Origin of the sequence: Streptomyces parvulus, from assembly GCF_014648855.1 — a bacterium.
Classification (GTDB): domain Bacteria; phylum Actinomycetota; class Actinomycetes; order Streptomycetales; family Streptomycetaceae; genus Streptomyces; species Streptomyces parvulus.
The window spans coordinates 229,871-451,855 of the sequence record NZ_BMRX01000006.1 but is presented as its reverse complement, the minus strand read 5'-3'; the positions used below and the strand labels follow the sequence as shown (position 1 = coordinate 451,855).

Genomic DNA, 221,985 nt, shown 5'->3' with positions numbered 1-221,985 from the left:
CCACGATGATCGCCGCGGCGCGGGACGCGCTGGCCGGCCAGCCCGAGGGCATCCGGGAGCGGATGCGCATCGTCGAGGGCGACGGCCGGGACACGGGGGTGCACTTCCTGCCGGGCAGCTTCGACGTGGTGCTCTGCCACGGCGTGCTGATGTACGTCGAGGAGCCCGACCCGCTGCTCGCGGGGCTGGCCCGGATGCTGGCGCCGGGCGGCCTGCTGTCGCTGCTCGTGCGCAACGGCGACGCGCTCGCCATGCGCCCCGGCCTGCACGGCGACTGGGCCGGCGCGCTGGCCTCCTTCGACACCACGGCCTACCGCAACCGCCTGGGCCTGGACGTGCGCGCGGACCGGCTGGCGACGCTGACGGCGCGGCTCGCGAGCATCGGCGCCCCGCTGCACGCCTGGTACGGCGTGCGGGTCTTCACGGACACGGCGACCGACGAGACCGCGCTCCCCGCCGATCTCGAACCCCTGCTGGCCGCCGAGGAGCGGGCCGGCCGGACGGACCCCTACCGCGGGATCGCGGCGCTGCTGCACCTGTGCGGGGTGCGCGGCCAGTAGGACCGGCGGCGCCCGTTCGGGTGTGCACCGGGAGCCGCGGGAGGGGTGCGCGGCGAGACTCGGGGCATGGACGCTTCCCGTACCCGCGGGCCACGCAGGCTCGTCTCCGTCGCCGCGCCCGTCTGCGCCCTGCTGCTGGTGGCGGGCTGCTCCGGAACCGACCGGGCCGCCGGCGGGGCACGGGAGGGCGACACCGCGCAGGCCGCGGCGCCGCGCGCGGCCAACGACCTCCAGGCCGACTACGAGCGGGTGATCAAGGACGTACTGCCGTCGGTCGTGCAGATCCAGGCGGGCGACTCGCTGGGGTCGGGGATCGTCTACGACGGCAAGGGGCACGTGGTCACGAACGCGCACGTCGTCGGGGACGGCAAGTCCTTCCGGGTGACGACCGCCAGCAGCGAGGGCGCCGAGGCCGCGAAGCTCGTCTCCTCGTACCCGGAGCAGGACCTCGCGGTCATCAAGCTGGACCGGGTGCCCGACGGATTGAAGGCGGCCCGCTTCGGCGACTCCTCGAAGGTCGCGGTCGGCCAGATCGTGCTGGCGATGGGATCGCCGCTCGGGCTGTCCTCCAGCGTCACGCAGGGCATCGTGTCGGCGACCGGGCGCACGGTCACCGAGGGGCGCGGCGGGGGCGGGACCGGGGCGACCATCGCCAACATGGTGCAGACGTCGGCCGCCATCAACCCCGGCAACAGCGGTGGGGCCCTGGTCAACCTGGACGGGCAGGTCGTCGGCATCCCGACGCTGGCGGCGACCGACCCGGGCCTCGGGGACAGCGCGGCGCCCGGTATCGGCTTCGCGATCCCGGCGTCGATGGTGCGGACGGTCGCCGACCAGATCGTCGCGGACGGGCGGGTCACCGACTCGGGGCGGGCGGCGCTCGGCATCACGGCCCGCACGGTCGTCGACGACGGCTACCGTCCCGCCGGGGTGGCCGTCGTCGAGGTGAGCGACGGCGGGGCCGCGGACGACGCGGGACTGCGCCCCGGCGACGTGATCGTCAAGGTCGGGAACACCGGCATCGCCGACATCACCTCCCTGGCCGAGGCGCTGGCGTCGATGTCGCCGGGCGACCGGACGAAGGTCGCCTACACCCGGGACGGCGACGAGCGCACCGCCGAGGTGACGCTGGGCGAGCAGTGACGGGGACGCGGCCGTCCCCGCCCGCTCCCCGCGGCTACGCCTCGGAGGCCTCGGCCTCCTCGGCGCTCCCGGCCTCCTCGGCGTGCAGGCTCATCGGGCCGTAGATCTCGGTGGCGTCCTCGAAGAGCCGCACCTGGTCCGCGCCGCCCTCCTTCAGCTGCTGCCAGTACTCCCCGATCCAGGACTCGGCGTCCCCTTGCGTGGTGAACTCCTCGGGCTGCACCGCGGGCTGGACCTCCGCCCCGTCGGCCGTCTCGAACCGCCACGTCCATGCCGCCATGTACGCCTCCAAGATGTGAGCACATGCAGAACGGAAGCCGGATCTTGGTCCGGCCTCCGACCGCAGCCTATGCGCTGAGCGGGGTGCACCGTACAAGGCGCCGTGACCCCAGGGGGGCCTCGGGCGCGCACGTCGCCGGGCGACCGGCGAAAATCGGGTGCGTGGACGTGACTCTGCTCGGCACCGGTGCCCCCGCGGGACTCCCCCGCCCCGACTGTCCCTGCGCGGCCTGTGCCGCGGCGCAGGGCGCGCAGGCACGCGCGGCGACCGCGCTGCTGGTCGACGGCGCGCTGCTGCTGGACCTGACGCCGGGCGCCGCGTTCGCCGCCGCCCGCGCCGGGCGGTCCCTGGCCGGGGTGCGGCAGGTGCTGCTCTCGCACCCGCACGACGGGCCCGCGGTGGAGGTGCCGGCCGGGCTGCCGCAGCCGGGGCGGGTGCCGGACGGGCGGGAGCTGGCGCTGCTGACCGGGCACCGGGTGCGGGCGGTGGCGCTGGACGCGCCGGGTACCGGGTACGCCGTGACGGGACCGGACGGACGGCGGCTGCTGTACGTGCCGCCGGGGGGCGCGCCGGCCGGCCTGGAGGAGCCCGCGGAGCCGTACGACCTGATCCTCGCGGACGTCGTGGGGCGGCCGGACGGGCTGGCGAGGCTGCGGGCGGTCGGCGCGGCGGGGCCGACCACCGACGTCGTCGCCGTGCACCTGGACCACGACGTGCCGCCGGGCCCCGAGCTGGCGCGGCGGCTCGCGGCGGCCGGCGCGCGGGCGGTGCCCGACGGCACGACGCTGACGGTGGGCGCCTACGAGGACGTGCCCGACGTACCGCGCCGGACCCTGGTGCTGGGCGGCGCCCGGTCGGGCAAGTCGGTGGAGGCCGAGCGGCGGCTGGAGGCCTTCCCGGACGTGCTGTACGTGGCGACCGGCGGCACCCGGGGCGGCGACACCGAGTGGGCGGCCCGGGTCTCGGCCCACCGGGAGCGGCGCCCGGGCTCGTGGCGCACCACGGAGACCTGCGACCTGGTCCCGCTGCTGAAGGACGACGGGCCGCCCTTGCTCGTCGACTGCCTGTCGCTCTGGCTGACCGACGCGATGGACGCGGTCGGCGCCTGGGACGACGCGGAGTGGGCCGGCGGGGGTGAACGGGCCCTCGGGGACCGGGTGCGGGAGCTGGCGGAGGCCGTGCGCGACACCCGGCGCACGGTCGTCGCGGTGTCGAACGAGGTGGGCTCCGGCATCGTCCCGGCCACCGCGTCCGGCCGCCGCTACCGGGACGAACTGGGGCGGCTGAACGCGGCGTTCGCGAACGAGTGCGAGCAGGTGCTGCTGCTGGTGGCGGGCCAGGCGCTGGTGCTACGCGGCTGAGGCGTCCTTGCGCGCGACGACCCGGTGCCCCCGGGCGCCGCCGAGCACCGTGCAGCCCTCGGCCGCCAACTCGGCCGCCAGGCCCACCGGATGCGCCGGCAGCAGGCGGCGCGGGTCGGCCGTGTCGACGAGCAGGTGCCCGCCGGGTCGCAGCGCCCGTACCGCGGCCCGCAGTTCGGCCCGCGGGTCGGGAACGCCCTCCAGGTGCTGGAAGAGGCTGACGACGTCGTAGCGGGCGCGCAGCCTGGGCGCGATGTGCGGGTCCGTCAGCCGCCCCACGAAGGCCTCCTCCACCCGTTCCACCGCACGGGCCCGCAGCACGCGGTGGGTGGCGTCCAGGCCGTCGAAGGAGGTGTACGGGAAGTACGCGCGGGCGGTGTGCGGGAAGTCGGCGTCGCCGGTGCCGACGTCCAGCCAGCTCTCGGGTTCGGGGCAGTGGCGGAGCATCGCCCGGGCGGCGAGCGCGTGTCTGAGCCGGACTCCGGCGCGGACCGCGGGGTGCCCGGGTTCCACCGGCAAGGGCGGGTTCCGGAACCCGTGCCGGCAGTCGGCGCAGCGTTCGAGGACGGCCCGCCCCGGCTCGCCCTGCCGCGGCTCGTCACGGCGCACCCGCGCCCGCAGCCGCCGGGAGCCGCACCAGGGGCAGTCCTCGCGGTACGGCCCGTAGCGGGGGACGGGAGGCACCGAGGGGGCGGGCGGTGCGGACATGGGCGGCTCCCGGGTCGACGAGGAACGACAATCCAGGCAAAACGTTACGTAGGTGAGCGCGTTCCGGCGTGCAACGACGCCGCCCGGGCGCGCTGCCCACGGGCCCTCCTTGGTGTTCGACCGGGGCCGGTACTGTTCGGCGAATGAGCTCGCTGAATCTCGACGACTTCACCGACCTGATCGAGCGCCCCGACGGCGGCGTACGCCGCGACGCGGAGGCGCGCCGGGAGCGTCAGATCGTCCCGCCCGGAGCGCTGGGCCGCCTGGACGAACTGGGCGAGTGGCTGGCCGCGGCCCAGTCCGCCGTACCGGTGCGGCCCGTCGAACGCCCCCGGGCCGTGCTCTTCGCCGGTGATCACAAGATCGCGGAACTGGGAGTCTCGGCGCGGCCCGCCGGCGGTGCGGGCGAGTTGGTGCGCGAGGTCCTGGAGGGCGGCCGGCCGGTGTCGGTGCTGGCCCGCCGGCTCGGCGTCCCGGTCCGCGTCGTCGACATGTCCCTGGACTGCGACCCCGAGTCCTTGCCGGCCGAGGTTGCCGGCCACCGGGTACGGCGCGGCGGCGGGCGCATCGACGTCGAGGACGCGCTGACCGCGGAGGAGGCGGAGGCCGCCTTCCGGGCCGGGATGGCGGTGGCCGACGAGGAGGCCGACGCGGGCACCGACCTCGTGGTGCTCGGTGACGTGAGCGTGGGCGGTACGACGGCCGCGGGCGTCCTGGTCGCGGCGCTGTGCGGGACCGACGCGTCGGTCGTCACCGGGCGCGGCGGGCTGCCCATCGACGACCTGGCCTGGATGCGCAAGTGCGCGGCGATCCGCGACGCGCTGCGGCGCGCGCGTCCGGTCCTCGGCGACCAGCTGCGGCTGCTCGCGACGGTGGGCGGCGCGGACCTGACCGCGATGACGGGCTTCCTGCTCCAGTGCGCGGTGCGCAAGACGCCGGTGATCCTGGACGGCGTGGTCTCGGCGGCGTGCGCGCTGGTCGGGCAGCGGGTGGCCTTCCGCGCCCCCGACTGGTGGCTGGCGTCCCACGACAGCGGCGAGCCGGGCCAGGCGAAGGCGCTGGACCGGATGGCCCTGGAGCCGCTGCTGTCCCAGGGCGTGACGGTGGGCGAGGGCGCGGGCGGCCTCCTGGCCCTCCCCCTGGTCCAGGCCGCGGCATCCCTGGCAGCGGAGCTGCCGGAGTCCCCCGCCCCGAAGGAACCGGCCCCGGCGGAGTGACCCGCCGCGGGTGCGGGGCCCGGCGTTCACGTGTCACCCGGGGTGGGTGCGGGCCGGGGGTGGGTGACGCAGCCCGGCGTAGCGGGGTGCCGCCCGCGCCCACCCGTGCCGCCCCAGCGGCACGACTGCCCGCAGCTGGGTGGGAGAGCCGCGTACGGCGAGAAGGGGGTGTGCCGGGGGGTGTCCGCCCGCAGCGGTTGGCGCGTCAACGCCCCTGGGATCTTGAGCCACCGATTCCGCGCCGTTCCGAGGACGGACACCCCCCGGCGCACCCCCGACCCGAAACACCACGCACCGCGCTACACGCACCCCCACCGAACCAGCCACAGGCCGCCGCAGGCATCGCCCCCCGAAGACGCCGTCAGGCATCCCGTGCCGGAGGATCCGGCCGCCCCCCGATCCAGTCCTGAACCACCCGCCGCGGCCCCGACCACCGCCGATCATGGCGATAGGCCCGCAGCCGCGCCCGCGCCCGCGCCCGCGGCCGCCCGGCGTAGAAGCGCCGGGCCCAGGGCGACCCGGGCCGCGCCAGCCGCACCGCCCCCACCAAGCCGATGACCGGCACGATCACGCCGAAGACCGCCAGCCGCGCCTTGCCCTTGGCCAGGGCGAGCAGGGAGAACAGGAAGTTCCCCGCGACGGTCGTGATGACGCTCGCCCGGTCCTGCAGCTCGTCCTGGTCCACCCCGTTCACCCCGAACGGTGTGAACCCGGCCAGCACCAGCCCCACCAGCGCCGCCGTGAGCACCACGACCTCCACGCTCTGGCGCCCCGCCTCGCTCCAGTACACGTCGTCGAGATGCAGGATCAGCGCGAACTCGTCCAGCACCAGCCCCACCCCGATGCCGAAGACCACCGCCGCCAGTGCGGACCCGAACCCGTGCCGCCCCCCGGCGACCGCCCCGAACCCCCCGACGACGGTGAGCAGTACGCCGGGCACCACGTGGTGGATGTGCACCCCGCCCGCCTGGACGTTCCCGAAGGGCCCCTTGCCCGCCCGGATCAGCCGCGTGATGACCCGGGTGATCACGAACGTCAGCACGAAGGACCCCAGGGCGAGGAGCAGCGGCAGCTTGCCGGGTTCCAGGATGTTCCGCTGCCACCAATCTCCCATATGCGCACTTTATCCCCGCATCTCATCCGCGCCCTGCCGACCACCCCGCCCGCCCCGCCGGCCCAGACCGCCGCCGGGTAGTCTGCGCCGGTGTCCCGCACCCCCTCCCCCGACGGCCTCCGCTTCGCCTTCGGCACCCTCACCGTGTTCCCGGTCCGGGTGACCCGCTGGGACAGGGAGGCCGCACGCGGCGGCATGCTGTGCGCGCCGCTCGCCGGTCTGGCCGTCGGCGCGGCCGCCGCCGGCACCGGGCTCCTGCTGCTGTTCCTGGGCGCCGGCAGCCTGCTCGCCGCCGTCGCCACGACCGCCGTACCGGCGGTGCTCACCCGGGGACTCCACCTGGACGGCCTGGCCGACACCGCGGACGGGCTGGGCAGCGGCAAGCCCGCCGAGGACGCCCTGCGGATCATGAAACAGTCGGACATCGGGCCGTTCGGCGTGCTGGCCCTGCTGTTCACGCTCCTCGCCCAGGTGGCCGCGCTGGCCCAGGCCTACGACGGCTCGTGGGCGCGGGGCGCGCTCGCCGCCGTGGTCTCGGCGACCGCCGCCCGGCTGGCGCTCACGCTGGCCGCCCGCTCCGGCGTGCCCGCCGCCCGCCCGGAGGGGCTGGGCGCGGCGGTCGCCGGCGTGGTCCCGTCCGGCGCGGCACTGGCCGTGGCCGCCGCGGTGACGCTGGCGGCCGCGGCGGCGGGCGCGCCGCTCGGCCCGTACGGGATCGCGCGCACGGCGGTCGCGGTACTGGCCGCGGTCGCCGCCGCCGAACTGCTCCTGCGGCACTGCGTCCGCCGCTTCGGCGGGGTCACGGGTGACGTCTTCGGCGGCGTCGCGGAGACGGCGGCCACCACGGCCCTGGTGGTGTCGGTCCTGGGCTGAACCCCGGCCTCAGCAAGCCTCCCGCTCCACCCCCAACTCGTACTTCTTCAGCATCGAACTGAGCCGCATCTCCCGGGACTCGGCGCAGAACCGCTCCGTCGGCAGCTCGTACTCGACGTGGAAGACCGCCTTGCCGGCCTCGATGAACGGCAGGTTGTCCGCGCACTCGCCGTACTGCGCGCACTGCTCGTTGACCGCGAAGTCGAAGTCGTCGACGAGTTCGGGGATCTGGTCCAGGTCGTTCTTGAGTCCGACGGCCATCCCGCGCTCGTGGGCGAGATCCGCGATCAGCCGGTTGTAGCGGAGCTGGTCGTCCGCGGTGAGGGGGAAGCCGGTCTCGTTCCGGTAGCCGTCCATGTTGTCCGGCTCGACGGCGTCGAAGCCCTTCTCCCGGCACATGTCGAGCCGTTCGGCCATCAGCGGCTCCAGGACGTCGGTCGCCCGGACGTCGAGCCAGCGTTCGCCCTCCCAGCCGTTGCCCTTGCCGAGCACGGACTCGGGGAACCTGCCCGCGTCGGGCCGGAAGTCCTCCCAGGCGCCGGTGGAGAGGTAGCAGATGACCTTGCGGCCGTCGTCGTGCAGACCGGCGACCGTGGCCTTCGGGTGGTCGAAGCCGTCGATGTCGTAGACGGGCACGTCCACGGACGTGTCGAGCTTCCCGCTGAGCTGCCACTGCCAGGCGGTGCCGGGCCGCGGCCGCCAGTGGTCCCCGCGATCCGCGCCGTCCGCGCCCTCCCCGCCCCCGACCGGGGACGAGGTGCACCCCGCGAGCAGCAGCAGGAGAAGGGCTGTCGACAGGACCGGGCGTCTCACGGGGTGCTCCAAGCTGAGGGACGGCGTGTCCGGGAATGATCTCCCATCGCGGGCACCCGGCGGAAAACCGCGGCCCCGTGGGAGGGGACGCGCGCGGGCGCGAGCGTAGGCTCGTCCCGGGTGTTCGCCCGCCCGGGCGAGGACCGCGTCGCAGGAGGGATCTAGGGTCGGATGTCGGGCCCGGTCGACCCACCCGCATTCGGCCACACCAGACTTCATACGGAAGCGAGAATTCACCACCGTGACTGCTCTCACTCTCAGCACCGCAGCGGCGCCCGGCCTCCGGGCCGACGCGATCGTGATCGGTGTCGCCAAGGACACGTCGGCCAGGTCCCAGGGTCTGGTCGTCGCACCCGGCGCCGAGGCCGTGGACAAGGCGTACGACGGCCGGCTCGCCGGCGTCCTGGAGACCCTCGGTGCCTCCGGCGCCGAGGGCGAGGTGACGAAGCTGCCCGCTCCGTCCGGCTTCAAGGCACCCCTCGTGGTGGCGGTGGGCCTCGGCGCCCAGCCCGAGAAGGACGCCGCCTTCGACGCCGAGGCGCTGCGCAGGGCGGCCGGCGTCGCCGCCCGCACCCTGGCCGGCGCGAAGAAGGCGGCCTTCGCGCTCCCGCTCTCCGAGGCGGCCGACGCCGGTGCGGTGGGCGAGGGCGTGCTGCTCGGCGCGTACTCCTTCAACGCCTACAAGGAGCAGGGCGGCGCCAAGGCGAAGAACGGCAAGGCGCCGCTGGCCGAGGCCACGCTGCTCGGCGGCAAGCCCCGCGACAAGGCGTACAAGGCGGCCGTCGAGCGCGCCGCGGCCGTCGCCGAGGAGCTGAACCGCGCCCGCGACCTGGTCAACACCCCGCCGAACGACCTGAACCCGGAGGCCTTCGCGGCGGTCGCGCAGGCCGCGGCCAAGGAGCACGGCATCAAGGTGCAGGTGCTCGACGAGAAGGCGCTGACCAAGGGCGGCTACGGCGGCATCCTCGGCGTCGGCGCCGGTTCGGCGGCGGGTCCGCGGCTGGTGAAGCTGTCGTACACGTCGTCCAAGGCGACGAAGTCCCTCGCCTTCGTCGGCAAGGGCATCACCTACGACTCGGGCGGCATCTCGCTGAAGCCGGCCGGGCACAACGAGACGATGAAGTGCGACATGGCCGGTGCCGCCGCCGTGTTCGCCGCGGTCGTCGCCGCCGCGCGGCTGGGCCTGGAGGTCAACGTGACCGGCTGGCTGGCGCTGGCCGAGAACATGCCGTCCGGCTCCGCCACGCGCCCGGGTGACGTGCTGCGGATGTACAGCGGCAAGACGGTGGAGGTGCTCAACACCGACGCCGAGGGCCGGCTCGTGCTCGCGGACGCGCTGTGGGCGGCCTCGCAGGAGAAGCCGGACGCGATCATCGACGTGGCGACGCTGACCGGCGCGATGATGCTGGCGCTGGGCAGCCGGACGTACGGCGTGATGGCGAACGACGACGCGTTCCGCGCCGCGGTGCACGAGGCGGCCGAGGAGGTCGGCGAGCCGGCGTGGCCGATGCCGCTGCCGGAGCACCTGCGCAAGGGGATGGACTCGGCGACCGCGGACATCGCGAACATGGGTGAGCGGATGGGCGGCGGTCTGGTGGCCGGCCTCTTCCTGCGCGAGTTCGTGGGCGAGGGCATCGCCTGGGCGCACCTGGACATCGCGGGCCCGGCCTTCAACGAGGGCGGCGCGTTCGGGTACACGCCGAAGGGCGGCACGGGCACGGCGGTGCGGACGCTGGTGCGGGTCGCCGAGCTGGCGGCCGCGGGTGATCTGGGCTAGGGGCGCCTGAGAGATCGGGGGTGCGGGGATCTCGCGGCCGCAGGGCCGTCGTGGCTGGTCGCGCGGTTCCCCGCACCCCCGGCGGCGTGGCGGTGCCGTCGGAAGCGAGTGCGGCGGTCCTTCTCCTCACCGGAACGTGGGGCGTCTCACACCCCGGCCCCACGTCTCGTTCGCCTCTCACAAGTGCGAAGATGGAGCCCGGCAGGACAGGGCCCACCCATAGGGCCGAGAACAAAGAGCGGCCGGACACCAGCCGCCGACCGGTCACTGGAGACCGGCGTGGCGCACATGCATGGAGGACGTGACGTGGCGAACGACGCCAGCACCGTTTTCGACCTAGTGATCCTCGGCGGTGGCAGCGGTGGTTACGCCGCGGCCCTGCGCGGGGCTCAGCTGGGCCTGGACGTCGCCCTGATCGAGAAGGGCAAGGTCGGCGGTACCTGCCTGCACAACGGCTGCATCCCCACGAAGGCCCTGCTGCACGCGGGCGAGATCGCCGACCAGGCCCGCGAGAGCGAGCAGTTCGGTGTGAAGGCCACCTTCGAGGGCATCGACATGGCGGCCGTCCACAAGTACAAGGACGACGTGATCTCGGGCCTCTACAAGGGTCTCCAGGGTCTCATCGCCTCGCGCAAGGTGACCTACATCGAGGGCGAGGGCCGGCTGTCCTCGCCGACCTCCGTGGACGTGAACGGCCAGCGGGTCCAGGGCCGCCACGTGCTCCTGGCGACCGGCTCCGTGCCGAAGTCGCTGCCCGGCCTGAACATCGACGGCGACCGGATCATCTCCTCCGACCACGCCCTCAAGCTGGACCGCGTGCCGAAGTCGGCGATCGTCCTGGGCGGCGGCGTCATCGGCGTCGAGTTCGCGTCCGCGTGGAAGTCCTTCGGCGCCGACGTCACGATCATCGAGGGCCTCAAGCACCTCGTCCCGGTCGAGGACGAGAACAGCTCCAAGCTGCTGGAGCGCGCCTTCCGCAAGCGCGGCATCAAGTTCAACCTGGGCACCTTCTTCGAGAAGGCCGAGTACACCCAGGACGGCGTCAAGGTCACCCTCGCCGACGGCAAGGAGTTCGAGGCCGAGGTCCTGCTCGTCGCCATCGGCCGCGGCCCGGTCTCCCAGGGCCTGGGCTACGAGGAGGCCGGGGTCGCCATGGACCGCGGCTTCGTCCTCGTCGACGAGTACATGCGGACCAACGTCCCGACCGTCTCCGCCGTCGGTGACCTCGCCCCCACCCTCCAGCTCGCGCACGTCGGCTTCGCCGAGGGCATCCTGGTGGCGGAGCGGCTCGCCGGCCTGAAGACCGTCCCGGTCGACTACGACGGCGTGCCGCGGGTGACGTACTGCCACCCCGAGGTCGCCTCCGTGGGCATCACCGAGGCCAAGGCCAAGGAGATCTACGGCGCGGACAAGGTCGTCGCCCTGAAGTACAACCTGGCCGGCAACGGCAAGAGCAAGATCCTCAAGACCGCGGGCGAGATCAAGCTCGTGCAGGTCAAGGACGGTGCCGTGGTCGGCGTCCACATGGTCGGCGACCGCATGGGCGAGCAGGTCGGCGAAGCCCAGCTGATCTACAACTGGGAGGCGCTGCCCGCCGAGGTGGCCCAGCTCATCCACGCCCACCCGACGCAGAACGAGGCGATGGGCGAGGCGCACCTGGCGCTGGCCGGCAAGCCGCTGCACTCCCACGACTGACCTCCCCGGTCACTGGGCGCGACGACACAGACTTCCGCAATTTCGTAAGGAGCAACCGAAACCATGGCGGTTTCCGTAACCCTTCCGGCGCTCGGCGAGAGCGTCACCGAGGGCACCGTCACCCGTTGGCTGAAGGCCGAGGGTGAGCGCGTCGAGGCCGACGAGCCGTTGCTCGAGGTCTCGACCGACAAGGTCGACACCGAGATCCCGGCCCCCGCGTCGGGCGTGCTGTCCTCCATCAAGGTCGCCGAGGACGAGACCGTCGAGGTCGGCGCCGAGCTGGCGCTGATCGACGACGGCACCGGCGCCCCGGCCGCCGAGCAGGCCCCGCAGGCCGAGCAGGCCGCCGAGCCCGCTCCCGAGCCCGCCGCTGCCGCCCCGTCCACCGAGCAGTCCGCCCCGGCGCCCGCGCCGAGCGCCGAGCAGTCCGGCGGCGGTTCCGCCGAGGGCACGGACGTCGTCCTGCCCGCGCTCGGCGAGTCCGTCACCGAGGGCACCGTCACCCGCTGGCTGAAGTCGGTCGGTGACAGCGTCGAGGCCGACGAGCCGCTGCTCGAGGTGTCCACCGACAAGGTCGACACCGAGATCCCCGCCCCCGCGTCCGGCACCCTGCTGGAGATCGTGGTCGGCGAGGACGAGACCGCCGAGGTCGGCGCCAAGCTCGCCGTCATCGGTGAGGCCGGCTCCGCCCCGGCCGCCGCCCCCGCCCAGGAGGCGCCGGCCCAGGAAGCCCCGGCCCAGGAGGCCCCGGCCGAGCCCGAGCCCACCCCGGCTCCGGCTCCCGCGCAGGCCGCCCCGGCTCCGGCCGCCCCGGCCCCGCAGGCGCCCCCGGCCCCCGCCCCGCAGCCCGCCGCCCCGGCGCCCAAGGCCGCCCCGGCCGCGGCCCAGCCGGCGGACGACGGCGCCTACGTCACCCCGCTGGTGCGCAAGCTCGCCTCCGAGAACGGCGTGGACCTGTCCACCGTCAAGGGCACCGGCGTCGGCGGCCGCATCCGCAAGCAGGACGTCATCGCCGCCGCCGAGGCCGCCAAGGCCGCCGCTCCGGCGCCGGCCGCCGCGACCGGTGGCACGGCCACCGCCGCGAAGAAGGCCCCCACCCTGGAGGCCTCCCCGCTGCGCGGCCAGACCGTCAAGATGCCCCGCATCCGCAAGGTCATCGGCGACAACATGGTCAAGGCGCTGCACGAGCAGGCCCAGCTGTCGTCGGTCGTCGAGGTCGACGTCACCCGCCTGATGAAGCTGCGCGGCCGGGCCAAGGACGCGTTCGCGGCCCGCGAGGGCGTCAAGCTCTCGCCGATGCCGTTCTTCGTGCGGGCCGCCGCCCAGGCGCTGAAGGCGCACGCGCCGATCAACGCCAAGATCAACGAGGCCGAGGGGACCATCACCTACTTCGACACCGAGAACATCGGTATCGCGGTGGACTCCGAGAAGGGCCTGATGACCCCGGTCATCAAGAACGCCGGCGACCTCAACCTGGCCGGCATCGCCAAGGCGACCGCCGACCTGGCGGGCAAGGTGCGGGCCAGCAAGATCAGCCCGGACGAGCTGGCCGGCGCGACCTTCACCATCTCCAACACCGGCTCGCGCGGCGCGCTGTTCGACACGATCATCGTGCCGCCGGGCCAGGTCGCCATCCTCGGCATCGGTGCCACGGTCAAGCGTCCGGCCGTCATCGAGACGGAGGACGGCCCGGTCATCGGCGTCCGCGACATGACGTACCTGACCCTGTCCTACGACCACCGCCTGGTGGACGGCGCCGACGCCGCCCGCTACCTGACGGCGGTCAAGGCGATCCTGGAAGCCGGCGAGTTCGAGGTCGAGCTCGGCCTGTAGTCCCTCGCCAGTGGGCCTGTACGGTGCCCCCGCCCGGAATCCTCCGGGCGGGGGCATCGCCGTGTTCCGGGCGGGGAACGCTGTGTAAGTCTCGTCTCACCTGCGCCGAAGCGCCCCCGTGCGCCCTGCCCGCGCGCCGGGACGGCCGTATTGTTGCTCAACGTCAGCCGCCCCAGGGGGCCGAAGGGGCCCCTCCCGAAGGAGCTCCCATGACCGCGCCCGTCGTCCACTCGCTGCGCGAACAGATCCGCGAGCACATCCTGGAAGGGATCATCAGCGGACGCTGGCAGCCGGGCGAGCGGATCGTGGAGCGCCGGATCGCCACCGAGCTGGAGGTCAGCCAGACGCCGGTGCGGGAGGCGCTGCGGGAGCTGGAGTCGCTGCGGCTGATCGAGTCGGCGCCGAACAAGGGCGTCCGGGTGCGCAATCTGACCGCCGCCGACCTGGAGGAGAGCTACCCGGTCCGGGCCGGCCTGGAGGCGATCGCGGCCGAGCTGGCGGCCGAGCGGCTGGCCGTGGACTGCTCGGCCCTGGAGCCGCACGTCGCCGCGCTGTACGAGGCCGACCGGGGCGCCGACGGCACGGCGCAGGTGCGGCACACGGTGGGCTTCCACCGGGAGCTGGTCCGCGCCGCGGGCAACTCGGTGCTGCTGCACACGTGGGAGGGCCTGGGCATCGAGGTCTTCACGGCGCTGTCGATACGGTGGCTGGGGACGGTGCAGCAGTCGTACGCGGAGGAGCACGACGAGCTGGTCGCGGCCTTCCGCCGCCGGGATCCGCGGATCCCCGAAATCGTCAAGGCCCACGTCCTCGGCTGCGCGCCCCGGGCCTGACCACCCCTGGGCGCTGCGCCCCGGAAGGGGCGCGGGGAACTGCGCGATCAGCCACGACGGCACCCGCACCCGCCACACAACCGCACCCCCGAGCTCATCCGCGCCCACCCCACCTCACCTGCACAAACCCCCCGACGGGCACCGTCACTCCGTGCCATCGCCGAAGGCACCCCGTGCCGACTTTCTCGGTATCGAGAGGTTTTGCCCCTCAACCCTTTGATCGATCATCGATCAGGGAGTTACAGTCACGGACGGGCTTCCACCCGAGCCCCACCGCCCTGTCCTGCCAAAGACCTAGGGCACCCCCGAACCCTTGCCGATGAGGGAACCCCCTTCGACTGAGGAAGGCGGCGACATGACCGACCCCAAAGCCATCCAGCCGAGCGAGCTCGACCAGCTCCCGGACCGCGACCCGGAGGAGACCGCCGAGTGGCAGGCCTCCCTGGACGCCGTCACCAAGGCTGCCGGGCCGCACCGTGCCGCGTACTTGATGCGCCGCACCCTGGAGCGCGCCGAGGGCGCCGGCCTGGCGCTGCCGAAGCTGCTCGAGACGGACTACGTCAACTCCATCCCGACCGCCGACGAGCCCGCCGTGGACGGCGACGAGGACCTGGAGCAGCGGATCACCGCGTGGAACCGCTGGAACGCGGCAGCCATGGTGACCCGCGGCAGCAAGCACGGCGTCGGCGGCCACATCGCCACCTTCGCCTCCGCGGCCTGGCTGTACGAGACCGGCTTCAACCACTTCTTCAAGGGCAAGGAGGGTGACGGCTCCGGCGACCAGCTCTACGTCCAGGGCCACGCCTCCCCCGGCATCTACGCCCGTGCCTTCCTCGACGGCCGGCTGACCGAGGACCACCTCGACAACTTCCGCCGCGAGTCCGGCGGCAACGGACTGCCGTCCTACCCGCACCCCCGCCGCCTGCCCTGGCTGTGGGAGTTCCCCACCGTCTCCATGGGCCTCGGGCCGATCTCCGCGATCTACCAGGCGCGGTTCAACCGCTACCTGACCAACCGCGGCATCAAGGACCTGACCAACTCCCACGTGTGGGCGTTCCTCGGCGACGGCGAGATGGACGAGCCCGAGTCCACCACCGCGCTGACGCTCGCGTCCCGCGAGGGCCTGGACAACCTGACCTTCGTCATCAACTGCAACCTGCAGCGCCTCGACGGTCCGGTCCGCGCCAACTTCAAGATCGTGCAGGAGCTGGAGGCCCAGTTCCGCGGCGCCGGCTGGAACGTCGTGAAGTCGCTGTGGGGCACGGCGTGGGACGAGCTGTTCCAGCTCGACACCAACGGCGCCCTCGTACGCCGGCTGCGCGAGGTACCCGACGCGCAGGTGCAGACGTACCAGACGCGCGACGCCGCCTACATCCGCGAGGACTTCTTCGGCAAGGACCCGGAGCTCGCCGCGATGGCGAAGCTGCTGTCCGACGACAAGATCCTCGAGTGCTTCCACTACTCCCGCGGCGGCCACGAGGCCCGCAAGGTCTACGCCGCGTACAAGGCCGCGCTCGCCCACAAGGGCGCGCCGACCGTGATCCTGGCCCAGACGGTCAAGGGCCACACCCTCGGCACCGGCTTCGCCTCCAAGAACGCCAACCACCAGATGAAGAAGCTCTCGGTGGACGAGTTCAAGGACATGCGCGACCTGCTCGGCCTGCCGATCAAGGACAGCGACTTCACCGACGGCGTGGTCCCCTACGGCCACCCGGGCGCCGACTCCCCCGAGGTCCGCTACCTCCAGGAGCGCCGCGCGGCGCTCGGCGGTCCGGCCCCGGCCCGTCGCGTGCACCCGGTCGCGCCGCTGCCCGCGCCCGCCGAGAAGGCGTTCGCCTCCTTCGACAAGGGCTCCGGCTCGCAGAGCGTGGCCACCACCATGGCCTTCGTCCGCCTCGTCAAGGACCTGGTCCGCGACAAGGAGACCGGCAAGCGCTGGGTGCCGATCGTCCCCGACGAGGCGCGCACCTTCGGTATGGAGAGCCTCTTCCCGTCCCTGGGCATCTACTCCCCCAAGGGCCAGACGTACGAGCCGGTCGACCGCGACCAGCTGATGTACTACAAGGAGGCCGAGAACGGGCAGATCCTCAACGAGGGGATCACCGAGGCCGGTTCCATGGCCGACTTCATCGCCGCGTCGACGTCGTACGCGACGCACGGCGAGACGATGATCCCGTTCTACATCTTCTACTCGATGTTCGGCTGGCAGCGCACGGCCGACCAGATGTGGCAGCTCGGCGACCAGCTCGGCCGCGGCTTCCTGGTCGGTGCCACGGCCGGCCGCACCACGCTGACCGGCGAGGGCCTGCAGCACGCGGACGGCCACTCCCCGGCCATCGCGGCGACCAACCCGGCCGCGCTGACGTACGACCCGGCGTTCGCGTACGAGGTCGCGGCGATCGTCAAGGACGGTCTGCGCCGGATGTACGGCGAGGCGGCCCCGGGCGAGGACCCGGACGTCTTCTACTACCTGACCGTCTACAACGAGCCGATGCCGCAGCCGGCCAAGCCGTCCGCGGCCGGTGTGGACGAGGGCATCGTCAAGGGCCTGTACCGCTTCAACACGGCGGAGACGGCGGGCCTGACCCCGGCCGCGAACGCCCCGCGCATCCAGCTGCTGGGCTCCGGCACCGCGATCCACTGGGCGCTCAAGGCGCAGCGCCTGCTCTCCGAGGAGTGGGGCGTGGCCGCCGACGTGTGGTCCGCGACCTCCTGGACGGAGCTGCGCCGGGACGCGATGGACGCCGACGCGGCGCTGCTGCGCGGCGAGGAGCGGGTGCCGTACCTCCGCCGGGCGCTCCAGGGCGCCGAGGGCCCGGTCCTCGCGGTCTCCGACTACATGCGCCAGGTCCCGGACCAGATCGCGCAGTGGGTCGAGCAGGACTACTCGTCGCTCGGTGCCGACGGCTTCGGTCTCTCGGACACCCGCGACGCGGCCCGCCGGCACTTCGGTGTCGACGCCGAGTCCATCGTGGTCGCGGCTCTCGCCCAGCTCGCCCGGCGCGGCGAGGTCAAGGCGGCGGCCGTGAAGGAGGCGCGCGAGCGCTACGGCCTGTAGGGACAGGGAACACAGGAGGCCCCCGCCCCGGCGGGGGCCTCCTGCATGATGTGGGGATGCGCGCTGCCCGCCTCATCAAGATGGTGCTGCTCCTCCAGTCCCGCCCGGCCATGACGGCCGCCGAGCTGGCCAGGGAGCTGGAGGTCTCCGAGCGGACCGTGACGCGGGACGCGCAGGCGCTCTCGGAGGCCGGGGTGCCGGTGTACGCGGAGCGCGGGCGGGCCGGGGGCTACCGGCTGGTCGGCGGCTACCGGACGCGGCTGACCGGGCTGGCGCGGGGCGAGGCCGAGGCGCTGTTCCTGTCGGGGGTGCCGGGCGCGCTGCGTGAGATGGGCCTGGAGGACGCGGCGTCGGCGGCCCGGCTGAAGGTGTCGGCGGCGCTGCTGCCCTCGCTGCGGGACGCCTCCCGCACGGCGGCGCAGCGCTTCCACCTGGACGCGCCGAACTGGTTCCGGGAGCCGCGCACGCCCGAGCTGCTGCCGGCGGTGGCGGACGCGGTCTGGGACGACCGGCGGATCACCGCGCGCTACCGGCGTGCGCAGGACGAGGTGGTGCGGGAGCTGGAGCCGTACGGGCTGGTTCTGAAGGCGGGGGTCTGGTACCTGTGCGCGCGCGTCGCGCGGGAGCGGGAGTCGGCCGGCGGGCCGTACCGGGTCTACCGGATCGACAAGTTCACGGCGGTGGAGCCGGGCGAGGAGCGGTTCGCGCGGGACGACGGCTTCGACCTGCCCGCGTTCTGGGCGGAGCGGGCCGAGCAGTTCGCGCGGTCCATCCTGCGGGCGACGGTCGTGGTGCGGCTCTCGGAGCGCGGAGCGCGCGGGCTGGCGTACGCGGTGGACGCGCTGTCGGCCCGGGAGGCGCTGGAGGCGGCCGAGGGGCCGGACGCGGACGGGTGGGTGACGGTGACGCTGCCGGTGGAGTCGGAGGAGGTGGCGCACACGCAGCTGACGGGTCTGGGGCCGGAGGTGGAGGTGCTGGCGCCCCAGGGGCTGCGGGACCGCTTCGCCCGGGACGCGCGGCGGCTCGCGGAGCTGTACGCGGGCGCGGGGCCGGACGGCGGCTGAGGGTCGCCGCGCGGCGGCGCGCGCACGACTCCGTCGTACGTTCCCTCGTGCGTTCCGTCGTACGGCGATTCCCGCATAACGATCCGCCGCACTCCGCGTGCGTCGCACCCCCGCAGGGCCGATGCTGGACCCGTGATGGACGAGACGGAGTTCTGGGAGCTGATCGACGCCGCCCGCGAGGGCGCCGACGGCGATCCCGAGGACCAGGCCGACCTGCTGGTGGACCGGCTGCTCACCATGGACCCGGACCTGGTGCTCGACTTCGCCCGCCACTTCGAGGCCCGCTACAACCGCGCCTGCACCTGGGACCTGTGGGGTGCCGCGTGGGTGCTGCTGGGCGGGGCCAGCGACGACGCGTTCGACTTCTTCCGCTGCTGGCTGATCGGCCAGGGCCGGGAGGTGTACGAGGGCGCCGTGCACGAGCCCGACTCGCTCGCCGAGCTGCTCGACGACTTCGACGAGGAGCTGGACGGCGACGGGGAGGAGCTGGGCTACGCGGCCGACGAGGCCTACGAGCAGCTCACCGGCACCGTCGCCCCCGACCTCGGTATCGCGCCCGCCCCGGCGGAGCCGCTGGGAACGGCGCTCGACCTGGAGAACGACCGGGCCCTGGCCGGACGCCTGCCCCGCCTGTGGGAGCGGTTCGGGCCGGAGTGAGCCCGGCGCCGGCCACCTCGACCGGCCCGCCTGGCCCGCCCGGCGCGGTGCGGGCCGGCCGGCTCAGCCGGTGCGGCCCTGGAGGCGGGCGGCGGTCTGCCGGATCTCCGGGAGGCGCTCGGACAGGGCGGCGCCCGGGCAGCTGGTCTGGTAGCCGTCGTCGTGGCCCGCGACGGCCGGCAGCGTCGCCTTGGCGCCCGCCGCGTACCGGCTGAGCCCGTTGCTGGAGACCAGGGCGACCTTCCCGCGCGGGTCGGTGTCGGTCTCGCCGAGCTTCCAGGCGGCCACGGCGGCGATGGAGTCGGTCAGCGCGTCCGGCACGGGCACGCCCGCGGTGAAGGTGCCGAGGGCGGCGATGCCGGTGGTGCGGTGGTTGAAGCCCTGGGTGTGGGCTCCGGTGACGGGGCGGTCGGCGCCGCCGGCGCGGCCCTCGTAGACGGTGCCGCAGCGGTCGACGACGAAGTTGTAGCCGATGTCGTCCCAGTCCCGGGCGCCGGTCTGGCCCATGTACACGCCGCGCAGGATGGACGGCACGTCGGCGCAGTCGTAGCCGTTGGGCGTGTCCGTGTGGTGGACGAAGACGGCGAGGATCTTGTCGTCGTAGCGCGGGGCGGGCTGGTCGCGGGCGGCCTCGCCGAGCCACTGGGACCGGGGCACGATGGCCGGCCGGGGCGCGGTGTGCCGGTCGGCGGCGACCGGGGCGGTCTCGGTCTGGGCCGCCTGCTCCACGCCGTTCGCGCAGAGGAACAGCGCGGCGACGGCGGCCAGGCCGGGCAGCGCGCCGAGCACCACCCGCACCGCGCGCGGCACCCCGGCGGCACCGGGTATGGGGGCGCGGGTGGCATCCGGTGCGGGAACGGTTTTCCGCTCCCGGGCCCCGCGTGGTCGGAGAGGACGCATGTGACCCACTCTCCGGCGGATCCGGTCCGTCCGCGATGTGTGCTGTGCCACCCGGTGGAACCATCGTCCCGGTCCACGACGTTTTCCGGTTGATCGCACATGCTGCTTTGGTGACCTTTTCCGGTCGCTCTCGCGGCGCGGTCTGATCAGCGGGGGCGTACGGCGCGTACTGAGGGTTCCCGGGGTCCGGTGGTGGAAAGGCGGCTCGCGTGGATCTGCTCGACGTTCTGCTGGTGCTGGTGGTGCTGGTCTACGCCGCGTCCGGATACCGGCGCGGACTGGTGGCCGGCTGTGTCTCACTGGCCGGCTTCGTGGGCGGCGCGGCGCTCGGCGTATGGGCCCTGCCCCGGGTCACCGACCTCGCGACGCCGGGCTCGACGTCGGCGACGGTGCTCGCCGTGGTCACGGTGCTGCTGCCGGCGATCGTGGTGCACGAGCTGGCGGGGCGGCTGGCGGTGCGGCTGCGCCGGGAGCTGGACGCCGGGCCGCTCCGGGTGGCCGACGGGATCGGCGGGGCGGCGGCGAACGCGGTGGCGGCGCTGATCGTGGCGTGGGTGGCGGCCAGCGTGCTGGCGGCGTCCTCGTCCTCGCTGCTGACCTCGGCGATCCGGGACTCGACGCTGCTGGGCGCGGTGCAGCGGGCGATGCCGGACACCACGCCGGCGTGGTTCTCGGGGGCGACGTCCGCGCTGGCCGAGGCGGGGTTCCCACAGGTCTTCAACCCCTTCGAGAACGAGGCGACGGCGCGGGTCGCCGAGCCCTCCGGTGACAGCGTGACGCCGGCGGCGACGCGGGCGGCCCAGCGCAGCACGGTCAAGGTGGAGGGCGTCACCGGCACCCAGGGCCGGGAGGGCAGCGGTTTCGTGTTCGCGCCGGAGCGGGTGATGACCAACGCCCACGTGGTGGCCGGCATCGACGACCCGACCGTGCGGATCGGCGGGGTGGGGCCGGCGTACGAGGCGCGTGTGGTGCTCTTCGACCCGGCGAAGGACGTGGCCGTCCTGTACGTGCCGGGCCTGACCGCGCCCGTGCTGCGGTTCGACGACGGCGCGGAGCGGGGGGACGCCGCGGTGGTGGCGGGCTACCCGCAGGACGGCGACCTGGACCTGCGGGCGGCGACGGTGGCGAACCGGATCCGGGCCACCGGGCAGAACATCTACAGCGACGCGAACGTCACCCGGGAGATCTACTCGATCCGCTCCACCGTCCGCCCCGGCAACTCGGGCGGGCCGCTGCTGACCACCGAGGGCCGGGTGTACGGCGTGGTGTTCGCCCGCTCCACCTCGGACGCCGGGACCGGCTACGTGCTGACCGCGGCCGAGGTCGCCGCCGACGCGGAGCGCGCCGCGGACGCCACCGCGGCGGTGGACACGGGCGAACCGGTCACGTCGTGACGGGCGCCGGCTCCCGCTCGGTCAGGAACCGGCCCATCGTCACGTCGTCGACGTAGGCGCCGCCGAGGTAGAACTCCTCGGGCTGCACCCCCTCGACGACGAAGCCCTCGGACTCGTAGAGCCTGCGGGCGGCGGTGTTGTGGCCGAGGACGCGCAGGGTGATGCGGCGGGCGCCCAGGCGCCGGGCCTCCTCGACCGCGGCGCGGACGAGCGCGCGGCCGACGCCCGCCCCACGGGCCGTGCCTGCGACGGCGAGGCCGCGGATCTGGCGCACGTGGGCGTTGGCCGCCAGTGGCGTCGGGAAACCGAGCCTGACGTAGCCCACGACGGCGCCGTCCAGCTCGGCCACGAGGTGGTCGTCCGGGCCCGAGTGCGGGCGGAAGAAGGGGTCGTCGGGGCCCGGCGGGGGCGAGACGGCGTGCAGGAGCGACCAGGTGTCGCGGTCGAGCCGGCCGAGCGGCTCCTCGTCGTCGGACCTGGCGGGACGTATGTGCGGGGCTGGCATGACGGTCACTGTACGACGCGGACGCGGGCACCGGTCCGCCCCTTTTCGCCGGCCGACCGGCAGGATGGGCCCATGGATCTGGAACGTTCCCGCATCGTGGTGGCCGGCGCGTCCGGTCTCATCGGCAGCGCACTGGTGCGGTCCCTGACCGCGGACGGCCACGAGGTGGTGCGTCTGGTGCGGCACGCGCCCCGGAGTGCGGACGAGGTCCGCTGGGACCCGGAGAACGGCCGGGTGGACGCGGCCGGGCTCGATGGCTGCGACGCCGTGGTCAACCTGGCCGGGGCCGGGGTGGGCGACCGCCGCTGGACCGACGCGTACAAGACGCGCATCCGCAGCAGCCGGGTGCACGGCACGACGGCGCTCGCGGAGGCGGTCGCCGCGATGGAGCGGCCGCCGCGGGTCTTCGTGAACGGCAGCGCGATCGGCTACTACGGGGAGACCGGCGACCGGGCCGTGGACGAGGGCGCGCCGGCCGGCGAGGGCTTCCTGCCGGCCCTGTGCGTGGAGTGGGAGGCCGCGGCGGCGCCCGCCCGGGAGGCGGGCGTGCGGACGGTCTTCACCCGGACGGGACTGGTCGTCTCGAGCGGCGGCGGGGCATGGGGGCGGCTCTTCCCGCTGTTCAGGGCCGGGCTCGGCGGGCGGCTGGGCGACGGGTCGCAGTACTGGTCCTTCGTGGCGCTGCACGACGAGGTGGCGGCGATCCGCCACCTGCTGGAGCGGGAGGACCTGTCGGGGCCGTTCAACCTGACGGCCCCGCAGCCGCTGACGAACCGTGAGATCACCGCGGCCATGGGCCGGGTGCTGCGGCGCCCGACGCCGTTCCCGGTGCCGGCCGCGGTGCTGCGCGCCGCGCTCGGCGAGATGGCCGGCGACGTCCTGGGCAGCGCCCGCGTCCTCCCGGCGCGCCTCGAGGAGTCCGGCTTCCGGTTCGCGTTCCCGGAGATCGACGGGGCGATCCGCGCGGCGCTGTGATGTGCGGACGCGACCACTCCGCACCCTTGTGCGACCGCCGTGCGACCGTGCCCTGCCCCTGCGCGACTCATCTTGACGATTTCTGGACCTAACCTCGTCTCGAACTCGGGTATCCCTCAAGGCGGTTGGGGGCATGACGTCTCCAGCGGCCGCGCAACCTCTAGGAGGGGCACGTGCTTGAGCCCGCGTACCAGGCGGACGTCGTCGTCGTGGGGGCCGGGATCGCCGGACTCGCCGCGGCACATCGGCTGACCAGCGCAGGAGTGAGGACCACGGTCCTGGAGGCTGCCCATGCGGTGGGCGGCCGGCAGGCGACCGAGAAGGTCGACGGATTCCGGCTCGACAGGATCGGACAGCTGCTGTCCACGGCCTGTCCCGAACTGCGCCGCACCCCCGGGCTCGGCGGCCTGGCGCTGCTGCCCTTCGACCCCGGTGTCCTGCTGCACAGCGAGGGCCGGCACCACCGCGCGGGCGCCCCCGCCGCTGCACGGGGCGCAAGGGGCGCACTCCATGCGGTGCGCGCCCTCGCGAGCGCCCCTCGGTCGATCCCCGCGCCCCGGCGTACGGCCGGCGCCCACCTGCCGTACGGCAGGCCCGCGGCCACGCCCCGGGTCCGCGCCGGCGCCCCGCTCGGCACCGCCGTGGACCAGGCCCGGCTGACCGCGGCGCTGGCGCGGCTCGCGGCCACTCCCGCCGAACGGCTGCTGGCCCGCCCGGAGCTGCCCGCCGCGCCGGCCCTGGCCGCCCGCGGGCTGCCGCCCCGCACGGTGGACGGCTTCCTGCGGCCGCTGCTCGCCGCCCTGCTGTGCGACCCGGACCTCACGACCTCCAGCCGGTGCGCCGACCTCGCGCTGCGCGCCTTCGCCGCCGGGCGGCTGGCCCTGCCCGAGGGCGGCGCCGAGGCCCTGCCCGAGCATCTGGCCCGCGCCCTGCCGCCGGGCACCGTGCACACCGGCGTCCGGGTCACCGCGGTGGCCACCAACGCCGTGACCACCGCGGAGCACGGCGTCATCCGCTGCCGTGCCGTCCTGGTGGCGACCGACGCCCGCGCGGCGGCCGCGCTGCTGCCGGGGCTGCGGGTGCCGGACTTCCACCCGGTGACGGTGGTGCACCACACCACCGACGACCCGCCGGCCACCGGCGCGTCCCTGCTGCTCGACGCCGACCGCGGCGGTCCCGTCGCCCACACGGCGGTGGTCAGCCGGGTGGACCCGTCCCGGGCGCCGGCCGGACGCGCCCTGGTCTCCACCACGGTCCTCGGCCCGCCCCCGTCCGACGTGGACACCGCCGTACGCATCCACCTGGCCCGCCTCTACGGCACCTCCACCACCCGCTGGGAGACCCTCGCCGTGCACCACACCCCGGAGGCGGTCCCCGCGATGCGCCCCCCGCACGACCTGCGCCGCCCGGTACGCCTCCTGGCCGGCCTCTACGTCTGCGGCGACCACCGCGACACCAGCACCGTCCAGGGCGCCCTCCACTCGGGCCACCGCGCCTCGGCGGCCATCCTGACGGACCTGGGCACGGGGCGTCCGATGCACACGGCGGAGGCGGTGGGGGCGGCGCGGGCGGCCTAGGGCCTGTCGTTTGGATCAGGCCGGCTGACAGGGAGGGCCCTTGCCGGCCCACCCGAGCGGGGCGTGGTGCGTGCAGCTGCAAGGCGGAGGAGGGCGACAACGCGGAGCGTTGGCAACCGACGACAACGCCGCAGATGCGCGTGCCACGCCCCGCGACGCCGGCATGATCCAAACGACAGGCCCTAGGCGCGGACGGCTACCCCAGCGCCGCCACCCTGTCCCGGTACCCCCGTACCGGCGGTGCGTCGCGGTACGGCTCCAGGCGGCGTTCGAAGTCGCGGACGTATTCGGCGGCGCGTACCGAGCGCATCTCGGCCGCCTGGCCGGCCGCCTCGGCGGCCAGCTGGCAGGCCTGGTCGAGTTCGCCGAGGCCGAGGCGGGCGGTGGCGAGGACGACGCGGCAGAACAGGCGGCTGCGGGCGTAGACGGGGGCGCGGAGCTGGAGCGAGCGTTCCGCGTGCTGGGCGGCGGCGCGGAACTGCTGGAGGTCGCGGTGGCAGTGGCCGAACTCGTCGGCCAGCTGGGCCTCGTCGAAGAAGCGCGCCCAGTGCGGCACCTCGTCGCCCGGCCGCGCGGTCTCCAGCGCCCGCTCGGCCCGCACCAGCGCGGCGGTGCACGCCCGCACCTCCCCGAGCAGGCCGTGCGCCCGCGCCTCGGCGGCGTGCAGCAGCGTCTGCACGACCGGCGGCGCGGAGGTCCCGACGCCCTGCTGCGCCACCCGCGCGAGCTGCACGGCCTCGCGCCCGTGGCCCAGGTAGACGGCCTGGCGGCTCATGGTCACCAGCACGTACGAGCCGTACGCCCGGTCGCCCGCCGCCTGCGACAGCCGCAGCGCCTGCACGAAGTAGCGCTGGGCGAGGCCGTGCGCCGCGATGTCGTACGACGTCCAGCCGGCGAGCCGGGTGAGGTCCGCGGCGGCGCCGAACAGGCGGCGGCCGGTCTGCTCGCCGTAGGTGCCCCGGAGCATCGGCTCCAGCTCGTGCTCCAGGTACCGCACCAGGGCCTGCCTGGCGTGCCCGCCGCCGTACCGGTCGTCCAGGCTGCGGAACAGCTCGCCGACCGAGCGCAGCGCCGCGAGGTCGCCGCCGGTGACCTTCTGGCCGGGGCCGCGCTCGGCGGGGGCGCGCCGCCGGGCGGGGTCGAGCGGGACCGCCGGGAGCCTCGGGGGCGCCGGGCGGCCCTGGGCCGGGATGCGGACCGGCACCTCGGCGCGGGCCACCCGCTCGTCGGCGCGGCCGATCAGCCAGTCCCGGCTGGGCACGACGAGCCCGGCCGGGGTGAAGGCGATCTTCCGCAGTTCGGCGTGGCTGCCGGAGTCCTTGCGCCACAGCCCGCCCACGATGTCGACGGCCTCGTCGGGGCTGCCGGCGAACTCCAGGCCCGCGTAGACGGGGGCGCAGGCGTCCAGGCCGAGGTCCTGGGCGGTCAGGCGGCGGCCCAGGCGCCGGGTGAAGACCTCGGCGATCAGGGCCGGTGTGGTGCCGCGGGGCTGCTGGCCGCGCAGCCACCGGGTGACGGACGTCTTGTCGTATCTCAGGTCCAGGCCGTGTTCGAGTCCGAGCTGGTCGACGCGACGCGCGAGACCCGCGTTCGAGAACCCCGCTTCGGCGATGAGCGCGGCGAGCTGGCGGTTGGGGGTGCGCTGCGCGGGTCGTTCCGTCATGGTGCGGTGCGGTCTCCTGCCTTCCGGGCCGTTCGATGTGCCCGGAGCGCCTGTGAGCAGCCCTTATGGCCTCGTGAACGGCGTGAATGTAGCGGAGAGTAAGCGCCCGATCGCACACTTCCAGAACCATTCATCCGATCGTGTGAGGATTGCCCGCCCGGCTGACGCCGAGCGGGCGGTCGTACAGTGGCTTGGGCACGCTTCGTGCCTTACGACCTTGCAGGGAGGCCTCGCCGTGAGTGAGCTGCGGTTCGTCCGCATGGGGTTCGGCGCCGAACCCGTCGAGTACCAGGAGGCGTGGGACGAGCAGCGCCGGGTGCACGCCGCGCGGTTCGCCGACGAGGTCCCCGACACCGTGCTGCTGCTCGAACACCCGCCGGTCTACACCGCCGGCCGGCGCACCGCGGAGAGCGAGCGCCCGCTGGACGGGACGCCCGTGATCGACGTGGACCGCGGCGGCAAGATCACCTGGCACGGCCCGGGGCAGCTGGTCGGCTACCCGATCCAGAAGCTCCCGCGCCCGGTGGACGTGGTGGCCCACGTGCGGCGGCTGGAGGAGGCCCTGATCCGCACCTGCGCGGAGTTCGGCCTGGAGACCACCCGGGTCGAGGGCCGCAGCGGCGTCTGGGTCCTGGGCGACCCGGTCGACAGGCGCCCGGCGCTCGGCGGCCTCTCCCTGGACTTCGACCCCCGTCTGACGGACGACGAGTTCGACCCCCGCATGAACGGGCCCGAGTACGCCCCGTCCAACGCCGGGCAGCGCCGCGAGGACCGCAAGATCGCCGCGATCGGCATCCGGGTCGCCAAGGGCGTCACGATGCACGGGTTCGCGCTCAACGTGAACCCCGACAACAAGTGGTTCGACCGGATCATCCCGTGCGGCATCCGCGACGCGGGCGTCGCCTCCCTGGCGAACGAACTCGGCCGCGACGTGACCATCGAGGACGTCCTGCCGGTGGCGGAGCGCCATCTGCGGGACGTCCTGGAGAACGCGGACCTCAAGCCCCGGGAGATCGAGAAGGCACCGGCGGCGTGATGCGGTGCCGGGGGGCATAAATCCAGCCCGTCCGGCGTTTGGGGACGAGGCCGATCAGGCCGGGAGCGGGGGCCTGGGGGCGGCAGCCCCAGCACGTCAAGCACCCACGCCGGACATTCAAAACAACGGGCGTACGCTTAAAGGCGCCGAAGAATCAAACGCTAGGGAGCCGGTCGTGTCCGCAGTCGCACCCGACGGACGCAAGATGCTGCGCCTGGAGGTCCGCAACAGCCAGACCCCCATCGAGCGCAAGCCCGAGTGGATCAAGACCCGGGCGAAAATGGGCCCCGAGTACAAGAAGATGCAGAGCCTCGTGAAGGGCGAGGGGCTGCACACGGTCTGCCAGGAAGCCGGCTGCCCCAACATCTACGAGTGCTGGGAGGACCGCGAGGCGACCTTCCTCATCGGCGGCGACCAGTGCACCCGGCGCTGCGACTTCTGCCAGATCGACACCGGCAAGCCCGAGGCGCTCGACCGCGACGAGCCCCGCCGCGTCGGCGAGTCCGTGGTCACCATGGACCTGAACTACGCCACCATCACCGGCGTCGCCCGCGACGACCTGCCCGACGGCGGCGCCTGGCTGTACGCCGAGACCGTGCGCCAGATCCACCAGCAGACGGCGGAGCGCGCCGACGGCCGCACCAAGGTCGAGCTGCTCGCGCCCGACTTCAACGCGGTGCCGGAGCTGCTGCGCGAGGTCTTCGACTCCCGCCCCGAGGTCTTCGCGCACAACGTCGAGACCGTCCCGCGGATCTTCAAGCGCATCCGCCCGGGCTTCCGCTACGAGCGCTCGCTGAAGGTGCTCACCGACGCCCGCGACTACGGCCTGGTCACCAAGTCGAACCTGATCCTCGGCATGGGCGAGACCCGCGAGGAGGTCAGCGAGGCGCTGAAGCAGCTGCACGAGGCCGGCTGCGAGCTGATCACCATCACGCAGTACCTGCGCCCCTCGGTGCGCCACCACCCCGTGGAGCGCTGGGTCAAGCCCCACGAGTTCGTGGAGCTGAAGGAGGAGGCCGAGCAGATCGGCTTCTCCGGTGTGATGTCCGGCCCGCTGGTCCGGTCCTCCTACCGCGCCGGCCGGCTCTACGGCATGGCCATGGAGCAGCGTCACTCCGCCACCGTGTGAATTCACGCACAAGGCACTACTCGCCAGTAATGGCCGATATTCCGCGGCCCCGACCGTCCTCGCAGATGAGGACACCGGTCGGGGCCGCGCGCCCGTTCCGGGCCCCGGCATCGCGGCTTCATGTCCGTTTGACCGGCGGGTCACGCCCTGGTAACACCAGTCAGTGACCCTGGAATCACACCACGTACACCCGTCTCCGTACCCGGAGCCGTACCGAGGGGGGACCTCCACGATGCAGGCCGCGCCCGTTCGCCCCACCGCCGTCCGCGCCACCGCCATCCCGTCGTTCACCACCGCCCTGCGGGCCGTCGAGTCGCTGCTGCTGAGCAGCGGCCAGCGCACCGCCCGGCGCAACGCCTGGACCTCCGTGCTCGAGGACCGCCGCCGCGCCAAGGACCGGATCGAGACGGAGCGGGTGCTCGGGCAGTCCGTCGTCGGCCGCCCCTGAACCTCGCCCGGCCTCCTCTCCCCGCCCCCGCCGGGCACTGCCGTCGTCGGCGCTTTCGGGGCCACGTAGACTTCGTGCCATGGCGAGGAAGGAACCTGCAGCGGATGCTGCGAATCCAGGGCGACTGAAGCAGATCGCTCTGACCTACAAGATGACCCGCAAGGCCGACAAGAAGATCGGTCTTGTGCTCGCGGGTGTCGGCATCGTCGTCTTCGGTGTCTTCCTCGCGATCGGTTTCCTGGTCGGTCACCCCATCTATCTCGGCATCCTGGGCGTGCTGCTCGCCTTCCTCGCGACGGCGATCGTCTTCGGACGCCGGGCCGAGCGGGCGGCCTTCGGCCAGATGGAGGGACAGCCCGGCGCCGCGGCGGCCGTGCTGGACAACATCGGCCGGGGCTGGAGCACGACTCCGGCGGTGGCGATGAACCGCAACCAGGACGTCGTGCACCGCGCGGTCGGCAAGGCCGGCATCGTGCTGGTCGCCGAGGGCAACCCGAACCGGGTGAAGTCCCTGCTCGCGGCCGAGAAGCGGAAGATGAACCGCATCGTCGCCGACGTGCCCGTGCACGACCTGGTGGTGGGCGACGGCGAGGGCCAGGTCGAGCTGAAGAAGCTGCGCACGACCATGCTCAAGCTCCCCCGCGTCCTGTCCGGCCCGCAGGTCACCGTGACCAACGACCGGCTGCGGGCGCTGGGCGACCTGATGAGCAACATGCCGCTGCCGAAGGGCCCGATGCCCAAGGGCATGCGCATGCCGCGCGGCGGCAACCCGCGCCAGCGCTGACCCCGTAGGACTCCGAGACGCCGGTACGGCGATGGGGGCGACCGAAGTGATTCGGTCGCCCCCATCGCCGTACCGGCGCGGTCGTCTCCGCGCCGGCGTCGCGCCGGGTGTGGTGTCAGGTGCGGACCTCGACCGTGCGCGCCAGCCTGTCGTGCAGGCCCCGGCCGTCGCGGTCCCAGATGAGCGCCGGGAGGGCGAGGCACAGCAGGACCGAGCGGAGCAGGGCGCGCAGCGGGCTCGGGCGGCCGGTGGCCAGGTCGACGACGCGCAGCCCGAGGAGGCGCTTGCCCGGGGTGAAGCCGAGCGTGCCGACGGTCAGTACGCTGAGCACGAAGAAGATCAGCAGGGCCCAGTTGCCGGTCGCCTGGTCGTAGCCGTCCGTGATCAGGCCGTATGCGATCAGGAGGCACAGGGCCCAGTCGATCGCCAGGGCGCCGATGCGCCTGCCCGGGCGGGCGATCGAGCCCGGCCCCTCCTCGGGCAGACCGAGCTGCTCCCCCCGGTAACCGAGGTCGGCGCCGGACTCCTCGATGGCCGCGCGGGGCCCCGAGAGCCACGATCCGATTGCTTGCCTGTTGTCCACCCGACCACGGTACTGCGCCCCCTTGCGCGCGGGGGACGGCGGGGTGTGGCGGGCTCCGATCCGGCCTAGGCTGGACGCGAAGCCGGTTAACTTCTGCGAAACAAACGGGTCACGTTAGAGAAATCACCCGTCCCTAGGGTCGAGGAAGCGTGTGCCACCCGCACTGGCCGCACGAACGATCTACCACCCCGGCGGGACGGTCGGGAGTAGGAGGAGCTGGATGTTCCAGAACGCCGACGACGCCAAGAAGTACATCGCGGACGAGGACGTCAAGTTCGTCGACGTCCGGTTCTGCGACCTGCCGGGCGTCATGCAGCACTTCACGTTGCCCGCCGAGGCGTTCGACCCCGACGACGAGCAGGCCTTCGACGGATCCTCGATCCGCGGCTTCCAGGCCATCCACGAGTCGGACATGGCCCTGCGCCCGGACCTGTCCACCGCGCGCATCGACCCGTTCCGCCGGGACAAGACGCTCAACATCAACTTCTTCATCCACGACCCGATCACGGGCGAGCAGTACTCCCGCGACCCGCGCAACGTGGCGAAGAAGGCCGAGGCCTACCTGGCGTCGACCGGCATCGCCGACACCGCGTTCTTCGGCCCGGAGGCGGAGTTCTACGTCTTCGACTCCGTCCGCTTCGCCACCAGCGCGAACGAGTCCTTCTACCACATCGACTCCGAGGCCGGCGCCTGGAACACCGGCGCCCTGGAGGACAACCGCGGGTACAAGGTCCGCTACAAGGGCGGCTACTTCCCGGTCCCGCCGGTCGACCACTTCGCCGACCTGCGCGCCGAGATCTCCCTGGAGCTGGAGCGGTCCGGCCTGAAGGTCGAGCGCCAGCACCACGAGGTGGGCACCGCCGGCCAGGCCGAGATCAACTACAAGTTCAACACGCTGCTGGCCGCCGCGGACGACCTCCAGCTCTTCAAGTACATCGTGAAGAACGTGGCCTGGAAGAACGGCAAGACGGCGACCTTCATGCCGAAGCCGATCTTCGGTGACAACGGCTCGGGCATGCACGTCCACCAGTCGCTGTGGGCGGGCGGCGAGCCGCTCTTCTACGACGAGCAGGGCTACGCCGGCCTGTCCGACACCGCCCGCTACTACATCGGCGGCATCCTGCGGCACGCCCCGTCGCTGCTGGCCTTCACCAACCCGACGGTGAACTCCTACCACCGCCTGGTCCCGGGCTTCGAGGCGCCGATCAACCTGGTGTACTCGCAGCGCAACCGGTCCGCCGCGATGCGTATCCCGATCACCGGCTCGAACCCGAAGGCCAAGCGCGTCGAGTTCCGCGCCCCGGACTCCTCCGGCAACCCGTACCTGGCCTTCTCGGCCCTGCTGCTGGCGGGCCTGGACGGCATCAAGAACAAGATCGAGCCGGCCGAGCCGATCGACAAGGACCTCTACGAGCTGGCTCCGGAGGAGCACGCCAACGTGGCCCAGGTCCCGACCTCCCTCGGCGCGGTCCTCGACCGCCTGGAGGCCGACCACGAGTTCCTCCTCCAGGGCGACGTGTTCACGCCGGACCTGATCGAGACGTGGATCGACTACAAGCGCGCCAACGAGATCGCGCCGCTCCAGCTGCGTCCGCACCCGCACGAGTTCGAGCTGTACTTCGACGTGTAAAGATCAAGAGGGCTCTACGCTGCACGGACCCTGTGCGGACTCATCGACAGTCCGCACAGGGTCCGCAGTTTTGTTGATCATGGGCCCCATGGTCCGCTCGACGGTCGCCCTGGTGGACTCGTCAGCGTCCGGCCAGAGGTGACTGTACGTATCGAGCGTCGTCTTCGCTGACGAGTGCCGTAGCCGCTGCTGCACCACCTTGACGTCGCTGCCACCCGCGATCAGCAGCGAGGCAAAGAAGTGGCGCAGGTCGTGAAAGCGAAAACCGTCGGGCAGGCCGGCGACCTGCTTCCTGATCCGCCTTATGTGACGCTCGACCTTCCACGGTCCCAGCTGGGAGCCCTCGTCGTCCGGCACCACCCACCCGGCCGTGCGGCCGTCGAGTAGCCGCTTCAGCTCCCCGACGAACGCGTCCGGGATCGGGACCGCGGACATGCTCATCTCGGTCTTGAGCGGCTCCGCCGGGTACTGCACGGCCGGGTTGATGACGCGCGCGTCCAGGTCGACGTCGCCGACACGGAGCCCGCAGACCTCGGCGACGCGCAGGCCGGCGAACGCCCCGAGCAGGATCGCGGGCCGGTACTTCTCCTCGGCCTTCCCATACAGGCTCCACAGCTGCGCCTCAGTCGCAACGTAGGGCCGCTGCTTCCCCGCTCCGGGTGAAGTGCGCCGGCTGCAGGGGTTCGTCGCCAGCTTCCGCGGCTTCGCGCGCACCGCGTCCTCGAGCACCTGGGCCAGGCGGCCGTGCAGCGCGAAGCGGTAGGAGTCCGACAGTCCCTCCCGCTTCAGCTTGGCCATCCAACCCTTCACGGCCATCTCGTCGATGGCGACCAGAGGAAGCGGCCCGAACTCCTTGCGGATGCGCGCCAGGTGCACGCGGGCCTGGCGCTCCGTCGACTCCCGCTGCGCGTAGCTCGCGAGCCACAGGTCGCACCACTGGTCGACGGTCATCTTCTGGCTCTTCGGGTCGACGTAGTCCCCGGTGACCAGCGCGGCCGTGACCTCGTCGAGCCAGCGTTCCCCGTCGATCTTCCGCTCGAAGTGTCGGGCGTGCTCCTTGCCGGCGAGATCCCGATACCGGGCCCGCCACTTACCGTTCGGGCGCTTCTTGATGCTCTTGCTTGCCATCGGCGTCCTTCCGCGGAGTCGACACCCGGTGTCCGACCCACCAGTCAAAATGCTGCTATGAAGCTACTTACGGCCACCAGCCGCGCGCAGGGCGATCGGGACAACGACTTCACGTTCTGCGTCGAGGGTGAACTCGTCATGGTCACCCCGTTCGTGTGCGAGACCGACCGGCTCGACCCGGACGGGGGATGCGGCTGCGGCCGTTCCTTCGTCGGACTCAACAGCGGCAAGGCCACCACCACGGCGCTGGTGTCGGACCTCGACTTCACCCCGGAGGACGCAGCAGAAGCGATCCGCTCCGCCCTCCAGCGCTCCAAGCTCGTCAGCGACGACGAGATCCCCGGCATCATCGAGGACGTCCTCGAGCTGGCCGACGAGTTCCCCGTCGGGACGGTCCTCGAGCAGCGTCTCGGAGACGTCAACTCGAGGATCTAGGAGCGGCGGGGCCGTCCCCGCTTGTAGTAGGTGGCGATGAACTTGGCCTGCGGTTCTTCACGGCGTTCGTTGCGGGCAGGCTGCTCCGACGTCGGCCGGCCCCTCCGTGCCCACTCCTGCCCCGTGTACGGGATCGGGTCCGGCAACGGCCGCTCCGGCGGCAGCAGCACCGGCTCACCAGCCAGCCACGCATCCCGAGCATCCGAGAAATCCCGGTAACCCATGATCCATTCCGCGTAGTGCGGGAACGGGTCATCCGGCACGGCCGGCGGCCTCCACTCCCGCCAGTCGAAACGGGTCAGACACTCCGGCATCTCAGCGGCAGACGGGCGTCGGCGGCGGCTCACGACGGCCACCTCGGCGCCGGGGTGCCGAACGTCAACCGCACCCAAGCGAACGGGGGCCGCGGTGTCCCCAGAGTGTCCCGGCCGTCGACGTACCGGCGTACCTGGTGGTCCCGCATCCAGTCCCGGCGCTCCGCCAGATACGCCTGCCAGACGGCCATGGCCGCCCCGTGCGTGTCATCCGGCCGGGCCTCGAGGTGTTCTTCCGCCAGCTGCCGGTACCGGTCGGGCTGCATCTCCGAGACGTGCGGCGGCATCTCGGCCGGCGCAGAACGGCGGCGCGGGCGGCTCACGACGCATCCCCTTCCCGCGGCGGCCACATCGGACGGACCGGCGCCAGCGACCGCGCCCCGTGATGACGGGCCATCGCCGCCTTACGGCCCCGCTGCGAAGGCGTCAGCCGCTCCTCCTCATCCTCACCCGGCCTCGTCGCCCCCAGCTGCCGCAGCACCCGCGACAGCGCCAGCCGGTGACCGCGGATCTCCCGGATCAGCGGATTCGCCACCTGCTGGCCACGCGACCCGACCGACAGCATCGACGAGCCGGCCAGCAACGTGCCCATCTCGTCCAACTCGTCAGCCAGACGGCACGCTTCCTCCAGCAAAACCAGCTCGTCCGGGTCCATATCCAGCTCTGCGAGCGTGTCCGTCCAGAGCCTCAGACCCCTCTCCCCGAGCCCGTCAGGGGCCCGTGGAGGGGTGTTCTCGTCGTCAGCCACGGCTGGCCTCCCTGGTAAATCCAACGTTTCTGCGGTGCAGCGACAGGCAGCAGGTATACGGTCCCGATCCGTGAAGATCACGGGGGCGGGGGCCCGTTCCCTCCCTTTCTGTCCGAGTTTGGGTGCGGTCCGGCCGGCTGGCGGCTACGAGTCGGGCCGGCCGGACCGCGGGTCGACGCTGGCGAGTCGCTTGCAGCCGCCCCTGGAGGAATGGGCTGCTCGCTCGCCATCGGTTCGCGTAAGCGTCTTCGGAGCGCTTCGTGATGCCGTTGACGTCGACGTTCATGGATCAGCCTTGCAATGCCGTTGTGACAGCCTGCTTGGCCTGCTGGTGTGACAGTCCTGATCCCATGACGATCTGGACCGCGTCGTGCCATCGGTCCATGACCTGCTGTCGCTGCTTGACCTCTCGTGGTGCGGCAAGCGACAGCTCGAGGTGAGGTGAGCGTGCGAGGTACAGCCAGCGTGACACTGGCTGATGCCTCAGCTCCTTCACCTCTCGGATCGCGGGGCCGACGTGGTCGCGCAGCTGGTGCCCGAACACCGCGTCGTTGTCGGGTTCCTTGGCCAGCTTGGCGACGGCCCACAGGTCTGCGTCGCGTCCGAGATCCTGGTTCGCTGCTCGCGCCATGATCTGCCTGTCGGCTACGAGCTGGTCGAGTGCGATGGCTGCGGACTCGGCCATCTCCCACGGCCCGGTCACCTTGGGGTCACGCCAGTCGAGCCGTTCCCGGTCGAGGTTGGCGGGCAGCTTCTTCTCCTGCGCGGTCAGCTTCTTGGTGAGGGCGAGGAAGTCGGTCTGGAGTCCTGCGATCCAGCCGGGCACGTGCTCGCGGACGAGCTGGTTGTAGCGGCTGGAGATGGGTTCCTTGAAGTCGGCGGACACGTAGCGCAGGGCGGCGGCGATGCGGTGCTGGTGTGCCCGCTCCTCGATGAGCGCGGCCAGCTCCTCGGCGGTGGCGGGCACGTCGTCGCGGCCGGGCTTGTCGGGGACTCGGGCGTGCGCGGCGTCCATGACGACCTGCCACATGCCGGCGGTGTCGTAGATGGCCTGCGGCACGGGCAGCTTCCGCCGTTCGGCTACCTTCACGGCGGCCTGCGCGCGGGCGGTGTCGTGCCCGAAGTCGATGGGCGTGGTCATGCCGCCTCCGGTGCGTCGTTGCCGTACACGGTCATGGGACTGTCGGCGAGGCTGGCCACCTGCTGGGGGCTCATCCGGCCGAGTTCGGAGGGCACGTCCGGGGTCACGTAGGTAGTGGCGCGGAAGTCGTCCGGGTTGTGGAGGCCGCGGAGTTCTTCGAGGTTGCCGGCGTAGCCGGGGGTGGCTGCGGCGTGCGCTTCGACGAGCCCGTACCAGGCTTGGCCGAGGACGGGCAGGGCGGCCTGGTCTGCGGCCATGGAGCCGAGGGCCCGCATCATGTCCTTGTCGCCGTCGCGCTGGGCCCGCTGGTAGGCCTTGAGGGCTTCGTCGGGGTGCGTGTACTGGGCGGCGCGTTCGCGGGCGTCCCGGGCGGACAGGGCGTCGGTGCCGGACAGTTCCCGGTTGCCGAACAGCCGCTTCTCCAGGGTCTGCCGGCGCTGCTCGTACTGCCGCTGGTCGGCTTCGCGGACGGCCGCGATCTGCTCGGCGGCGGTCTGGTGGGCGCGGGCCATGGCGACCTGCTTGGCCTGCGGGGTGAGGTCTTCACGGCCGCGGATCTTCTCGATCTTCCGGTTGTACTGCTCGCGGATCTGCTCGGGGGTCATGGTCAGATTCCTTCCGGGGTGGCGCGCTTGGTCGAGACAGCGACAGACAGGTGTCCGACGGGGGCGAACGTGTCCGGGTAGGGGACCGTCGCGACGGTGTCCGGGGCGTGGCTGTGGAGGGTGGTGCCGAGCTGCCAGATGGCGGTGAGAGCGAGTTCGCGCAGCTGCTCAAGGTCGCGGCTGGCGAGGATTTCCTGGACCTCGTTGTACGAGCCGAGGTCGCCGTGCCAGCTGATGGCGCGGTCGACCACAACGAGGGTCAGCCCCGTGTTCTGCGAGATGGGGTCGGGTGCCTGGGTCATGAGCGGTTCCTTACTGGGCGTATCGAGTTCGGGTGATGCCGCAGATATTCGGGCTCTCTTGGCGGACCAAGTGCGTACCCCCTACTTCGGGGGGTCCTTCACGCCCTTTGACCTGCGGGGATGCTCGGGCTAGTGGGGGTACGCAGGGCCGCGTACCCCCTGACCTCGACCCCGGGGGGTACGCAGGGCTGCGTACCCCTTCCGAATAGCCGTTGAGCTGCGGCGATTCCCACTGTGAGAGGGGGTACGCACTTTGGGTGGGGAGAGGGAGGGTCTTTCTCCGACGTCGAGGGCTCATGTCACTCTCCGTCCTCGTCGTCCGGGGCGGCGAACACCTCGGGCTTGAAGATGTAGAGACGGACCTGACCGCCGTTCATCTTCTTCTTGGCGAGATAGGGCGGTCGGTACGAAGCGTTCTCGACCAGCACGGCCGCCTCCCGCCAGCTGGGGATGACCGACTCCAGTTCGTACCCGGCGCGGCTCAGTGCCTCCTTCAGTTTCTGCGCAAGGAGACCGACCGTGGGCTCGTTGTCGACTTCGAGTTCCCTCCCGATCCATCCGGAGAACGGGGGGTCGTTGCTGGTCCCTGGCGCCCACAGGGAACGCCGGTTGGAAGCGACGTACTCGCGGACGACGTCCAGCGCCATCTCGCCCCGGTTGTCGGTCTGGTCTCCCACGGCGAACAGCCGCTCCCAGACGGACATAGGCGGCGCCGGGAAGGGGACGATGCCCCATTCGTGGCCGGCCTCCGCAGCGAGGGCGAGAACGGCCACCAGGGGTGCGCGCCGGGCCGACATGTCGCTGTCGTACCGGTGAGCCTCCGTCAGTTCCTTGTGACGGGCGACCAGGCGGCGTTTCCCGTCTCCGGCGGTCTCCTCGAGCAGCTTCTCGACGAACCGGGGGCCGGCCGTGCCGTAGTGCTCCGCACAGCCGTCCCGGACGTCGATGGCCGCGGTGGCCGACTCCGGTCCGTCCGTGCCAAACGGCGCTTCCTTCACGGTGAGGACGCGGGCCCCGGCGCCCTGGTCAGTCGTGAAGGTGAGGACGGACTGTTCCCCGGTCGAGATCATCACGGTTCGCCACGGAAGCCCGGACGGCCAGCCACCGCCGCGGGCTTGCCCGTGGTTCTTCGGGATGGAGTACAGCAGCGCGTGCACCATTTCCGGGTCACGCACAAGCTTGGTCTCGTCGAACACGACCGGCAGCCCGTTGACCAGGTTCAGACGCTTCTCCGCGGCCAGCATCGTGGTGCGCCACGAGTACATGCCGTCCGCCTTCTCGCTGGGGTCTGCCCAGACGCTCATCCCGGCGCCGGCCGCCGTAGTCTTCCCTCGCGTCGACCGCCCGGAAATGTCGACGGTGAAGGAGTTGACGCCGACTAGTTCCAGCAGCGGTGCCGCCAGGGAGGCGTACAGCGCCATCTGTGCGGCCGGGTACGCCTCCATCGGTTTCACAGATGCCTGCCAGCCTGCGAACGTCCCTGCCGGTGCGTGCGCTGCGAGTGCTGGCTTCTGCTCGTCGAACTTGACCTCGACGCGGTGCGGGGTGTCCTGCGCAGTGACGAACGTGCCGTCCTTCTGCCAGCCCAGTTGGCGGGCCAGGTGGACGCGGGGGATCTTGCCCTGGTTGATGGACTCGAACGCGGCGAGGTATCGCTCGGCCAGCTTGGCGTCAGCCTCAATAACGGGCAGGCCGGCGTCTCCGAGGGTGGCAACGAGGATGCGGCCCCGTCGAACGATGGAGCGCTGCACGGTCCTGGTGACGACCTGCCCGCGGTCGACCCACGCCAGTTCAACGGCCTGGTCGCCAGCGGGGTCGACGTACACGGCCTTAATGACCAGGGGCGCCCACGCAACCCGGACGTTGACGATCTCCTTGCCGAACTGCTTCTCGACCCACACCCCGCTGTAGCTGATGCTGTAGCCGGCAGGCATGCGCACGCCCTCGGGGACCAGGCGGTGATCCGCCCATTCCTCCGTCGCCTGCTCGGTCGTCTCGTCGCTCACGCGGCCACCCCCCGCCCTGCGGAAGCGACGGTGCGCATGGCCTCAGCGGCACCCAACCCGACCCGGATAGCCGCTTCCACGAGCTGCCCCTCGACGTCGCTGGCCGCGACATGTCCGTCTCGCACGTGCTCCCACGCCTTGGCGGCAGCCCAGAACAGGCGGTCGTTCCGGTTGCCCTCGGAGGAGTTGAGGACGACCCGCACGAGCCCGTCGAGGGCCCGCCCGCCAGCGCCGGGCATGGGGGAGGAATGACGCTGGGGGCGGTGCTTGGGGGGCGGGGGCAACATCAGCTTGAGCAGTTGCTCGGGGATCGGCTCGGGGTCGATGAACCCCAGCTTCGGGTGCAGGACATAGGCACCCTTCCGGCCGATGCTGCCGGGCCCGACGACGTACCCGCGGGAACTGCGGACGTCGATGCCGGGGCCGACTTTGCCAACCGAGTTGGGGACGATCGTCCCGCCCGGTACGGCCAGCCACAGATGGAAGCCACCGGAGGGGGTGCACACCGTCGTCGTGCGGGGCACGTCGAACCCGTGACGGCCGGCGAGCCGGTTGAGAGTGGCGACCCCGTCGACGTTCTCCTTGCGGTCGAGGTCGAGGCCGACGAGTCGGGCGCCGCAGCGGATGCCGTAGCCGACCGCCTTCGGTGCCTGGTCGAACAGCCAGCGGACCAGGTCGGGATCGCTGGTGGCGTCGCCGACACCGTGCCCCGGGCTGCCGCACTGGTGCATGCCCTGGCAGCGGTGCCCCTTGTCGTGCGGCGACCGGATGATCGGCGTCTTGTTGATCGACAGCGGGAAGACCTCGTATCCCCACTCGGTGGCGTTGAGAGCCGCGTCGAGGGCCTTGTCGTGGTTGCTCACGCGGCGGCCCCCTTGCTGGCGAACTCCAGCCGGTAGTGCGCACCGCAGGGTGCGTCTTTCTCGCCGAGGCTGACGTGCCTGTGCCAGGTGCGGCACTCGGGGCAGCGGGCGGCGAACTCCAGCCGGCCGGACGTCTGGACGGGTACGGGCCGCGCGATGGTCGGCGCCGGGTCGGCGGGGAACAGTCCGTCGCCCTGCTGCGCGTTGTCGGAGTCCTGCGGTACGGTGACAGCGGACTTACCGCCCGCCGCGGAGTCTTTCCGAAACGCCCCGGATTCCGCCCGGGGCGTTTCTGCTTTCTGGTTCATGCTGCGGCGCCTCCGGCCTGGTCGGCGTCCCACTGGTCGAGGACGTCCGGGTCGTACAGGACGCGCCGGCCGCGCTTGACGCCGTCGGGCAGGTAGCCGATGTGCCGCCAGTAGCGGACGGTGCCCGCTGCCACGCGGTAGCGACGGGCTACCTCTTCGGTGGTCAGGTACTTGTCGATGCGTTCTGCGAGATTCATCTACGCCTCTCAAGACGTGTCGTGTCGCTTTCGATCAATCACGACAGCCACAGGTGTACCGCATCGTGTCGTGATTGCGCAAGGGTGTCATCGTGTTTGTGCAGCCACGTTGACTGGCGTTGGGAACGGGCATACCGTCGGCCCGTGATTACTGACCGGGATCTTCCGAAGCCGTGGCGCGTGGTCGCCTCCCCCATCGACCAGGAGAGTGCGAGCCAGCTCGACGCGGTCGCTGGCCTGTCGACGGGGGTCGAGGACCCCGTGTCGTGGGACCTGCTCGAGAACACCGAAACCGGCCGGCGCCTCATGCTGCGGATGGGACTCGACGACGCCGGAATTGCGATCACCGGCGTCTACGTCCCCGGTCCTGGCTCCGTCGGAATCGGGGAACTGCGATCCTTCCCGCTCGCAGCGATCGAGGCGGCCGTGCGATCCCGTCGGGCAACGGCCGGCGCCTCCGTTCAGGCCGCGGTTATGGCTGGCCCCGGCGACCCGCACGAGGGCCCCCTCGGTAACCCGGGCGGTCCCGACGATCAGAGGTTCTACGCCCGACTCGCTCTGCGGTATCTGCGCGTCGCTGCGGACTCGCCGCGGCCAGCTACCGACTTGGCGAAGGCCGAGGGCGTGACTCCTCGGACGGTCCAGCGATGGACGTCTCGTGCGCGGGAGTTGGGCCTGCTGCCTCCGGGACGCCCTGGCCGCTCGTCGTAGCGTCACAGCCGCGTCAGCCGCCGCTGTCGGGGCGCGTGACACCTGCTCCCGCCTAGGGAGGGAGACTGCGGCGGGGAGGCCGGCGGCCTGATCTGCGCGCCCTGGGGGTCTCTCCGAGGCCGCCTCCCTCGCCTCCCTGGCTGGCCATTTCCGCTGGTCATGTACAGGGAGGCGGTACAGGGAGGCGGGTAGGGAGAACTCCCTCAGATCTCGTCGTCTCCCTCGTCGTCGGCGTCCTCGGCCAGGCGCTCGAGGATGGCGTCCTGGACGCGGTCGCGGGCGACGACCATGCGGCCGTCGGACTTGTACTGCTGGGCGCCGTAGGGCTCCAGAACCTTCTTCAGATCGGCCGGCCCCCAGCTGCGGTAGTGCCCCGGGTTGTGTTCGGCGAGCCGGTGCAGCACCTCCTGTACGAGGACGCGTGACTCGTCGCCCAGGACCGCGGCGACGTCGGCCAGCGGGTCGGGTCGTTCGGCGCGCTGCGGGACGTCCGCAGGGGCTACGCCTTCCCGCAGGGCGACGGCCCGCTCGACAACCGGGGTCACCTCGTCGATGCCCGCCTCTTTCCGCACGTAGTACGAGCGGATCAGCCCGGGAGTCTTCGAGAAGCCGGCGGCCATGGCGGTGCCTACGTCCTCGCCCGCGACCAGCGTCGTCGCCGAATAACCGTTCTTATGCATGCCGGTGCCCAAGATGGCGTCGTTGCCCTGGTGGTCGTTGATGGCGAACGCGACCCTGTGGGACACGGTCTTGGAGATCCCGCGGGGCAGGCTCGCCGCGTCCGCGTCCGGGGTGATCCACAGCAGGGTGATGGCCGTCTTCCTGGCCTTTTTGGTGACCCTCAGCGCCAGTTCCTTGGCTTCCTTGCCGTGCTCCTTGCTGGTGAACAGCTCGTGTACCTCGTCGAACACGACGATCCGCGGGCGCATGGACGGGTCGCGTTCCGCCATCTCGCGCGTGACCTTGGTGTCCGTGCCGATCCGCTCCAGTTCCTGACCCCGGCGGGACACTTCGCCGACGAGGGCGCGCAGCGTGTCCATGGCCGCGACGACGTGCTCGGGGTCGTCGCCCTTGACCAGGCTCCGCAGCCGGGGCCGCATCGCGTCGTAGTCGTTGTTGTAGGCGAGGACGTGCACGTCGACCTCGACCAGCGGATCGAGCATGGCGCCGAGCAGCAGTGAGATGACCAGCGACGACTTGCCCGAGCCCATGATTCCGGCGATCAGGTAGTTGGAGGCCATCAGCCGGCCGATGACCTGCTCGCCGCGGGCGTTGAGGGCGGAGGGCACCCCCTTGAAGTAGTCGGCTGTCCCCTCGGTGAGGAGCGGCCACGGCGGTACCGGCTTGGTGAGGACGCCGGGGTCGGCCACCCACAGGTCGAGGACGCCAGCCTGGTCGCGGGGCTCGGTCGGCCACACCTCGATGGGCTTGCGCATCAGGTTGTGCGCCAAGATCCGCTTCTTGTCGGCGATCATCTCGACGGGCACGCCCTCGGGGAGCTGCAGCTGCGCATGCCAGCCGTTTCCGGAGCGGGTGGACGGCTGCACCCAGCGCGGCTTCCAGCCTTCCTTGAGGGCCGCGTTCAGCGGGGCAATGCCCAGCTTGCCCAGGGCACGCAGGATGGCGTTCTCATCAGGCACGACGTCCCGCTCGTCACCGTCCTCGGGCAGCGCCCAGACGGGGGCGGTGCGCTGGCCGCGTCCAACGGACCAGGCGCCGGCCACGGCCAGGAACGGCAGCGCGGTCAGCAGCGGCTCCCAGACGACGGAGGCGAGGAACGCCACCCATCCGACCAGGTCGACCACCGTGTTCAACGGGGTGAGGACGTCGGCGACGTCGCGGCTTGCCCAGGCGAGCAGCATGCCGAGGACGAGCAGGATGCCAGCCGACCCGACGACACCCATTGCGATCGCCTTGGGGGCGTTCACCATCATCTGCAGCATCTCGACGCGCCGCTTCTGACGGGCGGCCCGGTACGCCTGGGCGCGCTGCTCCCACTCGCGTACCAGTTCCTCGTTCCCGGACGCTTCGGCGATGCGCATCATCCGGTCGTGGCGGGCGGTCGTCCTCGAGTCCCAGGCCCGACGGGTGAGGATCCGGGTTCCGCCGATGATGTAGGCGCCGTGCCGTACCGCGGCCCGGTAGCCGGCGTTCGTGCGGACCTCGACGACGACGCGCCGCAGGTGGTCGACACGCACCCGGCGGCGCGGCGCAGGTGGGTCAGTTTGACCCACCTCGACGGCCGGGGCGGTGGCTTGTTCGGGGGCGAACTTGAGGAGGGACACTTGCGGCTTGACGTGCCCGTTCACCCTCTCGGGTGCGGTGTCCGTCATGATGGGCTCTCCAGTTTCGTGACGTATTTCGTGACGGGCTGAGAGGCCCGGGGCGGCGGCTGCTTGGCGGTAGGACGCCGCCCCGGGATCGAGCTACTTGCCCTTGCGGCTGGCGGCCTTGTTCTCGATGGCCTCGACCTGCCGGCGCAGCTTGGTGATGTTGGCGCGGGGCAGGGCCATGCGGGCGGTCAGCGCGGTGATCTGAGCCTTCTCGGCGCGGGTGAAGTCGCTGAAGCGGACGGGGTTGGCGGCCATGGGCTACTTCTCCTCGGTGTCGTCGGCGGGCGCCGGCAGGGTCATGGAGAAGGTGATCGTGTAGTCGCCGGTTCCGTCGTCCTCGTACTCGACCTCGGTGTCGTTGGTGTCGGCCACGGTGGGCTCCTCTCGGGCGGGCCGGGCTGTCCGGCCCCACCGCACCCCCACGGGCGGGCCGTGAGGGACGGAAGGGCAGGTCAGTGGTCGCCGGGACGGCCCGGGTGGACGGGGCACGGCCCGGTGACGCCGGGGAATCCGGGGGTCTCCGGGTGGACGTGCGGGGCGCCGGAGAGGCCGCAAGCCGTCTTCGGGTCCTCGTCGCAGAACTCGATACAGGTGCAGTCGTCGATCTCGTTGAGGTCCTCAACCGTGATCTCGGGCATGGTCACTTCCCCTTCTGGTAGTCGCGCCACATGGACCGGAGGACCAGGGCGAGGATGGCGACGGACACGGCGCCGATGGCGACGGCGACGGCGAACAGGGAGGCGACCAGGCCCCCGGCGATGCCGAGGAACCCGATCGTCAGCCACTTCTTGGCGTCGAACTCGGACCGGGCCGCCGGGGGAGGCGCGGCCGGCTGCTGGGTGGTCTGCTGGGCGGCGAGGACGGCGGCGACGATCTGTGCGACGTCGACACTGTTCTTCGCGGCCTCGCAGGCGGCGGCCTCTGCCTTCTCCAGGGCGTCGCTCACGGCGTGACCACCTCCCGGCGAAGGTCCGTCGCGTCGCGGCGCGACAACCCCAGCTCGTCTTGCAGCGCCTTGATGGTCACCGGGCGCTTCGTCATCATGACCGCCAGCTTGTTCATCCTGCGGGCCTTGCGTCGCAGCTCAGCCGGGCTGAGCGCGACAACCTCAGTGACCACCTCCCGGGCCGTCTCGGCGGGCACCGACGTGGTCACCGGAAGGGCTTTCGGAGGCGCCACCGAGTCCCACAGGAACGGCGCCGCGGTGAGCGTCCGCTCCGCCGGGATGACCACCGGCGCGGGGACGACCGGACCCGTAGGCCGCTCGTCCTCGACGCGCTCGACGTACACCGGGGCGGTCACGTCGATGGCGAGGCTATGGACGCGCCACAGCACCAGCGGGGCGATCGCGGCGACCGCCACGACCAGCCACACGTTCACCGGCACCAGGCCCGTGGTCACCAGGTGCGAGGCGGCGTTGACGCCGATCATCGCGGCGACCGCGGCCAGCACCTCCCGGTGCGCGCGCAGGGCCCGCACCGTGTACAGGTCCAGGGCGGCGGGCACGGCGGCGGCCACCCACTGGTTGAAGCCGACCGCGCGGGCCAGCTCGTACTCGGCCGAGGCCGTCGCGACGAGCGCGGCGGCCAGGGCACCCCACTTCAGGTAGTCGTTCTTCACTGCTGCTCCTCGGCGGCGCGCACGACGCGGTGCGCGGCCAGGCAGACGCCCTCGCGGTCGCGGCGCTCGTTCGCCTCGATCAGTGCGGCCATCAGGGCGGGTACGGAAGGGGTCGGCCGTGCCGACCGGCACACCGCGCGGATGGCGGCGTGCTCGGTCGGCCGGCGAACGGGCCAGCGGGCGCTCACGCGACGTCTCCTCGGAAGGCGATCGCCTGGGCGGCGACCTGCTCCATGCGGTTCGCGGCGGTGCGCAGGGCGCCAGCCACGTGCGCGATCTCCTCGGCCTCGAAGTCGCCCTGCACGTCGACCTCCACGGACACCCGCGGCACCAGCTCGGCGAACGGCGCCCACGCCATCCACACCCGCAGCAAAGAGACGTAGCCGTAGGAGTAGGTGTCGGACGCGGCCTTCACCGCCACGGACTTGTGGACGATGTCGTTGCGGCCGATGCCGGCGCCGGCCTGCCACGCGTGGCCGATGCACCACGCCGGGCACTCGAACTCGACGCGGCCGTGGTCCTTGGTCTGCAGGACGACCGTGCGGGCGGTCACCGCGTCCACCCCGTCCGGCGGGCCTTGCGGTTGATGCGGCGGACCACCTGCACGGACAGCTCGCCCCGGAGGTTGGGGCGGGGGTCGCCCTTCACGTTGTTGTTGCGCCTGGGCATCAGACGGCCTCCCCGCGGACCCGGCGCAGCGCCTCGTCCATGTCGGGATCCGAGTCGCCCTGATTCGCGAGCCGCACGGTGCGGGCCAGGTGGCGCAGGTGCGACGCGAAGCCGATGACCTCGTCAGCGAGCTTCTCCGCCATCTCCGGGGTGAGGTAGGCCATGGTCGCGGCGCGCGGGTCCTCGACGGTGACGTGCGCGGCCTTCAGCAGCGGGTTCGTGTCGGACGGGTCCGCCTCGACGTAGGCGAACAGCTGCTGCGGGTACGGCGCCACGCCGAACGACGGAACGATGACCGCCCCCTCGTAGGTGGCCTGCGTCCGGTGAATGACGTCCTCAACGGCCCCGACGAAGTCGGCGACGTGGTCCTCGTCGCACCAGTTGGGGCACTCGATGTAGACGATCTGCGCGGAGTCGTCCGTGCCGATCTTCGCGGGCGCCAGCCGGTAGCCGGGCTTGATGGCCGGGAACGGGTGGACGGTCGCAGCGGTGCGCTGCTGGGGAATGTGGTTCGTCGTCACAGCGTCACCGCCAGCTCTGCGGCGGGGATGCCGCGGTCGGTGAGGTACTGCGCGAAGGCGGCCCGGGAGACGCGGATGGTGCCGCGGCCCTGGCCGACGCGGTAGGAGGGCAGCCGGCCCGCCTTGATCTCGGCGTACACCGTGGCGTTGTTGATGCGTAGCGCGGCGGCGACGTCCTTGACCCGGAGCGGACCGCTCTCGGACGCCTGCATCTGGGCAGGCGGGATAAGCTCAGCGTGCATCTGAGACCTCGACTCTTGGATGCGAGGCCCTGGCGGGCTCGGTGCTGGAACACCGAGATCACCCCGTCAGGGCTTTGGCATGACTGTCTTGTCCCAATCGGCATCTGACGCGCCGACTGGGTACACGCCTAGGATGTTCTAGAAGACCAGCGAGAGTCAACAAGCATTGCAGAACATTCTAGAAGTTAGGAGATTTCATGGTTCGTGATCTCTCGGGACTGCCGCCGTACCAGCGGATCGCGGCGCAGATCATCGAGCGCATCGAGAGCGGCGAACTCCAGCCCGGAGACCGCGTCCCGTCCGTGAGCCAGATCATCGAGACCGAGGGCGTCAGCCGTGCCACAGCTGCGCGAGTTCCTGGCGTCCTCCGCGCCGAGGGCTACGCCACCGCGACGCCCGGAGTGGGCACCATCGTCACCAGGCCCAGGAAGCTCACTGCGGGCGCCGACAGGCTCGCCAAGCTGCAAGCCGGCGGCCCGACGCTCGGGAACGACGAACGTGTCGAGATCCTCGACGCAGTCAGGGAACCGGCATCCCAGGAAGTCGCCGACGCACTCGGCCTGGAGGCCGGCGCCGAAGTTGCCCGGCGGCGACGCCGGTACCTCGACGGCGCGGGCGTGGTCACCGTCTCCACAACGTGGGTTTCGGCAGCCATTGCAGAGCAGGCCCCCGAGTTCCTCGACGCCGCACCGCTCCCGAAGATGACGTTCGGACTGATCGAGGAGCGCACCGGTCGGCGCGTCAGCCGACGGCGGGACACGGTGGCGCTGCGGAAGGTCCCCGAGGACGTCTCCGACGCGCTGGAAGCCGAAGCGGGCACGACGACCATCGTCGTCATCAATCACTACTGGGACCAGAACGGCGAGCCCACCGAGTACGCGGTCGACTACCTCGGCGCCGGCCGGGAGCTGTCCTCGGAGTACGACCTGGAGGAGTAGGCGGGCCGGAACGCAGAAAGGGGCCCCTCGCCCGGTGGAGTCAGGCGAGGGGCCCCTTCACGTGCAACGCAACTGACAGTGACACGCGCGGTCCGCAATCAGTCCGCAGAACATTCCAACGTTCTTAGCGTTACCCAACGTGTCCCAACGGTCAAACACACAGGTCAACGCACTGCCGTGGCATCTCCACAGGCGGCCAAGGTGCCGTCAGAGTTCGAGCTGTACTTCGACGTGTGATCGACGCCTGAGCCGTCCGGCGCCCCCGTCCCCCGCCTTCGCGTGGGGGGCGGGGGCGTCCTCGTTCCCGGCTTCGTTCCTGGCTGAAAACCTTCACACCGCGCTCCCGGCGCGGAATCATGGTGAGTGAAACGATTGTTCGACCGAGGGGGACGGGGAGCGTGCCGGAGATGGCGGAGCGGGACGACGAGGAGCGGGAGTTCGATCTCCGATGGGCGGACGGCGCCGAGCACAAGGAGCCGTCGGCGCGCGCCCGGATGCTCGCCGCGCGCTGGAAGGAGAACCCTCCCGGACCGGTCCCCTTCCGTGCGGACCCCGACCACGTGGGCTCCCGGCGGCGCTCGTCGTGGGTGTCCACGGCCGTGGTGCTCGGCTGCGTGGCCGCGGTCATCGTCCTGCTGGGATACGTCAACTTCCGGGCGCCCTAGACCGCCGTCCGCCCCGTCCCCGCCGTCGGCCCCGGCGTCGTGCGAGCGGCCGTTGTCAGTGGGCTCGGGCAGGATGGCCGTACCGAGGGCGGTGGGCGGACGGGCGGAGGGCCGGTATGGGTGACGACGGGCGGCGGCACATCGGGACGGCCGAGCGGCGCGACCGGCTGGCGCTGCGGCAGCGGCTGGCGGGGGCGGCGCGCGCCGGGAGCCCGGAGGAGGTCGCCGGCGCGCTGGTCGCGCTGCACGGTACGGACCCCGCCACCGTGCACCTGGCCGTGGGCGCGCGGCTGGCGGACGCGGCGAAGACCGTGAGCGGCACGGAGCGGGCGCTGTACGAGGACGGCACGCTGGTGCGGATGCACGGCATGCGGCACACCGTGTTCGTCTTCCCGGCTCAGCTGACCGCGGTCGTGCACGCCTCGACCGGCATCGGCGTCGCCGCCCGGGAGCGGGCCTCGCTGCTGAAGGACATGGCGGCGGCCGGGGCGCCGGACGCGGTCTGGCTGGCGGAGGTCGAGGAGTCGGCCCTCACGGCGCTGGCCCGGCGCGGCCAGGCCACGGCGGCCGAGCTGGCCCGGGACGAGCCGCGCCTGAAGGAGCGGTTCGTCTACGCGGCCGGGAAGAGCTACGAGGGTGTGCACACCGTCTCGACCCGGCTGCTGAGGGTGCTGGGCGTGGAGGGCAAGGTCGTCCGGGGCCGGCCGCTCGGGTCGTGGACGTCCAGCCAGTTCCGCTGGGTGCCGGCGCCCGAGCATCCCGAGCTGGACCCGGCCGGGGCCCGGGCGGAGCTGCTGCGCCGGTGGCTGACGGCGTGCGGCCCGGCGACCGAGGGGGACCTCAAGTGGTGGACGGGGTGGCCGGTGACCCAGGTGCGCCGCGCGCTGGCGGCGATCGGCGCGCGGGAGGTGTCGCTGGACACGGGCACGGGGTACGTCGCCGCCGGCGACACCGGCCCGGTGGCCGCGCCGGAACCGTGGGCGGCGCTGCTGCCCGCCCTCGACCCGACGGCGATGGGCTGGCAGCAGCGGGACTGGTACCTCGCCCCCGAGCTGCGGCCGGCGCTCTTCGACCGCAGCGGGAACGTGGGGCCCACCGTGTGGTGGAACGGCCGCGTGATCGGCGGCTGGGCCCAGCGCGCCGACGGCGGGATCGCCTGGCGGGTGCTCGACGGCACGGGCGTCGGCCGGGAGGCGGAGGCCGCGATCGGGGCGGAGGCGGAGCGGCTGGCGGCGTGGGTGGGCACGACCCGGATCACGCCGCGCTTCCGGACGCCGCTGGAGCGGGAGTTGTCGGCGTAGGGCGCACTTCCCCGCGCCGGGTGGGCGATCTCAGCCCGTCCGGCGTTCGAGTACGCACTTCTCAGCGCCGGGTGGGCGATCCCAGCCCGTCCGGCGTTTGAGGACGAGACCGTTCAGGCCGAAGCGGGGGTCGTCCGGGTGCGGCAGCCCCCAGAGACGGCAACGCCGGGCACCGCACGGACCAACGGCACCCGGCGCCGGGCTCACCGCGAGTAACGCATCAGCGCCCGCACCATGTGGCAGGTGGTGTCCGACGGCGGATGAACCCCGATCGTCAGCGCGGCGCTCCGTATCCTCTCGTTGCGCGCCTGGTTCGGCAGGTAGACGCCGGAGTCGAGCAGGGCGATGGCGAGCCGCATCGCCTTGAGCCGGCGGTTGTGCGTGACGTACCAGTCGCGGGGGCGGCCGGCCGGCAGCGGGCGCTTCTCCACGGGTGCGTACGGCAGGTCGAGCTGGACGGGCCGCTTGGCGGTGGACTGGGTGGGCAACGGCTTCGACTTCACAGCGGCAGCGGGCACGGGCATCCTCCTGTCGCGGTCAGGGCGCCGTCCGGACCACCCGGCGACACCCTCGAACACTGCTTCTATTTTAGCGCGCCCCACTGACAAAAGCCCCTGGCCACAAGGGCTTTCGGGGTTCCTGTGACGCACGGGAAGAACGAGTTCCGAAGCCCTCCGGCCAATCGGACCCCGGGACATCACGGCGGCCGACGGGACGGCCGTGGTGGGCCGCACGGAGGAGGCGGTGCGCGAGGCGCCGGCGCGCGAACGGGGCGGTTTGTGACGCAGGTTACGTACGCGAGTCGGCGTGACCGCTGAGTAACCGCGTTCGGCATCTCGTACCTAGCGGCGTACGCTCCCCTAGCCCTTCAGGAGGCGCGCATGTCGCGCAGGAGAACTCTCGGCACGAAGAAGAAGGTCGCGCTGCTGGTCAGCGCCGCGGCGGTGGCGGGCGGCGGGGCCTTCATGGCGGCGAACGCGTCCAACGCATCGCCGGCCACCGCGAACGCGCAGACCAGGTCCGCGCAGGACTCGACGGTCTGCCAGGGCCTGGCCACCGCGGTCGGCAACAACCAGCGCTTCATCGACGACCAGCGGGCCAACCCCGACGCGCAGTCCGAGGCACGGATCGCCAACCGCGAGGCCGTCATCGCGGAGATCGGGCGCCAGCAGGCGGCGTCGGGCTGCACGGCCGGGGAGTCGGCGGCCGGGGGGTCGGCTCAGGACTCCCAGGCGTCGCAGCCCCCGCAGGCCGGACAGGGCGCGGACCAGGGCGCGGACCAAGGAGGCGGCCAGGAAGCCGGCGCGGGAGCCGGGCAGGCAGGCGAGCAGGCGGGCGGGGGTGCCCCCTCGGGTCAGCAGGTGTGCAACGGCTCCACCGTCACCCTGTCCGGCGAGGCCGGCGCGCCCGCCGCGTCCAGCAACCAGTTCCCGGTGGGCACCCGGCTCAAGGTCACCAACCTGGACAACGGCAAGTCCACGACGGTGGAGGTGAACTCGGTCTCGGGCAGCTGCGCGCTGCTGAACAACGCCGCGTTCGAACAGGTCCGGGAGGAGGGCAAGTTCCTGATCCGCAGGGCGCTGATCGAGAAGGTCGGGTGAGGCTCAGTCACCCGGCCCGGTGAGGAAGCCGCCGCGGGGCGGCGGCCCGGCGGCACCGCCGCCCGGGTCGCCGCCTCGGCGGCACCGGGACGGCGCAGCCCGTGAGGCGGGCCACATCCGCCCCGGGTAACACGGGGTTCACACCTGGGCAACGGTCGGGAAATCGCCTGTTGACACGCTGCTGCGCAGTAGAGGCGGCGCCCCAGTGCCGCAGCGCCGCAGCACCCGCAAGTGCGCCCGTAGACCCACCCGAAGGATGTGGCCCCGTGACCTTCAAGGCTGAGTACATCTGGATCGACGGCACCGAGCCGACGGCCAAGCTCCGTTCCAAGACGAAGATCATCACGGGTGCCCCCGCCGGTCTCGACGCCCTGCCGGTCTGGGGCTTCGACGGCTCCTCCACCAACCAGGCCGAGGGCAGCTCCTCGGACTGCGTGCTCAGGCCGGTCTTCTCCTGCCCGGACCCGATCCGCGGCGGCGACGACGTGCTGGTGCTGTGCGAGGTCCTGGACACGGACATGACGCCGCACCCGTCCAACACCCGTGCCGCGCTGGCCGAGCTGTCCGAGCGGTTCGCCGCGCAGGAGCCGATCTTCGGCATCGAGCAGGAGTACACCTTCTTCAAGGGCTCGCGCCCGCTCGGCTTCCCCGAGGGCGGCTTCCCGGCCGCGCAGGGCGGCTACTACTGCGGCGTGGGCTCGGACGAGATCTTCGGCCGCGACGTCGTCGAGGCGCACCTGGAGAACTGCCTCAAGGCCGGCCTCGGCATCTCCGGCATCAACGCCGAGGTCATGCCGGGCCAGTGGGAGTTCCAGGTCGGCCCGCTGGCGCCGCTGGAGGTCTCCGACCAGCTGTGGGTGGCCCGCTGGCTGCTCTACCGCACCGCCGAGGACTTCGACGTCTCCGCCACCCTCGACCCCAAGCCGGTCAAGGGCGACTGGAACGGCGCGGGCGCGCACACGAACTTCTCCACCAAGGCGATGCGCGAGGGCTACGACGCGATCATCACCGCCGCCGAGTCGCTGGGCGAGGGCTCCAAGCCGCTCGACCACGTCAAGAACTACGGCGCCGGCATCGACGACCGCCTCACCGGCCTGCACGAGACCGCCCCGTGGAACGAGTACTCCTACGGCGTCTCCGACCGCGGCGCCTCGGTGCGCATCCCGTGGCAGGTCGAGAAGGACGGCAAGGGCTACATCGAGGACCGCCGCCCGAACGCCAACGTCGACCCGTACGTCGTGACCCGCCTCCTCGTCGACACCTGCTGCACGGCGCTGGAGAAGGCCGGCCAGGTCTGACCGGCCCCACCCGCTCCGAAGGGGCGCCCACCGCCGTGGTGGGCGCCCCTTCGCGCTGCCCCGGGCGGCCCGGCCCGGGGACTCGGCCGGGGTGCACTTCGCGCCAGTCCGTGTCCACGCAGTGAGAGGAGTCTCCTAACGGGCGGCGGTGTCTGCTTGAATGGGCGCATGGTCGGTTTCCGGAAGTACGCAGCGACGGGTCGTCACGACCTCGAGCCCTTCTGGCCTTCCCGTCAGCACGACGACTTCGACCGGGTGTGTTGCCGCGCGACGACCGCGCCGGCCCGCTAGGAAGCCGTACACCCCAGGCCTTCGGCCGGCGCGCACGACGTACGTCCGCGACGCGCCCGACCATGAACTCGCGCCCGTCGCCCCCTCCGACGAACCCCTCGCGCGAAAGAGCTGACGTCTCATGGCGACCACCCGTTCCCTCTCCACCCTCCCCGTCGACTCCCCCACCCCCGCCGCCGGTCCGCCCCGGCACCGGCTGCGCGCCGTCGACCGCGACGAGGTGGTGGACGTCGCGGACCTGCTGCCGCCGGGCGCGACCTGGCTGCCCGCTCCCCCGCACGCCCTGCCCTCGCTGCCGGGCCGCCCGCCGATGGTCGGGTACCTGGTACTGGTGCCGGCCGACCAGCGGCCGCCGTTCCCGCCCGACGCCGGACCCGCGCAGGCGCCGCCCCGGCCGGAGGCGGACCACGGCGACACCCTCGTGCGGATCGACGCGGCGCGGCGCACCGCGGCCGTCGACGGCCGTGAACTGGACCTGACGTACCTGGAGTTCGAGCTGCTCGCGCACCTCGTGGCGCACCCGCACCGGGTGCACACCCGCGACCAGCTGGTCACCACCGTCTGGGGCTACGGACACGTGGGCGACGGCCGCACCGTCGACGTCCACGTGGCCCGGCTGCGGCGCAAGCTCGGCGCGGCGCACCGGCAGACGATCCAGACCGTGCGACGCGTCGGCTACAAGTACACGCCGCCCGCGGGACGCTGAGCGTCTGCTCTCGGCAGAGGACCGTTCCTCCGCCCGGCGGGCCGGGCACAGTGGGCGCATGAGGCTACTGGTGCTGGGCGGTACGGAGTTCGTGGGGCGGGCCGTGGTGGAGGCGGCGGTCGGGCGCGGCTGGGAGGTGACCGTCTTCCACCGCGGCCGGCACGCGCCCCCGCCCGGGGTGCGGGCGCTGCACGGCGACCGCACCTCTCCCGACGGCCTCTCCGCCCTGGCCGAGGGCGCCTGGGACGCGGTCGTCGACACCTGGTCGGGGGCGCCGAGCGCGGTGCGGGACGCGGCCCGGCTGCTGCGCGACCGCGTCGGCCGGTACGTGTACGTGTCCAGTTGCTCGGTGTACACGTGGGCTCCCCCCGCCGGGTACGACGAGCAGGCGCCGACGGTCGGGGGCGCCTCCGCGGACGCCGGGCCGGGCGACTACGCGCGGGACAAGCGCGGCGCCGAACTGGCCGTGCTGGACGCCTTCGGCGCGGACCGCGCGGTGCTGGTCAGGGCCGGGCTGATCCTCGGCCCGTACGAGAACATCGGCCGCCTGCCCTGGTGGCTGAACCGCGTCGCGCGCGGCGGCCCGGTCCTCGCGCCCGGCCCGCACGGCCTGCCCCTCCAGTACGTCGACGTCCGCGACCTGGCCGACTGGACGCTCGGCGCCGTCGGACAGCGGCTGGGCGGACCGTACAACCTGGTCTCGCCGCCGGGGCACACCACCATGGGCGCCCTCCTCGAAGCCTGCGTGCGGACCACGGGCGGGCCGGCCGAGCTGCGCTGGACCGACCCGGAGACGCTGCTCGCCGCCGGGGTGGAGCCCTGGAGCCAGCTGCCGGTGTGGACGCCGCCGGGCAGCGAGCTGCACGACGCCGTGCAGAGCGCGGACGTCTCCCGCGCCCTCGCCACCGGACTGCGCTGCCGCCCGGCGGAGGACACCGTCGCCGACACCTGGGCCTGGCTGCGCGGCATCGGCGGCACCGCCCCGCAGCGCCCCGACCGGCCGCCGGTCGGCCTGGACCCGGAGACGGAGGCGAAGATCCTCGCCGCGGCCGGCGGACCCGGCGGGGGTGTACCTGGCACCACCCCCTGACCGGGGTGCCCGGCCCAGTGACCCGCCCCGCGGGCTCCGCGAGACTGACGGCATGAACATGGAGACGAAGAGCGGAACCCGTACGGCACGCACCCGCGATGTCGCGCTGTCGGCCGTGCGGGGCCTGGCGGTGGCGCTGATCGCGCTGCCCGGGTCGGTGCTGTGCTTCTGCCTGACGCTGGTGTCGGTCGCCCTCGTCCCGATCGGCGTGGGCATCGTCACCACGCCCTGGGTGCTGACGGGGGTGCGGGCGTTCGCCGACTGGCGGCGGCTGCTCGCCGCGCGGTGGGGCGGGGTGCGGATCCGGCGCCACTACCGGCCGCTGCCCGCCGACGCCAACCCGTGGGCACGCACCTTCGGCATGCTCCGCGACCCGGCGACCTGGCGGGACTTCCTGTGGCTGCCGGCCGACATGACGGCGGGCTTCGTCACCGCGCTGCTGGCCTTCGCGCTGGCGCTCTACCCGCTGGAGGGCTTCGCGATCGCCGCCGGCCTGTGGCGGGTGCTGCCCGACGGGTACTGGTACGGCTTCGTCCGGGTCACCGACCAGACGTCCGCGTTCTACGCCGCCGCACTCGGCGTGGTGCTCCTGGCCGCCGCCCACTGGCTCACTCCGCGCCTGCTGCACGCCCACTTCCGGCTCACCGGGGCCCTCCTCGGCTCCGGCCGGGGCGAACTGGCCGAGCGGGTGAGGGTGCTGACCGAGACCCGCCGGGACGCCGTCGACACGTCCGCCGCCGAACTGCGGCGCATCGAGCGGGACCTGCACGACGGGGCGCAGGCCCGGCTGGTCGCCATGGGCATGGACCTCGGCACCATCGAGTCGCTGCTGGAGAAGGACCCGGCCAAGGCCCGCCAACTGCTGGCGCAGGCCCGCGCGTCCTCCGCCGAGGCCCTGACCGAGCTGCGCGAACTGGTGCGGGGCATCCACCCGCCGGTGCTCGCCGAACGGGGTCTCGGGGACGCCGTGCGGGCCCTGGCGCTGCGGCTTCCGGTCGCCTCCGAGGTGAACGTGGACCTGCCCGGCCGCGCCGAGGCGCCGGTGGAGGCCGCCGCCTACTTCGCGGTCAGCGAGGTCCTCACCAACGCCGTGAAGCACTCCGGCGCCGACCGGCTCTGGATCGACCTGCACCGGGCCGAGGGGCGGCTGCGGGTCACGGTGACCGACAACGGCAGGGGCGGCGCCGTGATCGGAGCGGGCTCCGGCCTGGCCGGGGTGGAGCGGCGGCTCGGTACATTCGACGGCGTCCTGGCCGTCAGCTCGCCCGCGGGCGGCCCCACCATGGTCACCATGGAGATCCCTTGCGCGTAGTCCTGGCCGAAGACCTGTTCCTGCTGCGCGACGGCCTGGTCCGGCTCCTGGAGGCCCACGGCTTCGAGATCGCCGCGGCCGTCGAGACCGGCCCCGAGCTGACCCGGGCGCTGGCCGAACTGGAGCCGGACGTGGCGGTGGTGGACGTACGGCTGCCGCCCACGCTCACCGACGAGGGGCTCCAGTGCGCTCTGAAGGCCCGCCGCGACCGGCCCGGGCTGCCGGTCCTGGTGCTCTCCCAGCACGTGGAGCAGCTCTACGCGCGCGAGCTGCTGGCCGACGGCAACGGCGGGGTGGGGTACCTGCTCAAGGACCGGGTGTTCGACGCCGAGCAGTTCGTGGACGCCGTACGGCGGGTGGCGGGGGGCGGTACGGCGATGGACCCGCAGGTCATCCAGCAGCTGCTGAGCCGGCGTGCGGCGGAGGACCGGCCGCTGGAGCGGCTGACGCCCCGGGAGCTGGAGGTGCTGGAGCTGATGGCGCAGGGGCGGACCAACGCGGCGATCGCCGGCCGGCTGGTGGTGACGGAGCGGGCGATCGCGAAGCACACGGCGAATATCTTCGCGAAGTTGAGCCTCGAGGTTTCGGACGACGACAACCGCCGTGTCCTGGCGGTTCTCGCCTATCTGGACCACGGGCGCTGACCGTTTCGCCCCTCCCACGCGTCCCAGGCGACCCACCGATCTCGGTGGCGGCTGAACACCCCGGGCGCGGCCCGCGTATCCATGGGAGCCGCTTCACTCCTGTCGGGCGCCCTCGATGCCCCGCAAGGAAGTCAGAGGAGTTCCATGGGACGCAACACGAGAAAACGCCGTTCGCCGCTGGCCACCAAGGTCATAGCCGGGGCGGCGGCCCTGGCGGTCGGCGGGGGCGGGCTGGTCTGGGCCAACTTCTACGCCTCGGCGCACGAGTCGGGCCCGTCGCACAACCGCACCCGCTCGGCCGGCGCGCAGGTCGCCACGATCCAGTGCCCGGACGTCGGCCAGAAGCTGCGGAAGGTGCCGCGGGGGGCGCGGGCGGGGGTCGACCGGGAACTGGCGCAGCTCGACAAGCAGATCACCGAGGCCTACGCCCGGCTCGCGTCGACGCGCCAGGCCCAGGCCGGTGACGCGAGCTACGTGCAGAACGCCATCCTCGGTCCGCTGAAGTCCAAGCGGACCGCCGCCCTGGACCGGATCGGCACCAACATCCGGCGGGTGGGCGGCAACGCCCCGCAGGGCCTCGACCGCTTCGCCGGGTGCCGCGGCATGGGCGTCGACCAGCCCAACGACGGCAACGCCGGGAACGGCCAGGACGGCCAGAACGACGGCGGCCAGGGCCAGGACGGCGGCCAGGGTCAGGACGGCGGCCAGAACCAGGGCGACAACGGCAACGGGGCCGCGGGTCCCTTCGCCGAGGACTTCGTCGACATCAACGACGTCCAGCCCGGGTCCAGGGACCTGGAGAACGGCTTCGCCGCCAACGGCGACGGCGGCTCCCAGGGCTCCTTCACCGCCGTCTGCGGGGTGAACGAGAACAACCTGTTCAACAGCGACAACCTGATCGTGGCCCCCGGCGTCGACAACGGCGCGCACCACACGCACGACTACGTCGGCAACCAGGACAACGACGCCTTCTCCAGCGACGAGGACCTCGCGAACGCCGAGACCTCGTGCCAGAACCAGGGCGACAAGTCCACGTACTACTGGCCGGTGCTCCGGCTCCAGGACGGTACCCAGGAGTTCGACGCGGGCGACCTGGGCGGTGGCGCCGAGGGCAACGTCGGCAAGATCCTCAAGGCCTCCGAGGCGGAGATCAAGTTCGTGGGCAACCAGCGGAGCGACGTCGTCGCGATGCCGAAGTTCCTGCGCATCATCACCGGTGACGCCAAGGCCTTCACCAACGGGGTCGCCAACGCAAACAGCTCCTTCAGCTGCACCGGCTTCGAGGACAGGCAGGTGACGGACAAGTACGTGCTGTGCCCGGAGGGCAGCCAGGTGGTGCGCACGTCCAACTTCCAGAGCTGCTGGGACGGCCAGAACATCGACAGCGCCAACCACCGCGACCACGTGGCCTTCGTCCAGCAGGACGGCAGCTGCCCGAACGGCTTCCAGGCGATCCCCCAGCTCCAGGTCCGCCTGGTGTACGACGTGCCCGCCCCGACCGTCGAGAACGGTCAGGTGCAGAACCCGTACGCCGTCGACGGTTTCCCGGAGCAGCTGCACAAGCCGATCACCGATCACAACGACTTCATCAACGTGATGGACGAGAACCTGATGAACGAGGTGGTCGACTGCATCAACAGCGGTGAGGACTGCCAGTAGTCCCACCGGGACCGGGTGAGCAGGCGAAGGGGGCCGGTGGCGGATTCCGCCACCGGCCCCCTTCGCCGTGCCCGGCGCGAGGTCAGCCGCTGTGCCCGGCGTGCTCGCCGCCTCCGCCCGCGTGGCCCCCGTCCCCGTCCGAGTGGCCGCCCCCGCCGTGCACCGTGCCCTGCTCCAGGGTGCCGCCGAGCCGGCCGCGCAGACCGGCCACCACGTCCTCGTGGCCGACGGCGACCCACTTGCGGCCGACGAGGTAGAAACCGCCGTAGTCCTTGGCCGTGTTGATCCACTCGCGCTGGCCGCGGTCTGTGGAGAAGGTGGCGAGGACGTAGCGCTCGTCGCCCGAATCGCAGATGGCCTGCCGGATGGTGTCGGCGTCCGTCTGCATGTTCGGGGCGCACTTCGCCTCGGCGGCCAGGTGTTCCAGGCTGCCGGTCGCCGTCTCGGGCACGGCGGCCCCGCCGTCACCGCCGGATCCGCAGCCCGTCAGCGCCAGTACCGCCGCCAGGGCGGCCGGCGCGAGCATCGGTCGGGTCAGCCTCATGTGTTCCTCCGGTCCGTTCCGGCGACATGCCGCACGGAGCCCCGGCACGGGGCTCTGGTCATCGATACGGGCGCGGGCGGCGAAGTATTCAGGTGTGCGGCTGACCTTGCGGCGGCCCGCGTGCGAGAGTGGCGGCGTGGACCAGGACTGGGAAGACCGCGTGAACGCCGCCTGGACGGCCTTCGACGCCTACGCCGAAGAGGACGCCGCCGAGTTCCGGGCGGTGATCGACGCCCTCGCCGACGAACTGCCGGCGGACAGTCCGCTCGGCCTGTTCGAGCGGGCCTGCGCCTGGGACTCCACCGGTCACTCCGACCGCGCCGTGCCGCTGTACCGGGAGGCCCTGGAGCGCGGGCTCGGCGAGGCGAGCGCCTACAAGGGGCGCCGAGCGAAGATCCAGCTCTCCAGTTCCCTGCGCAACACCGGCCACCCGGAGGAGGGCGTGAAGCTGCTCTCCCCCGAACTGGTGGCGCCGTCGGACGAGTTGGACGACGCCGTACGGGCCACGCTGGCGCTGTGCCTGTCGAGCATGGGCCGCGACCGCGAGGGCCTGTCGCTGGTGCTCGGGGCCCTGGCACCCCATCTCCCGCGCTACCAGCGGTCGATGGCCAACTACGCCCGGATGCTGGTGGAGCCGGAGGAGTAGCCCTCCCCGCACCGGTGACCGCCACGGTGACCATCGCTCCGTTCGCTCGTTCTGCTGGGCGTGCAGCCACAGGATGTCGCCCCGCGCCCCGCACCGCCCTCGGCCTCCTCCGCCGACCCGGTCGTCGACGTCGAGCAGGCCGAGGCGGCGCTCGTCGAGCACTATCCGCGCCTGGCCCGGCTGGCCTACCTGGTACTGCCGCCGGGCCTCGGCCGCAGCCGGCGCGTCCTGACCGCCCACGCCCTCACCCAGCGCGCCCTGCCGCGCAACCGGACGACGACGCCGGTGATCCCGGCCCAGTCGGCCGGCCGCGAGGTCGACCCCGGCTACGCCCTGATCCGCCTGCGGGTCGTCCGCACGGCGCTGGAGGCGGGCCGGCCACTGCGCCGGCGCGCCCTGCCCAGGCGGTCCCAGCTGCCGCCGCTGCTGCCGCACGTGCGCGGCCTCAAGCTCTTCCCGCGCTCCGGCGGAGCCGACGAACTCGCCCTGGACCAGCGCCTGTCCGCGCTCTCGGGGCCGGCCCGCGCGGCGTACGTGCTGCGGGGCCTGGAAGGCCTCTCCGACGACGGTGTCCGCCACCTGCTGCGGGCCGCCGGCGCCGAGGACGTGGACGGCGCCCTGCGGGAGGCCGGCGCGCTGCCGGACGAGCCCGCGCTGCTGGGCTCCCCCGAGTTCGACCCCTGCTCCCTCCAGGCCAGGCCGACCGATCTGATGCGCCGGCGCCAGCACACGAGGGCCGCGCTGGTCGCCGGGGCCGCCCTGGTGGTGTGCGGGGCGCTGCTCGGGCTGCCCGGCGACGGCTGGGGGCCGGACGGCGCCGCCGCCCCGGCGTACGCGCAGAACCCGTCGGCCCAGGCCGCGCTCGATCCCGCCAGGCTCACCAAGGCCGCCCCCGCCGCGTGGGAGACGTCGGCGCGCACGGACTTCTCGGTGTGGCCGGCCCGCGGCGGCCTCACCGGAGACCGGGAGCTGCTGCGCCGCGCCCTGGCCGTGTGGGCGCGGCCCGGCGGGAGCGTGGGGGTGTCCGCGACGCCGGGCACCGCGACCGGCGGACCGGCCGGGCCCCCGCAACTGCTGTACGCCGGGGACGTCGACAACGCCCGCGTGGTGATCCTGCACGACGGGCTGCGCCTCGTCCGGTACGCCGAGCCGAAGGACGGCACGGCGGGTGCCGCCCTCGACCTGGCCCGCACCGACGGGGCCGACCGGGCCGCGGCGACGGCGGTGGTCCTCGGGCGGGCCGACGGCAACGTCCGCTATCTGACGGCCCCGTGGGTGACGAAGGCCGCCGGGCGGGACCTCGGCAGGCCGGACGGCGGGGCGCGGGAGCTGCCGCTGACCGACGGCGTGACCGCGCCGCTGGCCAGCCCGGTCCAGCAGGAGTCCGGCGCCTGCACCTCCTGGAACGTGCTGGAGCTGACCGACGGCCCGGACACCCGCGTGGTGACCGACCTCGGCGAGCTGGTCCCGGCCCGCCTGACCGCCGGCCGTCCCGGTGCGGCGAAGGACGCGGCGGGCGTCGAGGCGCTGCGCTCCTGGGCGCCGTACGCCTGCTCGCTGGGCGCGGTGCGGGGGCAGGGGGTGCGGTCGGTGAACGCCTGGGAGTTCGCGGAGCAGCCGCTGCCGGACTCCACCGGGTCGGGCGCGTGGGTGTGCACCCGGGCCGAGACCTGGCGCGGCGACGGGGCGCGGGTGCTGGCCCAGTTCCGCACGCCGGGCGGGACGCAGGGGGCGGTGGCGGCGAAGGCGGAGTCCGTGCCGGCCTGCGGCGAGCGCGATCCGCACGTGCTGGCCGGCGTGCTGTGGAAGTCGTCGGGCGGGCACTGGTACCTGCTCGCCGCGGGCAGCCGGGGCATCGGGTCGATCGAGGCTTCGGGCGGCATCACCGGCTCGGCGGACGGCAACCTGCTGACGGCCGAGGCCGAGCAGGGCGCCCGGGCCGAGCTGACGGGCACGCTGGAGGACGGCCGGACGGTCGGCGGGCTGCGCTAGCCCGGCACCCCCGAGCCTGTTGACGTCGACGTCAACAAGTGGCGTCACAAGGGTTCCCCACACCCTTACCCGTCAGTACATTGACGCCATGTCTAACACGCATGTCCCGCTCAAGGCCCGCAAGGTGTCCTTCGCCTGGGAGGACACCCCGCTGCACTGGGTGCCCGGGGACCCGTTCACGACGCACACCATCAACGTGCTGCACCTGCTGCTGCCCGCCGGGGAGCGGTGGTTCGTGCACGTCTACAAGCAGGTGCTGCCGTTCATCCGGGACGAGCGGCTGCGCGAGGACGTCATCGGCTTCATCGGGCAGGAGGCGATGCACTCCCAGGCCCACGACGAGGTGCTGCCGCACCTGCGCGACCAGGGTCTGGACCCGACGCCGTACACCGCGCAGGTCGACTGGCTCTTCGAGAAGCTGCTCGGCGACCGCACCCTGCCGCCGGGCCGGCCGCGCCGCTGGTGGCTGATGGAGCGGGTGGCGCTGATCGCGGCCATCGAGCACTACACGGCGTTCCTCGGCGACTGGGTCCTGAACGCCGAGGCGCTCGACCGGCGCGGCGCCGACCCGACCATGCTGGACCTGCTGCGCTGGCACGGCGCCGAGGAGGTGGAGCACCGGTCGGTGGCCTTCGACCTCTTCCAGCACCTGGACGGCGGCTACGCGCGGCGGGTCCGCACCTGGGCCACCGCGTTCACCGCCCTGGTGTTCCTGTGGCAGCGCGGGACCCGGTTCTTCATGGCGAACGACCCGACGCTGACCGACGGCCGGGCCGGCTTCGGCGACTTCCACCGGCGCGGGCGCAGCGGCCTGCTGCCGTCCACCGGCGCCGTGCTGCGCTCCATACCCGGCTACCTGAGCCGCGACTACCACCCGTCCCGGACGGGCTCGACCGAGCAGGCGGTGGCGTACCTAGCCGCCTCCCCCGCCGCCGTGGCCGCCGAGAAGTCCCAGGAGGGATCCGCATGAGGCCCGGGCCGACGACCCTGCTGCTCGCGGCGGGGACCGCGCTGGTGGTGCGCCGCGCGCTGCGGCGCCGCATCCAGGGCTCGCCGCTGTGGCCGATGCCCGCCCTGGACCCGCCGGTCTCCGGGCGGCCGCGTTCCCGGGCGCTGACGCTGCTGGTCACCTCGCGCGAGGTGGTGGCCGACGGGGTCGTCCTCCTCCGTCTGGAGGGGCACGACCTGCCGCGCTGGGAGCCGGGCGCGCACCTGGACCTGGTGCTGCCGTCGGGTCTGGTGCGGCAGTACTCGCTGTGCGGCGACCCCGAGGACACCTCGTCGTACACCGTCGCCACCCGGCTCGCCGAGGACGGGCGGGGCGGTTCGCGCGAGGTGCACGAGCAGGTGCAGGAGGGCACGGAGCTGGAGGTGCGCGGCCCGCGCAACCGCTTCCCGCTGGTCGGGGCGCCCGCCTACGCGTTCGTGGCGGGCGGCATCGGCATCACGCCGGTGCTGCCGATGCTGCGGGCCCTGCCGGAGGACGCGGAGTGGCGTCTGCTGTACGGGGGCCGGACGCGGGCCTCGATGCCGTTCCTGGAGGAGATCGGGAAGCTGGACCGGGACGGCGGGAGAGTCACCGTGGTCGCCGAGGACCAGGACGGGCGGCCCGGCATCGACGCGTTCCTGGCCGGCCTGCCCGAGGGCACCGCCGTGTACTGCTGCGGCCCGGAGGGTCTGACGGCGGCCGTCGAGGAGCGCCTCCCCGCGGGCACCTCCCTGCACCTGGAGCGGTTCGCGCCGCGCACCACGGCGGGCGGCGACGGCGAGTTCGAGGTCGAGCTGCACCGCAGCGGGCGCACGCTGACCGTGCCCGGCGACTCGTCGGTGCTGGCCGCCGTGCGGGCCGAACTGCCGGGCACCCCGTACTCCTGCGAGCAGGGCTGGTGCGGGACCTGCCAACAGAGGGTGCTGGAGGGCGAGATCGATCACCGGGACGAGCTGCTGACCGACTCCGAGCGGGGCGACTCGATGCTGATCTGCGTCTCCCGCGCCCGCGGTACCCGGCTGGTCCTCGACATGTGAACGCCGATGCCCGGTCCGGCCCGTTCGGGGGCCGGATTCGATCGGTAAGGTGTTCGTATGAGTACCGGGGTACGCCGCAGAATGGGCGTCGAGGAGCGGCGGCAGCAGTTGATCGGCGTCGCGCTCGAACTGTTCAGCCGCCGCTCGCCCGACGAGGTGTCCATCGACGAGATAGCGTCGGCCGCCGGCATCTCCCGCCCGCTGGTGTACCACTACTTCCCCGGCAAACTCAGCCTGTACGAGGCCGCGTTGCAGCGTGCCTCGGACGATCTCGCGGCCCGGTTCGTGGAGCCGGCCGAGGGGCCGCTGGGGGCGCGGCTGCTGCGTGTGATGGGGCGCTACTTCGACTTCGTCGAGGAGCACGGCCCCGGTTTCTCGGCCCTGATGCGCGGCGGCCCGGCGGTCGGCTCGTCGACCACCAACGCCCTCGTGGACTCGGTGCGGCAGGCCGCGTATGTCCAGATCCTTTCGCACCTGGGCGTCACCGATCCGCCCGCGCGGCTGGAACTGGTCGTCCGCTCCTGGATCTCGCTCGCCGAGTCGACGGCCCTGATCTGGCTGGACGGGCGCCGCATCCCGCGCGCGGAGCTGGAGACGCAGCTGGTGCACGACTTCGCCGCGCTGACGGCGGTGAGTGCCGCCTACGACGAGGAGATGGGCGCCCTGCTGCGCCGCGTCATCGCGGACGAGCCGGCCGACGGCCCGTTCGGGGACCTGGTCGGCCGGCTCATCGGGCTGGCGTCCTGAGGCCCCTGTCTCAGACCTCGGCCTTGCGGTAGGACGGGTCGAGGTCGCGCACCTCGGCCGACAGGTGCAGGGTGACGCCGTCCCTCGGTCCGACGTGCTTGCGCAGCAGCTCGACCACGGCCTCGGTGAGCCGGGCCTTGGTCTCCTCGGAGCGGCCGGCGAGCAGCGCGATGGAGACGTCCACGATGGCGTGCCGCTCCTTCTCGGCGCCGACGGCCTCGTCCTCGCTGCGCAGGACCCGGGTCTTGCAGGCCTCCAGCCGCGCGGCCGCGGTCTCGACGACCACCGGGTGCAGGGCGAGCGCGAACTCCTCCCAGTCGACGTCGTCGAGGATTCCGGAACGCTCGACGGTGATCTGCGGCATGGGTGCTCCTGTTCTACGGCGGACAGGAGCACCCTAACCGCAGGGTTCCGCTAGCCCGCGCGGGTGAAGACCGCCACCGTGCGCGCCGGGACCGTGAAGGTGCCCGACGCCTTCGCGTAGGCGGCCTCGCGGACCACGGGGTCCGCGCCCGACGCCTGCGCCGGGTGCAGCCGGTAGCCGGTCCCGGCCGCCCCGCTCAGCCGCTGCCGCTGCTCCTGCGGGGTCGCGTTGAAGACGACCACCAGGTCACCGAGGCGCATGGTGATCACGCCGGGCGTCTCGTCCTCCCCGGAGAGCGGGAAGGAGAGCCGGGACTGCACCTGGCCCGCGGTGGCGAGGGAGAAGTCCCGCTCACCCGTACGGATCCTCAGCAGGTCCTGGTACGCCGCCGAGGCCCCGGTGATCTGGGGGCAGCCGACCCGCACCGTGCCCAGGAGGGGCTTGGCGTGGGGCCACTTGTCCCGGTTGTCGGCGGCCGGCGGCAGCCCGCGTCCGAAGCCGTTGCCGTCGGCGCAGTTCCAGTGGACGGCGTTGAACCAGTCGCCGCTGTCGTAGGAGTTGCGGTCCAGCGACTTGGAGCGCAGCAGGTCGGTGCCGGCCTGGGAGAGCGCCGGGCCCTGGGAGAGGGCGGCCGTGGCCATGGCGAGGACCTGCATGCGGGCCCGGTCGGCGGCGGACGTGCCCGCGGGCAGCTTGAAGGCGAGCGCGTCGAACAGGGACTCGTTGTCGTGCGCGTCGGCGTAGGCGAGGGCGTCGCCGGGTGCCGCCGCGTAACCGGCGGGGGCGCCGTTGTAGTCGACCTCCGAGCCCTTGACCCGCTTGCCGCCGGTGTCCGTGAACGCGTAGTCGGCGAGGTTCCCGGAGAGGCCGACCTTGATCAGGTCCTGGTAGTGCAGCAGGCGGGCCCGCTGCTCGGCCTCGGTGCCGTTGGCCGTCGAGGAGTTGGGGTCGGTGAACAGGCCGGAGGCGAAGCCCTGGACGCCGGGGTCCTCGTCGAAGGGGCCGCCGCCGCGCACGGCGTCGCGGGCGCGGTCGGAGAAGGTCGCGACGCCGGTTCCGGCCATGTTCTTCTGGGTGGCCTGCGTGAAGCGGGCGTCGTCGGCGACCTCGCCGAAGTTCCAGCCCTCGCCGTAGAGGATGATCTTCTTGCCGTCGACGCCGTCCTTCTTGAGGGTCAGCGCGTCGAGGGCCTTGCGGACGGCGAGGATGTTGGCCTTCGGGTGGTGGCCCATGAGGTCGAAGCGGAAGCCGTCGACCTTGTACTCCTTGGCCCAGGTGACGACCGAGTCGACGACGAGCTTGCCCATCATGGCGTTCTCGGTGGCGGTGCCCGCGCAGCAGGTGCTGTTCGCGACCGATCCGTCGGCGAGGAGCCGCTGGTAGTAGCCGGGCACGATCCGGTCGAGGACGCTCGTCCTCGCCTGACCGCTCGCGGCGGTGTGGTTGTAGACGACGTCCATGACGACGCGCAGCCCGTCGTCGTTGAGGGCCTTGACCATCTCGCGGAACTCGACCGTGCGGGCGGTGCCGTCCGGGTCGGTGGCGTAGGAGCCCTCGGGGACCGTGTAGTGGTACGGGTCGTAGCCCCAGTTGTAGGCGTCCTTCGCCGCCGCCTCGGCCACGCACTCCTGCTGCTTCTCGGAGTCGGCCGGGAGTGCGGCCAGGTCGCAGTCGACGGTGGCCCGGTCGGACTTCTTCTCGGGGATCGTGGCGATGTCGAAGGCCGGGAGCAGGTGGACGTACGAGGTGCCCGCCTCGGCCAGTTCGCGCAAGTGCTTCGAGCCGTCGCTCCGCTTGTCGGTGAAGGCGAGGTAGGTGCCCCGGTGGCCGGCGTCCGCCGTCCGGTCCGCGACGGAGAAGTCACGGACGTGCAGTTCCTGGATCTGGGCGTCCCTGAGCGGCACGGCCTTGGGCTTGTCGTAGCTGTTCCAGCCGCGCGGGGCGAGGTCGCGGTCGGCCAGGTCGACGACGAGGCTGCGCTCGGAGTCGGTGGTCAGGGCGAGCGAGTAGGGATCGGTGACCTTGTTGGTGACGACCTTGCCCGCCTCGGGCGCCCACACCGTCACGGCGTACCGGTAGGCCTCGCCCTTCCAGGAGCGGGGGCCGGTGACGGACCAGACGCCGGAGCGGTCGTCGCGCCGCATGGGGACCGTGCGGCCGCCGATCTCCAGGCCCACCTGCCGGGCGGTGGGTGCCCACAGGGAGAGGGTGGGGCGGCCGTCACGGAAGACGGGCCCGAGGCCGGCCTTGGTGGCGTCGGCCGCGTAGAGGTCGTCCAGCGCGCCGGCGATCTGCACGCCGGTCGCCGCGAGGACGGCGCCGGTGGCGGTGCGCTGGGCGGCGACGACCTGGCCGCGCAGGGCCTCGCGGACCCGGTCGCGGTCGCGCGGGTCGACCGACCAGGCGGCGTACTCCTTCAGGTGCGGGTACCTCGCCTTCTGGGCGTCGGTGAGGGCGGTCTCGGTGAGGCGGAGCCAGGTGGCCTCGTCGTCACCGGTCAGTCTGCCGTTCGCGGCCTTGACCGAGCCGGTGCGGGAGGCGAGCAGCTGGGTGGAGGCGGCGCCCTCGGCGCCGTTCCAGGCGATGGTGTTCCGGTCGATCCAGACCGCCTTGGAGGTGGCGAGGTCGACGGCCGCGGCCGAACCCGCGGGCTGCGGCAGCAGGTACTCCTCCTGGCCGCTCAGCAGCCACACCTCGTGGCCGTCGGCGGTGAGGTCCAGGGCCCGGTCGGTGGGCAGGTCCTTCTCGTCGCCCTTGTGGATGATGTAGCTGAGGCTGGTGGCGCCCTCGGCGAGCGGTACCTCGAAGACCGCGCCGTAGGGGTCGGTCCTCACCGGCTGGAGGGGCTTCGCCCAGTCGGTGGGGTTCGCGGCGCCGCTCCAGACGTGCAGGCCCCAGCCGTCGTAGTTCCCGTCGGCACGGTGGTAGTTGAGGACGGCCTTGGTCTTGTCCTGGGCCGGATATTCGGGCCGTTCGGTGACGACCTGCTCCTTGCCCTGCTCGATCCAGACCTCGCCGGTCCGGGTGACGTCGATGGTTCGGTCGGCGGCGACGTCCTTGTCACCGTCCTTGTCGACGACGAGGAAGTTGACGTCGCTCGCGCCGGGCTTGAGCTTGACGTAGGCGAAGGCGCCGTAGGCGTCCCGGCCGGTGAAGGGATGGCCGGCCGGCCACTCGGTGGCCTCGCCGTCGGCGAGGTCGCCCCAGGCGTACAGGTTCCAGTCCTCGTAGTTCCCGTCCGCCCGCTTGTAGTGGACGATCGCGTGGTCGCGGGAGGCGGCGGTGGGCGGCTCCTCGACCGGCGGGGCGCCGGTCGTCGACTCGGCCATGGCGCTCGCGGTGCGGCCCGCCGAGTCGACGGCGACGGCCTTGTAGCGCAGGGCGGTGCCGGGCGGGGTGTCCGCGTCGACGGTGTGGGTGACCTTGTAGGGGGCGTGGTCCGCGGAGCCGAGGGTGCGCCACCGGCCGTCGCCGGTCTGAGCGGCGAAGACGACGCGGTTGAGCTGTCCGCCCGCGACGTCGGCGGTCAGCTCGACGGTGCCGGTGGCGCCGGGGCCGGGGGCGGTGAGGGCGATCGTGGGCTTGGTGGCGGGCTCGGCGAGCCTGCCCGCGGCCTTGAGGACGACGGCCGACCCGGCGGGCACGGTGAGCGTGATCTTCTTGTCGGCCCCGGACCTGGCGGTGTCGTCGGTGCCGTAGAGACCGCGGAAGGTCATGTCCGCCGAGCCGGTGGCGAAGGTCGCCGTCCGCGCCTCGTCGGCGTTGTTGAGGGCGACGACGTACTCGGTGCCGCGGGCCGCGTCGGTGCGCGAGAAGGCGTAGACGCCGGCGCCGTCGGCCGCGTAGCGCTCGGTCTGGACGCCGTCGGCGAGGGCGGGGTGGGCCTTGCGCAGCTTGGCGAGGGTGCTGATCTGCCGGTACAGCGGCGCGTTCGGGTCGTAGGCCGACTCGGCGTGGGTGCGGTCGGTGCCGAGCTGGTCGTCGTCGAGGTAGTCGGCGGTACGGGAGGCGAACATGGGCTGGCGGGCGTCCTTGTCGCCGCCCGCGCCGGTGAAGCCCTGCTCGTCGCCGTAGTAGACGACCGGGTTGCCGCGGCTGAGGAACATCAGCTCGTTGGCGAGCCTGTCCTTCCTCAGCAGTTCGGCGTCGGTGGCCTGCGGGTCGTCCTGCTTCAGGAAGGTGCCGAAGCGGCCCATGTCGTGGTTGCCGAGGAAGGTGACCTGCTCGTACGCGTTGGCCTTGTCGGTCGTGTACTTGTAGTCGTCGCCGAAGACCGAGGCGAGCTTCCGCGCGCTGCCGCCCTGGGAGGCGTAGGCGCGGGCCGCGTCCTGGAAGGGGAAGTCCAGCGTGGAGTCCAGGCGGCCCTCGGTGACGTACGGGGAGGTGACCGAGGTGTCGGCGGAGTAGACCTCGCCGAACATGAAGAAGTCGTCGCGGCCCCGCTTCGCCGCGTAGGCGTCCAGCGCGGTCGCCCACTGGGTCCAGAACTCCATGTTGACGTGCTTGACCGTGTCGATGCGGAAGCCGTCGATGGCGAAGTCCCTCACCCACCGCTGGTAGATCTTCTCCATGCCCTCGACGACCTCGGGCCGCTCGGTCCACAGGTCGTCGAGTCCGGAGAAGTCGCCGTACGTGGTGGACTCGCCGGCCCAGGTGGAGTCGCCCCGGTTGTGGTACATCGCCGGGTCGTTGAGCCAGGACGGCACCTTGAGGTTCCGCTTGGCGGCCGGGACGGTGGGCGTGCGCGGGAAGGAGCCGGAGTCCACGCGGGGGAAGCGGCGCTCGCCGTCGGCGTAGTCGGCGTCGTCGAAGGGCTCGCCGTCCTTGGTCAGGTAGGGGAAGGCGCCCTTGGAGAGGTAGTCGTAGGACTTCTCCTCGTAGTCGACGACGTCGGCGGTGTGGTTGGTGATGACGTCGAAGAAGACCTTCATGCCCTTGGCGTGCGCCTTGGAGACGAGGTTCTCGAGGTCCTGGTTGGTGCCGAAGTGCGGGTCGACCTGGGTGAAGTCGGTGATCCAGTAGCCGTGGTAGCCGGCCGAGGCGTTGTCCCCCGTGCCCTGCACGGGCTGGTTCTTGAAGATGGGGGCCATCCAGATGGCGGTGGTGCCCATGCCCTTGATGTAGTCGAGCCGGTCGGTCAGGCCCTTGAGGTCGCCGCCCTGGTAGAAGCCCTTGTCGGTGGGGTCGTAGCCGGTGGCGAGCCGGGTGCCGGTCAGGCCGCCCTTGTCGTTGCGGGTGTCGCCGTTGGCGAAACGGTCCGGCAGGACGAAGTAGAACTGCTCACGGGTCAGGTCGTGGCGGGCGGCCGCCTGCGCGAGCTTCGCGTCGGACGGGGGCGCGGGCGGGGCGTCGGCCCGCGCGGCGAGGGGCGGCAGGAGGGCTGCGGCGAGCGCGGTCACGGTGACGGCCGCGACCCGTCTCACTCGTGCGGTGCGGCGCGCGACAGGCACCGGCCATCTCGGTATCACGGCGTGAACTCCTTGTGCTGACGGCTCGATCGGGTCCGACCCCGGCGTGACCGTAGCGCTGCCGCAAGTCTTGCGGCAAGGGTCGTGAAAGTACCGGTAAGAATTTTCACGACCCTTGCCCTCGGGGCCCGTTCAGCAGGCCGACTTGCCCGCGTGCAGCGCGAGCGCGGTGTTGGCGCCCAGCGTCGCCGTGAACTGCCCGGAGCCGTTGACGCTCACCGTCCTGCCGCTCTGGACGTCGCAGTACGTCCCGGCGGGCAGCGAGGTCTGGTAGGTGCGGTTCAGCGCGCCCGCCTCGTGGTTGACGGCGAGGAAGCCCTTGGTGCCGCGGCCGAAGGCGATGGCGTCGTTGCCGTTGTCCCACCAGTTCGTGACCGCCTGGCCGCGGGTGGCGTTGCGGAAGCCGACCATCGACCTGATCTCCGGCCAGGCGTGCTGGCACTTCCAGCCGCTCTGCCAGCAGGCGTCCACTCGGCCGCCGTTGGGCGGTCCGGCGTCGGCGTTCGACCACTCGTAGCCGGAGTTGACGTCGGGGGCGCCGTAGGGCCAGGCCAGCATGAAGACGTTGGCCAGGGTGTAGGTGGCGTTGTCCTTGTAGCTGAGGGTGGAGCCGTTGCGCTCGGTGTCGTGGTTGTCGACGAAGACGCCGGAGACGCCGCTGCCCATGTACCCCCAGCCCTCGCCGTAGTTCTTCAGGTAGGCGAGGTTCTCGTTGTTGAAGACGCGCTTGAGGTCGTAGGCGTACCGGAACTCCTGCACGTCCCCGGTGCCGGTGTACTCGGTGGGCTGGACGGCCTCCCCGGCGCCGAAGATGGCCTCCTGCTTCCAGTACACGCCCGGGTTGCTCAGCCGGGACTTGATGTTCGCGAGGTCGGCGGCCGGGATGTGCTTGGCCGCGTCGATGCGGAAGCCGTCGACGCCGAGCGAGAGCAGGTCGTTCAGGTAGCCCGCGATCCGCCCCCGGACGTAGTCCTCGCCGGTGTCGAGGTCGGCGAGGCCGACCAGTTCGCAGTGCTGGACGTTGTAGCGGTCCTGGTAGTTGGCGATCTGGGAGCGGCAGTCGTCGAAGTCCGGCGACGAGTAGAGCCCCGGGTAGTCGTACTTCGCGTACGTGGAGCCGCCGGTGCCGGTACCGGCGCCCGCGGACATGTGGTTGACGACGGCGTCGGCGACGACCTTCACGCCGGCCGCGTGGCAGGTGTCCACCATGTTCTTGAACGCGGTCCGGTCCCCGAGCCGCCCGGCGATCTTGTAGCTGACGGGCTGGTAGGAGGTCCACCACTGCCCGCCCTGTATGTGCTCGGCGGGCGGCGAGACCTGCACGTAGCCGTAGCCGGCGGGGCCGAGGGTGTTGGTGCACTCCTTCGCGACGGAGGCGAAGTTCCACTCGAAGAGGACGGCGGTGACGTCCTTGGCGCCGGGCGGGGAGGCCTGCGCGGACGTAGTCGGGGTCATGACAAGGGTGGCAGCCGCCAGAGCGACCGCCCCCGTGAGGGCTCTGCGTGCCATGTGGGGTTCCTTCATCGTCGAAGGCGCTGTGGGGAGCCGAAGGCGCCCGAAGATCGCTTGAATGCTCTTGCTGAAATCTTCAGAAACCTTGCGGTGACGCAGATGTTAAGGGTTCATCGACCGAAAGGGCAGCCGTCGGGGCGAAGTCGGGGAAGAACTCGCGCCGGCCGGGCCGGGCTGATGGACCGGGTGGACCCGGCCTGGGGCCGCCGCTTCCGCGGCGGCGGCCCGGACGGTGAGGACCCCGCTCCGCCCTGCGGACGGGACCCGCTGGACGGGTTCGCATGGATCGCCGAGTCGTGGCGCGAGCAAACCCCGTACACCAGCCTGGCGTTCTTCCGCGGCGAGGACGTCAGCGCCGAACGGATCGCCCTTCTGTACGGGGCCGACCCCGGCCAGGTCGCCGCCGGGACCCGGCTGGCCGATCTGACCGACATGACCGGCGCCGACCGCGGCCACTGGAGCACGGACTGGGACAGCTGCTGTTTCGGGCAGGCGGGTGACTGGGCGTTCCTGCTCCACCACGACACCCCGCCCGGAGCACGCGCACGCCGGGAAGGGCTCGCCGGGATGGGGGTGTCGGAGACCGTGCACCTGAGCGCCTGCTCCGCGAAGGCCATCTACACCCTGGACTACCTGCGCGACGGCCACCGGATCGACGACGACGGGATCATCGAGCTGATCCACTACGACCGGGGCCGCACCCCCTACGTCCACGGCGGCCGGCTCGACTTCCTCAACCGGGCGATACGCCGCGCCGAACTCGACCACCCCGGGACGACCGACGAGTTCTCCCTCTATTTCCACGCCCTGGAGACCTCCCTCGGACTCCGGCTGCCCAGGCGGGACTTCCAGGAGGGGACGGTCCGGGCCGCCATGTGGGCACCGGGCGGCGGAGGCTGAGCGGCCCGCCGCGCCGCACGCGGCGAGGGCCCGCCGCTGCGGAGGGAGCGGCGGGCCCCGGCGGGCGAGCGGTCAGGCCGTCGTCCACCACACCGTGGTGTCCGCCGGCACCTTCGCCTCGCCGGCCGCCTCGGTCACCTCGTCGCTGGCCAGCAGCACCCGGCCGTGGCCGGGCACCGTCACGGACTCGCCGGTGGTGTTGGCGACGCACACGAAGTCGCCGCGCCGGAAGGCGACGACGCCCTCGGGGGCGCGCAGCCACTCCACCGCGCCGCCCGCGCCCAGGTCCGGCCGGTCGCGGCGGACGGCGAGCGCGGCGCGGTACAGCTCCAGGGTCGAGTCCGGATCGCCGGTCTGCGCCTCGACGCTCAGTTCGCCCCAGCCGGCCGGCTGCGGGAGCCAGCTGCCGCCGTCGCCGAAGCCGTACGACGAACCCGCGCGGGTCCAGGGGATCGGCACCCGGCAGCCGTCGCGGAAGCCGTCCTGGCCTGCGCCGCGGAAGTAGGCGGGGTCCTGGCGCACCTCGTCGGGGAGGTCGACGACGTCCGGCAGGCCCAGTTCCTCGCCCTGGTAAACGTAGGCCGAGCCGGGCAGGGCCAGCATGAGGAGGGTGGCCGCGCGGGCCCTGCGCAGGCCGAGGGCGCGGTCGCCGGCCAGGCGGATCTGGGTGCCGAGGCCGGGCGGGTTGGCGAACCGGGTGGCGTGCCGGGTGACGTCGTGGTTGGAGAGGACCCAGGTGGCGGGGGCGCCGACGGGGCGCATCGCGTCCAGGGTCCGGTCGATGACCGTGCGCAGCTCCCCGGCGTCCCAGTGGGTGCCCAGGTACTGGAAGTTGAAGGCCTGGTGCAGCTCGTCGGGCCGGACGTAGTTCGCGGTGCGCTCGACGGTCGGGGTCCACGCCTCGGCGACGAAGATGCGCTCTCCGCTGTACTCGTCGAGGATCCGCCGCCACTGGCGGTAGATCTCGTGGACGCCGTCCTGGTCGAAGAACGGCATGACATCGTTGCCCAGAAGCTTCAGTTGCTCATGGGATCCCAGGTCCGGGAGGCCCTCCGCCTTCACCATGCCGTGCGCGACGTCGATACGGAAGCCGTCGACGCCCATGTCCAGCCAGAAGCGCAGGATGGAGCGGAACTCGTCGCCGACCGCCGGGTGCTCCCAGTTGAAGTCGGGCTGCTCGGGCGCGAACAGGTGCAGGTACCACTCCCCCGGCGTGCCATCGGGCTCGGTGACCCGGGTCCAGGCGGGCCCGCCGAAGATGGACTCCCAGTCGTTGGGCGGCAGTTCGCCGCTCCTCCCCTTGCCGGGGCGGAAGTGGTACCGGTCCCGGAGCGGGGAGCCGGGGCCCTCGGCGAGGGCGCGCCTGAACCACTCGTACTGGTCGGAGGAGTGGTTCGGCACCAGGTCGACGATGATCCGCAGGCCGAGGCCGTGGGCGTCGCGGATGAGCGCGTCGGCGTCCAGGAGGGAGCCGAACATGGGGTCGACGGCCCGGTAGTCGGCGACGTCGTAGCCCGCGTCGGCCTGCGGCGAGGCGTAGAAGGGGCTGAGCCACACGGCGTCCACGCCCAGGTCGCGCAGGTACGGCAGACGGGTGCGGACACCCTCCAGGTCGCCCATGCCGTCGCCGTTGCTGTCGGCGAAGCTGCGCGGGTACACCTGGTAGATGACCGCGTCCCGCCACCAGTCGCGGCGCCCCGCGACGGTGGCCGTGGCGGAGGAGGTGACGGAGGTGGGGGCCGGTGCGGCGGAAGGCTGCTGGCTCATGGCGTCCTTGATGTGTAACGGAGTTCCGGTCATGGAGGCATGGGTGGGGGCGAGGCGGCCGGCCGCGGTGCCGCGGGGTCGGATCGCACCGCGGCCGGACGTTCTCCCGGTCGGGCGTCAGCCCTTCGTGCCGCCGGCGGTGAGGCCGGCCACCAGGTTCTTCTGCACGAGGTAGAAGAAGGCGGAGACGGGTATCGCCACGAGCACGGCGGTGGCCGCCATCAGGTGGCGCTGCGCGTCGTGTTCGCTGATGAAGCTCTGCAGGCCGACCGCGAAGGTGTACTTCGTGTCGCTGAGCATGAACGTCGAGGCGAAGGCGACCTCGCCGAAGGCGGTGATGAAGCTGTAGAAGCCCGCGACCGCCAGGCCCGGCCGGGCGAGCGGCAGGATCAGCCGGAAGAAGGTCCCGAACGGGCTCAGTCCGTCCACCCGTCCGGCCTCGTCGATCTCGAAGGGGATCGTGTCGAAGTAGCCCTTGAGCAGCCACGCGCAGTACGGCACCGCCGTCGAGCAGTAGACCAGGACCAGGCCGAGGTAGCTGTCGACGAGCTGGAGGTCGGACAGGATCTGGTACATCGGCACGATCAGCACCGCGATGGGGAACATCTGGGTGACCAGCAGCACCCACATCAGCTTGCGGTAGCCGGGGAAGCGCATCCGGGAGACGGCGTAGCCGGTGGTGGCGGCGACCATGACGCCGATGACCGTGGTGCCCAGCGAGACGATCAGCGAGCTCTTCAGCCAGTCGAAGAAGTTCGTGTGCTGGAGCACGAAGGCGTAGTTGTCGAGGGTCATCTTCGACCAGATGCGCCCGGGGTGCAGGTAGTCGTCCTTGTCCGGGCCGAGGGACAGGTAGACCAGCCAGGCGACCGGGAAGAGCGCGACGAGGCTCGCGACGGTCAGGACGCCGTGGGAGGCGAGGGACGCGGCACGGCTGCGCTCGCCGCGCCGGCGGATCCGGGGCGGCTTCGCCGCCGGCTCGGCGACCGGTCCGGCGGGAGCGGTGGTCGGCACTGCGGTGGTGCTCATGGTGGCTCCTGCCTCAGATCGCGAGCTGCTGCTCGTTGCGGTTCAGCCAGCGGCGGTAGAAGGAGGTGAAGACGATCAGGATGGCCAGCAGCAGCATGCCGTAGGCCGCGGACTGCGCGAAGTCGCGGGGCTGCTGGCCGAAGCCCAGGTGGTAGGCCCAGGTGACGAGGATCTGCGCCTCGGGCGCGGAGTTGCCGAACAGCAGGAAGATCACGGCGAACTGGTTGAAGGTCCAGATGATGCCGAGCAGGACGACGGTGGAGCTGACCGAGCGCAGGCCGGGCAGGGTGACGAAGCGGAAGCGCTGCCAGGCGCTCGCGCCGTCCATCTCGGCGGCCTCGTAGAGGCTGTTGTCGATGGACTGGAGGCCGCCGAGCAGGGAGACCATCATGAACGGCACCCCGCACCAGGTGTTCACCATGACCGCGGAGAACCGCTGCCAGAAGGTGTCCTCCAGCCAGGCCGGCGTCGGCAGGTGCAGCCAGTCCAGCGCGGAGTTGACGATGCCGGCGTCGGCGAGCATGAAGCGCCAGCCGAAGACGGTGACGAAGGTGGGCACGGCCCAGGGCAGCACCAGCAGCAGCCGGTAGAAGGTGCGGCCGCGCAGGTTCTGGTTGAGCAGCAGCGCGAGGCCGAGACCGATGAAGAAGTGCAGCCCGACGCAGACGGCCGTCCACACGATGGTCCAGATGAAGTGCGACCAGAAGCGGTCGTACGCCGTCGGGCCCCACAGGATGTCGGCGTAGTTGTCCAGGCCGATGAACTTGTAGGTGGCCTCGATCTCGTTGACGCCGATCGTCCGCGCGGTGTTGAGGCTGTTGGCGTCGGTGAGGGTGAGGTAGAGGCCGTACCCGAGCGGGTACAGCACGAGGACGCCGATCACGACGGCCACCGGCGCGATCATGGCGTAGGCGTACCAGTACTTCTGGTAACCGTCCTTCAGACGGCGGCCGAGGCCGGGCTGCGGCGTGCGGTCACCGCGGCGCTTGCCGGTCGCGCGGTCGATGGTGACTGTCATGGTTCGGCACCTTCGGGAGCATCGGGCTGGGCGGGACGATCGAGGGGTACGGCGCACCGGCCGCCGGGTCCCCTCCCCCCACGCGGGGGACCCGGCGGCCGCGGACTCACTTGGAGAAGTCCGGCACCAGCTTGGCGATCGCGGCCTCGGCGTCGCCCATCCCCTCGTCCAGGGACTTCTTGCCGCCGGCGATCTGCGGGAGCTGCTCGTCCAGCGGGGCCCACAGGGAGCCGTACTCCGGCAGCGCCGGGCGCGGCTGGGCGGCGGGCAGGACCGTCTGGTAGCCGGCGATGCCCGGGTCGGCCTTGACCTTGTCGGTGTAGGCGTCGTCGCGGGTCGGCAGCGTCGAGTTCTTCAGGGCGATGGTCTCCTGGGACTTCGCCGAGGTCATGAAGTTGACGAGCTTGAGCGCCGCTTCCTGGTGGGCCTTGTCGGAGCCCGCGTACACGGAGAGGTTGTGGCCGCCGGTCGGGGCGCCCGCCTTGCCGGTGGAGCCGGCCGGGACGGTGGCGATGCCGAGGTTGTTCTTGTCCTTGAACGCCGAGCCCTTGTAGAAGTTGGTGATCTCCCACGGGCCCTGGACGATCGAGGCGACCTTGCCGCTGACGAACGCCTCCTGGATGTGGGCGTAGGCGTCGGCGGTGGTGTCGGCCTTGTGCAGGCCCTTGCCGTCGAAGAGGCCCAGCCAGGTGCCGTACGCCTTCTTCGCCTCGGGCGAGTTGACGGTGACCTTCTTGCCCTCGGCGTCGACGGTGTCGGTGCCCTCGCCGAACAGGAACGGCTGGCCGTAGTAGCCGGCCGTGGAACCCCAGTAGCCGTCGGCGCCGGTCTTGTCCTTGATGGTGGCGGCGGCCTTCTTGAGGTCGTCCCAGGTCTTGGGGGCCTCGACGCCGGCCTTCGCGAACAGCGCCTTGTTGTAGACGAAGGCGAGGGTGTCGGTGACCAGCGGCACGCCGTAGGTCTTGCCCTCGTACTTGGCCTGCTCGATCAGGTTGGGCTGGAACTTGTCCTGCTCGGCGAGGGCCTCGGTGCCGTCCAGCGGCAGGAAGAAGCCCTTCTTGGCGAAGGCCGGCGTCCAGCCGACCTCGGAGCGCAGCACGTCGGGGGCACCCTTGGAACCGGCGGCGGTGTCGAACTTGTTCTGCGCCTGGTCGAAGGGGACGTTGACGAAGTCGACCTTGATGTCCTTGTTGGCGGCCTCGAACTCCTCGACCAGCGCCTTGTAGGTCGGCGCCTCGTTCGTCGCGTTCGAGGTGTCCCAGTAGGTGATGGTGACCGGTCCGCCGGACTCGCTGTCGCTGTCGCCGTCCCCGCCGCACGCCGTCGCCGCCAGGGCGAGGGACGCCACCAGCGCGGTGGCCGCTATGCCACGCCGCATGAGTTCTCCTTGAGGGTGAAAGCCCGTGTGGTGCAGGGTGCGGGCCCGTCCGCCGCTCCTGCCGCTGCCGACCGCGTCGTTGCTGCCGTCGGGCGACGTGAACGTAACAGCGATGTAAGCGGCGCGAAAGGTCTTGCAGCAAAAAAGTGCAAGGGATCTCCGAAGTTATCCGCGCGTGACCTCCTGGCGACCACCATGAGACGCTTGTTTACAAGGGCCGAGCGGTATCCGGTCGGTTGTGCAAGACTCTGCAAGCTCTTGCCGCCACATTCTTGAGGGAGCGCGATGACGCAGCAGCCCGCCCCGGGCCGGCCAACAGGCCGCCGACGGCGCCCGATCGGTGTGCAAGGCGGCGGCCGACAGGTACAGTCCACCCCTGTGACCACACGGCTTGCCGACATCGCCGCCCAAGCGGGGGTGAGCGAAGCGACGGTCAGCCGGGTCCTCAACGGAAAACCGGGCGTCGCCGCCACCACCCGCCAGTCCGTGCTCGCCGCGCTCGACGTCCTGGGCTACGAGCGACCGGTGCGGCTGCGGCAGCGCAGCGAGGGCCTGGTCGGCCTGATCACGCCGGAGCTGGAGAACCCGATATTCCCCGCGCTGGCCCAGGTCATCGGCCAGGCGCTGACCCGCCAGGGATACACGCCGGTCCTCGCCACCCAGACCCCGGGCGGCTCCACCGAGGACGAGCTGACCGAGATGCTGGTCGACCGCGGGGTGGCCGGCATCATCTACGTCTCCGGGCTGCACGCCGACACCACCGCCGACATGCAGCGCTACGAACGGCTGCGCGCCCAGGGCGTGCCCTTCGTCCTCGTCGACGGATTCTCCTCGAAGGTGCAGGCGCCGTTCATCTCCCCCGACGACCGGGCCGCGATGAGCCTCGCCGTCACCCACCTCGTCTCGCTCGGCCACACCCGGATCGGGCTGGCCCTGGGGCCGAAGCGGTTCGTGCCGGTGCAGCGCAAGATCGAGGGATTCGTCCGCACGGTCCAGGACCAGCTGGACCTCGGCGCGGAGACCGTGGAGAAGGAGTTCGTGCAGCACTCGCTGTACACCCTGGAGGGCGGCCAGGCGGCGGCCGCCGCGCTCATCGGGCGGGACTGCACGGCGGTGGTCTGCGCCAGCGACATGATGGCGCTCGGCGCGATACGGGCGGCGCGGCAGCTCGGCCTCGACGTGCCCAAGGACGTCTCCGTCGTCGGTTTCGACGACTCGCCGCTGATCGCCTTCACCGACCCGCCGCTGACGACCGTCCGCAAGCCGGTGCCCGCGATGGGCCAGGCCGCGGTGCGCACGCTCCTGGAGGAGATCGCCGGGACGCCCGCGCCGCACAGCGAGTTCGTCTTCATGCCGGAGCTGGTCGTCCGCGGCTCGACGGCCTCCGCGCCGGGCGAGCGCAACCGCTCCTGACGTCCGCCCTCCGCGCGGCGGATGCGGGCCACAGCGGACGGGGGGATGATCGGTGGGAGAGGGCTTTTCTGGCAGACTTGATGCCTATGGGTGACGCGACCGTGAGGACTCCGGAACGCCGTGCAGAGGCCGTTCCGCACCCCGTCCCGGAGGGGACGGGGCGAGGACTCGTGCGCCGTCTCCGCGCGCCGCGCCGGCCCCGGCTGTGGTTCGAGATCCTGCTGATCGCGGTCAGTTACTGGACGTACTCGCTGATCCGCAACGCGGTACCGGAGCAGCGGTCGCAGGCGCTGCGCAACGCCGACTGGATCTGGCGGGTCGAGCAGCAACTGGGCATCGCCGTCGAGGAGTCGGTGAACCACGCCGTGAACTCGGTGACTTGGCTCATCATCGGGATGAACTACTACTACGCCACCTTGCACTTCGTGGTCACGCTGGGTGTGCTGGTGTGGCTGTACCGCAGCCATCCCGGCCGCTACGCGGCGACCAGGCTCGTCCTCTTCGCCACCACGGGCGTGGCGCTGGTCGGTTACTACCTGTATCCGCTCGCCCCGCCCCGCCTGATGAACGGCGAGCACTTCATCGACACCGTCATGGTCCACCAGACCTGGGGTTCGATGGCGTCCGGCGACCTGAAGAACATGTCCAACCAGTACGCGGCGATGCCGTCCATGCACATCGGGTGGTCCCTGTGGTGCGGGCTGACCATCTTCGCGCTGGCGTCCGTGCCGTGGGTGCGGGTGCTGGGGCTGCTGTACCCGGCGCTGACGCTGGTGGTGATCGTGGCGACCGCCAACCACTTCTGGCTGGACGCGGTGGGGGGCCTGATGTGCCTGGCCTTCGGCTACGCGGTGGCGGCGCTCTGGTACGGGAAACTGCCGTACGCGCTGCCGCGGGTGGTGGCCGCGCGCCGCAGAGCGTGGCTGCCCACCCGGGCGTGACCCGCGGGACGTCACGCCCGCGCGTGACCGCGGGGCCTCACGCGTAGAACAGCTCCTCCACCACCGCGCGCGCCCTGCGTGCCGTGCGCCGGTACTCGTCCAGCATGTCTCCGGCGTGCCCGGGCCCGTGCCCCAGGTAGCGGCCCACCGCGGCCAGCTCGCGCGGGTCGTTGGGGAAGGTGTCGCCGGCCCGGCCGCGGACCAGCATCACCGCGTTGCGCACCCGCGTCGCCAGCACCCACGCCTCGTCGAGGATCGCGGCGTGCTCCGCGGAGATCAGCCCGGCACCGGACGCGGCGGCCAGCGCGGCGCGGGTCCGGGTGGTGCGCAGCCCGGCCTCGGTGTGCCCGTGCCGCAACTGGGCCAGCTGCACGGTCCACTCCACGTCGGTCAGGCCGCCCGGCCCCAGTTTGGCGTGCAGCTTGGGGTCGGCGCCGCGCGGCAGCCGCTCGGACTCCATGCGGGCCTTGAGCCGCCGGATCTCCCGGACGTCGTCGTCGCCGAGCCCGTCCGCCGGGTAGCGCAGCGGGTCGACCAGCTCGGTGAAGCGCCGCCCCAGGTCCGCGTCGCCGGCCACGAACTCGGCCCGCAGCAGCGCGTGCCGCTCCCACACCAGCGACCAGCGCCGGTAGTACGCCTCGTACGACCTGAGCGTCCGCACCAGTGGCCCGGACTTGCCCTCGGGCCGCAGGTCGGCGTCGATCAGCAGCGGCGGGTCGGCGCTGGGCACCTGGAGCAGGCGGCGCAGCTCGGCGACGACCTTGTTGGCCGCGTCCCCGGCCTCCCGTTCGTCGACGCCCTCCCGGGGCTCGTGCACGAAGAGCACGTCGGCGTCCGAGCCGTAGCCCAGCTCGTGCCCTCCGAACCGGCCCATGCCGATGATCGCGAACCGGGTGGGCAGGGTGTCGCCCCAGCCCTCCCGCACGACCGCCCGCAGCGTCCCCGCCAGCGTCGCCGCCGTCAGGTCGGACACCGCGTCGCCGACCAGGTCCACCAAGGCGCCCTGGTCGGCCTCGACCGGGTGCGCCTCGGTGCCGTAGGAGCCCACGATGTCCGCGGCGGCCGTGCGGAACAGCTCCCGGCGCCGCACGCCGCGGGCGGCGGTGACCGCCTGTTCGCCGCCGTCGGCACGCCGGACCGCGGCCAGTATCTCCTGCTCCAGCTGGGGGCGTCCGCGCGGCGCCAGTCCCCCCGCGGCGCCGTCCCCGAGCAGCGCGACCGCCTCCGGGGCCCGCATCAGCAGGTCGGGGGCGAGGCGGCCGGCGGAGAGCACGCGGGCCAGGTTCTCGGCGGCGGCGCCCTCGTCCCGCAGCAGCCTCAGGTACCAGGGGGTCTTGCCGAGGGCGTCGGAGACCTTGCGGAAGTTGAGCAGGCCCGCGTCCGGGTCGGCGGAGTCCGCGAACCAGCCGAGGAGCACGGGCAGCAGGGTGCGCTGGATGGCCGCCTTCCGGGTGACGCCGGACGCCAGCGCCTCCAGGTGCCGCAGGGCGGCGGCCGGGTCGGCGTACCCGAGGGCGACCATGCGTTCGCGGGCCGCCTCGGGGCTGAGCCGGGCCTCGCCTGGGGCGAGCTGGGCGACGGCGTCGAGCAGCGGCCGGTAGAACAGCTTCTCGTGCAGCCGGCGCACCACGGAGGCGTGCCGCCGCCAGGCCCGCTGGAGCCCCTCCACCGGGTCGGTGCGCAGGCCCAGGGAGCGGCCGAGGCGGCGCAGGTCCGCCGGGTCCTCGGGCACCAGGTGGGTGCGCCGCAGCCGGTGCAGCTGGATGCGGTGCTCCATGGAGCGCAGGAAGCGGTACGCCTCGTCGAGCTGCGCGGCGTCCGCCCGGCCCACGTACCCGCCCGCGGCGAGCGCCTCCAGGGCGTCCAGCGTGGTGCCGCTGTGCAGGGAGGTGTCGGACCGCCCGTGCACCAGCTGGAGCAGCTGTACGGCGAACTCGACGTCCCGCAGGCCGCCGGGGCCCAGCTTGAGCTGGCGGTCGATCTCGGCGGCGGGGATGTTCTCCACCACCCGGCGGCGCATCTTTTGCACGTCGGCGACGAAGTTCTCGCGGTCGGCGGCCTGCCAGACCAGGGGCTGGAGGGCGGCCACGTACTCGGCGCCGAGGCCGGGGTCGCCGGCCACCGGGCGGGCCTTGAGCAGCGCCTGGAACTCCCAGGTCTTGGCCCAGCGCTGGTAGTACGCCACATGGCTGCTGAGGGTGCGCACCAGCGGGCCGTTGCGGCCCTCGGGGCGCAGGTTGGCGTCGACCGGCCAGATGGAGCCCTCGACGGTCGTCTCGGAGCAGATCCGCATCATGTGCGAGGCCAGCGAGGTCGCGGCCCGCAGCGCCTTGGTCTCGTCGGCGTCGCCGGCCGCCTCGCCCACGAAGATGACGTCGACGTCGGAGACGTAGTTCAGCTCGTGTCCGCCGCACTTGCCCATCGCGATCACGGCCAGCCGGCACAGCGCGGCGTCGTCGGGCGCGGCCTCCTCGGCGATGGCCAGGGCGGCGCGCAGCGTGGCGGTGGCGAGGTCGGCCAGCTCGGCGGCGGTCTCGGCGAGGTCGATGGTGCCGCACACGTCGCGGGCGGCGATCGACAGCAGGCAGCGCCGGTAGGCGACGCGCAGGGCGACGGGGTCGGCGGCCTCGGCCAGGCCGCGCTCGAACTCCTCGACGCCGGGGTGCAGGTCGCGCGGCTCGTAGGTGACCAGGGCCTGCCAGTCGCCGGCGTGCCGGGCGAGGTGGTCGGCGAGGGCCTCGGAGGCGCCGAGCACGCCGAGCAGGCGGTCGCGCAGCGGCTTGGCCGCTATCAGGGTGTCGAGCAGCTCCTGGCGGGCGGTGGGGTCGGGCTGCGCCTCCAGGAGCCGCACCAGGCCGTGCAGCGCCTGGTCCGGGTCGGCGGTGGCGCCGAGGGCCTCCAGGAGCACGGGGTCGGAGCGGACCTCGGCCAGCTCCACGCCGTCCAGCAGCCTCTCGGCGGCGGAGGGATCGGTGAAGCCGTGCCGCAGCAGCCGCGTGAAGGTACTGCTCCTGCGCCCCGGCGCCGTCATCTCGGCCTCCTGTCGGACCTGTGGGAGTGACTGGTGGGATGGACCCGTGGGACCCGTGGGATCAAGGTCGTAGAGCGAGCGTAACCGGGGAACGGCCGCGGGGCACCGAACGGGCGGCGTCACCGGCGGGAAGCCGTTAGCTTGTTGTACACCGCGGCCGGCGCCGGAGCCGGCCCGGACGCCGAAGGAGTCATGCCATGGACTTCACCCTCGAGGTCGTTCCGCTGCCCGTGAGTGACATCGACCGGGCCCGGGACTTCTACCGGGACAAGGTCGGCTTCCACGTCGACATCGACCAGGAGGTCATGCCGGGGATGCGCATCGTCCAGCTGACGCCCCCGGGCTCGGGCTGCTCGATCGCGCTCGGCGACGCCATCTGGGACATGGCGCAGGGCCAGACCCGGCCGGAGCCGGGCTCGTACCAGGGCCTCCAGCTGTGCGTCGCCGACATCAAGGCGGCCCACGCCGAGCTGTCCGGGCGGGGCCTGGACGTCTCCGAGCCGGTGCAGTACGCCCCGGACGACGGCGCGACCTTCATGTACTTCAAGGACCCGGACGGCAACGGCTGGGCGGTCCAGGAGTACCGGCGCCGGGTGACCGAGCCGCTGCACAAGGTGCTGGCGGACCAGCGGCCCCGGGGCTGACCGGGGCCGTGCCGCCGTCTCAGCCGGTCTCCCGCCAGCGGTTGGTGACCGGCAGGCGGCGGTCCTTGCCGAAGCCCTTGGCCGAGATCTTGGTGCCCGGCGGGTACTGGCGCCGCTTGTACTCGGCGGTGTCCACCATGCGCAGCGTCCTCGTCACCAGGTCGCGGTCGTACCCGGCGGCGACGATCTCGTCCGCGCCCCGGTCCCGGTCGACGTACAGGGCGAGGATCGCGTCCAGCACCGGGTAGTCCGGCAGCGAGTCCGTGTCGACCTGGCCGGGGCGGAGTTCCGCGCTCGGCGGCTTGGTGATCGAGTTCTCGGGGATCGGCGGTGTCTGCCCGCGGGCCTCGGCCGCCCGGTTGCGCCATTCGGAGAGCCGGAAGACGGAGGTCTTGTAGACGTCCTTGATCGGCCCGTACGCGCCGACCGAGTCGCCGTACAGCGTCGAGTAGCCCACCGCCAGCTCCGACTTGTTGCCGGGCGCAAGGACCAGGTGGCCCTCCTGGTTGGAGAGCGCCATGAGCAGGGTCCCGCGCAGCCGGGACTGGAGGTTCTCCTCGGCCAGGCCGGTCAGGCCCAGGGCTCCCATGTAGGCGTCGAACATCGGCCCGATGGCGACGGTGCGGTAGTGCAGGCCGGTGCGCCGGGCCAGCTCGGCCGCGTCGTCCTTGGAGTGCTCGGAGGAGTACCGGGAGGGCATGGACACGCCGTGCACGTGTTCCGCGCCGAGCGCGTCGCAGGCGATCGCGGCGACCAGCGAGGAGTCGATGCCGCCGGAGAGGCCGATGAGTACGGAGCGGAAGCCGTTCTTCGTGACGTAGGCGCGCAGGCCGGCGACGAGCGCCGAGTAGACCTCCGCGTCGTCGTCCAGCGGCTCGGCGCGGCCGCCGGAGAGCCGGGGGCCGTCCTCCGCCACCGGCTCCTCGGAGAGCACGGCCCGGTCGACGCGCAGTCCGTCGTCCACCACGCCGGCCGGTGCCCGCGGGTCGGCGGCCGGGAGGTCGAGGTCCAGGACCACGCACTCCTCGGTGAACTGCGGGGCGCGGGCCACGACGGCGCCGTCCCGGTCGACAACGATCGAGTCGCCGTCGAAGACCAGTTCGTCCTGCCCGCCGGTCATGGCGAGGTAGGCCGTGGTGCAGCCGGCCTCCTGAGCGCGCTTGCGCACCAGTTCGAGGCGGGTGTCGTCCTTGTCGCGCTCGTACGGGGAGGCGTTGACGGAGAGCAGCAGACCGGCCCGGGCCGAGCGGGCGGCCGGCACCCGGCCGCCGTCCTGCCACAGGTCCTCGCAGATGGCGAGGGCCACGTCGACGCCCCGCACCCGGACCACGGGCATGGTGTCGCCGGGGACGAAGTAGCGGAACTCGTCGAAGACGCCGTAGTTCGGCAGGTGGTGCTTGGCGAAGGTGAGCGCCACCTCGCCGCCGTACAGCACGGCCGCCGCGTTCTGCGGGGCGCCGGCCGGCTGGCCGTACTTCGGCCGGGCGGTCGCCGAGCGGTCCAGGTAGCCGACGACGACCGGGAGGCCTCCGAGGCCCTCCGCGGCGAGGCGCGCGGCGAGGGCGCGCAGGGCGGCGCGGGAGGCCTCCACGAACGACGACCTGAGGGCCAGGTCCTCCACGGGATACCCGGTGAGCATCATCTCGGGGAACGCCACCAGGTGGGCTCCCCGGTCGGCGGAGTGCCGGGTTTGGCGCAGGACCGCCTCCGCGTTCGCGTCGAGGTCGCCGACGGTCGAGTCGATCTGGTTCAGGGCGAGTCGTAGTCGAGGCACGCGGCCCAGTGTAATCGTCAGAACGACGCAATGGGGTTGCGCGCCCGTGTCCGTCTCGTGTCAGGGGCTGCGCGGTCACCCTGGGGGTCGCGGTCACGCGCGGGGCTGCGCGGTCACGCCCGGGGCTTCGCGCCCCGCTCGGCCAGCAGGTCCGCCATCAGCCGGATCTCCGACTCCTGGGACTCCACCATCCCGCCGGCCAGGCGCTTCTCCACGCCGACCGAGCACTTCTCGACGCACCCCTTGGCCATGTGGACGCCGCCCTTGTGGTGCTCGGTCATCAGCTGGAGGTAGTAGACCTCGGCCCGCTTCCCGTTCAGCGTGCCGAGCCTCTCCATCTCGGCGTCGGTGGCCATGCCCGGCATCAGGGAGCCCTCGCCGGCGGACGGCGCGCCGCCCATGCCCATCCAGCTCATCGGCGGGTCGGACGACACCTTCGGCAGCCCCCACAGGTCCAGCCAGCCGATCATCATGCCGCGCTGGTTGGCCTGGGTCTGCGCGATGTCGTAGGCGAGCCGGCGCACCTCCTCGTCGTCGGTGCGGTCGCGCACGACGTACGACATCTCCACGGCCTGCTGGTGGTGGACGGACATGTCCCGCGCGAAGCCGGCGTCCGCGGAGTCGGCGGAGGGCACCCGGTCGGCACCGTCGTCGCCCGCGACGGCGTAGGTGATCGCGCCGGCCGCGACGAGGACCGCGGCGGCGGCCCCCGCGGTCCAGCCGGCCCGTTTGGGTGTCACTGGGAGAGTCCGCCCGTGCACGCGGCCCCCGGCTCGGGGGTCTGCTCGCCCTGGACGAACTTCTCGAAGAACTTGTCCACGTCCGGGTCGTCGGCGCCGGTCACCGTGCGCTGGTGGCCCCAGGCGGTGAGCATGATCGGGTCCTGCTGCTTGTCGTCCGGGCTCATCAGCGAGTACGGCGTCTTCTTGACCTTGGCGGCCAGCTTCTCGACGTCGGCCTTGTCGGCGGCGTCGGTGTACGTCACCCACACGGCCCCGTGTTCCAGCGAGTGCACGGCGTTCTCGTTGTTCAGCGGCTTGGTGTAGACGTCGCCGTTGCAGTTCATCCAGACCTGGTTGTGGTCGCCGCCGACCGGGGGGTCCACGGGGTAGGAGACCTTCTTGGTGACGTGATTGCGGGCCAGGTCGCCCTTCCAGGTCTTCACGCCGTCCGCGCCGGTGACGAACTTGCCGGCGGTCTTGCCGTCGGACGCGGTGTCGCCGGAGTCGTCGGACTGCCCCCGGACGAGGAAGACGCCGCCGACGACGAGACCGGCGACCACCACGGTGCTGACCGCGATCGTGAGGATCCGGTTCCGGCGCTCGCGTGCCTCCTCCGCACGCCGCATCTCGGCTATGCGGGCCTGTCGCGCCGTGTTGCTGCTCTTCTTCGCGGAACCCATGGGGTGCAGCCCTTCTGGGAAGTCTTCTGCCGTCAAGCGGGTGGCCGGGTCCGCTGATCGTAAGGGCGGAAGGCCGCTCCTTCGTAGGGAGATCACAACATCGGTCCCGGCCGGATCCCCGGAATGGCCCGATCGAACAGGTGGCCTCTACGCTGCGGTCATGGGGTGGGCCGGCCGGCCGGGGCCCGCAACGCGTTCGAAACGGCGCTGTGGTGTGATGCTGAGGTGCCCGACCGCCTCCCGCCGTACCGGGGACAGGCGGCCTGACCAGCGAGGATGGGGAAGCGGAAGATGGACAAGCAGCAGGAGTTCGTGATCCGGACGCTGGAGGAGCGCGACATCCGGTTCGTGCGTCTCTGGTTCACCGACGTGCTGGGCTTCCTCAAGTCCGTCGCCGTGGCCCCCGCGGAGCTGGAGCAGGCCTTCGACGAGGGCATCGGCTTCGACGGCTCCGCCATCGAGGGCTTCGCGCGGGTCTACGAGTCCGACATGATCGCCAAGCCCGACCCGTCGACCTTCCAGGTCCTGCCCTGGCGCGCGGAGGCTCCCGGCACGGCCCGGATGTTCTGCGACATCCTGATGCCGGACGGCTCCCCGTCCTTCGCGGACCCGCGCTACGTCCTCAAGCGCGCGCTGGCCCGCACCTCGGACCTGGGCTTCACCTTCTACACCCACCCGGAGATCGAGTTCTTCCTGCTGAAGGACAAGCCGGTCGACGGCTCGATCCCCACCCCGGCCGACAATTCCGGCTACTTCGACCACACCCCGCAGAACATCGGCATGGACTTCCGCCGCCAGGCGATCACCATGCTGGAGTCGATGGGCATCTCGGTGGAGTTCTCCCACCACGAGGGCGCGCCGGGCCAGCAGGAGATCGACCTGCGCTACGCGGACGCGCTCTCGACGGCGGACAACATCATGACGTTCCGCCTGGTGATGAAGCAGGTGGCGCTGGAGCAGGGCCTCCAGGCCACGTTCATGCCGAAGCCCTTCTCCGAGTACCCGGGCTCGGGCATGCACTCGCACCTCTCGCTCTTCGAGGGCGACCGCAACGCGTTCTACGAGTCGGGATCCGAGTACCAGCTCTCCAAGGTCGGCCGCTCCTTCATCGCGGGCCTGCTGCGGCACGCGGCGGAGATCTCGGCGGTCACCAACCAGTGGGTGAACTCGTACAAGCGCATCTGGGGCGGCTCCGAGCGCACCGCCGGCGCCGGCGGCGAGGCCCCGTCCTACATCTGCTGGGGCCACAACAACCGCTCGGCGCTGGTCCGCGTCCCCATGTACAAGCCCGGCAAGACCGGTTCGGCCCGCGTCGAGGTCCGCTCCATCGACTCGGGCGCCAACCCGTACCTCACCTACGCCGTCCTGCTGGCCGCCGGCCTCAAGGGCATCGAGGAGGGCTACGAGCTGCCGCCGGGCGCGGAGGACGACGTCTGGGCCCTCTCCGACGCGGAGCGCCGCGCGCTGGGCATCGAGCCCCTCCCCCAGAACCTCGGCGAGGCCCTCGCCCTGATGGAACGCAGCGACCTGGTCGCCGAAACCCTGGGCGAGCACGTCTTCGACTTCTTCCTCCGGAACAAGCGGCAGGAGTGGGAGGAGTACCGGTCGCAGGTGACGGCGTTCGAGCTGCGGAAGTCGCTGCCGGTGCTGTAAGGACGCCTCAGCGAGGCAAGGGGCCGGCGGCCGGGTGCCGTCGGCCTGCTCCGCCGGTCACGTGGTCCCGCGGTGGCTTGCGTTGAAGCGGGCCTTTTTCTGGCGGTTTCCGCAGGTGTTCATGTCGCACCATCTGCGGGTGCGGCTCTGGCTGGTGTCGAAGAAGGCGGCCCGGCAGGTCGGTGACGCGCACAGGGCCAGCCTTCCGTCCCGTTCGCCCGCGATGACGCCGACCGCGTCTGCGGCGACGACGCTCAGGGCGTCCTCCACGGACGACGTCGCGCCGAGGCGCCACCGCCGCTCGCCCTCGGGGGTCAGGACGGCGGCGGCCCGGCCCCGGGCGCTGTAGTCGTTGATGACCCGGACCGCGGAGGCGGGGAGCGGTTCGTGGAGGGCGGCCGCGGTCGCGGCGGCGTGGATCGACTCCCGCAGCTCCCGGGCGCGTTCGAGCTGGGCGGTGGTGCAGGAGCCCACCGCGAGACCGCTCACCGTCAGCCAGTCGACGAGCCGTTCCGGCGTGGGGATGCGCTCCACGGGGTCGCCCTGACGCTCCGACAGCGTCCCCGTGAAGCTCGTCGCCAGCACCTCGCCGAGGCGGAATTCGGGGAAGCGAGCACTCATGGAACCACCTTAGCCGGTTGCGTGGTGTCTTCCATCACTGTTAGAACCGTCTTAGACGGTTCCATGGCGGCGATCGGGAGACCTCATGACTCACGGCGAGGTGCGGGCGTTCGACTCCCGCGCGGCCGACGGCGATCTCGACGACCTGCGGGCCCGGCTCGCGGCGGCCCGGCTGCCGGAGGCCGAGACGGTGGACCGGGCCGCGACCGGACGGCACAGGTGGGAGCAGGGCGTTCCGCTGGCCGACCTCGTGGATCTCGTGGACTACTGGCGCACCGGGTACGACTGGCGGGCGTTCGAGGCGCGGCTCGACCGGATCGGCCAGTTCCGCACGAGCGTCGACGGACTGGGCATCCACTTCCTGCACCGCCGGTCCCCCCGCGCGGACGCGACGCCCCTGGTCCTGACCCACGGCTGGCCGGGCAGCGTCGCCGAGTTCGCCCATGTGGTGGACGAGTTGGCGGACCCGCCCGACCCCGGCGCGCCGGCCTTTCACGTCGTGGCGCCCTCGCTGCCCGGTTTCGGCTACAGCGACAAGCCGGCCACCACCGGGTGGGGGACCGAGCGGATCGCGGCCGCCTGGGTGGAGCTGATGGGCCGGCTCGGCTACGACGGGTTCCTCGCCCACGGCGGCGACTGGGGCGGCGTGATCACCACGATCCTCGGCGGCAGGTTCCCGGACCACGTCATCGGTATCCACACCACGACCGCGCAGGCGCCGCCCGGACTGACGACGGACGGACTGACGGCCACCGAGCGCGCATGGGCCGAGGGGACCCGCGACTTCTGGCGCCACCGCGCGGCGTACGCGAAGCAGCAGGCGACCCGCCCGCAGACCATCGGCTACGCGCTCGTCGACTCACCGGTGGGCCTGCTCGCCTGGATCCTCGACAAGTTCGCCGAGTGGACGGACACCGGGGACAGCCCGTTCGAGACGGTCTCCCGCGACCGCCTCCTCGACAACGTCACCCTGTACTGGCTGAACCGGACCGGCGCGTCGGCGGCCCGGATCTACCACGAGAGCCACGACTCCCTCGATCCCGGACTCCGGGTCGACGTCCCGTCGGCGATCACCGTGTATCCCCGTGACATCGAGAGGTGCCCGCGGGTGTGGGCGCGGGAGCGGTTCCGCCGGATCGTCCGGTGGGGGGAGCCCGAAACGGGGGGACATTTCCCGTCGCTCGAGGTTCCCGGGTATTTCGTCGGGGATCTGCGGGAAGGGCTGGCGGCGGTACTGGCCGCGGGTGGCGGTCGCTGACGGGGGCGGGGCCGTTCCCGAAAAACCGCCGTATCCGCACACCCTTCATCCGACGGTCGCACGTGCGGCGCCCGACGCGCGCGGACCGGCTCCGACGCGTCCGTGTACGTCCCTGGACGTCTCCCTCGCCGGGGAAAGCGTGAAGAGTCGGGCCCGTTTCCCGACCGTATGCACACACCGATGAACGCGTCACGGGCGGCCGTTTCAACCCCGTGTTCTGATCGGTGCGCGAGTTTCAGCGCTTCCCCCGCCCGTCGGCACGAAAGGCAACACCTCCCATGAACCACGTCCCCCAGACGGAAACCGCCCACCTCTCCGACGCGGACCTCGACCAGGTCTCGGGCGGCACCATCGCGCTCGGCGCGGCCCTCCTGGCCTCCGACGGCGGCTTCGGCGCCGGCCTCCACGCGGAGGCCGGATGCATCGGCCTCACCACGGGCGTCGGCGCCTCCGCGATCCACGGCGACGCGCACACGACGGTGGCCTGAGCCACCCCATTTTTGCGTTCGTGGGCCCCGGATCACGGTGTCCGGGGCCTGACGAATGCCGTCCAGGCTGCCGGGGCAACGGCGAGGCGGGGGCCGTCGGGGCGCTTGGAGTCGCGGATGTGGATGGTGGCGAGGGTTATCGCGACCTCGACGCAGTCGCTGGGGTTGCTGCTGTCGCTGTAGCTGCTGGTGAACCAGATCAGGTCGGACGCGTTTTCGCGGCTCATGTCTCCCCAAGCAGTTTTTCGATGAAGGCCGTTGATTCCCGGGCGGTCAGCGCCTCGGACCGGATGATGCCGTAACGCAGTTCGAGGACGCGAACGTGCCGGGGGTCTGTGACTGGACGGTTGTCGAACTCGTCGTCAGCCCGGCCTACGGCCGTGCCGTCGCCGAACTTGAGCACGTGGATCCGCCCTCCCGTTCCCGGATGGTCACCTCGAGATGTCGGCATCACCTGGATTTGGACATACGGCAACCGCGCCATCTCAAGCAGGTGTTCGAGCTGACGGCACAGCACCATCTTGCCCCCTACCGGGCGCCTCAGCGTCACCTCTTCCACGACGAAGCTGAGTTCGGGAGCGGGCTCCCGATCGAAGATCGTCCTGCGAGCCATCCGTGCGGCGACCGCCCTCCCCAGCTGTGCCTCTGACAGCACTGGCCGCCGCGTGCCAAGCAGGGCACGGGCGTACTCCTCGGTTTGCAGGAGGCCGTGCACATTGTGGATGCCGTACGAAAGCGACTCGACGGCCCGCGACTCCAGTTTCGCCAAGTCCCTTACCTGCTTGGGGTACCGGACCCTCTTCACGTCCTCCCAGGTGGCCGCGAGCAGCCCGCCCGCGTCCAGCACCTGGTCCGCCTTCTCCAGGTACTCCCGCCGGGGAATCCGCTTCCCGCCCTCGACCTTGTAGACGAGATCCTCCCCGTAGCCGACGGCGATGCCGAAGTCCCCGGCCCGCATGCCCGCCGCCTCGCGCCGCAGCTTCAGCTGCCGCCCGACCGTGGCCAGGACCGCCACGCCCCACTCGTCGTCCGGGTCGACCTCCCAACCCGGCTCGTCCGCCCCGCCGTTCACCAACATCCGCATCCTCCGACGTACGCGTTGTATCGCGACGGGCGACACGGTAGGGGCCGAAGCCGCGCCGTGACGCCGGAATGGAACTCCGCCCATGCCAACGGGTGATACGACAGGCGGCGACCCGATACAGCCCGTCCGCTTGGCCGGTGCGGGCGGTCCGCCTACGGGATCCTGGGGACGGATTGCCCCTGCGGACCGTCCGACACTGACGGAGGGAAGGGGAAGGCAAATAGAGGTCTCACATCGAAATACCGCGACCACTCAAGGAAAAGGGACTTCGATGGGATGCCTCGAGCGGAGATTTCCACGGGTGACGCAGTGCCTGCCTCGTGCGACCACGTTTGGTCCTCGCCAAGCAGGCGCCCCTACTGCCGGGACAGCCCGGCCGGATCGATGGCGAGCGGGAACGGGGCCGTCAGGTGGGTGGTCGCACCCGCCAGGGCGGTGGCCTGCTCGGCGTAGCGGCCGCCCCGCAGTTCGTAGGTCACGAGCATGGGGGCGGGGTCGAACTCCAGTCGCCAGAAGTGCGGGATGGCTGCCTCCGCGTAGAGCATCGGCTTGACCTTGCGGTCCACGGTGCTGTTGCCGGGAGAGACGAGTTCGATGACGAGTTGGACGGCCTCGACGTCGACGGTGACGGGGTCGTCGGCGGTCGCGCCCGCATCGGCCACCACCAGGTCGGGCACGACCAGCCCGGACGGCAGGACGACGTTGACGCCCTCGAGGACCTCCACGGGCGCACCGGCGGCCCGGGCAGCCTCGTCCAGGGCGAGATGGAGACGGAACGAGGCGCGCTGGTGACGGACGCCCGGAGCCGGGGACATCAACAGGGACTCCCCAAGGAGCTCGTAGCGGGTCGTTCGGTCTTCGGGCAGGGCCAGGACATCGGCGACGGTCCACGGCCCGGTGTGATCGAGGGCAACGCTCATTCCCTTTCACCTCCTCGTCCGACCGGGCAGTCTCGGTGCGAGCTCCACATGCCGTACACGGTCAGCATACGGGCGCCCGGACCTGCGGGCTCCCGGTTCCGCCGCCGCGACCGGCTGCCCCTCAGCCCCGCACCCTCTCCACCCCCTCCGGCACGTGCCCCGCGACCACCCGGTCGCGTCCGGGCGCCGAGGCCGCCGCCCGCCGGTCCACCGCCCAGGCCGCCCCCGCGACCCCCAGCCCCAGCACCGCCAGCGCCGACCCCGCCAGGGCCGGGGACGTGACGCCGAAGCCCGCCGCCAGGGCCAGGCCGCCGATCCAGGCGCCGCCGGCGTTGGCGAGGTTGAAGGCGGCCTGGTTGGCCGAGGAGGCGAGGGACGGGGCCGCCGTGGCCTTCTCCATGACCATCAGCTGGAGGGGGGAGCCGGTGACGAAGGCGGCCATGCCGAGCAGGGCCACCGACGTCGCGGCCGTGACCGGCGTACGCATGAGGACGGGGAAGAGGGCGAGGACCACGACCAGCGCGGCGAGGCCGCCGAAGAGGGTGCCGCGCAGGGAGTGGTCGGCGAGCCGGCCGCCGAGCAGGTTGCCCGCGGTGGCGCCGACCCCGAAGAGGGCCAGCAGCAGCGTCACGCTGGTGTCGGCGAAGCCGGCCGCGTCCGTCAGCATCGGCGTGATGTAGCTGTACGCGGCGAAGAGCGCGCCGAAGCCGGCGACCGTGGTGCCGAGCGCCAGCCAGACCGGCAGGGAGCGCAGCGCGGCCAGCTCGCCGCGCAGGCCCGCGGTGGGCGCGGGGGCGTTCTCGCGCGGGATGAGGACGACCAGGGCCGCTATCGCCGCGACGCCGATCGCGCTCACGCCGAGGAAGGTCGCCCGCCAGCCGAGCTGCTGGCCCATCGCGGTGGCCGCCGGAACGCCGACGATGTTGGCGACGGTGAGGCCCAGGAACATGAGGGAGACGGAGCGGGCCTTGCGCTCCGGGGCCACCATGCCGGTGGCGACGACCGCGCCGACGCCGAAGAACGCGCCGTGCGGGAGGCCGCTGACGAAGCGGGCGGCCAGCAGGGAGATCTCACCGGGCGCCACGGCCGACAGGGCGTTGCCGAGCACGAAGAGCGCCATCAGACCGATGAGGACGGCGCGGCGGGACATCCGCGTGGTGGCCGCCGCCAGCAGCGGGGCGCCGATGACGACGCCCAGCGCGTAGGCGGACACGAGGTGGCCCGCGGTGGGGATGGAGATGTCGAGGTCGTCCGCGACGTCGGGCAGCAGGCCCATCATCACGAACTCGGTGGTGCCGATGCCGAAGGCGCCCACGGCAAGGGCGAGCAGGGCCAGGGGCATGAAGGGCGGGCCTTTCGAGAGCGGAGTGCGTACGGGAGGGACGACTGTATGTTCCCGTACGGAACAAAGGCTCTCAGGGCAGGTATTCCGCGGGCGAATCTCAGGAGTCGGTTGTGTCGACCTTCACACGCGCCGCGATCGGCAGGTGGTCGCTGCCGGTGGACGGGAGCGTCCAGCTGGTCATCGGCTCGACGCCGTCGACCAGGATCTGGTCGATGCGCGCCATCGGGAAGGACGCGGGCCAGCTGAAGCCGAAGCCGTCGCCGACGGCACCCTGCGGGGAGCGCATCTGCGAGGTGATCGCGGTGAGCGAGCGGTCGTTCATCGTGCCGTTGAGGTCGCCGAGCAGGATCCGGCGGGGCAGCTTCTCGTCGGCGATGGCCTCGCCGAGGGCGTCGGCGCTCTTGTCCCGCTGCCGGGCGGTGAACCCCGCCTCCAGCTTCACCCGGACGGACGGCAGGTGCGCGACGTACACCGCGACCGGCCCGGCGGGGGTGGCGACGGTGGCGCGCATCGCACGCTTCCAGCCCAGCTGGATGTCGACCGCCCGCACGTCGCCGACCGGGTACTTGCTCCACAGCCCGACGGTGCCGACGACCGCGTGGTGCGGGTACTTCGCCTCCAGCGCCTTCTCGTACGTCGGCACGGCCGACGCCTTCAGCTCCTCCAGGGCGAGGACGTCCGCCCCGGCCGCGGACACGGCGCGGGCGGTGCCCTCCGGGTCGGCGTTGTCGGCGTTGACGTTGTGCGTGGCCACCGTGAGGTCGCCGCCGGTGCCGGTCTTGTCGAAGAGCAGGCCGCCGAAGAGGTTCAGCCAGACGCTCACCGGCAGGACCAGCGCGATCAGCGCCGTCGCCGACCTGCGGACCAGGGCGATCACCAGCAGGACCGGGATCAGGAGGCCGAACCACGGCAGGAAGGTCTCGGTGAGGCTGCCGAGGTTGCCGATGGCGTTCGGGATGTGCGAGTGGGCCGCCATGACGCCGGAGAGGAGGAGCGCGACCGCGGCCGTGACCAGGCCACGGGTCCAGATCCGCCGGTCCCCGCGCCAGCCGGCGGCCGCCCGGCCGGCCAGGCGCCGAAGCCGGTTCCCCCGGCGCTCGGGATCCGAGCCTCCGTTGTCCGTCTCCGTCATGTACGCCTGCTGCGCCATACCGTCGCCTCACTGCCCGCCGTGCTCACCGTCGCCCCCCGTGACTCAGCACCATAGGGGATGATCGGTTCCGATCCCGCCGTCCCTCGACGGCCGTACGGGCACTGGGACGTACGAGTCGCCACGCGGAGTTCCGCGTCCCGCGTGGACGGGTCGCTCTGTGACAGAACGGGCACATTTCGCCTCATGGGCCGATCATGGCCTCGTGACGAGGGTCCCCTAGCCGCGAGGGCGCGGGAGGTGCCACCATGGGAGGGATCCGGGGACGCCGTCAGGGCGCCTCGAGATGACATGAAGGAGCCGTTGCCATGACGCAGCTTTCGGCTGCCCCGACACCGCAGCGCACCCCCGGGGACGGGAGCAGGGCGCTGTACGGGGGCAAGATCAACCGTCGCATCACCGTCCGGGACATCACCGCCGCCAAGGAGCGCGGCGAGAAGTGGCCCATGCTCACCGCGTACGACGCGATGACCGCGTCCGTCTTCGACGAGGCCGGCATCCCGGTGATGCTCGTCGGCGACTCCGCGGGCAACTGCCACCTCGGCTACGAGTCGACCGTGCCCGTCACGCTGGACGAGATGACCATGCTCTCGGCGGCCGTGGTGCGCGGCACCTCCCGCGCCCTGATCGTCGGCGACCTGCCCTTCGGGACGTACCAGGAGGGCCCCGTGCAGGCGCTGCGCTCGGCGACGCGCCTGGTCAAGGAGGCCGGGGTCGGCGCCGTCAAGCTGGAGGGCGGCGAGCGCTCGCACCGGCAGATCGAGCTGCTGGTCGAGTCCGGCATCCCCGTGATGGCCCACATCGGCCTCACCCCGCAGTCCGTGAACGCCATGGGCTACCGGGTGCAGGGCCGCGGCGAGGAGGCGGCCCAGCAGCTGCTGCGCGACGCCAAGGCCGTACAGGACGCGGGCGCCTTCGCGGTCGTCCTGGAGCTGGTACCGGCCGAGCTGGCCGCCGAGGTGACCCGGACCCTGCACATCCCGACCGTCGGCATCGGCGCGGGCCCCGAGACCGACGCCCAGGTGCTGGTGTGGACCGACATGCTCGGGCTGACCGGCGGGCGGGTGCCGAAGTTCGTCAAGCAGTACGCCGACCTGCGCCAGGTCATCGGCGACGCCGCGAAGGCGTACGCCGAGGACGTCGTCGGCGGAACGTTCCCCCAGGACGAGCACTCCGTCCACTGAGCCACCGCGGTACGACACCGGCCCCGCCGATCTTCCCCCGTCGGCGGGGCCGGTGCTTTTCCCGGCGCCGCCGGTGTGCCGCCGGTGCCGTCGGCGCGTCGGCGTGCCGTCGGTGCCCTGTCGGTGGCCGCGGAGCCCTGTCGGCGGGATGTCGGCGCTTTGTCGGTGGGGGCTGGCACCGTCGTCGGCATGAAGCGAATCGACGACAACCCCTCGGCCGCGGACGCCGCGGTCACCGTACGGGGGCTGGTCAAGCACTACGGCGAGACCAAAGCGCTGGACGGCGTCGACCTGGATGTGCGCGAGGGCACCGTGATGGGTGTGCTCGGACCGAACGGCGCCGGCAAGACCACCCTCGTCCGCATCCTGTCCACCCTCCTCGCACCCGACGCCGGCCGGGCGCACGTCGCCGGCTACGACGTCGTACGGCAGCCCCGGCAGCTGCGGCGGGTCATCGGCCTCACCGGGCAGTACGCGTCCGTGGACGAGAAGCTCCCCGGCTGGGAGAACCTGTACATGATCGGCCGGCTGCTCGACCTGCCCCGCGGGGAGGCCCGCGCCCGGGCCGACGAGCTGCTGGAGCGGTTCTCGCTCACCGACGCCGGCAAGCGGCCCGCGGCCACCTACTCCGGCGGTATGCGGCGGCGCCTCGACCTGGCGGCGTCGATGATCGGGCGCCCGCAGGTGCTCTTCCTCGACGAGCCCACCACCGGCCTGGACCCCCGCACCCGCAACGAGGTGTGGGACGAGGTCAAGCGCATGGTCGGCGACGGCGTCACCGTGCTGCTCACCACCCAGTACATGGAGGAGGCCGAGCAGCTCGCCTCCGAGCTGACCGTCGTCGACCGCGGCCAGGTCATCGCGAAGGGCGGCATCGAGGAGCTGAAGGCCAAGGTCGGCGGCCGCACCCTGCGCGTCCGCCCGGCCGACCCGCTGCACCTGCGCCCGCTCGCCGCCCACCTGGACGAGCTGGGCATCACGGGCCTCGCGAGCAGCACGGTGGACACCCAGCGCGGCGCCGTCCTCGTGCCGATCCTCAGCGACGAGCAGCTGACCGCGGTGGTCGGCGCGGTCACCGCGCGCGGCATCACCGTCGCCTCCATCACCACCGAACTGCCCAGCCTGGACGAGGTCTTCCTGTCCCTCACCGGCCACCGCGCCAGTGCCCCGCAGGACCCCGCGCCCGCCGACACCCGCGAGGAGGTCGCCGTATGAGCGCGACCACAGCCCCCGTCACCGCGACCACCGCCCCCGGCACCGCGGACGACGCCCGCATCCCGCTGCGCGGCCACGTACGCCACACCGGTGCCCTGGTCCGCCGCAACCTGCTGTGGATCCGGCAGGACCCGGAGTCGATGTTCGACGCGCTGCTGATGCCGGTCGTCTTCACCCTGCTGTTCGTGTACGTCTTCGGCGGGTCGATCGGCCAGGCCCTGGGCGGCGGGCAGGACGGCTACGTGCAGTACGTGATCCCCGGCATGATCGCGATGATGAGCATGACGCTGTCGCAGGGCGTCGGCACCGGCTTCAGCCAGGACTTCAACTCCGGCGTCATGGACCGCTTCCGCTCGCTGCCCATCGGGCGCGGCTCGGTGCTCTTCGCGAAGATCGCGGTGGAGATGGTGCGGATGCTGTTCGCCACCGCCGTGCTGATGATCGTCGCCGTGCTGGTGGGCTTCGACATCGACCACTGGGCCGGACTGTTCGCGGCCGTGGGGCTGTCGGCGGTCTTCGCCTCGTCGATCATGTGGGTGTTCCTCACCCTCGGCGTGATCCTGAAGAACGCCCAGTCGGTGCAGGCGATGGGCTTCCTGGTGCTGTTCCCGCTCCAGTTCGGCTCCTCGATCTTCGCGCCGCCGCAGTCCATGCCGGGCTGGCTCCAGGCCTTCACCGACTACAACCCGCTGTCCACGCTGGCCGACGCCGCGCGCGGACTGATGGTCGGCGGACCGGTCGCGCACGACCTGTGGATCACGCTCGGCTGGTCGGTGGCGATCACGGCGGTGATGGCGCCGGTCGCCATCCACAAGTTCCGTACGAAGAGCTGACCCGCGCACCCGTCACACCAGGGCGGCGGCCTCCTCCAGGGAGAGGCCGCCGCCCTCGGCGTACCCGGCCTCGTACGCCTCGGCGCCGAGCACCGCGCGGACCCGCTCGACGGCCCACATGCGCGCGTCCCGCTCCATGCCGTACGCCACGTGGCCGGGCGGCAGCAGCGCGTCGGCGGCACCGATGCACCGCGCTCCGTCCGCGGCGCGGTGCCCGCCGTCCACCCGGGCCAGCGCCATCGCGGCGATGGTCAGGAAGGACGACCCCATGTGCGGTGCGATGGCCGTGGACAGCGGGTCGTCGACGCGCTCCAGCGATCTCCTGACCTTGGCCAGGCACTCCTCGTGCCGGTCCTCCAGCGTGGCGAGCCAGGCCTCCGCGGCGAGGATGAACGCGTCGAAGACCACGAAATGGGAGATGCCGAACTCCTCGCGGAGCAGGCGCAGTTGCTCACCCGCCTCGGCGGTGCGGCCGGTCATGCCGAGCCGGCCGGCCAGATGCAGGCGGGCGGCGGGCATCGCGCCGTTGTGACCGGTGCCCCGCGTCCGCTCGATCACGTCCCGCAGGATGCGCTCGCCCTCCTCCGGGTCACCCGCCTCCACCAGCACGCTGCCGAGCCGGGCGTCGAGAACGTCCACCTGGGCGTGCGCGCCGAGCCGCTCGGCGTGTTCCGCGGCCAACCGGTAGTCGGCGGCGGCGAGCTGGAACTCACCGGTGCGCTCCCGGGCCTCCGCCCGCCCCGAGAGGGCCTCGGCCATGCCCCAGGCGTCGCCGAGGCGGCCGTAGATCTCCAGCGACTCGTCGGCGTCGCGGGTGGCGTCGCCCGCCCAGTCGGTGCGGTTGGCCAGCATGTTGGCGCGCATCTGGAGGGCGCCGGCCAGCTCCCACTCGTAACCCGGCGTCTCCCGGCAGGTCCGCACGGTGGCGTCCTGGATCTCGCGCAGCCGCTTGACGTCCCCGGCGAGGAGCACGGCGAAGAACCAGAGCACACCGGGGCTGCGGCAGGTCTGCGGCATGCCCGGCTCGTACGTCGCCGCGATGATCCGCAGCTTGCTCTGCGCGGCGGGCCGCTGCCAGGCGTCCAGTTCCGTGTCCATACAGGCCAGATGGGCGAGATGCGCCCCGCGCCGGGCCTCGGCGAGGGTCTCTCCGGTCATCGGCGGCGGGGCGGCGGTGCAGCGCTCCCACACCGGCCGGGCGGGGCGGACCGGTTCGGTGAAGGGGTCGGGGCCGAGGGCCATGATCTCGACGAACCAGTTCCGCGCCTCCACCCGCAGGTCGCGCATCTGCCAGTACCAGACCAGGGACAGGGAGAGGCACAGCGCCTCCTGCTCGTCGCGGTCGGCGATGGCGTGGCGCAGGGCGGTGCGCACGTTCTCGTACTCCCGCTCCAGCCGCTCGATGGCGGCGAGCTGGTGCGGGCCGCGCAGCAGCGGGTCCGTCGTACGGGCGAACTCGCGGTAGTGCGTCAGGTGCGCGCGTTCGGCGGCGGCGCGGCCGCCGGCCTCGTCGAGGCGTTCGCCCGCGTACTCGGCGACGGTCTCCAGGAGCCGGTAGCGCATCTCCTCGCCGGTCTGCCGGTCGGTCACGGGGGCGGCCACCACGAGCGACTTGTCGACGAGGGAGCCGAGGGCGTCCAGGGCGGCGGGCCCGCACACGGCCTCGGCGGCGGTGAGGTCGCAGCCGCCGGCGAAGACGGAGAGCCGGCCCAGCACCTCCCGCTCGGCCGCGTCGAGCAGGTCCCAGGACCAGTCGACGACCGCGCGCAGGGTCTGCTGGCGGGGCAGGACGGTGCGGCTGCCGGAGCTGAGCAGGCGGAACCGGTCGTCGAGGCGGTCCGCGATCTGCCGCGGGGTGAGCATGCGCAGCCGGGCGGCGGCCAGTTCGATGGCCAGCGGCAGTCCGTCCAGGCGCCGGCAGATCTCGGCACAGGCGGCGGCGGTGTCCTCGTCGGCGTCGGGCCGGAAGCCGGGGCGGGCGGCGACGCCCCGGTCGGCGAGGAGCCGGAGCGCGGCCGGCTCGGGCAGCGGCTCCACCGGGCGCAGCGACTCGCCCGGCACGCCGAGCGGTTCGCGGCTGGTGGCGAGGACGGTGAGGTGCGGGCAGCGGGCGAGCAGTTCCTCGGTGAGGCGGGCGGCGGCGTCGACGACGTGCTCGCAGTTGTCGAGGACGATGAGCATGCGGCGGCGGCCGCAGTGCTCGACGAGGCGCTCCACGGCGGTGGCCGGCCGTTCGGCGCCGGCGGCCCGCATCTCCTCGGCACCGGCGCCGTACAGCACGGTCTCGCGGGCGCCGAGCGCGGTCAGCACGGCCTCCGGTACGGCGTCGGGGTCGTCGACGGGTGCCAGTTCGGCGAGCCAGACGCCGTCGGGTGCGGTGTCCCCGGCGCCCTCGGCGGCCTCCTGCGAGAGGCGGGTCTTGCCGGCGCCGCCGGGCCCGAGGAGCGTGACCAGCCGGGCGGTCGCGAGATCGGCGCGCAGGGATTCGATGTCGGCGTCACGGCCGACGAAGGAGGTGAGCCGGGCACGGAGGTTGCCCCGGCGGCGGGGCGCGGGGGCGCGAGGGGCCTCGGCGGGCGCTGGCCGGGAGCCGGGGGACGCGGGTGGCGCCGCCCCCTCGGCGGGCGCGGGCCGGGAGCCGGAGGGCGCGGGTGGCCCAACCGGTTCCCCGGGCGCGAGCAGCTCCCCGTGCAGGGCGCGCAGTCCCGGCCCCGGGTCGGTGCCGAGCCGGTCCGCGAGCAGGTGCCGTACGGACGCGTAGGCGGCCAGGGCCTCGGCGGTGCGGCCGGTGTCGCGCAGGGCGCGCAGCCGCAGCGCCTGGAGCGGTTCGTCCAGGGGACGGGCGTCGCACAGCGCCGTCAGTTCGGGCAGGGAGCGCTCGGCCTCGCCGAGGTCCAGGGCGGCGGTGTGCCGGGCCCGCAGGGCGTCCAGGTGCCGGGTCTCCCAGCGGGCGGCCTCGGCGGTGCGGTCGGGCAGGTCGGCGAGGGCGGGGCCGCGCCACAGGGCGAGGGCGTCGTCGAGCGGCACGGCCGCCTTGGCCGGGTCGCCGTCGGCCAGCGCGCGGGCTCCCTCGCCGACGAGCCGGTCGAAGCGGTGCAGGTCGACGTCGTCCGGTGCGGCGGTGAGCCGGTACCCGCCGTCGGCCGAGGCGACCGCCTGCGCGCCGATCGCCCGGCGCAGCCGGCCGACCAGTGCCTGGAGGGCTCCCGTCGCGTCGGCGGGCGGGTCCCCGCCCCACACCTCCTCCACCAGCAGCCCCGCGGGCACGGCGCGGCCGGCCCTGAGCGCGAGCACGGTCAGCAGCGCACGCAGCCGTGCCCCGCCGAGCGGGACGGCCGTGCCGTCGGGGCGGAGTACCTGGGTGGTGCCGAGGATGCGGTAGCGCACGGGCCCCATTGTCCCTGCTGCCGTCTCGCCCGGTCACGGGGTTTTGGCGGCACGGCGTGGCCGGCCCGCGGGGCGCCGGTCGGCCTCGGATCGGCCGCGCCGGAACCGGCCGCCGCCCGCGAGACGTTCTCCCCGTGCGCCCGGTACGGTCGGGCAGTCCCGCCGTCCCGCAGCGTCGCGCGCGTCCGAGAGTCAGGAGTCCCATGTCCACCGCCACCGCCCGCCCCAGTGACCGGCGGATCAGTCCCGTCTTCCTCGGGATCGTCGCCGTGGCCGCCGTCACGGGGTGGGCCACCTGGACCGGGTTCGCCGAGCAGCAGGGGCTCGCCGTGTTCCTGTTCGTGACGGCCGCGTGGGTCGTCTCGCTGTGTCTGCACGAGTACGCGCACGCCCGCACCGCGCTGCACAGCGGCGACATCTCGGTCGGCGCCAAGGGCTACCTCACGCTGAACCCGGTCAAGTACACCCACGCGCTGCTGAGCATCGTGCTGCCCGTGCTGTTCGTGATCATGGGCGGGATCGGGCTGCCCGGCGGTGCCGTCTTCATCGAGCGCGGGCGGATCCGGGGGCGGTGGCGGCACAGTCTGATCTCGGCCGCGGGCCCGCTGACGAACGTGCTGTTCGCGGTGGTGTGCACGGCGCCGTTCTGGCTGGACGCGCTGGACGGGGTGCCGCGGGACTTCCGGCTGGCGCTGGCCTTCCTGGCGCTGCTCCAGGTGACGGCCGCGATCCTGAACTTCCTGCCGGTGCCCGGCCTGGACGGCTACGGGGTGATCGAGCCCTGGCTGTCGTACAACGTGCGGCGGCAGGTGGAGCCGCTCGCGCCGTTCGGGCTGCTGATCGTGTTCGCGCTGCTGTGGATCCCGGCCGTCAACGGGGTGTTCTTCGACGCCATCGACGCGATCCTGCGCGGGCTGGGGATCGGCGAGATCGACACGTACTGCGGCTTCGAGCTGTACCGCTTCTGGCAGACCGACGAGCTGTGCGCGGTCGGCGGGTGAGGGCCGCTCAGCCCGTGGCGGACTGCCGGCGGGTGTCCCGGCCGCGCTTGACGTAGTACCAGCACATGTTCGACGAGAGCCCCGACAGCAGCACCCACACGACGCCGATCAGCACGCTGCCCTGCACGAAGGAGACGACGGCGGCGGTCACCGCGAGGACGCAGACGACCAAGGCGTAGAGGGCGAGGCGGGGCATGGGGCTGGCTCCTGTCGGGGGGACACGTGCGGGTGGCGCGGGGGTACCGCGGCTCCCACCAGTGTCCCCCATCGCCTCATACGTCCGTGACGCGGAGCCCGGCGTGCGCCTTGTAGCGGCGGTTGACGGAGATCAGGTTGGCGACCAGGGACTCGACCTGGTGCGCGTTGCGCAGACGGCCGGCGAAGATGCCGCGCATGCCGGGGATGCGTCCGGCGAGGGCCTGCACGGTCTCCACGTCGGCGCGCTCCTCGCCGAGCACCATCACGTCGGTGTCGATCTCGTCGATCTCCGGGTCCTGGAGGAGGACGGCCGAGAGGTGGTGGAAGGCGGCGGTGACCCTGCTGTCCGGCAGCAGGGCGGCGGCCTGCTCGGCGGCGCTGCCCTCCTCGGGCTTGAGGGCGTAGGCGCCCTTCTTGTCGAAGCCGAGCGGGTTGACGCAGTCGACGACGAGCTTGCCGGCCAGTTCCCCGCGCAGGGACTCCAGGGTCTTGCCGTGGCCCTCCCAGGGCACGGCGACGATCACGACGTCGCTGCGGCGGGCGGTCTCGGCGTTGTCGGCGCCCTCGACCCCGTGGCCGAGTTCGGCGGCGGCGGCCTCGGCGCGTTCGGCGGCGCGCGAGCCGATGATCACCCGCTGGCCGGCCTTGGCGAGGCGGTACGCGAGGCCCTTGCCCTGGGGGCCGGTGCCGCCGAGCACGCCCACGACCAGCCCGGAGACGTCGGGCAGGTCCCAGGGGTCCTTGGCGGGGGCCTTCTGTGCGGCACTGTCGGTAGAGGTCATGGGCCGACCCTACGTCCGCGCCGGTCACGAGGGCCGTACGGGTCCCGGCGCCGGGGGCGGGCCGGCCCCCGGGTCCCCGGGTCGGGCGAATCCGGGGCGAACGCCGGACCGGGCGGGCCGGGTTGCGGCAGGATGCGGTCGCATGGACGCCGTACGGGTCGCGCTGCTGCGGGAAGTGCTCGCCGGGACCGAGTGGCTGGGGGCCACCCGGAGGTTCGCCGGGGCGCTGCGGGGGTCGGTGGTCCCGCACGGGGGCGGGCTGCTGCTCGTGGGCACCGCCGAGCACGAGCCCTGGCATCTCGCCGCGCACCTGGTGGACGAGGCCGCCTGGTCGGGGACGCCCGCGCTGGCGCCCACGCTGGTGCGGCACGGCGCGCGGCCCGCGGATCCGCCGCATCTGGCGGTGGGGCTCGGCCGGCTGGCGGCGGCCGGGCGCGGGGAGACGCTGCTGGTGGTGACGCCGGACGAGCCGGGAGCCCCGCTCCTGGAACGGGTGCACGACGCCCGCCGGGCGGGTGCGACGGTGCTGTCGCTGGGCACCGACCGCGGCCCGGGCGAGCGGGAGCTGACGGCGATGGCGCACGAGGCGCTGACCGTGCCGGACGGCGCCGAGCTGGACCTGGACACGGTGCAGCACCTGGTCAGCGCGGCGGCGGGCGAGAACGCGGTGCCGCAGCCCCGCGGCCGGCGCCGCTTCCGGGACCGCCTCTCCCGCCTGGCCGACCACCTGACGGCCCCGCCTCCGCCCGGCTGGTGAGGCCCGGCGGGCGAGGGCGCCGCTCCCGGCCTCCCGCGGGCGTGCCGGGCCCGGCGAAAACCGGTTGCCGTCGTTCTCCGCCCGGCCCGACGATGACTCCTCGTGACCGAAGCCTCCCCCGTCTCCGCCGACGTGCCCACCGGGCTGCGTGCCCTGCTGCCCGACCTCTCTCCCTGGCGGGCCTCCCGGGACTTCCGGCGGCTCTGGGTCGCCGGGCTGATCACGACCTTCGGGAGCTTCCTGACCTTCGTCGCGCTGCCGGTGCAGATCAAGGAGCTGACCGGGTCCGCGGCGGCGGTGGGTGCGATCGGCGCCGTGGAGCTGGTGCCGCTGGTGGTGTTCGGGCTGTACGGCGGCGCGCTGGCCGACGCCTGGGACAAGCGGAAGCTGATCGTGTGGACGGAGGCCGGCCAGGGCGTGCTGTGCGCGGCGCTGCTGGTCAACTCGCTGATGCCGAGCCCCGCCGTGTGGCCGCTCTACGTGATCGCCGCGCTCACCTCGGCGCTCGGCGCGGTCCAGCGCCCCGCCCTGGACGCGCTGATCCCGCGGATCGTCGCCCACGAGCACCTGCCGGCCGCCGCCTCGCTGAACGCGCTGCGCTGGCAGGTCGGCGGGATCGCCGGGCCGGCGCTGGCCGGTGTGGTGGTGGCGTACGCCGGCCTCGGCTGGGCGTACGCGGTGGACCTGGTCACCTTCCTCGCCTCCGTGGGCCTGGTGGTGGGCCTCGCCTCCGCGCCCGCCTCGCACGAGGCGGCGAAGCCGTCGTGGGCGGCGATCGCCGAGGGCGCCCGGTACGCGTGGAGCCGCAAGGAGCTGCTGGGCACGTACGCGGTCGACCTGGCGGCGATGTTCCTGGCGATGCCGCTCGCGGTGCTGCCGTTCCTGGCGGACGAGCTGGACGCGGAGTGGTCGCTGGGGCTGATGTACGCGGCGATCCCGGCGGGGTCGCTGCTGGTGAGCCTGAGCAGCGGGTGGACGTCGCGGGTGCACCGGCACGGGCGGATGGTGGTGCTGGCGGCGGCCGGCTGGGGTGTGGCGATCGCCGCCGCGGGGGTCGCCGGGAACGTGTGGCTGGTGCTGGGGTGCTTCGTCCTGGCCGGCGCCTGCGACATGGTCAGCGGCGTCTTCCGCAGCGCGATGTGGAACCAGACCATCCCGGACGAGCTGCGCGGTCGGCTCGCGGGCATCGAGCTGCTGTCGTACTCCGTGGGCCCGCAGCTGGGCCAGGTCCGGGCGGGCGGCACGGCCGCGCTCGCCGGGGTGCGGGCGTCGGTGTGGTCGGGCGGGCTGCTGTGCGCGGGCGCGGTGGGGCTGCTGGCGCTGTGCCTGCCGACGATGATGACGTACGACGCCCGGACCAACGAGCACGCGGTGCGGCTGCGCGAGAGACGCGCGGCCGCCCGCACGCCGGGCACCACGTGATCAGATCCCGGGCCGGTGGCGCCGGGGCCCGGTCACTCGTCGTCGGGACGGCCCGCCGGGGCGTCGTGCCACTTGGGGTCGTTCTCCCATTCGAGGTTGCGCTCGCGCGCCGTCCGCATCGCGTGCTCGGCCTCGGCGCGGGAGGCGTACGGCCCGAACCGGTCCTTCGCCGGGCACTCCGGGCCCTCCTCCACCTTCTTGTGCTCCAGGCAGTAGTACCACTCGCCCGGCTTGCCGACCGTGCGCTTCTTGAACAGGGCCATGACCAGCTCCTCTCGCCACCGACATGTTCCCCCAAGCCCGCTGGTTAGACTCCTCGGCATGTCTGGCCAGTCGCTGCTCGTTCCAGGGGAACTGTCCCCCACCCGTTCCGTGCCCGGAAACATCCGCCGGCCCGAGTACGTCGGAAAGCCCGCACCGACGCCGTACACCGGCCCGGAGGTGCAGACGCCCGAGACCGTCGAGGCGATGCGCGTGGCGGGGCGGATCGCGGCGCGGGCGATGGAGGAGGCCGCGAAGCTCATCGCGCCCGGCGTGACGACGGACGAGCTGGACCGGGTCGCGCACGCGTACATGTGCGACCACGGCGCCTACCCGTCGACGCTGGGCTACCGGGGCTTCCCCAAGTCCCTGTGCAGCTCGGTCAACGAGGTGATCTGCCACGGCATCCCGGACTCCACGGTGCTGCGCGACGGCGACATCGTGAACCTCGACGTGACGGCGTACATCGGCGGCGTGCACGGCGACAACAACGCGACGTACCTGGTCGGCGACGTGGACGAGGAGAGCCGGCTGCTGGTCGAGCGGACCCGGGAGGCGCTGGCCCGCGCGATCAAGGCGGTCCGGCCGGGCCGGCAGATCAACATCATCGGCCGGGTCATCGAGTCGTACGCCAAGCGCTTCGGGTACGGGGTGGTGCGGGACTTCACGGGGCACGGCATCAACACGTCGTTCCACTCGGGCCTCATCGTGCCGCACTACGACAGCCCGCACGCGACCACCGTCATCCAGCCCGGGATGACCTTCACCATCGAGCCGATGCTGACGCTCGGCACGCACGAGTACGACATGTGGGACGACGGCTGGACGGTCGTGACGAAGGACCGCAGGCGGACGGCGCAGTTCGAGCACACGCTGGTGGTGACCGACTCGGGCGCGGAGATCCTGACCCTCCCGTAGCCCGCCGCCGCTCCGGCGGAAGACGTGCGAAGGCCCGCACCCATCGAGGTGCGGGCCTTCGCGCGTCTGGGTAGTCTCTTACCGACACATCGTCGGAAAGACCCTTGACTTAGGTAAGCCTAACCATAGAAAATCGGCCTCATGGACTCCTTCTCGACCCTCATCCGCACGGCCTCGCACGAGCAGCACGTGGAGGCGGAGACCTCCACGTTCATGAGCGACCTGCTCGGCGGCCGGCTCGGCGTCGACGCCTACGCGCGCTACACCGAGCAGCTGTGGTTCGTCTACGAAGCCCTGGAGGCCTCCGCCGGCCGTCTCGCGTCGGACCCGGTGGCGGGCCCCTTCATCCGCCCGCAGCTGATGCGGCTCGCCTCGCTGGAGCGGGACCTGGCCCACCTGCGCGGCCCCGGCTGGCGCACGGGGCTCACCGCCCTGCCCGCGACCGGGGAGTACGCCGCGCGGGTCCGCGAGTGCGCCGAGGAGTGGCCCGCGGGGTACGTCGCCCACCACTACACGCGCTACCTCGGCGATCTGTCGGGCGGTCAGATCATCCGCGACAAGGCCGAGCGGACGTGGGGCTTCGCCCGCAAAGGCGACGGGGTCCGGTTCTACGTCTTCGAGGAGATCGGCAACCCGGCCGCCTTCAAGCGGGAGTACCGCGAACTGCTCGACGGCATCCGGGCGGACGACCTGGAGAAGCAGCGCGTGGTGGCCGAGTGCAAGCGCGCCTTCGCCCTGAACACGGGGGTCTTCCGGGCGCTGGGCGAGGAGTTCCCCCTGTCCGCCTGACGGACCCGGACCCGGACACACGACGACGGTCCCCGCCCGGCCTGCGCCAGTGGGGGACCGTCGTCGGTCTGCCGCGGGTCTCAGTCGATGTCGTAGTCGTCGCTGCGGCAGTTGATGCCGCCGAAGACCAGGTCACCCGTGCTGTCGGTGTCGATGGCGCCGAAGTACGGGCTGCAGGTGGCGTCGCTGTCGCCGTGCAGGGGGCCGTCGAAGGCGGTGGCGGTGGCGGCGCCGCCGGCGGTCATGGCGGCGGTCAGCAGGACCGTGGCAAGGGCGGAGCGGATGCGCATGGGTTTCCTCTCGCGGGGGTGAGCGGTCACGCCCACTGGTCCCCCCGGCCGGTCGCGCGCACACGCCGTTCCACCCGAACGGAGCCGTGCTGCCGTGCGGACTTCACCGCTCCAGGCGTACCCTGCCCCCGATCTCGACCCAGCCCTCCGGCTGCGGCGCCGTGAGGATCTGCGAGCCGGCGCCCTGCGTGATGTTGAGGGCCCGGCCCAGCCGCTCGGTCAGCAGCAGCGCCGCCGCCCCGGTCGCCTCGTCCTCCTCGATGCCGTCGCCCCGGCCGGGGAAGGCACGGGCGCGCACCCGGCCGCCCGCCTCGTCCTCCCAGGCCCACGCGTACACCCACTCCCCCGGCGGCGGCACCCGCAGGTCGTCCACCTCGGCGACGGTGGCGTACTGGCGCAGGGTGCGCGGCGGCGCCCACTCGGGGCGGGCCTCGATCCAGCTGAACTCCCCGTCCAGCCGGGCGCCCACCACCCCCGCGGGGGTGACGAGTTCGGGCACGTCGAGCAGCCAGGCGGTGCCGACGCAGGGGTGGCCGGCGAAGGGCAGCCGCAGGGTGGGCGTGTAGATGTCGACGACCCCGCGCTCGGGGTCGTCGACGAACACCGTCTCGCTGAAGCCGAGTTTCGCGGCCAGCTCCTGCCGCCGGCCGGTCTCGGGCAGCACGGAGCCGTCCCGGACGACGCCCAGTTCGTTGCCGTATCCGCCGTTCGGCGCGCAGAAGACGCGCAGTACGTCGTAGTCAGTCACCCGGGCATTCAAGCATCGCCGGAGGGCCGGGGCGGCCCCGGAGGCCGTCCCGGCCCCGCAGGGACCGGGGCCGCGGGACGGCTACGGCTACGGCTGCGCCCGGCGCCTGCGGGTCGCGTAGACCGCGCCCGCGCCGATCGCGACCGCGACGCCGGCCGCGGCGCCCAGGGCCGGGCCGGGGATGTCCGAGCCGGTGCTGGCGAGGCTGCCGCCGCCGGTGGTGGTGCCGGTGCCGCCGACGGTCGAGGCGGTGCCGCCGGTGCCCCCGGTGCCGCCGCCGGCCGATCCCGCCGAGCCGCCCGTGCCGCCGCTGCCGCCGGAGGTGCCCGCCGTGCCGCCGTCCGGGAGCTGCGCGTCGTCGCTCAGCGCCACCGACAGGTCCACGGCGTCGAGGCTGGTGCCGGCCGGGTAGAAGTCGCCGAAGGCCTTCGCGCCGGCCGCGGTGAGCGTGGCGGCGACGCCGTCGACGGTGATGACGTTCTTCTCGGCGGTGAGGTCGCCGGACTTGGCCTTGAGGTCGGCCAGCACCACGCCCTTGCTGCCCGTGCCCAGGCTGTCGACGTCGGCGCTCAGTTTGCCGCTGCCGCCGTCGAGGGTGGCCTTGAGGTTGCTCAGGGTCAGGTCGAGGCCGTACGTGCCGTTGGTCTCGTGGCCCTTGAAGTTCACGGCGCCCTTGAAGGAGGCGGTGAGCCTGTCCGCGTCGGTGTCGTAGGTGCCGGTGGCGTCCTTGAAGGTGAAGGCGCCGTTGCCGGCCGCCTGGGTCGCGCCGCCGGAGACGGTGACCCGGCCCTTGGCTATGGGACCGGTGACGTAGGCGCGGAAGGTCTGCTTCACGCCCCAGCCGAGGGTGCCGTCGGCGATCTCGCCCCTGGTCGCGGCCTCGGTGGCGGAGGCGGAGGGCGAAGGACCGGTGTCCGCGGTCTTCGTCGGGGACGGGTCGGGCGAGCCGGTGCCGGGCTCCTCGGTGGTGGTCTGCGAGGCGGACGGGGACGGTTCCTGCGTCTGCGTCCGCGAGGGGGACGGGGAGGCGGGCGGGGTGGTCGGCGGGGTCTTCTGAACGACCGTCAGCGGGTCGCCGGCCGCGCCCGCGTAGCTCGCGCTGCCGAGGTACTCCCCCGCCTCGGCGGTGAGGGTGGTGGCCATGTCCTTCATCTCGCGGGTCACGGCGACCGTGGCGAGCGGGACGTCGTCGCCCTCGGTGGTCTTGGGGGCGCCCGCGGAGGTGTCGACCTTCTTCACGTCGGCCGTGATCGCGGCGGCCTTGCTGTCGAAGCGCACGTCGGTGAGGGTGATCTCGAAGCCGTGCGCCGCGGACTTGCTCACCAGGCCGCCCTTGAAGGCCAGGTCGACGGTGTGCCCCGTGGTGTCGTAGGTGCCGGTGCCGTCGACGAAGGTGAAGGCGCCGTTGCCGGCGGCCTGGGTGGCGCCGCCCGAGGTGGTGAAGGTGCCGAACATGCCGACGTAGTTGCGGTACGACTGCTTGACGCCCCAGGTCAGCTCGTAGTCCTTGAGCGGCACCTCGGCCGCCGTGGCGGTGGTGGCGCCGGCCGTGACGAGGACGGTGGCGCCGAGCGCGGCGGCCGTGGCCACGGCGGCGGCGAGGGCGGTGGAACGGCGTCGTCTGACGGGCATGGCTCGGTTCTCCTTGGGTGAGGTGCCGCCGGGAGGCGGCCCGGGTCGGGTGGCGTGGGGGGTGTCAGCCCTCGTCCGCGGGGGACGTGGCGGGGCGGGCCCGGCGCCTGCGCAGGGCGACGGTCACGAGGGCCGCGGCCGCCAGCAGCAGGGCGCCGGCCGTGAGGGAGACGGGCAGGGCGGGGAAGTCGCCGTCGTCGGTGGCGCTCGCGACGGGTGCGGCGGAGGTGTCGGCGGGCCCGGTCTTCGCGGCCCGGGGGCTCGGCTGGGCGGTCGGCTCGCTGCCCAGGTCGGGCAGCGCGGGCAGTTCGGCCCCGGCGGTGAGGGCGACGGCCAGGGACAGCGGGTCCATGGCGGTGCCCGCCCGGTACATGCCGCCGAAGGCCTCGGCGCCGCGCGCGGTGAGCTTCGCGGGGGCCTCGGTCACCTTCACCACTCCCCCGGTGGCCTTGAGGCCCTTCGCGGTGAAGGTGACCAGGGGGACCTTGCGGGCGTCGAGATCGGGGGCGGCCACGTCGGCGTAGAGGGTGCCCGCGCCGTCCTCGACGGTGACCCTCACGGCGCTGAGTTTCAGGTCGAGGCCGTGGGCGCCGGTGAAGTGCACCGCGCCCTTGAAGGCGGCGGTGAGGCCGCCGTCCTGGAACGTGCCCGTTCCGCCCGGGAAGCGGAAGAGCGCGCCGCCGTCCTGGGCGCCCGCGGACAGCGTCCACTCGCCGTCGGCGATGTCGCCGGTGACGTACTCGCGGAAGGTGCGGCGCACGCCCCAGTCGACGGCGCCGTCCTTGACCGCGTCACCCCCGGCCGCCGTGGCCTTCGGGGACTCGGCGGGCGCGGTCGGGGTGCTCGACGGCTTCTTCTCGGGCTGCCGCGCCGCCGCCTCGACGTCGGCGGACAGGCTCACCGGGTCGAGCGCGGTGCCGGCCGTGTAGTAGCCGGCGAAGGAGCGGGCGCCCTGGGCGGTGAGGGTGGCGGGCACGCCCGCGAGGACCACGGTGCCGCCGGCGCCGCGCATGTCGACGCCGCCGAGGGAGAGGGTGGCGAAGGGCACCTGACGGGACGTCGTGACCGCCCCGGTGTCCTTCGCCTTGCTGGTGACGTCCACCAGGAGCGTGCCGGTGGCGCCGGTGATGCTCACGGTGGGACGGCTGATGGTGAGGTCGAGCTGGTGGGCGCCGCCGCTCGTGCGGTGGCCCAGGAAGCGCACGCCGCCGGAGAAGGCGGCCCGGAAGCTGCCCCGGTCGCCGTCGTAGGCGCCGGTGGCGGAGTGGAAGCGGAAGGCGCTGCCGCCGACGGTGGCGGCGCCCCCGGTCAGGGAGTAACTCCCCTTGGCGATAGGGCCGGTGACGTAGCTCTGGAACGAGGACTTGATGCCCCAGTCGAGCCGTCCGCCCTGCACGGTCCGGCTTTCGGCGTGGGCCGCGGTCATGGGGAGCAGGGCGCCGAGGACCGCCGCGCACACCACGGTGACCAGGGCTCGAAGGCGGGCGGGCATGGCGAAGTCCTCCGGATCGGGGGGCCGGTAGCGAACGAAGGTAAGGCTAACCTAAGCTCTAACGGACTGATACCGGCAGTCCAGGGAAGGACGGGACGGAACGTGCGACGCTTGCGAAACCGACTGGCGGGAGCAGCGCTGTCCGTGCTCGCCCTCACCGTGACCGCGACCGGATGCGGAGGGTCCTCCGAGGCCTCGTCCGGCTCTCCGGCTCCCTCGGGGGCCGCGACCGCCGGGCAGACCGTGGCCAACCGGGTCGAGCCCCTGGAGCGGAGACCCGCGCCCCGCCTCCCGGCGACCGTCCGGTCCGCCGACGGCGAGAAGGTCACCGTGGAGAAGGCCGAGCGCGTCGTCCCTCTGTCGGGCAGCCTCAGCGAGATCGTGTTCACGCTCGGGCTCGGCGACCGCGTCGTCGCCCGCGACGTCACCGCCACCTTCGCGCAGGCGGCCGGGCTCCCCGTGGTCACCCGGGGCCACGACGTCTCCGCGGAGAGCGTGCTGTCGCTCAGGCCCGACCTGGTGATCGCGGAGACCACCACCGGCCCGGCGGAGGCGGTGGACCAGATCCGCGCCGCGGGGATCCCGGTGCTGCTCGTTGCGGCGGCCAGGGGCCTGGACGACGTCGGCACCCGCATCCGGGCGGTCGCCGGCGCCCTCGGGGTGCCGGCGGCCGGACAGGAGCTGACGCGGCGCTCGGAGCAGCGGATCGAGGCCGCCCGCAAGGACGTTCCGCACGGCGAGAAGCCGCGGGTCGCCTTCCTGTACCTGCGCGGCTCGGCCTCCGTCTACCTGATCGGCGGCGCGGACTCGGGCGCGGGTTCGCTGATCGAGGCGGCCGGCGCGGTGGACGCCGGGGCGGCCTCGGGTCTGGACAAGGACTTCACCGCGATCACCAGCGAGGCCCTGGTGAAGGCCGCGCCGGACGCCATCCTCGTGATGAGCAAGGGCCTCGAATCGGTCGGCGGCGTCGACGGACTGGTGAAGATCCCCGGCGTCGCGCAGACCCCGGCCGGCCTGGACCGGCGGATCGTCTCCGTCGAGGACGGCGTCCTGCTCAACTACGGCCCGCGCACCGACCAGGTGCTGAGGTCGGTCGTGGCGCAGCTGTACGGCGAGGACGGCGCGCGGTGACGGTACTGGACAAGCCGGTTTCTCCGCGGACGTCCCCCGGTCCGGCGCCGGCCCGCACCCGGCGCACCACGGCCTGGCTGCTGACCGCCGGCCTCGTCGCGGGCCTGCTGGTCCTGGTGCCCGTCGCGGCCGGCACCGGCGCCTACCCGGTCCCGGTCGCCGACGTGCTGGGCTCACTGCTGCACCGGGCCGGGCTCGGCGGCACCGAACTGGACCGGGTGGCCGAGTCGGTGCTGTGGAACGTGCGGTTCCCGAGGATCGTGCTGGCCCTGCTCGTCGGCGCCTCGCTGGGCTGCGCGGGGGCGCTGATGCAGGGCGTGTTCGGCAACCCGCTCGCCGAACCGGGCGTCATCGGCGTCTCCTCGGGCGCGGCGGTCGGCGCGGTCGGGGCCATCGCCTTCGGGCTGAACTTCCTCGGCAACTGGACGGTGTCCGTCTTCGCGTTCGTCTCCGGCCTGATCACGGTCCTGGTGGTGTACGCCATGTCCCGCTCGGGCGGCCGTACGGAGGTCGTGACGCTGATCCTCACCGGTATCGCCGTGAACGCCTTCGCGGGCGCGCTGATCGGCCTGTTCCTGTTCTTCGCGGACACGGCGGCGGTCAACCAGATCACCTTCTGGCAGCTGGGCTCGCTCGCCCAGGCGACCTGGCCGAAGGTGCTGGCGGTGCTGCCGTGCGCGGCGCTCGGGCTGGGGCTCGCCCCGCTGTACGCCCGCCGGCTGGACCTGCTCGCGCTCGGCGAACGCCCGGCCCGGCACCTGGGCGTGGAGGTGGAGCGCCTGCGGATCGTCCTGGTCCTGGTGATCGCGCTGCTGACGGCGGCCGCGGTCAGCGTGGCCGGGGTGATCGGCTTCGTCGGCCTCGTCGTCCCGCACCTGCTGCGGATGGCGGCGGGTCCCGGGCACCGGTTCCTGATCCCGGGCAGCGCGCTGCTCGGCGCGCTGGTCCTGCTCGCCGCCGACCTGGCCGCGCGCACGGTGGCGGCGCCCGCGGAGCTGCCGCTCGGGGTGCTGACGGCGCTGCTCGGCAGCCCGTTCTTCTTCTGGCTGCTGCGCCGCACCCGGCGCAGGCAAGGGGGTTGGGCATGAGGGCCGTGAAATCGCCGAACACTCGGGGCCTGCTGCGCCTCGTACCGTCCCGCCCGCTGCCTCCGCCGCCGGCCGCGCCCGGTGACGTCCTCGCCGAGGCCGAGGCGGTGCGGGTGCTCCTGGGCGGGCGACCGGTGCTCGACGGGGTGGACGTGCGCGTCCGGGCGGGCGAGGTACTGGCCCTGGTCGGGCCCAACGGCGCCGGAAAGTCGACCCTGTTGGGTGCCCTGGCCGCCGATGTCCCGGCCGCCGAGGGGGTGGTACGCGTGCACGGCCGCCCGGCGGGCGAGTGGTCCGCGCCCGAACTGGCCCTGCGCCGGGCGGTGCTGCCCCAGTCGGCGTCGCTGTCCTTCCCGTTCCCGGTGGCGGAGGTGGTCCGGATGGGCCGGGCGCCCTGGGCGGGCGGTGAGCGGGAGGCCGAGGACGACGCGGCGGTGGCGGAGGCGATGGCCCGCACGGAGGTGGCCGGTTTCGCCGGGCGCCCCTTCTCCGCGCTGAGCGGCGGCGAGCGGGCCCGGGTGGCGCTGGCCCGCGTGCTGGCCCAGCGCGCGCCGCTGCTGCTGCTCGACGAGCCGACGGCGGCCCTGGACCTGCGGCACCAGGAACTGGTCCTGCGCCTGTGCCGGGAGCGGGCTCGGGCCGGGGACGCGGTGGTCGTCGTCCTGCACGACCTGGCGCTGGCGGCGGCGTACGCGGACCGGGTGGCGGTGCTGCGGGCGGGCCGGATCGCGGCCGAGGGCGCCCCGGCGGAGGTGTTCGACGAGGACCTCCTCTCCGAGGTCTACGACCAGCCGGTGGAGGTGCTGCCCCACCCGCGCACCGGAGCGCTGCTGGTGGTCCCGCGCCGGGAGGTGTGAGCGGAGGTCACGGTGTGGCGGCTGTCTCCGGTCCGGCCGTTCGGGCGCCGCCCCGTCCCGGTAGGGTTCGCCTCCGGGAAGGGGAAGGTGAAGGAACCTGATGAGCAGGGATCGCGGCCCTCGACGGCCCCGCCGGCTTGACCGGAAGATATTCGCGGCGGCCTCGGTGACCGCTCTGTCGTTGACGGCGAGCGGATGCGTGGTGGTGCACGGCGAGCGCGAGGTGCTCCCCGCGACCACCCGGACCGAAGCCGCCAAGGCACTCCAGCAGTTCACCTCCGCGTACAACGCCGCCGACAAGGCCTACGACGCGTCCCTGGACGCCGACCACACCGCGGGCGCGCTCGCCGCCATCGACTCGGCGCGGCTGAAGGCGGGCCGCACCAACCACCCGGACGGCAACCCGGCGCACGCGCCGCTGGAGCTGACCGACGCGAAGTACACGATTCCGAAGAAGGCGGGCTGGCCCCGCTGGTTCGTCGCGGACACCAAGGCCAACAAGGGCGGGAAGTCCCGCTGGCTGCTGGTGTTCACCCGCGACGGCCTGGACGAGACCTGGCAGGCGACGTACCTGACCCTGGTCGCCCCCGAGCGGATGCCCGAGTTCAAGACCGACGCGGACGGGTGGGCCGAGGCGGTCCCCGCCGACTCGACGGATCTGGCCGCCCCGCCGGGCGACCTGAGCAAGGACTACACGGCGTACCTGCGCAGCGGCGGCGCGTCCTTCGCGGACGGCGTGCACACCAGTTCCTGGCGGAAGGTGCGGGAGAAGCGGTCGAGCCGCCCCGGCCTGGTCACCCAGTTCATCGACGAGCCGCTGACCGAGGGCCACTACGCGCCGCTGGCGCTGCGCACCAAGGACGGCGGGGCGCTGGTCTTCTTCACGACGCGGCACTACGAGAAGCAGACGGCGGCGCGGGGGGCCGCGGTGCCGACGCCGAACAGGGACGTGCTGGCGCTGACGGACGGCGAGATCAAGCAGTCGCTGACGATGGAGTTCGTGTCCAACGAGGTCGCGCTCGACCCGGCGGACGGCAAGGTGTCGGTCCTGGGCCGGGTGCAGGGTCTGACGTCGGCGAAGGGCGAGTAGCCCGGCGCTCAGCGGCGCAGGGGCCAGGCCGTGCCCGCGTGGTCGCTCTCCTCGCCGGCGTGCCGGGCGCAGGCGTCGGTGAGGGTCTCCAGCAGGGTGAGCGGGTCCGGCAGCGGATGCTCGGGGCCGCGCACCCAGTGCACGGTGCGGTCCTCGCCGGGCAGCCGGGCGGGCGGCACGAGCACGTAGGAGCCGCGGCAGTGCCAGCGCAGGCCGGGGTGCTCGTCCATGGTCTCGGGGTGGCAGTCCAGCTCGCAGGGCCACCACTCGTCCTCGTCCTCGGGGGTGCCGCGGGTGAGGGTGAACAGCAGCATGCGGCCGTCGTCGCTCTCGGCGGCCGGGCCCACCTCGATGCCGGCCTCCAGCAGCCGCCGGACGGCCTCGCGCCCGGCCTCCAGGGGGACGTCGAGGACGTCGTGGACCATGCCGGTCGCGGTGATGAAGTTGGCCTCGGGCTGGTGCCGCGCCCAGCGCTCGATCTGCGACCGGTCGGTGGTGGACTGCGTCTGCCAGGCGAAGGACACCGGGTGCCGCGCCGGGGTGGGACAGCCGACGCGGTCGCAGGAGCAGCGGTATCCGGCGGGGTGGGCGGCGGGCGCCAGGGGCAGTCCCGCGCCGGCGGCGGCGAGCAGCAGGTCCTCCCGGCCGCCGTCACCGGCGTCCTCCTTGGGCCGGCGTCCGCGCAGCCACGAGGAGAGTTTGCCCTGCAGACCGCTCCGACCGCCGAACTCCGCGCTCATCAAACCCCTTGCCTCGCCGTCGTGCGCACCAGCATGCCCTATCGTCGCACCATTCCGCGCTTCGGGGTCGGGAAGGGACAAACTCCCCTGGTCAGGCTCGCACGGGGGGCCTTTTTCGGTCAGCGGGGGGCAAGCCCGTACAGCGCGTAGTCGACGAGGGTGTCGGTGTACTCGTAGGAGATCGGCGCGGTGTGCTGGAGCCAGCGCTGGGCGAGCGGGGAGACGAACAGCTCCAGTGCGATCCGCGGGTCGATCTCCGGCCGCACCTGGCCGGCATCCTGGGCGGCGCGCAGCCGGTCGACGTAGAGCTGGAGCGAGGGCTCCAGGAGCTTGGCGACGAACCGCCGCCCGAGCTTCTCGTCGACGAGCCCTTCGGCCGCCAGGGCACGCGAGGGCACCTCGAAGGCGGGGTCGCGCAGCTCGTCGACGGTCGTGCGCAGTACGGCCTTGAGGTCGGCGGCCAGATCGCCGGTGTCCGGGATGGCGTACGCCGCACCGGGGTCGGCGCCGGGGTCACGGGCGGCCCGGTCGCCCAGGTCGAGGAAGGCCTCCAGCAGGACGTCGGCCTTGGAGGACCACCAGCGGTAGATGGTCTGCTTGCCGACGCCGGCGCGGGCGGCGATGCCCTCGATGGTGGTCTTGGGGTAGCCGACCTCGCCGACGAGCGCGAGGGCGGCGTCGTAGATGGCCTGGCGGGAGCGCTGGCTGCGCCGGGCGGCGTCGGGCTGGGGCTTGTCGGGGGCGTGTACGGATTTCTGAGCGGCCATGGCTCGAACTTATCAGGTTGACAAGACGTTGCGTCTCGCCTGACAGTGGAGAAGCACCGAGCGAGACGAACCGTCTCGTTTTACTAGGCGAGGAGGAGGCAGCCATGGCCCGAGGTGGAGCAGGAAACATGCTGGGCGTCGGCGGCACGCGGCGGAAGCTGGGCCGCGACGCGCTGCGCGGCGGCGACCGTCGCGGCAGGACGGGCGGCGCCCCGAGCCCGCAGGAGCAGAAGCGCGAACTGCTGCGCAAGCTGCAGGAACGACGGCAGACCCGCCAGGGGACGGACGACGGGACGTCGTGAAACGGGTGGGCCGGGTCAACGACCCCGTTCGTCGACCCGGTCGCCGTCCGCCGGCGGCCAGGCGTCCCCCCAGGCCGCGTCCCGCGCCGCCTTGTACAGGTCCCCGTGACGCTTGGTGACCGTCCGCCGCTCCAGCCGCTCGTCCGGCTCGCACAGGTCGAGCAGGACCTGGCCCTTGCGGATCTGCGGTCGCCGGACCACGCGGGAGGGGGCGGGGCCGGCGGGCAGCCGGGTGGCGGCGACGTAGCTGAACTTCTCGTCCTCGTAGGCGAGGGAGCCGCTCTTGACCTGCCGGTGCAGCGAGGAGCGGCTGACCCGCGCCGCGAAGTGGCACCAGTCCGTGCCGGGCACGATGGGGCAGGCGGCGCTGTGCGGGCAGGGCGCGGCGACGCGGAACCCGGCGGCGACGAGCCGGTCGCGGGCCTCGATGACACGGGCGTACCCGGCCGGGGTGCCGGCCTCCACGATCACAACGGCCTCCGCGGCTCCGGCGGCGGCGTCGACGAGGGCGGTGCGGTCGGCCGGCGTCAGCTCGTTGAGCACATAGGAGACGGTGACGAGGTCGGCCTTGTCGACGGTGAGCGCCGCGCCGATCCGCGAGCGCTGCCAGCGGGCGTCGCGCAGTCCGGGGTGGGCGGCGGCGATCTCCCGCCCGAGGGCGAGGGCGGGCTCCGCCCAGTCCAGCACGGTCACCGGCCGGCTGCCGCCCCAGGTGTCGCTGACGGCCCAGGTCGCGGCACCGGTCCCGCCGCCCACGTCCACGTGGCTGCCGGGCGTCCACCCCGGCACGGCGTCCGCGAACGCGGCGAGCGCGGAGCGTACGGCGGCGAAGGTGGCCGGCATGCGGTAGGCGGCGTAGGCGACGACGTCGGCGCGGTCGCGGAGGATGGGGGCGTCGGTCGGGGTGTCGCCCCGGTACGTCCCGATCAGCCGCTCCACCGCCTGCGCGGCCTGCCGCGGCGGCAGCCCGTCGACGAGGTCGGCGAGGGCGGCACGCAGGAGGTCGGCGGGGTCGTTCACCCGACGATTCTAGGGGGCGGTGACGGGTCTCACGGCCGGCGCTCCCTGGTCACCCGGCGTGGGTGCGGGCCGGGGGTGGGTGACGCAGCCCGGCGTAGCGGGGTGCCGCTGCGCCCACCCGTGCCGCCCCAGCGGCACGACTGCCCGCAGCTGAGTGGGAGAGCCGCGTACGGCGAGAAGGGGGTGTGCCGGGGGGTGTCCGCCCGCAGCGGTTGGCGCGTCAACACAGTTCACTTCTGTGGCCGACCGATTCCGCGCCGTTCCGAGGACGGACACCCCCCGGCGCACCCCCGACCCGAAACACCACGCACCGCGCCACGCGCACCCCCACCGAACCAGCCACAGGCCGCCGCAGGCATCGCCCCCCGAAGACGCCGTCAGGCATCCCGCACGGCCCGAGCCACCCGAGTCCCCACCCCCGCCCGCGCCCCGTTCGCCACCTGCCGCCGCCGCGGATGGACCGTGTTCGCGAGGAGGATCGCGAACGTGTCCGTCACCCGGTCCAGCACCAGCATCGTCCCCGTGAACCCGGTGTGCCCCGCCGCCCCCCGCCCCGCCAGCTCCCCCATGAACCACGGCTGGTCGAGGGCGAACCCCAGCCCCGGCGCCGCGAGCAGCAGCTCCACGAAGTCCGGACCGAGGATCCGGGCCGGCCCGTACGCCCCGCCCCCGAGCAGCGCCCGGCAGAACACCGCGAGATCCCGCCCCGTGGAGAACAGCCCCGCGTGCCCCGCCACCCCGCCCAGCGCCCACGCGTTCTCGTCGTGGACGACCCCCCGCAGCATCCCCCGGTCGGCCTTCGCCCACGGCCGCCGCTGGTCCTCGGTCGCCGCCGCCCCGGGGCACGGCCCGAACCCCGTCGCCGTCATGCCGAGCGGCCGGGTGATCCCGTCCCGGACGAGGACGTCGAGACCGCGCCCGGTGATCCGCTCCAGCACCTGCTGGAGGAGCAGCATGTTCAGGTCCGAGTAGCAGTACGTCCCCGGCACCCCCACCGGCCTCTCCGCCCGCAGCAGCGCCATCCGCTCCGCGTCGTCGGCGCAGTCGTACAGCGGGAGTTCGGGCCGCAGCCCGGAGGTGTGCGTGAGCAGCTGCCGCACGGTGACGCGGTGCGCGGCGGCGGCCCGGAAGTCGGGCAGGTACGCGCCGACCTCCGCGTCGATGCCGAGCGTGCCCCGCTCGATCTGCTGCACCGCGGCGACCGAGGTGAACAGCTTCGTGAGGGACGCCAGGTCGAAGGGCGTCCCCACGCTCATCGGCACCCGCTCCCGCGCGGGCAGCTCCACCCCGCGGTCGGTGTCCGGATCGTAGGACGCGTACCGCACGGCCCAGCCCGCCGCCTCCTCGACGGCGAGCACGGGCCCGCGCCCGACGGCCACGACGGCACCGGCGGCCCAGGGCCGGTCGCCGATGGTGAGGCCGCGCACGTCGGCGACGACACGGCGGAGCTCGACGGGGTCGAGTCCGGCCCGCTCGGGGGTGCCGCGCCGCAGTCTCGGAGCGCTCAGTTCTCCACTCCCCGCCCTCTCGCGCGCCCCGCCCGGGGACGGCACATGCCGACGAGGAGGCCGAGCGCCACCACCGCCGCCGTCAGCTGGACGACGGCCATGGGCACGGCGGTGCCCTCCCCGGCGATCCCGACCAGCGGCGAGGCCACCGCGCCGACGAGGAAGGAGGAGGTGCCGAGCAGCGCCGACGCGGACCCCGCGGACTTCTTGACCCGCATCAGCGCGAGCGCCTGGGTGTTCGGCAGGCTGATGCCCATCGCGGACATGAGGACGAACAGCGCGGCGGCGACCGGCACCAGCCCGACCTCGCCGAAGACGCCCAGCGACATCAGCAGCAGCGCGGTCGCGGCGGCGATCACGATCACGAGGCCGACGCCCAGCACCCGGTCCAGCCGGACCCGCCCGACCAGGATCTTGCCGTTGATCTGGCCGACGACGACCAGGCCGATGGAGTTGAGCCCGAAGAGCAGGCTGAAGGTCTGCGCGGAGGCGCCGTAGATCTCCTGGATGACGAACGGCGACGCGGCGACGTACGCGAACAGCGACGCGAAGGCGAAGCTGCCGGCGAGCATGTAGCCGGTGAAGGCGCGGTCGGCGAGCAGCCCGCGCATCGCGCGGAGGGTGTCGCGGGCCCCGCCCGCGTGCCGCTCGGCCTCGGGCAGCGTCTCGGGGAGCTTGGCCCAGACCACGACGCCGAGCACCGCCCCGACCACGACGAGGACGACGAAGACGCCCCGCCAGTCCGTCACCCGCAGGATCTGCCCGCCGATGAGCGGCGCCACGATCGGCGCGACGCCGGAGATCAGCATCAGGGTGGAGAAGAAGCGGGCCATGGCCACACCGTCGTACAGGTCGCGGACCACGGCCCGGGCGATCACGATCCCGGCGGCGCCCGCGAGCCCCTGGATCAGCCGGAAGGCGACGAGGAGTTCGACGGTGAGCGCGACGGCGCACAGGGCGGTGGCGACGACGTAGACCGCGAGCCCGGCGAGCAGCGGGCGCCGGCGGCCCCATTTGTCGCTCATCGGCCCGACGAGGAGCTGGCCGAGGGCCATGCCGGCCAGGCACGCGGTGAGCGTGAGCTGGACGGTCGCGGCGGGCGCGTGCAGGGACCGGGTGACCTCCGGGAGCGAGGGGAGGTACATGTCCATCGCCAGCGGCGGGGTCGCGGTCAGGCTGCCGAGGATGAGTGTGACGAGCAGTCCGGTGCGACGGGCGGCCCGTCGCGCGGGGTCGGCCGGGCCCGGTCCCGGGCTCGTGATGTCGGTCGGTTCGTACGATATGGACGGCCCGCGCTCGGGCATGTGCCCCTCCCTCTTCTACAGATCCGCCACCTATGCTCTCAGCTCGTACGCACTGGAACGAACAGACTCGAACGAACCTGAGCGAGGGTGGGGCAGGGTGTCAGCGGTGACCGGGCAGAAGGTGCGCTGGGGGATTCTGGCGACCGGCGGGATGGCGGCGAGGTTCACGGCGGATCTGGTCGATCTGCCGGACGCGGAGGTCGTGGCGGTGGCCTCGCGGACCGAGGCGTCGGCGCGCGCGTTCGCGGAGCGGTTCGGGATACCGAGGGCCTACGGCGACTGGGAGTCGCTGGCCCGTGACGAGGACGTCGACGTGGTGTACGTCGCCACCCCGCACTCGTCGCACCGCGCGGCCGCCGGCCTGTGCCTGGAGGCCGGCCGGAACGTGCTCTGCGAGAAGCCGTTCACGCTGAACGCGCGCGAGGCGGAGGAACTGGCCGGCCTCGCCCGGCGGCACGGCGTCTTCCTGATGGAAGCCATGTGGATGTACTGCAACCCGCTGGTGCGGCGGCTGAAGGCGCTGGTGGACGACGGTGCGATCGGCGAGGTCCGCACCGTGCAGGCGGACTTCGGGCTGGCGGGGCCGTTCCCTCCGGCCCACCGCCTGCGGGACCCGGCGCAGGGCGGCGGCGCGCTGCTCGACCTGGGCGTGTACCCGGTGTCGTTCGCGCAGCTGCTGCTCGGTGAGCCGTCGGACGTGGCCGCGCGAGCGGTGCTCTCGGACGAGGGCGTCGACCTGCAGACGGGTGCCCTGCTCTCCCACGGGAGCGGCGCGCTCGCGTCGGTGCACTGCTCCATCACCGGCGGCACGCCCAACTCCGCCTCGGTGACAGGCTCGTTGGGCCGTATCGACGTGCCGTACGGCTTCTTCTTCCCGGACCACTTCGTGCTGCACCGGGACGGCCGGGAGCCGGAGGAGTTCCGCGCCGACCCGGCCGACGGCCCTCGGGAGAGCCTGCGGCACGAGGCCCGGGAGGTGATGCGGGCGCTGCGGGCCGGGGAGGCGGAGTCGCCGCTGGTGCCGCTCGACGGCACGCTGGCCGTGATGCGGACGCTCGACGCGATCCGTGCGCGCGTCGGCGTCCGCTATCCCGGCGAGGAGCGTGCGGTCACGCCGGCTTGAGCCCCTGCTCCCCCACCTCCGTGACGAAGGACCCGGCGGTCGTCAGCGGCGCGCCCTGCGTGGTGACGTGGGAGACCGTCTTGAAGTCGGCGCGGGCCAGGTCCCGGCCGAGCGACACCTTCGCGTAGCCGCGCCGTCCGTTGAAGAACTTCAGGTGCGGGTTCGCGGCCATGAGGGTGTCCCAGTTGGACGGCTTCTCCGAGCCGTCGCGGCCGCTGGTGACGGAGGTGGTGACGATCTCGGTGCCGAGGGTGCGCGAGCGGGGGTCGTCGAAGTCGCGCTTGATGTCGAAGCCGTAGGAGACGTGCACGTCGCCGGTGAGCACCATCAGGTTCTCGATCCCGGCGGCCTGCGCGCCGGCCAGCACCCGGTCGCGGGAGGCCGGGTAGCCGTCCCAGGAGTCCATGGAGACCTGGGAGGGGAGCGTGGTGGAGTTGTACCGGCGGGCGAAGGTGACCTGCTGGGGCACCACGTTCCACAGGGCGTTCGACCGGTGCCAGCCGTTGACGAGCCAGCGTTCCTGGGCGTCGCCGGTCAGGGTGCGCGAGGGGTCCTCGGACTCGGGTCCCGAGTACTGCCAGCCGTCGCCGTAGGCCTGGTTGGAGCGGTACTGCCGGGTGTCGAGCACGTCGAACTGGGCGAGCCGGCCCCAGTGCAGGCGGCGGTAGAGCTTCAGGTCCGGGCCGTCGGGGAGCTGCGGGCGGCGCAGCGGCATGTTCTCCCAGTAGGCGCGGTAGGCGGCGGCCCGGCGGATCAGGAACTCCTCCGGCGGGACGCTGTTCTCCGGGGTGTCGTCGGCGTAGTTGTTCTCGGTCTCGTGGTCGTCCCAGGTGACGACGAAGGGGTGGGCGGCGTGCGCGGCCCGCAGGTCGGGGTCCGACTTGTAGAGGGCGTACCGCAGCCGGTAGTCCTCCAGGGTCACCGTCTCGCGGTTGAAGAGGCCGGGCAGGGTGCCGGCCGGGTAGGCGCGGGAGCCGCCGGTGGCGTTCACGGCGTACTCGTAGAGGTAGTCGCCGAGGTGGAAGACGACGTCCACGTCCTCCTGGGCCAGGTGCTTGTACGCGGTGTAGTACCCCTCGTCGTACTTCTGGCAGGAGACGAGGCCGAAGGTGAGGTCGGAGACCCGGCTGTACGGGGACGGCGCGGTGCGGGTGCGGCCCACGGGGCTGATCCAGCTGCCGGCGCGGAAGCGGTAGAAGTAGACCTGGCCGGGCGGGAGCGGGCCGGCCTCGACGTGGACGGTGTGGTGGAACTCGGGGTGGGCGGTGGCGGTGCCCCTTCTGACGACGCGGCGGAACCGTTCGTCCAGGGCCAGTTCCCAGCCCACCTCGACGCGTTGCGGGGGCAGTCCGCTGTCGGCCTGGTACGGCGCGGGGGCCAGGCGGGTCCACAGCAGGACGGAGTCGGACTGCGGGTCGCCGGAGGCGACGCCGAGGGTGAAGGGGTCGTCGGTGATCCGCGCGGCGTCCAGTTCGGCGGCGCTCGCGGCGCCGGCGGTCGGCAGGTTCACGGAGAAGGCGAGCGCGGCGGCGGCTCCGGTGACGGTCAGGAAGCGGCGGCGGCCCAGGTGGCGGGCGGCGGCGCGGAGTTCGGGCGCGTGCGACGACTGGGACTGGGCGGGCTGTTTCGCGGGTGTCATCCGATTCTCCCCTTACGGTGGCTGCAAGGGGCATTCGACGGTCCGGGAACGACACTCGCTTGGCGCGGACATGGCGAGCCCATGTCGGGAGGGTGAGTTCGGCACGATCCGCGACCCGTACGCTGCCGACTCATGAACTCCGTGAAAACCACCGACGAGGAAACCGTCGGAGCGCAGCAGATCGCCGTCGTCACGGGTGCCGGTTCCGGCATCGGCCGGGCGGTCGCCGTGGAACTGCTCACCGCGGGCTGGGCGGTGGCCCTGGCCGGCCGCCGGCCCGAGACCCTGGCGGAGACGGCGGCGCTGGCCCCGGCGGGCGGCGCGGTGCTGTCCGTGCGCACCGACGTCTCCCGCCCGGAGGACGTGGCGACCCTGTTCGCGGCCGTGCGCGACCGCTTCGGGCGGGTGGACCTGCTGTTCAACAACGCCGGGACCTTCGGCCCGGGCGGCGTGCCGGTGGAGGACCTGCCCTACGAGGCCTGGCGGCACGTGGTGGACACCAACCTGAACGGTGCGTTCCTGTGCGCGCAGGCGGCGTACCGGCAGATGAGGGAGCAGGACCCGCGGGGCGGCCGGATCATCAACAACGGCTCGATCTCGGCGCACACGCCGCGCCCGCACTCGGTGGCGTACACGGCGACCAAGCACGCGCTGACGGGCCTGACCAAGTCGCTGTCGCTGGACGGCCGTCCCTACGGCATCGCGGTCGGCCAGATCGACATCGGCAACGCGGCGACCGACATGACGGCCGGGATGCAGACCGGCGCGCTCCAGGCCAACGGGGAGACGGCACCCGAGCCCGTGATGGACGTGGCCGACGTGGCGCGCACGGTGCGGCACATGGCCGAGCTGCCGCTGGAGGCGAACGTGCAGTTCGCGACGGTCATGGCGTCGGCGATGCCGTACGTGGGGCGCGGCTGACCGGAAGGCGGGGGCCGCCGCCGCGATTCACACAATCGGAATATCAAAGTCCGCAGTATTGCGGCCCGTGGCGGGCTTATGCTCAACTCTCCTTCACCAGAGCTTCACAGTTGGAGTGTTGGCCTTCAGAACCGGCCCGCAAGCCACATCGAGGGGGGAGGCGACAGCCGTCCGCAGCACCGGGCTGGGGGTGGATCCCGCGTGGGACCGCGGGATACGCACCGGTGGGCGGACGGCTGCCGCGTACACACCGCCCGACGGCTGGACGCGGAGGCCTAGGCCTGCCCGGTCTCGAAGCGTGCGATGCGGCCCTGCTCGTCTACGGTGAAGTCCCAGCGCGTGCGCATCTCGCCCCAGGTGTCGTTGCGGTAGCGGGCGATGAGGGCGCGACCGCCGTTCGACTCGTTGTCGACCTCCATGTGGCCGTTGGAGGAGAAGATCTCCTGGTCGATCCACTCGGCGAGGTCGCGGTCGGCCCCGTCGTCGGCCATGGTGGCGTCCGGCGCGAGCAGCGCGAGGAAGGCGTCGCGGTCGTGGGCGTTGACGGCGGTGACGAAGCCGCGGACGGCCGGGTCGCTGAGTCGCGTGGTCTGAATGGTCATGCCGGCCAGCGTCACACCGGCCCGGCACCCCCGCCACCGCTCCGCCCCCGGCCCGCCACCCGAACGGCGCCCGCGACGGGCCCGCGCGAGGCACCCGGGAGACGGTGGTGGGGTGTGAGCCGCCGCCGTCTGCGAGGGAGTCGACGTGAACTGTTGTGACCGGCGCGATCTGGGCCTGCTGCTGCTCCGACTGGGTACCGGCGGGGTGCTGGCCGCGCACGGGGCGCAGAAGCTGCTCGGCTGGTTCGGCGGCGGCGGCATCGAGGCGACGGGCCAGGCCATGGAGGCCATGGGCTACGAGCCCGGCCGTACCAGTGCCGTCCTGGCCGGCCTCGCGGAGGCGGGCGGCGGGACGCTGCTCGCGCTGGGTCTCGCGACCCCGGCCGCGGGCGCCTCGGCGGCCGGCGCGATGGTGGGGGCGGCGGCGGTGCACGCCCCGAACGGCTTCTTCGCCCAGGCCGGCGGCTACGAGTACGCGGCGTCCCTGGCCCTGACCGCCACCGGCCTCGCGGTCGCCGGACCGGGCCGTCTCTCCCTGGACCACGCCCTCGGCCACGCGGTCAACCGCAACTGGATGGTCCCGGCGGCTCTCGGGGTGACGGCGGCGGCCACGGCGGTGGTCGTCGGCATGCGCAACAAGCGGGTGCGCAAGGCCGCCGAGGGCGAGCAGGAGCCACTGTTCGACTGACCGACGGCGCACCCCGCCCGGCGTGGCACGCTGCTCCGTATGAGCGACGACCTCGCCGGCGCCCCGGCCGGCCCCTGGGACACCATCGACGACCTGTGCGCGTGGCTGGAGGCGGACCAGCCCGTCGCCGGCCGGGAGGGCCTGCTGCTGCGGATGCTGAAGCTGTCGGAGGAGGTCGGCGAGGTCGCCGAGGCGGTGATCGGCGCGACGGGGCAGAACCCGCGCAAGGGCACCACCCACACCTGGCAGGACGTCGAGGCGGAGCTGTGCGACGTGGTGATCACGGCGATGGTGGCGCTGCGCACCCTGACGCCCGAGGCGCGGGAGGTGTTCGGGCGGCACCTGGCGAAGGTGGCGTCCCGCCCCCGCGCGGCCGGTGCCTGACGTGGCGGAGCCCGGGAGCGTAGCCTGCTCCCGGGCCCCTGGAGATGCCACCTGATGCGCACACCGGAACCGTGTCAGGACGGATCAGTCGTCAGGCCGTCGTGTTCTTCCTTTGAACTACCGCACCACGCAGCGGTGCAGACGAGATTCGAACTCGCATCCGACGGCGGTCGTCCGGCCTGGTCGCCCCGGTGATCGGCGGCGATGCTGAAGCTGGAGCGAGAGTCTGAGATTGACGGCGCGGTCCGCGCCCGTCCCGGGGCGGCGCGCCTCTTCAGGCTGAACGTCAGTTTCAGCTTGCGCTCGTCGCGCGAACCGGTCCTCAGTCCGGCCCGCGCCCTTCGCGCACCCCCGCGCTCGCACGCGGGGGCGTCTGTGGAGGCTACCCGTTGCCGGGCCCGCGCGGGGCCTCAGCCGAACAGGTAGCCGAACACCGCGTCGCCGACCCGCTGGTCGGTGACCTCGTCGCCGTTGGCGTCCTCCCGGGCGAACTTGACGGCCTGCTGGAGCTTCTCGACCCGGTCCAGCAGCTCGTTGACCCGCCGGGCCGGCAGCGCCCCGGAGAACTTCACGGTCGTCCAGTAGCCGATCGGCACGTCCTCGTAGTACACCTCGACCTGGGCGGGGTGCTTCTCCGTCGCCTCGGCCTTCACGTGGTTGCGCGGGACCTTCTTCGTCCGGATGGTGCGCACCGGGTCCGTCTTCCACCAGTCGGTGGACGGGTCCTGCGCCCACGCCTCGGCGGCGTCGAGCGTCGGCAGCTTCTTCACGAAGGCGTGCAGCTCGGTGAGCTGCTTCTCCAGGAAGAGCAGGTAGCCGACCGGCACGTCCGCGACGATCGTCCGGCCGTCGACGGTGACGTCCGCGCGGGCCGTGCAGTTCGCCCAGTCCTTGGTCGCGGTGACGTCGAACAGCCGGGTCAGCGAGGCGCCCATCTCGCGCAGCACGTCCTCGGCCCGCACCTGCACCCGCGTCGACTCGGGCGGCAGCTGCTCGCCCTCCTCGTCCTTCGGCTGGTACGTGCGCGAGATCCCGGCCAGCAGCGCGGGCTTCTGCACCTTCTGGTGCGCGGCGGTCACGTCCTGGAGCGACTTGCTCTTGACGCCCTTCTCGACCGCGATGATCTGGTTCAGCTTCGCCATGTCGGCCCCCCTTCGAACAGGCAGGAACGTATCCCACCCGTCCGCGGACCCGCACGCCCTTTTCCCGGCGCCCGGCGGTGCGGGCGACGCCGCTCAGGGCTGCCGGCTCACCTCCACGACCACACCGACCTCGCCCGCGTTGTCGTCCACGCACCCCGCGCCGTCGTTGATCCGCAGCTGGACCACGCCGCCGCCGCCCGCGCGGAAGGTCTTCGCCTCCCCGATGGCGAGGACCGGCGCGTCGTCGGTGTCCGACAGGCGGGTCACCAGCGTGCCGAAGGGGGCGTCCGGTACGACCTTGCAGCCGGCCGCGAAGTCCAGGTCCCGGTCGCCGTCCGGGTCGTAGCCGGCCGGTCCGGTCATCGGCATGCGCTCGCGGTCCACCGTCCACTCGCCCCGCCGGGACTCCACCGTGACGGTGTCGCCCGCGCGGACCACCGCGCCGACGACCGGCTGCCAGCCCTCGTCGGCGCTCACCACCATCTCGTACGAGGTCACCTGGGGCGCCCCGACCGGCGAGGCGAGGGAGGTCGGCGCCGGGCCGGGCGCCTCGGCGGCACCGCGGTCGGCGCCCGGTCCGTCGTCGTCCTGGAAGGGCGCCACGCCCGCGAGGAGCAGCCCGCCGCTCACCACCGCGACGAGGGCGACGGCTCCGGCGAGCGTCCACGCCAGCCAGCGCCCGGCACCGCCCGGCCGCCCCGGGAGCGGCGTGCGCCTGGTCCCGACCCCGCGGACCGCCGTACTGCCGGGGGGCGCGAGCAGCGTGTCGTCCGGCCGGTCGGGGGCCCGGTCGAGGACGACGGTGACATCGTCCCCGACCACGGCCGGGGCCGCGGCCGCGCCGCCGTCCGCGGCCTCACCGGCCGCCACGCCCCGCAGTGCCGCCGCCAGTTCGTCGGCGCCGGGACGCTCGCGCGGGTCCCGGTGCAGCAGCGCCTCGACGACGGGGCGCAGGGGGCCGAGCCGCTCCGGAAGCCGCGGACTCCCGTACACGACGGCGTGCAGGGTCGCCGCGTACCCGTGCCTGCGGAAGGGCGACTCCCCTCCGCAGGCGGCGACCAGCGTCGCGCCGAGCGACCACAGGTCGGACTCCGGTCCGGCCTCCTGCGCGGTGGCCCGCTCCGGCGCCATGTACTCGACGGAGCCCACGAGCTGCCCGGTCGAGGTGAGCATCTCGCCGTCGTCGAGGGCGGCGATGCCGAAGTCGGTGAGCACCGCGTCGCCGCCGGGTCGCAGCAGGACGTTGGCGGGCTTCACGTCGCGGTGCAGGGTGCCGGCGCGGTGGACCGCCCGGAGCGCGTCGAGCAGTTGGAGGCCGAGCCGGGCGGTGTGCTCCGGGGTCAGCGGCCCGGACCGGCGCACCCGGGCGGCCAGCGAGGGCCCGCGCACCAGCTCCATCACGATCCAGAGCCGGTCCTCGAACTCGACCAGGTCGTGCACCCCGACCACGTGCGGGTGCGGCACCCTGGCGACCGCCCGCGCCTCGCGCAGGGCCCGGCGCATGCGGGTGCGGTGGTCCTCGTCGCCCTCGGCGGCGATGTGCAGCTCCTTGGCGGCGACCGGCCGGTCGAGGAGCTGGTCGTGAGCGCGCCAGACGACGCCCATGCCGCCCCGGCCCAGGACTTCGTGCAGCAGATAGCGGCCGGCAACCAGCCGCCCGGGCCCCCCGCCCACCTGCCGATCAGGAACGCCGGTCAGCACCGGTCCTCACATCCCTCTCGCTGAGAACGGGGGCAACAATACCGACACCGGAGGGGCACTCGTTCTCAACCACCCTTGTTTCACGCGGTGTTGAACGACGGTGACCGGAAGGTACGGGGTGGGAGGCCGAGGCGGCCGGCACCGTCCCCGCCCGGACGATGAAGGGCGCTGGACGGGCCGTGTGGGGCGGCAGACGAGTCGGGCTGTACGCCGGGTTCTGTTCCGGAGGGTCCTCGCGGGCCCTCCGGCGACGGCCATCCATCTAGGACCGGTGTTGCCACCGGCCTCGTGCGGTCTACCCGCGGACTCGGGCGGGCAGCCCTCGAACGTCCGCGCAGAGCGCTTTTCACGGCGCTCCTCTTGACCTTGCTCCGGGTGGGGTTTACCTAGCTGCCCAGGTCACCCTGGGCACTGGTGGTCTCTTACACCACCGTTTCACCCTTACCCGGCGCCGAAGCGCCGGGCGGTCTGCTTTCTGTGGCACTGTCCCGCGGGTCACCCCGGGTGGCCGTTAGCCATCACCCTGCCCTGTGGAGCCCGGACGTTCCTCGGGAAGTCCCGTGAGGGACTCCACGCGGCCGCCCGCCCGGCTCGTCTGCCGTGCCGACCATGGTACCGGGCGGATGCGGCGGCGCGGTCCCGCGGTCGCCGCCGTGGCCAGGACCGAGCCCGTCAGGATCAGGGCGAAGGCGGCGAGGACGGTCGGGGTCAGGGGCTCGTCCAGGAAGACGGCGCCGGCCGTCACCGCGACCGCCGGGTTGACGTACGTGATGACCGTCGCGCGGGTCGGGCCGGCCTCCTTGATCAGCTCCAGGAAGGCGACGAAGGCGATCGCCGTGCAGACCACGCCGAGGCCGGCGAGGGCGGCCAGCACCGAGGGCGCCGGGAGGGTGTCGGGGCGGCCGAGGATCGCGGCGGGGGCGTAGACGAGGGCCGCGAGGGTGAGGCAGGAGGCGGTGAGGTGGAGGGACGGCACGTCCTTCAGGTGGCGGGCGGCGATCAGCGGCGCCGTGGCGTAGCCGATCACCGTCAGCAGCACCTCGGCGAGGGAGCGGGCGTCGCCGCCGGTCAGGTGCGGGAGGGTCAGCACCGCCACGCCCGCCAGGCCCAGGGCGAGGCCGCAGACGCGTCGGGCGCCGAGCGTCTCCGTGGCGCCGAAGAAGCGGGCCAGGGCGACGCCGACGATCGGGACGCCCGCGATGAGCAGGCCCGCGGTGGAGCTGGAGAGGTGGCGCTCGGCGTCGGTCAGCGTCCACCAGGGGCCGATGATCTCGATGACCGCGAAGGCGAGGAGGGGTTTCCAGTGGGCCCCGACGGTCGGGAGGAGGCCTCCCCTGCGCAGGGCGAAGGGGAGCAGGAGGGCGGCACCCAGCGCGCAGCGCGTGAACACCACCACGGACGGGGAGACGGAGTCCACCGCCACCTTGATCATCAGATAGGGGATGCCCCAGACCACTCCCATCAGGGAGAACAGGAACCAGCCGCGTGCAGTCATGCCGCGAGTCTCGGTCCGCTCAGGGGCCGCCGTCTTGAACGCTGTTGCGGTACGCCGCCGGGGTCACGCCGAGGATCCTGCGGAACCAGCGGGTCAGGTGCGCCTGGTCCGCGAAGCCCACCAGCGCCGCCACCTCGGCGGGGCGTACGCCGGCCTCCAGGAGCCCCCGCGCCCTGGCCACCCGGTGCTGGGCGAGCCAGGCGTACGGCGGCATCCCCATCGCCGTGCGGAAGGCGCGCAGGAGCTGGTAGCGGGACAGACCCAGGTCGGTGGCGAGGGAGGCCAGGGACGGTGGGGCGAGGAGTTCGTCGGCGAGGCGGTCACGGACGAGACGGGCGACGCCGGCCGCGCCCGGGACGGCGGTGTCGCCCGCGGTGCGGGACGTGGAATGGCGGCCGGCGAGGGCGGTGAGGAGCCAGGGCAGGCGCGACTCGGCCTCCAGGGGGTCGGGGCAGCGGGTCAGGTCCGTGTGCGCGGTGCGCAGGGCGGCGGCGAGCCGCGGGTCGTGGAGGACGGGTTCGCGGAAGTGCGGGAGCACGTCGCCGCGCAGCCCGTCGGAGAGCAGGGCGGGGGTCGCGTACAGGGCGCGGTAGGAGTAGCCCTCGGGGGCGGCCGGGCCGCCGGTGTGCACCTCGCCGGGTTCCAGGACGACGATGGAGCCCGGGCCCGAGTGGATGTGGCCGCCCCGGTAGGCGATGACCTCCAGGCCGCCCACGGTGACGCCGACCGTGAACTCGTCGTGCGCGTGGGGGGCGTAGACGTGCCGGTCGAAGCGGGCCGTGAGCAGGTCGAGGGGCGGGCCGCCCGTTCCCAGCCGGGCCCTGGTCCACCGGGCCTGTTCGCGTGCGTCCACCGCCCTCACCCCCTGGGCGTACCGGATCAGAGGACGTGCGGCGCTGTCCAGTGCATTGGCTTGACCCTGTCGCAACGTCAACGTTTCTACTGGGGGCATGCGGATCGGAGAACTCGCCGACGCCGTCGGCGTCACCACGCGGACCGTGCGGCACTACCACCACCAGGGGCTGCTGCCCGAGCCGGAGCGGCTGGCCAATGGCTACCGGTCGTACACGCTGCGGCACGTCGTCGTGCTGGCCCGCGTGCGGCGGCTGACCGAGCTGGGGCTGGGGCTCGCCGAGGTGCGGGACGTGCTCGCGGACGAGGCCGGCAAGGAGTTGGCCGAGGTGCTGGCGGAGCTGGACGCGGACCTGGCGCGGCAGGAGGCGGCGATCCGGGACCGCAGGGCGCGGCTGCGGGCCCTGCTGGACGCGGAGGGCGGGCTGCCGCCCGAGGGGCCGGTCTCGCCGGAGCTGGCCGCGCTGTTCGCGGGGATGGGGGACGTCTCCGGTTCCCCCACCGCACTGCGGGACCGCGAGATGCTGGCGACGCTGGAGAGCACGGTGCCGCCGGAGGACCGGGCGGGGCTGCTGGCCTCGCTGCACGGCGCGCTCGGCTCGCCGGAGGCGGTGGCGCGGGCCCACCGGGCGTACGCGCTGCTCGACGGCCTGGTGGACGCCGGTACCGGTGATCCGAGGGTGGCGGAGGCGGCCCGGGTGCTCGCGGAGGCCATGCCTCCGGAGCTGGTGCCGGAAGGGGGACTCGACCTCGATTTCGACCACGGCATCCTGCGCGCGCTGTACGCGGACTTCGCGCCGGGCCAGGCGGAGGCCATCCGGCAGTCCCTGGAGATCGTGTCGAGGGGGCGGCGGGCATGAAGGGCGGGTCTCTGGTCACGGTCCCCTTCCTCCTGCTCCGGCACGAGCTGCGGCTGCTGGCGAGCCTGTGGCTGTGGACGGCCCGGCGGACCCACGGGGCCGCGGACGGCTCGGCCGTGTTCGGGTACGCGCGCGGGCAGGGCGCGATGATGTTCGGCTTCGCCTTCGTCTGCGTGGTCGAGTCCGTGGGGATGTCCGTGCTGCTGCGCGACTGGCCGGCCGTGCACCACGTGGTGCTGGTCCTGGACGTCTACACCGTCGTCCTCGTCGTCGGTCTGCACGCCGCCTCCGTGGTCCGCCCGCACGTCCTGGACCCGGCCTCCGGTGTCCTGCGGATCCGCCGGGCCGTCCACGTGGACGTGCGGATACCGCTGGAGCGGATCTCCTCCGTCCGCCGCGAACCGCGGGCCACGCACGAACCGCGGGACGGCGAGCTGAACCTCGCCGTGGGCGCGCGGACGTCCGTCACCGTCGAACTCGCCGAGCCCGTCACTCATGTCTCCTTACTCGGGCGGCACCGCGAGGTCCGCGTGGTGCGCTGCCACGCCGACGACGCCGGCGGCCTCGTACGGGCCGTGAACCGGGCGCGGGAGGGGCACGCCGTACCCTGACCTGGAGCTTGGATCGAAGGAGTGCCTGTGCTTGTCCTGCTGCCGCCGTCCGAGGGGAAGGCCGCGTCCGGCCGGGGAGCCCCGCTGAAGACGGACTCGTTGTCGCTGCCGGGGCTGACCGCGGCCCGCGAGACCGTACTCGCCGAACTCGTCGACCTGTGCGCCGGCGACGAGGAGAAGGCGCGCGAGGTGCTGGGGCTGAGCGAGGGGCTGCGCGGCGAGGTCGCCAAGAACGCGGAGCTGCTGACGGCGGGCGCCCGGCCGGCCGGGGAGATCTACACCGGCGTGCTGTACGACGCGCTGGACCTGGCCTCGCTCGACGCGGCGGCCAAGCGGCGGGCGGCCCGGTCGCTGCTGGTGTTCTCCGGGCTGTGGGGTGCCGTGCGGGTGACCGACCGGATCCCCTCCTACCGGTGCTCGATGGGCGTGAAGCTGCCGGGACTCGGGGCGCTGGGCGCGTACTGGCGGGCGCCGATGGCCGAGGTGCTGCCCGAGGCCGCCGGGGAGAGTCTGGTCCTGGACCTGCGCTCGTCGGCGTACGCGGCGGCCTGGAAGCCGAAGGGGCGGGTCGCCGAGCGGACCGCGACCGTGCGGGTGCTGCACGCGCCGACGCGGAAGGTGGTCAGCCACTTCAACAAGGCGACCAAGGGGCGGATCGTGCGGAGCCTGCTGGCCTCCGGGAGCGCGCCCGCCGGTCCGGCGGAGCTGGTGGAGGTGGTGCGGGACCTCGGGTACGAGGTGGAGGCCGAGGCGCCCGCGAAGGCGGGGCGGCCGTGGTCGCTGGACGTGCTGGTGGACGAGATTCACTGAGCGCCGACCCAGTCGTTGCAGATAACGCAACGCGCGTTGCGCGTCGTGCGCCGCGACGGCACGATGAGGGCATGAGTTCTCCGCTGCCCTCCTCCCCCGCCGCCCCCTCGGTGCTGGACCTCGCCCCCGTCGTGCCCGTCGTGGTCGTCGACGACCTCGCCGACGCCGTGCCCCTCGCCCGGGCGCTGGTCGCCGGCGGGCTGCCCGCGATCGAGGTGACGCTGCGGACGCCGGTGGCGGTGGACGCGATCCGCGCCATCGCCGGCGAGGTGCCGGGCGCGGTGGTCGGCGCGGGCACCGTCATCACGCCGGACCAGGTCGGCGAGGTCGTCGCGGCCGGGGCGCGGTTCCTGGTGAGCCCGGGGTGGACGGACGTCCTGCTGGACGCGATGCGGTCGTCCGGGGTGCCCTTCCTGCCGGGGGTGTCGACCACCTCGGAGGTGGTGGCGCTGCTGGAGCGCGGGGTGCGGGAGATGAAGTTCTTCCCGGCCGAGGCCGCGGGCGGCACCGCCTACCTGAAGGCGCTGGCCGCACCCCTGCCGCAGGCCCGCTTCTGCCCGACCGGCGGCATCGGCCCCGGCTCCGCCCCGGACTATCTGGCGCTGCCCAACGTCGGCTGCGTCGGCGGCAGTTGGATGCTGCCGAAGGATGCCGTGGCCGGCCGGGACTGGGGGCGCGTGGAGGCGCTGGCCCGGGAGGCGGCGGCGCTCAGCGCAGGTGCGACGTCTCGTTGAACAGGCGGACGCTCGCACCGCCGTCGGCGTAGTGGGCGACGACCGACAGTGAGGCCGCGGACAGCTCCATCCGGAACAGCGACTCGGGCGGTGCGCCCAGGGCCAGCCGCAGGAACGTCTTGATCGGTGTCACGTGCGAGACCAGCAGCACGGTGCGGCCCGCGTAGGCGGAGACCAGCTTGTCGCGGGTGGCGGCGACGCGCGCGCCGGTCGCGGCGAAGCTCTCGCCGCCGCCGGTCGGCCGCGCGTCCGGGGACGCCAGCCAGGCGTCCAGGTCGGCGGGGTACCGCTCGCGCACCTCGCCGAAGGTGAGCCCCTCCCAGGCGCCGAAGTCGGTCTCGCGCAGGCCTTCCTCGACCGTGACCTCCAGGCCGAGGCGGGCGGCGACGATGCCGGCGGTCTCGCGGGTGCGGGCCAGGGGCGAGGCGACGACGGCCTGGATCGTGCCGCGCCGGGCCAGGCTCGCGGCGACCCGCTCGGCCTGCTCCCGGCCGACGGACGACAGGGACGGGTCGCTGCCACCGTTGCCGGAGAACCGCTTCTGCGGGGTGAGAGGCGTCTCGCCGTGCCGCAGGAGGACGAAGGTGGCGGGGGCGCCCATGTCGGGGGGTCCCCAGCCGGGCGACGCCACGGTCCTGGCGGCCCGCACGTCTGCCTCGCCGGCTCCGGCACGGGAGGATTCCGCGACGGCTCCGGTACGGGAGCCCTCCGCACCACCCCCGGCACGGGCAGCGTCCGCCACGGCTCCGGTACGGGCGCGCTCCGCGTCGGCACGCGCGGAGGTCGAAGGGGCGTCCTCGTCGTCGGCGGGAGCGGTCGGGCCGACACGCTCCCCGGCACCGGCCCTCGGGGCACCCTCCGTGCCGGCACGCGCGGAGAGCGAAGGGGTGCCCCCGGCCCGGGCACCGGCACCCACGCCCTCGGCGGCCCGCTCGTCGGCGGCGGCACCGGTCTCCCGCTCGTCCCCGGTACGGGCCCCCCGCGCGCGACGCCCGGCGGCGCCCCCCGCGTCCAGTTCCGCCGTCGAGTCGGCCGGTGACCACCGCTCGCCGCGCGCGCCCGCGTCCATCGCCTCGTTGGCCAGGCGGTCGGCGTGCTTGTTCTCGGCGCGGGGGATCCACTCGTAGGTCACCCGGCCCGGCGGGAAGATACGGGCCGCCTCGGCCGCCAGCGGCTTCATGTCGGGGTGCTTGATCTTCCAGCGTCCCGACATCTGCTCGACGACGAGCTTGGAGTCCATCCGCACGTGCACGCGCGCGTCCGGGTCCAGCTCCCTGGCCGCCCGCAGCCCGGCCAGCAGCCCCCGGTACTCGGCCACGTTGTTGGTGACGACGCCCAGGTACTCGGCGGCCTCGACGAGGGACTCGCCGCTCGCCGCGTCCAGCACCACCGCGCCGTAGCCCGCGGGCCCCGGGTTGCCCCGCGACCCGCCGTCGGCCTCGACGACGAACTCCCGCACCGCACCGGCCGACGCGTCCACCGATCCGGCCCCTACAGCCCGGAGTCGGCCGTGCGCACCAGGATGCGGCGGCAGTTCTCGCAGCGTACGACGGTGTCGGGCGCCGTCGAGCGGATCTCGCTCAGCTCGGTGATGGCCAGCTCCTGGCGGCATCCCTGGCAGCTGCGCTGGTACAGCTTGGCCGCGCCGACGCCGCCCTGCTGCTGGCGCAGCTTGTCGTAGAGCTTGAGCAGGTCGTCGGGGACCGAGCCGGCGATGACCTCGCGCTCCTTGGTCACCGAGGCGGTCTCGCCGTCCAGGTCCTCGACGGCCGCGTCCCGGCGGGCAGTGGCGTCGTCGATCTTGCCCTGGACCGCGCCGACCCGCTCGGTCAGCTCGGCGACCCGCTCCTGGGCGGACTCGCGGCGCTCCATCACCTCCAGGACGACGTCCTCGAGGTCGCCCTGGCGCTTGGCGAGGGAGGCGATCTCGCGCTGGAGGTTCTCCAGGTCCTTCGGCGAGGTGACGGCGCCGGAGTCCAGGCGCTGCTGGTCGCGGGTGGCGCGCTGGCGCACCTGGTCCACGTCCTGCTCCGCCTTGGTCTGCTCGCGGGAGCAGTCGCTCTCCTCGGTCTGCGCGGCCACGAGCAGGTCGCGCAGCTGGGTGAGGTCCTTGGTCAGCGACTCGATCTCGGTGTGCTCGGGCAGCGACCGGCGCCGGTGCGCGAGCTGCTGGAGCTTGACGTCGAGGCCCTGGACGTCGAGGAGTCGGATCTGGTCGGCGGGCGCGGCTTTCAGTTGGGGGCTCCCAGTGAGTCGGAGGTCGGGGCGGACGCCGCGTGGGCGGTCCAGGGGTCGGTGACCGTCTTCGAGACGTGGACCCTGAGGTCCCAGCCGCGTCGGTCGGAGATCTCGTCGAGCTGGGCTGCGGCCAGCTCGCACCAGGGCCACTCGGTGGCCCAGTGCGCCGCGTCGAGCAGCGCGAGAGGGCTGTCGGCGCGGTCCGCGGCGAACTCGGACACCGGGTGGTGGCGCAGGTCCGCGGTGAGGAAGGCGTCGACGCCGGCCGCCCGCACGTGGTCGAAGAGGCTGTCGCCGGAGCCGCCGCTGACGGCGACCGTGCGGACCGTCGCCCCGGGGTCGCCGGCGACGCGGATGCCCTGCGCGGTGGCGGGCAGCCGCTCGGCGGCGCGGGCGGCCAGCTCCCGCACGGTCATGGGGTGTTCCGGCTCGCACACCCTGCCGAGGCCGCGGCGCCCGTCCGGGTCGGCCGGGTCGGGCACCAGGGGCCGTACGACGCGCAGGCCGAGGGCGCCGGCGAGCGCGTCGGAGACGCCGGGGTCGGCGGAGTCGGCGTTGGTGTGGGCGACGTGCAGGGCGACGTCGTTCTTGATGAGGGTGTGCACCACGCGGCCCTTGGCGGTGGTGGCGGCGACCGTCGTCGTCCCCCGCAGATAGAGCGGGTGGTGGGTGACGAGCAGGCCGGCGCCGAGGTTCACGGCCTCGTCGGCGATCTCCTGGACGGGGTCGACGGCGAACAGGACCCGCGAGACCTCCCGGCCGGGCTCGCCCACGACGGTGCCGACCGCGTCCCAGGCCTCGGCCCGCTCGGCGGGCCACAGGTTCTCCAGCGCGGCGATGACTTCTGACAGACGGGGCACGCAGGCAAGGCTACCTGGAGGTTCTGTGGCCTTGTACCCGTCGCCCGGAGCCGCCCGCGCACCCCCGCGCCGAGCCCGCCGCGGTCCGGCTCCGGCACAGCACACACCTCTCGTCCTCCTCAGGCGAATCGTTCCTGTGACACACGTACGTGTGATGGGTCCGGCGGCCGGTCCCCCGCCCGTGCGTGCGAAAACTAGCTTCGTCGCCGGAGGTGACCGAACCATGACGGCCTGTGCGATCGAGCCTTCCGCGGAGTCCGGGAACGACGGGGCACCGCGGCCGGGCTGCGGCATCACCGCGGAGGGCGCCTACGCCGCGCGCCTCGCCCGGCGCGGGGACTCCTGGTACCCGGAGCGCTGGACCCTGGACGGCCCCGAGCCGTACGCGGTGCCACTGCCCGGCAACCAGCCGGAGGAGCCCGGCACCGAGGTGCAGCCGATGGCCGACGGGCGGGTCCTGGTGCACCGCGTCGCGGCCGGGCGGCACCTCTTCTCGCTGCTGTACCCGACCGGCCCGGGCACCGGCGAGCTGCCGCTCGGCGCGGTGGAGTGCCCGCCGGACACCACCGGCGTACGGCTGCTGCCGCCGGTCCCGGGCGGTGAGCGGGCGTACGCCCTCGCCGTCGGTCCGCGGGCGACGGTGCTGTGGCAGGTCGCGGGCGCGGCCTTCGGGCCCGAGCGGCTGGCCGAGATCCCCGGCCGCTGCTCGGGCGGGGTCTGGCTGGACGGCGGGGGCCGGATACTCGCCCTGGACCGGGAGACCGGCGGTCGGGTGAAGGCGGTCGCGGTCGACCTGGAACGGGACGGCGAGGTCTCGCCGCTGCTCCAGATCGCCCCGGACAGCGACGACCGGATACTGCTGGCCGACCCCGACAGCGGGCTGGTGCTGATCCGTTCGGACGCGCCCTCGCCGGGGCGGGAGCGACTGGGCTGGGGGGTGCTGGGCAGCGCACTGCCGGTGCGCTTCCCCGAGTGCCTGCACCTGCCCGACTGCGTGGTGACGCCGTTCGCGATCCAGCCGGGGCAGGCGCTGACGCCGGAGCGGTGCGCGGTGGCGCTGCGGGTCGACGGCCCGTTCGGCAGCTGGGTCGGGGTGTGGCGGCCGGCGGAGCGGCGGGTGCGTCATCTCCCGGCGCCCGAGGGATGGTTGGCGGGGGCCGGGCTGTGGACGCCGGACGGGGAGCTGCGGCTGCCGTGCTCCACCCCGCAACTGCCCTGCGGCGTGGCCCGGCTGACCCCGCGCGGGGCCGGGGAGGCGGCCCCGGGCGGGGTCGGGGGAGCGGCTTCGGACGGGATCGGGGAGGCGGCTTCGGACGGGTCCGGCGAGGGGCCGGGCGACGGGACGCGGGAGGGGCCCGGAGGCCGACCGGGGGGCGGGGCGCAAGGAGACGGCCCGCAGGAAGAGGACGAAGCGGCGCCCCGTCCGCCCCGGCCCGTACCCCTGCAACAGGCCCCGCTGGGACGGCGTGTAACGAAGTAGTGCCGGTTGGCGTGGCCGCCTGGATTCGGGCCGCGGGGTGCCGGTTACACTCGCCCGGCTGTAAGAAAGATCATGTTGACGGGGTGAATTCCTTCCGATGAACGACACCAGCACGACCCAGCCGATGCAGGCCGCCGGTGCCGACGTTTCCGAGACCGACACCGGCCACGGCAAGCACCGCGGGCCGGTCTCCAGTCAGGAGGCCGCGGCGACCCCGCGGGGCCGTCACCGCAAGCCGTCCGAGGAATCCGGGACGGCGGCCTGACGGCACGCCGAGGCACGACGCACACGCAGGAGAACAGCAGGCAGGCGGCCGCGGCCCCGTACGTCATCCGGCGGACGGGGCCGTCGTCGTCAGCCGTACGTCACGACGGTGCCGGCGAGGACCGGGGCGTCGTCCCGCTCGACGGCGCCGACCGCCACGCGCACCGGCCCGCCGCCCGCCCCGGCCGCGACCGGCCGCCACATCCGCACCCGCAGCGCCTCCCCCGGGTACACCACCCCGACGAACCGCGCGCGGTACTCGCCCACCCGCGTCACGTCACCGTCCAGCAGCGTGTCCACGACCGACTTGAGCGTGCCGCCGTAGGTGCACAGCCCGTGCAGGACGGGCCGGTCGAAGCCGGCGCGCGCGGCGAACCCCGGGTCGGCGTGGAGGGGGTTCCAGTCGCCGGAGAGGCGGTAGAGCAGGGCCTGTTCCTCGCGTACCGGCAGTGCGGCGACCTGATCGGGTTCCGTGTCCGGCGGTGACGCGGGGCCCCAGGACGGCCCCCGCTCACCACCCCAGCCGCCCTCGCCGCGCACGAAGACCTCCGCCTCCTCGGTCCACAGCGGCCCGGCCGCGTCGGAGACGTCGGTGCGCAGCACGAGGACGGCCGACGTGCCCTTGTCGTACACGGAGACGATCCACGACGACGCCGTCGCCCGGCCGCGCACCGGGACCGGGCGGAGCGTGCGCAGCCCCTGCCCGGCGTGCAGGACGCGGGCGAGGTCGACGTCGACGCCCGGCACGGACAGCGCGCGGATCACCCCGGGCGGGCCGCCGCCCGCCACCGTCGCGAAGCTCGGCAGCACGTGCAGCCGGGACTCCAGGGTGTAGCGCAGCTCGCGGGTGTCGGTGGCGGGCGGTCCGGCGCCGATCCCGAGGTGGTAGAGCAGGACGTCCTGGTGGTCCCAGGCGAGTTCGCGGACGTCGGGCGGGGCGGCGAGTGCGGCGGCCGCGTCGATGGGCATGGGGTCCCTTCCTCCCGTCACGTGGACGATCACCGGCGGCCTCGACCGTACGGGACGCGCCGCACCCGTGACATTCGTCCTCCCCTACTCCGGACAACCGCATCTGCCGCCCGCCCCCGCCGGCTCCGTAGCGTCATCGGCATGACAGTGACAGCGGGCACCGGGAGAGCCGCCCCCTCCGAGCGGGCGGCGGACGGTACGCACGACGAGGTGCGCGCCGGGTACGGCGACGCGCCCGGGGCGGGTGCGATTCTCGTACGGACGGCCCGGCGGCCCGCGTTCGGCATACGCCGCGCGGTCCCGCCGGCGCGGCGCGGGCAGGCGGCCGGGCACGTGGACGACCGAGGAAGGGAGCCGGGGGCGATGACCGGGACCGGAGGACGGCTGCGGAGGGTCTCGTGCCGACTGGACGCGTGGCAGTTGGCGCGGCAGTCCGGCCCGGCCGAGCGGGACGGACGCCAGGAGCGGGTCGGTCCGCCGCCCACCGGTTTCGCGCTGCTGCCCTGGCTGCTGATGGGCCTGGGCAGCCTGGCCAACATCGTCCAGGGCCGCGCGTCCAGCCCCTGGATCGGCGGCCTGGGGCTGCTCGTCTTCAACTCGCTCTACATCTACGTGACCTTCCGGTCCTTCGACAAGGAGCGGCGCGAGTCGCCGTCGACCCGGCTGGCCCTGGCCGCGATGGCCCTCGTGACCTGCGCCCTCGCCCTCGCCTACGGCGGCAGCTGGCTGCTGTTCTTCCCGCTGCTCGGCCTCGCGGCGGGCGCGGCGCTGCGCGGCCGGTGGCTGGGCCGCTGGGGCTGGACGCTGGCCGCCGCGGCGGGGATCGTGGCCGGGATCAAGGACGGCTGGACCGGCCTGAACATCGCCTACGGGACCTTCCTGTCGACGATGGTGACGGCCGCGATCCTGGGCCTGTCCGACGCCGTACGGGAACTGCGCGCGGCCCGGGAGGAACTGGCGACGCGGGCGGTGGCGGAGGAGCGGCTGCGCTTCTCCCGGGACCTGCACGACCTGCTCGGGCACACCCTGTCCGTGATCGTGGTCAAGTCGGAGGCGGCCCGGCGTCTGGCGCGGCGCGACCTGGACGCCGCGCTGACCCAGATCACCGACATCGAGGCGGTCGGGCGGCAGGCGCTGACGGAGGTCAGGGAGGCGGTCACCGGATACCGGGAGGGCAGCCTGGGGACCGAGCTGGAACGGGCCCGTTCGGCGCTGGCCGCGGCGGACGTGGAGCCGGTGGTCCACCGCTCGGGCCCGCCGCTGCCGCCGCAGGCCGAGGCGCTGCTGGGGTGGGTGGTGCGGGAGGCGGTCACCAACGTCGTGCGGCACAGCGGGGCGAGCCGCTGCGAGATCGCGGTGTCGGGCGGCGCGGACCGCGTGCGGCTCACGGTCACGGACGACGGCACGGGCGCCGCCGGCCCGTCCCAGGGCCCGGGCACCGGCCTGACCGGCCTGACGGAGCGCCTCCTCACGGCCGGCGGGTCGCTGAAGGCGGGCACGGAGCCCGGGGGCGGCTTCGCGGTGACGGCGGAGCTGCCGGTGGACGCGCGGGCCGAGGGCCACGCGGAAGCGGACGTACGGACTCGCTCCCGTTGATCAAGGGCCGACTACAGTTGCGCGACACAGGTACCGGGACTTCCCGGGCACCGGGCCCGTCCCGCCCCGCCCCGCCGTCCGCGCTCCCGGCTGACTACCTCCCGCGCGCCGCGGCCCTCCCGGCCGCCGGCGAACACCCGGGCCCCCGGGCCCCCGGCGCCGACGACCGTCGGCACCCCTCGCCACCCTGTGGCCACGACAGAAAGCGCGACCGCACGTGTCCGACACATCCGGCCCCCGCGATACCGCCGTCGTCATAGGCGGCGGCATGACCGGCATGCTCGCCGCCTCCGCCCTCTCGCTCTTCGCCGACGTCGTCATCGTCGAACGCGACGCGTTGCCCGCCGGGCCGGAACCCCGCAAGGGTCTCCCCCAGGCCCGGCACGCCCACCTGCTGTGGGCCGGTGGCGTCGCGGCCCTCGAAGCCCTCCTCCCGTGCATCGGAGATCGTCTCGTGGAGAGGGGGGCCTGGCGTGCGGGCATCATGACCGATCTCGTCTCCAAGGCCCCGTCCGGCCCGTGGTTCCGCCGCTTCGCCACGCCCACCGTCAACCTCGTGTGCTCCCGGGACCTGCTCGACGCCACCGTCCGCTGGGCCGTCCTGCGGGACGAGCGCGTCTCCGTACGCGGGCCCGCCGAGGTCGTCGGACTCGTGGGCACCGCCTCCCGGATCACGGGCGTCCGCGTCCACACCGGTGGAAACGACGAGACGATCCCCGCGACGATCGTCGTCGACGCCGGTGGCCGGGGCAGCCGGGCCGCCGTGTGGCTGGAGGACCTCGGCATCCCGCCGGTCCCCGAGCGGACCGTCGACGCCGGCGTCGTCTACGCGAGCCGCATGTTCAAGGCGCCCGGCTCCACCGCCGGCGAGTTCCCCATCGTCAACGTCCAGGCGGACCCGGGCCGGGCACCCGGACAGGGCGGAATCATCCTGCCCATCGAGGACGGCCGCTGGCTCGTGACGCTTTCCGGCACGCGCGGAGGCGAACCCACGGGCGACCCCGATTCCTTCGTCGGCTTCGCCAAGGGCCTGCGCCACCCGGTCATCGGCGACCTCATCGAGCGGGCCGAGCCACTCACCGATCCGGTGGTGTCCCGCAGCACGGCCAACACCCGCCGCTACTTCGAGAAGGCCGCCGAGTGGCCCGAGGGATTCGTCGTCGTCGGCGACGCCGTCGCCGCCTACAACCCGGTCTACGGGCACGGCCTCACCGCAGCGGCCCAGGGCGCGGTCGCCATCGACAGGACGATCCTCAAGCACGGGCTCCACCGCGAAGGCCTGTCACGGCGCCTGCAGCGGGCGGTGGCGCGGCCGGTGGGCAACGCCTGGAACCTGGCGGTGGGCCAGGACGTGCTCTACCCCGGCGCCACCGCGGAAGGGCCCACGGCCGCCGACCGGTTCGGGGCCGCGCTCGTCGACCGCGCCGTGGACGCGGGAGCCCGCAGCCCGCGGGCCCAGCGGTACCTCCTGGAGGTCATGAGCATGCAGAAGCCGCCCACCCGCCTGCTCTCCCCCGGCATGCTCCTCCGGATGGCCGTGGGCAAGAAGCGTCCCCACCTCGACGGACCGCCTCTCACCGCCGCCGAACGGTCCAGGACGGCGCCGGCGTCCTAGGCTTGCCCCGTGACCGACACGCCTCCCCCCGGCCGTCCCGTCCGCGTCCTGCTCGCCGAGGACCAGGGCATGATGCGCGGCGCGCTCGCGCTGCTGCTCGGAATGGAGGCGGACATCGAGGTGGTCGCCCAGGTGCCGGCCGGGGACGAGATCGTCGGTGCCGTGCTGGCGCACCGTCCCGACGTCGCCCTGCTCGACATCGAGCTGCCGGGGCTCAGCGGGCTGGACGCCGCCGCGGAGCTGCGCGAGCGGGCGCCGGGCTGCCGGGTGCTGATCCTGACGACCTTCGGCCGTCCCGGGTACCTGCGGCGGGCCATGGAGGCGGGCGCCGCGGGTTTCCTGGTGAAGGACGGTCCGGTGGAGGAGCTGGCCGGCGCCGTCCGCCGGGTGCTGGCCGGGGAGACGGTCGTCGACCCCGTACTCGCCGCGGCCGCGCTGAGTGCCGGGCCCAGCCCGCTCACCGCCCGGGAGTGCGACGTCCTGCGGGCCTCGGCGGACGGCGCGACGGTCGCCGACGTCGCCGCGGCCCTGCACCTCTCCGAGTCGACGGTCCGCAACTACCTGTCGGCGGCCATCGGCAAGACGGCCACCCGCAACCGGACGGAGGCGCTGCGCGAGGCCCGGCGGCAGGGGTGGGTGTGAGTGGGGGCGGCGGGACGGCTGCGCGGCGGGACGGCTGCGGCGGGACGGCTGCCGGGGGGGACTGGCCGGGGGGCGGCTGCCCGGGGGGTGGCGGCTGCCCGGGGGCGGGGTGGTTCTTCGGCCGCGGGCCGGTGGGGGTTGCTCGCGCAGTTCCCCGCGCCCCTTCGGGGCGCTCACATGCCGGGGGTGTTCTCGGCTCTCCCCGCGTCCCCTTCGGGGCGCTCACATGCCGGAGGTGCGCTCGACACTCCCCGCGTCCCCTCGGGGCGCTCACATGCCGGAGGTGCGCTCGGCACTCCCCGCGTCCCCTCGGGCGCTCACGCCGGGGCCGGCTTTGACCTTCCGGCCGGGAGCCAGGCCCACATGAGCAGGGCCGCGGCGAGCAGGACCGCCGTGCCCGTGCGGAAGACGAGGGCGTAGCCGTCCGTGAGGGCCACCGGTCCGGCGCCCTCGCCCCCCGACCTGGCCGCCGCGATCGTCGACATCACCGCGAGGCCCAGCGAACCGCCCATCGTCCGGGAGGTGTTGATCAGCCCGGAGACGAGACCCGCGTCGCCGGGAGCCGCGCCCGAGATCGCCAGCGAGGCCAGCGGAGTCGCCGCCGTGCCCGCGCCCAGCATCATCAGCACGCCGGGGATCATGATCGCGGTCACGAAGCCCCCGTCCGCGGTCATCGTGGACTGCCAGCCGAAGCCGGCCGCCGCCACGAGCGTGCCGAGCACCGCCACGTTCCTCGCCCCGAGGACCGGCATGAACCGCGGCGCCGCCTTCGAGCCGATGATCACCGCCAGCGAGCTGGGCACCAGCGCGAGACCGGCCTCCAGCGGGGTGTAGCCCAGCACGTTCTGCGCGTACAGGGTCATGAAGAACCACATCGAGAACATCGACGAGCCGGACACCAGCATCGCCACGTTCGCCGACGCCACCGACCGCAGCCGCAGCAGCCCCAGCGGCATCAGCGGCGCCGCCGTCCGCGCCTCGACGAGCAGGAACAGCCCGAGCAGCGCGAGGCCCGCGAGCAGCGGCGCCAGCGTCGCCGCCGCCGTCCAGCCCGCCGGCTCGGTCTGCGAGATGCCGTAGGCGAGGACCGCCAGGCCTACGGTCACCAGCAGCGCGCCCGGCAGGTCGAGGCGGCGCCGCTCGCCGCCCCGGCTCTCGGTCAGCCACAGCGCGGCGCCGGCCAGCACCACCGCACCCACCGGCACGTTGATCAGCAGCACCCAGCGCCAGGACAGCCCGTCCACCAGGACACCGCCCACCAGCCCGCCCGCGGCACCGCCGCCCGCGCCCACGGCGGTCCAGGTCGCTATCGCCCGGGGCCCGCGCCGCCCCCTCGGGCACCGCCGCGGTCAGGATCGTCAGCGTCGAGGGCGCGAGTACCGCCGCGCCCAGGCCCTGCACGGCCCGCGCGGCCAGCAGCTGCCAGCCCTCCTGCGCCAGGCCGCCGCCGAGCGAGGCCAGCGTGAACAGCCCGAGCCCGACCAGGAACATCCGCTTGCGCCCGTACAGGTCGCCGGCCCGCCCGCCGAGCAGCATGAAGCCGGCGAAGGCGATGGCGTAGGCGTTCACCACCCACTGCAGGCCCTGCGCGCTCAGCCCGAGGTCGGTGCGCATGGACGGCAGGGCGACGTTGACGACGGACACGTCCAGCACGACGAGGAACTGTCCGGCACAGGCCACCGCGACGACCAGCCAGGTCGGCGGCGTGCGGCGCGCGGAGGTCCGGTCGGCGGCGGAGACGGGGGAACTGGTTGCTTCGGGCATGGGTGTCATGGTCTCAACGGCAGCGCGGCCCGTACATCGGAATTTGGTCCCGGACAGGCCGGGGTGGCCGCCCTAGGTCTCCGGAACCAGGCGCGGGAGACCAAGAGAAGGTCAAGAATTCATTAGGGACCCGAAGCAACGGAATAGTTGCCCCGGCCGACGAGGTTCATCCTGCAGTCATCCGCACGCGATCCGCACGGCGATCCGCGCCGCCATCCTCACTGCCAAGCCCGCTGCCCTCCGCACCGCCCCCGCACCGCCCCACCGCATTTCGACGCCCCCCGGCCTGGAGGCCCCACCCCATGTCCCACACGACGACCGACGAACCCACCCGGAGCGCGAGCAGGGCCACCGTCCCGGTGCTCGCCTTCGCGGGCATCGTCGTCGCGGTGATGCAGACCCTGCTCGTCCCCGTCATCAAGGACCTGCCCGCGCTCCTGGACACCACGCCCAGCAACGCCACCTGGGTCCTGACCTCCACGCTCCTGTCCGGAGCCGTGGCCACGCCGATCATGGGCCGGCTCGGCGACCTGTTCGGCAAGCGCCGCATGCTGATCGTCAGCCTCTCGGTGATGGTCGTGGGCGCGCTGGTCAGCGCGTTCACCGACGCCCTGCTCCCGATGATCGTCGGCCGCACCCTCCAGGGCGTCGCGATGGGCGCGATACCCCTCGGCATCGGCCTGATGCGCGACATGCTGCCCCGCGAGCGGCTCGGTTCGGCGATGGCGCTGATGAGCTCCTCGATCGGCGTCGGCGGCGGCCTCGCGCTGCCGGCCGCCGCCCTGGTGGCCCAGCACGCCGACTGGCACACCCTGTTCTACGGCGCCGCCGGCCTCGGCGTGCTCTCCATCGCCCTGACCCTGCTGGTCGTACCGGAGTCCCCGCTGCGCGCCAAGGGCTCCTTCGACCTCCCCGGCGCGGTCGGTCTGACCGCCGGTCTGATCCTCTTCCTGCTGCCGATCACCAAGGGCAGCGACTGGGGCTGGTCGTCGCCCACCACGCTCGGCCTGTTCGCCGCCGCCGTCGCGGTCCTGCTGCTGTGGGGCCTGATGGAGCTGCGCGTCTCCGCGCCGCTGGTCGACCTGCGCACCACGGCCCGCCGCGAGGTCCTCCTCACCAACCTCGCGTCGATCATGGTCGGCGTCTCCTTCTACGTCATCTCCCTCGTCCTGCCGCAGCTCCTCCAGCTGCCCGCCGAGACGGGCTACGGCCTCGGCCAGTCGATGGTCGTCGCGGGCCTGTGCGTGGCCCCGCTCGGCCTGACGATGATGTTCACCGCGCCGGTCTACGCCCGGCTGTCCGCCCGCTACGGCCCCCGGACGACCCTGATCATCGGCCTGCTGGTGATCGGCGCCGGTTACGCCGGCGGCCTCGGCCTGATGAGCGCCGCCTGGCAGACCGTCGTCACCTCGGTGCTGATCGGCGCCGGCATCGGCCTCGCCTACTCCTCCCTGCCGGCGCTGATCATCGGCGCGGTCCCGGCCTCGGAGACGGGCGCCGCCAACGGCCTCAACACCCTGATGCGGTCCATCGGTACGTCGGTGTCCAGCGCCGTGATCGGCATGGTGCTCGCCAACACCGCCCAGGACGTCGGCGGGACCGCCGTCCCGACCATGCACGGCTTCCGGGTGTCCTTCCTCATCGCGGCCGCCGCGGTCGCGATCGGCCTGACGCTGGCCTTCTTCATCCCGCGCCGCCGTCCGTCCACGGCCACGCAGCTGCGCGCGAGCAGCGAGGAGGACGCGAACCTCGCCCGCGCCGAGCAGGCCCTGGCCGCGGAGGCCGGGCAGCCGCGCGGCTTCCGCGGACGGGTACTGGACGCCGACGGCTCGCCCGTCGCCCGCGCCAAGGTCACGCTGATCGACCGGCACGGCCGGCAGGCGGGCGCGACCCTCTCCGCCGAGGACGGCGGCTACGCCCTGGCCGTGCCCGCGCGGGGCCCGTACGTCCTCGCCGCCCGCGCCGCCGGCCACGGCCCGCTCGCGCACGCCGCGACCCACGGCGGCGACGGCCGGCTCGACCTGGACCTCTCCCTGCCGGGCGAGACGGTCCCCGCCTGACCCGCACCCCACCGCGCCCCCTGCCGCAGCCCGGCAGGGGGCGCGGCCGTACAGCCCGGAGGACTCCCCCGACGCCCGCCCCACCCGCTCCCCCCACCGGAGCGTGCGGCAGCATGGCCCGTGCATCGCGCCGCCGCCCGGCGCCCCGTGTCGTCGAGAGGATCCGCATGTCCGCGGCACCCGCCCCCGCCGCCCTGGCCGCCTTCGAGGCCGCCAAGGGATTCATGCCCGCGCACGAGGGCCGCGCGCTGCACGCCGCCGCCGTGGAGGCGGGCGGGCTGGGGCTGCCGCTGCTGGAGATCGGCACCTACTGCGGGCGCTCCACCGTCCTCCTCGCCGACGCGGCCCGCCGGGCCGGGGTCAGCGTGCTCACCGTCGACCACCACCGGGGCAGCGAGGAGCAGCAGCCGGGCTGGGAGTACCACGACCCCGAGACGGTCGATCCCGAACTGGGCGTGATGGACACCCTCCCCACCTTCCGCCGCACCCTGCACCGGGCCGGCCTGGAGGAGCACGTCGTCGCCCTCGTCGGCCGCTCCCCCCGCATCGCGGCCCTCTGGAACTCCCCCCTCGGCCTCGTCTTCGTCGACGGCGGCCACACCGACGAGCACGCGAACGCCGACTACGAGGGCTGGGCACCGCACGTGGCCGACGGCGGCCTCCTGGTCATCCACGACGTCTTCCCGGACCCGGCCGACGAGTTCACCGGGCAGGCCCCGTACCGCGTCTACCTCAGGGCCCTCGCCTCCGGCGCCTTCACCGAGGTCTCCGCCACCGACTCGCTGCGCGTCCTGCGGCGAACGGGCACGGGGATCTGAGGCCCCGGTTAGAGTCGCTGACGTGTCGTACTCAGACCCCGGACCCGAACCTTCCCACCCCCGCCGCTCCCCACTGCGCCGCCCACTGACCGTGGCGGTGGCCGCGCTGGCGGCCGGGGGGCTGCTCGGATGGGGGGTGTACGCGGCCGTCGGCGGCGGGGACGAGGGGCGGGCGGCCTCGGCGGCACCGTCCGGCGGCGCGGCCTCGCCCGACGACGACGCCAAGCGCCCCGCGGGCTCCTCGCCGTCCCCCGGCACCAAGTCGCCGTCTCCTTCGGCGTCCGGTCCCCTCAAGGGCAAGGTCGTCGTCATCGACCCGGGCCACAACCCGGGCAACTTCCAGCACGCGTCCGAGATCAACCGCCAGGTCGACATCGGCACGCACCGCAAGGAGTGCGACACCACGGGCACCGCCACCAACGCGGGCTGGCCGGAGGCCGAGTTCACCCTCGACGTGGCCCACCGGCTGCGCACGCTGCTCCAGGAGCAGGGCGCCACCGTGAAGCTGACCCAGGACGGCGACCGCCCGTACGGCCCCTGCGTCGACGAGCGGGCCCGGATCGGCAACGAGGCGCGGGCGGACGCGGCGATCTCGATCCACGCCGACGGATCGGGCGCCGGCAACCGCGGCTTCCACGTGATCCTCCCGGGCGCCGTGCACGGCGGCGGCGCCGACACCCGCCCCATCGTCGCGCCCTCCGCCGAACTCGGCGAGCGCGTCGCGGGCAACTTCCTGCGCGCCACGGGCAGCGCACCGTCCAACTACCTGGGCGACGGCACCGGCCTGGTCACGCGCACGGACCTGGGCGGTCTCAATCTGTCAACGGTTCCCAAGGTGTTCATCGAGTGCGGCAACATGCGCGACGACAAGGACGTGGCCCTGCTGACCACCGGCACGTGGCGGCAGAAGGCGGCGCAAGGGATGTCTGAGGGAATCGTGAGTTTCCTGCGCGGGTAGCGATCAGCGTTCCCATCCCTGCGGACAGCCCCGACGTGCGGACGATAGTGTCGTCCGTACGATGAGGGGCCACCCCCGCGCTTCACACCGGAACCTTTCGGCGCCATCGTGACAGCGACGCCTCTACCGACGACGAGACGACCTACGAAGGACCTGAAGTGAATATCCGCTCCCTCACTCGAGGCGACGGCGTGGTGATCGGAGCAGCGGTTCTGCTGTTGATCGCGTCGTTCCTCGACATCTACTCGATCGACGGTGCCTCGGACAGCGCCGACATCCCCAGCCTGTGGGGCAGTGGGCCGGTCGTGCTCGGTGTCGTCCTGGCGGGCGTCATCGGCGCCGCGCTCGTCGTGGTGGCCCGCGCGATGCCGCAGCCCAAGAAGGTGGCCGGTCTCGACCTCGGCCAGTTCGGCGTCGCCTTCACGGTCTTCGCGGCCTGGAGCGCGCTCGGCAACATCTTCGACCCGGCGGGCGCCTTCGACGGCGAGGGCGGCTTCGTCGACGAGCTCGGCGCCGGCCTGGGCCTGATCCTGGCCCTCATCGCCACGCTGGTCATGGCCGCCGCCGCGGTGGCCACGCCGCTGGTCCCCGCCCTCAAGGGCGCCCTGATCCCGGCCCCGCGCCCGGCCGCCCCGCAGCCCTACGGCGGTCAGCCGCAGGGTGGTTACGGCTACCCCGGCGCCCAGCAGCAGCCGTACGGCGGCCAGCCGGGTCAGCCGGGTCAGCCGGGTCAGCCCTTCGGCGGCCAGCCGCAGCCGGGGCAGCCCCAGCCGCAGGCCCCGCAGCAGGCCCAGGCGCAGGCGCAGCCGGCCGGGGACTTCTCCCCGTTCTGGTTCGCCGTGCCGGTGCCGCGTCCGCTGTTCGCGGAGGACGGCTCCCCCACGCCCATCGCCGAACTGGCGCCGGGCACCTGGTACCTGGCCGTCGAGCAGCGCGGCGCCAACCTGGTCGCGCAGACGCAGGACGGCCGGCGCGGCGTCCTCCAGGACACCTCGGGCATCCAGCGCGGCTGACCCGCCCGCACCACGCCCGCCTCAACGGCCCTGCCTCCGGAACCGGTTCCGGAGGCAGGGCCGTCGGCGTAGGTTTCCGCCGGGCTTGAGGGGCCATACGCAAGGCATGTCTAGATCTCACGGTTCCAGTTCCGCGGGCAGGGCCATAGCCGTCGTCGCCGACATCATGGCCTTCATCCTCGGCCTGTGGATTCTGATGTACCTGTTGGACGCCAACCGGGCCAACGACCTGGTCCAGTTCGTCCATGACGCGGCCAACTGGCTGGCCGGCTGGTCGCGTGACCTCTTCACGTTCGACGAGGACTGGGCCCGCGTGGTCGCGGGATACGGACTCGCCGCCGTCGTCTACCTCTTCGTCGGCCACGCCATCGCGGGCCGGCTCGGCCGGCGCTGACCGGTCAGACGCAGCAGTCGGGGTCCAGGCCCCTGGGCAGCCGGCTGCCGGAGAAGACCTGGCAGGTCGCCTCGTGGCCGCCGAGGGCGGCGACCGCGAGGAGCAGCGATCCGGCCGTCCAGGTGGTCAGTTCGCGGGGCCAGATCGCCCGGTCCTCGAAGACGTAGCCCGTCCAGTACAGGCCGCTCGCGGGATCGCGGAGGTGCTGGATGGACTGGAGGATCTCCAGCGCGTGGTCGGACTCGCCCACCGCCCAGAGGGCGAGGGCGAGTTCGGCCGACTCGCCGCCGGTCACCCACGGGTTGGGCACGACGCAGCGCACGCCGAGGCCGGGGACGACGAAGCGGTCCCAGCTCTCGGTGAGGCGTGACCTGGCCTCCGTGCCGGTCAGCGCGCCGCCCAGCACCGGGTAGTACCAGTCCATCGAGTAGCGGTCCTTGTCCAGGAACCGCTCCGGGTGGCGCCGGATGGCGTGCCGCAGCGCGCCGGCCGCCAGCTCCCAGCCGGGCTGCGGCTCCTCCCGCTGCTCGGCGACCGCGAGCGCGCAGCGCAGCGCGTGGTGGATGGACGAACTGCCGGTCAGCAGCGCGTCGGTGGTGTCCGTGCCGTCGTCGTCGCGCCGCCAGCCGATCTGTCCGCCGGGCTGCTGGAGGCTCAGGACGAACTCGATCGCGGCGTGGACGACGGGCCACATCCGCTCCAGGAACGTGTCGTCGCCGGTGGCGAGGTAGTGGTGCCAGACGCCGACGGCGACGTAGGCGACGAAGTTGGTCTCCCGGCCGCGGTCGGTGACGTCGGCGAAGTCCCCGTCGGCGTAGGCGGCGTACCAGGAGCCGTCCGGGTTCTGGTGCCGGGCCAGCCAGTCGTATGCCCGGCCGGCGGCCTCGTGCTCGTCGGCGGCGTCGAGGGCCATCGCGGCCTCGACGTGGTCCCAGGGGTCGAGGTGTTGCCCGCGGAACCAAGGGATCGCACCGTCCTCGCGCTGTACGGCGAGGATGCCGCGGACGGTCTCGGCGGCCTCGGTGTCGGTGAGGACGCCGGGCAGGACGAGGTGTTCGGTGCGGGGGGTGCGGGGGCTCCGGGGAGAGGTCACGCGGCGTCCACCGGCGGCAGGTGCGGCTTGGTCGCGTAGGCGACGAAGCTCTTGCCGATCAGCGGGTTCAGCGCCTGCTCGGCGACCCGGGTCGCCAGCGGCTTCTTCATGATGTCCCAGACCAGCAGCTTGTGGTACGCCCGCACGGGCAGCGCCTTGTCGTTGTCGACGCCGAAGGCGCACTTCAGCCACCAGTACGGCGAGTGCAGGGCGTGCGCGTGGTGGCTGCCGTAGGGCCGCAGGCCCGCCTCGCGGATGCGGGCGAGCAGCTGGTCGGCCTTGTAGATGCGGATGTGGCCGCCCTCGACCTCGTGGTAGGCGTCGGAGAGGGTCCAGCACACCTTCTCGGGGCCGTAGCGCGGGACGGTGACCGCGATGCGGCCGCCGGGCCTGAGTACGCGGACCATCTCGGCGAGGACGCCCTTGTCGTCGTGGATGTGCTCCATCACCTCGGAGATGATGACCACGTCGAAGGACTCGTCGGGGAAGGGCAGGGCCAGTGCGTCGCCCTCCATCGCCGTGGCGGTGGCGCCGGCCGGGGCCTCGCCGGCCTCCTCCATCGCGGCGAACCACTTGGCGACCTCGCGGATCTCCTCGGTGTTCCGGTCCAGCGCGACGACCCGGGCGCCGCGCCGGTAGCACTCGAACGCGTGCCGGCCGGCGCCGCAGCCGAGGTCCAGTACGCGGTCGCCGGGGGCGAGCGGGAACCGGGAGAAGTCGACGGTCAGCACGTGGCCCTGCTTTCGGGGTAGACGCCGGTGTCACTGGTGGTCGGGGTCGCGGTGGCGGGCCCCGGGGCGGCCGGGGTGGGGCCGACGGCCTCGCGGTAGCGGGCGACGGTGCCCTCGGCGGCGCGGGCCCAGGTGAAGTGGCGCAGCACGCGCTCGCGTCCGGCCGCGCCGAGCCGTACCCGCAGTTCCCGGTCGCCGAGCAGTCGGCCCAGACCGGCGGCCAGCGCGTCCGCGTCGCCCGGCGGCACCGCGAGGCAGGTCTCCCCGTCGGGTCCGGCGACCTCCGGGACGGCCCCGCCGGTGGTGGCCAGCAGCGCCGTGCCCGTCGCCATGGCCTCGGCGGCCGGGAGCGAGAAGCCCTCGTACAGCGACGGTACGCAGGCCACCTCGGCCGACCGCACCAGGTCGACGAGTTCGGCGTCCGTGATGCCCTTGACGAAGTCGACGGCGCCTTCGAGGCCGTACCGCTCGATGGCCTGGGCGACGGGCCCCTCGGCGGGGCGCTTGCCGACGACGACGAGGTGGGCGCGCGGGTGCTCGGTGCGGGCTTTGGCCAGCGCCTCGACGAGGAAGACGAGGCCCTTGAGCGGGACGTCCGCGCTGGAGGTGGTCACGATCCGGCCCGGTACCCGGGGCACCGAGGGGTCGGGCGAGAAGAGGTCGGTGTCGGCGCCGATGTGGACGACGTGGATGCGTTCGTCCCGTACGCCGAGGTGGTCGACGATCTCCTGGCGGGAGGTGCCGGAGACGGTGAGCACGGAGGGCAGGCGGCGTGCGACGCGCTTCTGCATGCGGGTGAAGGCGTACCAGCGGCGTACGGAGTACCGGCGCTTCCAGCCCTCGGCCGCGTCGAGTTCGAGTCGCCGGTCGACGGTGATGGGGTGGTGGATCGTGGTGACGAGGGGGGCGCCGACGTCGCCCAGCAGGCCGTAGCCGAGGGTCTGGTTGTCGTGCACGACGTCGAAGTCGCCGCGGCGGGCGCGCAGATGGCGGCGGGCGCGCAGCGAGAAGGTCAGGGGCTCCGGGAAGCCGCCGGTCCACATCGTGCCGACCTCGACGGCGTCGATCCAGTCGCGGTACTCGCCGCGCCCGGGGGTGCGGAAGGGGTCGGGCTGGCGGTACAGGTCGAGGCTGGGCAGCTCGGTGAGGGAGAGCCGGCCGCCGGCCCGGGGGACCTCGTCCAGCACGGGGTAGGGCTGTGCGCCGATGACCTCGACGCGGTGGCCGAGGCGGGCCAGTTCGCGGGAGAGGTGGCGGACGTAGACGCCCTGGCCGCCGCAGAACGGGTTCCCCTTGTAGGTGAGGAGAGCGATGCGGAGCGGTGGCAAGCCGTCGGCGGCGGGCTCCGGACGGGGACCCGTCCCACTGGCCTCAGCGGTCACTCCGGGCCCCCTTCTTCACTGCGCCGTCCCGCGACACTACGCCGGGACGCTAATGTAGAACAAGTTTCAGACTTGATCGTCAGAGGCTCCGAATCTACCGGCAGGTAGCGGGCCTGTGACGAGTGGATCAGGTGATTCGCGCCACGGCGCGGCGCTCCGCCGGGCAGCGTGCCGGACGGACGACGGGGAGAAGGTGACGAAGGTGGACGACCCGGAAGCGGAGGCCGCCGTTCCTGAGCGCCTTCCCACCGCGCCGCCCCTCACCGAGCGGCAGCGCGAGCGCCGCCGGCGCATCCTGCACGCGACCGCCCAGCTGGCCTGCCGGGGCGGCTTCGAGGCGGTGCAGATGCGCGAGGTCGCGGAGTCGTCGCAGGTGGCGCTCGGCACGCTGTACCGGTACTTCCCGTCCAAGGTGCATCTCCTGGTCGCCACCATGCACGACCAGTTGGAGCGGCTGCACGGCACCCTGAGGAAGAGCCCGCCGGACGGCGAGACGGCCGGGGAGCGGGTGGCCCAGACCCTGATGCGGGCCTTCGGCGCGCTGCAGCGCGAGCCCCGGCTGGCGGAGGCGATGGCCCGCGCCCTGACCTTCGCCGACCGCAGCGTCTCCCCGGAGGTCGACCAGGTCTCCCGGCAGACCACGGCGATCATCCTGGACGCGATCGGCGGCCTGGAGGACGCGACGGCCGCCCGGCTCTCCGCGGTCCGCGTCATCGAGCACACCTGGCTCTCCACCCTGATCACCTGGCTCGCCGGCCGCGCCTCCCTCGCCCAGGTCCGGGCCGACATCGAGACGGTGTGCCGCCTGATCGACCTGACGGAAGCGGAGCCGGGGCGGGCGGCGGCACCCGTGTGAGAGCCGCACCGCCCCTCGGCCCGCCAGGCCCCGCCGGGTAAAGTGGCCGGGTCGTCATCACCCGTACGGGGGGAAGCCGGTGCAATTCCGGCGCTGACCCGCAACCGTGAGCCGACCGCGACCCGCCCAGGGACCTCCGCGGACGGCCAGCCGGAATGCCCCGTGCGGACGTGACCGGCTCACGTGTCCGGCGCCCGCCGGGGCACGGGCACCGTCGAGGCATACGGGGCCGAGCCGCCGGGGGTGCCCCGTGCTGCCCGGTCCCGCACAGGGAAAGGCACCCGCCGATCATGAACGTCCGCCGTCGAGGCAGCGCCGCGGTCCTGGCCGCCGCCGCAGTGATCGGCGCCGCCGCGCCCGCGGTCGCCGCCGATCCGTCACCGTCCGCCTCCGCGTCCACGCCCGCCGCGCTGTTCGGCAAGGGCGACCCCCAGTTCGACGGCGTCTGGCGCCAGTCCCTCGCGCTGCTCGCGCAGGAGGCGGTGGGTGTGATCCCGTCGCCGAAGGCCGTGGACTGGCTCACCGGTCAGCAGTGCGCGAACGGCGCCTTCGCCCCGTTCCGCGCCGACCCGGCCCAGGCCTGCGACGCCAAGACCATGGTCGACACCAACCAGACGGCCGCCGCGGTCCAGGCGCTGTGGGCCGTCGGCGGACGCGGTGACGTCGTCGAGGACGCCCTCACCTGGCTGAAGTCCGTGCAGAACAAGGACGGCGGCTGGGGCTACAGCGCGGGCGGCCCCAGCGACGCGAACTCCACCTCCCTCGTCATCGGCGCCCTGGCCGCCACCGACACCGATCCCGCGAAGGTCACCAAGGGCGGCAAGTCGCCCTACGACGCCCTGCTGACGTTCGCCCTCCCCTGCACGAAGGACGGCGGCGCCTTCGCCTTCCAGCCCGACAAGGACGGCAAGCTGCTCCCCAACGCCGACGCGACCGCCGCCGGCGTGCTCGCCTCGCTCGGCAAGGGCCTGGTCACCGAGCCCGGCGCGAAAGCCGCCGCCCCGAGCTGCGCCGGCGACGGCAAGCCGGACCGCGAGCGGGCCGCCGCGAACGGCGCGGCGTACCTCACCTCGGCCATGGCCGAGGGCGGCCACCTCACGTCCGCGCTCGGCGGCTCCCCCGACCAGCCCGACTACGGCAACACCGCCGACGCGGTCGTCGCGCTCGCCGCGCGGGGCGGCGCGGAGCAGGCGGCCGAGCCGCTGGCCTGGCTGAAGAAGAACGGCGGCGACTGGGCCGAGCAGAAGGGCCCGGCCGCCTACGCCCAGTTGGTCTTCGCCGCCCACGCGACGGGCAGCGACCCGCGCGACTTCGGCGGCACGGACCTGGTCGAGGGGCTCAACGCGACGGGGCCGGCCCCGCAGGGAATGAAGGTCGGCGACTCCGCCGCGGCGAGCGACCGGGCCGCCGACGAGAACGAGAACAGCAAGGACGACGACTCCGGGTTCGGCGTCTGGTGGTTCGTCGGCGTCTGCCTGGTCTTCGGCATCGGTATCGGCTTCCTGCTCAGCGGCCGCAACAAGAAGCGGCAGCCGTGACCCGCCGTCTCGTTCTCCTCTTCCTGGCCGCGTTCCTGCTGATCGGGAGCGCGGGCCAGGCGCAGGCCGCCGGGTACCGCTACTGGTCCTTCTGGGACCGCGACGGCGAGCGGTGGGTGTACGCCACCCAGGGGCCGTCCCTCACGCGTCCCTCGGACGGCGGCGTCCAGGGCTTCCGCTTCGCGGTCAGCGAGGACTCGGCCGACGCCGCCCAGCCGCGCGGCGCGGCGGACTTCGCGTCGATCTGCGCGAAGACCCCCGCCGAGGACGGCAGCAAGCGCGTCGCCCTCGTCCTCGACTTCGGCACGGCCTCCGACGCGCCCTCCGGCGAGCGGCCGCCGGCCCCGCGCACGGCCTGCGCGCAGGTGGACCCGGACGCCACGACCGCCGACGCCCTGGCCGACGTGGCGGGACCGCTCCGCTACGACACCGACGCGCTGCTGTGCGCGATCGCGGGCTACCCGAAGTCGGGCTGCGGCGAACAGGTGTCGGGGCGGACCAGCCCGACGGCGACCGCGTCTCCGGGGCGGCAGGCCGAGGAGGACGGGGCGGACGAGGACGGCGGCCCGTCCGTCGGCCTGATCGCGGGCATCGCGGTGGTCGCCGTCCTGGCCGGGGCGACGACGTGGCAGGCGAGGCGGCGCAGAAATGCCGGCGACTGACCCCGAGGCCACCGGCACCACACCGCCCGCGGGCCCGCCCACCCGGCCCGCGGGCAGTCGTGCCCCCTGGGCTGCACGGGTGGCCGCGGGCGGCGCCCCGCAAGCGCGGCGAAGCGCACCCACCCCCCTCCACCCCGGCGCCTGGTGGCTCTGGGCGCTGGCCCTCGGTACCGCCGCCACCCGCACCACCAACCCCCTCCTCCTCGCCCTCCTCGTCGCCGTCTCCGCCTACGTCGTGATCTCCCGCCGCCCGCACGCCCCGTGGGCCCGCTCCTACGGCGCGTTCGTGAAGCTCGCCCTGGCCGTGCTGGTCATCCGCCTCCTGTTCACGACGGTCCTCGGCTCCCCCATTCCCGGCACCCACACCGTCGTCACGCTCCCCGAAGTCCCCCTCCCCGACTGGGCGCAGGGCATCCGCCTGGGCGGCCGGGTCACCGCCGAGGGCCTCGCGTTCGCGCTGTACGACGCGATGAAGCTCGCCACGCTGCTGATCTGCGTGGGCGCCGCGAACGCCCTCGCCAACCCGTCCCGGCTGCTCAAGTCCCTCCCGGGCGCCCTGTACGAGATGGGCGTCGCCGTCGTCGTCGCGCTCACCTTCGCGCCGAACCTGATCGCCGACGTCCAGCGGCTGCGCGCCGCCCGCCGGCTCAGGGGCCGCCACGACAAGGGCGTACGGGGCATGCTCCAGGTCGGCCTCCCGGTCCTCGAAGGTGCCCTGGAGCGCTCGGTCGCCCTGGCCGCCGCGATGGACGCCCGCGGCTACGGCCGTACCGCCCGGGTCCCGGCCGCCGTGCGGCGCACCACCGCGGCCCTCACGCTGGGCGGCCTGCTGGGCGTCTGCGCGGGGACGTACGGGCTGCTGACCGCCGCGGGCGGCACGTACGGCATCCCCGTCCTCGTCGTCGGCCTCGCCGCCGCGCTCGGGGGCCTGTGGCTCGGCGGGCGGCGTACGGTCCGCACCCGCTACCGGCCGGACCGCTGGGACGCCCGCGCCTGGCTGGTGACCGGCTCCGGCGCGGCGGTCGCGGCCGCGCTGTTCCTCGCCGCCGCCCGCGACCCGGCCGCGCTGCACCCGGGCGTGGTCCCGCTGGTCGCGCCGTCGCTGCCGCTGTGGCCGGCCGCCGCGATCCTCGTCGGCCTGCTGCCCGCGTTCATCACCCCCGCACCCGAGACCGCCGCGAAGGAGCCGTCGTGATCCGCTTCGAGAACGTGTCGGTCACGTACGACGGAACGGCCGAACCCGCCGTACAGGGCGTCGACTTCGAGGTCCCGGAGGGCGAGCTGGTCCTCCTCGCGGGCCCGTCGGGCGTCGGCAAGTCCACCGTGCTCGGCGCGGTCGGCGGCCTGGTCCCGCACTTCACCGGCGGCACGCTGCGCGGCCGGGTCACCGTGGCCGGCCGCGACACCCGCACCCACAAGCCGCGCGAACTGGCCGACGTGGTCGGCACGGTGGGCCAGGACCCGCTCGCCCACTTCGTGACGGACACCGTCGAGGACGAGCTGGCCTACGGCATGGAGTCGCTGGGCCTGGCCCCGGACGTGATGCGCCGCCGGGTGGAGGAGACCCTCGACCTGCTGGGCCTCGCCGGCCTGCGCTCCCGCCCCATCGCCACGCTCTCCGGGGGCCAGCGGCAGCGGGTCGCCATCGGCTCGGTGCTCACCCCGCACCCGGAGGTGCTGGTCCTCGACGAACCGACCTCCGCCCTGGACCCGGCCGCCGCCGAGGAGGTCCTGGCCGTCCTCCAGCGCCTCGTCCACGATCTCGGTACGACGGTCCTGCTGGCCGAGCACCGCCTGGAACGGGTCGTCCAGTACGCCGACCAGGTCGTCCTGCTCCCGGCCCCGGGTGCCGCCCCGGTCCTGGGCGCCCCCGCGGACGTGATGGCCGTGTCCCCGGTGTTCCCGCCGGTCGTGGACCTGGGCAGGCTGGCGGGCTGGTCCCCGCTGCCGCTGACGGTCCGCGACGCCCGCCGCCGCGCGGCCCCGCTGCGGGAGCGGCTGGCCGGCCGGGAGATCCCGCGGCCCGCCCCGCCGACGGCCCTGCTGCCCGCACCGCCCGCCCTCGGCACCGCCCCCCGCCGCCCGCGACTGCGCGCGAAGCCCGCCCCCGGGCCCACCGCGGCCCCCGCCCCCTACGCCGCCGAGGTGCGCTCCCTCGCCGTGCGCCGCGACCGCGTCCAGGCCCTGCGCCACGTCGACCTGACCGTCTCCCCCGGCGAGACCGTCGCCCTGATGGGCCGCAACGGTGCCGGGAAGTCGACGCTCCTGTCCGCGCTCGTCGGCCTGGTCGCGCCCACCTCGGGCACGGTCCGGGCCGAGGACGCCGTGCCGCACCGCACGGCACCCCGCGACCTGGTGCGCCGCGTCGGCCTGGTGCCGCAGGAGCCGCGGGACCTGCTGTACGCCGACACGGTCGCCGACGAGTGCGCGGCGGCCGACCGGGACGCGGACGCGGCGCCGGGCACCTGCCGCGCCCTGCTGACCGAACTGCTCCCCGGCGTCACGGACGACACCCATCCCAGGGACCTCTCGGAGGGCCAGCGCCTGACCCTCGCCCTGTCCGTCGTCCTGACCGCCCGCCCTCCCCTCCTCCTGCTGGACGAGCCGACGCGCGGCCTGGACTACGCGGCGAAGGCCCGGCTGGCCGGCATCCTGCGCTCCCTGGCCGCCGAGGGGCACGCGATCGTACTGGCCACGCACGACGTGGAGCTGGCCGCCGAGCTGGCCCACCGGGTGGTGCTGCTCGCCGAGGGCGAGGTGATCGCCGACGGCCCGGCGGCCGACGTGGTGGTGGCCTCCCCGGCCTTCGCGCCGCAGGTGGCTAAGGTCCTGGCTCCGCGCAAGTGGCTGACGGTCGCGCAGGTACGGGAGGCCCTGGCATGACCTCCGGCACGACCGGCAAGCGCACCGCCCCCCACGACCGCCAGGCCCGCGCCGTCCGCCTGGGCCCCCGCTCGGTCGCCGCGCTGCTCCTGGTCAGCGCGGTGGGCGTGGCCGGCTTCGGCTGGCCCTTCCTGGCGCCCCCCGACGCCTCCCTCAACGCGCACGCCCAGGACGCGCCGTGGCTGTTCGCGGGCCTGCTGGTGCTGCTGGTGGCGGTGGTGGCGGCGACGATCTCGGAGTCCGGCCTGGGCCCGAAGGCCGTGGCGATGCTCGGCGTCCTGGCGGCGGCGGGCGCGGCCCTGCGGCCGATCGGAGCGGGGACGGCCGGTCTGGAGCCGATGTTCTTCCTGATGGTGCTCAGCGGCCGGGTCCTCGGTCCGGGCTTCGGCTTCGTCCTCGGCTCGGTCACGATGTTCGCGTCCGCGCTGCTCACCGGCGGGGTGGGGCCGTGGATGCCGTTCCAGATGCTGGCGATGGGCTGGTTCACGATGGGCGCGGGTCTGCTCCCCGCCCCCGACCGGCTGCGCGGCCGCGCCGAACTCCTCCTGCTGGCCGCCTACGGCTTCCTGGCGGCCTTCGCCTACGGCACGGTGATGAACCTGGCCGGCTGGACCTTCATGAACGCGCTCGCCTCGAACATCGCCTTCGACCCCGACGCGTCGGTCACCTCCAACCTGGCCCGCTTCCTGGCCTACTGCCTGGCCACGTCACTCGGCTGGGACGGGGGCCGCGCCGCGATGACGGTCGTCCTCACCCTCGCCCTCGGCGCCCCCGTCCTCAGGGCCCTGCGCCGCGCCACCCGCAGGGCCGCCTTCGAGGCGCCGGTCGCCTTCGAGCACGAGCACGACGACGGGCCGGCCCGCCGCACGTGAGGGGCGGCGCGCTCAGCCGGGGACCGACCGGAACCTGCGCCGGTACTCCGTCGGGGTCGTCGCGAGGCGGCGGCGGAAGGCCCTGACCAGGGTGTCGACGGTGCCGAAGCCGCAGGCGGAGGCGACCCGTTCCAGGGTCGCGTCGGTCGATTCGAGCTGGTGGCGGGCCGCCTCGACGCGGGCCGACTCGATGTAGGCGTGGGGGGTCGTGCCGAGTTCCGTCTTGAAGATGCGGGTGAGCTGGCGGTCGCTGACGTGGGCGCAGGCGGCGAGGTCCGCGACGGTGAGCGGTTCGGCGAGGTGGCGCATGATGTGGTGGCGGAGGTCCTCGACCCGCCGCGTGGTGGCGACCTGCTCCAGCGGGACGCTGAACTGGCTCTGCCCGCTCGGCCGCTTCAGGTACATCACCAGCTGCCGGGCCACGCGCAGGGCGACGTCCTCGCCCAGGTCGTCGGCGATCAGGGCGAGTGAGAGGTCGAGGCAGGCGCTGATGCCCGCGCCGGTCCAGACGTCGCCCTCGCGGATGAAGATCGGGTCGGCGTCGACCTCGATGGCCGGATGCTCCTCGGCGAGCTGCCGCGCGGTCGACCAGTGGGTCGTGGCGCGCTTGCCGTCGAGCAGCCCGGCCGCCGCCAGGATGTGCGCCCCGACGCAGACGGACGTCACCCGCCTGGTGCGGGCGGCCAGTTGCCGCACCCGCTCGACCACGCCGGGGTCGGTGAGCGGATGCACACGGCGCTCGTCGTCCACCTCGACGGCACCGGGCACGATCAGGGTGTCGACGGCCCTGGTGCGCAGTTCGCCGAAGGTGGCGTCGGGCAGGACGCGGACCCCCGCGCCCGTGGTGACCGGGTCCATGGTCTCGGCGGCGAGGACGACGTCGTAGCCCGCCGCCTCGTCCGTCTCGCGCCGGGCCAGGGAGAACACCTCCGGCGGCCCGGTGACGTCGAGCAGGTCGACGCCCTCGAAGAGGACGATGACGATCAGTCGGCTGACGGTGTGCACGAGACCCCCCACGCTCGGCGACAGCGATGTCGGTATCTGCATGTTAGACGACATTGCCGACACCACCGGCGGGGCCATAGCGTCATGAGCGCAGGTCACCGCGTCGGTGAACTGCCCATCCCGACACATGACTTCAGGCGGTCCCCCATGCCCAGAACCACGCTGCGCCAGCTCAACGGCTTCGACGAAACCCCCGCGAAGCTCGCCGGCTCGACCCTGGTCCTCGTCGACTACCAGAACACCTACACGACCGGCGTGATGGAACTCGACGGCTGGCGGGACGCCCTCGAAGCCGGCGCCCGGCTCCTGGAGCGGGCCCGCCGGGAGGGCGCGAAGGTCGTCCACGTCGTCAACGACGGCGGCGAGGGAACCCCGTACGACATCCGGGCCGAGATCGGCGCGATCCACCCGAGCGTCGCGCCGCTCGACGGCGAACCCGTCGTCGTCAAGAAGGTGCCAAACGCTTTCGTCGGCACCGACCTCGACCGGCACGTCGACGCCGCCGGCAACGGCGACCTCGTCATCGCCGGCTTCATGACGCACATGTGCGTCGCCTTCACCGCCCAGGGCGCCTTCCTGCGCGGCAACCGCCCCACCGTCGTGGCCGACGCCTGCGCCACCCGCGCGCTGCCCGTCGCGGGCACCGAACTGGACGCCCGCCAGGTGCACGACAGCGCCCTGGCCACCATCGCCGACCTGTACGGGGTCGTGGTCCCGTCAGAGAAGGAGATCTCCTGATGAAGCCGTTCCGTCCGGCCGTCGCGCTCGCCGCCGTCGCCGCCCTCTCGCTCACCGCCACCGCCTGCGGTGGCGACTCCGAGGCCGCCACCGCCAAGGACGAGCCGTCGGCCTCCGCCACCACCGCGGCGAACGTCGCGAAGGACACGACGACCCTGCGGGAGCTGAACAAGCTCGGCGAGAGCCCGGCCACGCTCTCCGACGCGACCCTCATCCTCGTCGACTACCAGAACACCTACACGTCCGGCGTGATGGAACTCGACGGCTGGAAGCCGGCCGTGGACAACGCCGCGGCCCTGCTGAAGCGGGCCCGCGCGGCCGGCACCCCGGTCATCCACATCGTCGACAAGGGCTACGACCTGACGTCGGAGGCGGGCCGGATCATCCCGGCGCTCAAGCCGGCCAAGGGCGAGCCCGTCGTCGAGAAGAGCGTCCCGAACGCCTTCCACGGCACGGATCTCGCCGCACAGGTCGAGAAGGCCGGCCACAAGAACGTCATCGTCGCCGGGTTCATGACCAACATGTGCACCCTGTTCACCGCCCAGGGCGCCTTCCTCAACGGCAACGCCCCGACGGTGGTCGCCGACGCCTCCGCGACCCGGCCGCTGCCGCTGAAGGGCAAGCCGAACGGCATTCCCGCGGAGCAGGTCCACGAGGCGGCCCTCGCCACGGTCCAGGACCTCTACGGGGTCGTCGTGCCGTCGCAGAAGTCGCTGACCTGAGGTCCCACCCCACCCCACGCTGAAGTCCCCCCACCCTGAACTCCCCCCACGCTGTCCCCCCACATCGCCACCAGGCACCTTCACTCACTGAAGAAAGCAGAACAACGGGGCATGGCAACACGTAGAGGATTTCTGGGTACCGCGTCGGCCGTCGGGGCGGCATCGCTGCTCACCGGGCAGTCGGTCTCCCCCGCCTCGGCGGCGACCACGGGAACCGCGGCGACCGACGAGACGGCGGCGCGCAACGCGATACGCAACGTCAACGCGGGGATGCGGTCCCACTACGCGACGCTCAAGACCGAACTGATCAAGCAGCTCAGCCCGGTCGTCGTCGTCCAGAACAACGCGGTCGGCGGACGCTTCACCCTCATCAACGGCGGCAAGCAGGTCGAGACCGTCGACCCCGTGCCCGCCTACTTCGAGCTGGCCAAGTCGATCGCCCACGTTCCGCTGGGCATCTACTCGGTGCTCGCCGCCTACCTGAGCGACCAGGTTCCGAACATCCCGAACTCGGAGCGCATCGACCCGCACGACCTCGACATGGTCGCCTTCAAGACCCCCGGGGACAAGGGCTGGACCGCCCCTCTGACGTCCTTCCGGACCACGCTCCAGTCGGCACTCACCCGGCTGGCCACCGCGAACCTCCCGGCCGACCTGGAGGTGTCCTGCGACAGGATCCTCGGCGAGGCCGTCAGGTTCATCGACGCCTCCCTCAAGGCCGGCACCTTCGACATGGTGTCGTTCAACAGGTTCGCCGCGACCGTCTACCCGTCCGTCCGCGTCAACATGACCTTCGCCGCCACCGCGCAGATCACCGGCATCGAGAGCCTGATGAAGCGATGGCGCACGCTGATCGGCGAGAAGGCGTGGAGCGACCTCTACGTCACCGTCCTGTCGATCTGGACCACCGCCGAGCTGAACCAGGCCTCCATCATCATCCGCCGCACCATGAACCAGGCGAAGGTGGACACCCACCTCATCGACCTGCCAACCGTCGAGACCCCCTCGGACCCGATCTTCGTGGCTCTCGACAACCTGGCCCGCATCGTCCAGGACAACGTCGCCGCCGAGATGGTCTTCAACACCGACCTCAAGGTCGCCGACGCCCTCAAGGGCAAGGAGGACCTGCTCTCCGACGAGATCCTCCAGCAGATCGGCGGATCGGCGCCCGCCGCGAGGACCGCCGGCTTCGGCACGGCGGCGCGGTCCGGCGCCTGCCCGGTCACGGGGCACACGGCGAGCGTGTGACCCACGGGCGTCCCCCGCTTCCGATGCGGGGGACGCCACCGCTCCCGCATGATCCGACCGGACCCGATCAACGTTTCTGTTCGAATTATCGTCTTCGCACGTGCCCCCGCCGTGCATCCAGACGACGCCGAACGGAAACCCGACCGTGGTCCCTGCCGAACTCACCCTCCCCAGGCCCGATCGGCGTCAGGAGAGACGCCCGAGCGATGCCCTGCGCGCCTTCGGGCGCCGGTATCGCGTGCCGCTGCTCGCCACCCTGCCCACCCTCCCGCTGTACGCGGGGTGGTGGGTGTTTCTCGCCACGGGCGGCGGCGACCTGGCGGCCCAGCAGGCGTGGGCGGACTTCGCCGCGCGGCACGGGGGTTCGGCGTACGGGCTCTTCTGGTACGGGGGCACGCACACCGCGAACTACAGCGTCATCTCGCCGTACTTGATGGCCGCGCTCGGCGTGCGCACGGTCACGGCGGTGTCCGGTCTGGGCGCCTCCTGGCTGGCCGCCGTGCTGATCGTGCGGTGCGGGGTGCGCCGGCCGCAGACGCCCGCGCTGCTCGCCTCGCTCGCCCTGTGGTGCAACGTCGCCTCGGGCCGGACCACGTTCGCCCTCGGTGTCGCCTTCGCCGTGGCGGCCTGCGTGCCGCTGGTCCGGGAGCGCAGGCCGTATCTCGCCGCCGGGTACGCGGTGCTGGCCACGCTCGCCTCGCCGGTGGCGGGGCTGTTCCTGGCCGTGGTGGGGGCCGGGTTCCTGCTGGTGCGGGACTGGGGGCGCGCCCTCGTGCTCCTCATACCCCCGGCCGTCGTCGTCGGACTGACGACGCTGCTCTTCCCGTTCACCGGGGAGCAGCCCATGCCGGCCGGCCGAATATGGCCGCCGGTCGTGCTCGGCCTCGCCGTCACCGTGCTGGCCCCGCCCGCCTGGCGGGTCGCGCGGTGGGGCGGGGCCGTCTACGCGACCGGCACCGTGCTGACGTACCTCGTCGCCTCGCCCGTCGGGACGAACGTCGAACGGTTCGCGGAACTGTTCGCGCCCGCCGTACTGCTCGCGGCCCTGCTGCACGACCCGCCGCCGCCCGTGACCGCCCGGCTGCGGCGGTTCGCGCGCGGGCTGCTCGCCGTAACGCTGGTCTTCTCGGTCGGCTGGGTGGGCAAGAAGACCGCCGACGACCTCCGGGAGTACACCGTCGTGCCCGCCTGGGCCGTCGAGACGGACGGGGTCGTGCGGGCGCTGCGCGGGCTGGGGGCCGACCGCACGCGGGTGGAGGTGGTGCCCGCGCGCAGCCACCGCGAGGCGTCCCGGCTCGCCCCTCACGTCAATCTGGCGCGCGGCTGGAACCGGCAGCTCGACGTCGAACGCGCCCGCCTCTTCTACGACGGGACCTTCTCCGCGGCCACCTACCGGGCCTGGCTGGACCACTGGGCGGTCGGCTTCGTCGTCCTCCCCGTCGGCAGGCCCGACGGCCCCGCCAGGGCGGAGGCCGCGCTGGTGCGGGACCCCGGCCTGCGGCCCGACTGGCTGGAGCCCGTCTGGCGGGACGACCACTGGAGGGTCTTCCGGGTGCGGGACGCCGTGCCGCTCGTCTCCGCCCCGGGGACCGTCGTGACCAGCACCGGCGCCGACCTCGTGCTGCGCGTGGACCGGCCGGGCGCGGTGACCGTGCGGGTCGCCTGGTCGCCCTGGCTGCGCTCCGACGGCGGGTGCCTCGCGCGGGACGGCGACTTCACCCGGCTGACCGTCGAGGCGCCGGGCGAGTACCGGCTCAGCTCCCGGTACGGTCCTTCGCCGGGCTCGGCGGATCGCTGCTGACGTCCTCGGAGGCGGGCCGGGGCGCCGGCGTGCTCGCGGTGGCCGCCGTGCGGGTCCGCGCCCGCGGCCCCTGGAACAGGTACGTCAGGCCGAAGCCCGCGGCGACGACGGCCGCGCCGCCGGCCGCGTCGAGGAGCCAGTGGTTGCCGGTCGCCACGATCGCGGAGGCGGTGAAGAGGGGGTGGAGGAGGCCGAGGGCCTTCATCCACATCCTCGGCGCGATGATCGCGATCACCAGGCCGCACCACAGTGACCAGCCGAAGTGCAGCGACGGCATCGCCGCGTACTGGTTGGTGAGGTGCGTCAGGGTGCCGTAGTCCGGCTTCGTGAAGTCCTGCACGCCGTGCACCGTGTCGATGATGCCGAGGCCCGGCATCAGGCGCGGCGGGGCCAGCGGGTAGAGCCAGAAGCCGACCAGGGCCAGCAGGGTGGCGAAGCCCAGGGAGGAGCGGGCCCAGCGGTAGTCGACGGGGCGGCGCCAGTAGAGGAGGCCCAGGACCGCCAGCGGGACGACGAAGTGGAAGGACGTGTAGTAGAAGTCGAAGAAGTCCCGCAGCCAGCCGACCTTCACCACCGCGTGGTTGACGGCGTGTTCGATGTCGATGTGCAGGAAGCGCTCGATGTCGAGGATCTGCCATCCGTGCCCCTCGGCGCGGGCCCGGCCCGCCGAGTTGCTGCCGCCGGTCGCCGCGAGGCGGACCTGCGAGTAGGCGGCGTAGGTGACGCGGATGAGGAGCAGCTCGAGGAGCAGGTTGGGGCGGGTGAGGACCCGGCGCAGGAACGGGAACAGCGGGACGTGCTTGAAGCGGGTCGGGACGGCCGGGGCGTGGCTCGTCGGGACCGGTGTGGCGAAGTGGGGCGAGGTGCGGGGCAGGAAGGGCACGGCGACCGCGGCGGCCAGCGCGGCGAGCAGGACGACGTTGTCGCGCAGCGGGTGGAGGGCCGCCATGTTCGGCAGCATCATCTTCGCGGGCAGCGTCATGACGAGGACGACGGCGACCGGCCACACGTACCGGTCGGAGGCGCGCTTGCCGACCCGGCCGACCACGGCGGGCAGCACCCACAGCAGCTGGTGCTGCCAGGTGGCCGGGGACACCACGACGGCCGCGCAGCCGGTCACGGCGACGGCGAGCAGCAACTGGCCGTCGCGGGCGTAGCGCACGGCGCGGCGCAGGGCGAGGACGGCGACGGCGGCGCCGAGGACGAGGAAGAGGGCGATCTCCAGCGGGCCGGAGAGGCCGAACCGCAGCAGGGCGCCGTGCAGCGACTGGTTGGCGAGGTCGTCGGCCTCTCCGCCGAGACCGACGCCGGCCATGTGGTGGACCCAGTACGTGTACGAGTCCTGGGCCATCGCCGCCCAGGCGACGGCGGTGCAGCCGAGGAACGTGAGCCCGGTGGACACGGCGGCGCGTCTGCGGTCGGTGAACCACAGCAGCGGGACGAAGAGCAGGACGGTCGGCTGGAAGGCGGCGGCGACGCCGATGAGGACGCCGGCGGTCCGGTCCCCCCGCGCGCCGCGCACGGCGAAGCAGCCGACCAGGACGAGGAGCACCGGGATGATGCTGGTCTGGCCGAGCCACAGGGCGTTGCGCACCGGCAGGGACAGCATCAGCAGGCTGACGGCGACGGGTGCCGCCAGCAGCGCCGTGCGCCGGCCGACGGGCTGGGGCAGGGCGCGGGCGGCGACCAGGCCGAGGGCGACGACCAGCAGCAGCGAGCCGAAGGTCCAGCCCCAGCCGAGGGCCTGCTCGGCGGCGCGGGTGAAGGGCTTGAGGACGAGGCCGACGAAGGGGGTGCCGGTGAACTGCGTGGAGTCGTACAGCGACCCCTCCACGTGCAGGACGCCGTGTTCACCGACCCAGGTCTCCAGGTCGGTGAGGCGCTCTCCGCGCGGTGTGCCGAGCACCGCGGCCAGCTGTCGTACGGCGAGGACGGTGGCGATCAGCCACAGGCCCAGGCGCGCGGCGCGCAGCCTCGCTCTGGTCGCGTCGGCGGCCGACGCTCCGAAGGACTCCGCCGGTCGCCCACTGTGCTCCGCATTCGCCACGCCTCGTCGGCCTCCCGCCCCGTAGTACCGCCCGTACCGCGCCCGTGTACGCAGTGTGTCTTTCCTGCGAACCCTATGAGCCTCGCACCGCCCCCGGGGGAAGACGCAGGCAACCCCCGCTCAACCTGAGCGCCGCCCGCGATTCTTTCCGAATTTCTGCGGCTCTCTGTCCGTTTGTTCGGACAAGCCGTCCGGCCGACGATAACGCCGAGGTGGCGTGGTTGCGTCCCGTGGGAGCGAGAAGGATCACAGGTCACAGCCGGGGAAACGGTGAGCGGCACGCGGATGTCCCCTGCGTGTACGCCGTTTTGGTGCACAGTGCAACGAAAAGCATACCGGGCGTAAGCGGCGCTTCAGCGCCTATGGTCGCTTTTCAGCCCGCGGCCGAGAGCCGCGGGCTCTTTCCGGCCCGGCGACAGCGCCGCCGTGCGGGTCGTGGTGTCCCTGTCCCCGTCGAAAGGTAGGCGAGCGAAGTCTTGTCGGCCGCCCACGTCGCCGCGCATTCGTCCCGCACGGTCACCTCGTCCCCGTCCCCGTCCCCCTCCGCGTCCCCGTCGCCCGCCGGCGCCGAGCCGACCGTCACCGATCCCGCGCTGGTCAGGCGTGCCGTCAAGGCGGCGGCGCTGGGCAACGCGATGGAGTGGTTCGACTTCGGCGTCTACAGCTACATCGCCGTGACGCTCGGCAAGGTCTTCTTCCCGTCGGGCAACCCGACGGCGCAGCTCCTGTCCACCTTCGGCGCCTTCGCGGCCGCCTTCCTGGTCCGGCCGCTCGGCGGCCTGGTCTTCGGACCGCTCGGCGACCGGGTCGGGCGGCAGAAGGTGCTCGCCCTGACGATGATCATGATGGCGGCGGGCACGTTCGCGATCGGGCTGATCCCCTCGTACGCCACGATCGGCGTGTGGGCTCCGGTGCTGCTGCTGGTCGCGCGGCTGGTGCAGGGTTTCTCGACGGGGGGCGAGTACGCGGGCGCGTCCACCTTCATCGCGGAGTACGCCCCGGACAAGCGGCGCGGATTCCTCGGCAGCTGGCTGGAGTTCGGCACGCTGGCCGGGTACATCGGCGGCGCGGGTCTGGTGACCCTCATGACCGCGCTGCTCTCGGACGGCGACCTCACCTCGTGGGGATGGCGGATCCCGTTCCTGATCGCCGGGCCGATGGGCATCGTCGGGCTGTACCTGCGGATGCGGCTGGAGGAGACGCCGGCCTTCGCGGCCGAGATGGCGAAGGCGGAGACGAACCGTCCCAAGGTGCCGCTGCGGGAGATGGTCACCGGTCAGTGGCGGGCGCTGCTGCTCTGCGTGGGCCTGGTGCTGGTCTTCAACGTCACCGACTACATGCTCCTGTCCTACATGCCCAGCTACCTGACGAGCGAGCTGGAGTACGACGAGACGCACGGGCTGCTGGTGGTGCTGGCCGTGATGGCGCTGATGATGGTCGTCCAGCCGTTCGCGGGCGCGCTGACCGACCGGGTCGGGCGGCGGCCGGTGATCGCGGCGGGCTGTGCGGGCTTTCTCCTGCTGTCGGTCCCCGCGCTGCTGCTGATCCGCGACGGCAGCCTGGTCGCCGTGGGCCTCGGCATGGCCGCGCTGGGCCTGCTCCTGGTCTGCTTCACCGCGTCGATGCCGGCCGCGCTGCCCGCGCTCTTCCCGACGCGGGTGCGGTACGGCTCGCTGTCGATCGGCTTCAACGTGTCGGTGTCCCTGTTCGGCGGGACCACCCCGCTGGTGGTGACGGCCCTGATCGGGGCCACGGGCGACATGATGATGCCCGCGTACTACATGATGGCGGCGGCCGTGGTCGGCGGTGTGGCGGTGTGGTTCATGACGGAGTCCGCGGGCCGGCCGCTCCCCGGCTCGGCGCCCGCGGCCGACTCCCGCTGAGGGTCCACGCGGCGCTACACCTCATGGTAGAAGCCGACGTTGACGCTGCGCGGCTCCGCGCGGTCCTGGATCACGATCTCCCCGCTCCCGGCCCTGGGCAGCGGCACGGTGCCGCCGTAAGCCAGCGACTGCTCGTGCGGGCCGACGGTGAGCCGGACCTCGGAGGACGGTTCCGGCTGCGAGCCGCGCAGCCAGGTCAGCCGCCACGTCCCGTCCGGCCCGCACCGGAACTCCAGGTGGACCCGGGAGACGAACAGCCAGTCCTCCGGCGTCGAGAGCCGGCACACGGACCTGTCCCGTCCCACCCGCAGCACCGCGTCCGGCTCACTGGGCGCCTCGGCCATCTGCATGCCGGCCGTGGCGCCCGCGTCCGCCGCGGTGACCGTGGCCATGGTCAGTTCGAGCACGTGCGCTCCTTCGAAGGCCTCAGGACGTCCGGCGTTGCTCCGCCGCCGAATGATAGATCGGCCGCCGGGGCGGTGTCCGGCACAATGGGGTCATGACCGAGCGAAAGCCACCCGGCGTCGACTTCGAGTCCTGGGTCGACCGACAGATCCGCGAGGCGGAGGCCCGAGGCGAGTTCGCCGCCCTGTCCGGTGCGGGCAAGCCGCTCGCCAGCGAGCTGGACAGCACCTACGACGAACTGTGGTGGGTGAAGCGGAAGATGGCCCGCGAGGGCTTCTCCGTGCTGCCGCCCACCCTGGCCCTGCGCAAGGAGGCGGAGGACTCGCTGGAGGCGGCCCTGAAGGCGCCGTCGGAGCGGGTGGTGCGCCGGATCATCGAGGCGGTCAACGTCAAGATCCGCGACGTCATGCTCAAGCCGCCGCCCGGCCCCCCGCTGGGTATGAAGCCCTACGACGTCGACGAGGTCGTGGAGCGGTGGCGGGAGGGCCGGGCGGAGCGCTGACGCCCGCGCGTCACAGGCGCATCAGCCGGTCCGTCAGCTCGCGGTAGTCCCGCAGGGCCAGTCGGAGCTGTTCGGTGTCGGTGCTCGCCGCGGCCCCGTCCGCACCGGCGTCCTGCCAGGAGGTGCGCAGGCTGCGGCGGCGGTGCGTCACGGCGTCCGCCAGGCGGGCGGCGACCTCTTCCAGGACCCGGTCCGCCTCCTCGACCGACTCGCGCGGCGCGTCCACGAACCCGGCCACGGCGTGGTGCAGCCGCTCCCCGAGCTTGTCGCCCTCGTCGTGCGGGAGCAGCGTGCCGCCGCCGGCGGTTTCGCGGGCGGAGGCGGCGGTGCCGTGCGTGGAGGCGGTGGTGCCGTGCGCGGTGGCCGCGGTGCCGTGCGTGGACGGTGCGGTGGTCTCGCGGCTCGGTACGGCGCCCTCGTGGCCCGGTACGGCGCCTTCGCGGCCCGGAACGCCACCCTCGCGGCCCGGTACGGCTCCTTCGCGTGCCGGTGCGGCGGTGGCGTCCGGGGTGGGGGTGGTGGAGGCGCCGTGGGCCGCGGTCGGGTCCGGAGCGGCCGGCGTGACGGGGGTGACCGCGGTGACCGGGGCCTCCTTGAGCGGGGCGCCGGCGTTCGGCGCGGGGGGCGCCTCGGGGGCCGGTGCGGTGCCGGGTGCGGTCGCGGTGCCGGGGGTCGTCGCGGTGCCGGGTTCGGGTGTCGCCTCGCGGGCCGGAGGGGCCTTGGGGAGGCGGATGCGGGACGCCTTGGCGTCGGGGTTCTCGTCGGGGTTCCGGGTCACGTCGGGCATGCCTCAGCTCTCCTTCGGGCGGCGCTTGCCCAGCGACCACGTGTGCGGGGCGCGGGCGGCGGGGGCGGTTTCACCGGTGTGCGTGGCGGGCGTCCGGGGGTGGGCGCTCTCGTGCCGGCCCGGCCGGACCAGTTCCTCGAACAGCGCGCGGGCCGCGACCATGGACTCGCGCAGCTCCTCCGTGTTCGCGCCGCCCTCGTGGGCGCCGTCGGCACGGGTGTGCGTCGCGCGGTGCACCCGCCGGTAGCCGTCGACGTGGTGGGCGTGGTGCACGGACAGCGCGGCGAACTGCTCCTCGTACTGGTCGCCGCCCGGGAAGCCCCGGACCCCGGCCAGCTCGGCGAGCAGCCGGTCCGCCTCGCCGACGGCCTCGCTCGGGGAGTCGACGAAGCGCTCCTGGGCCGCCGTCCAGCGGGCCTCGAAGCGCTCGCGCTCGGCGGTTTCCAGCGACCTGATCTGCAACGAACCGTGCCGCTGCACCCGTTCGCCCAGTTCACGCTCGGCGGCCCTGGTGTCGCCGTCGTGCCGGGCCACCGCCCGGTCGTACTCGGGCCCGAAGCGGCGCTTGAGGCTCCCGTGCTGGGGACCTCGTGCGCGCTGGGCGAAGACGGCCGCGACGACGAGCACGGCCGCCACGATCACGATCAAAGCGATGATCACGCCTGTGGACATGAGTGCCTTCCGGATATCGGCCCTACCGGCTCTCCGAACGGGGCCGGTTCGCACGTTCGTGTTGCCCCGGACCGCGCCCTCAAACGGCCGTCGCCGCGCACCGCCCGTCCCCGGACGCGGAAATGCGCTTGCCCGCCGTACCCGTGCCCTCCCGACAATGCGCTCCATGACCTGGACCATCGCCCCGGAACCGTACGACTCTCCCGTCGCCGCCGCCCTCTGGCGCGCGTACTACACCGAGGTCAGCGACCGCTGGTACCTGCTGCACGAGGGCCGGCGCACCGACCCCGGCGAGCTGGAACGGGAGATCGCGGCCACCTCCGGCGCCGAACTCGCCCCGCCCAGCGGCCTGTTGCTGGTCGCACGGTACGGCGGTGCGGCGGCCGGCACCTCGGGCGTACGGCTGCTGGACGCCGCCACCGCCGAGCTGACCCGGGTCTTCCTGCACGAGGCGGTACGCGGAAGAGGCGGCGCGGCGCTGCTCGTGCGGGCCGCCGAGGACGCGGCCCGGGGGCTCGGGGCGACCCGGATGATCCTCGACACCCGCGGCGACCTCGCCGAGGCCCGCGCCCTGTACGCCCGCCTCGGATACGCCGAGACCGAGGCGCACAACGACAGCCCGTACGCCGAGCACTGGTTCACGAAACGGCTCGGCGCCGACTCCTGAGGGTCCTGTTCCACCTGGGGAAGCGGGCGTTCCGGGGGGCTCGCGGATGGAAGTGTGGAGAAGTTCTGCATAATCTCTGGAGTTCGCGAGGGGAGTCGCGAGGGGAGGGACGGACGCGTGGAACAGGAGCGGCCCACGGGGGCCTCGTGCCCGGAGTGCGGCGCGCCCAGGAAGGCGGACAACACGCCCTCCTGCGGCTGCGGATCACGGGCGTCCGACGCCCTGCGCGAGGCCCGCACGGCCCAGGCCGCGGCGGCCGAGGACTTCAACCCGCTGCGCATCCGGCCGTACGTCGAACTCGACGGCGACGGGGGCCGTACGGCCGGCACGGCGGCGGACGGAACGGGGACGCCCGCCGCGGCGTCGTCCGCGGGCGCAGGGGACGCTCCTGCGGCCCCGGGTGCCCGGGACGGCGCGGCGCCGCAAGACCGGACACCGGGAGCCGTGACACCACCGGACGGGACGCCGCGAGGCGTGACGCCGGGGGGCGCGGTACCGGCCGCGGTTGAACCGGGGGACGCGGGCCCGCAGGGCGCGACACCGCACGGCGAGAAACCAACGAGCCCCACACCGGACGGTGTTGAGGCGGAGAACGCGGCGCCGCCCGCCATGCCCCCGCAAGGCACCGCACCACACGACGCGACTCCACAGGGCGCGACTCCACACGACGCGATTCCACAGGGGGCACCCCCCGGCACGACACCCCAGGACCCGGCGTCGGGCGCCGAGCCTCCCGTGAACGGCGGGCCGGCTCGCGCCACTTCGCCACGGGAGGGCGTCGTCAGGCGCGCCGCCTCGTGGGGCGAAGACCCCGACGCCACGATGACGCTGCGCGCCGTCGGCACCGGCGGCGGGGCGGGCGCGGCCACGGAGGCCACCTCGCCGCTGCCCACGCCCCTGGCCCCCTCCGCCGGTCCGCCCAGCGCGCAGGACCTGCGCCTGTTCGAGACCCCGGTCACCGCATCCGCACCCGTGCCGTCCGGCCCGGACCCCGCGGACCCCGCCGCCGGCACCGGCGGACGCCGCGCCCGCGGGCGGCGCAAGGGCGTACTGCTGAGCGCCGCCGGAGCGGTCGTCGTCGTGATGGGCGCCGCCGGGTACGCGAGCGGGCTGTTCTCCTACGAGGCGCCGTCACGGGACGGAGCGCTCCCGGACGAGGTGCGGGCGAGCGTGCCCGACCCGTCGACCGGCGAGGCCACCCCGAGCGGCGGGCCCCGCACCGCCCCCGCACCGGCGGCGGGATCCGCGTCACCGTCCCCGTCGGCCTCCGCCTCCGCGAGCGCGAGCCCCTCGGCGTCACCGTCCCCGTCGGCGTCCAGCGCCTCGCCCTCGCCCTCACCACCGGCCGAAGCGTCGCCGACCCCGACGGCCACGGCGACCGAGGAGGCCCCGCGGGAGCCGACGGAGGAGGACGAGCCCGACTTCTACGGCGGCCCCGCGCTGAGCCGCGGCGACCAGGGCCCGGAGGTCGTGGAACTCCAGCGGCGGCTGCGCCAGTTGTACCTGTACATGGGCGACGCCCACGGCACCTACGACCGCCGCGTCGAGGACGCGGTGCGCACCTACCAGTGGGCCCGCGGCATCCGTTCCGACGGTCTCGGCGTCTACGGGGCCGACACCCGGCGCATGCTGGAGACGGAGACGCGCGAGCCCTGACGGGTCCGGCCGGGGCGGCCGGCGGGCGTCAGCCGATGTGCAGCAGCAGCCCGCCGCCGGCGGCCGCCTCCACGCGTACCGCCGTCAGGTCCTCGACGACCACGTCGGGACCGTGGAAGCCGGCCCGCGGGCCCACGCCCACGACCCGCATCCCGGCGGCGCGCGCGGCGGTGATGCCGGCGCCGGAGTCCTCGAAGGCGACGCAGTCCGCGGGGGCGATGCCCAGTTCGGCGGCGCCCTTCAGGAAGCCCTCGGGATCGGGCTTGCTGGCGCCGACCGACTCCGCGGTGACCCGGACGTCGGGCAGCGCGAGACCGGCGGCGGCCATGCGCGCGGTGGACAGCGCCACGTCGGCGGAGGTCACCAGGGCGTGCGGGAGGTCGCGCAGGGCGGCGAGGAAGTCCGGTGCCCCCGGGATCGCCACGACGCCCTCGGTGTCGGCGGTCTCCTCGGCCAGCATGCGCGCGTTGTCGGCGTGGTTCTGCTCCATGGGGCGGTCCGGCAGCAGCAGCGCCATCGAGGCGTAGCCCTGCCGGCCGTGGACGACCTTCAGGACCTCGTCGCCGTCCAGCCCGTTCCGGTCGGCCCAGCGCCGCCAGACGCGCTCGACGGCGGCGTCCGAGTTGACGAGGGTGCCGTCCATGTCGAGCAGCAGGGCACGGGCGGGCAGGACGGTGGTGGCGGTGGCCGTCATCGGCAGTCTCCAGGGTGCGGGGAGGAAACAAGGCGGCCCCGCCCGCCGGTCAGGGAGAACGGGCGGGAGCCACTTTGTTCATCCACGGTACAAAACAGACGGGGGATCGCGCCACCGGGCCGCCGAAACGGCCCGAAGGTCCACGCGGCGCTCAGTGCGCACACCCCGGGGCGAGCCAGACTCATGCACGACCCCGCGAACGTCGACCCACGAGAGGTAGACGCCCCGCCCTCACCGCCATAAAGCCCGCCAGAATCAGTACTTACCTTCCCTAACGAACGACCGCACAATCGAGCACAGCAGGAAACGTACGTCCTCGTGTAGGCCCCGACGCTGTTGGCGGACCGGGGCCTGTCGCATGTACGCGAGGGCTTCAGTGGAGGACGAACTCTGATTAACGGACCAAGAGGCCGCCGACCTGACGGGTGTCACCGTCGTGACGGTCTACAGCTGGGTCCGCCGAGGCCACCTGAAAGTCGAGGGCCTCGATCACCGAGGCCAGAAGCTCTTCCGCTATCTGGACGTTACGCAGGCCGAGAAGGCCACCAGGGCCAAGGCCAAGCGCGTGCTGGTCCCTGGCGCCTGACTCAGGCCCGCTTCACGTCCAGGAGGATGCGCTCCGGCGGCATCCCGGTGTAGAAGACGATGCGCTCACGCGCTATGTCTTCGACCTCACCGAGGTGCCTGCACGTCGCACGACCTCCGCTCTGCACGTTCAGGTCCCAGCCGTCCCGCGTGGGCGTCGCCCAAACCGTGTACGTCGTCGTGGCGACCGTGTCGGGATCCAGAGGCGCAGCGGCCTTCCGTTTTGGCTGCCGGTCGAGCTTCAGCACTCGACGCGGCCATCTGATCCTAGAGGCCCGCCGAGCGACCTCCTGGTCCGTCAGTCGGCGAGGCCTACGGCCTCCGCCGCTCAGGCGTCCCGACACCCTGACGGGCCCCAACCCGATCGAGATACGCATCCCGGGATCATACGGGCGGGCGTCAGGGGGCGTCACCAGTTCTTCAGCCTCTGAACTGCCACACCACGGAGTCTCGATGGCCATCGTCCAGAACATCAACCTCTTCGCCCTGTACGCAGACCTAGCGACGATGCCCAATCCTGGAAGGAGTGATCCGTCCAATGCCGCCCTGACGATCACGGCCGGAGAGCTGACGGACTTCGCCGGCGCCGTCAGGGCCCAGGAGCGCTGTCTGACGGAGGGCGGCGACGAAGAAGAGGCCTGGGAGACCCCTCGGGCCCACTACAACGACTCCCGGCTCTCACGGACGTCAGGACGTCGAGATCTCCGACTGCTGCTGGGGCACTGATCCATTGCGGCTGGGCTCCAACAGAGGATCAGCCGGCTTCAGTACGCCGACCAGCTCCGGCAGCTGCGCCGCCGAGAACTTCAGGATCAACGCCGCCTGGAGATGGGCCTTGAGTGCTGGGTCGTCGACCTCTTCCAGTAGTCGGATCGCCTGACCGGCATCCCGCTCGACCTTCATGTCCTGCCGGAGCGACTCGGTCTGCGACTCCATGTGCTTGAGCGCAAGGTCCGCCCGTCGGTGGAACAAGGTCCCGATGACCGCCATCAGGAGACCAGCCACACTGGCCGTGACCGATGCGTACAAGTCACCTGTGGTCTCGGCCCTGAAGATCGCCATGCCGATACCGAAGATCAGAACGAGACCGCCCACTACGGAGCAGGTCAGACTGACGCTGAAACTCCGCCGGGCCTGGGTGAGCCCATACGCGTAGTATTCGATCAGCAGGGCTGCAAAACGCTGGTCAGCGGTGGGCCGCGGAGCTGCACCAGCTTCCTGATCGCCTTTCGATTCGTCTGAGGTGCTGGTCTCGCCCAACACCTCGGTGCGCAGGCGCTCCCGTTCTGTGTCGACATCTCGCTTGAGCCACTTACTCACCAGAGCGCCATACGCCTGAGAGCCTCCGGCGGCAGCGATCGCTGAGGCGGCTGTTGCTGCAATTGCAAGGAATTCCGGGTCCACAACTCCACGATCCCAGAATCCCTGTAGCGCCACAGGCGATTCAGAGCTGTAGGACGGTCAGCTCTCGACCTGTAACCCGTCACCACACGCACGTGAGGGGGTGAGCGGCGGTGTCCCGAATCATCTCCGCAGAGACGAGGAGCGCCTCCGTCAGCTCCACGCTGACGGCGTCAGCAGAAACGAGATCGCCCGTCAGAAGCACCCGCGCAGAGGTCTTGATCGCCGAGTCCCGTACCGAGCCGACGGTGGAGGCCGGCTGCAAGGTCTCCTCTGGTGAGTCCTCGTGCCAAGACGGTGTGACGGTCACCGCCCCGGGCGGCTTGGACATCGACCACATGGTGCCGCTCGCCGAGGCGCGGGGCTCCGGCGCCTCCGCCTGGACGACCAAGCACCGCGAGGCGTACGCCAACGATCTCGAAGCCGAACGCTCTCTGGTTGCGGTGACCGCCCGCACGAACCGGTCGAAGGCTGACCAGGATCCGGCCGACTGGCTGCCGCCGCTGGCCATGGCCGCTGCGCGTACGCGGCGGACTGGGTGGCCACGAGGCTGCGCTGGGAGCTGACGGTCGACGATCGGGAGCGCGAGGCGCTCAACGGCATCGCCGAAGGATGCGGGATGCAGACCGTGGAGTACGAGCCCGCCTCGTAGGTCATCGCAGGCACGCGCCCCCGATCTCCTGCATGGAGATCGGGGGGCTTTCGTCATCTACTTGCCGTTCTTCTCTTCCAGCCACTCCGCGTAGTTATGAGACGCGTTGCTTCCCTGCTTGCCGGGCGAGATCTTCAGGATTGCCTTGTCGTTCTCGGGGTTGCCGCTGAGGTACGCCTCCGTCAGGACGTACGGCAGTCCGTCCACCCGGAAACGGATACTCCCGTCCGGATATGCGCTGACCCGGACCTTACGGCCGTCCGGAAGTTCGATCGGATCGGCGACGAAGTGCGCCTTCAAGGGCTGATCAGCCATACAGACCTCCAGGTCATACAGGCTCGACAGAACCTGTCAGCATAGCGATATCCCGTTCAGCCCATGGACGATCTGATGAGAATCTTTCGTGGATGCGGGAGTTGCGGCTGTCGTGGGTGCGGCCATCGTTGGAGGTCTGGCGGGACTGACGGCCATCGGTACGGGCTGCTTCGCCTTGCGGATGGCTCGCCTTCAGGTGACGTCACAGGAGTCGCAGGCCGAATGTCAACGCCGCTTCGAGAGTATGCGCGAACGTCGAGAGCCACGTGCAGCGGCGTATGCTGACTTCCTCGCCGCAGGTCAGCAAATGGTCGACCTCCTAGTCCGAGGCCACAACGATCTCCCTGGCGCCCTCATGACGCAGATGCGCGCCATAGGCAAGCTGGCCGCATTGGTGTCGGTCATGGGACCAGCGCCTGTGGCCGAGGCGACGACAGCGGTGATGATCGCTTGCGCTTCAGTACGTGCCCGCATCATGACCAATGAACCCTCTGCAGTCGGCGAGTTCATGCTTTCAGCAGACGTAGCGGGTCCCTTGGCCGCTTCACGGAAGAGGCCCGCGCCGCTCTCGAGAACGACGGCACCAGCGAGCCGGCTGTCAGTCCTCCAGATCAATGACGAAGTCCATCACAGTCGCCTCGCGCAAGGCCTCCCACTACTTCAGCGGCAGCTCGGCCAGCATGACCGCGTACACCGGGGAATCCGGGAAGGGCTGACGGTCTCCGACCTTCCTGAAGCCCCACGATTCATACGTATTTTGGACCTTGGGGTGGTCAAGGTCGACGAGCAAGACCACGAGGTCCTCGTCCCTGCCGTCCAGGAGAGACCGGCTCACCAGTTCGGCCGTGCCGGTCTTGCGCCACTCCGTCCGGACGGCTAGCTCGGAGAACGAGAAGGTCAGGCTCTTGTCCGGGACCTGCTCCAGGTGCTCCCGCCACCACTCCCGATGAGCCGTTGCCGGAGCCCCGTAGGCGAAGGCCACCGGCTCCTCACCGTCGAACGCGATCACACAGGCGAAGTCGGGGTTGCCGCCCCAATGATTGACGAACCAGGGGAAGCGCTGGTTGAACTCGTCATCCATGGCGTCCGCGTACGCGTCACGGTGGATGTCGATCAGGGCCTGGCGGATCTCCGGGAGGTCCTTGTGCGTGAAGTGGCGGACCACCAGTTCGGGCGCGTTCAAGCTCGGCTCCATTCTGTGCGGAAGCGGTCTCCCCACTCTCGAGCGACCACCGCGTCAGGCGCAAGGGTGATCAAGTCGCGGTAGTAGTCGCCGAGCAGGGAGCGCATCCGGCCGGGGATCGGTGAGCCGGCCATCAGCTCGAAGACGCTGGAGGCCGTGGCACACGCCTGGTCGACGTCCCGCTGGTGGAGCTGCGCGAGGGCGAGCCGTGCGGTGGCCAGGGCCCGGTTGCGGCGGAACTGCTCGGGGATCGAGCCCAGGGCGAGGTGGGAGGCAGCTTCCGCCTCGGCGGACTTCCCGATCCGGTCCAGGACGATGGCCCGCATAGCGGTCAGCTCAGCCGTGCCGTAGAAGGCCATCCAGCTCGGCCGGGGCTCCCCCTCCTTCGCCTTGCCCAGAGCGTCCTGGGCGTGCCCCAGAGACCGGATCGCGGCCTGGCGGTCACCCAGATTCGAGTGGCCGATGGCCGTCCGCGCATGGGCCAGAGAGGCGAAGAGCGGGTCCCGCCTCGTGACGGCCGTGGTCTGGGCAGCGAGCCCCGAGTCCACGGCCTCGGAGTGCTCTCCCCGCTGGTGGGCGAGCATCGCGTAGGAGTTCCAGACCCGCATCTCCACGATCGGGTCCTGGCCCATCCCGGCGAGGTACAGGGCCTTGCCCAGCAGTGCGGCCGCCCGGTCTCCCTGGCGTGCGTCCAGAGCACTCCAGGCCGCCGTAGCGGTGTAGTCGGCAGCGACGGAGAACAGCCGCTGGCGGATCCGCTGAGTGGCCATGAGCTTCGTCTTGGACAGGGCGTCCTCGGCCCCTGAGAGCGCAGCCCGTTCCAGGCCCTCATGGCCGCCCCTGGTGTCGTCCAAGGCCATCAAAGCGTCCAGTCCGCTGCGGAGCCGAAGGACATCGGAGGTACCCACCCGGGACGGGGCCCCAGCAAAGGGAACCGCTACGGCGGCCGTCGTGCCGCTGGCGGCTGTAAGAAAGTTCCTACGCCTCACGGGGTCCTCCGCTGGGTTCGAGGTTGGTCGTCTTCGCGCCGGTGGACGGAAGCCCAGCTCTCCGGCGGTACAGCCGAATACTGCCTCTAACGCCTCGCGTTGCCGGGGGTGGGGCCACCCTGTCTTTCCGGTCAGCCAGTTGCGGACGGTGCGATCGCTGACCGTCCCCTGGCGCCCAGCACAGATCAGTTGAGCGTTCACCCTGTCGGCCAACTCGGCCTGGGTAAGGCCGCTCTCCTGCATGGCTCTGTCGAGGCTCTCATTCCCCTGCACGTGCCCACGGTAGTGACTGAGTGCCCATCAGTAGCGGGGACAACAGGGAAATTTCCGGTCCTCGCCAATGCACGCAGCGCGGGCTTTTCCTACCCCTGGGAAGCAGTTGGCCGTTCACTCAGGTAAGGCCACACCGCAACCGCATCCCAGAGGTCCTGATGACTGTGATGGCAACGACACGCCCCACGGGGCACCCTGGATACTCCGAGACCCTCCCCCGTGAGCCAGGGAGCGCAGCCGTCGCCCGCAGGCTCGTCCGGACCGCTCTGGCCGCCTGGGGCCTGGAGGACTACATCGACGATGCCATGGTGGTCATCACGGAGCTGGTCTCAAACGCCGTGGACCACGGTCGTCTCGCCTCAATTCGGGTCGTCGTGTCGCGGCCCACCGAGACCTGGGTCCGCCTCGGGGTGATCGACCGCTCGAAGGCCATTCCATTGATGCGGACCGACGCCAACGGAGATCAGCCCCGCGGCCGTGGCCTCATCCTGGTCGACTCCCTGACTGAGCGATGGGGTACGGATCTCTACCAGTGGGGCAAGCAGGTCTGGGGCGAGCTGAAGTGCGAGCCGGCACAGTGACCGAGAAGCGGATCTCAGCGTGGGTCGGGGACCAGGTCTTCGACGAGGAAGCCCACAGGGAAGGCATCGTCTCCGACGTAAAACGGGACGGTACGTACATCCTGCGAGAGATCTACGCGTGGGCCCTGACATGGACGACCCAGGATCCCGGCAAGTTGACCGTCACGGTGCCGCGCCAGGATCGGATCAAGAGGGAACGGAAGGCCTGACCGTGTACAGCAGCGCGTTCCCGTGGTTGAGCCGCCTCACGGACGAGGAGGCGTAAGAGTTCCTGGATCAGGTGATCCGGGCGGCGCAGGACGCCGGGCCCCGCACAGCCTTCCTCAACGCACTGGACGTCCTGGTGGACCAGCACTCCCCCGCCCCCGCACCCCCTCACGAGGTCATGCCCTAACGGCTCCCCCAGACCTGGTGAGGTGAGCGGAGCCCCGGCCCCTTCTTCTGGAAGGGGCCGGGGCGCCACATGTTGAGAACGCGCAGTTCGTGGCTTCGCAGCCGTCTATCGCGCTGCCCTCAGTCGTCAAAGTCGCCTTCTATGACGATATCGCCGCGCTCATCCAACCACTGCCGCCTCCACTCGCCCTTCTCGAAGTCAAAGTAGAAGTCGTCCTCGGTCAAGTGCTCCTCTTCAGGAGCGGCGTCCGGCCGGATGAAGCGGACGCCATCCGTCCTCTGCCAGCGGTACGACCAGTCGATCTCGCTGGTGATCTGCCGAATGCTGTCGGACGGCAACACCTCTCGCGCCTCACGGATCGCCGCTTCGACGGCAACCTCGTACGCTTCGTGCGCCCGCTTATAGCGGACCGTCGACCCAGCGGTCGTGAGATCGAAGTCGATGGTGATCTTCAGATGCTTCGGTACAGGCTTCTGCGCCATGGTCCCTCCCCTTGAGAACATGCAAGAGCGCCAGTATCGGTCCGATCGGGGATAACCCTCTGCGGAACGAGCCGAAAACCCTCAACTAGATACGTTCGAGTGCACCCGTGGTGGGCGACCTTGAGCACGTCGACCCCTGCCAGCGCCGCTGCCGCCGGGGAGCGCGCCAGCTCCCGCTGGGCCGGCGGCTTGTGGTCGCCGAGCAACAGGAGACACAGGCCCGCCGTCCGCACCAGGAGGGTGACACTGGCGTCGTTGGGTCCCTCGGTGCGCGTGGGCGGCATCGCCCGCGGGCCCGTGCCGGACAGCGGCCACACCACCTCCCAGGAGAGCGCTCACTCGTCCTCGGTAGCGCCGAACGGGCGGTGACGCGGAGCCAGGTGCTCGGCAGGAGCCGCAGCCAGCGCGAGGCCGCGGGACGGCACGGGACGGCCGGACGCCGCCGGCGTCGACTTTCTCACCCAGGCCCTCCTCCCCCACGTCCACGAGCACGAGCACCGGCGTCCGCGTCGCGACCACCGCGCCGCCCTCCTTCACGACCCGTCGTACGTCGGCCTCGATCAACACACCGTGGGGGGGGCGGCACGATTGCCCCGGGACAAGCGCGCGGTGAGGCGTGGGGCGGCGGTGACCTCCACCTCGGCGGTGACCGTGGCGTACTACCGGCCCGACTCCGGCACCGGTCCGCGCCGCTCCGGGCTCCGGGCTCAGCCGGCGACCGCCTCCCACAGGCTCCACACGCCGAGCCCCAGCATGAGCAGCGCCGCGACCTTCGTGATCAGGCGCAGCGGCACCCGCTTCATCAGGGCCTTGCCGCCGACGATGCCGAGTCCGGCCACCGCCCACAGCGCCAGCACCGCGCCGAGGCCGACGGAGAGCGGGTCGTCGTAGCGGGCCGCCAGGTTGGCTGTCATGATCTGCGTGAGGTCGCCGAACTCGGCGACCAGGATGAGCATGAAGCCCGCCCCGGAGACCTTCCAGAAGGACTGGTCCTCGGGTTTGCGGACCTCCTCGTCCTCCTCGTCCTTCTTCATCAGCAGCACGGCGGCGCCGCCCAGGAACAGCACCCCGGTGAGCGCGTGCACGAGCTGCTGCGGCAGCAGGGTCAGCACACTGCCGGCCGCGACCGCGAGCACGACGTGCACCGCGAAGGCGGCGGCGACGCCCGCGAAGACGTAGGAGGCGCGGTAGCGGGTGCCGAGGACGAGGCCGGCGAGCGCGGTCTTGTCGGGCAGTTCGGCGAGGAAGACGACGCCGAAGACGAGCGCCGTCACGGTCAGGCTGATCAAGATTCCTCAATCGGTCGGGGCCGCCCCACCGAGAGTGCTGATTCCCGCGGACTCCAGGTCCGTCTCGCGCGACACCTCGGCACGGCAGCGCACTTCGCCGCCCCCGCCGTGCGGCACGGGCGTGCACTGCTTGCCGAAGGTCTCGCTGGCCGGCCCCGCGCACGAGGCCCGCCTCCGGGCGCCGGCTCAGACGAGCTGAGCAGTATGTCGACGGTCCGGCGAAGAGCTACTCCCCTTCTGCGCCGTCCATAGTACGCGAACTCCCGTGCGGCTCCGAGGGCCGAAAGTCCCGTCGCGCTTCTAGACGTGCCATGCACATGTCACTAACTTCTTACCGGCCGCACATCTGCGCGCCATGCGGCGTCGCGAGCATTCCCCCTGCCCGCGTCCCAACACCCCCACACCCCAAGGGAGTTCGCATGCCGAAGTTCTACGCGCGTCGACGTCTCGGTTTCCTCGCCGCGTTCACCGGCCTCATAGCCTCGGCCGGGCTCCTCAACGGCCCGGCCGCCTCCGCCGCCCTCCCCACCCCGGTCAGCGCCGCCACCGCCCGCACCTACCTCGCCTCCCTCACCGTGGCCACCGAGAACCGCACCGGCTACGACCGCGACCTCTTCCCGCACTGGATCACCCAGTCCGGCGCCTGCAACACCCGCGAGACCGTCCTCAAGCGCGACGGCTCGGGCGTCGTCACCGACTCCTCCTGCGCCGCCACCAGCGGCAGCTGGTACTCCCCCTACGACGGCGCCACCTGGTCCGCCTCCGGCGACGTCGACATCGACCACCTGGTCCCGCTCGCCGAGGCCTGGGACTCGGGCGCCGGCTCCTGGACCACCTCCCGGCGCCAGTCCTTCGCCAACGACCTGACCCGCCCCCAGCTCCTCGCGGTCACGGACAACGTCAACCAGGCCAAGGGCGACCAGGACCCGGCCACCTGGATGCCCTCGCGCACCGCCTACCACTGCACCTACGTCCGCGCCTGGGTCCAGGTGAAGTACTACTACGACCTCTCGGTCGACTCCGCCGAGAAGTCGGCGCTCCAGAGCCGCCTCGCCGGCTGCTGACGTCCCGTCCGCCGGCTGTTCGCCGCGGAGACTCCCCACCGGCCTCCGTCGTTCCGTACCGTACGGTGCGACGGAGGAGGGATCACCATGACCGGACTCCACCTGGGGCCACTGCTGAGGTACACCGACGGTTCGCGCGCGACCGTCTGGGTCGAGACGGACCGGCCCCGCACCGCCGAGGTGCGCTGCGCCGACGGGGCCGGGGGCACGGCCCGCACCTTCCAGGTCGCGGGCCACCACTACGCCCTGGTCACGGTCGACGGCCTGACGTCCGGCACGTCGACGGAGTACGAGGTGCTCCTCGACGGCGAGCGGGCGTGGCCGCCGCCGGACTCGCCGTTCCCGCCGTCCGTGATCAGCACGCCCACCGAGGAGGACGGCCTGCGCGTCGCCTTCGGCTCCTGCCGCTGGGCCGCACCGCCCTCCGGCGGCAAGGACAAGGTCGGCGGCCCCGACGCGCTGGACACCCTCGCCGCCCGCATCGCGGCGAACCCCCGCGGCGAACGGCCCGACGTGCTGCTGCTCCTCGGCGACCAGGTGTACGCCGACGAGACCTCCGACGCGACGCGCCAGTGGATCGCCGGCCGCCGCGACCTGAACGAGGAACCGGGCGACCAGGTCGCCGACTACGAGGAGTACACCCACCTCTACTACGAGTCCTGGCGCGACCCCGAGGTGCGGTGGCTGCTGTCCACCGTCCCCAGCTGCATGATCTTCGACGACCACGACGTGATCGACGACTGGAACACCTCCGCCGCCTGGCTCGCCGACATGCGGGCCACCGACTGGTGGAACGAACGCCTGCTCAGCGGGCTGATGTCCTACTGGGTCTACCAGCAGCTGGGCAACCTCTCCCCCGACGAGCTGGCCGCCGACCCGCTCTGGGCCGCCGTCCACGAGAGCCCCGACGGCACCGGTGCCGTGCGCGCCTTCGCCGCCCGCGCCGACGCCGACCCCACCTCGGTCCGCTGGAGCTACCGGCGCGACTTCGGCCGCACCCGGCTGGTCATGGTGGACTCCCGCGCGGCCCGCGTCCTGGAGGAGGACCGCCGCGCGATGCTCGACCCGGGCGAGGAGGCCTGGCTGCGCGAACAGGTCCTGGACGGGCGGGACTCCTACGACCACCTGCTGATCGGCACCTCCCTGCCCTGGCTGCTGCCCCACCTGGTGCACGACGCGGAGGCCTGGAACGCCGCGATGTGCGCCGGCGAGCGCGGCGAGAAATGGGCGCGGCGCGGCGAGCGGATCCGGCGCGGGGCGGACCTGGAGCACTGGGCCGCCTTCCCGGCCTCCTTCGACGCCCTCGCCGGCCTGATCGCCGAGGCCGGTACGGGTCCGGGGGCGCCCGCGACGATCAGCGTGCTCTCGGGCGACGTCCACCACGCCTACGTCGCCGAACCGTCCTGGGCGGGCGGCCGCACGCCCGACGCCCACGTGGCCCAGCTGACCTGCTCCCCCGTGCACAACTCCGTGCCGCTCTCGATCCGGCTCGGGTTCCGCTTCGGCTGGAGCGCCCTGGCCCGCGCCCTCGGGCGGCGCGTCGCCCGGCACGGACGGTGCGCGCCGGCCGCGGTGAGCTGGCGGAAGACCGGCGGGCCGTGGTTCGGCAACCAGCTCATGACGCTGACCCTGCGGGGCCGGTCGGCCCGGCTGCGCCTGGAGCAGACGCGGACGGACCGCGGCGGGGGCCTCATCCTGCGGACGGCGATGGAGCGGGACCTGGCGTAGCCCGCCGGGCATGAATCGAGTCACGCTCAAGGGCTTCGGCCCTATTGTGGGAGCGCTCCCACCTGTATGGGCAGATGAAGTCTCGGCGTGATCCCATGTCACGCCGTGGCCAAATGTTGAACTTGCAAGCATTAGTTAGGTCCACCTAACGTGGGCACCTCACTCGGTTCCGTCCCCCACCGGCCCCACCCGGCCGACCCGACCGAAGGAGCACCCCCTCATGTCCGGACGCCTCGACAGCGCCCAGCCTTACGCCCTCGGCCTCTTCCGCATAGTCGTCGGCCTCCTCTTCGCCTGCCACGGGGCCGCCTCGCTCTTCGGCGTCCTCGGCGGCGCCTCGGGCTCGGGCGGCACGATCGACGCGGGCACCTGGCCCGGCTGGTACGCGGCGGTGATCCAGCTGGCGGGCGGAGTACTCGTGCTGCTCGGGCTCGGCACCCGCGCCGCCGCGCTCGTGTCCTCGGGCTCGATGGCCTACGCGTACTTCAAGGTGCACCAGCCCGGCGCCCTGTGGCCGATGGAGAACGGCGGCGAGGCGTCCGCCATGTTCTGCTGGGCCTTCCTGCTGCTCGTCTTCACCGGCTCCGGCGCCTTCGGCCTGGACCGGCTCCTCGCCCGGCGCACCACGGAGCGGGAGGAGACGGCCGCGGAGCGGCAGACGCCGGTCGCGGCCTGACGCCCGGCGCGACGCCCCGGCCGGGCGGCGGACCGAGGGCGGCCGCCCGGATCGGAAGGTGGACGTCCCCTTCGAGGTGAACGTCCCGTGCCGAACACACGAGCCCCCTGTGAACCCTCTGTCACACCCCGGGCGTACGCTGTATGGCTGTCACTGGCCGCTCCGTCGCCCCCGCGTCCCGCGGCATGGTCCGGCCCACGGGGGAGCGAACGGGGAGTCGTGGTGGTCGAGAGTCTGGGAAGTATCGGTTCGCTGGTCAGCAGCCCGTGGATCTACGCGCTGGTGGCCGTGTCGGTGCTCCTCGACATCTTCCTGCCGGTGCTGCCGAGCGGGGTCCTGGTGATCACCGCGGCGACGGCGGCGGCCGCGGGTTCCGGCGCGGCGGCCGCGGGGCGGGGGCCGGAGGACGTGCCCGACATCCTCGTCCTGACCCTGTGCGCGGCGACCGCCTCCGTCCTCGGCGATCTGGCGGTCTACCGCCTCGCCTGGCGCGGGGGGCCGCGCCTGGACCGGGCCATCGCCCGCTCCCGCCGGCTGAGCACCGCGCAGGAACGTCTCGGCGGCGCCCTCGCCCGGGGCGGCGGCGCCCTCGTCGTCCTGGCCCGGTTCGCCCCGGCGGGCCGCTCGGTCGTCTCGCTCGTCGCCGGTACGGCGCACCGCCGCGTCCGCGAGTTCCTGCCCTGGTCGGCCCTGGCAGGGCTGGCCTGGGCCGCGTACAGCGTCGCGCTCGGCTACTTCGGCGGGCAGTGGCTCGGCGCGAGCTGGCTGGCGGCGGGCGTCTCCGTCGTGGCCCTGTTCGGCGCGGGCGCGGGCGCGGCCTACCTGGTGCGCCGCCCGGCCCGCCCCTCGGAGGCGTCGTAGGCCCCGAGTGGGCGCGAGTGCCCTGGCTCCGGGCGCGGGTGTCCTGGCCCCGGGCGCGGGCGCGGGTGTTTTGGCCCCTGGCGCGGGCGCGAGTGGCCTGAGCCCGGGGAGGGCGCGAGTGGCCTGAGCCCGGGGCGGGCGCGGGTCAGGAGGCCCGGCGGGTGCCGCCCCGGATCTCCAGGCCTTCCAGCAGGTCGGCCGTGGCGCGGGTGACGGCCTCCACGGCCCGGTCGAAGACCTCCTGATTGTGCGCGGCGGGCGCGCGGAAGCCGGACACCTTGCGCACGTACTGGAGGGCGGCGGCCCTCATCTCGTCCTCCGTGGCCTCCTCGGGCATCGCGGGCGGACGCAGGGTCTTGATGCTGCGGCACATGGCGTCAGTCTCCTCTCTCCAGGTCCACCCGCCAGTCGTTCGACCTGATCCAGTGGCCCTTCGGGTACTCGAAGTCGGCCTCCCCGAGCAGGGTGAACCCGGCTCCGCGGCAGACCGCGTTGGACGCGGGGTGGTCGACGGAGGGGAACGCGTGCAGATACCGGAGCGTGCCCTCGGCGCGGGCCGCGTCGATCACCGCGCCGGCCGCCCGGACCGCGATGCCCCGCCCCTGGAACTCCGGCAGCACCGCCCACCCGGCCTCCCAGACCTCCGCGTCCCGCCAGGTCCGCCGCCAGAAGCCGATCGAGCCGAAGGTGTCCGCGCCGTCCCACGACGCGACCCGGTACATCCGCCCCGCCGGCAGCCCGAGGTACCGCCGGTGGCGGGCCGCCAGCCGCTCCTCGGTCTCCGGACCGCCGAGGTGGGCCGTCATCTCCGCGCTGTTGGTCCTGCGCAGCAGCCACAGGTCCGACTCCGCCCACGGCACCAGGCGCACCCGCTCCGCGTCCCGCCGCCCCGCCCGTTCGTCCACGCCGTCCATGTCTCTCACGGTAGGACAGGGGTCTGACAATCCGGCCACCCTTTCGCGTGAACCACCGAAGGGAACGCGCGCCTCAAAATCGAACAGGCGTATCATTGAGCGCGTGGCAACGACCTATGATTTCCCCAGTGACCTCCTCGCCGGTCAGGAGGAACTGCATCAGGTCCGGGCCGAGCTGACGGCCCTGTTGAAGAGGCTCCCCTGGTCCGTGGAGCCCCTGGACGGCTTCAGCGACGACACCGGCTGGCGCAAGATCGAGCGCCCCGCCTCGCCCGGCTGGTCGGAGGACGAGCAGGCCGAGGTCGAGAAGCTCCGCCGGCGCGAGCGCGAGCTGGCCGTCTTCGTCAGCACCCACCGCTACTGGTCGGAGATAACCGGCCCCGACCAGGTGAACGCGCGCTCGGAGCTGAAACACGCCCACGACACCGGCCTGCCCGACCCCCCGCCCGGGGACGCCTGAGAGACGCCGCCCGGACGGGAGCCGTGCGGACGCTCAGTCGCTGCCGAGGAGCCTCTTCATCTCGGTGATCTCGGCCCGCTGCGCCGTGACGATGTCGCCCGCGAGTGCCTTGGCGGGGGCGTAGCTGCCCTCGGCCTGCTCCGTCCCGGCCATCTCGACCGCGCCCTCGTGGTGCTCGACCATCATGGTCAGGAACATGGTGTCGAAGGCCCGCCCCGACGCCTTCTCCAGCTTCGCCATGTCCTGCGCGCCCATCATCCCGGGCATGCCGGAATGGGCCGAGTGATCCATGCCGGGCATCGACGCCGTCGGCTCCGGCACCTTCTCGCCCCAGGCCTTCAGCCAGCCCGTCATGGTCGTGATCTCGGGGTCCTGCGCCTTCTCGATGCGTGCCGCGAGGTCCGCGACCCGGGCCGACGCCGACCGGCCGGGCGCCAGCCGGGCCATCTCCAGCGCCTGCCGGTGGTGCGGGATCATGCCCTGCGCGAAGGCGACGTCCTGGGCGTTGTGCGCCCGCTCGCCGGCCCCCTTGTCCGCCGGGCTCCCGGGGTCGGTGGCGGAGGCGGAAGCCGCGCCGTGCGGTCCCTCGTGGCCGGCGTCACCGCCGCTTCCGCAGGCGGCGAGGGCGACCGCGGCGACGGCCGTCACCACCACCGGCACGGTGACGCGACTGATGCGGCTGATGCGACTGGTGCGACTGGTGCGGGTCATGCGGGTCATGCGTGAACTCCTGCTGCGTGAAAGGGGGATGGGCATGCCAGTGGTCCGCGCCGCGCCGGGATGGCGCGGTCCGGGAAGGCGGTGCCTATATCCGCAGGAGTTGGAGTTCGGCCAGGGAGGGCGGCGCCCGCGCACCGTCCGGCGCCCCGGCCGCGTACGCGGGCGCGGCACCGGCGCACGGGGCGGCGGGCACGGGGTCGGGCACCAGCCCGGGCAGCACGGGAGCCTGTCCCACCGCGCCGGACGCGCACACCGAGTCGGCGTGCCGCAGGTGTCCGCCGCCGCAGGCGCCGCCGTCCTCACCGCATCCGGCGTGCGCGGCCCCGGCCCGGTGCGCCGGGCTCGGGAGGGAGTGCCGGGCGGAGTGCTCCGGCAGGCCCCCGCCGGGCGCCAGCCCGTGCATGCCGAGCAGCCCGGCCAGCAGTCCGAGCACGCACACGGCCCGCCGCCACCTCACGGGCGGTCGCCGGACGTGCTGCTCGGGGCTGCTCACCAGCCTCATCCTAGGGAGATCACCGGCGGGCGCACGCGAGAGGCCCCCGGACGATCTCCGGGGGCCTCTTCACCGGCGACGACGCCGGTCCTGGTGGGCGCGGACGGTTTCGAACCGCCGACATCCTGCTTGTAAGGCAGGCGCTCTACCCCTGAGCTACGCACCCGGGACGAGTCGACAGCCTACATGGCCCCGAGCACTGCCCGGCAAACGTGCGGCCGCCGCTCCCCGGCCCCGGCGAGCGGCCCTCGCGGCCGGGCCGGGGGTTAACCCCACCCCGGATCCGGTAGTGGCCCGGATCCCTCCCGGAGCCGGTGCTCCGTACGGTCGAAGAGCCTCGCCGGCACCGGCCGCCCGCACCCGCGGAAGGGCCCCCGGCGCGGCACCTCGCCGTCCGTCCCAGGGGGAGACCGCCATGCCCGCCCGTACCGTTCCCGCCCGTGCGTTCGCCGCCGCCGGTGCCGTCGCCGTCCTCCTCGCGGGCCTCAGCGCCTGCGCCTCCGCCTCGGACGACAAGGAGCCCGAGCACCGGTCCTTCGGCCTGCCGGGCAACACCCTGACCGTCGACTCCGACGACTCCGCCCTCGAGATCGTCGCCTCGGACGAGCACGCGTCCGGGAAGATCGAGGTCACCCGCTGGTTCTCCGGCTCGGTCGCCGTCGGCTCGGACCCCGAGGTCACCTGGAGCATGGACGGCGACCGGCTGAAGCTGCGCATGCACTGCTCCGGCGTCATCGCCGACTGCGAGGCCAGGCACCGCGTCGAGGTGCCCCGGGGCGTCGCCGTCAAGGTCGAGGACGGGGACGGCAGCGTCCGGGCCCGGGGGTTCCGGGACGCCCTGGACATCCGTACCGCCGACGGATCCGTGCACGTCACCGACACGTCCGGGCCGCTGGAACTGCGCACCGGCGACGGATCCGTCCGCGCCGAGGTCTCCTCCCGCCGGGTGAGCGCGCGGACCGAGGACGGCTCGGTCCGCCTGGAACTCGGCGCCGTCCCGGACCTGGTGGACTCCCGCAGCGGCGACGGCTCCGTGTCGGTCACCCTGCCCGCGGGGACGTACAAGGTGTCGACGAAGACCGGCGACGGCGGCGTCGACGTGTCCGTGCCGCGCGACGACCGGAGCGGGCACGTGGTGAACGCCAGAACCGACGACGGCGAAATCACGGTCCGAACCGCGAACTGACCGGCCCGTGTGTTCGTCCTCTACGGGTGGGAGAATGGACCCGGGCAGGACGGACGACACGGGAGAGGGATGTGACGGCGACACCATCGCAGCCGTACTCGCCGATGGTGGCGCGCGCGTCGCGCCCGCCGCACCGCTCCCGCCGCCGCCCGCCCGCGGCGGTGCGCGACACGCTCGTCCTCATGGGCCTGCCGGTCCTCGCCGCACTCGCGCTGCCCGCCGCGTTCACCGGCGGCGGCACCCGCCGCTGGTTCGGCGGCCGCGCGGAGAACCAGCGGGCGGAGGCCCAGGCCGCGAAGGACGACGCGGCGGCCGCCTTCTACGAGCTGGACACCGCCCAGCGGGACCTGCGGATCTCGATAGAGACCATCGCGGCCGTCGACTCCTCCCCCGCCGCCCGGCGCGCGGTCACCGACTTCGAGGCGCTGGGGCGGCGCATCGACGAGGCCAGCCACCAGTACATCGGCGCGGTCGACGCCCACGACCTGGACCGGGACGACCTGGAGGCGTCGGCCGCCTCCCGGGCCCGCGGCGAACTGACGGCGGCCAAGGAGGAGCTGGACCGGGTCAAGCAGGAGCTGGACCGCTTCGCCGAGGGCCTCGGCCCCCTGCTCGGCAAGGCCGAGACCCAGCTCGCCCGGCTCGCCCCGGCCGTCGAACGCGCCCGGCAGGCCCTGCTCGCCGCCTCCAACGCCCTGGACTCCGCCCGGGGCTCCGGCCTGCGGGCCGACGACCTCGCCGCCCGTCTCGCCACCCTCGGCCCCGAGCTGACCCGGCTCAATCAGGGCGCGGGCCAGCACGGCGTACCGCAGACCCTGGAGCGGGCCGAGCGGGTGATCCGGGAGGCCGAGGCGGTCCGCGCCGAGGCGGAGCGGCTGCCCGAGCGCGCGGACGAGATCAGCCACCGGCTGGTCTCGCTGCGTACCCGCGCCCAGGCGCTGACCACCCGCACCGAGCAGGTCGAGCCGGTGCTGAGCGAGCTGCGACGCCGCTTCACCGCCGCCTGCTGGCAGGACCTCCAGCACGTGCCGGAGCAGGCCGCCGAATCGGTCCGGCAGGCCGAGCGGAAGCTCACCGAGGCGCAGTCCGCCCGCGAGGAGCAGCGCTGGCCCGACGCCACCGCCCTGCTGTCGACCGTGCGGGCGCTGCTGAACACCACCGACGAGGCCGTCTCGGCGGCCGGCGACCGGCTGCGGCGGCTCAACGCCGTGCAGAAGGACCCGCAGCAGGAGATCGAGCGCACCCGCTTCGCCATCCGCGACGCCCAGCGCCTCGCCATGGCGGGCCGCAACACCCCCGACCCGGCGCACGCCCGCCCCCTCGACGAGGCCGTGGCCCGGCTGGAACGGGCGATCACCACGCTGGAGGGCCGGCACCCCGACTACTGGCACTTCCTGACGGAGACGGAATCCGTGCGGGAGTCGGTCGGCCGGGTGGTCTCCCACATCCGCGAGGAGCGCGGCGCCGGTCACTGACCGCCCGGCCCACCCCGCGGCCGGTTCTCCGCCACCGGGTCCGGCGGCGTACCCGTCCGGCTAACCTGTGCGCATGCCTCGCTACGAGTACCGCTGCCGGAGCTGCGGCGACACCTTCGAACTGAGCCGTCCCATGGCCGAGTCCTCCGCTCCCGCCGCCTGCCCGGCCGGCCACGCCGACACGGTGAAGCTGCTGTCGACGGTCTCGGTCGGCGGCTCCGCCGGCGCGTCCGGCCCCGCGCCCTCGCCGGGCGGCGGTGGCGGCGGTTGCTGCGGCGGGGGCTGCTGCGGCTGAGCCCGCGTCCCCGGGGGGCCGCCCGGTCCCGGGAACCCCGGCACCGGCATAACTCCCGTACGACGAGGAACCCGGCCGCCGAGGACTCCGCGCCGCGCGGAGGGAAGGGACCGGGGTCACCCATGCCGTGCACCTGCCAGCCGCGCATCCCCGGGACGGCGCGCCCGCCGGCCCGTCCCGCCCGGCCCGGCCGCCTTCCTCAGGCTCTCTTCAGCCGCGGTTTCCTAGCGTGGTCGTCATGACAGCCATCGCAGCGCAGGCGGCCGCCGACAGCGGTGCCCCGCAGTGGATCAACGACCTCATGGACGCGCTCGGCGCACCGGGCGCGGGGCTCGCCATCGCTCTGGAGAACCTCTTCCCTCCCCTGCCGAGCGAGGTGATCCTGCCGCTCGCCGGGTTCGCGGCGAGTTCCGGCCGGATGAACCTGATCGCGGTCCTGCTGTGGACGACGGCCGGCTCGGTGATCGGCGCCCTCGCGCTGTACGGGATCGGGGCGCTGCTCGGCCGCGACCGCACGGTGGCGATCGCGGGCAAACTGCCGCTGGTGAAGGTCTCCGACATCGAGAAGACCGAGGCGTGGTTCCTCAAGCACGGGACCAAGGCGGTCTTCTTCGGCCGGATGATCCCCATCTTCCGCAGCCTGATCTCGGTACCGGCGGGCGTCGAACGGATGCGGCTGCCCGTCTTCCTGGCCCTGACCACGCTGGGCAGCGCCATCTGGAACACCGTGTTCGTCCTCGCCGGCTACGCGCTGGGCGACAACTGGTCCCAGGTCTCCGGCATCGCCTCGACGTACTCGAAGGTGATCCTCGCGGTCGCCGCCCTGGCGCTGGTGGTCTTCGTCGCCGTGCGGCTGCTGCGGCCCGGAGGCGGGCAGCGCCGCCGTGACCGCGGCACCGGGGACGATGCCGGGGACACGGACACGGAGGCGGACGACGACGTCAGTGAGCCGGACCCGCCGCACGGAGGAACTCCCGGAGAATCCGCTCCCCGGCCAGGACACCGCGCTCGGGCAAGGCGCTGATCGCCGGAGCGGTCCAGTCGGCGTCGGCCAGCTCGCCGTGGCCGGGCCGCCAGCCGCGGTCGGCGGCGAGCAGCAGGTCGGCGTCGAGCAGCGAGTCCCCGGCGGCGAGGCTGAGTTCGGCGCCGGTGCGGCGGGCCACCTCGCGGACGGCGGCGCTCTTGGTCAGCGGCTTGGGGACGGCGTAGATCTTGCGGCCCTGGAGGGACACGGTCCAGCCGCGGTTCTCGGCCCAGACGGCGAGTTCCTTCACCCACTCCTCGGGGAGCAGGTCGCGCTCGACGACGAGGTAGGCGAAGAGGTCCTCGGCGACCCGGTGCTTGCGCACCCACAGCGGGTCGGCGGTGTTCATCAGGTGGTCGCGGACCTCGGCCAGCGAGGCGCACTCGTCGGCGAGCCTGGCCGTCACCCGGGCGTGCCAGTCCGGGTCGGAGACGCCGTCCACCAGCAGATGGCCGCCGTTGGCGCAGATCGCGTACTTCGACGCGGGGCCGGGGAGGTTGATGCGCTGGTACTGCTTGCGGGTGCGGGTGGTGGTCGGGACGAAGACCGCCGAGTCGCCGAGGTCGGCCAGCAGCCGGGCGGCGGTCTCGGTCATGTAGGAGAGGGGCTTGCTCTCGTAGACCTCCACGCACAGCAGCCGGGGCGCGCGCAGGTCGGGCATGGTCAGCCCGAGGGCCGCCGCGGAGTAGATCAGCGTGCGGTCGAGGTCGCTGGCGACGAGCACGGACATCAGAGCGCCACCGCCCTGCCGTCGGCGCCGGTCGCGCCGCGGGTGTACTGGGGGTGGATCAGGCCCACGCAGGTGTACGGCAGGCCCTCGACCTCCTCGACGGGCACGCCCCGCTGCTCGGCGAGCAGGCGCACGTGGTCCAGGTCCGCGCCGGCACCGGCCCGGGCGAGCACCTTCCACGGCACCCGGCGCAGCATCACGCGGGTGGTCTCGCCGACGCCGGGCTTGACGAGGTTCACGTCGTCGATGCCGTACTCCGCGCTGATCCGCTCGACGGCGGCCCAGCCCTCCCAGGTGGGCGTGCGGTCGGCGGCGAGCAGCTCCTTGGCCTGGGCGTGGACCTCGTCCACGACGTCCGGGTAGTGGTCCGAGACGGCGTCTAGGAAGGCGGGTGACAGGTCGGCGCCGGCGAGGTCGCGGTAGAACTTCGCGCCGTGGAAGTCGTGCGGGCCCACCAGGTCGGCGCGCAGGACGGTGCGGGAGATCAGCCCGGAGACCGTGGAGTTGAGGCAGGCGGAGGGGATGAGGAAGTCGTCGCGGGTGCCGTAGGTGCGCACGCAGGAACCGGGGTCGGCCAGCACGGCGATCTCCGGGTCGAAGCCGGTGACGCCGTCGGTGGCCTCGAAGTCGCGCAGGGCGGCGGCGAGTTCGCGGGTGATGGCGCCCTTGCCGGTCCAGCCGTCGACGAAGACCACGTCGGCCGGGTCGTGGTGGGCGGCCAGCCAGCGCAGCGCGTTGGCGTCGATGCCGCGGCCCCGGACGATCGACACCGCGTAGTGCGGCAGGTCGAGGCCGTGGCGGTGGCGCGCCCAGCGGCGCATGAGGATGCCCACGGGGGTGCCCGCGCGGGCGAGGGAGACCAGCACGGGGCGGGGCGACCGCTCGGCGAGCACGATCTCGGTGACGGCGCCGACGGCGCGCGCCAGCCGGGCGGCGGACGCGTCCAGGGCGGCGTGGAACAGCTCCTGGTACTGCTCGCTGGGCTGGTACTCGACGGGCAGCGACTCCGCGTAGTGCGCGCCGCCGCTCTGGATGGCCTCCTCGCGCTCCTCGGTCGGCGCCTCCAGCGTCACCTCCGAGAGGTCCTGGAGCAGCCAGCCGACCTCGTCGGACGCGTACGAGGAGAAGTCGGGGCCGCGCAGGGGCTCGGGCAGCATGGAGGGCCTTTCGGGGGCGTGCGGGGTGCGCGGGACGTACGACGGGACGACCGCGAGCAGGACGTGCGGCACATGCGCGGCGAGCCGGGCCAGCAGACCGTCGCCCGCGTGCAGGGCGGGGGTGTCGGCGGCCGAGTCGACGACCGCGACGACGGCGTCGAAGCCGGCGCCGGCGACGTTGTAGGCGTAGCGCTCGCCGGGGCCGTCGGACGGGTCGTCGTGGGCCGGGAAGACCAGGCGGGTGCGTATCGCGTAGCCGGGGTCGTCGACGGCGAGGACGGGAGAGCGGGTGGTGGTCGAGTAGCGCACCTCGGCGCCGGTGGTCCGCTCCAGCGCTTCGGCCAGGCGGAGGGGCGCGTACATCAGTTCCTCGAAGCCGAGGACGAGCACGCGCCGGGCACCGGCCGGCAGGGCGCCGGCGATCCGCGCGGCCATGCCGGGCAGCGCGTCCTCCAGCCGGTCCCGGTGGGCGGCCGTGAACCCGTGCCGCCCGCCGTCGGGAACACCGCCGGGCCAGCCCAGTTCGACGCGGGCGACCCGGCCGGCCGCTCCCCCGCCGCCGGAGCCCGCGTCCCCGGGGGGCCGCTCGCCCTCGTACCGGGCGACCAGCTCCCGCCCCTTCTCCAGCACGCCCGGCGGCAGCCGCACCGTGCCGGAGGCGGCCGTCACCAGGTCGACGCGGGCGCCGATCTCCCGGGCGAAGTCCGCCAGGCGTCCGGCGTCCGCGGGTGAGCGCATGTCGACCAGGGCGACCACCACGTACCGCTTGCGCGGGTAGCGCTCGTGCAGGGCGCGGACGGTGTTGAGCACCGTGTTGCCGGTGGAGAACTCGTCGTCGACGAGGACCAGCGGCCCGTCCCCGGCCAGCAGCGCGGGGTCCTCGGGCAGCAGGAGGTGGGAGGTGGCGTGCGAGTGGGACTCCTCGAAGCCGCCCGCCGGGCCGACGCCGGCGACCGGGCGGCGCGTGGAGTGCAGGTAGGGCGCGGCGCCGAGGCCGTCGGCGACGGAGTGGCCGAGTCCGGTGGCGGTCTCCGCGTAGCCGAGGACGACCGCGCGGCCGGCCGTTTCGGCGCCGAGCAGGTCGCGCACGCGGCGGCCGAGGGCGACGCCGTGGCCGTGGACGACGGAGGGCGACTGCGGGACGTGCTTGCCGAGCACGTTGGAGACGAGCAGGTGCGCCCGTTTGGGGTTGCGGCGCAGGGCGAGGCCCAGCAGGCCGGTCAGCCCGTCGTCACCGGCCAGTTCGACGCCCAGCCGCTCGGCGACCCAGCTGCCGGACCAGACTCCGGCGCGCCCCTCGGCGCGCGCCCTCTCGGTCATGTGGTCGTGCCTCCCGTTTCCGTTCCGGCCCGCGCCGTCACGTCGTTCATCGGTCGTTGCGTTCAGGTTGTTGCGTTCAGGTCGTCGGGTCAGTCGGACAGTCCGGCGGCGAGCAGTTCCACGAAGCCGACGTCCTCGTTGGCCACCCCGAAGACCTCGGCGCGCAGCAGGGTCCGCTCGGCCCAGGCGCGGTGGGGCTTCACCTCGTTCATCTTGTTCGTGTACGCCGACCTCAGCACACCCCCGCCGCCGCGTTCCGGCCGCAGGATGTCCTGGGCGTCGCTGAACTCCTCGTGGCTGACCACGGACAGCGCGTGGACGGGGAGCACGTGCGAGGGGTGGATGCAGGTCTTGCCCAGCAGGCCGTTGGCGCGGTCCAGGGAGATCTCCCGCAGCAGGCCGTCCATGGAGTGCTCGATCAGCTTCTGCCGCAGTCCCACGGCCTGGCCCTCCAGGAAGGGGCTCTGGCGCAGCTGCGGCTTGAACATCCGCTCCGGTACGCGGAAGTACTCCCAGACCGGTCCCGTCACGGTGAAGCCGGTGCCGTCGGCGCGGGCGAGCATGTTCACGACGTCGGCGATCACGGAGGCGACGATCTGGACGTCGTAGGCGGTCATGTCGGGGCCGCGGCGCAGCCCGTAGGAGGAGCAGAAGTCGGTCACGCCGAGCCGCAGGGCGAGCACGCGGTCGCGGTACTTGTCGACGGCGCGGAAGATGCCCTCCAGGGTCTGCACCCTGGACTCCCGGTACAGCAGGTCGGGGGACTCCAGGACCGGCATGGCGAAGAGCCGGCGGCCACTGGCGGCCTCGGCGGCGGAGAGCGCCTCCAGGAACGGGATGCCGCGCTCCTCGGTGAACTTCGGCAGCACGAACCCGGAGAGCAGCCGCACGGCCGGACCGAGGCGCCGTACCAGGTCGGGCACCTGCTCGGGGGCGCGGACCCGGACGAACAGGAGGGGGACGTCGGCGTCGGAACGTTTCGCCAGATCGTCGAGCTGACGGACGAGATTGGCCTCGCCCGCCGGTACGTCGGCGTCGTCGATGGAGTCCTCCAGGCAGAGCACCATCGACACCACCCCGCGCGCGCCCTGCTTGAGGATGTCCTCGGCGAGGCCGGGCCGGGTGGCCGGGCTGTAGAGGGTGGCACCCAGGGCGGCGGAGAGCAGCCGGGCCGGGGAGTCGGCCGTGAAGGAGCAGGGCTCCTGGTGGAAGAGACGCTTCCGCACTTCAGGGGCAATCTGTCCAAAGTGACGCATTTAAGCTCCCCCGTCGTGTCTGGGCAACCTGTGAATCGCCGAAAGGTGGCCGGTAATAGTACGTACGCATCCATGTCGGAGGTTCCCACCGGGCATGAATTCCAGGTAACCCGGCCATGTCGTCGACGGCTACCCGGGACGGGCGGCACAGGGTCCGTGTACCCGCCCCCGCGTTGTCGTGACCAGGACCGAGAGGGCAGGATGACCGCATGACGCACGCGATGCTCAAGGGATCGAACGTCCCGCTGCAAGCCACGACGGTCCGTGCCGTGCTGCGCTGGGCGCCCGGATCGGGGACCCCCGACATCGACGCCTCCGCGCTGCTGCTCGGCCCGGACGGCCGCGTGCGCTCCGACGACGACTTCGTCTTCTACAACCAGCCCCGGCACCCCTCCGGCCAGGTCTGGCGGCTCGGCAAGAAGCGGGTCACCGAGGGCCTGACCGACACGATCCAGACAGACCTGTCCCGGGTCGAGGCCTCGGTGGGCCGGATCCTGCTGGTCGCGTCCGCGGACGGGGCCGCCTTCGACCGGGTGCGCTCGCTGCGCATCCTGGTGCACGACGCCGCCTCGGCCGGCGAGGAACCCCTGGCGTACTTCGACGTGAAGCCGGAGACGGGCCAGGAGACGGCGCTGATCTGCGGCGAGCTGTACCGGCGCGGGGAGGGCTGGAAGTTCCGGGCGCTCGGCGAGGGGTACTCCAACGGGCTCAAGGGCCTCGCGACCGACTTCGGCATCTCGGTGGACGAGTCCGAGGGCGCGGACGACCCCCTGTCGGCCCGCCGTCCCGAGCCGGCCGCCCCGACGGTCGACCCGGAGCAGCCGACGACCGTCCAGCCCCTGCCGCCGGCCTCGCGTCCGCTGCCGCCGGAGCAGCCCCCCGCCGTACCGGCCCAGCCCGCCTACGGCTATCCGCAGCAGCCGCCGGCCACCCAGCCCGCCTACGGCTACCCGCAGCCGGTCTCCGGGGGCCCCGACCCGGACTTCCGGATGCCGCCGCAGGGGCCCCAGTTCGTCGGGCGGTGACCGCACCCGGCGGGCCGGGAGGGCGCGCGGGCCGTCAGCGGTCCGCCTTGCTCTTGTGGCCGCGGCCCCACTGCAGGCCCCAGCCGTAGAGCCGGTCCAGCTCGCCCTGGAAGCCGTACACGAACTTCACCTCGCGGCGGACGAAGATCTCGCCCTTGACGTTCTCGATCATCACGACGGCGCAGGAGCGGGCCTGGGGGTGGCGTTCGTCGAGGCCTATCTCGATGCGGGGGCCGTTGCTCGGGTAGAGCGTGACGATCGCGTGCGTCCGGTCGAAGGCCGGGGTCTGGTCGTAGATGTAGGCGAAGAGCAGCAGGCGCTTGATGGCGTCCTTGTGGTCGAGGTTGACGTATATCGTCTCGCCGGACGCCGAGCCGAAGCGGTCGTCGCCGCTGAGCTTGACGTAGGGCGGGGCGTTGACGTCGCCCAGGAAGCCGCCGAGCGGCTGGACGACGCCGCGGGTGCCGTCCATGAGTTCGTAGAGGCAGCCGAGGTCGAGGTCGACGTTGACCATGCTCTGGCTGTGGCCGACGACCTCGGGCGGCTTGAGCGCCTTGAAGGGGTGCCGCAGCAGGCTCTCGCGCTGGGCTCCCGTGATGTCCGACGTGCGCATGCGCCAGGCCAGGTTGACGCGCAGGTGGCCGGTGGCCGCGCCCTGCTTCGTCAGAGAGACCTGGCTGTGCCGTTTGGTCAGCTGGATGGAGTTGGTCGCCGCGCTGCCCGAGTCGAACTCGGACTCGCGGCCGCGCCACAGTCCGTCCAAGAAGCCCATTCCCGCCCCCACCTTGTTCCGACCGCCGACGGGGCGGCCCCGAGGAGTCGTCCTCGTCGGCCGCCCCGCTCAGAGCGTTCCTCGTCCGGGCCGGGTTCACACCAGTGGTGCGGGCGCACCGGGGGCGAACCCGGCCCGGGTCCGGAGCCTTTTCACACCCCGGAGGAGACCTCCGTCTTCTCCTGATCGCCGTCGGCCGCCGCGAGGGCGCGGTTGCGGCGCACCGAGGACCAGAAGGAGGCGCCGATCAGGACCACGCCGATCAGGCCGGTGATGATCTCGTTGATCTCGTACTGGATGGTCACCAGCAGGATCACCGACAGGGCGCCGATGGCGTAGTGGGCGCCGTGCTCCAGGTAGACGTAGTCGTCGAGGGTGCCCTGGCGGACCAGGTACACGGTCAGCGACCGGACGTACATGGCGCCGATGCCGAGGCCGAGCGCCATGAGCACGATGTCGTTGGTGATGGCGAAGGCGCCGATGACGCCGTCGAAGGAGAACGACGCGTCCAGGACCTCCAGGTAGAGGAACATGAAGAACGCGGCCTTGCCGGCCAGCTTGACGGCCGACTTGGGCTTGCCCTCGCGCTCGGCCTTCTCCTCGGCCTCGTGTTCGCGCTCCTCCTCCTCTTCGAGCTTGTCCTCGAAGAAGCTGGAGAGGCCGCCGACGACGAGATAGGTGATCAGACCCGCGATGCCGGAGAGCAGGACCGTCTCCGCCTTGTCGGCGTGCGTGCCGCCGTGCTGGTGGGCGTGGGCGCCGAAGGTGATCGCGGAGACCAGCAGCACGACCAGGGCGATGCAGACCGACAGCATGTCGACCTTGCCCAGCTTGGCCAGCGGGCGCTCCAGCCAGCCGAGCCACTTGATGTCCCGGTCCTCGAAGATGAAGTCGAGGAAGATCATCAGGAGGAACATGCCACCGAAGGCGGCGATCGACGGATGGGCGTCCGTCACCAGTTCCTGGTAGCGGTCCTTGTCGGTCAGGGCGAGGTCGACGGCCTCGATGGGGCCGAGGGACGCGCTGACCGCGACGATGACGACCGGGAAGATCAGGCGCATGCCGAAGACGGCGATCAGGATGCCGATGGTGAGGAAGATCTTCTGCCAGAAGGCATTCATCTTCTTCAGGATCCCGGCGTTGACCACCGCGTTGTCGAAGGACAGCGAGATCTCCAGGACGGACAGGATCGCCACGACTCCGAAGGCGGTCCACCCCCCGTAGAAGACCGCGGCCACCAGGCCGAGCGCGGTGACCGCGAACGACCACCCGAAGGTTTTCAGAACCACTGGCTACCCAATCGTGTCTGTACGGGGCTCCCCCGCGCCGTACGCGGCTTTACGAAACGTTGACTCCGAAGTCTAGAGCGATGCCGCGCAGCCCCGACGCGTACCCCTGCCCCACGGCGCGGAACTTCCATTCGCCCTGGTAGCGATAGAGCTCACCGAAGATCATCGCGGTCTCCGTGGAGGCGTCCTCGCTGAGGTCGTAGCGGGCGAGTTCCTGGCCGTCGGCCCGGTTGACGACGCGGATGAAGGCGTTGCTGACCTGGCCGAAGGTCTGTCCGCGCTCGTCGGCCATGTGGATCGAGACCGGGAAGACGATCTTGTCGCAGTGGGCCGGCACCGCGGCGAGGTCGACCAGTACCGACTCGTCGTCCCCGTCGCCCTCGCCGGTGAGGTTGTCACCGGTGTGCTCGATCGAGCCGTCGGGGCTCTTGAGCTGGTTGTAGAACACGAACCACTCGTCGCCGAGCACCCGGCCCCCGCTGCACACGAGTGCGCTGGCGTCGAGGTCGAAGGGTGCTCCGGTGGTGGAACGCGCGTCCCAGCCGAGCCCGACCAGTACCTGTGTGAGGTTCGGTGCGGCCTTGGACAGGGAGACGTTGCCTCCCTTGGCAAGCGTGACGCCCATGGTGATGGTCCCTCCCCGGGTGATGATTCCTGGTGTTCCTGCGCGTCCGGCGCCGCACGTAAACCGTGCGGCGCCGGACGATCGGGGCGCTGGCCCCGGTGGTTCAGGTCGCTCAGACGTTCACGCCGAAGTCCTGGGCGATGCCGCGCAGGCCCGAGGCGTAGCCCTGGCCGATGGCGCGGAACTTCCACTCGGCGCCGTGGCGGTACAGCTCGCCGAAGACCATCGCGGTCTCCGTCGAGGCGTCCTCCGACAGGTCGTAGCGGGCGATCTCGGCGCCGCCGGCCTGGTTGACGACGCGGATGAACGCGTTGCGCACCTGACCGAAGGACTGCTGGCGGTTCTCCGCGTCGTAGATCGAGACCGGGAAGGTGATCTTCTCGACGTCGGCGGGGACGGCGGCCAGGTCGATCTTGATCTGCTCGTCGTCGCCCTCGCCCTCACCGGTGAGGTTGTCACCGGTGTGCTCGACCGAGCCGTCGGGGCTCTTGAGGTTGTTGAAGAAGACGAAGTGCGCGTCGCTGGCGACCTTGCCGCCGCTGTTCAGCAGCAGCGCGCTGGCGTCGAGGTCGAAGTCCGTACCGGTCGTGGTGCGGATGTCCCACCCCAGGCCGACGATGACCGCGGTCAGGCCGGGGGCCTCCTTGGTCAGCGATACGTTGCCGCCCTTGCTGAGGCTGACTCCCACGAGTCCTCCATTGGTGTCCAGGGGCGGGGAGCCCCAACGTGCGTGGATATCGGATCAACGAGTCGATCCTAGTGACGGGTTCCCGCCCCCCGCAGGCCCTGCGACCGACAAATCACCGGTGTCGGCTCAGAGGGCGTCGAGCGCCTTCACGTACTCGTTCAGGTCGCGGGCGTCGGGCAGGCCGTTGACGACCGTCCAGCGCACGACGCCCTCCCGGTCGATGACGAAGGTGCCGCGGACGGCGCAGCCCTTGTCCTCGTCGAAGACGCCGTAGGAGCGCGAGACCTCGCCGTGCGGCCAGAAGTCGGACAGCAGCGGGTACTCGAGGCCCTCCTGCTCGCCGAAGACGCGCAGGGTGTGGATGGAGTCGTTGGAGACGGCGAGCACCTGGGTGTCGCGGTCGGCGAACTGCGGCAGGTTGTCGCGCACCTCGCACAGCTCGCCGGTGCACACGCCGGTGAAGGCGAACGGGTAGAAGAGCAGCACCACGTTCTTGTGGCCGCGGAACTCGGACAGCCGGACGGTCGCGCCGTGGTTGTCCTTGAGCTCGAAGTCGGGGGCCTTGTCGCCGACCTGGATCGCCATGTCCTGTTCGTCCCTTCCGGAGGTGTTCGCTGGAAACACCCTACTCAGGGACGATCACGGACCCGCGGACGGGCCGACCGGGGGCCGGCCCGTGCGCGAGTCCGGGTGGTGCGGAGCCCGTCCGGCTACCGCTTGGACTTGGCGGCCTTGGGCGTCGCCAGCCGGCTGCCGCTCCAGTCCTTGCCCACGCTGACGCTCTTGGACGCCGTCAGTCCGGCGGTCGTCGCGGCTTCGGAGATGTCGCTGGCCTCGACGTACCCGTCACGGCCGGTCTTCGGCGTGAGAAGGAGGATCGACCCGCCCTCTTCGATGTACGTGGTGGCATCCACCAGCGCATCCGTCAGGTCGCCGTCGTCGTCGCGGAACCACAGCACGACGGCATCGGCCACGTCCTCGTAGTCCTCGTCCACCAGCTCGGCCTCGACGGCGCCCTCGATGGCCTCGCGGAGCTCCTGGTCGACGTCGTCGTCGTAGCCGATCTCCTGGACCACCTGCCCGGGCTGGAAACCCAGCCTGGCGGCAGGGTTCGTCCGCTCCTCCGCGTGGTCCGCGGTCGCGCTCACGGGTTGCCTCCTGATCATGTTTCGGTAGATGTCTCGGGCCTCGCGCGTGCGCGAAGCTTGGCCGTAGTCCACACGGGCGGGACCGATCGCGCAAGTACCCGGCGTCTGGGACCGCCGAAACGGTGACGATCCCGGCCGTGTCGTCGCAACTCCAGCCATGCCGTCCAGACCAAAGGTGACGTACACCACACCTATCTGCCCCGTTTGCGTATTTGGGAACCATGCGTGGGTACGAGACTCGAATGAACGTGCCCCCGATTCCCGCGGGGGAACCGGTTACCCCACGGTACAGATGACGATTGCCCCCGTGAGGTACACGATGGGGAACCGGCGGGTGATCGGCGCAGACACCCGGCACAGTGGCCCTCTGAGAGCGAAGGAACAGCGTGGCTTCCGCATCCGATCGCAATCCGATCATCATTGGCGGCCTTCCGAGTCAGGTTCCTGACTTCGACCCCGAGGAAACCCAGGAGTGGCTCGACTCCCTCGACGCCGCCGTCGACGAGCGCGGCCGGGAGCGGGCCCGCTACCTGATGCTGCGGCTGATCGAGCGCGCCCGCGAGAAGCGCGTGGCCGTGCCCGAGATGCGCAGCACGGACTACGTCAACACCATCCCGACCAAGAGCGAGCCGTTCTTCCCCGGCAACGAGGAGATCGAGCGCAAGATCCTCAACGCCACCCGGTGGAACGCCGCGGTGATGGTCTCGCGCGCGCAGCGCCCGGGCATCGGCGTCGGCGGCCACATCGCGACGTTCGCCTCCTCGGCCTCGCTGTACGACGTGGGGTTCAACCACTTCTTCCGCGGCAAGGACGACGGCGACGGCGGCGACCAGGTCTTCTTCCAGGGGCACGCCTCGCCGGGCATCTACGCCCGCGCGTTCCTGCTGGACCGGCTCAGCGAGCGGCACCTGGACGGGTTCCGGCAGGAGAAGTCGGCGGCGCCGCACGCCCTGTCGTCGTACCCGCACCCGCGGTCGATGCCGGACTTCTGGGAGTTCCCGACCGTCTCGATGGGCCTCGGCCCGATCGGCGCGATCTACCAGGCGCGGATGAACCGCTACATGGAGGCGCGCGGCATCGCGGACACCTCGCGCTCGCACGTGTGGGCCTACCTCGGCGACGGCGAGATGGACGAGCCGGAGTCGCTGGGCCAGCTCTCCATCGCCGCCCGCGAGGGCCTGGACAACCTGACCTTCGTGGTCAACTGCAACCTCCAGCGCCTGGACGGCCCGGTGCGCGGCAACGGCAAGATCATCCAGGAGCTGGAGTCGGTCTTCCGGGGCGCCGGCTGGAACGTGATCAAGCTGGTCTGGGACCGCACCTGGGACCCGCTGCTCGCCCAGGACCGCGACGGCGTGCTGGTCAACCGGATGAACACCACGCCCGACGGCCAGTACCAGACGTACGCCACCGAGTCCGGCGCCTACATCCGCGACCACTTCTTCGGCGACGACCACCGGCTGCGCGCGATGGTCGAGAACATGACCGACGACCAGGTCCTGCACCTCGGGCGCGGCGGCCACGACCACCGGAAGATCTACGCGGCCTACAAGGCGGCCCTGGAGCACAAGGGCCAGCCGACGGTCATCCTGGCCAAGACCATCAAGGGCTGGACGCTCGGGCCGAACTTCGAGGGCCGCAACGCCACGCACCAGATGAAGAAGCTGACGGTCGACGACCTCAAGCGCTTCCGCGACCGGCTGCACCTGCCGATCTCCGACAAGGAGCTGGAGTCCGGCCCGCCGCCGTACTACCACCCGGGCCGGGACACGGAGGAGATCCAGTACATGCACGACCGCCGGCTCGGCCTGGGCGGGTACGTCCCCACCCGGGTCGTGCGGTCGAAGCCGCTGGCGCTGCCCGAGGACAAGACGTACGCGACCGTGAAGAAGGGCTCGGGCCAGCAGTCCATCGCGACGACGATGGCCTTTGTGCGCCTGCTGAAGGACCTCATGCGGGACAAGGAGATCGGCAAGCGCTTCGTGCTGATCGCCCCGGACGAGTACCGGACCTTCGGCATGGACTCGTTCTTCCCGAGTGCGAAGATCTACAACCCGCTCGGGCAGCAGTACGAGTCCGTGGACCGGGATCTGCTGCTCGCCTACAAGGAGGCGCCGACCGGGCAGATGCTGCACGACGGCATCTCCGAGGCGGGCTGCACGGCCTCGCTGATCGCGGCCGGCTCGGCGTACGCGACGCACGGCGAACCGCTCATCCCGGTCTACGTCTTCTACTCGATGTTCGGATTCCAGCGCACCGGCGACCAGTTCTGGCAGATGGGCGACCAGCTGTCGCGCGGATTCGTGCTGGGCGCGACCGCGGGGCGTACCACCCTGACCGGTGAAGGGCTCCAGCACGCGGACGGCCACTCCCAGCTGCTCGCGTCGACCAACCCGGCGTGCGTGGCGTACGACCCGGCGTTCGGCTTCGAGATCGCGCACATCGTGCAGGACGGCCTGCGCCGGATGTACGGCGGGGACGAGCAGCACCCGCACGGCGAGGACGTCTTCTACTACCTCACGGTCTACAACGAGCCGATCCAGCACCCGGCCGAACCGGAGAACGTGGACATCGAGGGCATCCTCAAGGGCGTGTACCGCTTCAGCGAGGGCACCGCGGGCTCGATCCCCGCGCAGATCATGGCGTCCGGCGTCGCGGTGCCGTGGGCGGTGCAGGCCCAGCGCATGCTCGCCGAGGACTGGAACGTACGGGCCGACGTCTGGTCGGCCACCTCCTGGAACGAGCTGCGGCGCGAGGCGGTGGCCTGCGAGGAGCACAACCTGCTGCACCCCGAGGAGGAGCAGCAGGTGCCCTGGGTGACGCGGAAGCTGGCGGGCGCGCAGGGCCCGTTCGTGGCCGTGTCCGACTGGATGCGGTCGGTGCCGGACCAGATCGCCCGGTGGGTGCCGGGGACGTACCAGTCGCTGGGCGCGGACGGGTGGGGCTTCGCCGACACCCGCGGGGCCGCGCGGCGGTTCTTCCACATCGACGCCGAGTCGATCGTGGTGGCCGTGCTGAGCGAGCTGGCCCGGGAGGGGAAGGTCGACCGGTCGGTACTGAAGCAGGCGATCGACCGGTACCGGCTGCTCGACGTCGCCTCGGCCGATCCCGGGGTGGCCGGCGGGGACGCGTGAACGTGCCCCGGTGAGCGCATGACGAGGGGCCCCGGCCGGTCGGCCGGGGCCCCTCGTCGTTCTCGCGTCGCGGTGCGCGGTCCGTCAGAGCAATCCGTTGTTCATCCCCGCCGACCCCGCGAGCCAGACGATCGCCAGCAGCGTGTCTACGGCGCCCAGCACGAGGGCGACCACCGCGGGGACCGGGCGGGAGCCCGCCCAGCTGCGTCCCATGGCCAGCCAGCCGCAGACCATCGCGATGGGGCCCAGGATGATGTGCAGGGCGAAGAACCCGGCGACCGCGCACACGACTCCGATGATCCCGAGCGTCGCCCGGTCCGGCCCGGTCCGTGCGCCTGTCCGGCCACGTGAGCGGGGGTACCCGCGCGATCCCTGTCCGAAGCTCGCCATCATCAACTCCCTCGATTCCTCGTGGAGTTCGAGTACCCCCCTGCGGCGCCTTATACCTGGCGCGAGCACGCTGCCCGCGCGCCGCCCCCCTCCGGCAGCGCGCAGCAGCCTGCCGTCCTCCATGCCCTGCGGAGGACTTGACCCACTGTGACCTGCACGGCCCCCCGGAGGGGAGGGTTCCGCGGCCCTGTCACCCTGACGAGCGAACGGGAACCGAGGCTCCGTCAGATGTGGCCCACCCCGGCGCCCGCGTCCGCGTTCACCCCGCGCTTGGTGAGGAAGGCGACGCCGACCGCCACCACGGCGACGCCCGCGGCGACCAGCGAGGCCAGGCTCATGCCGTCGATGAAGGTGTTGTGCGCGACGTCGGCTATCTTCGCGGCGACCTGCTCGGGGGTGCCCGGCGCCACCGGCGCGACACCGACCTGCACCGCCTCGGAGGCCTGGTGCGCCTGCTCCGGCGTCAGCTGCGGGAGCCCGGCGTCCGCCCAGTTGCCCGCCAGGTCGCTGTCGACCTTGGACGCCATCACGGCGCCCAGCACGGCGGTGCCGAGGCTGCCGCCGATCTGCATGGCCGCCTGCTGGAGGCCGCCGGCCACACCGGACAGCTCCATCGGCGCGTTGCCGACGATGACCTCGGTGGCGCCGACCATGACGGGCGCGAGGCCGAGGCCGAGCAGGGCGAACCAGATGGACATGACGGCGCTGCCGGTGTCCGTCTCGAGCGTCGAGATGCCGTACATGGCGAGCGCGGTGCAGACCATGCCGCCGGCCAGCGGGATGCGCGGGCCGACCTTGGTGATCATCGCGCCGGCCAGCGGCGAGGCGACGATCATCATGGCGGTGAGCGGCAGCAGGTGCAGGCCGGCGTCGACCGGGCTCATGCCGTGCACGTTCTGCAGGTAGAAGGTGACGAAGAACAGGCCGCCCAGGAAGGCGATGGCCATCAGGACCATCAGCACCACACCGGCCGACAGCGCCACCGAGCGGAACATCGCCAGCGGGATCAGCGGCTCCCGGACCCTGGTCTCCCAGAGGGAGAAGAGGACGAAGCCCACGAGCGAGGCGCCGATGAACAGCCAGGTCTTGCCGTCGCCCCAGCCCCACGCCGGAGCCTTGATCAGCGCCCAGACCAGGCAGAACATCGAGGCGGACAGCAGCACGATGCCGAGGATGTCGAAGGAGCGCGGCGCGTTCTCCGCGCGGTGGTCCAGGAGGATCATGACGCCGAGGACGACGGCGACGATGCCCACCGGCACGTTGATGAAGAACACCGACTGCCAGTTGACGTGCTCGACCAGCACGCCGCCGAGGATCGGGCCGCCCGCGGTGGAGGCGCCGATCACCATGCCCCAGATGCCGATGGCCATGTTCAGCTTCTCGGCCGGGAAGGTCGCCCGCAGCAGGCCGAGCGCGGCCGGCATCAGCAGCGCGCCGAACAGGCCCTGGAAGACGCGGAGGACGATGACCGCCCCGATGCTGCTGGAGATCCCGATGGCACCGGAGGAGGCGGCGAAGCCGGCCACGCCGATGAGGAAGGTCTGCCGGTGCCCGAAGCGGTCACCGAGCTTGCCCGCGGTGATCAGGGCGACCGCGAGGGCGAGGAAGTAGGCGTTGGTGATCCACTGGACGTCGGCGAGGCTGGCGTCCAGGTCGTCCTGGATGGCCGGGTTGGCGATCGCCACGATGGTGCCGTCGAGGGCCACCATCATGACCCCGACCGCGACCGTGACGAGGGTGACCCACGGATGGCCGCGCAACCCCTTGGCGGGAGCGGGACCCGAGGGGGCGCCGTCCCCCGGTCCCGTCTTGTCGATGGTGGTCTGACTAGTCATACGGTGAGGCTAATGACAGCCACTGACAGTTGACAAACCAATTCACGCGCCAGTAACTGACATGTCATCTCCGTATAGCCTGAACTGCGGAAACGGACTCGAGAAGCGATGGAGGAGCAGACTCTTGGGCCTGCGCGAACTCAAGAAGCAGCGCACCCGGGACCTCCTGCTGCGCTCCGCCCTCGAACTGTTCGCGGAGCGCGGTTACGAGGAGACGACCGTCGACGACATCGCCGACGCCGCCGACGTCTCGCAGCGCACCTTCTTCCGCTACTTCGCCTCCAAGGAGGACGCGGCGTTCTTCGTGTCGCGGCTCGCGGAGTCGCGCTTCGTCGAGGCCGTGCGGGCGCGGCCGGCCGGGGAGGCCCCGCTGGACGCGCTGCGGCTGGCCCTCGTGGCGAGCTGGAGCACCATCGGCGAGGCCGTCGAACAGCTGATCCCGATGGAGCTGCACCTGCGCTTCTACCGGGTGATCGAGTCGACGCCCGCGCTGCTCGCCGCGCACCTGCGCCGCGCGACGGAGCTGGAGGAGGAGATCGCCCGGGTCATCGCGGCGCGCGAGGGACTGGACGTCGACGCCGACCCGCGGCCGCGCGTGGTCGTGGCCGTCTTCGGAGCGGTGATGCGGGTGACCGAACGGATCTGGTCGGCCCGGGACGACGCCGGTCTCGCGGCCCTGCGTGACCTGACCGCCACCTATCTGGACCAGGTGGCGCCCGCGCTCACCGGAGACTGGCGCGGCCCCGCGCTCGCCGAGGGTGCCGGCCCAACCCCGCAGCGCAGTAACGAAACGTGATCCGTGTCACTGGATTCACGCGAGACCGTCCCGTTCTCCTAGTGTGTCCTCCCAGTGACTTCCTTCGACACCTCCCCGCAGCTGAACGTCTGGCGCGCACTGCTCGCCCTGGCCGTGGTGTTCGTGATGCTGGCGACCACCGGCTGGACCGCCCTGCGCAACCAGCGGGGCCCCACGGCGCTGGAGGCGTCGGTCGCGGCCTGGGGGCACGGCCGGATCGACGGGCGGGCGCTGCCCGACCGCGACACCTCCCCCACCCGGCTGGCCCGCTTCTTCGCCTCGCTCAGCGACTGGCAGCGCACCAGCCTGGCCCACCGGTACCCGCTGGCGGTGGGCAACATGAACGGCGCCCCCGTCGAGCTGCGCTACCTGGCCAACCGGACGGCCCTCGAGAAGGCACGGTCGGTGGAGAGCGCACGCATGCACGACAAGCGCCTCTCGCTCTCCGGCCAGCGCGAGGCCGGGCAGCGGATGAACCACTACGACTCCCTGCTCGCCCGGGGGCGGCACATCCTCGCCTTCGACCCGTCGGGCGCGGGCAGGGTCGCCGAGGTGTTCGGGAACCTCGACCGCGCCGAGCGGGTGTCCGTGGTGGTGCCCGGCGTCGACACCGAGCTGGTCACCTTCGAGCGCACCGCGCGCAAGTACTCGGCGCCCGTCGGCATGGCCGAGTCGCTCTACGACGCCGAACGCTCCGCGAGCCCCGGCACGCGTACGGCCGTGATCGCGTGGGCCGACTACACCTCCCCCAGCGGCCTCGGCATGGAGGCGGCCACGGCGTCCCGCGCCGAGCAGGGGGCGGCCCGGCTGAACGGACTGCTGCGCGCGCTGCCCGGCGGGGCCCCGGTCTCGCTGTTCTGCCACAGCTACGGCTCGGTGGTGTGCGGCCTCGCCGCCGACACGCTGCCCGGCCGGGTGACCGACATAGCGGTGGCCGGCAGCCCGGGGATGCGCGCCGCGAAGGCGGCCCACCTGCACACCGACGCCCGTGTGTGGGCGATGCGGGACGCGGACGACTGGATCCAGGACGTGCCCTACCTGGAGGTCGGCGGTCTCGGGCACGGCGCCGACCCGGTGTCCGCCGCCTTCGGGGCGCGGGTGCTGTCGGCGCGCGGCGCCCAGGGGCACAGCGGCTACTTCGTGCCGGGCACGGAGAGCCTGCGGAACTTCGCCGAGATCGGCGTTGGCGCATACCGCACGGTCGCCTGTGCGGGAGAAGGTGACACATGCCGGGCGGGTTTGTCCGCGGCGACGGCGGCCGGACGCGCGTAGAAACGCAGAAACTCCGGTTTGCACGGGGAGGGGACGGAGAGGCTCGTGCCGCATACGATGAGCCGCATGGGTGACGTACTGGCCGGATTTCATGCCGCCTGGGAGTTCGAGTCCGACTCCGTGCTCATCCGCTACGAACGGGGGATTCGAACACCGAAGCTGTTCCAGGCCCTGGGCGAGCGCCGGGTGCCGCTGGAGGCCATCGCCGGCGTGACGCTCACGCCGGGCCGGCGCGGCACCGTCGTGCTGCGCGTCGAACCGCGCGCGGGCGCCGATCCGCTGATCGAGGCCGCCGCCGGGCAGCTCAAGGAGAGCGGCGACCCGTACCGGCTGGTGCTGCCCGCCGAGCGGGAGACCCTGGCGGAGTACTACGCCGACGAGCTGCGGGCCCTGCTCGGCGAGTCCCGGGCGGCCGGACCGGCGGACCGGTACCTGGTGGCGGCGCCCGACGCGCCGCTGCACTTCAAGGCGTACGACGGGAAGGCGTCCTTCGACGGGAAGGCGGTGTCCTTCCGGTGGTCCTGGACCGGCGCGTCCTCGGCCAAGTGGAAGGCCGGCGACCAGAGTTTCCCGGTCGCCGACCTGGGCGGCGTGGAGTGGCGGTCCCCCGAGGTGTTCGAGGGGTACCTGCGGCTGGTGCCGCGGGACGCGGGCGCGGTCGCGCCGCAGGCGGACCAGGATCCGGCGTCCGTGGTGTTCGGCCTCGGGTACGGGCCCGTGCACGAGTCGCTGCCGTTCGCCGCGGCGGTGCTGGCGGCGGTGCGGGAGAGGGGCGCGGGCGCCTCGGTGCCGGTTCCGGTGCCGGCGCCCCGGCGGGATCCCGCGGACATCGCCGAGCGGATCCGGCATCTCGGGGAGCTGCACCAGCAGGGGCTGGTCACCGACGAGGAGTTCTCCTCGAAGAAGGCGGAGCTGCTGGCGGAGCTCTAGGTCGTGCCGGGTGCGGTGTCGTTGGCGAGTACGGGCCGTGTGCGGCTGGTCGCGCAGTTCCCCGCGCCCCTGGGGCGCTGCACGCGCCGGCGCCCGAACCGTGCCGCCTATTCGCGTCCCGCCGACGTGAACGACATGTCCGCGTAGCGGTCGCCCGCCACCTTGTCCGCGATCGGCTCCAGGAGGGACAGCTCGTCCTGGGTCAGGACGATCCTCGTCGCGGCCGTGTTCTCCGCCACCCGCGCCGGCTTCCGGGTGCCCGGGATCGGGACGACCGGCAGGCCGTGCACTCCGGCACGCTGATGGGCCCAGGCGAGGGCGACCTGGCCGAGGGTGGCGCCGTGGGCCTCGGCGACGGTGCGGACGGGGTCCAGGAGGGCGGCGTTGGCCGCCGCGTTGCCGCCGGTGAAGCGGGGCTGCTGCCGACGGAAGTCGCCCTCCCCGAGGTCGTGGTCGGCGTTGGCGAAGGCCCCGGTGAGGAAGCCCCGGCCGAGCGGGGAGTAGGGGACGAGGGCCACGCCCAGTTCGCGGGCGGCCGGGACCACGCCCGTCTCGATGTCGCGGCTGAACAGCGACCACTCCGACTGCACGGCGGCGATCGGATGCACCGCGTGCGCGGCCCGCAGCTCGTCGCCCGTCACCTCGCTCAGGCCCAGGTGCTTGACCTTGCCCTCGCGGACCAGGTCCGCCATGACGGCGGCGGTCTCCTCGATCGGCACGTTCACGTCGCGGCGGTGCATGTAGTAGAGGTCGATCGCGTCGACGCCGAGGCGGTCCAGGCTCGCCTCGACCGACCGCCGGATGTAGGGGGCGTCGTTGCGGATGATCCGCCGCGTCGGGTCGTCCGGCGGGATCGACAGGGCGAACTTCGTCGCGATCACCAGCTCGTCGCGGTGGGCCGCGAGGAACGGCGCCAGGAAGCGCTCGTTGTCGCCGGCGCCGTACGCGTCGGCCGTGTCGTACAGCGTGACGCCCAGCTCCAGGGCGCGTTCCAGGGTGGCCCGGGAGGCGTCGGCGTCCGACGGCCCGTACCCGAAGCTCATGCCCATGCAGCCGAGGCCCTGGACGCCGACCTCCGGGCCGTGGTCGCCGAGCCGCGTCGTCGGGATCCTGCCGTCCGTCATCGGGTGCTCTCCCCTTCGCGGGAACGTCCGGCGTCCCCGTAGAAACCGATCTTGCGGTCCAGCACCGCTAGGGTGTCCTGGAGTTCGGCGATCCGCGTCAGCACGTCCCGGCGCGTGGACTCCAGGAGTTCCCGCCGGTCCTGGTAGGTGCTCTCGCCCTCGCGGACCAGCTCCGCGTACCTGACCATGTCGGCGACCGGCATGCCGGTCATGCGCAGCTTGCCGACGAAGTCGAGCCAGTCGAGGTCGCTGTTGCTGTAGCGGCGCTGGCCCGTGTGCGAGCGGTCGATGTGGGACATCAGACCGATCCGCTCGTACCAGCGCAGGGTGTGGGCCGTCAGCCCCGTGAAGGCGACGACCTCGCTGATGGTGTAGCGGTCCTGTCCGTCGGGGCGCGGGTGGCGCCGGGGCGGAGCGGAGCAGATGTCTGTTCTGGTGGCGTTCGGCGCGATCGTCCCGGCCGTGGTCTGCATCACCGTCATGTCCTCCACGCTATGACCTTGGAGTGCACTCCAGGCAAGCGACGGCGTCGGGACGGAGACGGAAAACCGCGGGACACTCGGCGGGCGGGTCACTAGCGTGCGGGCATGAGTCCCGTACGCCGTGCCGCCGCCGAGGACGCGGAGGAAGTGCTCCGTCTGCGCCAGGTGATGATCGACGCGATGCACTCCGCCTCGCCCACCGACTGGCAGGCCGCTTCCCTGCCCGGCCTGAAGTCCCGGCTGGCCGATCCGGACGGGGAGTTCGCCGCGTTCGTCGTCGACCACCCGGAGCGGCCCGGCACGCTCGCGGCGCTGGTCGTGGGGACCCTGGAGTACCGGATCGGCGGGCCGGACCGGCCGCCCGGCGGACTGATCGGTTACGTGTTCAGCGTGGCCACCGACCCGGACGCCCGGCGCCGGGGCTACGCGCGCGCCTGCATGGACGAGCTGCTGGCGTGGTTCCGCGAGCGGGGTGCGAGCCACGTCATGCTCACCGCCTCCGAGGACGCCGAGCCGCTGTACGCGTCGATGGGCTTCACGCGGGACACCACCCCCTCGATGAGGCTGTACCTCTGAGCCGCTTAGGCTCGGTGGCATGTCCTTGAAGAGCCTCGCGTTGATCGAGAACTGGCCGGTCCCCACCGCCGCGGCGGGCGTCGTCCGGGCCGACGGCACGACCCTGGGCACCCACGGCCCGGTCGCCCTCCGCTTCCCCCTCGCCTCGGTCACCAAGCCGCTCGCGGCCTACGCGGCGCTGGTGGCGTACGAGGAGGGCGCGATCGAGCTGGACGAGCCCGCGGGTCCGGCCGGGTCCACCGTCCGCCACCTGCTCGCGCACACCTCGGGGCTGGCCTTCGACGAGCACCGGGTGACCGCCCCGCCCGGCGAGCGGCGGCTGTACTCCAACGCCGGTTTCGAGCAGCTCGGCGAGCACATCGCGAAGGCCGCGGACATGCCGTTCGCCGAGTACGCGCGGCAGGCGGTGCTCGAGCCGCTGGGCATGACGTCCACGGCCCTGGACGGCTCCCCCGCGAAGGACGGCGTCTCCACCGTCGAGGACCTGCTGCGGTTCGCCGCCGAGGTGCAGGCGCCGCGGCTCCTCGACCCGCGCACCGTCGCCGAGGCGATGACCGTGCAGTACCCGGGCACCAAGGGCGTACTGCCGGGCTACGGCCACCAGAACCCCAACGACTGGGGCCTCGGCTTCGAGATCCGGGACGGCAAGTCCCCCCACTGGACGGGCGCCTCCTCCTCGCCGCGCACCTTCGGGCACTTCGGCCAGTCCGGCACGTTCCTGTGGATCGACCCGGACGCCGGCCTCGCCTGCGTCGCGCTCGCCGACCGCGCCTTCGGCCCGTGGGCGGCCGAGGCGTGGCCGCCCTTCACGGACGCGGTGCTGGCGGAGGTCTAGGCCATCTCCCAGACGAGCAGCTCGGCCGCCGCCACCGCCACCGCGTCCACCCCCTCGGCGTCCGTGATCCGCGCCGCGTCCCCCGGCCCCAGCGTCTCCCCGCCCAGCGTCACCTCGCCCCGCACCACGTGCACGTACACGTACGCCCCGTCCGGCACCGCCGTCCGCTCCCCCGCCGTCAGGCGCCGCACGTGGAGCATGGCGCGTGCCTCCGGGACCGCGTACGGCGTGGAGTCGGCGATGCCGCGGACGATCTCGTAGGCGGGGTCGCCGCCGGGCTCGCGCGGGGCCAGCCACATCTGGACGAAGGTCAGGGGGACGGCGCCGTCGTTGCGCTCGACGTGGCGGACGCCGCCCGCGGAGCTGAGGCGCTGCACGTCACCGGCGCGCACGACGGTCTCGTGGCCCGCGGAGTCGCGGTGGGTCAGCTCGCCCTCGACCACCCAGGTGACGATCTCCGTGTGGCTGTGCGGGTGCTCGTCGAAGCCCGCGCCGGGCGCCAGCCGCTCCTCGTTGCAGGCGATGACCGCCCCGAAGCGCAGGTTGCCGGGGTCGTAGTGCGGGCCGAAGGAGAAGGCGTGGCGGGAGGAGATGCCCGCCGCCTCGTCGCCCCCGGGATAGCGCTCGTCGGCGCGCCGTACGTCCGTCACGACGTCCACGGTAGACCCGGCGGCACGTGCTCCCGTCCTGATAAGGCAGTCTTGTCCCGTGCCCGAACCCGAAACCAGCAAGCCCGAGCCCGCGGCGCACGCCGTCCATTCGCACACCGCGACGCTGAAGCGGCTGGAGCAGTCCTCCGGATCGCTCGCCGCGCAGGCCATCGCGCGCATGGACGAGACCCTGCCGTGGTACCGGGCCATGCCACCGGAGAACCGTTCCTGGATCGGGCTGGTCGCCCAGGCCGGCATCGCCGCCTTCACCGAGTGGTTCCGGCGCCCGGACGCGCCCCAGGCCATCTCCACCGACGTGTTCGGCACCGCGCCGCGCGAGCTGACCCGCGCGATCACGCTGCGGCAGACCGTGGAGATGGTGCGGACGACCATCGAGGTGATGGAGTCCGCGATCGACGAGGTGGCCGCCCCCGGCGACGAGTCGGTGCTGCGCGAGGCGCTGCTGGTGTACGCGCGGGAGATCGCCTTCGCCACCGCCCAGGTGTACGCCCAGGCCGCCGAGGCACGCGGTGCCTGGGACGCCCGGCTGGAGTCGCTGGTGGTGAACGCCGTGCTGAGCGGTGAGGCCGACGAGGGCGCGGTGTCCCGGGCGGCCGCGCTCGGCTGGAACTCGCCGGACCACGTGTGCGTCGTGCTCGGCACCGCCCCGGACGGCGACTCCGAACTGACCGTGGAGGCCATCCGGCGGGCGGCCCGGCACGCCAAGCTCCAGGTGCTGACCGGGGTGCTCGGGGACCGCCTGGTGGTGATCGCCGGTGGCCGGGACGACCCGCTGGCGGTGGCGAAGTCGCTGATCGGGCCGTTCGCGCAGGGAGCGGTGGTGGCCGGCCCCGTGGTGCCGGACCTGCTGGCCGCGACGCGGTCCGCGCAGGCCGCCGCCGCCGGGCTCAAGGCGTGCACCGCCTGGCAGGACGCCCCGCGCCCGGTGCTGGCGGACGACCTGCTGCCCGAGCGCGCGATCGCCGCCGACCCCGCGGCGCGCGAGCAGTTGGTGGAGGAGATCTACAGACCGCTCGAGGAGGCCGGGGCCGCGCTGCTGGAGACACTCAGCGTCTACCTGGAGCAGGCGAGCAGTCTGGAGGGCGCCGCCCGCATGCTCTTCGTTCACCCGAACACCGTGCGCTACCGGCTCCGACGTGTGACTGACGTCACCGGATGGTCCCCCTCTGATGTACGGTCTGCGTTCACACTGCGGATCGCGCTCATCCTGGGGCGTCTGGCCGATGGAGATCCGCAACTCTAAACTTTTGTCGGGGGTCCACAAAACCCCCTGCTGTTCTTCGTCCCTGTCCTCACGGGCGGTCGTGGCCGTCCTCAAGAGAGAGTGTGAGAGTGCTCGTACTCGTCGCTCCCGGCCAGGGCGCCCAGACGCCCGGCTTCCTGACTGACTGGCTCGCCCTTCCCGGCGCCGCGGACCGCGTCGCCGCGTGGTCCGACGCCATCGGACTCGATCTCGCCCACTACGGCACCAAGGCCGACGCGGACGAGATCCGTGACACGGCCGTCGCCCAGCCGCTGCTGGTCGCCGCCGGACTGCTGTCCGCCGCGGCACTCGGCGCGTACTCGTTCGCCGCCGACGCGGCGGGCGCGGACCTCGTGCCCGGAGCGGTCGCGGGCCACAGCGTCGGCGAGATCACCGCGGCCACCCTCGCGGGCGTCCTCGACGACACCGCGGCGCTGACCCTCGTGCGCCGCCGGGGCCTGGCCATGGCCGAGGCCGCCGCGGTCACCGAGACCGGCATGTCGGCGCTGCTCGGCGGCGACCCCGAGGTGAGCGTCGCCCACCTGGAGAAGCTCGGCCTGACCCCGGCGAACGTGAACGGCGCCGGCCAGATCGTGGCGGCCGGCACCATGGAGCAGCTCGCCGCGCTGAACGAGGACAAACCCGAGGGCGTGCGCAAGGTCGTCCCGCTGAAGGTGGCCGGCGCCTTCCACACCCGCCACATGGCGCCGGCGGTGGACAAGCTCGCCGAGGCCGCCGCCGCGCTCACGCCGGCCGACCCGGCCGTGACCTACGTGTCCAACAAGGACGGTCAGGCCGTCGCCACCGGCGCCGAGGTGCTGGACCGGCTCGTGGGGCAGGTCGCCAACCCGGTCCGCTGGGACCTGTGCATGGAGACGTTCGCCAAGCTGGGCGTCACCGCCGTCGTCGAGCTGTGCCCGGGCGGCACGCTGACCGGTCTCGCCAAGCGCGCGCTGCCGGGCGTCAAGACGCTGGCCCTGAAGACCCCCGCCGACCTCGACGCGGCCCGCGAGCTCGTCGCCGACCACGCCCAGCAGGCCTGACAAGGAGCGCGACAGCATGTCGAAGATCAAGCCCAGCAAGGGCGCCCCGTACGCGCGCATCCTAGGCGTCGGCGGCTACCGCCCGACCCGGGTCGTGCCGAACGAGGTGATCCTCGAGACGATCGACTCGTCCGACGAGTGGATCCGCTCGCGCTCCGGCATCGAGACGCGGCACTGGGCCTCCCCCGAGGAGACCGTCGCGGCGATGTCGATCGAGGCGTCCGGCAAGGCCATCGCGGCCGCCGGGATCCCCGCCGACCGGATCGGCGCCGTGGTCGTCTCGACCGTCTCGCACTTCAGCCAGACCCCGGCCGTCGCCACCGAGATCGCCGACCGGCTCGGCACGGACAAGGCCGCCGCCTTCGACATCTCGGCGGGCTGCGCGGGCTTCGGCTACGGACTGACCCTCGCCAAGGGCATGGTCGTCGAGGGTTCGGCGGAGTACGTCCTGGTCATCGGCGTGGAGCGGCTCTCCGACCTGACCGACCTGGAGGACCGGGCGACGGCCTTCCTGTTCGGCGACGGGGCCGGCGCGGTCGTGGTCGGCCCGTCGCAGGAGCCGGAGATCGGCCCGACGGTCTGGGGCTCGGAGGGCGACAAGTCCGAGACCATCAAGCAGACCGTCCCCTGGGACCGCTTCCGGATCGGCGACGTCGCCGAACTGCCCCTGGACTCCGCGGGCAACGTCAAGTTTCCTGCGATCACGCAGGAGGGCCAGGCGGTGTTCCGCTGGGCCGTGTTCGAGATGGCGAAGGTCGCGCAGCAGGCGCTGGACGCGGCCGGGATCAGCCCGGACGACCTCGACGTCTTCATCCCGCACCAGGCCAACGTGCGGATCATCGACTCGATGGTGAAGACACTGAAGCTGCCGGAGCACGTCACGGTCGCCCGTGACATCCGCACCACCGGCAACACCTCGGCCGCCTCGATCCCGCTCGCGATGGAGCGGCTCCTGGCGACCGGCGAGGCGAAGAGCGGCGACACCGCGCTCGTCATCGGCTTCGGGGCGGGTCTCGTGTACGCCGCCACGGTCGTTACCCTCCCCTAGGCACTCCGTGCCGGATCACGCGGTCCGGAACGGAGAGCAGCACCACTCGCCGCGACGCGGCGGGCCGCCACACCCTCTGGAAACCAAAGAAGGAGCGCCACCATGGCCGCCACTCAGGAAGAGATCGTCGCCGGTCTCGCGGAGATCGTGAACGAGATCGCCGGCATCCCGGTTGAGGACGTCCAGCTGGACAAGTCCTTCACCGACGACCTGGACGTCGACTCGCTGTCCATGGTCGAGGTCGTCGTCGCCGCCGAAGAGCGCTTCGACGTCAAGATCCCGGACGAGGACGTCAAGAACCTCAAGACGGTCGGCGACGCGACCAAGTACATCCTCGACCACCAGGCCTGATCCGCCGATACTCGGGCATGTCCCGAGTATCCGGGCAGACTGCCCCGCCACCCGGCGGTGGCGCCGTACGAATCCGTATCCCGTTGGAGAAAGAATTCCCGTGAGCTCGACCAATCGCACCGTGGTCGTCACCGGTATCGGCGCAACCACACCGCTGGGTGGCGACGCAGCCTCGACCTGGGAGGGTCTGGTCGCCGGCCGGTCCGGCGTCAAGCCCCTGGAGCAGGAGTGGGCCGCCGACCAGGCGGTCCGCATCGCCGCGCCCGTCGCCGTGGATCCCTCCGAGGTCATCCCGCGGCCGCAGGCCCGCCGTCTGGACCGTTCCGCGCAGTTCGCGCTGATCGCGGCCCAGGAGGCCTGGAAGGACGCCGGCTACACCGGCAAGGCCGGCGAGAGCACGCCGGACGCCGAGAGCGGGGCCCGCGTGGACCCCGACCGGCTCGGTGCGGTCATCGCCTCCGGCATCGGCGGCGTGACGACCCTGCTCGACCAGTACGACGTGCTCAAGGAGAAGGGCGTCCGCCGCGTCTCCCCGCACACCGTCCCCATGCTGATGCCGAACGGCCCGTCGGCCAACGTCGGTCTGGCCGTGGGCGCCCGCGCGGGCGTGCACACGCCGGTCTCCGCCTGCGCGTCCGGCGCCGAGGCCATCGGCTACGCCATCGAGATGATCCGCACCGGCCGTGCGGACGTCGTCGTCGCGGGCGGCACGGAGGCGGCGATCCACCCGCTGCCCATCGCCGCGTTCGGCAACATGATGGCGATGTCCAAGAACAACGACGACCCGCAGGGCGCCTCGCGCCCCTTCGACACGGGCCGCGACGGCTTCGTCCTCGGTGAGGGCGCCGGCGTCCTCGTCCTGGAGTCCGCCGAGCACGCCGCCGCGCGCGGTGCCCGCGTCTACGCGGAGGCCGTCGGGCAGGGCATCTCCGCCGACGCCCACGACATCGTGCAGCCGGAGCCCGAGGGCCGTGGCATCTCCAACGCCCTCCAGAACCTGCTGGACCGCACCGACCTGAACCCGGCCGAGATCGTGCACG

Annotated in this window: 215 protein-coding genes, 1 tRNA gene, 1 other RNA gene, 6 pseudogenes and 1 riboswitch (2 of these 224 only partly in view); of the genes and pseudogenes, 115 read left to right on the top strand and 108 right to left on the bottom strand. The window is 72.8% G+C overall.

The genetic code is table 11. The features are described 5' to 3' along the window. Both IE108_RS14225 and IE108_RS14220 read left to right on the top strand, forming a co-directional pair. On the top strand, window positions 1-560 hold the 3' portion of the coding sequence (locus tag IE108_RS14225) for a class I SAM-dependent methyltransferase (RefSeq protein ID WP_064731716.1). Its footprint begins 145 nt before the window's first position; the window shows 560 of its 705 coding nt (coding positions 146-705); its start codon lies off the left edge, out of view; it ends in the stop codon at window positions 558-560. Between the two features lie 66 nt (window positions 561-626). Further along, window positions 627-1,703, top strand: coding sequence for a S1C family serine protease (locus IE108_RS14220; protein WP_064727506.1), 1,077 nt, complete (start codon window positions 627-629; stop codon window positions 1,701-1,703). Between the two features lie 34 nt (window positions 1,704-1,737). On the opposite strand, the gene IE108_RS14215 is transcribed toward IE108_RS14220, so the two are convergent. Next, the gene (locus tag IE108_RS14215) at window positions 1,738-1,983 is read right to left on the bottom strand and encodes a hypothetical protein (protein WP_064727507.1); all 246 of its coding nucleotides are present in this window, start codon (window positions 1,981-1,983) and stop codon (window positions 1,738-1,740) included. Between the two features lie 161 nt (window positions 1,984-2,144). On the opposite strand from IE108_RS14215, the gene IE108_RS14210 reads away from it, so the two are divergent. After that, window positions 2,145-3,344 (top strand): bifunctional adenosylcobinamide kinase/adenosylcobinamide-phosphate guanylyltransferase, encoded by a 1,200-nt coding sequence (locus tag IE108_RS14210; RefSeq protein ID WP_064727508.1) that lies wholly within the window; start codon window positions 2,145-2,147, stop codon window positions 3,342-3,344. Here the strand turns inward: IE108_RS14210 and IE108_RS14205 are convergent. Further along, window positions 3,333-4,052 (bottom strand): class I SAM-dependent methyltransferase, encoded by a 720-nt coding sequence (locus IE108_RS14205; RefSeq protein WP_064727509.1) that lies wholly within the window; start codon window positions 4,050-4,052, stop codon window positions 3,333-3,335. The two genes, IE108_RS14210 and IE108_RS14205, sit on opposite strands and share 12 nt — an antisense overlap. Window positions 4,053-4,195: 143 nt before the next feature. On the opposite strand from IE108_RS14205, the gene cobT reads away from it, so the two are divergent. Then, window positions 4,196-5,269 carry a nicotinate-nucleotide--dimethylbenzimidazole phosphoribosyltransferase gene (gene cobT, locus IE108_RS14200; protein WP_064727510.1) on the top strand — a complete coding sequence of 358 codons (1,074 nt, stop codon included), beginning with the start codon at window positions 4,196-4,198 and terminating at the stop codon, window positions 5,267-5,269. A gap of 361 nt (window positions 5,270-5,630) precedes the next feature. Here the strand turns inward: cobT and IE108_RS14195 are convergent, their stop codons facing one another. Further along, the gene (locus tag IE108_RS14195) at window positions 5,631-6,383 is read right to left on the bottom strand and encodes a hypothetical protein (RefSeq protein WP_064727511.1); all 753 of its coding nucleotides are present in this window, start codon (window positions 6,381-6,383) and stop codon (window positions 5,631-5,633) included. Window positions 6,384-6,473: 90 nt separating this feature from the next. On the opposite strand from IE108_RS14195, the gene IE108_RS14190 reads away from it, so the two are divergent. After that, window positions 6,474-7,256, top strand: coding sequence for an adenosylcobinamide-GDP ribazoletransferase (locus IE108_RS14190; RefSeq protein ID WP_064727512.1), 783 nt, complete (start codon window positions 6,474-6,476; stop codon window positions 7,254-7,256). A 9-nt stretch (window positions 7,257-7,265) separates the two neighbouring features. On the opposite strand, the gene IE108_RS14185 is transcribed toward IE108_RS14190, so the two are convergent. Next, window positions 7,266-8,069 carry an endo alpha-1,4 polygalactosaminidase gene (locus IE108_RS14185; protein WP_064727513.1) on the bottom strand — a complete coding sequence of 268 codons (804 nt, stop codon included), beginning with the start codon at window positions 8,067-8,069 and terminating at the stop codon, window positions 7,266-7,268. A gap of 241 nt (window positions 8,070-8,310) precedes the next feature. Here IE108_RS14185 and IE108_RS14180 point away from each other — a divergent pair, with 241 nt between their 5' ends. From IE108_RS14180 to IE108_RS14150, 7 genes are all read left to right on the top strand, one after another. Then, on the top strand, window positions 8,311-9,846 hold the full coding sequence (locus IE108_RS14180; RefSeq protein WP_064727514.1) for a leucyl aminopeptidase: 1,536 nt from the start codon (window positions 8,311-8,313) through the stop codon (window positions 9,844-9,846). A gap of 306 nt (window positions 9,847-10,152) precedes the next feature. After that, window positions 10,153-11,541 (top strand): dihydrolipoyl dehydrogenase, encoded by a 1,389-nt coding sequence (gene lpdA, locus IE108_RS14175; RefSeq protein WP_064727515.1) that lies wholly within the window; start codon window positions 10,153-10,155, stop codon window positions 11,539-11,541. Between the two features lie 63 nt (window positions 11,542-11,604). Further along, window positions 11,605-13,374 carry a 2-oxoglutarate dehydrogenase, E2 component, dihydrolipoamide succinyltransferase gene (gene sucB, locus IE108_RS14170; protein ID WP_064727516.1) on the top strand — a complete coding sequence of 590 codons (1,770 nt, stop codon included), beginning with the start codon at window positions 11,605-11,607 and terminating at the stop codon, window positions 13,372-13,374. A 209-nt stretch (window positions 13,375-13,583) separates the two neighbouring features. After that, the gene (locus tag IE108_RS14165) at window positions 13,584-14,207 is read left to right on the top strand and encodes a GntR family transcriptional regulator (RefSeq protein ID WP_064727517.1); all 624 of its coding nucleotides are present in this window, start codon (window positions 13,584-13,586) and stop codon (window positions 14,205-14,207) included. A 355-nt stretch (window positions 14,208-14,562) separates the two neighbouring features. Continuing rightward, window positions 14,563-17,265 carry a pyruvate dehydrogenase (acetyl-transferring), homodimeric type gene (gene aceE / locus IE108_RS14160; protein WP_064727518.1) on the top strand — a complete coding sequence of 901 codons (2,703 nt, stop codon included), beginning with the start codon at window positions 14,563-14,565 and terminating at the stop codon, window positions 17,263-17,265. Between the two features lie 56 nt (window positions 17,266-17,321). Further along, on the top strand, window positions 17,322-18,329 hold the full coding sequence (locus IE108_RS14155; protein ID WP_064727519.1) for a helix-turn-helix transcriptional regulator: 1,008 nt from the start codon (window positions 17,322-17,324) through the stop codon (window positions 18,327-18,329). Window positions 18,330-18,464: 135 nt separating this feature from the next. Then, window positions 18,465-18,986 carry a DUF4240 domain-containing protein gene (locus IE108_RS14150; protein WP_064727520.1) on the top strand — a complete coding sequence of 174 codons (522 nt, stop codon included), beginning with the start codon at window positions 18,465-18,467 and terminating at the stop codon, window positions 18,984-18,986. A 63-nt stretch (window positions 18,987-19,049) separates the two neighbouring features. Here the strand turns inward: IE108_RS14150 and IE108_RS14145 are convergent, their stop codons facing one another. Continuing rightward, a complete protein-coding gene (locus tag IE108_RS14145; RefSeq protein ID WP_189397654.1) occupies window positions 19,050-19,886 on the bottom strand; it encodes a peptidoglycan recognition protein family protein in 837 nt (278 codons plus the stop codon). 209 nt (window positions 19,887-20,095) lie between these two features. On the opposite strand from IE108_RS14145, the gene IE108_RS14140 reads away from it, so the two are divergent. Beyond that, window positions 20,096-21,280, top strand: a complete 1,185-nt coding sequence (locus IE108_RS14140; RefSeq protein ID WP_064727521.1) for a MarP family serine protease — start codon at window positions 20,096-20,098, stop codon at window positions 21,278-21,280. Here the strand turns inward: IE108_RS14140 and IE108_RS14135 are convergent. Beyond that, window positions 21,270-21,794, bottom strand: a complete 525-nt coding sequence (locus tag IE108_RS14135; protein ID WP_107420127.1) for a GNAT family N-acetyltransferase — start codon at window positions 21,792-21,794, stop codon at window positions 21,270-21,272. The two genes, IE108_RS14140 and IE108_RS14135, sit on opposite strands and share 11 nt — an antisense overlap. Before the next feature lie 69 nt (window positions 21,795-21,863). Between IE108_RS14135 and IE108_RS14130 the strand changes: the two genes are divergently transcribed. Together IE108_RS14130 and IE108_RS14125 are read left to right on the top strand one after the other, a co-directional pair. Then, window positions 21,864-22,760, top strand: coding sequence for a TIGR01777 family oxidoreductase (locus IE108_RS14130; protein ID WP_064731719.1), 897 nt, complete (start codon window positions 21,864-21,866; stop codon window positions 22,758-22,760). 173 nt (window positions 22,761-22,933) lie between these two features. Further along, complete coding sequence (locus IE108_RS14125) at window positions 22,934-24,337, top strand: NAD(P)/FAD-dependent oxidoreductase (RefSeq protein ID WP_064727522.1); 1,404 nt, start codon at window positions 22,934-22,936, stop codon at window positions 24,335-24,337. Between the two features lie 196 nt (window positions 24,338-24,533). Here the strand turns inward: IE108_RS14125 and IE108_RS14120 are convergent, their stop codons facing one another. After that, window positions 24,534-26,000, bottom strand: coding sequence for an NsdA family TPR-like regulatory protein (locus IE108_RS14120; RefSeq protein ID WP_064727523.1), 1,467 nt, complete (start codon window positions 25,998-26,000; stop codon window positions 24,534-24,536). A gap of 235 nt (window positions 26,001-26,235) precedes the next feature. Between IE108_RS14120 and lipB the strand changes: the two genes are divergently transcribed. The 4 genes from lipB (at window position 26,236) to IE108_RS14100 (ending at window position 29,397) form a co-directional block, all read left to right on the top strand. After that, window positions 26,236-27,036 (top strand): lipoyl(octanoyl) transferase LipB, encoded by an 801-nt coding sequence (lipB, locus tag IE108_RS14115; protein WP_064727524.1) that lies wholly within the window; start codon window positions 26,236-26,238, stop codon window positions 27,034-27,036. A 175-nt stretch (window positions 27,037-27,211) separates the two neighbouring features. Beyond that, a complete protein-coding gene (lipA, locus tag IE108_RS14110) occupies window positions 27,212-28,165 on the top strand; it encodes a lipoyl synthase (protein ID WP_064727525.1) in 954 nt (317 codons plus the stop codon). 232 nt (window positions 28,166-28,397) lie between these two features. Further along, window positions 28,398-28,613, top strand: a complete 216-nt coding sequence (locus IE108_RS14105; protein ID WP_064727526.1) for an SCO2195 family GlnR-regulated protein — start codon at window positions 28,398-28,400, stop codon at window positions 28,611-28,613. A 79-nt stretch (window positions 28,614-28,692) separates the two neighbouring features. Further along, a complete protein-coding gene (locus tag IE108_RS14100; RefSeq protein WP_064727527.1) occupies window positions 28,693-29,397 on the top strand; it encodes a DUF4191 domain-containing protein in 705 nt (234 codons plus the stop codon). 115 nt (window positions 29,398-29,512) lie between these two features. Here the strand turns inward: IE108_RS14100 and IE108_RS14095 are convergent, their stop codons facing one another. Next, entirely contained in the window at window positions 29,513-29,980 is a 468-nt protein-coding gene (locus IE108_RS14095; protein ID WP_064727528.1) for an RDD family protein, read from the bottom strand. Between the two features lie 220 nt (window positions 29,981-30,200). On the opposite strand from IE108_RS14095, the gene glnA reads away from it, so the two are divergent. Beyond that, window positions 30,201-31,610: a type I glutamate--ammonia ligase gene (gene glnA / locus IE108_RS14090; RefSeq protein ID WP_064727529.1), complete on the top strand. Its 1,410-nt coding sequence runs from the start codon at window positions 30,201-30,203 to the stop codon at window positions 31,608-31,610. A 3-nt stretch (window positions 31,611-31,613) separates the two neighbouring features. On the opposite strand, the gene IE108_RS14085 is transcribed toward glnA, so the two are convergent. After that, window positions 31,614-32,738: a tyrosine-type recombinase/integrase gene (locus tag IE108_RS14085; protein WP_064727530.1), complete on the bottom strand. Its 1,125-nt coding sequence runs from the start codon at window positions 32,736-32,738 to the stop codon at window positions 31,614-31,616. A 57-nt stretch (window positions 32,739-32,795) separates the two neighbouring features. Here IE108_RS14085 and IE108_RS14080 point away from each other — a divergent pair, with 57 nt between their 5' ends. Then, a complete protein-coding gene (locus tag IE108_RS14080) occupies window positions 32,796-33,173 on the top strand; it encodes a DUF7715 family protein (RefSeq protein WP_064727531.1) in 378 nt (125 codons plus the stop codon). Here the strand turns inward: IE108_RS14080 and IE108_RS14075 are convergent. The 19 genes from IE108_RS14075 to IE108_RS13985 all read right to left on the bottom strand — a co-directional run bounded on the left by IE108_RS14075 (window position 33,170) and on the right by IE108_RS13985 (window position 45,753). Next, window positions 33,170-33,436, bottom strand: a complete 267-nt coding sequence (locus tag IE108_RS14075; protein WP_159394598.1) for a hypothetical protein — start codon at window positions 33,434-33,436, stop codon at window positions 33,170-33,172. The two genes, IE108_RS14080 and IE108_RS14075, sit on opposite strands and share 4 nt — an antisense overlap. An 80-nt stretch (window positions 33,437-33,516) precedes the next feature. Then, on the bottom strand, window positions 33,517-33,810 hold the full coding sequence (locus IE108_RS14070) for a hypothetical protein (protein ID WP_159394599.1): 294 nt from the start codon (window positions 33,808-33,810) through the stop codon (window positions 33,517-33,519). Continuing rightward, complete coding sequence (locus tag IE108_RS14065; protein WP_064727534.1) at window positions 33,807-34,235, bottom strand: hypothetical protein; 429 nt, start codon at window positions 34,233-34,235, stop codon at window positions 33,807-33,809. The genes IE108_RS14070 and IE108_RS14065 overlap by 4 nt, the downstream gene beginning before the upstream one ends. Window positions 34,236-34,524: 289 nt before the next feature. Beyond that, window positions 34,525-35,376, bottom strand: coding sequence for a hypothetical protein (locus tag IE108_RS14060; RefSeq protein WP_064727535.1), 852 nt, complete (start codon window positions 35,374-35,376; stop codon window positions 34,525-34,527). Further along, entirely contained in the window at window positions 35,373-35,981 is a 609-nt protein-coding gene (locus IE108_RS14055) for a hypothetical protein (protein WP_064727536.1), read from the bottom strand. Before IE108_RS14055 ends, IE108_RS14060 begins: the two co-directional genes overlap by 4 nt. A gap of 2 nt (window positions 35,982-35,983) precedes the next feature. Further along, entirely contained in the window at window positions 35,984-36,283 is a 300-nt protein-coding gene (locus tag IE108_RS14050; RefSeq protein WP_064727537.1) for a hypothetical protein, read from the bottom strand. Between the two features lie 299 nt (window positions 36,284-36,582). Beyond that, window positions 36,583-38,289, bottom strand: coding sequence for a DUF927 domain-containing protein (locus IE108_RS14045; protein WP_064727538.1), 1,707 nt, complete (start codon window positions 38,287-38,289; stop codon window positions 36,583-36,585). After that, window positions 38,286-39,152, bottom strand: coding sequence for a bifunctional DNA primase/polymerase (locus IE108_RS14040; RefSeq protein WP_064727539.1), 867 nt, complete (start codon window positions 39,150-39,152; stop codon window positions 38,286-38,288). The genes IE108_RS14045 and IE108_RS14040 overlap by 4 nt, the downstream gene beginning before the upstream one ends. Further along, a complete protein-coding gene (locus IE108_RS14035) occupies window positions 39,149-39,460 on the bottom strand; it encodes a hypothetical protein (RefSeq protein ID WP_064727540.1) in 312 nt (103 codons plus the stop codon). Before IE108_RS14035 ends, IE108_RS14040 begins: the two co-directional genes overlap by 4 nt. Continuing rightward, entirely contained in the window at window positions 39,457-39,657 is a 201-nt protein-coding gene (locus IE108_RS14030; RefSeq protein WP_064727541.1) for a helix-turn-helix domain-containing protein, read from the bottom strand. The genes IE108_RS14035 and IE108_RS14030 overlap by 4 nt, the downstream gene beginning before the upstream one ends. 914 nt (window positions 39,658-40,571) lie before the next feature. Beyond that, window positions 40,572-42,701: an FtsK/SpoIIIE domain-containing protein gene (locus IE108_RS14025; RefSeq protein WP_064727543.1), complete on the bottom strand. Its 2,130-nt coding sequence runs from the start codon at window positions 42,699-42,701 to the stop codon at window positions 40,572-40,574. Between the two features lie 93 nt (window positions 42,702-42,794). After that, window positions 42,795-42,956 (bottom strand): hypothetical protein, encoded by a 162-nt coding sequence (locus IE108_RS14020; protein WP_189397653.1) that lies wholly within the window; start codon window positions 42,954-42,956, stop codon window positions 42,795-42,797. 197 nt (window positions 42,957-43,153) lie between these two features. Then, on the bottom strand, window positions 43,154-43,339 hold the full coding sequence (locus tag IE108_RS14015) for a hypothetical protein (protein ID WP_064727544.1): 186 nt from the start codon (window positions 43,337-43,339) through the stop codon (window positions 43,154-43,156). A gap of 2 nt (window positions 43,340-43,341) precedes the next feature. Next, window positions 43,342-43,647, bottom strand: coding sequence for a hypothetical protein (locus IE108_RS14010; protein ID WP_064727545.1), 306 nt, complete (start codon window positions 43,645-43,647; stop codon window positions 43,342-43,344). After that, window positions 43,644-44,321, bottom strand: coding sequence for a hypothetical protein (locus IE108_RS14005; protein WP_064727546.1), 678 nt, complete (start codon window positions 44,319-44,321; stop codon window positions 43,644-43,646). Before IE108_RS14005 ends, IE108_RS14010 begins: the two co-directional genes overlap by 4 nt. After that, window positions 44,318-44,509 carry a hypothetical protein gene (locus IE108_RS14000; RefSeq protein WP_064727547.1) on the bottom strand — a complete coding sequence of 64 codons (192 nt, stop codon included), beginning with the start codon at window positions 44,507-44,509 and terminating at the stop codon, window positions 44,318-44,320. The genes IE108_RS14005 and IE108_RS14000 overlap by 4 nt, the downstream gene beginning before the upstream one ends. Further along, entirely contained in the window at window positions 44,506-44,874 is a 369-nt protein-coding gene (locus IE108_RS13995; RefSeq protein ID WP_159394600.1) for a DUF6907 domain-containing protein, read from the bottom strand. The genes IE108_RS14000 and IE108_RS13995 overlap by 4 nt, the downstream gene beginning before the upstream one ends. Before the next feature lie 115 nt (window positions 44,875-44,989). Beyond that, the gene (locus IE108_RS13990) at window positions 44,990-45,511 is read right to left on the bottom strand and encodes a DUF6907 domain-containing protein (RefSeq protein WP_064727549.1); all 522 of its coding nucleotides are present in this window, start codon (window positions 45,509-45,511) and stop codon (window positions 44,990-44,992) included. Continuing rightward, the gene (locus IE108_RS13985) at window positions 45,508-45,753 is read right to left on the bottom strand and encodes a helix-turn-helix domain-containing protein (protein WP_079163493.1); all 246 of its coding nucleotides are present in this window, start codon (window positions 45,751-45,753) and stop codon (window positions 45,508-45,510) included. The genes IE108_RS13990 and IE108_RS13985 overlap by 4 nt, the downstream gene beginning before the upstream one ends. Before the next feature lie 197 nt (window positions 45,754-45,950). Here IE108_RS13985 and IE108_RS13980 point away from each other — a divergent pair, with 197 nt between their 5' ends. From IE108_RS13980 to IE108_RS13970, 3 genes are all read left to right on the top strand, one after another. Then, window positions 45,951-46,691: a GntR family transcriptional regulator gene (locus IE108_RS13980; RefSeq protein ID WP_064727551.1), complete on the top strand. Its 741-nt coding sequence runs from the start codon at window positions 45,951-45,953 to the stop codon at window positions 46,689-46,691. 407 nt (window positions 46,692-47,098) lie between these two features. Beyond that, window positions 47,099-47,356, top strand: coding sequence for an SCO2583/SCO2584 N-terminal domain-containing protein (locus IE108_RS13975; protein ID WP_189397660.1), 258 nt, complete (start codon window positions 47,099-47,101; stop codon window positions 47,354-47,356). Between the two features lie 116 nt (window positions 47,357-47,472). Continuing rightward, window positions 47,473-48,657, top strand: a complete 1,185-nt coding sequence (locus IE108_RS13970; protein ID WP_064727553.1) for a winged helix DNA-binding domain-containing protein — start codon at window positions 47,473-47,475, stop codon at window positions 48,655-48,657. A 203-nt stretch (window positions 48,658-48,860) separates the two neighbouring features. Here IE108_RS13970 and IE108_RS13965 read toward each other — a convergent pair whose 3' ends face one another. Beyond that, window positions 48,861-49,175 carry a hypothetical protein gene (locus IE108_RS13965; RefSeq protein ID WP_064731720.1) on the bottom strand — a complete coding sequence of 105 codons (315 nt, stop codon included), beginning with the start codon at window positions 49,173-49,175 and terminating at the stop codon, window positions 48,861-48,863. 363 nt (window positions 49,176-49,538) lie between these two features. Between IE108_RS13965 and IE108_RS13960 the strand changes: the two genes are divergently transcribed. From IE108_RS13960 to IE108_RS13930, 7 genes are all read left to right on the top strand, one after another. Then, the gene (locus IE108_RS13960) at window positions 49,539-50,258 is read left to right on the top strand and encodes an SCO2207 family protein (RefSeq protein WP_064727554.1); all 720 of its coding nucleotides are present in this window, start codon (window positions 49,539-49,541) and stop codon (window positions 50,256-50,258) included. A 266-nt stretch (window positions 50,259-50,524) separates the two neighbouring features. Next, window positions 50,525-51,556, top strand: coding sequence for a glutamine synthetase (glnII, locus tag IE108_RS13955; RefSeq protein ID WP_064727555.1), 1,032 nt, complete (start codon window positions 50,525-50,527; stop codon window positions 51,554-51,556). 412 nt (window positions 51,557-51,968) lie between these two features. Continuing rightward, the gene (locus IE108_RS13950; protein ID WP_064727556.1) at window positions 51,969-52,553 is read left to right on the top strand and encodes a winged helix-turn-helix domain-containing protein; all 585 of its coding nucleotides are present in this window, start codon (window positions 51,969-51,971) and stop codon (window positions 52,551-52,553) included. A gap of 58 nt (window positions 52,554-52,611) precedes the next feature. Continuing rightward, window positions 52,612-53,643: an SDR family oxidoreductase gene (locus tag IE108_RS13945; RefSeq protein WP_064727557.1), complete on the top strand. Its 1,032-nt coding sequence runs from the start codon at window positions 52,612-52,614 to the stop codon at window positions 53,641-53,643. 52 nt (window positions 53,644-53,695) lie between these two features. Beyond that, window positions 53,696-54,955, top strand: coding sequence for a sensor histidine kinase (locus tag IE108_RS13940; protein WP_064727558.1), 1,260 nt, complete (start codon window positions 53,696-53,698; stop codon window positions 54,953-54,955). Next, window positions 54,946-55,599 (top strand): response regulator transcription factor, encoded by a 654-nt coding sequence (locus tag IE108_RS13935; protein ID WP_064727559.1) that lies wholly within the window; start codon window positions 54,946-54,948, stop codon window positions 55,597-55,599. The genes IE108_RS13940 and IE108_RS13935 overlap by 10 nt, the downstream gene beginning before the upstream one ends. 144 nt (window positions 55,600-55,743) lie before the next feature. Beyond that, a complete protein-coding gene (locus IE108_RS13930; protein WP_064727560.1) occupies window positions 55,744-57,258 on the top strand; it encodes a DUF1996 domain-containing protein in 1,515 nt (504 codons plus the stop codon). Between the two features lie 82 nt (window positions 57,259-57,340). Here IE108_RS13930 and IE108_RS13925 read toward each other — a convergent pair whose 3' ends face one another. After that, window positions 57,341-57,802 (bottom strand): hypothetical protein, encoded by a 462-nt coding sequence (locus IE108_RS13925; RefSeq protein ID WP_064727561.1) that lies wholly within the window; start codon window positions 57,800-57,802, stop codon window positions 57,341-57,343. A gap of 136 nt (window positions 57,803-57,938) precedes the next feature. Here IE108_RS13925 and IE108_RS13920 point away from each other — a divergent pair, with 136 nt between their 5' ends. From IE108_RS13920 to IE108_RS13900, 5 genes are all read left to right on the top strand, one after another. After that, window positions 57,939-58,448 carry a tetratricopeptide repeat protein gene (locus IE108_RS13920; protein WP_064727562.1) on the top strand — a complete coding sequence of 170 codons (510 nt, stop codon included), beginning with the start codon at window positions 57,939-57,941 and terminating at the stop codon, window positions 58,446-58,448. A 60-nt stretch (window positions 58,449-58,508) separates the two neighbouring features. Beyond that, a complete protein-coding gene (locus IE108_RS13915) occupies window positions 58,509-60,440 on the top strand; it encodes a hypothetical protein (protein WP_064727563.1) in 1,932 nt (643 codons plus the stop codon). An 88-nt stretch (window positions 60,441-60,528) separates the two neighbouring features. Continuing rightward, window positions 60,529-61,410 (top strand): metal-dependent hydrolase, encoded by an 882-nt coding sequence (locus tag IE108_RS13910; RefSeq protein WP_064727564.1) that lies wholly within the window; start codon window positions 60,529-60,531, stop codon window positions 61,408-61,410. Continuing rightward, window positions 61,407-62,465: a PDR/VanB family oxidoreductase gene (locus IE108_RS13905; protein WP_064727565.1), complete on the top strand. Its 1,059-nt coding sequence runs from the start codon at window positions 61,407-61,409 to the stop codon at window positions 62,463-62,465. Before IE108_RS13910 ends, IE108_RS13905 begins: the two co-directional genes overlap by 4 nt. Window positions 62,466-62,522: 57 nt before the next feature. Beyond that, window positions 62,523-63,212, top strand: coding sequence for a TetR/AcrR family transcriptional regulator (locus tag IE108_RS13900; RefSeq protein WP_079163494.1), 690 nt, complete (start codon window positions 62,523-62,525; stop codon window positions 63,210-63,212). Window positions 63,213-63,222: 10 nt separating this feature from the next. Here IE108_RS13900 and IE108_RS13895 read toward each other — a convergent pair whose 3' ends face one another. From IE108_RS13895 to IE108_RS13885, 3 genes are all read right to left on the bottom strand, one after another. Continuing rightward, window positions 63,223-63,576 carry a 5-carboxymethyl-2-hydroxymuconate Delta-isomerase gene (locus tag IE108_RS13895; RefSeq protein ID WP_064727567.1) on the bottom strand — a complete coding sequence of 118 codons (354 nt, stop codon included), beginning with the start codon at window positions 63,574-63,576 and terminating at the stop codon, window positions 63,223-63,225. A gap of 50 nt (window positions 63,577-63,626) precedes the next feature. Then, window positions 63,627-69,044: a pullulanase-type alpha-1,6-glucosidase gene (gene pulA / locus IE108_RS13890; RefSeq protein WP_064727568.1), complete on the bottom strand. Its 5,418-nt coding sequence runs from the start codon at window positions 69,042-69,044 to the stop codon at window positions 63,627-63,629. Window positions 69,045-69,176: 132 nt separating this feature from the next. Continuing rightward, complete coding sequence (locus tag IE108_RS13885; RefSeq protein WP_064727569.1) at window positions 69,177-70,553, bottom strand: alpha-amylase; 1,377 nt, start codon at window positions 70,551-70,553, stop codon at window positions 69,177-69,179. 180 nt (window positions 70,554-70,733) lie between these two features. Here IE108_RS13885 and IE108_RS13880 point away from each other — a divergent pair, with 180 nt between their 5' ends. Then, on the top strand, window positions 70,734-71,456 hold the full coding sequence (locus IE108_RS13880; protein ID WP_189397652.1) for a hypothetical protein: 723 nt from the start codon (window positions 70,734-70,736) through the stop codon (window positions 71,454-71,456). A 72-nt stretch (window positions 71,457-71,528) separates the two neighbouring features. Here the strand turns inward: IE108_RS13880 and IE108_RS13875 are convergent, their stop codons facing one another. From IE108_RS13875 to IE108_RS13860, 4 genes are all read right to left on the bottom strand, one after another. Next, a complete protein-coding gene (locus IE108_RS13875) occupies window positions 71,529-73,223 on the bottom strand; it encodes a glycoside hydrolase family 13 protein (protein ID WP_064727570.1) in 1,695 nt (564 codons plus the stop codon). A gap of 117 nt (window positions 73,224-73,340) precedes the next feature. Then, window positions 73,341-74,252 carry a sugar ABC transporter permease gene (locus IE108_RS13870; RefSeq protein WP_064727571.1) on the bottom strand — a complete coding sequence of 304 codons (912 nt, stop codon included), beginning with the start codon at window positions 74,250-74,252 and terminating at the stop codon, window positions 73,341-73,343. Window positions 74,253-74,265: 13 nt separating this feature from the next. Then, window positions 74,266-75,270, bottom strand: coding sequence for a carbohydrate ABC transporter permease (locus tag IE108_RS13865; protein WP_064727572.1), 1,005 nt, complete (start codon window positions 75,268-75,270; stop codon window positions 74,266-74,268). A 106-nt stretch (window positions 75,271-75,376) separates the two neighbouring features. Beyond that, the gene (locus tag IE108_RS13860) at window positions 75,377-76,648 is read right to left on the bottom strand and encodes an extracellular solute-binding protein (protein WP_064727573.1); all 1,272 of its coding nucleotides are present in this window, start codon (window positions 76,646-76,648) and stop codon (window positions 75,377-75,379) included. A gap of 378 nt (window positions 76,649-77,026) precedes the next feature. Here IE108_RS13860 and IE108_RS13855 point away from each other — a divergent pair, with 378 nt between their 5' ends. Both IE108_RS13855 and IE108_RS13850 read left to right on the top strand, forming a co-directional pair. Beyond that, window positions 77,027-78,061 (top strand): LacI family DNA-binding transcriptional regulator, encoded by a 1,035-nt coding sequence (locus IE108_RS13855; protein WP_064727574.1) that lies wholly within the window; start codon window positions 77,027-77,029, stop codon window positions 78,059-78,061. 86 nt (window positions 78,062-78,147) lie between these two features. Next, on the top strand, window positions 78,148-79,002 hold the full coding sequence (locus IE108_RS13850; protein WP_064727575.1) for a phosphatase PAP2 family protein: 855 nt from the start codon (window positions 78,148-78,150) through the stop codon (window positions 79,000-79,002). 37 nt (window positions 79,003-79,039) lie between these two features. On the opposite strand, the gene IE108_RS13845 is transcribed toward IE108_RS13850, so the two are convergent. Continuing rightward, window positions 79,040-82,033, bottom strand: a complete 2,994-nt coding sequence (locus IE108_RS13845; RefSeq protein ID WP_064727576.1) for a bifunctional [glutamine synthetase] adenylyltransferase/[glutamine synthetase]-adenylyl-L-tyrosine phosphorylase — start codon at window positions 82,031-82,033, stop codon at window positions 79,040-79,042. A 197-nt stretch (window positions 82,034-82,230) separates the two neighbouring features. On the opposite strand from IE108_RS13845, the gene IE108_RS13840 reads away from it, so the two are divergent. Next, window positions 82,231-82,677, top strand: coding sequence for a VOC family protein (locus IE108_RS13840; RefSeq protein WP_064727577.1), 447 nt, complete (start codon window positions 82,231-82,233; stop codon window positions 82,675-82,677). A 19-nt stretch (window positions 82,678-82,696) separates the two neighbouring features. On the opposite strand, the gene IE108_RS13835 is transcribed toward IE108_RS13840, so the two are convergent. From IE108_RS13835 to IE108_RS13825, 3 genes are all read right to left on the bottom strand, one after another. Further along, window positions 82,697-84,451, bottom strand: coding sequence for an NAD+ synthase (locus IE108_RS13835; protein WP_064727578.1), 1,755 nt, complete (start codon window positions 84,449-84,451; stop codon window positions 82,697-82,699). 113 nt (window positions 84,452-84,564) lie between these two features. Further along, on the bottom strand, window positions 84,565-85,191 hold the full coding sequence (locus IE108_RS13830) for a DUF305 domain-containing protein (protein ID WP_064727579.1): 627 nt from the start codon (window positions 85,189-85,191) through the stop codon (window positions 84,565-84,567). Next, a complete protein-coding gene (locus IE108_RS13825; protein ID WP_064727580.1) occupies window positions 85,188-85,853 on the bottom strand; it encodes a thioredoxin-like domain-containing protein in 666 nt (221 codons plus the stop codon). The genes IE108_RS13830 and IE108_RS13825 overlap by 4 nt, the downstream gene beginning before the upstream one ends. A gap of 291 nt (window positions 85,854-86,144) precedes the next feature. On the opposite strand from IE108_RS13825, the gene glnA2 reads away from it, so the two are divergent. After that, on the top strand, window positions 86,145-87,506 hold the full coding sequence (glnA2, locus tag IE108_RS13820; RefSeq protein WP_064727581.1) for a gamma-glutamylpolyamine synthetase GlnA2: 1,362 nt from the start codon (window positions 86,145-86,147) through the stop codon (window positions 87,504-87,506). A gap of 57 nt (window positions 87,507-87,563) precedes the next feature. Here the strand turns inward: glnA2 and IE108_RS13815 are convergent, their stop codons facing one another. Continuing rightward, a complete protein-coding gene (locus IE108_RS13815) occupies window positions 87,564-88,127 on the bottom strand; it encodes a CGNR zinc finger domain-containing protein (RefSeq protein ID WP_064727582.1) in 564 nt (187 codons plus the stop codon). An 85-nt stretch (window positions 88,128-88,212) separates the two neighbouring features. Here IE108_RS13815 and IE108_RS13810 point away from each other — a divergent pair, with 85 nt between their 5' ends. Both IE108_RS13810 and IE108_RS13805 read left to right on the top strand, forming a co-directional pair. After that, window positions 88,213-89,385 (top strand): epoxide hydrolase family protein, encoded by a 1,173-nt coding sequence (locus IE108_RS13810; RefSeq protein ID WP_064727583.1) that lies wholly within the window; start codon window positions 88,213-88,215, stop codon window positions 89,383-89,385. A gap of 278 nt (window positions 89,386-89,663) precedes the next feature. Next, window positions 89,664-89,873 (top strand): hypothetical protein, encoded by a 210-nt coding sequence (locus IE108_RS13805; RefSeq protein WP_064727584.1) that lies wholly within the window; start codon window positions 89,664-89,666, stop codon window positions 89,871-89,873. Window positions 89,874-89,905: 32 nt separating this feature from the next. Here IE108_RS13805 and IE108_RS13800 read toward each other — a convergent pair whose 3' ends face one another. The 5 genes from IE108_RS13800 to IE108_RS13780 all read right to left on the bottom strand — a co-directional run bounded on the left by IE108_RS13800 (window position 89,906) and on the right by IE108_RS13780 (window position 94,372). Beyond that, entirely contained in the window at window positions 89,906-90,100 is a 195-nt protein-coding gene (locus IE108_RS13800) for a DUF397 domain-containing protein (RefSeq protein ID WP_064727585.1), read from the bottom strand. Then, a complete protein-coding gene (locus tag IE108_RS13795) occupies window positions 90,097-90,951 on the bottom strand; it encodes a helix-turn-helix domain-containing protein (RefSeq protein WP_064727586.1) in 855 nt (284 codons plus the stop codon). Before IE108_RS13795 ends, IE108_RS13800 begins: the two co-directional genes overlap by 4 nt. A 362-nt stretch (window positions 90,952-91,313) precedes the next feature. Next, complete coding sequence (locus tag IE108_RS13790; protein WP_064727587.1) at window positions 91,314-91,877, bottom strand: Uma2 family endonuclease; 564 nt, start codon at window positions 91,875-91,877, stop codon at window positions 91,314-91,316. A gap of 121 nt (window positions 91,878-91,998) precedes the next feature. Then, on the bottom strand, window positions 91,999-93,219 hold the full coding sequence (locus IE108_RS13785) for an MFS transporter (protein WP_064727588.1): 1,221 nt from the start codon (window positions 93,217-93,219) through the stop codon (window positions 91,999-92,001). A gap of 100 nt (window positions 93,220-93,319) precedes the next feature. Next, window positions 93,320-94,372 (bottom strand): endonuclease/exonuclease/phosphatase family protein, encoded by a 1,053-nt coding sequence (locus IE108_RS13780; RefSeq protein ID WP_064727589.1) that lies wholly within the window; start codon window positions 94,370-94,372, stop codon window positions 93,320-93,322. A gap of 308 nt (window positions 94,373-94,680) precedes the next feature. On the opposite strand from IE108_RS13780, the gene panB reads away from it, so the two are divergent. The 3 genes from panB (at window position 94,681) to IE108_RS13765 (ending at window position 97,604) form a co-directional block, all read left to right on the top strand. Then, window positions 94,681-95,556, top strand: coding sequence for a 3-methyl-2-oxobutanoate hydroxymethyltransferase (gene panB / locus IE108_RS13775; protein ID WP_064727590.1), 876 nt, complete (start codon window positions 94,681-94,683; stop codon window positions 95,554-95,556). 189 nt (window positions 95,557-95,745) lie between these two features. After that, window positions 95,746-96,771, top strand: coding sequence for an ATP-binding cassette domain-containing protein (locus IE108_RS13770; RefSeq protein WP_064731721.1), 1,026 nt, complete (start codon window positions 95,746-95,748; stop codon window positions 96,769-96,771). Beyond that, on the top strand, window positions 96,768-97,604 hold the full coding sequence (locus tag IE108_RS13765; protein ID WP_064727591.1) for an ABC transporter permease: 837 nt from the start codon (window positions 96,768-96,770) through the stop codon (window positions 97,602-97,604). The genes IE108_RS13770 and IE108_RS13765 overlap by 4 nt, the downstream gene beginning before the upstream one ends. 12 nt (window positions 97,605-97,616) lie before the next feature. Here IE108_RS13765 and IE108_RS13760 read toward each other — a convergent pair whose 3' ends face one another. Beyond that, window positions 97,617-101,000 carry an AfsR/SARP family transcriptional regulator gene (locus IE108_RS13760; RefSeq protein WP_064727592.1) on the bottom strand — a complete coding sequence of 1,128 codons (3,384 nt, stop codon included), beginning with the start codon at window positions 100,998-101,000 and terminating at the stop codon, window positions 97,617-97,619. Window positions 101,001-101,194: 194 nt separating this feature from the next. Here IE108_RS13760 and IE108_RS13755 point away from each other — a divergent pair, with 194 nt between their 5' ends. Next, window positions 101,195-101,992 carry a site-2 protease family protein gene (locus IE108_RS13755; RefSeq protein ID WP_064727593.1) on the top strand — a complete coding sequence of 266 codons (798 nt, stop codon included), beginning with the start codon at window positions 101,195-101,197 and terminating at the stop codon, window positions 101,990-101,992. A gap of 7 nt (window positions 101,993-101,999) precedes the next feature. On the opposite strand, the gene IE108_RS13750 is transcribed toward IE108_RS13755, so the two are convergent. Beyond that, complete coding sequence (locus IE108_RS13750; RefSeq protein WP_372466457.1) at window positions 102,000-102,260, bottom strand: hypothetical protein; 261 nt, start codon at window positions 102,258-102,260, stop codon at window positions 102,000-102,002. 4 nt (window positions 102,261-102,264) lie between these two features. Then, on the bottom strand, window positions 102,265-102,972 hold the full coding sequence (npdG, locus tag IE108_RS13745) for an NADPH-dependent F420 reductase (RefSeq protein ID WP_064727595.1): 708 nt from the start codon (window positions 102,970-102,972) through the stop codon (window positions 102,265-102,267). Window positions 102,973-103,114: 142 nt separating this feature from the next. Here npdG and IE108_RS13740 point away from each other — a divergent pair, with 142 nt between their 5' ends. Both IE108_RS13740 and IE108_RS13735 read left to right on the top strand, forming a co-directional pair. Continuing rightward, on the top strand, window positions 103,115-103,729 hold the full coding sequence (locus IE108_RS13740; protein WP_064727596.1) for a hypothetical protein: 615 nt from the start codon (window positions 103,115-103,117) through the stop codon (window positions 103,727-103,729). A gap of 102 nt (window positions 103,730-103,831) precedes the next feature. Beyond that, a complete protein-coding gene (locus tag IE108_RS13735; RefSeq protein WP_064727597.1) occupies window positions 103,832-105,151 on the top strand; it encodes an MFS transporter in 1,320 nt (439 codons plus the stop codon). 32 nt (window positions 105,152-105,183) lie between these two features. On the opposite strand, the gene IE108_RS13730 is transcribed toward IE108_RS13735, so the two are convergent. After that, window positions 105,184-105,414 carry a hypothetical protein gene (locus IE108_RS13730; protein ID WP_064727598.1) on the bottom strand — a complete coding sequence of 77 codons (231 nt, stop codon included), beginning with the start codon at window positions 105,412-105,414 and terminating at the stop codon, window positions 105,184-105,186. 58 nt (window positions 105,415-105,472) lie between these two features. Between IE108_RS13730 and map the strand changes: the two genes are divergently transcribed. Then, entirely contained in the window at window positions 105,473-106,330 is an 858-nt protein-coding gene (map, locus tag IE108_RS13725) for a type I methionyl aminopeptidase (RefSeq protein WP_064727599.1), read from the top strand. A 141-nt stretch (window positions 106,331-106,471) separates the two neighbouring features. Then, window positions 106,472-107,119 carry a biliverdin-producing heme oxygenase gene (locus IE108_RS13720; protein ID WP_064727600.1) on the top strand — a complete coding sequence of 216 codons (648 nt, stop codon included), beginning with the start codon at window positions 106,472-106,474 and terminating at the stop codon, window positions 107,117-107,119. A gap of 80 nt (window positions 107,120-107,199) precedes the next feature. Here the strand turns inward: IE108_RS13720 and IE108_RS13715 are convergent, their stop codons facing one another. The 4 genes from IE108_RS13715 to IE108_RS13700 all read right to left on the bottom strand — a co-directional run bounded on the left by IE108_RS13715 (window position 107,200) and on the right by IE108_RS13700 (window position 111,281). Beyond that, the gene (locus tag IE108_RS13715; RefSeq protein ID WP_064727601.1) at window positions 107,200-107,409 is read right to left on the bottom strand and encodes a hypothetical protein; all 210 of its coding nucleotides are present in this window, start codon (window positions 107,407-107,409) and stop codon (window positions 107,200-107,202) included. A gap of 103 nt (window positions 107,410-107,512) precedes the next feature. Beyond that, window positions 107,513-108,157, bottom strand: a complete 645-nt coding sequence (locus IE108_RS13710; RefSeq protein ID WP_064727602.1) for a PhzF family phenazine biosynthesis protein — start codon at window positions 108,155-108,157, stop codon at window positions 107,513-107,515. Between the two features lie 87 nt (window positions 108,158-108,244). Continuing rightward, on the bottom strand, window positions 108,245-109,789 hold the full coding sequence (locus IE108_RS13705; RefSeq protein ID WP_064727603.1) for an HtaA domain-containing protein: 1,545 nt from the start codon (window positions 109,787-109,789) through the stop codon (window positions 108,245-108,247). A gap of 64 nt (window positions 109,790-109,853) precedes the next feature. Continuing rightward, the gene (locus tag IE108_RS13700) at window positions 109,854-111,281 is read right to left on the bottom strand and encodes an HtaA domain-containing protein (protein WP_064727604.1); all 1,428 of its coding nucleotides are present in this window, start codon (window positions 111,279-111,281) and stop codon (window positions 109,854-109,856) included. Window positions 111,282-111,383: 102 nt separating this feature from the next. Between IE108_RS13700 and IE108_RS13695 the strand changes: the two genes are divergently transcribed. The 5 genes and pseudogenes from IE108_RS13695 (at window position 111,384) to IE108_RS13680 (ending at window position 115,447) form a co-directional block, all read left to right on the top strand. Then, entirely contained in the window at window positions 111,384-112,412 is a 1,029-nt protein-coding gene (locus tag IE108_RS13695; protein ID WP_064727605.1) for a heme/hemin ABC transporter substrate-binding protein, read from the top strand. Then, a complete protein-coding gene (locus tag IE108_RS13690) occupies window positions 112,409-113,500 on the top strand; it encodes a FecCD family ABC transporter permease (RefSeq protein ID WP_064727606.1) in 1,092 nt (363 codons plus the stop codon). Before IE108_RS13695 ends, IE108_RS13690 begins: the two co-directional genes overlap by 4 nt. After that, window positions 113,497-114,357 (top strand): heme ABC transporter ATP-binding protein, encoded by an 861-nt coding sequence (locus IE108_RS13685; protein ID WP_064727607.1) that lies wholly within the window; start codon window positions 113,497-113,499, stop codon window positions 114,355-114,357. Before IE108_RS13690 ends, IE108_RS13685 begins: the two co-directional genes overlap by 4 nt. Before the next feature lie 3 nt (window positions 114,358-114,360). Then, window positions 114,361-114,498: pseudogene (locus tag IE108_RS35325) on the top strand (iron transporter); the annotation flags it as partial. Next, entirely contained in the window at window positions 114,458-115,447 is a 990-nt protein-coding gene (locus tag IE108_RS13680; protein WP_064727608.1) for an SCO2278 family lipoprotein, read from the top strand. The pseudogene IE108_RS35325 and the gene IE108_RS13680, both read left to right, overlap by 41 nt. 8 nt (window positions 115,448-115,455) lie before the next feature. Here the strand turns inward: IE108_RS13680 and IE108_RS13675 are convergent, their stop codons facing one another. Next, complete coding sequence (locus IE108_RS13675; protein ID WP_064727609.1) at window positions 115,456-116,187, bottom strand: bifunctional DNA primase/polymerase; 732 nt, start codon at window positions 116,185-116,187, stop codon at window positions 115,456-115,458. 119 nt (window positions 116,188-116,306) lie between these two features. After that, window positions 116,307-116,954 (bottom strand): TetR/AcrR family transcriptional regulator, encoded by a 648-nt coding sequence (locus IE108_RS13670; protein ID WP_064727610.1) that lies wholly within the window; start codon window positions 116,952-116,954, stop codon window positions 116,307-116,309. A gap of 104 nt (window positions 116,955-117,058) precedes the next feature. Between IE108_RS13670 and IE108_RS13665 the strand changes: the two genes are divergently transcribed. Continuing rightward, complete coding sequence (locus IE108_RS13665) at window positions 117,059-117,256, top strand: DUF6243 family protein (RefSeq protein WP_079163495.1); 198 nt, start codon at window positions 117,059-117,061, stop codon at window positions 117,254-117,256. Between the two features lie 15 nt (window positions 117,257-117,271). Here the strand turns inward: IE108_RS13665 and IE108_RS13660 are convergent, their stop codons facing one another. The 3 genes from IE108_RS13660 to IE108_RS13650 all read right to left on the bottom strand — a co-directional run bounded on the left by IE108_RS13660 (window position 117,272) and on the right by IE108_RS13650 (window position 121,088). After that, the gene (locus tag IE108_RS13660; RefSeq protein WP_064727611.1) at window positions 117,272-118,276 is read right to left on the bottom strand and encodes a small ribosomal subunit Rsm22 family protein; all 1,005 of its coding nucleotides are present in this window, start codon (window positions 118,274-118,276) and stop codon (window positions 117,272-117,274) included. Window positions 118,277-118,653: 377 nt separating this feature from the next. Further along, window positions 118,654-119,829 carry a serine hydrolase domain-containing protein gene (locus IE108_RS13655; RefSeq protein WP_189397651.1) on the bottom strand — a complete coding sequence of 392 codons (1,176 nt, stop codon included), beginning with the start codon at window positions 119,827-119,829 and terminating at the stop codon, window positions 118,654-118,656. Further along, entirely contained in the window at window positions 119,781-121,088 is a 1,308-nt protein-coding gene (locus IE108_RS13650; protein WP_064727612.1) for a multidrug effflux MFS transporter, read from the bottom strand. The genes IE108_RS13655 and IE108_RS13650 overlap by 49 nt, the downstream gene beginning before the upstream one ends. 106 nt (window positions 121,089-121,194) lie before the next feature. Between IE108_RS13650 and IE108_RS13645 the strand changes: the two genes are divergently transcribed. Next, the gene (locus IE108_RS13645) at window positions 121,195-122,211 is read left to right on the top strand and encodes a Gfo/Idh/MocA family protein (RefSeq protein WP_064727613.1); all 1,017 of its coding nucleotides are present in this window, start codon (window positions 121,195-121,197) and stop codon (window positions 122,209-122,211) included. Here the strand turns inward: IE108_RS13645 and IE108_RS13640 are convergent. Then, a complete protein-coding gene (locus IE108_RS13640) occupies window positions 122,198-123,850 on the bottom strand; it encodes an alkaline phosphatase D family protein (protein ID WP_064727614.1) in 1,653 nt (550 codons plus the stop codon). The two genes, IE108_RS13645 and IE108_RS13640, sit on opposite strands and share 14 nt — an antisense overlap. Before the next feature lie 132 nt (window positions 123,851-123,982). Here IE108_RS13640 and IE108_RS13635 point away from each other — a divergent pair, with 132 nt between their 5' ends. Then, window positions 123,983-124,771 (top strand): SDR family oxidoreductase, encoded by a 789-nt coding sequence (locus IE108_RS13635; RefSeq protein WP_064727615.1) that lies wholly within the window; start codon window positions 123,983-123,985, stop codon window positions 124,769-124,771. A 275-nt stretch (window positions 124,772-125,046) separates the two neighbouring features. Here IE108_RS13635 and IE108_RS13630 read toward each other — a convergent pair whose 3' ends face one another. Next, window positions 125,047-125,373 carry a nuclear transport factor 2-like protein gene (locus IE108_RS13630; RefSeq protein ID WP_064731723.1) on the bottom strand — a complete coding sequence of 109 codons (327 nt, stop codon included), beginning with the start codon at window positions 125,371-125,373 and terminating at the stop codon, window positions 125,047-125,049. A 145-nt stretch (window positions 125,374-125,518) separates the two neighbouring features. Between IE108_RS13630 and IE108_RS13625 the strand changes: the two genes are divergently transcribed. After that, window positions 125,519-126,061 (top strand): DoxX family protein, encoded by a 543-nt coding sequence (locus IE108_RS13625; protein ID WP_064727616.1) that lies wholly within the window; start codon window positions 125,519-125,521, stop codon window positions 126,059-126,061. 39 nt (window positions 126,062-126,100) lie between these two features. Next, window positions 126,101-126,445, top strand: a complete 345-nt coding sequence (locus tag IE108_RS13620; RefSeq protein WP_064727617.1) for a MazG-like family protein — start codon at window positions 126,101-126,103, stop codon at window positions 126,443-126,445. Window positions 126,446-126,855: 410 nt separating this feature from the next. Here the strand turns inward: IE108_RS13620 and IE108_RS13615 are convergent, their stop codons facing one another. From IE108_RS13615 to IE108_RS13590, 5 genes and pseudogenes are all read right to left on the bottom strand, one after another. Then, on the bottom strand, window positions 126,856-127,587 hold the full coding sequence (locus IE108_RS13615; RefSeq protein ID WP_064727618.1) for a DUF7873 family protein: 732 nt from the start codon (window positions 127,585-127,587) through the stop codon (window positions 126,856-126,858). 93 nt (window positions 127,588-127,680) lie between these two features. Further along, entirely contained in the window at window positions 127,681-129,261 is a 1,581-nt protein-coding gene (locus IE108_RS13610) for a serine/threonine-protein kinase (RefSeq protein ID WP_064727619.1), read from the bottom strand. A gap of 217 nt (window positions 129,262-129,478) precedes the next feature. Then, an RNA gene (gene rnpB, locus IE108_RS13605) (RNase P RNA component class A) lies at window positions 129,479-129,882 on the bottom strand. A gap of 73 nt (window positions 129,883-129,955) precedes the next feature. Next, window positions 129,956-130,720, bottom strand: a pseudogene (locus IE108_RS35320) (DMT family transporter); the annotation flags it as partial. 82 nt (window positions 130,721-130,802) lie between these two features. Next, the gene (locus IE108_RS13590) at window positions 130,803-131,636 is read right to left on the bottom strand and encodes an AraC family transcriptional regulator (RefSeq protein ID WP_064727622.1); all 834 of its coding nucleotides are present in this window, start codon (window positions 131,634-131,636) and stop codon (window positions 130,803-130,805) included. Window positions 131,637-131,733: 97 nt separating this feature from the next. Here IE108_RS13590 and IE108_RS13585 point away from each other — a divergent pair, with 97 nt between their 5' ends. The 4 genes from IE108_RS13585 (at window position 131,734) to eda (ending at window position 134,650) form a co-directional block, all read left to right on the top strand. Beyond that, a complete protein-coding gene (locus IE108_RS13585) occupies window positions 131,734-132,495 on the top strand; it encodes a MerR family transcriptional regulator (protein WP_064727623.1) in 762 nt (253 codons plus the stop codon). Next, window positions 132,492-133,106 carry a hypothetical protein gene (locus tag IE108_RS13580; RefSeq protein WP_064727624.1) on the top strand — a complete coding sequence of 205 codons (615 nt, stop codon included), beginning with the start codon at window positions 132,492-132,494 and terminating at the stop codon, window positions 133,104-133,106. The genes IE108_RS13585 and IE108_RS13580 overlap by 4 nt, the downstream gene beginning before the upstream one ends. A 27-nt stretch (window positions 133,107-133,133) precedes the next feature. Further along, complete coding sequence (gene yaaA, locus IE108_RS13575; protein WP_064727625.1) at window positions 133,134-133,916, top strand: peroxide stress protein YaaA; 783 nt, start codon at window positions 133,134-133,136, stop codon at window positions 133,914-133,916. Window positions 133,917-133,987: 71 nt separating this feature from the next. Further along, window positions 133,988-134,650: a bifunctional 4-hydroxy-2-oxoglutarate aldolase/2-dehydro-3-deoxy-phosphogluconate aldolase gene (eda, locus tag IE108_RS13570; protein ID WP_064727626.1), complete on the top strand. Its 663-nt coding sequence runs from the start codon at window positions 133,988-133,990 to the stop codon at window positions 134,648-134,650. Here eda and IE108_RS13565 read toward each other — a convergent pair. The 3 genes from IE108_RS13565 to IE108_RS13555 are packed head-to-tail and all read right to left on the bottom strand — an operon-like array spanning window position 134,625 to window position 137,748. After that, window positions 134,625-136,109, bottom strand: coding sequence for a bifunctional RNase H/acid phosphatase (locus IE108_RS13565; protein ID WP_064731724.1), 1,485 nt, complete (start codon window positions 136,107-136,109; stop codon window positions 134,625-134,627). The two genes, eda and IE108_RS13565, sit on opposite strands and share 26 nt — an antisense overlap. Before the next feature lie 32 nt (window positions 136,110-136,141). Beyond that, window positions 136,142-136,885, bottom strand: a complete 744-nt coding sequence (locus IE108_RS13560; RefSeq protein WP_079163813.1) for a zinc ribbon domain-containing protein — start codon at window positions 136,883-136,885, stop codon at window positions 136,142-136,144. Then, window positions 136,882-137,748 (bottom strand): Nif3-like dinuclear metal center hexameric protein, encoded by an 867-nt coding sequence (locus IE108_RS13555; RefSeq protein WP_064727628.1) that lies wholly within the window; start codon window positions 137,746-137,748, stop codon window positions 136,882-136,884. Before IE108_RS13555 ends, IE108_RS13560 begins: the two co-directional genes overlap by 4 nt. Before the next feature lie 223 nt (window positions 137,749-137,971). Here IE108_RS13555 and IE108_RS13550 point away from each other — a divergent pair, with 223 nt between their 5' ends. Then, the gene (locus IE108_RS13550; protein ID WP_064727629.1) at window positions 137,972-139,228 is read left to right on the top strand and encodes a hypothetical protein; all 1,257 of its coding nucleotides are present in this window, start codon (window positions 137,972-137,974) and stop codon (window positions 139,226-139,228) included. 97 nt (window positions 139,229-139,325) lie between these two features. Continuing rightward, window positions 139,326-139,493, top strand: a complete 168-nt coding sequence (locus tag IE108_RS13545) for a hypothetical protein (RefSeq protein ID WP_107420131.1) — start codon at window positions 139,326-139,328, stop codon at window positions 139,491-139,493. 89 nt (window positions 139,494-139,582) lie between these two features. Here IE108_RS13545 and IE108_RS13540 read toward each other — a convergent pair whose 3' ends face one another. Beyond that, complete coding sequence (locus tag IE108_RS13540; RefSeq protein ID WP_064727630.1) at window positions 139,583-140,461, bottom strand: MaoC family dehydratase; 879 nt, start codon at window positions 140,459-140,461, stop codon at window positions 139,583-139,585. Between the two features lie 363 nt (window positions 140,462-140,824). On the opposite strand from IE108_RS13540, the gene IE108_RS13535 reads away from it, so the two are divergent. From IE108_RS13535 to IE108_RS13525, 3 genes are all read left to right on the top strand, one after another. Next, window positions 140,825-142,057, top strand: coding sequence for a sensor histidine kinase (locus IE108_RS13535; RefSeq protein WP_064727631.1), 1,233 nt, complete (start codon window positions 140,825-140,827; stop codon window positions 142,055-142,057). A gap of 217 nt (window positions 142,058-142,274) precedes the next feature. Continuing rightward, window positions 142,275-143,672, top strand: a complete 1,398-nt coding sequence (locus tag IE108_RS13530; RefSeq protein WP_229851802.1) for an FAD-dependent oxidoreductase — start codon at window positions 142,275-142,277, stop codon at window positions 143,670-143,672. Window positions 143,673-143,681: 9 nt separating this feature from the next. Then, the gene (locus tag IE108_RS13525) at window positions 143,682-144,314 is read left to right on the top strand and encodes a response regulator transcription factor (protein WP_064727633.1); all 633 of its coding nucleotides are present in this window, start codon (window positions 143,682-143,684) and stop codon (window positions 144,312-144,314) included. Between the two features lie 317 nt (window positions 144,315-144,631). Here the strand turns inward: IE108_RS13525 and IE108_RS13520 are convergent. Next, window positions 144,632-146,087 (bottom strand): annotated as a pseudogene (locus IE108_RS13520) (MFS transporter). Between the two features lie 293 nt (window positions 146,088-146,380). On the opposite strand from IE108_RS13520, the gene IE108_RS13515 reads away from it, so the two are divergent. The 5 genes from IE108_RS13515 (at window position 146,381) to IE108_RS13495 (ending at window position 151,321) form a co-directional block, all read left to right on the top strand. Next, the gene (locus IE108_RS13515; RefSeq protein WP_064727634.1) at window positions 146,381-148,138 is read left to right on the top strand and encodes an MFS transporter; all 1,758 of its coding nucleotides are present in this window, start codon (window positions 146,381-146,383) and stop codon (window positions 148,136-148,138) included. A gap of 167 nt (window positions 148,139-148,305) precedes the next feature. Continuing rightward, window positions 148,306-148,956 (top strand): class I SAM-dependent methyltransferase, encoded by a 651-nt coding sequence (locus tag IE108_RS13510; RefSeq protein WP_064727635.1) that lies wholly within the window; start codon window positions 148,306-148,308, stop codon window positions 148,954-148,956. Between the two features lie 22 nt (window positions 148,957-148,978). Then, window positions 148,979-149,914, top strand: a complete 936-nt coding sequence (locus tag IE108_RS13505) for an N-acetylmuramoyl-L-alanine amidase (protein ID WP_064727636.1) — start codon at window positions 148,979-148,981, stop codon at window positions 149,912-149,914. Between the two features lie 158 nt (window positions 149,915-150,072). Then, the gene (locus IE108_RS13500) at window positions 150,073-150,927 is read left to right on the top strand and encodes a DUF5336 domain-containing protein (RefSeq protein ID WP_064727637.1); all 855 of its coding nucleotides are present in this window, start codon (window positions 150,073-150,075) and stop codon (window positions 150,925-150,927) included. Between the two features lie 106 nt (window positions 150,928-151,033). Next, window positions 151,034-151,321 (top strand): hypothetical protein, encoded by a 288-nt coding sequence (locus IE108_RS13495; RefSeq protein WP_064727638.1) that lies wholly within the window; start codon window positions 151,034-151,036, stop codon window positions 151,319-151,321. Window positions 151,322-151,325: 4 nt separating this feature from the next. Here the strand turns inward: IE108_RS13495 and IE108_RS13490 are convergent, their stop codons facing one another. From IE108_RS13490 to IE108_RS13480, 3 genes are read right to left on the bottom strand one after another with little or no spacing between them, the layout of a single operon-like run. After that, entirely contained in the window at window positions 151,326-152,414 is a 1,089-nt protein-coding gene (locus IE108_RS13490) for a prenyltransferase/squalene oxidase repeat-containing protein (RefSeq protein ID WP_064727639.1), read from the bottom strand. Then, on the bottom strand, window positions 152,411-153,145 hold the full coding sequence (locus tag IE108_RS13485; protein WP_064727640.1) for a class I SAM-dependent methyltransferase: 735 nt from the start codon (window positions 153,143-153,145) through the stop codon (window positions 152,411-152,413). The genes IE108_RS13490 and IE108_RS13485 overlap by 4 nt, the downstream gene beginning before the upstream one ends. Further along, window positions 153,139-154,527, bottom strand: a complete 1,389-nt coding sequence (locus IE108_RS13480; RefSeq protein WP_064727641.1) for a glycosyltransferase family 4 protein — start codon at window positions 154,525-154,527, stop codon at window positions 153,139-153,141. The genes IE108_RS13485 and IE108_RS13480 overlap by 7 nt, the downstream gene beginning before the upstream one ends. A 202-nt stretch (window positions 154,528-154,729) precedes the next feature. On the opposite strand from IE108_RS13480, the gene IE108_RS13475 reads away from it, so the two are divergent. From IE108_RS13475 to IE108_RS13450, 6 genes are all read left to right on the top strand, one after another. Then, window positions 154,730-155,383, top strand: a complete 654-nt coding sequence (locus tag IE108_RS13475; protein ID WP_226483562.1) for a TetR family transcriptional regulator — start codon at window positions 154,730-154,732, stop codon at window positions 155,381-155,383. Window positions 155,384-155,417: 34 nt separating this feature from the next. Next, window positions 155,418-155,520, top strand: a riboswitch (cobalamin riboswitch). A gap of 153 nt (window positions 155,521-155,673) precedes the next feature. After that, a complete protein-coding gene (locus IE108_RS13470; RefSeq protein ID WP_064727643.1) occupies window positions 155,674-156,921 on the top strand; it encodes an SCO2321 family membrane protein in 1,248 nt (415 codons plus the stop codon). Further along, on the top strand, window positions 156,918-157,583 hold the full coding sequence (locus tag IE108_RS13465) for an SCO2322 family protein (RefSeq protein WP_064727644.1): 666 nt from the start codon (window positions 156,918-156,920) through the stop codon (window positions 157,581-157,583). The genes IE108_RS13470 and IE108_RS13465 overlap by 4 nt, the downstream gene beginning before the upstream one ends. A 79-nt stretch (window positions 157,584-157,662) precedes the next feature. Continuing rightward, window positions 157,663-158,778 (top strand): energy-coupling factor transporter transmembrane component T, encoded by a 1,116-nt coding sequence (locus tag IE108_RS13460; protein ID WP_064727645.1) that lies wholly within the window; start codon window positions 157,663-157,665, stop codon window positions 158,776-158,778. Then, window positions 158,775-160,466 (top strand): ABC transporter ATP-binding protein, encoded by a 1,692-nt coding sequence (locus tag IE108_RS13455; RefSeq protein WP_064727646.1) that lies wholly within the window; start codon window positions 158,775-158,777, stop codon window positions 160,464-160,466. Before IE108_RS13460 ends, IE108_RS13455 begins: the two co-directional genes overlap by 4 nt. Further along, complete coding sequence (locus tag IE108_RS13450) at window positions 160,463-161,338, top strand: ECF transporter S component (RefSeq protein ID WP_064727647.1); 876 nt, start codon at window positions 160,463-160,465, stop codon at window positions 161,336-161,338. Before IE108_RS13455 ends, IE108_RS13450 begins: the two co-directional genes overlap by 4 nt. Before the next feature lie 12 nt (window positions 161,339-161,350). On the opposite strand, the gene IE108_RS13445 is transcribed toward IE108_RS13450, so the two are convergent. Then, window positions 161,351-162,343: a GlxA family transcriptional regulator gene (locus tag IE108_RS13445; protein WP_064727648.1), complete on the bottom strand. Its 993-nt coding sequence runs from the start codon at window positions 162,341-162,343 to the stop codon at window positions 161,351-161,353. 147 nt (window positions 162,344-162,490) lie between these two features. Here IE108_RS13445 and IE108_RS13440 point away from each other — a divergent pair, with 147 nt between their 5' ends. The 4 genes from IE108_RS13440 (at window position 162,491) to IE108_RS13425 (ending at window position 166,852) form a co-directional block, all read left to right on the top strand. Then, window positions 162,491-163,081 (top strand): cysteine hydrolase family protein, encoded by a 591-nt coding sequence (locus IE108_RS13440; protein WP_064727649.1) that lies wholly within the window; start codon window positions 162,491-162,493, stop codon window positions 163,079-163,081. Beyond that, window positions 163,081-163,803: an isochorismatase family protein gene (locus IE108_RS13435; protein ID WP_079163496.1), complete on the top strand. Its 723-nt coding sequence runs from the start codon at window positions 163,081-163,083 to the stop codon at window positions 163,801-163,803. Before IE108_RS13440 ends, IE108_RS13435 begins: the two co-directional genes overlap by 1 nt. Window positions 163,804-163,914: 111 nt before the next feature. After that, window positions 163,915-165,051, top strand: coding sequence for a hypothetical protein (locus tag IE108_RS13430; protein ID WP_064727650.1), 1,137 nt, complete (start codon window positions 163,915-163,917; stop codon window positions 165,049-165,051). Window positions 165,052-165,196: 145 nt separating this feature from the next. Continuing rightward, the gene (locus tag IE108_RS13425; RefSeq protein ID WP_064727651.1) at window positions 165,197-166,852 is read left to right on the top strand and encodes a DUF8823 domain-containing protein; all 1,656 of its coding nucleotides are present in this window, start codon (window positions 165,197-165,199) and stop codon (window positions 166,850-166,852) included. Here IE108_RS13425 and IE108_RS13420 read toward each other — a convergent pair. After that, on the bottom strand, window positions 166,806-168,899 hold the full coding sequence (locus IE108_RS13420; protein WP_064727652.1) for a bifunctional glycosyltransferase 87/phosphatase PAP2 family protein: 2,094 nt from the start codon (window positions 168,897-168,899) through the stop codon (window positions 166,806-166,808). The two genes, IE108_RS13425 and IE108_RS13420, sit on opposite strands and share 47 nt — an antisense overlap. Before the next feature lie 476 nt (window positions 168,900-169,375). On the opposite strand from IE108_RS13420, the gene proP reads away from it, so the two are divergent. Next, complete coding sequence (gene proP / locus IE108_RS13415; protein WP_064727653.1) at window positions 169,376-170,782, top strand: glycine betaine/L-proline transporter ProP; 1,407 nt, start codon at window positions 169,376-169,378, stop codon at window positions 170,780-170,782. Window positions 170,783-170,796: 14 nt separating this feature from the next. Here the strand turns inward: proP and IE108_RS13410 are convergent, their stop codons facing one another. After that, complete coding sequence (locus tag IE108_RS13410) at window positions 170,797-171,189, bottom strand: FHA domain-containing protein (protein WP_064727654.1); 393 nt, start codon at window positions 171,187-171,189, stop codon at window positions 170,797-170,799. Between the two features lie 92 nt (window positions 171,190-171,281). Between IE108_RS13410 and IE108_RS13405 the strand changes: the two genes are divergently transcribed. Then, window positions 171,282-171,689, top strand: a complete 408-nt coding sequence (locus IE108_RS13405) for a DnaJ family domain-containing protein (RefSeq protein ID WP_064727655.1) — start codon at window positions 171,282-171,284, stop codon at window positions 171,687-171,689. Between the two features lie 10 nt (window positions 171,690-171,699). Here the strand turns inward: IE108_RS13405 and IE108_RS34815 are convergent, their stop codons facing one another. Together IE108_RS34815 and IE108_RS13395 are read right to left on the bottom strand one after the other, a co-directional pair. Next, a complete protein-coding gene (locus IE108_RS34815; protein WP_229851799.1) occupies window positions 171,700-172,476 on the bottom strand; it encodes a hypothetical protein in 777 nt (258 codons plus the stop codon). Window positions 172,477-172,479: 3 nt separating this feature from the next. Beyond that, window positions 172,480-173,148: a hypothetical protein gene (locus tag IE108_RS13395; RefSeq protein WP_064727656.1), complete on the bottom strand. Its 669-nt coding sequence runs from the start codon at window positions 173,146-173,148 to the stop codon at window positions 172,480-172,482. Window positions 173,149-173,314: 166 nt separating this feature from the next. Between IE108_RS13395 and IE108_RS13390 the strand changes: the two genes are divergently transcribed. Together IE108_RS13390 and IE108_RS13385 are read left to right on the top strand one after the other, a co-directional pair. Next, on the top strand, window positions 173,315-173,815 hold the full coding sequence (locus IE108_RS13390; protein WP_064727657.1) for a GNAT family N-acetyltransferase: 501 nt from the start codon (window positions 173,315-173,317) through the stop codon (window positions 173,813-173,815). An 822-nt stretch (window positions 173,816-174,637) separates the two neighbouring features. Then, entirely contained in the window at window positions 174,638-175,471 is an 834-nt protein-coding gene (locus IE108_RS13385) for a peptidoglycan-binding domain-containing protein (protein WP_226483580.1), read from the top strand. Between the two features lie 28 nt (window positions 175,472-175,499). On the opposite strand, the gene IE108_RS13380 is transcribed toward IE108_RS13385, so the two are convergent. Then, window positions 175,500-176,165, bottom strand: coding sequence for an HAD family hydrolase (locus tag IE108_RS13380; protein ID WP_064727658.1), 666 nt, complete (start codon window positions 176,163-176,165; stop codon window positions 175,500-175,502). Window positions 176,166-176,571: 406 nt separating this feature from the next. Between IE108_RS13380 and IE108_RS13375 the strand changes: the two are divergent. Then, window positions 176,572-176,751, top strand: a pseudogene (locus IE108_RS13375) (hypothetical protein); the annotation flags it as partial. A 1-nt stretch (window position 176,752) separates the two neighbouring features. Here IE108_RS13375 and IE108_RS13370 read toward each other — a convergent pair. Further along, window positions 176,753-176,998, bottom strand: coding sequence for a hypothetical protein (locus IE108_RS13370; protein ID WP_064727659.1), 246 nt, complete (start codon window positions 176,996-176,998; stop codon window positions 176,753-176,755). Window positions 176,999-177,203: 205 nt separating this feature from the next. Here IE108_RS13370 and IE108_RS13365 point away from each other — a divergent pair, with 205 nt between their 5' ends. Next, window positions 177,204-177,476 carry a hypothetical protein gene (locus IE108_RS13365; RefSeq protein ID WP_159394602.1) on the top strand — a complete coding sequence of 91 codons (273 nt, stop codon included), beginning with the start codon at window positions 177,204-177,206 and terminating at the stop codon, window positions 177,474-177,476. Here the strand turns inward: IE108_RS13365 and IE108_RS13360 are convergent. After that, a complete protein-coding gene (locus IE108_RS13360; protein WP_159394603.1) occupies window positions 177,438-178,154 on the bottom strand; it encodes a TRADD-N-associated membrane domain-containing protein in 717 nt (238 codons plus the stop codon). The two genes, IE108_RS13365 and IE108_RS13360, sit on opposite strands and share 39 nt — an antisense overlap. 197 nt (window positions 178,155-178,351) lie before the next feature. Here IE108_RS13360 and IE108_RS13355 point away from each other — a divergent pair. Further along, a pseudogene (locus IE108_RS13355) lies at window positions 178,352-178,803 on the top strand (HNH endonuclease family protein); the annotation flags it as partial. Between the two features lie 57 nt (window positions 178,804-178,860). Here IE108_RS13355 and IE108_RS13350 read toward each other — a convergent pair. The 3 genes from IE108_RS13350 to IE108_RS13340 form a co-directional block, all read right to left on the bottom strand. Beyond that, complete coding sequence (locus IE108_RS13350) at window positions 178,861-179,118, bottom strand: hypothetical protein (RefSeq protein ID WP_064727662.1); 258 nt, start codon at window positions 179,116-179,118, stop codon at window positions 178,861-178,863. Between the two features lie 655 nt (window positions 179,119-179,773). Next, window positions 179,774-180,313, bottom strand: a complete 540-nt coding sequence (locus IE108_RS13345; RefSeq protein WP_064727663.1) for a GNAT family N-acetyltransferase — start codon at window positions 180,311-180,313, stop codon at window positions 179,774-179,776. Further along, entirely contained in the window at window positions 180,298-181,563 is a 1,266-nt protein-coding gene (locus IE108_RS13340) for a helix-turn-helix domain-containing protein (protein WP_506410174.1), read from the bottom strand. Before IE108_RS13340 ends, IE108_RS13345 begins: the two co-directional genes overlap by 16 nt. 167 nt (window positions 181,564-181,730) lie before the next feature. Between IE108_RS13340 and IE108_RS13335 the strand changes: the two genes are divergently transcribed. Both IE108_RS13335 and IE108_RS13330 read left to right on the top strand, forming a co-directional pair. Beyond that, the gene (locus IE108_RS13335) at window positions 181,731-182,144 is read left to right on the top strand and encodes an ATP-binding protein (protein ID WP_308433781.1); all 414 of its coding nucleotides are present in this window, start codon (window positions 181,731-181,733) and stop codon (window positions 182,142-182,144) included. After that, window positions 182,141-182,353, top strand: coding sequence for a hypothetical protein (locus IE108_RS13330; RefSeq protein ID WP_079163497.1), 213 nt, complete (start codon window positions 182,141-182,143; stop codon window positions 182,351-182,353). The genes IE108_RS13335 and IE108_RS13330 overlap by 4 nt, the downstream gene beginning before the upstream one ends. A 304-nt stretch (window positions 182,354-182,657) precedes the next feature. Here IE108_RS13330 and IE108_RS13325 read toward each other — a convergent pair whose 3' ends face one another. From IE108_RS13325 to IE108_RS13320, 3 genes and pseudogenes are all read right to left on the bottom strand, one after another. Next, a complete protein-coding gene (locus tag IE108_RS13325) occupies window positions 182,658-183,020 on the bottom strand; it encodes a hypothetical protein (protein ID WP_064727667.1) in 363 nt (120 codons plus the stop codon). After that, window positions 182,990-183,352 (bottom strand): annotated as a pseudogene (locus tag IE108_RS35230) (hypothetical protein); the annotation flags it as partial. The gene IE108_RS13325 and the pseudogene IE108_RS35230, both read right to left, overlap by 31 nt. Window positions 183,353-183,727: 375 nt before the next feature. Continuing rightward, window positions 183,728-184,309 carry a TMEM165/GDT1 family protein gene (locus IE108_RS13320; RefSeq protein WP_064727668.1) on the bottom strand — a complete coding sequence of 194 codons (582 nt, stop codon included), beginning with the start codon at window positions 184,307-184,309 and terminating at the stop codon, window positions 183,728-183,730. Between the two features lie 419 nt (window positions 184,310-184,728). Between IE108_RS13320 and IE108_RS13315 the strand changes: the two genes are divergently transcribed. The 4 genes from IE108_RS13315 to IE108_RS13300 all read left to right on the top strand — a co-directional run bounded on the left by IE108_RS13315 (window position 184,729) and on the right by IE108_RS13300 (window position 188,638). Beyond that, entirely contained in the window at window positions 184,729-185,373 is a 645-nt protein-coding gene (locus IE108_RS13315) for an HNH endonuclease family protein (RefSeq protein ID WP_064727669.1), read from the top strand. Window positions 185,374-185,460: 87 nt separating this feature from the next. Beyond that, the gene (locus IE108_RS13310; RefSeq protein WP_064727670.1) at window positions 185,461-187,101 is read left to right on the top strand and encodes an alkaline phosphatase D family protein; all 1,641 of its coding nucleotides are present in this window, start codon (window positions 185,461-185,463) and stop codon (window positions 187,099-187,101) included. 220 nt (window positions 187,102-187,321) lie between these two features. After that, window positions 187,322-187,777, top strand: coding sequence for a DoxX family protein (locus tag IE108_RS13305; protein WP_064727671.1), 456 nt, complete (start codon window positions 187,322-187,324; stop codon window positions 187,775-187,777). 222 nt (window positions 187,778-187,999) lie between these two features. Continuing rightward, window positions 188,000-188,638 carry a DedA family protein gene (locus tag IE108_RS13300; RefSeq protein WP_064731727.1) on the top strand — a complete coding sequence of 213 codons (639 nt, stop codon included), beginning with the start codon at window positions 188,000-188,002 and terminating at the stop codon, window positions 188,636-188,638. 145 nt (window positions 188,639-188,783) lie between these two features. Here the strand turns inward: IE108_RS13300 and IE108_RS13295 are convergent, their stop codons facing one another. Then, complete coding sequence (locus IE108_RS13295) at window positions 188,784-189,011, bottom strand: DUF2277 domain-containing protein (RefSeq protein WP_064727672.1); 228 nt, start codon at window positions 189,009-189,011, stop codon at window positions 188,784-188,786. A 4-nt stretch (window positions 189,012-189,015) separates the two neighbouring features. Further along, window positions 189,016-189,552, bottom strand: a complete 537-nt coding sequence (locus IE108_RS13290; RefSeq protein ID WP_226483586.1) for a GNAT family N-acetyltransferase — start codon at window positions 189,550-189,552, stop codon at window positions 189,016-189,018. Window positions 189,553-189,655: 103 nt separating this feature from the next. Here IE108_RS13290 and IE108_RS13285 point away from each other — a divergent pair, with 103 nt between their 5' ends. Next, complete coding sequence (locus IE108_RS13285; RefSeq protein WP_064727674.1) at window positions 189,656-190,012, top strand: DUF8825 domain-containing protein; 357 nt, start codon at window positions 189,656-189,658, stop codon at window positions 190,010-190,012. A 33-nt stretch (window positions 190,013-190,045) separates the two neighbouring features. Here IE108_RS13285 and IE108_RS13280 read toward each other — a convergent pair whose 3' ends face one another. From IE108_RS13280 to IE108_RS13270, 3 genes are all read right to left on the bottom strand, one after another. Beyond that, window positions 190,046-190,723, bottom strand: coding sequence for a DUF305 domain-containing protein (locus IE108_RS13280; RefSeq protein ID WP_079163815.1), 678 nt, complete (start codon window positions 190,721-190,723; stop codon window positions 190,046-190,048). 94 nt (window positions 190,724-190,817) lie between these two features. Further along, complete coding sequence (locus IE108_RS13275) at window positions 190,818-191,234, bottom strand: DUF6153 family protein (protein ID WP_189397649.1); 417 nt, start codon at window positions 191,232-191,234, stop codon at window positions 190,818-190,820. Between the two features lie 82 nt (window positions 191,235-191,316). Continuing rightward, a tRNA-Val gene (locus IE108_RS13270) sits at window positions 191,317-191,391 on the bottom strand. Between the two features lie 249 nt (window positions 191,392-191,640). Between IE108_RS13270 and IE108_RS13265 the strand changes: the two genes are divergently transcribed. The 4 genes from IE108_RS13265 to IE108_RS13250 all read left to right on the top strand — a co-directional run bounded on the left by IE108_RS13265 (window position 191,641) and on the right by IE108_RS13250 (window position 195,205). Then, window positions 191,641-192,411 (top strand): DUF4097 family beta strand repeat-containing protein, encoded by a 771-nt coding sequence (locus IE108_RS13265; protein ID WP_064727675.1) that lies wholly within the window; start codon window positions 191,641-191,643, stop codon window positions 192,409-192,411. Window positions 192,412-192,482: 71 nt separating this feature from the next. Then, the gene (locus IE108_RS13260; protein ID WP_064727676.1) at window positions 192,483-193,886 is read left to right on the top strand and encodes a hypothetical protein; all 1,404 of its coding nucleotides are present in this window, start codon (window positions 192,483-192,485) and stop codon (window positions 193,884-193,886) included. Between the two features lie 73 nt (window positions 193,887-193,959). Continuing rightward, window positions 193,960-194,181, top strand: coding sequence for an FmdB family zinc ribbon protein (locus IE108_RS13255; protein ID WP_064727677.1), 222 nt, complete (start codon window positions 193,960-193,962; stop codon window positions 194,179-194,181). Between the two features lie 238 nt (window positions 194,182-194,419). Then, window positions 194,420-195,205, top strand: a complete 786-nt coding sequence (locus IE108_RS13250) for a DedA family protein (RefSeq protein WP_064727678.1) — start codon at window positions 194,420-194,422, stop codon at window positions 195,203-195,205. Here the strand turns inward: IE108_RS13250 and IE108_RS13245 are convergent. From IE108_RS13245 to IE108_RS13235, 3 genes are all read right to left on the bottom strand, one after another. Further along, a complete protein-coding gene (locus IE108_RS13245) occupies window positions 195,123-195,935 on the bottom strand; it encodes an HAD family hydrolase (RefSeq protein WP_064727679.1) in 813 nt (270 codons plus the stop codon). The two genes, IE108_RS13250 and IE108_RS13245, sit on opposite strands and share 83 nt — an antisense overlap. Continuing rightward, window positions 195,935-198,412 (bottom strand): phosphoribosyltransferase, encoded by a 2,478-nt coding sequence (locus IE108_RS13240; protein ID WP_064727680.1) that lies wholly within the window; start codon window positions 198,410-198,412, stop codon window positions 195,935-195,937. The genes IE108_RS13245 and IE108_RS13240 overlap by 1 nt, the downstream gene beginning before the upstream one ends. A gap of 89 nt (window positions 198,413-198,501) precedes the next feature. Continuing rightward, complete coding sequence (locus tag IE108_RS13235; protein ID WP_161344066.1) at window positions 198,502-199,668, bottom strand: HpcH/HpaI aldolase/citrate lyase family protein; 1,167 nt, start codon at window positions 199,666-199,668, stop codon at window positions 198,502-198,504. A gap of 209 nt (window positions 199,669-199,877) precedes the next feature. Here IE108_RS13235 and IE108_RS13230 point away from each other — a divergent pair, with 209 nt between their 5' ends. Beyond that, on the top strand, window positions 199,878-200,693 hold the full coding sequence (locus IE108_RS13230; RefSeq protein ID WP_064727682.1) for a TerD family protein: 816 nt from the start codon (window positions 199,878-199,880) through the stop codon (window positions 200,691-200,693). A gap of 34 nt (window positions 200,694-200,727) precedes the next feature. Here the strand turns inward: IE108_RS13230 and IE108_RS13225 are convergent, their stop codons facing one another. From IE108_RS13225 to IE108_RS13200, 6 genes are all read right to left on the bottom strand, one after another. Next, entirely contained in the window at window positions 200,728-201,465 is a 738-nt protein-coding gene (locus IE108_RS13225) for a TerD family protein (protein WP_064727683.1), read from the bottom strand. Between the two features lie 152 nt (window positions 201,466-201,617). Further along, window positions 201,618-202,754 carry a DUF475 domain-containing protein gene (locus IE108_RS13220; protein ID WP_064727684.1) on the bottom strand — a complete coding sequence of 379 codons (1,137 nt, stop codon included), beginning with the start codon at window positions 202,752-202,754 and terminating at the stop codon, window positions 201,618-201,620. Between the two features lie 49 nt (window positions 202,755-202,803). Beyond that, a complete protein-coding gene (locus tag IE108_RS13215) occupies window positions 202,804-203,379 on the bottom strand; it encodes a TerD family protein (RefSeq protein ID WP_064727685.1) in 576 nt (191 codons plus the stop codon). A 112-nt stretch (window positions 203,380-203,491) separates the two neighbouring features. After that, a complete protein-coding gene (locus IE108_RS13210) occupies window positions 203,492-204,067 on the bottom strand; it encodes a calcium homeostasis/redox stress adaptation protein (RefSeq protein WP_064727686.1) in 576 nt (191 codons plus the stop codon). Between the two features lie 126 nt (window positions 204,068-204,193). Continuing rightward, a complete protein-coding gene (locus IE108_RS13205) occupies window positions 204,194-204,652 on the bottom strand; it encodes a peroxiredoxin (protein ID WP_064727687.1) in 459 nt (152 codons plus the stop codon). Window positions 204,653-204,777: 125 nt separating this feature from the next. Further along, the gene (locus IE108_RS13200) at window positions 204,778-205,215 is read right to left on the bottom strand and encodes a DUF3052 domain-containing protein (RefSeq protein WP_064727688.1); all 438 of its coding nucleotides are present in this window, start codon (window positions 205,213-205,215) and stop codon (window positions 204,778-204,780) included. A 386-nt stretch (window positions 205,216-205,601) separates the two neighbouring features. Here IE108_RS13200 and aceE (IE108_RS13195) point away from each other — a divergent pair, with 386 nt between their 5' ends. Beyond that, complete coding sequence (aceE, locus tag IE108_RS13195) at window positions 205,602-208,349, top strand: pyruvate dehydrogenase (acetyl-transferring), homodimeric type (protein WP_064727689.1); 2,748 nt, start codon at window positions 205,602-205,604, stop codon at window positions 208,347-208,349. Window positions 208,350-208,433: 84 nt separating this feature from the next. On the opposite strand, the gene IE108_RS13190 is transcribed toward aceE (IE108_RS13195), so the two are convergent. Together IE108_RS13190 and IE108_RS13185 are read right to left on the bottom strand one after the other, a co-directional pair. Then, the gene (locus IE108_RS13190) at window positions 208,434-208,742 is read right to left on the bottom strand and encodes a hypothetical protein (protein WP_064731730.1); all 309 of its coding nucleotides are present in this window, start codon (window positions 208,740-208,742) and stop codon (window positions 208,434-208,436) included. A 221-nt stretch (window positions 208,743-208,963) separates the two neighbouring features. Next, window positions 208,964-210,574, bottom strand: coding sequence for an MFS transporter (locus tag IE108_RS13185; RefSeq protein ID WP_064727690.1), 1,611 nt, complete (start codon window positions 210,572-210,574; stop codon window positions 208,964-208,966). 124 nt (window positions 210,575-210,698) lie between these two features. Here IE108_RS13185 and IE108_RS13180 point away from each other — a divergent pair, with 124 nt between their 5' ends. From IE108_RS13180 to IE108_RS13170, 3 genes are all read left to right on the top strand, one after another. Further along, window positions 210,699-211,370: a TetR family transcriptional regulator gene (locus tag IE108_RS13180; protein WP_189397647.1), complete on the top strand. Its 672-nt coding sequence runs from the start codon at window positions 210,699-210,701 to the stop codon at window positions 211,368-211,370. Between the two features lie 54 nt (window positions 211,371-211,424). Further along, entirely contained in the window at window positions 211,425-212,642 is a 1,218-nt protein-coding gene (locus IE108_RS13175) for an alpha/beta hydrolase family protein (protein ID WP_064727691.1), read from the top strand. 66 nt (window positions 212,643-212,708) lie between these two features. After that, window positions 212,709-213,572, top strand: coding sequence for a DUF4429 domain-containing protein (locus tag IE108_RS13170; RefSeq protein WP_064727692.1), 864 nt, complete (start codon window positions 212,709-212,711; stop codon window positions 213,570-213,572). Window positions 213,573-213,679: 107 nt separating this feature from the next. Here the strand turns inward: IE108_RS13170 and IE108_RS13165 are convergent, their stop codons facing one another. Both IE108_RS13165 and IE108_RS13160 read right to left on the bottom strand, forming a co-directional pair. Further along, window positions 213,680-214,696: an aldo/keto reductase gene (locus IE108_RS13165; RefSeq protein ID WP_064727693.1), complete on the bottom strand. Its 1,017-nt coding sequence runs from the start codon at window positions 214,694-214,696 to the stop codon at window positions 213,680-213,682. Continuing rightward, a complete protein-coding gene (locus tag IE108_RS13160; protein WP_064731732.1) occupies window positions 214,693-215,178 on the bottom strand; it encodes a MerR family transcriptional regulator in 486 nt (161 codons plus the stop codon). The genes IE108_RS13165 and IE108_RS13160 overlap by 4 nt, the downstream gene beginning before the upstream one ends. A 105-nt stretch (window positions 215,179-215,283) precedes the next feature. Between IE108_RS13160 and IE108_RS13155 the strand changes: the two genes are divergently transcribed. Both IE108_RS13155 and IE108_RS13150 read left to right on the top strand, forming a co-directional pair. Next, a complete protein-coding gene (locus tag IE108_RS13155; protein ID WP_064727694.1) occupies window positions 215,284-215,754 on the top strand; it encodes a GNAT family N-acetyltransferase in 471 nt (156 codons plus the stop codon). A 19-nt stretch (window positions 215,755-215,773) separates the two neighbouring features. After that, window positions 215,774-216,589 carry a serine hydrolase domain-containing protein gene (locus IE108_RS13150; RefSeq protein ID WP_064727695.1) on the top strand — a complete coding sequence of 272 codons (816 nt, stop codon included), beginning with the start codon at window positions 215,774-215,776 and terminating at the stop codon, window positions 216,587-216,589. Here the strand turns inward: IE108_RS13150 and IE108_RS13145 are convergent. Then, window positions 216,586-217,239, bottom strand: a complete 654-nt coding sequence (locus tag IE108_RS13145) for a pirin family protein (RefSeq protein WP_064731733.1) — start codon at window positions 217,237-217,239, stop codon at window positions 216,586-216,588. The two genes, IE108_RS13150 and IE108_RS13145, sit on opposite strands and share 4 nt — an antisense overlap. A gap of 58 nt (window positions 217,240-217,297) precedes the next feature. On the opposite strand from IE108_RS13145, the gene fasR reads away from it, so the two are divergent. The 5 genes from fasR to IE108_RS13120 form a co-directional block, all read left to right on the top strand. Beyond that, the gene (gene fasR, locus IE108_RS13140; protein ID WP_064727696.1) at window positions 217,298-218,503 is read left to right on the top strand and encodes a fatty acid biosynthesis transcriptional regulator FasR; all 1,206 of its coding nucleotides are present in this window, start codon (window positions 217,298-217,300) and stop codon (window positions 218,501-218,503) included. 89 nt (window positions 218,504-218,592) lie between these two features. Then, the gene (locus tag IE108_RS13135) at window positions 218,593-219,546 is read left to right on the top strand and encodes an ACP S-malonyltransferase (protein WP_064727697.1); all 954 of its coding nucleotides are present in this window, start codon (window positions 218,593-218,595) and stop codon (window positions 219,544-219,546) included. Window positions 219,547-219,562: 16 nt separating this feature from the next. Then, window positions 219,563-220,594, top strand: a complete 1,032-nt coding sequence (locus IE108_RS13130; RefSeq protein WP_064727698.1) for a ketoacyl-ACP synthase III — start codon at window positions 219,563-219,565, stop codon at window positions 220,592-220,594. Between the two features lie 102 nt (window positions 220,595-220,696). Beyond that, window positions 220,697-220,945 (top strand): acyl carrier protein, encoded by a 249-nt coding sequence (locus IE108_RS13125; protein ID WP_052842858.1) that lies wholly within the window; start codon window positions 220,697-220,699, stop codon window positions 220,943-220,945. 100 nt (window positions 220,946-221,045) lie between these two features. Continuing rightward, window positions 221,046-221,985 carry the 5' portion of a beta-ketoacyl-[acyl-carrier-protein] synthase family protein gene (locus tag IE108_RS13120; RefSeq protein ID WP_064727699.1) on the top strand. Its footprint extends 353 nt past the window's final position, so only the first 940 of its 1,293 coding nucleotides appear in the window; it begins with the start codon at window positions 221,046-221,048; the stop codon falls past the right edge of the window.

Excerpts from the sequence above, each read along its gene's own strand:
- IE108_RS13130 (WP_064727698.1), top strand. The coding sequence starts at position 219,563 with ATGTCGAAGATCAAGCCCAGCAAGGGCGCCCCGTACGCGCGCATCCTA.
- IE108_RS13365 (WP_159394602.1), top strand. The coding sequence starts at position 177,204 with ATGGCCATCGTCCAGAACATCAACCTCTTCGCCCTGTACGCAGACCTA.
- IE108_RS13185 (WP_064727690.1), bottom strand. The coding sequence starts at position 210,574 with ATGACTAGTCAGACCACCATCGACAAGACGGGACCGGGGGACGGCGCC.
- map (WP_064727599.1), top strand. The coding sequence starts at position 105,473 with ATGTCTGGCCAGTCGCTGCTCGTTCCAGGGGAACTGTCCCCCACCCGT.
- IE108_RS14015 (WP_064727544.1), bottom strand. The coding sequence starts at position 43,339 with ATGCCCGAGATCACGGTTGAGGACCTCAACGAGATCGACGACTGCACC.
- aceE (WP_064727518.1), top strand. The coding sequence starts at position 14,563 with ATGACCGACCCCAAAGCCATCCAGCCGAGCGAGCTCGACCAGCTCCCG.
- IE108_RS13435 (WP_079163496.1), top strand. The coding sequence starts at position 163,081 with ATGAAGCCGTTCCGTCCGGCCGTCGCGCTCGCCGCCGTCGCCGCCCTC.
- IE108_RS13165 (WP_064727693.1), bottom strand. The coding sequence starts at position 214,696 with ATGACGGACGGCAGGATCCCGACGACGCGGCTCGGCGACCACGGCCCG.
- IE108_RS13700 (WP_064727604.1), bottom strand. The coding sequence starts at position 111,281 with ATGCCCGCCCGCCTTCGAGCCCTGGTCACCGTGGTGTGCGCGGCGGTC.
- IE108_RS13450 (WP_064727647.1), top strand. The coding sequence starts at position 160,463 with ATGACCTCCGGCACGACCGGCAAGCGCACCGCCCCCCACGACCGCCAG.
- IE108_RS13860 (WP_064727573.1), bottom strand. The coding sequence starts at position 76,648 with ATGCGGCGTGGCATAGCGGCCACCGCGCTGGTGGCGTCCCTCGCCCTG.
- IE108_RS13885 (WP_064727569.1), bottom strand. The coding sequence starts at position 70,553 with ATGGCACGCAGAGCCCTCACGGGGGCGGTCGCTCTGGCGGCTGCCACC.
- npdG (WP_064727595.1), bottom strand. The coding sequence starts at position 102,972 with ATGACCTCTACCGACAGTGCCGCACAGAAGGCCCCCGCCAAGGACCCC.
- IE108_RS13875 (WP_064727570.1), bottom strand. The coding sequence starts at position 73,223 with ATGAGCCAGCAGCCTTCCGCCGCACCGGCCCCCACCTCCGTCACCTCC.
- IE108_RS13715 (WP_064727601.1), bottom strand. The coding sequence starts at position 107,409 with ATGCGCATCCGCTCCGCCCTTGCCACGGTCCTGCTGACCGCCGCCATG.
- IE108_RS13315 (WP_064727669.1), top strand. The coding sequence starts at position 184,729 with ATGCCGAAGTTCTACGCGCGTCGACGTCTCGGTTTCCTCGCCGCGTTC.
- IE108_RS14030 (WP_064727541.1), bottom strand. The coding sequence starts at position 39,657 with ATGAATCTCGCAGAACGCATCGACAAGTACCTGACCACCGAAGAGGTA.
- sucB (WP_064727516.1), top strand. The coding sequence starts at position 11,605 with ATGGCGGTTTCCGTAACCCTTCCGGCGCTCGGCGAGAGCGTCACCGAG.
- IE108_RS13585 (WP_064727623.1), top strand. The coding sequence starts at position 131,734 with ATGCGGATCGGAGAACTCGCCGACGCCGTCGGCGTCACCACGCGGACC.
- IE108_RS13535 (WP_064727631.1), top strand. The coding sequence starts at position 140,825 with ATGACCGGGACCGGAGGACGGCTGCGGAGGGTCTCGTGCCGACTGGAC.
- IE108_RS13280 (WP_079163815.1), bottom strand. The coding sequence starts at position 190,723 with ATGACCCGCACCAGTCGCACCAGTCGCATCAGCCGCATCAGTCGCGTC.
- IE108_RS13945 (WP_064727557.1), top strand. The coding sequence starts at position 52,612 with ATGAGGCTACTGGTGCTGGGCGGTACGGAGTTCGTGGGGCGGGCCGTG.
- panB (WP_064727590.1), top strand. The coding sequence starts at position 94,681 with ATGACGCAGCTTTCGGCTGCCCCGACACCGCAGCGCACCCCCGGGGAC.
- IE108_RS13940 (WP_064727558.1), top strand. The coding sequence starts at position 53,696 with ATGAACATGGAGACGAAGAGCGGAACCCGTACGGCACGCACCCGCGAT.
- IE108_RS14060 (WP_064727535.1), bottom strand. The coding sequence starts at position 35,376 with ATGACCACGCCCATCGACTTCGGGCACGACACCGCCCGCGCGCAGGCC.
- IE108_RS14215 (WP_064727507.1), bottom strand. The coding sequence starts at position 1,983 with ATGGCGGCATGGACGTGGCGGTTCGAGACGGCCGACGGGGCGGAGGTC.
- IE108_RS13670 (WP_064727610.1), bottom strand. The coding sequence starts at position 116,954 with ATGGCCGCTCAGAAATCCGTACACGCCCCCGACAAGCCCCAGCCCGAC.
- IE108_RS13685 (WP_064727607.1), top strand. The coding sequence starts at position 113,497 with ATGAGGGCCGTGAAATCGCCGAACACTCGGGGCCTGCTGCGCCTCGTA.
- IE108_RS13720 (WP_064727600.1), top strand. The coding sequence starts at position 106,472 with ATGGACTCCTTCTCGACCCTCATCCGCACGGCCTCGCACGAGCAGCAC.
- IE108_RS13840 (WP_064727577.1), top strand. The coding sequence starts at position 82,231 with ATGGACTTCACCCTCGAGGTCGTTCCGCTGCCCGTGAGTGACATCGAC.
- IE108_RS13150 (WP_064727695.1), top strand. The coding sequence starts at position 215,774 with ATGTCCTTGAAGAGCCTCGCGTTGATCGAGAACTGGCCGGTCCCCACC.
- IE108_RS13785 (WP_064727588.1), bottom strand. The coding sequence starts at position 93,219 with ATGCCCCTGGCCCTGCTCGCCCTTGCCGTGGGCGCCTTCGGCATCGGC.
- IE108_RS13190 (WP_064731730.1), bottom strand. The coding sequence starts at position 208,742 with ATGATGGCGAGCTTCGGACAGGGATCGCGCGGGTACCCCCGCTCACGT.
- IE108_RS13930 (WP_064727560.1), top strand. The coding sequence starts at position 55,744 with ATGGGACGCAACACGAGAAAACGCCGTTCGCCGCTGGCCACCAAGGTC.
- IE108_RS13765 (WP_064727591.1), top strand. The coding sequence starts at position 96,768 with ATGAGCGCGACCACAGCCCCCGTCACCGCGACCACCGCCCCCGGCACC.
- IE108_RS14020 (WP_189397653.1), bottom strand. The coding sequence starts at position 42,956 with ATGGCCGCCAACCCCGTCCGCTTCAGCGACTTCACCCGCGCCGAGAAG.
- IE108_RS13405 (WP_064727655.1), top strand. The coding sequence starts at position 171,282 with ATGACCGAGCGAAAGCCACCCGGCGTCGACTTCGAGTCCTGGGTCGAC.
- IE108_RS13385 (WP_226483580.1), top strand. The coding sequence starts at position 174,638 with ATGACGCTGCGCGCCGTCGGCACCGGCGGCGGGGCGGGCGCGGCCACG.
- IE108_RS14145 (WP_189397654.1), bottom strand. The coding sequence starts at position 19,886 with ATGCGTCCTCTCCGACCACGCGGGGCCCGGGAGCGGAAAACCGTTCCC.
- IE108_RS14205 (WP_064727509.1), bottom strand. The coding sequence starts at position 4,052 with ATGTCCGCACCGCCCGCCCCCTCGGTGCCTCCCGTCCCCCGCTACGGG.
- eda (WP_064727626.1), top strand. The coding sequence starts at position 133,988 with ATGAGTTCTCCGCTGCCCTCCTCCCCCGCCGCCCCCTCGGTGCTGGAC.
- IE108_RS14055 (WP_064727536.1), bottom strand. The coding sequence starts at position 35,981 with ATGACCCCCGAGCAGATCCGCGAGCAGTACAACCGGAAGATCGAGAAG.
- IE108_RS13870 (WP_064727571.1), bottom strand. The coding sequence starts at position 74,252 with ATGAGCACCACCGCAGTGCCGACCACCGCTCCCGCCGGACCGGTCGCC.
- IE108_RS13740 (WP_064727596.1), top strand. The coding sequence starts at position 103,115 with ATGGACGCCGTACGGGTCGCGCTGCTGCGGGAAGTGCTCGCCGGGACC.
- IE108_RS13275 (WP_189397649.1), bottom strand. The coding sequence starts at position 191,234 with ATGAGGCTGGTGAGCAGCCCCGAGCAGCACGTCCGGCGACCGCCCGTG.
- IE108_RS13705 (WP_064727603.1), bottom strand. The coding sequence starts at position 109,789 with ATGCCCGTCAGACGACGCCGTTCCACCGCCCTCGCCGCCGCCGTGGCC.
- IE108_RS13125 (WP_052842858.1), top strand. The coding sequence starts at position 220,697 with ATGGCCGCCACTCAGGAAGAGATCGTCGCCGGTCTCGCGGAGATCGTG.
- IE108_RS13510 (WP_064727635.1), top strand. The coding sequence starts at position 148,306 with ATGTCCGCGGCACCCGCCCCCGCCGCCCTGGCCGCCTTCGAGGCCGCC.
- IE108_RS13895 (WP_064727567.1), bottom strand. The coding sequence starts at position 63,576 with ATGCCGCAGATCACCGTCGAGCGTTCCGGAATCCTCGACGACGTCGAC.
- IE108_RS13825 (WP_064727580.1), bottom strand. The coding sequence starts at position 85,853 with ATGGGTTCCGCGAAGAAGAGCAGCAACACGGCGCGACAGGCCCGCATA.
- IE108_RS13240 (WP_064727680.1), bottom strand. The coding sequence starts at position 198,412 with ATGACCGAGAGGGCGCGCGCCGAGGGGCGCGCCGGAGTCTGGTCCGGC.
- IE108_RS13345 (WP_064727663.1), bottom strand. The coding sequence starts at position 180,313 with ATGGAGCCGAGCTTGAACGCGCCCGAACTGGTGGTCCGCCACTTCACG.
- IE108_RS13380 (WP_064727658.1), bottom strand. The coding sequence starts at position 176,165 with ATGACGGCCACCGCCACCACCGTCCTGCCCGCCCGTGCCCTGCTGCTC.
- IE108_RS13205 (WP_064727687.1), bottom strand. The coding sequence starts at position 204,652 with ATGGCGATCCAGGTCGGCGACAAGGCCCCCGACTTCGAGCTCAAGGAC.
- IE108_RS13495 (WP_064727638.1), top strand. The coding sequence starts at position 151,034 with ATGTCTAGATCTCACGGTTCCAGTTCCGCGGGCAGGGCCATAGCCGTC.
- IE108_RS13310 (WP_064727670.1), top strand. The coding sequence starts at position 185,461 with ATGACCGGACTCCACCTGGGGCCACTGCTGAGGTACACCGACGGTTCG.
- IE108_RS13250 (WP_064727678.1), top strand. The coding sequence starts at position 194,420 with ATGACAGCCATCGCAGCGCAGGCGGCCGCCGACAGCGGTGCCCCGCAG.
- IE108_RS14100 (WP_064727527.1), top strand. The coding sequence starts at position 28,693 with ATGGCGAGGAAGGAACCTGCAGCGGATGCTGCGAATCCAGGGCGACTG.
- IE108_RS13780 (WP_064727589.1), bottom strand. The coding sequence starts at position 94,372 with ATGGCGCAGCAGGCGTACATGACGGAGACGGACAACGGAGGCTCGGAT.
- IE108_RS13395 (WP_064727656.1), bottom strand. The coding sequence starts at position 173,148 with ATGTCCACAGGCGTGATCATCGCTTTGATCGTGATCGTGGCGGCCGTG.
- IE108_RS13960 (WP_064727554.1), top strand. The coding sequence starts at position 49,539 with ATGTCGCGCAGGAGAACTCTCGGCACGAAGAAGAAGGTCGCGCTGCTG.
- IE108_RS13430 (WP_064727650.1), top strand. The coding sequence starts at position 163,915 with ATGGCAACACGTAGAGGATTTCTGGGTACCGCGTCGGCCGTCGGGGCG.
- IE108_RS13795 (WP_064727586.1), bottom strand. The coding sequence starts at position 90,951 with ATGTTGGTGAACGGCGGGGCGGACGAGCCGGGTTGGGAGGTCGACCCG.
- IE108_RS14120 (WP_064727523.1), bottom strand. The coding sequence starts at position 26,000 with ATGACGGAACGACCCGCGCAGCGCACCCCCAACCGCCAGCTCGCCGCG.
- IE108_RS13905 (WP_064727565.1), top strand. The coding sequence starts at position 61,407 with ATGAGGCCCGGGCCGACGACCCTGCTGCTCGCGGCGGGGACCGCGCTG.
- IE108_RS13800 (WP_064727585.1), bottom strand. The coding sequence starts at position 90,100 with ATGAGCCGCGAAAACGCGTCCGACCTGATCTGGTTCACCAGCAGCTAC.
- IE108_RS34815 (WP_229851799.1), bottom strand. The coding sequence starts at position 172,476 with ATGCCCGACGTGACCCGGAACCCCGACGAGAACCCCGACGCCAAGGCG.
- IE108_RS13245 (WP_064727679.1), bottom strand. The coding sequence starts at position 195,935 with ATGTCCGTGCTCGTCGCCAGCGACCTCGACCGCACGCTGATCTACTCC.
- IE108_RS13850 (WP_064727575.1), top strand. The coding sequence starts at position 78,148 with ATGGGTGACGCGACCGTGAGGACTCCGGAACGCCGTGCAGAGGCCGTT.
- IE108_RS13255 (WP_064727677.1), top strand. The coding sequence starts at position 193,960 with ATGCCTCGCTACGAGTACCGCTGCCGGAGCTGCGGCGACACCTTCGAA.
- IE108_RS13755 (WP_064727593.1), top strand. The coding sequence starts at position 101,195 with ATGTCCACCGCCACCGCCCGCCCCAGTGACCGGCGGATCAGTCCCGTC.
- IE108_RS13295 (WP_064727672.1), bottom strand. The coding sequence starts at position 189,011 with ATGTGCCGCAGCATCAAGACCCTGCGTCCGCCCGCGATGCCCGAGGAG.
- IE108_RS13665 (WP_079163495.1), top strand. The coding sequence starts at position 117,059 with ATGGCCCGAGGTGGAGCAGGAAACATGCTGGGCGTCGGCGGCACGCGG.
- IE108_RS13545 (WP_107420131.1), top strand. The coding sequence starts at position 139,326 with ATGAACGACACCAGCACGACCCAGCCGATGCAGGCCGCCGGTGCCGAC.
- IE108_RS13580 (WP_064727624.1), top strand. The coding sequence starts at position 132,492 with ATGAAGGGCGGGTCTCTGGTCACGGTCCCCTTCCTCCTGCTCCGGCAC.
- IE108_RS13805 (WP_064727584.1), top strand. The coding sequence starts at position 89,664 with ATGAACCACGTCCCCCAGACGGAAACCGCCCACCTCTCCGACGCGGAC.
- IE108_RS13470 (WP_064727643.1), top strand. The coding sequence starts at position 155,674 with ATGAACGTCCGCCGTCGAGGCAGCGCCGCGGTCCTGGCCGCCGCCGCA.
- IE108_RS13540 (WP_064727630.1), bottom strand. The coding sequence starts at position 140,461 with ATGCCCATCGACGCGGCCGCCGCACTCGCCGCCCCGCCCGACGTCCGC.
- IE108_RS13845 (WP_064727576.1), bottom strand. The coding sequence starts at position 82,033 with ATGACGGCGCCGGGGCGCAGGAGCAGTACCTTCACGCGGCTGCTGCGG.
- IE108_RS13880 (WP_189397652.1), top strand. The coding sequence starts at position 70,734 with ATGGACCGGGTGGACCCGGCCTGGGGCCGCCGCTTCCGCGGCGGCGGC.
- IE108_RS13630 (WP_064731723.1), bottom strand. The coding sequence starts at position 125,373 with ATGACCATTCAGACCACGCGACTCAGCGACCCGGCCGTCCGCGGCTTC.
- IE108_RS13975 (WP_189397660.1), top strand. The coding sequence starts at position 47,099 with ATGGCGGAGCGGGACGACGAGGAGCGGGAGTTCGATCTCCGATGGGCG.
- IE108_RS13910 (WP_064727564.1), top strand. The coding sequence starts at position 60,529 with ATGTCTAACACGCATGTCCCGCTCAAGGCCCGCAAGGTGTCCTTCGCC.
- IE108_RS14025 (WP_064727543.1), bottom strand. The coding sequence starts at position 42,701 with ATGACGGACACCGCACCCGAGAGGGTGAACGGGCACGTCAAGCCGCAA.
- IE108_RS13550 (WP_064727629.1), top strand. The coding sequence starts at position 137,972 with ATGACGGCCTGTGCGATCGAGCCTTCCGCGGAGTCCGGGAACGACGGG.
- IE108_RS14035 (WP_064727540.1), bottom strand. The coding sequence starts at position 39,460 with ATGAACCAGAAAGCAGAAACGCCCCGGGCGGAATCCGGGGCGTTTCGG.
- IE108_RS13675 (WP_064727609.1), bottom strand. The coding sequence starts at position 116,187 with ATGAGCGCGGAGTTCGGCGGTCGGAGCGGTCTGCAGGGCAAACTCTCC.
- glnA (WP_064727529.1), top strand. The coding sequence starts at position 30,201 with ATGTTCCAGAACGCCGACGACGCCAAGAAGTACATCGCGGACGAGGAC.
- IE108_RS13325 (WP_064727667.1), bottom strand. The coding sequence starts at position 183,020 with ATGGCGCAGAAGCCTGTACCGAAGCATCTGAAGATCACCATCGACTTC.
- IE108_RS13440 (WP_064727649.1), top strand. The coding sequence starts at position 162,491 with ATGCCCAGAACCACGCTGCGCCAGCTCAACGGCTTCGACGAAACCCCC.
- IE108_RS14195 (WP_064727511.1), bottom strand. The coding sequence starts at position 6,383 with ATGGGAGATTGGTGGCAGCGGAACATCCTGGAACCCGGCAAGCTGCCG.
- IE108_RS13950 (WP_064727556.1), top strand. The coding sequence starts at position 51,969 with ATGGCGACCACCCGTTCCCTCTCCACCCTCCCCGTCGACTCCCCCACC.
- cobT (WP_064727510.1), top strand. The coding sequence starts at position 4,196 with ATGAGCTCGCTGAATCTCGACGACTTCACCGACCTGATCGAGCGCCCC.
- IE108_RS13160 (WP_064731732.1), bottom strand. The coding sequence starts at position 215,178 with ATGACGGTGATGCAGACCACGGCCGGGACGATCGCGCCGAACGCCACC.
- IE108_RS14155 (WP_064727519.1), top strand. The coding sequence starts at position 17,322 with ATGCGCGCTGCCCGCCTCATCAAGATGGTGCTGCTCCTCCAGTCCCGC.
- IE108_RS14085 (WP_064727530.1), bottom strand. The coding sequence starts at position 32,738 with ATGGCAAGCAAGAGCATCAAGAAGCGCCCGAACGGTAAGTGGCGGGCC.
- IE108_RS13235 (WP_161344066.1), bottom strand. The coding sequence starts at position 199,668 with ATGCGTCACTTTGGACAGATTGCCCCTGAAGTGCGGAAGCGTCTCTTC.
- IE108_RS14080 (WP_064727531.1), top strand. The coding sequence starts at position 32,796 with ATGAAGCTACTTACGGCCACCAGCCGCGCGCAGGGCGATCGGGACAAC.
- IE108_RS14050 (WP_064727537.1), bottom strand. The coding sequence starts at position 36,283 with ATGACCCAGGCACCCGACCCCATCTCGCAGAACACGGGGCTGACCCTC.
- IE108_RS13225 (WP_064727683.1), bottom strand. The coding sequence starts at position 201,465 with ATGGGCTTCTTGGACGGACTGTGGCGCGGCCGCGAGTCCGAGTTCGAC.
- IE108_RS14165 (WP_064727517.1), top strand. The coding sequence starts at position 13,584 with ATGACCGCGCCCGTCGTCCACTCGCTGCGCGAACAGATCCGCGAGCAC.
- IE108_RS14150 (WP_064727520.1), top strand. The coding sequence starts at position 18,465 with ATGGACGAGACGGAGTTCTGGGAGCTGATCGACGCCGCCCGCGAGGGC.
- IE108_RS13290 (WP_226483586.1), bottom strand. The coding sequence starts at position 189,552 with ATGGACGGCGTGGACGAACGGGCGGGGCGGCGGGACGCGGAGCGGGTG.
- IE108_RS14105 (WP_064727526.1), top strand. The coding sequence starts at position 28,398 with ATGCAGGCCGCGCCCGTTCGCCCCACCGCCGTCCGCGCCACCGCCATC.
- IE108_RS13790 (WP_064727587.1), bottom strand. The coding sequence starts at position 91,877 with ATGAGCGTTGCCCTCGATCACACCGGGCCGTGGACCGTCGCCGATGTC.
- IE108_RS13265 (WP_064727675.1), top strand. The coding sequence starts at position 191,641 with ATGCCCGCCCGTACCGTTCCCGCCCGTGCGTTCGCCGCCGCCGGTGCC.
- IE108_RS13980 (WP_064727551.1), top strand. The coding sequence starts at position 45,951 with ATGGTTCGTGATCTCTCGGGACTGCCGCCGTACCAGCGGATCGCGGCG.
- IE108_RS13170 (WP_064727692.1), top strand. The coding sequence starts at position 212,709 with ATGGGTGACGTACTGGCCGGATTTCATGCCGCCTGGGAGTTCGAGTCC.
- IE108_RS13155 (WP_064727694.1), top strand. The coding sequence starts at position 215,284 with ATGAGTCCCGTACGCCGTGCCGCCGCCGAGGACGCGGAGGAAGTGCTC.
- IE108_RS13970 (WP_064727553.1), top strand. The coding sequence starts at position 47,473 with ATGGGTGACGACGGGCGGCGGCACATCGGGACGGCCGAGCGGCGCGAC.
- IE108_RS13305 (WP_064727671.1), top strand. The coding sequence starts at position 187,322 with ATGTCCGGACGCCTCGACAGCGCCCAGCCTTACGCCCTCGGCCTCTTC.
- IE108_RS13620 (WP_064727617.1), top strand. The coding sequence starts at position 126,101 with ATGAGCGACGACCTCGCCGGCGCCCCGGCCGGCCCCTGGGACACCATC.
- IE108_RS13350 (WP_064727662.1), bottom strand. The coding sequence starts at position 179,118 with ATGGCTGATCAGCCCTTGAAGGCGCACTTCGTCGCCGATCCGATCGAA.
- IE108_RS13215 (WP_064727685.1), bottom strand. The coding sequence starts at position 203,379 with ATGGGCGTCACGCTTGCCAAGGGAGGCAACGTCTCCCTGTCCAAGGCC.
- IE108_RS13760 (WP_064727592.1), bottom strand. The coding sequence starts at position 101,000 with ATGGGGCCCGTGCGCTACCGCATCCTCGGCACCACCCAGGTACTCCGC.
- IE108_RS13810 (WP_064727583.1), top strand. The coding sequence starts at position 88,213 with ATGACTCACGGCGAGGTGCGGGCGTTCGACTCCCGCGCGGCCGACGGC.
- glnA2 (WP_064727581.1), top strand. The coding sequence starts at position 86,145 with ATGGACAAGCAGCAGGAGTTCGTGATCCGGACGCTGGAGGAGCGCGAC.
- IE108_RS13640 (WP_064727614.1), bottom strand. The coding sequence starts at position 123,850 with ATGACACCCGCGAAACAGCCCGCCCAGTCCCAGTCGTCGCACGCGCCC.
- IE108_RS13335 (WP_308433781.1), top strand. The coding sequence starts at position 181,731 with ATGGCAACGACACGCCCCACGGGGCACCCTGGATACTCCGAGACCCTC.
- IE108_RS13230 (WP_064727682.1), top strand. The coding sequence starts at position 199,878 with ATGACGCACGCGATGCTCAAGGGATCGAACGTCCCGCTGCAAGCCACG.
- IE108_RS13985 (WP_079163493.1), bottom strand. The coding sequence starts at position 45,753 with ATGCACGCTGAGCTTATCCCGCCTGCCCAGATGCAGGCGTCCGAGAGC.
- IE108_RS13635 (WP_064727615.1), top strand. The coding sequence starts at position 123,983 with ATGAACTCCGTGAAAACCACCGACGAGGAAACCGTCGGAGCGCAGCAG.
- IE108_RS13865 (WP_064727572.1), bottom strand. The coding sequence starts at position 75,270 with ATGACAGTCACCATCGACCGCGCGACCGGCAAGCGCCGCGGTGACCGC.
- IE108_RS13650 (WP_064727612.1), bottom strand. The coding sequence starts at position 121,088 with ATGCCCGAGCGCGGGCCGTCCATATCGTACGAACCGACCGACATCACG.
- IE108_RS13900 (WP_079163494.1), top strand. The coding sequence starts at position 62,523 with ATGAGTACCGGGGTACGCCGCAGAATGGGCGTCGAGGAGCGGCGGCAG.
- IE108_RS13730 (WP_064727598.1), bottom strand. The coding sequence starts at position 105,414 with ATGGCCCTGTTCAAGAAGCGCACGGTCGGCAAGCCGGGCGAGTGGTAC.
- IE108_RS13770 (WP_064731721.1), top strand. The coding sequence starts at position 95,746 with ATGAAGCGAATCGACGACAACCCCTCGGCCGCGGACGCCGCGGTCACC.
- IE108_RS13750 (WP_372466457.1), bottom strand. The coding sequence starts at position 102,260 with ATGGGGGACACTGGTGGGAGCCGCGGTACCCCCGCGCCACCCGCACGT.
- IE108_RS14220 (WP_064727506.1), top strand. The coding sequence starts at position 627 with ATGGACGCTTCCCGTACCCGCGGGCCACGCAGGCTCGTCTCCGTCGCC.
- IE108_RS13390 (WP_064727657.1), top strand. The coding sequence starts at position 173,315 with ATGACCTGGACCATCGCCCCGGAACCGTACGACTCTCCCGTCGCCGCC.
- IE108_RS13515 (WP_064727634.1), top strand. The coding sequence starts at position 146,381 with ATGTCCCACACGACGACCGACGAACCCACCCGGAGCGCGAGCAGGGCC.
- IE108_RS13680 (WP_064727608.1), top strand. The coding sequence starts at position 114,458 with ATGAGCAGGGATCGCGGCCCTCGACGGCCCCGCCGGCTTGACCGGAAG.
- IE108_RS13815 (WP_064727582.1), bottom strand. The coding sequence starts at position 88,127 with ATGAGTGCTCGCTTCCCCGAATTCCGCCTCGGCGAGGTGCTGGCGACG.
- IE108_RS13925 (WP_064727561.1), bottom strand. The coding sequence starts at position 57,802 with ATGAGGCTGACCCGACCGATGCTCGCGCCGGCCGCCCTGGCGGCGGTA.
- IE108_RS13615 (WP_064727618.1), bottom strand. The coding sequence starts at position 127,587 with ATGGCGAAGCTGAACCAGATCATCGCGGTCGAGAAGGGCGTCAAGAGC.